Origin of the sequence: Paenibacillus oleatilyticus (assembly GCF_018998565.1) — a bacterium.
GTDB lineage: Bacteria > Bacillota > Bacilli > Paenibacillales > NBRC-103111 > Paenibacillus_G > Paenibacillus_G oleatilyticus.
Window position 1 is genome coordinate 135,445 of sequence record NZ_JAHNZO010000001.1, and the last position, 230,686, is coordinate 366,130.

Genomic DNA, 230,686 nt, shown 5'->3' on the forward strand with positions numbered 1-230,686 from the left:
CGAAGGCGCCGGAATACACTATACGACCGATTCCAAAGTTAGGAGCAATGTCGTATGACCATCGCTTCCGACCGGGCCATCCAGCTGGCCGCTATCGTGTATCAGGCCATCCGGCAGTATAACAATAACGGCAAGTTCGAGCTGCCCCCCGGATATAAGCTGGCCGCCGTGCTGGGCAAAAAGAAGTTTCCATACCTTGGATTCATTCTCGAGTCCAGGCAATCGATCGTCATCGCGCTCCGCGGCACGGCGGCTGCATCCGAATTGAAGAAAGATTTGCAGTTCGATCAAATTCCGTTCCCTTTTGTCCGCAATGCGGGATTAACGCACCGCGGTCTTACGGAGCTGTATGCATCCGCGCTCCGCGAGCCGATTATGAGCTATTTGAACAAAGCTTCCCCTCATAAAAGACTGTATCTAGCCGGCCACAGCATCGGCGGCTCGCTAGTATCGCTCTGTGCGCTCGACCTCGTCTTTCATACTCCCTTCAAACAGCCCGTAGTCTACACGTTCGGAGCCCCGAAGGTCGGGAACCCTGATTTTGTCCGTCGGTTTAACGGCCGAATTCACCACAGCACCCACATTGCCAACCGGTACGATCTCGTGCCGCGGCTGCCCCTCTCCTTCGGTAATACCGTATACCGGCATGTCCGGTACCGCTGCGTGATCCGCTTCCAAAACAAAGGCCTGCTGGGAAGCCATTCGATCAAAAGCTATTACAAAGAACTTGTGCGCCGGCGCGCAGGCCGCAGCCGTCCATACTACAACGGCAGTCCGAAAGGCCTTCTGCCCGCCGCTTCCGTCCCCTTGGCCCGCTAATTTTCGGCATCCTGCCGAGGAGCGATCTCAAGCCCGGACATCCGATGAGCTCGTAAACTGCAAGCACGTCGGTCGCCGCCGACAAGCACAGACCGGCTAGCGGTCCAACTCCAAGGAAAAAGCAAAGCCCTAACCGGCTTTGCCGAGCTTGTTTAAAAAGTGGTTTTGATCAGAATAGAGAAACATACGGAGGTGGGGTATCTACTGGAGGAGCGATAGCGTTCGCCTTTGTCTGCGGGAAATACCCGCTTTCAAGCGGCTTCAATCAGAAATTTCCCGCTGACAACAGCGACCGGAAGTAGATACCCCACCCCTTCGTAAACTCTATTACCTCATTCACACTTTCTCGACAAGCTAAGCCCTAACCGGTTTTTGCTTTTTCCCTTGACAATCATCTTAAAAAGTATTATCTTAAATTTAAGACAAAATAGTATCTACCGACGGAGGTCCTCCCTATGAACGACTTTACAGCCCTGCTAAAATCGCGAAGATCGGCAACCAAATTCATCCCGAATACGGACATCCCGGACAAGGAGCTCGAAGAGATGTTCGGGCTGGTCAAATTCGCCCCTTCCGCTTTCAACTTGCAGCATGCGCATTACGTCGTCGTCAAAAACCCGGAGTTAAAAACGAAAGTGCACGAAGCGGCCAGCAAGCAATACAAAGTGCTGACGGCTTCCGCGGCCATTCTGGTATTGGGCGATACGGAAGCGTACAAAGACGCGGCGAAAATCAACGAAGGGTTTCTCCATCTCGGCGTGATGAGCAAGCAGGAATATGACCAAACGGTCGAATACGTCAACGCGTTCTACGAGAACCGGGGCGAAACGTTCAAGCGCGAAGAAGCGATCCGCAACGCCAGCTTGTCGGCCATGCTGTTCATGCTGATCGCCAAAGACCGCGGCTGGGATACATGCCCGATGATCGGCTTCGACCCGGATGCAATGCGCGCAGCCCTGAACATTCCGGACCGTTACGTGCCTGCTATGTTGATTACGATCGGCAAAGAGGATGTATCGGGACAACGGCCGCGCGGCTACCGCAAGCCGACCGGGGAATTTGTCACCTACAACCAATTCTAAAATTTAATCTAGCTCAGGAATGTATTGCCGCTCAGGAATGAGGAATACTGATTGCAGACTCATCGTGCGGCAGCGAAAGGAGTTGCGAACGTTGAACGCAGAAAACAACCGGAACGAATCGCTGCATCTGTTCATTGTGCTTTCCCGGGCGTGCGAATGGGTCACGGCCCACGCCCACCGGGACATCCGCCGGTACGGCTTGAATCCGACCGAATATGCGGTGCTGGAGCTGCTGTATCATAAGGGCTCCCAGCCTTTGCAGCAGATCGGCGGCAAAATATTGATGACCAGCGGCAACATCACCTATGTCGTAGACAAGCTGGAGCAAAAAGGGCTTGTCGTACGGAAGCCGTGCCCGGAAGACCGCCGGGTCAGCTTCGCGGAAATTACGGAGAAAGGCAAGGCATTTCTGGACGAGGCGTTCCCGCAGCACCGCCAAGCGATCGAAGCCGCGGTCGCCGGCTTGACTGCCGAGGAGAAGCGCCAGGCGATCGGCCTGCTGAAGAAGCTCGGGGTCGCGGCGCAGGAAAGCTTCAAATAGCGGGTCGCCTCCGGCGAACCCGCAGCTCATATCTTAATATTGAGATTTTTTCCAAAACCAAACTATGCTTCTTTAGGAGGTTATTTTGATGCAAATCATGATCTATCCCCCCACGATGCAAGGAATCGGAGCCTTCGACGGAGGCCGGATTACGGAGCAGAAGCCGATCGGATTTCCCGGCGAACGGTCGGTGATCAAGCGGGTCGGCCCGCTGTTTTATTGGGCGTGGGCTTTCGCCGCAGAGGAAGGCTACATCGGATCTCATCCCCATCAAGCGTTCGAGATCATCACGTATGTTCTTGCCGGCAAAGCGGAGCATGGCGACTCGCTCGGTACGCGAAGCGTCGTCGGGCCCGGCGGCGCGCAGGTGATGCAGACCGGATCGGGCGTATCGCACGAAGAGCGGTTTATCGGCCCGGATATGGAAGGCTTCCAAATCTGGTTCGAGCCGGAGCTGAACGAAGCGCTGAAACGGAAGCCGACTTATCGCCAGTTCGACCATGAGGCGTTTCCGGAGGAAGCCGGAGAAGGATTCGTGCGCAAAACGGTCATCGGCGACGGATCGCCGGTCGAGCTCGTCGCAGACGCCAAAATGTGGGATTTGACGCTGGAGCCCGGCGCCGTCTACCGGCACGTCATTCCGGCCGGCCATACGCTAACGGCGCTCGCCGTCCGCGGACACGGTGCCTGGACGAACGCTTCGGCCGGAGACGCGGTCACTCCGTTCCGGCACAAAGATTTCATGCTGCTCGGAGCAGCCGCCGACACGAACGTCTCGCTTCAGGCCGCGGACGGCGAAACGCTGCGAATCATGCTGATCGAGGTTCCTACCACCGTCGATTACCCGCTTTACCCGAAACGATAATCGTAAATCAAGCCCCGCGGATAACCGCGGGGCTTTTTGCGCGCAAAAAAAAGGGCCTCCGCCGGCCCATGGCCCGTATCGGAGGCAAAAGAGAGAAAATGGAGGAATAGAGTATCGAATATTACCAGGTCTTGAATCCTTTCGAGCCCACGCTGGCATTCGAAATAATATCCATGACCGGTACGGAGTAAGCGACAAGAATAAGGACAACCAGCACGCCGACCCATACGCCCCAGCGCTCGAAGATGGCCGGCGCTTTTTCCGCCGCTTCGCTCGCTTCCGCGATCGGGAACTCGGTTTCTCCTTTCGGAGCGCTGAGCAGCATGACGACGTTAATGATCATCATGACGACGCCGATGAACAAGATCGTGCCGCCGATGGCCATCGCCACATGGTACGGCATCCAGCCTACCGCATCCGCGCTGTCCTGATATGTGGTAAAGGCGGTCCGGCGGGGCGATCCGAGCAGACCGACCGTATGCATCGAGCCCGACATGAAGAACATGCCGACCATCCATACGATCGTTTGGATAATCCCCATCCGGTGCATGAGCGGAGTCATCTCCCGCCCCAGCATCGCCGGAATCAGCCAATAAGTGATGCCGAAGAAGGTCAGCGCCACGCTCGTTGCCACCGTCAGATGGAAGTGGCCGGTTACCCACAGCGTGTTGTGAACGATAGCGTTCAACTCGTGGCTCGCGTTAATCAATCCCCCGGCTCCGGCCGGAATGAAGATCAGCATCCCCATGAACGGAGCGAAGAAGCGGACGTCCTTCCAAGGCAGCTTCTTCAGCCAGCCAAACAGCCCTTTCGCGCCGACGGAGCGGCCGTGCATCTCAAAGGAAGCGAACAGCGAGAACGCCGTCATCAGCGACGGAATGACGACCATGAACGTCAGAACGACCTGCACGAATTTCCAGACGTTCGAGATCCCCGGCTCCATGAGCTGATGGTGGAAGCCGACCGGAATCGAGAAGAGCAGGAACATGATGAACGACAGGCGGGCAAGCGCATCGCTGAACATTTTGCCGCCGATCACCTTCGGAATGACAACATACCAGCACATATAAGCAGGCAGTAGCCAGAAGTAAACAAGCGGATGGCCGAAATACCAGAATAGCGTCCGGCTCAACACGACGTTGACCGTATCGACCCAGCCGAGCGACCACGGGATAAGCTGGAACAATACCTCGATCGCGACGCCCAGCGTTGCGATAATCCACATCAGCATCGTCACGACAGCCATAAACGTAAAGATCGGGGTCGTCTCTCCGCGGTGCGTTTTTTTCCAATAGCGGTAGTTGATGAAGATGCCGAAGCCGCTCATCCAGCTCCCGACGACAACGAACACCAACGCGATGTAAAACGCGGGCGATGCTTTAAGCGGAGCATAGAACGTGTACAGCACCGTCGCCCGGTTCAGCAAAATCTCAACCGTGGCGATCGCCGTTCCGAGCGTCATCAGGCCGAAGCCGAGCCAGCCGAGATTGCGGGCAATCGGCAGTAGACGACCGCCGAGCGTACGGGCAACCCCCGCATACAAAAATCCGATGATGAAATAGGTGGTGAAGATGAGCGCCATCAAGACGCCGTGCGCCGTCAGCAGCTGGTAATAGCCGATGCCCATCGGCAGCGCAAGCATTCCCCCGCGGACAAGCCCTTGCATGACGCCGGCAATGCCGCCGAGAAACAGCGCGAAGAAAGCGAACAAAATATGGGCGAGCACCAGGGCCGAATCGCGCCGATCGAAACTTTTCAGATTTTGAATCATAGGGAATACGCTCCTTTAATTGCGGACCGGGCAAGACATTCCGACGAAGGAATCGGCTCGCTTCCGCCTTCACGAATTGTGATATTTTTCACAATATCAGATGTTACGGTTCTCTCTACGACCATGCGCGCCTATTTTACGATGATCTTCATCATCATGACTTCGTGCGCCGCGCCGCAGTATTCGTTACACAGCACCAGGTACTCCCCCGGCTTATCGAACGTATACGAGAAATGGTTCACCTCGCCCGGCACAGCCATCATGTTGATCGTCGTTCCGTTCACTTGAAATCCGTGCACGACATCGGAACTTGTCAATTGAAAGCGAACCTTCGACCCCGCCGGAATTTCCAATTTATCGGGATTGTACCCGAAGGCAAAAGCAACCAAAATCGCCTCGTACTCTTTGTCACCAATTTGGTGAAGCCCCGGCTTATCGAACGGCGGTGTCGTACTCAACGTATCCGGATTTACCGTATGCCGGTGATCGCCAGGTGGTTCCATCCCCAATGCAAACGCTCCCACACCGACGACGGTCAAAAACAAGACTAACATGGAAATCCCGAAAATGAGCCAAATTTTTTCCAAACGATGAATATGCATGCTCCTTCAACTCCTTCAATCTCTGTTCCGTTCCCGTTCCCCGTCTACGGTTTTACCCCCTGACTATGAACAATACGAAGACCCCGAACCAACTCAGCAGCAGAAACAATCCGAGCAGCATGACGGAAGCGAAAGTGCCTTTCAAGCCTTCCTCTTCGTTCTTTTGTTTGACAACCGGCGATTCCCCCTGATGCATTTGGGATGCGGCGTTGTGCGGTTTAGCCATCTTATTCCCTCCCCTTGTGCGGGACATCTTATGTCCTTATTGTAGAGGTCCTGGACCAAAAGGCTCTATGATTTAAGTCACAGCGAAAGTCAAGGATTCTTGAACGTTTTATGGACGAAAAAGACGAAAAATGTCGAATTCACTTTCGGCTGTGACGAAATTCGATGACGGTATATTTTTGTTTATATCTGCGCAACTTGTAAGGATAAGGGAGGATTCGCGTACGGAAGCCACAGGAGGTCAAAGCGACATGCCCGATATTTCGAAATCGATGGCCGAAAATTTGGATATCCTTTACCGTATCTTCAGCCATACGCCCGACCTGATCACCCGCCATTTCCAGATGAAGCCGGGAGCGCATGCGCTGCTGGTGTATTTGGACGGATTGACGGACAAGCCCGCCGTCAGCAATCATATTCTGCATCCGCTGATTCACGAGCTGGATTCAATAGACGACCTCTCGAACGCCTCGGCGGTCACCGGACAGACCCAGACGATTACCCGGTGGGCCGATGTCGAAATGTCGCTTTTCCGCGGAAACAGCGTTCTCTTCGTGGACGGCCTGTCCTATTCTTACGTCTTTTCGACGCAAGGAGGCCCGGAAAGAACGATCAAGGAGCCCGATGCCGAGAAGACTTTAAAAGGAGCGCATCTCGGCTTCGTGGAAGCGGACGGTCAGAATATCGCGCTCATCCGCCGCTTTTTACCGAACCGGGAACTGAAAATCAAGCAGCTCATTGTGGGCACGCGGGGAAAAACGAAGGTTTCGATTTTGTATCTGGAAGATATTGCAAAACCAGACTTACTGGAGGAAATCGAGAACCGCCTTCGGCAAATCGATACCGACCACGTCTTGAATGCAGGGGAATTGGAGGAGTTTATCGAGGATCATCCGGCCAGCCTGATGCCGCAATTCGTCATTACGGAACGGCCCGATACGACCGTCTCCCATCTGTTGCAGGGAAGGATCGCGATCATTGTCGACAATTCGTCGGGGGTGCTGATCGGCCCGGTGACCTTCCTGACGTTCTTTCAAGCGGTCGAGGATTACAGCAGCCGCTGGATCGTGGCATCCTTTATCCGCCTGCTGCGCTTTGTCGCTTTTTTCATTACGATCTCCTTGCCGGCGGTTTATATTGCCATCATTTCCTTTCATTACGAAGTGCTTCCGCTGCGGCTGCTGATCTCCATCGGGGAATCGAGGGCCAAAGTGCCCTTTCCCCCGATCATCGAAGCGCTGGTGATGGAAATCTCCATCGAAATGCTGCGGGAAGCGGGGCTCCGTCTGCCGGGGCCTCTCGGGCAAACGATCGGCGTCGTCGGCGGTATCATTATCGGTCAGGCTGCGGTTCAGGCGGGCATTGTCAGCAACATTATGGTCATCATCGTGGCCATCACGGCGGTGTCTTCGTTCATCATTCCCGACTATGATATGGCATCCGCTCTACGCCTCATCCGCTTTCCGATGATGGTGCTGGCCATGTTCTTCGGCATGGTCGGCATCGTGATCGGTCTTATGATTTTCGTAATCCATCTCATTTCGATGGAATCGGTCGGCGTTCCTTACGGTGGCCCGGTCGCCCCCATCCGGATCGCGGACTGGAAGGATATTTGGATCCGGATGCCCCTGTGGAAAATGAACAAGCGCCCGTTCTCGGTAAGTCCGGTCCAAATGAAGCGCCAAGGGCCCAGCCGGGAAGGGAAGACGAAAAAAGGTGACGATCGTTCATGAAAAAGTATACCGTGAATGAAATCAACTTGAAGCAGTTTACGTTCACCATCTACAAAACCCAAATCGGGATCGGCATTCTGTCGCTGCCCCGGGATTTAAGCGAGACGGCCGGGATGGACGGATGGATCTCCCTTCTGCTCGGCTGGCTGCTGGCTATCCTGTTCAGCGTGCTGATCATCAAAGTGATGGAGAAGCATCCGAAGGACACACTGTTCGATATTTTCCCCAAATATTTCGGCAAGTGGCTCGGCGGCGCGGTTTCCGTGCTGTGGATTCTGTACACCGCATTTTCCGCCACCATCGCCATGATATCGTCGATCCACATTATTCAAGTATGGATTCTCCCGAACGCCAAGGAATACGTTTTGATGCCGCTCTTCATGATTCCCGTCTATATGGCGACCAAGCAAGGAGTCCGGGTCATCGGGCGGTTCGGCGAATTCGTGTTTCTTTTTACGTTATGGATGCCCATGATCCTTTTTTTGACCCTGTACGAGAGCAATTGGCTGAATCTTATTCCGGTCGGCCAGAAGGGCTGGCTCCCCATTCTTACGACCGTGAAAGCTACGATGCTGTCGTTTCTCGGCTTTGAAATCGCGTTTATGCTGTATCCTTTCCTGCAAAACAAAAAAGCAGCATACAAAGGCGTTATTTACGCCAATACGATTTCCATGCTTGTGTTTATGCTGGTCACGGTTCTCAGCTATGTCCGTTTCAGTCACCAAGTGATTATGGAATACCTCTATCCCACGTTAAACCTGCTGAAGCTCATCCGCCTTCCGATCCTGGAGCGGTTTGAAATTATTTTTCTTGCATTCTATTTGTTTATTTTGTTTGCGACGGTCATCCCCTATTTGTATATGTCCGTATTCGGGCTGAGCATATTGACCGGCAAGAAGGATCACGTGCCCTATTTACGGGTGTATACGTTGATTTGGCTGGTCCTTCCCTTTTTTTTCGTCCCTTCGTTTTCGCAGATTACCGCGCTCAGCAAGTTTTGGGGGAATTTGGGGCTATGCGCGGCCGTTATTTTCCCCGTGCTCTTCTGGGCATACCAAAAAGCATTCCTCAAACTTAGGAAGGGAGCCTTGCGATGAAACGACGGCTTGCGGTCCTCCTGACCCTGATCTTGATGCTCCTTGCTTCCGGGTGCGGGCGGCGAATGTATTTGGAGAATCGGCAAATTATTCTGATCACGGGCGCCGAGCTTAAAGACGACAGCCGTCTGACCGTTTATACGTCGACTCCCGTTTTCAGCGTGGAAGCCAAGCAAAAATACAATATATCAAAAATCACGGCCGGAACGCTCAGACAAGCAAGAGCGCGGATCGATACGATGAGCACCGGGCCGCTTGCCTCAGGAAAGATTCAAACGATGCTGCTCGGAAAAAGCCTGCTCCGGCATTCAGACATCCTGCGTTATTTGGATGTGTTCATGCGCGATCCGAAAAGCGAGATCAATGCGAACGTGGTCGCGGTGGACGGCTCCGTCAAAGACATCTTGAACGCGAATATGGCGGACAAAGGGCGCCCGGGGGTCGTCATCAAAGAGCAGACGGAGGCGGCCTATTCCAGCCGGGCGGCCGTCAAAACGATCATGCAGGAATTTCACCAGCAGTTGCTCGATCCGCGAAGAACGCCCGCGCTGGCCGAGATGAAGCTGAAAGGGAAAGAAATTGTGATCTCGGGAACGGCTCTTTTGTCCAAAAAAGGGACGTATGTCGCCTCGCTGAACAACGAGGAAAGCACGCTTCTTTTGCTGTTGCAGCAAAAAAAGGGGCAGCCTTTTCCGTTTACCTTTCACCTTCCGCCTCAAAAAATAAATGCGGTGGAGCCCATGACGTTCATCAGCTTCGAGATCGGGCGCACCAAGTACAACATCAAAACCCGGCACGAGAACAACCGGTTCACCTTTGATATTCGGATGAAGACCGAAATCAATATTACGGAGCGCTTGTTCAAATTCGATCTGGAGCATAACAAAAAGCAGTTGGAGCAAGCGATCGAACAGGAAATGAAGAAAAAATGCGATGCGTTGATGGGAAAATTTCAGAAGCACCAAATCGATCCGGTCGGCCTGGGCGTCTATGCCAAAGCGTATCATTTTGATAAATGGGGAGCGGTTGAAAAGGATTGGGGCAAAGCACTGGCCGAAGCGAAAATCCGCATTATGCCGGAGGTCGTCATCCAAAGCGCAGGGGTGGCAAAATAAGCTAGCGGACGGTCGGCTTCGTTAACGGGCAATCCGGGATTTCGAAGATGGCGATATTAAAGTTCGCCAGCTTGCGCAAAAAATAACATGTCTCCGGAAGATGGTGCTCCAGGAAGCGAAGCGTCGCCCGGCTTAAAAGCTGGGAATCCCGGTACAATCCGAGAATATGCTCGACCAGATGGTAGAAGACCACGACGGACTCGGACACTTCATTGGCAAACAACCGCTGCACCGGAAACAGCGGCGGAGTGAACCGTAAATAGCCTTTGATGGCTTTATTTTTGATGATATGCGCTTGAAATTCCTGCTCGACTTGATGTACCTTCAAAGATAAGGGAATTTCGACCGGATCTAGGGCGTTGCGCGCCAACACCGCATGCCCGAGCTGATCCTCCAGCCACAGGTCCAACAATTCGACCAGCGAAAGCTCCGGAGGCCGCTCCGCCCGCATAGCATACAGGAGAAGCCGCAGGTATTCCTGATTCTCATTCAGCGTCCCGTTCAGAAACGTCGGCGACAAGTTCAAAATAACGAGGTTTTGCACCCGCAAATGCTGCATATGCCCTTCGAATTGAAAATAACCGACGGCTACCGAGTAGCTGGCCTTGGCGAACTCCGCCATCTCGGGGGATTCGTAAGGCAAGTCCCGGTCGACGGCGTACAAGCGCTCCCGCAATCTGCGGAACGCGACGATATATTCCTTCGCCGTATCGACCCACTGTTCTTCGGCCGGCGACAAATAATCGCGCATGAAATAAGCGTGATCCTCCAATATTTCAAGCCAGAACCGGTGTTCGTCCCAGGCGGTCATCTGGGAATATTTCATGGCCATCCCTCCAAGACGTTGTCAACCTATCCTATGTCTTGACCGGGAGCAATTAGTACCGGAAAAGTGAATCGACCCGGTATCGAGGGAAGGGTGACGCCGAGAGGCAAACGATTTTGCAAAGGAGGAAGAGTATGCTTGTTCCGTCGGCATTGGATGACATCACAGACCTGTTTAAAGAAGAGCTGAACGAGAACCTGGCGGGCATTTATTTGCACGGTTCTCTGGCCATGGGATGCTTTAACCCGGACAAAAGCGATATCGACCTGCTGGTTGTGGTCAAGCGCAAGTTGACAGCGGAAACGTCCAGGCGAATCGCCAATAAGCTTCTTGCCATCGATAACGAGCTGCCGAACGAAGGCGGAATCGAGCTGAGCGTCATCCTGGAAAGTAGTTTGGGCGAATTCGTCTATCCTACGCCTTTTGAATTTCATTATTCCCCTTTGCACAGGGACAAGTATCGGACGGACGGGAATTATATTTGCGGAGGCCGGGAAGATCCGGACTTGGCAGCACACCTTACGGTCGCTTATCACCGGGGAATCGCTTTATACGGGAAGCCGCTGCGCGAGGTGATGCAGCCTGTCGACAAGCGGTTTTACGTGGAATCCATTCTTCACGATGCGGAGGATGCTCCCCAAGGCATCCTGGAGGCGCCCGAGTATTATGTCTTAAACTTATGCAGAGTGTTATATTATCTCAAGGAAGGCGTCGTTTCTTCGAAACGGGAGGGCGGCGAATGGGGCTTGAAGGCGCTGTCTGCGGAGTACGGGGAAACCGTTCGTCTATGCTTGGAGCGGTACGGTGGCAGAGCGGGCCGGATGGAGCCGGACAAGCGGCTGCTGTCCGGTTTCGCAAGCTATATGCTGGGTGAAATCCGGCAGTCGGTTCAATGAGAAAAAGGCGCACCGCCGTATTCCGGCGGTGCGCCTCTTTGTGATTAGGCTATAAAACCGGCCATGTCTCCTTGCGGTAGGCCATGTCCCAGAACATGTACTCATACCGGCTGCTGAGAATGAAATGATTCTGCATCCGCTGCCGGTCCTGAGCCGTCGCTTGCTCCGCCAGCTCGTCCAGCCGGGTGATCTGCTCTTCGACGAGGACCCGAAACCACTCGCCGCCGTAGGCCGCGATCCATTCCCGGTAGATCGGCTCTTCCGGCGTGCAGCCCGCCAGCCGCTCGCCGATTTCGTAATACAGCCAATAGCACGGCAGGATTGCGGCGATGATGTCGCCGAGCTGACCGGTATAGGCCGCACGGATCATATGGGAAGTGTACGCATACGAAGTGGGCGCAGGCTCGAACGCTGCTTTTTCCTCCTCGGTGACGCCGAGCTGCTTGCTAAATTTTTCGTGCAAGGACAGCTCCGCTTCATAGGTGCCCTGCGCATGATGCGCCATGCTTTTCACTGTTGGCAAATCATTCGCTTTCGCTGCGCCGAGCGCCTGTACGCGGGCGAATTGGGACAAATAGTACGCGTCATTCAGGACGTAATGCCGGAAGCAATCGAGCGGCAGCGTTCCGTCGCCGATCCCTTTAACAAACGGATGCTCGAAGCTGGCTTGCCAGCTTGCGTTCGCCGCTTGACGTACTTGTTCGGAAAATTTCATAATGAATCTGCCTCCTTGAAATTCGATAAGCCAACCATTGCCGCATCACTATCGCACGTCGCCCACCGGAAAATACGGAAACTGCCAACCGAGCAGCAAAGCGGCTGCCCAGACCGCCAGCGTGACGGCCAGCAGCAGGCCGTCGCTGCCCGACCATCCGATGCGATAATAATACGTACGTTTCGCGGCGGACGAGAAGCGCTTCGCTTCCATCGCGACCGCGATCCGCTGCGCACGGCGGATGCTCTGCGCCAGCAGCGGAATCGAATGCCGCTTCAGCGTATCGATCCAGCCGCGGACGCCCTTTCTCATCTTGACCCCGCGCACTTTGAGCGCCATCTGCAAAGTGCGGTATTCCGCCGCCACCATTGGCATGAGCCGCAGCGCGGCCATAAAGCTGTAGGCGTATTTCGCCGGAAGCCGGCACTGCTGCATGAGCGAGTAAAACAAGCCTACCGGACTGGTGGTCAAGCCGAACAGCAGTCCGATCAATGCCGCATTTACGGTTTTCAGCCCGATGGATAGCCCGCGGAAGAAGCTTTCCTCCGTGATATGCACGAGCCCCCAGCGCACCCACGTCGTCTCTCCCTTGCCGAAAAATACCATCGAGGTGGAAGAAGACACGAACATCAGCGCAAACGGCAGGGACAGCAGCAGCAATCTGCGCCACGGGTGTCCGGCGGCGGTAAAGAGCAGCACCAAATACATCCCCGTAATATTGGTAAGCACGTTGATGTCATGCGTGAACAGAACAAGCAGGAACAGGCTTACCGATACGAGCAGCTTAAAGCTCGGATTGACGCGGTGCAGCCACGTTTCCCTATAGGACCAGGCCAACGGCACGTCTCGTCAACTCCCTACCTTTTCGAATGTCGCCCGCCGCTCCGGTCGCAGCCGCGCCTCGTAAGCTTCGGGGCTTATATCCGCGGCAAGGACGCCTTGCCGCACCTCCCACACCCGGGTGGCGAAGCGGCTGACGATGTCGGGGTCATGCGTCACCATGACAATGGCCGTTCCTTCCCGACGCCACGCTTCGAGCTTCTCGAGAAGCGCGAACGTATTGGCCGCGTCCTGACCGAACGTCGGCTCATCCAGCAGCAGCAGCCGCTGCGCTTTGACGGTTGCGGCCGCCACGCTCAGCCGGCGCTTCTGCCCGAGCGAGAGCTGGTACGGATGCAGGCTGCGGTGGCCCTCAAGGCCGAACCATGCCAGCAGCTCCTCCGTCTTCGCACGGACCGCAGGCTCCGGCTCGCCGTCCCGGCGGAAATTGAACGCCACTTCGTCGTATACCGTATGCGCGACAAACTGCATTTCCGGATTTTGAAAGACGTAAGCCGCCGTGTCGGCGACATCGTCGAAATCCCGGACCGTACGGCCGCCCAGCTCGTAGCTTCCTTCCGTCCGCAGCAGTTGCATCAGCGATTGGAGCAGCGTGCTTTTGCCTGCGCCGTTCTCGCCGACGACGGCGATCCAGTCGCCAGCATTCAATTCGGCCGCAGCCGCTTCGATCTTCTTCATCGGGCCGTAATAGCCGGCGAAGCAGTCAAGCCGGAGCAGCGGCTCCTTCGTCGCTGCCGGCTCGATCCGCTCCCGCTGCGCAGCGGCATTGCGCCGGTCGTAGTCCTCCCATACGCCGGGATACCAGATGCCATACTCCTGAAGCTCGCGCTTATGCGCTTTGAATACCGTATCCGGCTTCCCGTCAGCCAAAATACGCGCCTGCGTATCGAACAGCACGACCCGGTCGACGAAATCGACGATCTCGTCGATCTTATGCTCCACGATGAGCACCGTCTTGTCCCGGGTGACCCGCTTGACGGTTTCCCATACCTCGGTCGTGCCTTCCGGGTCGAGCAGCGACGTCGGTTCGTCGAGGAACCAGACGTCCGGCTCCAGCGCAAGAAGCGACGCGATGGCGAGCCGCTGCTTCATCCCTCCCGACAGCGCGGCGATCGAGGTATGCAGCTCCTCAAGCCGTAGGCCGACCTGCTCCAGGCAGTCCCGAATCCGCTGCTTCATCTGTTCGCGCGGCACCTGAAGATTTTCAAGCACGAACGCAATCTCTTCGTCTGCATACGGCATACAGAACTGCGCGTCAGGGTCTTGGAACAAGTAGCCCCAGGACGGCGGAATGCCGATGCTGTCATACTTGACCGGCACGTCGACCGCCTGCGGAATCAGGCCGCTCAGCACCTGTAGCAGCGTCGATTTGCCGCAGCCGCTTGGCCCGAGCAGCAGCACCTTCTGCCCCGCGTCGGCGCCGAAGCTCAAGCCGTCGAACAGCAGCGACGGACTGCCGGGAAATTTCAAGCGCAGTCCCGATACGTGCGCGATCCGGTCTGCGCCGCTCATTTCCGGTCCAGCGCCTGGTAATCGTCAAGGCTTGCCGGGCGGACAAGCTGCGTGACGCCGGTCTTCTCCAGCGCTTTAACCAAAGCGTAAGCAAGCGGTCCGGTAATAAGGAACGAACCGACGAATCGGAGCACGATATACAAGGAAAGGTTCCACGGCTGCAATTCGGTTAAGTAGCTCTTGAAATAGTCGAACACGAGCGCTCCTGCGCCGGACGCCATTCCGGCCAGACCGGCAACGGCCGCGGTATACCGCTTGTAGCCGAACGCCGCGAAGACGAGCTCCGCGCACAGCCCCTGCACGATACCGTATGTCAGCGAGCCGATGGAGAATTGCGATCCAAGCAGCATTTCCGCCAGCGCTGCAGCCACTTCCGCCAAAAAGGCGACGCCCGGCTTGCGGATGATCAAGAAGGCGGCAGTCGATGCCATAAACCACATGCCGTATACGAATTGCTCCAATTGGATGCCCGGCACCGACGCCAGATTGTACACGTCTCCCCATACCCGGTAAATGATGCCGAAGACGACGGCGATAACGACGGTGACCAGAATGTCGGTCAGCTTCAAGCCTTTTTTCATCTGTTTCCTCTCCTTCGAAGAACTGAAAGTGTTGTCCGGGACATAGCAACGTCGGTCTGCCCAAGCGGATTACGCCAAGATAAACGCGGAGCCGTAAATTACGTAAAGCTAACGGCTCCGCATCAACTAAAAAAGCCGCCCCCGTATAAGACGGAAGCGGCTCTTGTAAGCACAATTTGATGCAAGCGTGCTGACGCTCTCCACTTCCCTACGCTGGTATCAACCAGATCAGGTTCAGAGGGTCTAGGATCTATCGATCCAATCTCAGCCCAAGCGGCTCCCCTAGTGACACACCTATATTACCACGGTTCACCAAATTGTCAATAACTAAAACGTCGGCAATCCGCGGGATCAACTCCGAATTTAGCCCCTTTGTACTGCATTCATGTCGAAATTTGGAGAAGCACTAGGAGAAATTTACCTTATAATGAAAAATAACCGCAATCCTTTTTGGGAAACGGTTACGAACTATGGCCTTCTTTGTCGGATTCTGCTAAAATAAAGGATACTTGGTACTACCCGGAACCTTTGTACGCCTGCACCCCATATGCAGGATGCAAGCGATGGAAGCGCTGTCTTCAACGTAGGAAAGGAGCCTTACTATGGACGAACTGCTTCGATCGCGGCTTGAGATGGAATCGATCACGACCGATATGGTGAAGCATTGTTCTTATTGCGTCATGATCTCGCCCGATCCGCTGCACCGAACTCCCGTCTACTGCATTAAATATTCCGGGTCAAACACCCCGATCCTGGTTAATTTGGCGACGTGTCTGACCTGCGGCGATTTCAAGAAGTGCGGACTGGGCTTCGAGCAGTCGTGACCGCGCCGCAACGAAAGTTATTGCGGATGAAGCTTTAATGCCCTGACCGTCTGAACGGAAGGCTCCTTCGGGAGCTTTTCTTGCTTTTTCGGCCCCGTTTGGCGGTTGCTTTGTCCTTTGTTCTATGTCAAGATAAGCGTTGTACCGCATTTCCATATTAAAAGGAACAGGTGAACCATAACCCTATGAAGATTTCGTTTTTTCGGCTGCTGACCGAGCTCTCCTCCCGTAAAACGGTGTCGAGGCTGACAGGAGCTTTTGCCAAATCCCGTGCCAGCCGCGGACTGATTCCCCGCTTCGCGAAAACGTACGGCATCCGTGTGCAGGACGCGGAAAAGGCGGTTCACGAATACGGATCGCTGAACGAGTTTTTTTCCCGCCGGCTCAAAAGCGGACTTCGTCCGATCGACGCGGCGCCGAACACGCTGGTCAGCCCGGTGGATGCCATGATTACCGGCATCGGGCCGATTCATGAGGGACTGATCGTCAATGTCAAGGGACAGGACTATACCATTCAGGAGCTGCTCAACGAAAGCCCCCGGATGATCAATTATACGAACGGCTACTACTGCGTGCTCTACTTGAGCCCGACCGACTACCACCGGATTCATTCGCCCGTCACAGGCGACATTCTTGAGAAGGAGCATGTCCCCGGCAAGGTGTACCCGGTCAACGAATTCGGTCTCCGTCACATGCGGCGCGTACTTAGCCGCAACGAACGGCTCATCACCTACATGCAGCACGACGCGGGAGAAATCGCCGTGGTCAAAGTCGGCGCGCTGAACGTCAGCAGCATCCAATACGTCGTCCCGCTGCCGGACCGGCTGGAGCGCGGCGACGAGCTGGCTTATTTCGAATTCGGCTCCACTGTCGTCCTTCTGATGGAGAACGGCACGTTCGAGCCGCGGACCGCTCTGGAAGTCGGAAGCAAGGTGAAAGTCGGAGAAGCGCTCGGAACGTTTAAGCGCCGGGATTAGCGTATACTGACAGACGGAAGGAGTCTTTTCTCATGAAAGTCCAAACCGGTCCGGCGCCTGCGGTCCAGCAGGCAGCGCGGACGGACGTCAAGCCGACGGTTTTTCGCATTCTGCTCGCCATCAGTCTGGTGCATCTGTTCAACGATACGATACAAGCGGTGATTCCGGCGATCCTGCCGATACTCAAGGACAATATGAGTCTCAGCTACATGCAGTCCGGCGTCATCGTATTCGCCTTGAATATGACCGCTTCGGTCATGCAGCCGGTTGTCGGCTTGTATTCGGACCGCAAGCCGATGCCGTACATGCTGCCGATCGGCATGGGCTTTACCTTTCTCGGCGTCCTGGGGCTGTCGCTCGCGCCGAACTACGGACTCATTCTGCTGTCCGTTCTGCTGATCGGAATCGGCTCCGCCATCTTTCACCCGGAAGGCTCGCGCGTCGCTTACATGGCCGGAGGCACCCGCCGCGGCTTGGCCCAGTCGATCTTCCAGGTGGGCGGCAACTCCGGACAATCGCTCGCTTCGGTAATGACGGCGCTCGTGTTCGCTCCGCTGGGGCAGCTCGGCGCCTTGTGGTTTACGGCTGTCGCCGGGGCGGGCGTCCTCGTCCAGCTGTATATCTCCCGCTGGTATCAGGGATATATGGCGGCCAACCCGCCGCAGGCCCGGAAAAACGGCTCCCGCGCCATGAGCCCGGCCCGCAAGAAGCAGATCGCGTTTGCCGTATGCATGCTGATCTTTCTCGTGTTTGCCCGTTCCTGGTACCATGCGGGCATTACGATTTATTATCCGTTTTACCTGATGGACAAATTCGGCATCAGTCTGGAGCGCGCGCAGATGTACATTTTCCTGTTCGCTGCCGCAGGCGCGCTCGGCACGTTCATGGGCGGCCCGCTGTCCGACAAGATCGGACGCCGGAACGTTATTTTTCTGGCGATGCTCGGCGCGGCCCCGCTGGCTCTGGCGCTGCCTTATGCCAATGCATTCTGGACTTATGTCATCCTGCTGGTGAACGGCTTCATCATCCTGTCGAGCTTCTCCGTCACCGTCGTCTATGCGCAGGAGCTGATGCCCGGCAAGGTCGGCACCGTGTCCGGTCTGATCACGGGTCTCGCCTTCGGACTCGGGGCGCTCGGCGCGGTAGGTCTCGGCAGCTTGATCGATACCTTCCACCTGCCGCTCGTCATGCAGCTGGTCAGCTTCCTGCCGCTCATCGGCCTGCTGACGTTCTTCCTGCCGAGCGACCGTACGCTGAAACAATGGGCGCAAGAGGCGGAGTAATACGCGTAATATGAACAGGCCGTTTTGGAATCGAATTCCGAAACGGCCTTTTCTTCGTTTGTTGCTTAAGGTGGTATTTTCGTCTACGTTACTTCTGCTCTCTCCGTCCATCACGTAGCGTTGCAAATTTCTCAAGAGGGGGGATGTACTATTTTTCACAAGGTAAACTTGCGGATAAAAGCCGCTTTGCTGTTCACCCCTGCCTTTTCGTATACGGTCTTCAATACGGTTCGTACCGTATGTACCGAAATATTGAGACATTCTGCAATTTGAACGTAAGTCTGCCCTTCAAGCCACGTATAGGCTATTTCTTTCTGCCGTGCAGTCAATTGATAAGCTTCAAACTTCTTATATGCGATTTCACGTCCTGTAATGGTCATGGCCGTTTGAAGCCGCTTTTCTATCATACCTGCCATATGCTGCAATAAAGGAATCGCAAACGCCGGATCCATTCGTACCGGAAAGGTGAAACCTACATAGGCTTGAATCCTGCCTTCCACTCGGATTGGAGTACAAGCGTTATGTCCTTCATGAAATATTCTAAGCGTATGCTCCTCACCCAGTACAAGGGACGTTCTTCCCGTCTCCATCGCAAGGATAACCGAATTGTACCCAGCGGACTCTACGTCAGCCAATGCTCCGGGGCAAAGGTTCATGAACGACGTTAACCTCTTCAGGATAGCTTCTTCGCTCCAAAGCTTCAGTACTACCCCCGAAGTATCAATAATGTTAAAAAAATGCGTTACGTGCAGCTTCGCTTGCATCGCTTCGATTTCTCTCATGACGGCGTGGATCAACACCTCGTGCTGTGCAAGCTTTTCTTGTACCTTGATGGCAGGTATGCTGGCAATTCTTGGTGTCAGATGATTTAAACCTGCGGCCTTCATGCGTTTGTCCCATTGCTGCAATACATCGGGCTTCAGGTTGGATAGACGCGCGACTGACCCGTTTGTGTGCTGTGGAGTATTGGTATAAAAAATCACGATACTGTCCCCCCAGTACATTTGCAATAACGATATGACGCGGTACCTACGCTGAAATGAAGGCATCAACACCAACAATGGCATGTAAGTTTATTTTATATAAATCATTTGGATTTGTATATAAAAATCATATAATATATACCTTATTTGGGGTATATATACATTTTATTAAATTTGCTGTTCCAATACTACTATCATTATCTTTGTCATTCGTTGTATTTTCACAGTCTGCTTTTGCATATGTAGGTATTGGTGATTTCCAGGATAAAACAGAATTATCTTTTCCCGGTGAGATGTATAGTTGGCCGTTACAAACTGCTGCTGACAAAGACTGGTTTTATTGGACGAATAATACGGGCAGTAGAAAAGCAATTAAAGCCCTCTTTCCGTTCAGTCATTACTGCAACGCAGCTATTACTTTGAACAAAAAAAGCGGTTGAGCGAAAAAAATTTCTGCTCAGCCACTTTTTGCACACTTACTTGCCGTAGGAGCCGCTGACAAACGTGCTCGGATCCCACCATTTGTAGCCCGGCGAAGGAGCGGCCCAAGGCTCGGGTTTCGGCTCAATCGTTTGCTCGGCATTACCAAAGGCGTCAAAGCGGTAGCGATGCACGCAGGCAGCACGATCGCGATTGTCGATCCGAAGAAAGCCAAAGGCATCGTTTATCTGCCGTCCACTGCGGCAAGATGGAACAATGCCGTGGACAAGGGCGTATACGCCGGTGGCGGCTTGGCCGAAGGGCCATATGTCGCCGTGGCAAAAGTAGGACTCGGCAAGGCTGCCTTTATCGTCGACTCTAGACGCGACGCCGAAGTACAAGCGGGAAGAGAACGGCCAGTCCAAAAAAACGTACGACGGCATCGGGCGCGGCGTTCGCCGAAGGCCCTTCCGATCCGGCCCCTTTCCTTCAACCGGCCGGTCCGGCCAACGGAATGAAGGTATTGTTCGACAATACGCATGCCCAAACGGCCGGCGCCGCAGACTGGGTCATCGACGGCGGGTTCTCGGATTTTGCGGGTGGCATTGCCAAGGTTTTGGCCGAATAGTTCTCGGTATCCGAATTGCTTCCGAAGCCGACCACAAATTTGTGAGTTGCTCCCACATCGTTCGAAAGCTTGGCCTGCAGGGTAACCCGGTATTGCTTCTGCGGGTTAATCGGGAAGGCGTCGGCAAACAAATACAGTTTGTTCGCCGTATTTTGATTCGTCCGCCATTTCAAGGAACCCGTTCCGGAAACTTTGGCGGCCGTATCCTTTTTGACGTTCGTGCCTGCGTTATTAAATACGAGCTTGTTCGTCCAATTCACAAAAGCATCGGAAGACCCCAAAGTCCCGTTCACCGACTCGAACCCGCCGTTCGCGAGCAAATTGACCGTTCCGGTACCGCCATCAGTCACTGTCGTCACATTCGCCTTGCCCGCATTTATGGACAACGTTTTGTTCCCCGCTCCGTCCACCGCGACGACGCCGACGTACACGTTCTCTCCGGCATTCCAAGCGAAGGTCGCCGTCTGTACGCCGCGCGCGATGCGGGTGTGACCGTATACGGTATCCGCAACCGTAGGAGCGGAGCCGGTCTTGGCGACAATCTCGTAATGATCCACATCCGAAGAAGCCGAATCCGTCCATGTAATTGTCACATTGCTTTTGCCGTTGCCGTTCACGCCGTCATCCGCCGAAGTCGGCTCGTTGACGGCAAAAGCATCCGGGCCGGTCGTATCCGACTCGGTGACGGTCAGCGTCATTTGGACCTTCGGCGCGTAGCCCGAAACGACGCCTTCTAAGAGATAGGTGCCGCTGACGCTGGTATCAGCGGCCGCCGGGTTCCATACGACATTGACAAGCTTCGTGCTGCCGTCGCTCATTTTCGCCTGAACTTGGGCCGGCAAGCTGTACGCTGCGCCCCGGGCAGCCGCGGCTGCGATCGGATTGATGCTCTGAATTTCGATGAAGGCGATAACCAAATTATTTTTTACCGCGCCGTTGACTTTGGAGGCGTCTCCGCCGGTAAATGCCGTGTTCGCAAACGTAAACGTCAGGTTGTTGATGCTGTCCGCCGCCTGGTGGACGGAAGCTTTGCCGTTCACTTGAAACGTGAGCTGCGGGGCACTTGTGCGGACAGCCGAAACGGCGAACCCCGCCGGCAGCGATCCGATCTGCAGCTTGCCGGCAGCAACGAATTCTTCTCCCGCCGCGCCCGTGAACGTATCGTTGGTCAGCGTGACGATGAGAGGAGCGCTATTGTCGATGCTGCCGTCGTCGGCAGCCGCTTCCTTAAATGCGTTCACGGAATAAGACAATTGAGCTTGCTGCGGCGCGCCTCCGTCGACGAACTCCAGGGACGCGTACGTGTCGGCGAATCCTTTTTGACTCATATAAGCGTTATTCGTAATAATTCCGGCAATCCGAATCTCCTTGCCTGCTGCCTGCGCCCGGCTGAACACGCCGTCGCGGTCGGCTTTCTTAAACTTGACGATGATCGTGTTCGCCTTGTCCGTGCCCGGCGCATCCGCCAGCAAAATGCCATATCCCGGAAAGCTCGGGTTCGCATCGGCGTCGACGATGTAGCCTTCGACCGTCGCACTCGAACCGGTAGCCAGCGCCAATGCCGCCGAAACCGTAAGCGCCGCCGGCACATCGCGGACCGTCAAGGTCAGCGCCGCTTTGCCCGCATAGCCGGAGACGGTTCCTTCGAACAGGAACGTTCCTGCCACCGAAGTGTCCGCTGCGGCCGGATTCCAGGTTACGTTCACCTGCTGCGTCGTATCGTCGCTCATGTTCGCCGTCACCTGCGCCGGAAGCGTATAGGCCGCATTCTTGTCCACGGCCGCTTGAACCGGCGCAAGGCTCTCGATCTGCAGCGGCTTCGTCTGCGCCTTCACCAGCAGCTGGAACGTCTTCGTATCCGTGGCATTTCCGCGGCTGATCGTAGCGGTCAGCTTGACGGAAGCGTCGTTCTCGCCCATCAAGGGACGCTTGACGGCTCCGCCCGCGGTAACAACCGTTTCGTTGTCCGAGGTCCATGCGATGGAAGTCCCGTTCAATCCGGTTCCCGGCAGCTTGAGCGCCGTCGTCACTTGATTCACGTCCGGATTTCCGTTCAAAATAACCGCATCCGTCAGCGCATTTGTCGCCGCGGCGACGGCTTGCGCGTCGGTCATCGCGCCCGCTTCCATCACGAGCACATAAGCGGCGCCAACCACTTGCGAAGATAAAATCTCGAGCACCGTTCCTTCCGGTTGAGGCGCAATGGCAACGGCGAATTCTCCGGTGACCGCGTCGGCTTGGGCCGTACCCAGCGTCTGCGGACCCGTTCTGACCGTCACCGCGGCACCCGGTTCGGCCGTACCTGTTACGATGGCGTCCGCAGCCGTTACCGCGTTGACGGCAGGCTTCGCCTGCGGCATTTTGACCGTCAGCGTGAATTCTTTAGCCGCTTGCGCGTCGCCCCGGCGAATCGTTGCGATCAGCACGACATTCACGTCGTTCGCCAGCCCGGTGCGTTACTTTACCGGTGCCCGGCTTGGCCGGCGTCTTTCAGCGACCACACAACGGTCGTGCCCTCCGCTCCGTTTGCCGGAAGCGCCAAAGAGGAATCGTATCCGTTATAAGTCAGGGCTAGAGCCTCTTTCGCCCTGCTCACGGCTTCCGCATCCGTCATCGCGCCGGACAGCGCCTTTACGGTAACGTTGAACGTCTTGGTGTCTTCAAGTAATAAAGTTTTAGACTAGATAATAATGTTATAGACTGGAATAATAAAGTTATAGACTGACGATATCGCTCAACTAATGGGCAGGATTACTTAATCACTACACGAATACCTTAGACATGACGAATTTTACTATGTTCGCAAAAAAAGACGTTATCTGAAAGATACGCAATGATTATTTTTTGAAGAGGTGATTAAATTGAAGCAAGGGATAATAGTTTTTCTAAATGGAACTTCAAGTTCCGGGAAGACTTCCATATCGAAAGAACTATTAAATCAAAATGAAATCTCATTTCGTCATTTATCAATTGATGATTTTTTTCATGGATTGTTTCATGACTACATTGATTTTATTAACACTAAATGTTCAAAATCAGCCGATGGAGAAGATGTGGAAGTTTCGGTCCAAATCATTATTGATTCATTAGTTACTTTATTTTATTCAACAGTTAAATTTATGTCGGAAAAGGGGATCAATGTAGTTGTAGATACAGTAAATGATAATGAAGAGCGGTTTAATACTTGTCTAGGTTTATTAATCGATCGTCCTGTACTATTTGTTGGAGTAACTTGCTCGAAAGAGGAACTTATTAGAAGAGAAAAACTAAGGGAAGATAAACAGAGTGGATTAGCAATCGCACAGTATGATATAGTTTATCGCCTTAATGAGTATGACATTGAACTAAATACTGAAACCTTAAGACCAAACGAATGCGCCAATTTGATATTAAATTTTATTAGATCAAATCGTGAATACTCTGCTTTTAAGAAGTTAAATAAAAGAAGTGTTGGTGTTTCATAGAAGCCGTGTCCTTCAGATAACACAATGTTCACGCTTCGGAGCATTTGACAGAGTTCATTAACGGGTACGTTAGCTGAACATGAACATTAACAGCCCGCCGCATATCAATAAGAAGGAGTGTCGATAGTATGTTTCATGTAAAAGATATTTTATCCGGTCAGTTACTAGCAAATGCTAATGACCCTAGTTGGTACCTACCATTCTCAGACGCAGTTGAAAATTTATCAGAGGAAGTAGCGTTTTGGAAACCTAATGAAGATAGTAATAGTATCGCTGAAATTGTGCAGCATTTACTTTATTGGAATGAGACTTGGCAAACTAGGTACCAAAAATCTCATGTCAATGCTGTGCCTTCCATAGGAAATAATAATAAAAGTTTTATAGTTTCCAAAGATCAAGATTTCACTGATTTAAAGGAACGATTATTAGAGGTGCTCTTAAAATGGCAAGGTCTACTTACTGAAGAAAAAGTCGAAAGTGATGTGAATGGTTTCCCAATGGCTGCCAAGTGGTGGGAGATACTCGGAAATGTGTCAACTCATAATGCATATCACATTGGTCAAATCTGTTATATTCGGAAGCTACATAAGAGATGGAAAGTAGATGCAAATTAAGAAAAATTACCTGGAATAATTGGCGAAGGAGCTTGTAACGCGGCAGCTCCTCTTTTTGTTCATTCAAGTAACTGGCAGGATAGTTTAATCCATTCACGAATAACTTATTTAGTTCGTTACATTATGATCGGGTGATTCTATGAAGTATTCTAAATCCTACTTGGACCAATTTTTTAATTCAATAAATGAATATCATTCAAAAGTTGAATTATTGATAATAGCAAATTCACTTATTCGAAATGCTGAAAAAATAAGTTGGGTCATTTCATTAAACCAACTAATGAATTGGCAATCGATGTCTGATAGATCTGGGGTTTGGACGTACTATGAAGTATTAGAGAAAGAAGAGGCAAGTATCTTAATAAATTTTCTTGAAGAATACGAAGAAAGAAATATCTTAGTGAATTATTGTAAAGGTATTGGTAATTATATTAATGAAGAACTAATGGACGAAGTTGATAGTTGGATTAGACACAATGAATTTGAGATTTATCGGTGTATTGAGAATGTATTTTTAAGGCATAGAGACTGGTTTTATAACTGCTCGATTGTATAACGAATACAACCGTATGTATTCATGATTCGGGGTCAATTTCCTGCACTACATACATAGGAAATTGAACCAGTTTTCCGCAAACTTTATTCAGAAGTCCTTTGAGGCTACACGTTGTAGACAGGGGTAAAACCGGTTCATTTATATTAAACCAAACAATTAGAAAATTAAATTTCCATTATTCAATCTAAGCTCCTACGAGAGTAGCATGTAGTTTTTTTTGAGCTATGAAGCACTAAGAAAACTTTATTATTCGAATTTTATTAAGTAACATCTTTCAATACTGCATTGAATCTAAAACTTTTTTAATATTTTGAAAAATAAAATGACCGAGATTCCTTGATTAATAAGGAGTCCCGGTCTACTACTTTATTATCGCTAAACACTTGGTCTGCTGCGCCGCGCCTTTGCAGACCGTCGCGGTCAGCACGACTTGTCCGTCCGGCATGCCTGCGGCCGGGCGCGTCACCTTGCCTGCAGCAGAGACGAGTGCGGCGTTGCTCGTTGCCCATGTTACTGTGCTTCCGTGAAGTCCTGCCAATGGAAGCGTCAAATCCGCCGTCACGGCGCTCGTATCGCCGGCACGTTCGGCCGCAAGGTGCCGTCCTCGTATCCGCTCATAACCCCTGCCGCACGTGCTTTCGCGAACTCGTCATAATGCCAGTCTCCCGCCTTCACGTCGCTGAAGTCGACGGACGCCTTGTCCTTCAAGCGGAACACGCGGTTGACCAGCGCCACAAACTCTGCGCGGGTGATACTGGCGTCAGGACGAAACGTGCCGTCCGGATAGCCTTCGCTTAATTCGAGATCCTGCCAATTGGCAATTTTGGTCTTCGCCCAATGGCCGGCAGCATCCGCCGCCGCCCGTGCCGTCTCCGGACCTGACAGTCCCGCCGATACGGGAAAAGCAAGCGATGCGACCAATACCCACTTTGCTGCTTTCTTGAACAGCATAACCATCCTCCTGCTAACAAATTTGGATACTTTTATGACAAGGAGTAGTCATACTGTCCTAGCTTAGCAAAGTTTTGTTAAGGGATTATATAGAGTTATATGAATATTCTGTTAATTTCAAGGTCTTGAGACTCATCCGTTCCACGCCTTGCCTGAGCTGCTCCTCGGACAAATGTGGAAAATTGAAACACGCTCCGTATTTTACTCCCGCTTCCGTCTCGACCCGCGCTTCCGACCAACGGACGCCGCGAGCTTCGCAAGCTGCCCGGTAGTCCAAGTACTCGCTTTCCGTTCCCAGCCACCAGCCGAAAATATGAAGGCCCGCGTCGCTTTCGACAAACCGGAACCGGTCCGACAATTCGCTCGTGAGCATTTGCATGAACGAGCCAAACTTGCGGCTGTAGATCCGCTTCATCCGCCGCAGATGCCGCTCGTACTCCCCGGAAGCCATAAAAGCGGCCAGCGCCTTTTGCTCCAGCAGGTTGGCCGGGTGCGGCTCGTACAGCGCCTGGGCGCGGACGAACGGCTGCACGAGCGAAGGCGGCAGCACCGCGTAGCCGATGCGGACGTCGGGAAGCAGCGTCTTGGTGAAGCTGCCGACGTAGACGACGCGCTCCTCGCGGTCGAGCGTCTTGAGCGGCTCCAGGCTTTTGCCGCGGTGGCGGAACTCGCTGTCGTAATCGTCTTCGACGATGACGGCTTCGCACTCGTACGCCCACCGCAGCAGCGCCTGCCGCCGCTCCAGGCTCAGCACCGCCCCCGTCGGAAACTGCCGCGTCGGCGTCACGAACAGCGCCCGCGCCTCCCAGTCCGCGGGCACGATCCCCTGTGCATCGACCTCCGCGTCGATGCACCGTCCCCCGGCGGCCCGGATGGCCCGGCGGATGCCCGCGTAGCCCGGCGTCTCGGCGACAGCCGGCTCGCCCGGTTCGACCAGCAGCTGCGCGAGCAGCGCAAGCGCCTGCATCGAGCCGCCCGTGACGGCGATATGCTCAGCCTCTACGGCGATGCCGCGGGCACGGCGCAGATAGCGGGCGATGCCTTCGCGCAGCGGCCCGTAGCCTTGCGGCGGGCACTCCCCGCGGCCCGCGCCGGAGGCGGTCAGCTCGCGCACCGCAGCGTACAAGCAGCGGTTCCACGCCTCGCGGGGAAAAGCGTCAAGGTCCGGCGCGAAGCAGTCGAAATCGACGGCCAGCCGCGGCACCATGCGGCCGCGGGGCGAGGCCGATTCGAGCCGCTCTCCCCAAGCCGACAGGCGATACGACGCTTCCGGACGGGCCGCCCCCGCGCCGCCCTGCTCCTCCTTGCGAAAAGCGACGTAAGTGCCGCTTCCGGTCCGGCACTGCAAATATCCCTCGGAAGCCAGCATCTCGTACACCTGATTGACCGTCCCGCGCGACAGCCCGTACAGCCCGGCCAGCTCCCGGGTCGACGGAAGCCGCAGCCCGTAGGCGAGAACCCCTCCGGTTACCCCGTCGTGCAGCGCATGGTAGAGCGCCAAGAGCTTCGTCGGATAACGCTCAAGATAGGCGTGGTAAGCGATGTGAAAGTGCATTTCTTATATCATCCTTTCGAGCCGAAGGTTTGTTTCCCATAAGTGGTCTAATAAAAAAAGTGTAGATTGATGATTTTCCATTGTCAATGTAACAAAAAAAGAAACGGCCGGGCTCCTATGCCCGCCGTCTCCTAGCAGCGTCCCCCCTTGCTATGCAGTTGTCCTAATATAGAACCCGAATCCTTCCATCTCCGATCAGCTTAGAGTCAGCGTGCCTTCCCAATCGGCAGGCGCCCCGTTCTGGAAGTAGTCATCGCACAGGTAAAAATACAGCCGGGCCGCTTGATCCCAGCGGTTGCGTTTGATGATTTGCAGGAACGCCTCGCGGGCATCGTAAAATCGCCCGTTCCGATACCATTCGACGGCCGCTTCGAAGGCGGCCCGGGTCTCCTCCTTCAATTTCCGCACCTCGGCCCGGTCCCCTTCATAAACATCGTAAAGCCGGACCGCGCGATCCTCGCCGTACGGAAGCACCTGTCCGAGCGAGCGGATGGAAAATTCCGCGGGATTCGCAAGCTGCTTGTAAAATGCCTCCGTGATCAGGACGGACACCCCGAGCTTGTCGGTCAGGGCTTCGAGCTGCTCCGTCCGGTTCACATGCTCGGAAATGACCCCTCCCTCCATTCGCTTTTCCTCCCCGATGACCCCTAGCATAACCGGGCCGTGATGAATGGCGATTCCCATATCGATCGGCGCTTTGCCGGCGCTTGTCCGCTCGTCGTTATATTGTTCCAGCGCCTTCCTCATCTCCGTCGCCGCTTTCAAAGCCCGATCGGCCTGCGACGGAAACAACGCCAGAAAGCCGGCGCCCAAATATTTGCTGACGAAGCCTTCCTGATGGCGGATGACCGGACCGAATCTTTGCAAATAGGCGTTAATGAGGTTGAAATTTTGCTCCGGCGTCAGATCGCGTGAAAACCGGTAAAACTCCCTCATATTCGAAACCAGAATGCACATCTCCTGCTGCACCTGATCGCCCAGATGCACGTTCACAATGCTGTCTTTGCCGATAAATTTCAGAAACTGCTGCGGGACAAAGCGGTAATAAGCCTCGCTGAAGCTGGTGATTTCACCGATGTAATTCCGGATATGGAGCGCCATCATGTTGAAGCGGTCGCCCAAGTCCGCGAGCTCGTCCCGCGAACGGATATCGACAGCCGCCTCCCATTTCCCGCCCGCAATTTCGTTGACGCTGGCACGCAATCGGCGGATGGAGATCGAGATCGACAAGGCGATCGCGCTAAACAAAAGCAAAATAACCAGCGTGATCAGCCCCATGTTGCGGATGATGACCAGCTTTAAGTCCTGATTATGCTCTCTGAGTCCGTTCGCATCCTTGCCCGTTTCATACACCCCGACCATGTTCCCGGAAGAGTTATACACGGGACTGAGCGCATAAATCCAATACCCTCTGGAGTCGTCCGTCGAGCCGGTAACCGCCTTCCCCGTCTCGATGACCTGCCGGTAATCCGGCGTCAGCTCCATCGGCCGGAACATCGGCACGCTGCTGTCATCATCCATGACGATAAACAGCTCCCCATTCTCCAGCTTATATAAGGTCGTATACTGCCCCTCGCGTTTGCCCCCCAGGGACCCATACAGGGCCGACAGGCTGCTGCGAATCGTGAGGTAATCGCCGTTCATGTAATCCAGCGGAGAGTTCAGCTCCTCCAAATCGTCTCCCTTGACGAAATAATTGCTTCCGGCGGCAACCAGCAGGAAGTTGTTCTCCACCTCATGCTCCAGCTTCTCCGACACTCTCTGGTAAACCGCCTCCGACAGCCAGAGCATGGAAGCGACGACAATCGGCACAAAGGCGATCAGGAACTTGAGCATCAGCGGCACCTTCCGGTCCAGCATATGAACGTAAACGAACCGGTGAAGCCAAATGACCAGCGCCAGCTCGATCAGCGCCAGAAACCAGAATAAGTACCCCAGAGCCGTGTCTCTCGCCGTATAGGCAAAGGATGAAAAAGACTGCGCAATCGCCCCGTCCCGGTCCCTCTTCACGAACTGGTTCTCGGTCACGGCAAAAATGCCGCCGTTGGGCGATGCATAGACGTGCAGCAGCGTTCCCAGCTTACCATAACCGGCTTTGTCAAACAGCTGCTTATTCAGCAGCGATTCGACGACGTACGGCTCCTGCGGATCAAGCCGGCTGATATCGTTCAACTGCTCGTTGACAAAAACGAGACGATGCTGCGGATCGACCCGCAAGGACAAGGCAATGTCGCGGGCCGTTCTGTCCATTCCCGCCAGCGGATACACCAGGCGGGATTCGCCATTCGGAAGAACCTGGAATATCCGGTCTTTTTTCGTCGAGTAAAAGCGGCCCTCCGCACTTACTCCCGCCGCATCGGCCGGCAATTCGCCGGCCGGCAGCGTCGTGCGGAACACTTCCTCACCGGTGCCTCCGTTCAGCGGCAGCGCATGCAGAAGGACGGAATTGTCGTCCAAAATGTAGTAGTACAGCCGGTTGTCCTGTACTGTCAACGATCGGATCTTCCCGACGCGGAGCATCGATTCGTTAGGGGTGTCGTAGCGGTATTCAGCCAATGTGCGCACGTCGCTTCCGTCCGCACTGATTTTGACGATGTTCTCCCCGGTCACATATAGGCCGTACGGATCGAGCCGCGTATTCAGCACATAGACGTTGCCTTCGTCGTCGGCCGCCAAGCCGTTATATTGGTTCATTCCGCCCGATACGTTCTTGCTTACCGAGTGGGTGTACAAAATGCTGCCGTCCTTGTCCGTTTTAATAATCGTGCGCTTGGATTTGCCGATGAAATACAAACGATCCGCCGAATCCGCGGTCACCTTGAAGATGCCTTCGAACGCCAGGGAGCGGTCCCAAGGAAGCTGCGCGATGCCTTGCCCCGCCGTGCGGTATAGCCCCCAGCCCGTCAATACAATGGCTGCGGAAAGCAGTAAAAGAATTAATTTCTTGTTCATCCGCTATCGTTTCTCCTCTATTCGCCGAAGCCGTCGATCCGAATGATCGCAGACGGCTCATGCCAAGTCACGCCAAGCCCCAATCCTTCGGGCACAAATCGCAAGGAACCATCGTTCTTCCTTCGACGAACCGGGGAGGGAAGTCCAGCGTGGCGGGCGTCCCGTTTAGATAAGCTTCCGGACGGTCCACACGGCAGAACAGACCGCTCCGGCTTTACTGATCGTGACCGTCCGGTCCAGCTCCGCTTTCTTCGCGCCGGTCCGCTGCTACCGCAGCCCGATAAGGAAGCGCACCCGGCTTCCAGGCCGAATCGAGCGCGCCTGCGGAGACGACGTTCAGCGCCAACAAGGCGCTCCTGTAAGCGTAGTACCCGGCTATCGCCCCCTTTTGCGCTTCTTCCGAAGCCTCGCTCGCTTTCTCGAATTCGTCATCCTTGATCCAGCCGACGGCGTGCTTTTTGCTTGCCGCTTCCAGCTCGGTTTTGCGCGTGTCAACCAGCATTAACGCCTGCGCATAAGCTTCTTCGGCCGTCTTGGCGTCGAGGTACGACTTTTTCACTTTGTCGATCAGCTTTTTGCGGGTGTCCTGTTCCTTCAACCGGGCTTTGTCCGCCTCCAGCATCGACACCGGAAGCGAATACGGCGCGTCGTCGAAATAACGCAGCCCGTCATATTCCCCTTGCAGCACAACTTTCGGCACCCGCAAAACGATCGGAACGATAGGAACCGGGATCAAGAAAATCCCCTCCCACTTCCGCTTGATCTCGCCGAGCAGGCTGTCGTAGTTCGCCATGAACAGCTCGTAATCCATCGCCGGGGTGGAGTACATCGCTTCGATCAGCTGCATGTCCTTCTCGCCGAATTTGGCGGAGTACAGCTTGCGCGTCAGATGGACTTTTTCCTCGGCCAGTTTCCGGGCTTCCGTATCTTTATACAGCTCAAAATCATGCTTCTCCGCATAAGCGACAAACTCCCGCATTTGCTCCTGCGTGAGCACGACGTAATCGGGCATCGTCTCCACGGTGAACGCCGATTCCGGATCGATGCCCAGCTTCTCCCCAAGCTGCAGCTTGGCTGATTTGAGCGCCAATCGGGCGACCTTCAGCTCGGATTGCGCGCGATCCACGGCTTCCTTCCGCTTATCCGCCTCTTCTTGTCCGGCAGCTCCGAACTTCAGCTTCGTCTCCAGCGTGGTCAGCCGCTTTTGGGCCTGCGTCCATTTTTGCTCCAGCAGCGCTGCGTTATCCGCCGCCTGAAGCGTCGTGAAAACAAGCTTCTCCACCTCCGAGCGCAGCTGCAGCTCCTTGCTCGCCAGCTCCCGCTCGGCCTCGCCCAGCACCTTGCGCGCTTCCGGAACCTTAAGACCGATGCCCAAATCTTGGGATAAGCTGTGCGGCTTCGCAAGCCGGCTGCTGCTGTCCTTTTCGCGCTGATTCGTTACGGCGTCCTGCGCTTGCGTCAGCTCTATTGTCTTGGCTTGAACCTGAAGGCGGGATTGCGCAAGCTCCCCCGACTCCGCCGCAGCCAGCTTTAACGCTTCCTCCAGCGTAATTCGCCGCTCTTCCGCCAGCGTGCCCGAGGGCATCAGGCCTTGTACGATCACCGCCGCTGCCATAAGCGCGACGGCTGCTTTTTGCAGCTTTCTCAAAAGAACCCACTCCCGCCTATCCATATCGACACGATTCGCCATCCTTCCCCCTACGCTTCCATACTACTATAATTTTCCAATCCAATACATCCATTTTGTTCTAAAAATGTCGAACTTTCGTTGCCTGCTTCAGGCGAGTATAGTAGTATGAAGGTAATGAAGCAAAGCACGCGACTTAGCAAATAAAAAGGGGGGCGGCAAGATGGGACAACTTGTATGCGGAGGGGCGACGATCCGGTGCAGCTTCGGCAATGCGCCGGTTTCGCTTCAGGTATTGCCGGCGAACCGGGTCACAACCTCCATGCCGATTGCCAACATTATGGACAACAAGCCGATGGTCAACGTGCTGCCTTTCGGGATGTGCAGCTCTATGGCCAATCCGCAGGTCGCTGCGGCAACGGCGGCCAAATTCGGCGTTATGACCCCCATGCCCTGCGTACCCGTGACCGCTGCGCCATGGGCGCCAGGCTCTCCGACCGTACTAATCGGCAACATGCCTGCCCTGAACAACAGCTCGAAGCTCGTCTGTTCCTGGGGCGGGTTGATCGAGATTGCAGTTCCCGGCCAAGCGACCATTCAAGTGCCGTAGAAGGAGCGACAAGTAGTGATTGAATCGATGATCAAGCCGTTTATCGCCCCGCTGAAGCAAACGGCCGCTCTGCCGAAGCTGGCGGTCAAGAAGACGACCGACGCCTGCAAAACGATTCTGAGCGCCAAGGAAGTCACCAAGCAAAGCTACGTGCCGATCGGCAATTACTATGTGCAAAAGAGGCTCATCGTCATTGTGGCGCTGGTCCTGCTGGCACTCGTCTATTTCATCTGGATCAAGCCTCCGGCCTTCGTGAGCCGCATGTTCGGATTTGTACCAACCTTTCATGAGCAGAGCGGAGCCCCTCTCACCTATACCGGCAAAGCCAAAGTTTTCGATCAAGCTGGCTGGTTCAAATACGAAGGGGAGCTGAAGGACGGCGTCTTTCAAGGCCCCGGGAAGCTGTACGATCCCAAAGGAAAGCTGAACCGGCAAGGGGAGTTCGACAAAGGCCAGCTTGCATCCGGCGAAGAGCTCGGTCCCGACGGCACGCTGCTGTACCGCGGAGGCTTTGCCGAGGGACTATATTCAGGCACGGGCACCCTGTTCCACCCGAACGGTAAAATCCGCTACCAGGGCGAGTTTCAAGCAGGCATCCCCGCAGGAAAAGGCAAGGCGTTCGACGAGAACGGCAAAGTCATGTACGAAGGAAGCTTCGTCGGCGGCCTTTACTCCGGAGACGGTACCGAATACGATTCCGGCGGCGCGGTAAAGTACCAGGGACAGTTTCTGGCGGGAAAATATAACGGCGCAGGCAAGCTGCTTGCCGAATCGGGCTCGGTACTATACGAAGGCGGATTCACAAACGGATCGTACTCCGGTGAAGGCACGGAGTATTTCGGAACGGGATCGGCCAAGTATAAGGGAGCGTTTATGGCAGGCCGGTACAGCGGAACGGGACAAGCCTATTACGAAAACGGCAACCCGAAATACAGCGGGGACTTTGTCGCCGGCGTGTACAGCGGGAACGGAGAGGCCTTCTCCGAAAACGGCCAGCCGCTTTATAAAGGAAGATTCTCCGGCGGACTGTACGACGGATTGGGGCAGCTGCTCGGCAAGGACGGAAAGCCGACTTACGTTGGTTTCTTTCGGCAGGGCGAGCCCGATTATACCGCTTTTCTAGGGATGACCGGGACCAAAATCGAAGAACTGCTGGGCAAAGCGCCGGAAACCACTGTCATCGACACCCCCGACGGAACGCCGGAGCTGCTTATGGGCTACCGCAATTACCGGATGGCGTTTACCGTGAAATTATCGCAGTCCGACCCTCAAGCCACCTATATTGCGGCTGTGAAGCTGACCGACCCGGATACGATCGAAGCTCTGGCGGCGAGCTTTGAAGAGCGTTACCGCAAGCTCGTCAAGGACGATCCGAAGCAAGCCCTGCTGGCAAAAACAAGCCTCAGCGTATCGCCGGACGAACGAAGAGACATTTACATCGCCGATTCGTATGTTTACCGTTTCCTTTACAGCCCCGCCCATACGCTGAAAGAACTGGAAGTGTCCGGCGGTCAAAAAGCGGAGAAAACGAAGCACTAGCCCGGCTTTCTCCGCTTGGCTGCTTTTTTGGTTCAAAGTCGCCGTTCGTGCCCGCGTTCCCTTCTTAGCCTCGCATATCGTCCTCTTCTTCATCGTCCGCCAAGAAGCCCAGCTCCATTTCATCTTCATCCTCTAAGAAGCCCTGTTCTTCTTCCCCCATCGTGAATCCTTGTTCTTCTTCGTCCATGAAAAAAATCTGTTCGTCTTCCTCCATCAACAAAATTTCTTCCTCTCCCGCCGCAGCTCTCCGTTCGTCTTCATCCTCCTCGTCCATTTCGTCCTCGAGCTCGGACTCGTCTACATCCGACTCCGAGTCGGTATCGATGTTGTAAGAGAACTTGGGTACGTAATCCGGGTCTTGGTCCATCTTTTCTTTTTCCGACTTCGGAATACTGGCGTACGTTCGCGGGATGAGCCGGTTAATCGTATCCGCGTTCGCTTCGATATCGTATCCGTACGTTGCCGCCTCGCTCAACCATCCCGGGCCGCTGCGCTCCGGAATATGAGGACATTTGTCCATCCAGTCGTCGTTGCCGGCCTTGTACTCCCCGTAGTTCGCCATCATGCAGATTAAGCAAGGACGCTTCAAGCCCTTCACATGCCCCGCTCTAAACTTCGCGTCATCGTTCAAATATTTTTTGATCCGCCGCTCCGCATGGAGGTCCACTTTCTTCCCATTCGCTTTCTCTGCTGCCATCGCAACGATCGGCTTGGCGTCAAGGGCATCCGACAAATGAGCGTACTCCTCCGGCAGCTCATCCTGCAAAAGACGCGCTTTGATTTTTTCCAGATGCCGGACGACTCGTTCCTTTACTTCCGGAAGCATTTTGGGAAATTTTTCGGCTCCGGTTTTTTCGTATTCCCGCACAATGTTTCCCAACAATTCCTTCGTGCTTAACCCGGTTTCATCCACCTCTTGCTTTTTGTTTTTCCTGACGAAATGTTTCTTATTCTGATTCTCGTTCGCAGCGAGATAAAACCGGTCATCGTCGAACAGTCCGGCTTGAACCTCTTGAGTCTTCCCTTTAAGCTTGAAGTAGAAGGCGGAGGAAATCCAGCGCAGCACTTGATCCGTCCGGTTGTTCTCATAGCTTTTCGGTGGAATCAAGGATACTGCATTATTATTGTACAAGTCGTTGACGCTGACGTGCTCTTGATCCGATCCCGCATTTTTCTCAGCCGTATCTGCAAACTTCACAGGGACCTTGTGAATTTCCCCGGCGGACAAGCTTACGTTCGAATTTTCCCATTTGGAGCCGGTTAGACCTTGATTTAATTTAGCTTTGACCCTCTTGAAAAAAGCCTTCTTCTGCTCCAAACGTCTTTTGGCCGCTGCGGAGTTCTGCTCCCTCCGTTCTTCTTCGCTCAGCTTCTTGGATTTGATCACTTTCTTTTTCTTTTTTTTCTGTTCCGAATCGTCTGCGTCTTTTGATTTTTTTCTTTTCGTTGCTGGCTTACGCGTGTCAGACTCTTCGTCTTTCTTCCCCATAAGCTGCAAGACCGCTTGGTTCCCCAAGCTTTTCTGGAGCTGCATCATTGCTTGCAGGGGCGGAAGCAAAGACCCGTTTCCTGCTCGGGTCCTTGCTTGACCGGATTCCGCCGCAGGGTCGGCCGTTCTGTGCGCTATCGTCGGACGAATGGGCATCGAGCTTCCTCGCTTTCTCGCTGTTTGATGCAATCCTCTGCCGCTCGGGGGCACCCTTCGTGAATCCGGGATGCCTCACCGGGGGGTTGTCTGCGATCCGTCGAGCGCGCCGCTTATTTGCTGTCCGTCCCGGCTGCCGCTTCACGCTCGGAGAAGGACAGGTCGGTTACGGCCGCCTGTTGTGCCGTGTCCTTGTTGCTGCGCACCGCCCACCATCTCAAACGCAAGCTTGAGCCCTCGGCCGGAGACAGCAGCTTCAACCCGATCCGAAACGTTCCTCTTCGCGGATAGACGACGGTCCCTACGGATACTTTCGGCAGGCCGATATCGTAATCGCTTCCCTGAAACACGTCGGAAGCCCCGTAAAATATGCTCTCGTTCACGTTCAGAAGATCCGGAATCATATCGTTATCGGCCATCTCCAGGCCGACCGTTACCATCACCTGCCCCGGTCCAAGACCGTGGCTGATCTCATCCGTATAATAGCTCCGCTCCTGCTTGCCGAACGAGATCATGCCGCTTTTGACGATCCCCCCGGCCATAGGAAGGTCCACGACGCCGCTGCCGATCACTTGATGAGCGGACCTCTGCTGCGGCAATCCTAACGTGAAGTCAAAATGACCCTTGTCCGCCCGGTAGCCGACGGAGAACTGCGGTGGCTGGTCCGCTCCCAGCTGCCGTACGGAGGCGCCGGCCGTAAAGGCCGCCCTGTCGCTGCCCCCGCTTGGCAAGCTGCTGCCTTTTCGCCTTGCCAGGATGCCCAGCAGAGGCGAATTTGCGATCAGCTCGTTAAACGGCAGCGGCGTCACATGGTCGATGACGTAGCTTGGGCCCATCTGCAGCAGGCTGATTTTGGCCAGCACGACCTCCGGCTCCGCCGGCGAGCCCAGCGCCTCGTCCATCGATCGGGCGGCATAAGCCTCCCACAGCTTCTCTTCCGTATCCGCGACAATTTCAATCGTCTGTGAACAGGCCGATTCCACCTGAATACGCCGGTCGCCGATCGTGAGAACGGCCGTGCCGGGCTTCGAACCGAAATCCCCTTTTTCCCCCGCGCTTCCGGCTGCCCTTATCGGCCACCGGACGACGAAATCATCCGATTTGTTGTCCGCAGGCACATCGAACCGGATTTTGCCGGCGTTTAAATAACCCGAGTCCTCCACCAATGGAAAAAGCCCGCCGAGCGGTTCGTACTCGAATGTAATCGGCGGCGTTTGCAGCGTTTTCTCGATCCGGAGCCGGGCTTCGAACGTCTCGCCCTCCGTCACGTAACGAGGCACGGTTTGCAGCACCCGAACGTGCCCGTCATCGTACAGGACCGCGGTCGCCAGCGCAAACTCGTTCCACTCGAATTGCGCGGGCTCCGGCGCGTTTTCCCGGATGAACAAGCGGTACCCTTCCACCACCCGGTTATATTCGCTGATCTCATCCGGGCGGGCCGAGCTGTTGGTCACCGCATGTACGGGCTCCTTGCCCTTCTCGTCATATGCGATGCAGAGGTATACGTTTTTGGCATAGTCGTTATTGTTGAAGCCCTCCATCATCGAGAGCTTAAGCGTGACCGGCGAGGAGACCGTAATCTCCCGTCCGAGGCCGTCCAGCGCGAGCCCGGACTGCACCGATACCGACTTGTCGTCCACCGCAACCACCTGCAAGCCCGCCACTACGCCGCTTCCGAACAGCAGCCGGTTCAACAGACGCCGCTTGTCGTTGAAATATTTTTGCTCGGACTCGAAATCTCGGACCGTCAGCAGCTTGCCGTAAAAGTACCGGTTGCGTTCAAACGGAAAAAACCTGGACTTTTTCATGCTCCGCTTCCTCTTTCATCATATAATGTTATTCAAGCTCCGAATCGAGACCGAGTCTCGTATGAATGTCCATGCGGTTGTCGCGCTCCACATCGATCAGCACCGTATGATAGGGCAAGGTGGCGCGCCGGTCCAGCTTCAACCAAGACGGCTCGGCCAAGGTCGTATTGATGCCAAGATACGTATGCATATCCATATTCATCCACGGCTGTAGCACTACCAGCTTGGCCTCCGTGAAGGCGGGCTTCTGGGCGTCCAGCAGCTGCTGCAGCACATATTTTTGTTTATCCGAAGCGGCATGCTCCGGCTTCACCACAACGCAGAACGTGTAAGGATCGTCGCTGTAGAGCCGGCTCGCAGTTTCGCGGAACTCGGCATTTTCCAGCAAGTGCCGGATTTGAAAATGCTCGATAATCATCGGCGCCTCGCCGGTGTAAATCTCCACCATCCGCGATATGGCCGCCCGAGTGCCCCGGAACCGGTACAAGTCGGGGGCCTCGCGCATCCACAGTCTCAGCTGCTGTTCCGTCCAATGCTCATCCGGCGAAAGGCCCAGCCACGAGGCAAGCCACCGCAGGTAAGGGCCGTCCGTCGCATCCGGGTCGAAATATCGCGCAATGCCGGCAATCGTCTCGTCCGTCTCCTCCATAAAGGTCGCAAATAGCGATAAGTAGCGCTCCAGAAAGCTTCGGCTCTTCTCGTCCTCCTGATACATAGCCGGAAGATACGATAGGTAGGACATGCGCGGATCGTATATACGAAGCCTGCGAAGCAGCGGGGAAGCCGTTTCGCTGCCGATCCACTCCAGCTTCAGCCACAAGTAGCGCCCCTTCGCCGACACCAGCAGCGCATCCTTCGGGTTCGTTAACGTATGCGTCCACAGCGGTTTCAAAGCATCCAGCATCTCCTCGTCCGGAACGGCCGGATCGGAAATATATTGATCCAGATCGAGCACGTGTCCGCCGAGCGTCACCATTTTACGATCGGAGGCAAACCACGACAAACGCAGCTGCAATCCCTCTTCGATGTCTGCATCCAGCACCGCTTTGTGCCATTCGTTCTCGCTGCGGGCGCTATCGAGGGAACAAGAGATCCACGTTCCTTCGTAGCGGCCATTCCCGCAGGAATTCGTGCGGGGCAGCAGCTGCAGCACGGTGACGGTCGCTTCGGCGCGGTTCCAGGCATAAAGCTGTCCGCTCGCATTCGTCAGCAGCTTGTCGGACCGCCCGTGGTACGAAGCGATCGGCCGGACGGTGCATTGTTCTCCGGACATTTCGGCCCGGAGCAGGGAATGTTGGTTGTCACCGGTCGCTTCGCCCGAGGCGTCCCCGATAAACAAGCCGCCTCGCCCGTCCACCGCGATGCCCGAAGGCCTCGGCTGCCGGACGGCTTCGTTGAACCACTCCGGCTCGCTGCCATCCGGCTGGCGAAGCAGCCGCCCCGTCACGATATCCAGCAGCCAGACGGTCCCGTCCTCCGTCCCGGCGAGTTGAAACCGGCCCCGCAACGCTTCCATTCCGTCAGGGAATACCCGATCCGGATCGATCTCCGTTTCCGCCAGCAGTTGGCCCGAGGAACCAAGCCTTACTAAGACGAGTCTGCTGCCATCTACAATGGCAAACACCAGAAACTGCCCACCCGCTTGGGTTGCGCCCAAAGGATACAAGCTTTCCCCGCGGTAGTCGCTGTAGCTCCATACCGCTTGGCCGTTGCCGGCATGAAAGGCCATAAGCGGCGTATCGGCATAGGGATCTGCGGCCAGCACCGTATCTCCTACGGCCGCCAAATAAGCGGAGGAGGTGAATGTGCCGTGTCCTTCGCGAAGCAGCGGCTCCAGATGGCGGTTGTCCGGATCGTACAGCCACAGGGCGGCAGACTCATCGAGCAGGTAGATTCGGTCCTGCCGGCCCGGAGCGATATCCCCAATCGCTCCGGGCCCTCCGCCTTCCCATTCCGCCAGTGAAATTTTCGCCGCAATGCCGTACTGCTCCGTTTGCTTAAGCGCAAGTCCGGCGGAATCGATGCTGACGTTACAGGTCATTCCCCGTTTCCAATCCGACGGCTTGTTCAGCGAAAAAAAACGGAAAGGTCCCATCATGCGCCCGCCCCCTTTATTACAACTCGGTCAAGCTGATCAATTCGATGTCGTGCTCTCCGGAATATACGAGCCCGTACGGCGGGATTTGAATATCGCCGTCGGCATCTTTATGAAATCCTCTGCCTTCGGCCGAAATCCATAAGTCCTGAATGTAGCTGATCCCCGGAATCCGATTGATGACGCCGTAGATGTCTCCCTTGTACACAGTCCGTCCGAAAGCCCAGCCGCTCGTTCCGACCTTGTTGTCGAAAGGCTGAAGCAGCCGGGTCAGCTCCCGGATGACGATGTTCGCTTCGTCCTTGAACGAAGGCTCTACCGCAATAACGGCATGCACGCTAATCTCAATATATTCCGGCGGCAAAATTTGAATGTCCGTCGTAATCATCCGTCGCTTGTCCAAATGCCGTCTCACGGTTTCCATAAACCCACGGCTCGGCATCGGCTTCGGCGACTCGCTGTAGGGCACCACCACGACGGAAAGGGCCGCCGGCGACCGTTCCTCAGGATACCGCTTCAGCCCCTTGCGGAATAAAGGCAGCGCCCGCGCTCTGGCCACGCGGAGTCCCGGCGTATTCAGCACGATCCGCTCCACGTCCTCCGCCGTCACGGCGGTTGCGGGCTGCTGCAGCTCCGTTCGCGCTCGCAGCTTGGCCTCCTCCAGCGTTTCCGGAGCGCAGCCGCCCGCAGCGACAGTCCGGTTCACGGGGCGCACAAGCTCCACCTCCGGCCACGGCTCGGCGAAACGCTGAATCAAGGCGGCGTTAATATTCCCGGATACGCCTTTGGTCGAACGAAGGGCGAGCACCACGATGTTCGGCTCGTCGGATGGCGGAGGCGCCATCCCTTTCTCGTTGTCGCCGAAGAGAACGATGCCGTTCAGCGGATCGAGCAGGAAATGCCGGTCGTCCGGACCGGATCGGTCAAAGTCATCGACCCGGTGCCAGTCATACCACAGCCATTCGCCGGATACGGGGTCTTTTTCTCCGATTTGAAGCCGGAACGCTTCAGCGACGACGGAAGAGCAGGGAAGCTCGCAGCGCTGGTGGGGCAGCCCGTTTCCGGTGCCGATCCGCCGCTGATCGCGAAACCGCCCGGTATGGCAAATGACCCTTACCCGTCCGATGCCATCCGGCGGCGCTTGTCCGCCCGCCTCCTCCCCGAAAGCGATCCGGACCGTCTTGCTCTCGCCGTTTCGGCTTATTGCGTAAATTTTCCTTTTATCCTCCGGGACCTCAGACGGCAGATCACCGGCCTCATTCCATTCCTCCCACTCCCCTTGGGCCTCGGTGCGCACTTGAATCCGCACTGTGCCAAAAAAAGCCAGATAATGGCTGATTTCCAGCAATTGCCCTTGTCCGCTTCGTCCGTCCCAGGCGAACTCCTCCATCAGACTCCATGTGTCGTGCTGGAAGGCGGTCACCGCATTGAACGCCACGTGTTCGATCTTGGGCGGCAGCTCAAACCCCGCTTCGACGACCTCGCAGCAGATCCAATACCGTTCCCGGTCCGTCGCCGGCCCGATGACTTTTGGCTGCATAAGCCGCTCCAGCCGGAATAACAGCTTGCCGCTTTGCGACAAATGGTTCGTCTCGTCCCGCCGCAAGTCGACCGGCCCCCAGTCCGCAGGACGGTCCTCTCCGCCGTCACCGAATATCCTCCACTCCAGCTTGGCCGAAGGAATGCGTTCCCGTTCGGTATCCTGCACCGGAACGATAGGATAGTTCTCGTATAACCGAATCGACAGGGTAAGCAGCTGATTCGTCGGCAGCGGTTCGGTGAACCCGATATACAATCGGCTGCCCGCTTCCCCCTTGGCCCCGAATGCCGGAAACGATACGTTGCGCCCCTCGTTGGAGGCGGTATAGTCGAAATAGCCGGAGTCGGTCGCGACAATCAGCTTGTCCGGGACGGCGGGAACGAGCAGAAGCGGCTCCGCCGTCTCGAAGATCAGCCCGCCGGCCGACAGCTTGGTTCCACGGGGAAGCTTGGATTTCGCGTCGACGCCTTCGAATTGAACTTCGACCGAAGCCGGCACCGCTCCCCGGGGTCTCACGCCAAGCAGCTTAAGAAATTTCAGCTCGTTGGCTTCGGTGACCCGGTTTAAGTAATACTGCTGCATCTCGATAAGCCAAGCCAGCATTTCAAGCATCGTCATGCCCGGATCATGCGCGTTCTCGTCGGTCCATGCCGGATAAAGCGCAGGGATTTGCTTCCGGGCCGCTTCGACCATATGCTCGTACATGCGGTCATCCAAATTCGGCAGCTTGAGCATGCTTGTTCCCCTCCCGTCCCTTACACGATCTCGATAGCCAGCTTATGGATGCCTTCGGTGACGATGCCATGCGGAATCAGGGACATGTTCTCCGGCAGCAGCTCCGTGCGCACTCCGTCCTCCATCTTCGTTACCGTCATGGTCAGACGGTCGACGTGATGGATCGCCCCGATGGATTTCAACAGCGCGTAGAACATGGACAGGTGCAGCGGCTTGCCGATTTCCCACCCGTTTCCGTTCAAGCCCCCAACCAGCGGATGCAGAAACCGGCTGATTTTGCTCAGTGCTTGACTTTCAGCCGCAGCCGCTTCCTCCATGCTTTTTACGGCCAATACCGCTTGCACGCCGATCTCCAGCCAGGCCGGCCCGATCACTTGAATGCTGTCCGGAAAAGCCGTCGGATAAGCTGCGCGTTCCCGGAGATAGCTTTCGATCCGCTTCTTCAGCTCGATAAAAGGAGGGCCATCGTGAAAGCCCGTTTTCGGCAGGACGACCAGCGTGATGCAGCCCATCTCTTTCTCCATGCGGACGTTGCGGCCGGGCAGGCATTTCACCTTGCCGATGCCCGGATAAGCTTCCCTCGCGAGCCATTCGTAATCTTCCGCGGTCACCGCGCGTCCCCGGTGCTTGACCAGCTGCGGTCCGCGTTTCAGCGCCTCCTGCAGCGATTCGGGCTCGCAGCCGCCGGAAGCGGGCTCATGGTTCACGACGCTCTGAATGAAGGCAATGGACGTTTGCAGCTGGTTAATCGTCAGCCGGTCCAAATTTCCCCGTTCTCCCCCGCCGGTTTTGTAGTTCACCTTGATCCGTTCGATATCCGAGTTCGGAAGACGCTTCCCGTGAACCCCGTCTCCGAAATAGATCCGCCCGGTCGAACGATCTATCCGGTAATGTCGGTCGGACGGACCCGAAGTGAGGAAATTCGCCACCGGCTCGTAGCAGACCCAGCACTTCAGCACCTGCCCATCCGAATCCCGTATGATGTCCACCCGTCCTTCGGCGAGCCCCAGCTCGGGCAGCTCTTCCTTCGCCAAATGCCCGGTTTCGTCCACCCACACTTCCTCCGAGACGACCGGTGTGTGAGCCAGGACGACGGCCGACGCCTCGTCCGGGAAATCCCCGGCGGCCGCCTCCTGCGGCGTTTCCTGCTCGACCGTCTCCTGCTGGATCGCCGCCACCGTATTTAAATGGACCCCCAAGATGAGCGGATAAGGGCTCGGCGGGCTGTCCGAATCGAACCTCGCGTCCTTGTTCACCGCGCGAATCCAATACCGGTCCCGGCCCCACATCCGAAGCTCCACCAAATCGGACGGCGAATAAAAAAGAACCGTTCCGCTTTGCGTAAACCCGTTCGTGCCGTCCGTTGTCTTCAAAGGACGCCAGTTTCCTTCCCTCGCTCCATACTCCCACTCGATAAGCGGGATGTCGCCGGACGCCGCTTTTTGCATCAGCACGGAAAAATATAGACTGATCGGTCCGCGGACAGGGGCCCGGTCAAAACCAAAATAAACGGCCGGCTTGCCGCCCTCCGGCAGCCGGAAAGGGGCAAAGGGACGATCGCTGCCCCCGGTTTGTCCGGAGCAGTCCCGGCTCTCCGCGTTGTTTCGGGTCCAGCACGCTTCAGGCGGGTAGAGCGGCTCGTCGTAAGCGTATTTCAGCCGGACCTGCTCAATCCAGGGGGACAAATAGAGCGGGTTGGCCGAATACAAATGCTCGATATGCAAAATCCGTGCGCGAATCCAATAGTTCCATTCCGAATTGACGAACGTTTGCTCCAGATCGGCCGGACATACGAAGGCAAACTCCGCGTGCCCCCCCACAGGATGATAAAACAGCGTTTCTGCCGCTGCCGGAACAGGCAGCCTCACCCAGGCCGAACCGTTCCAATACTCCCATACGACGCGGGTGATCGAAACTGGATCGGGGATATCGACCTTGTCCACATCTTTCTTTTTCATAATCGGCTTCCAGTCGATGTGCGGCGGCTTCTCCGGGATCAGCCGATGCTCCCTGCGCGATAAGCGGAAGCTGACCGTTATTTTGCCGCCCCGCTTGCTGAGCGGCTCCGCACATGCGGCATAAAACGTCCCGAACGGCGCAAACAGGTCGCCGAACGGATAGCCGCCGCCCGAATCGATTTGGATATCGCCGAAATACATCCGCTCCGGTTCGATTCCGCCGTCGCCATGCAGGTCCGCATAATCCGCCTTGATGCGCAGTCCATCCAGCTCCAGCTCTGCCAAATCCGGAGTGCCCGCAGCCGCGCCGAGCGAGCGAACCTTGCACCGCAGCCATCTTCCGGCGCCTTCCTCCAGCTCCGTTTCTTCCCACGGGGCATGCGTGCGTTTGGTCAAAATCAACCGGTTTCCGCGGCTTTCCGCCTCGTCGAACGGAACCCAGGCCCCGCCCGAGTAGTAGCTCCACGTCACCGCCCCGCTGTCCGCCAAACGTTCCGATAAGGCGGCCTCCTTGAACCGCTTCAGCGAATGCGTCAGCTCCAGCTCGATTCTCGCTCCGTGCTTTAGCCTGAACAAATGATCGTGCTTCAGAAGCAGGCTGTGCTCTTGCACGTCGCCTTCCGTCCCGAACCGGAACAGCGCCGCCGGCCGTTCCTCTCCCAAGGGAGCGTCAAGCCGGACGACCCTGTCGTGGCGGACGCTGACATTGTACATGTCCGTAAGCCGGGCGGGCGTAACCATGACGGAATGCGCCGTTTCGAAAATGACTGGTTCTCCGCCCTCGGGGGGCGTTCCGGCCACCTTCGTCCCTTTTGGCACCGGAACGGTCTCCTGCGCTCCCTCGCTTAAATAAAAGGTCAGGTAGCTCTTGGCCGGAAGGGAGGACTGCTGGGACACATCCAGCATATTGAGGAAAGCGACGAAATTTTTTTGCGGCACTTGGTTGAGCCTGGAGATATTGTCCCCCAGCATCCGCGCGAACAGAAGAAACAAAGCCGTTCCCGGATCGGGGTCCTCCGGCGTGAATCTCCATTCGGGTGTATAAAAAGGTGTCATCTCTTGCATTTGTCGAATCAGCGCCGGGACATCCCGGGCGTCGATCGGAGGAACCCGCATCCGTGAACCGCCTCCTTTCCCAGCCTATTCGGCTGCTCATTTCGTGCCTTCATGAATATAGAACGGATACACCTGATTAAATAAGTTGTTCGTCGATCGGACCTCGTACTGAATGCGGATCATCACTTTGCCGGGATCGTCCGTATCCGGCTCCGCCCGGACTTCGACTTCGTGCACTCGAGGCTCCCAGATGCGAATCGCTTCCGCGATGTCCGACTCCAGCAGATGCATCGTCGTCTCGTTCGTCAAGCCGAACAGAAAGCGCTCCACGCCGCAGCCGAAATCCGGCCTCATGACACGCTCTCCTTTGGCGGTCCAAACAATAATGCGAATCGCTTCGGCGATGTCCTCTTCATATTCGGACATTTTGATGCGGCCGGTCACCTCGTCCACTTCGACGGGAAATTTCCATCCTCTGCCCAAAAACGACTTCACCCGTGCGCCTCCCTTGGCCGATTAGTTGATTTTGACCAGGCTGCCCTTAATATTGACGACCCCGTCCGATTTGATATCGACGGAGGCGCTGCCTTTCAGCGCCAAACTCGCGGAAGCCTCGATGTTGACCTGAGTCGATTTGACGGTAATCTGCTTGCTGCTCTCGATCTGGATATCGCCCTTGGCATTCATCGTGATGACCGAAGTGCTCGACTTGATCTTGATTTCGTTAGCGGACCCGCCTTGAATGACAATCGAGTGGTTTCCGCTTGAATCGGCGATGGTGACCGAGCTCTCCTTATCCAGAAGCTCAACGATCTGGCCTTTTTGAGTCTTGACCGTGATCTTGCCCTCCGCGTCGTTGTCGTCAAAAATCAGCTCATGGCCCGCCCGCGACTTGAATTTGCGCACGTCGTTCTTGTCGTTCTTCCCTTCGGGAGAAGGGTCCTTCTTATTCCACAGCGTGCCGATCACATAGGGCTGCCGGGCCTCCCCAAGATGAAAGGCGACCAGTACCTCGTCCCCCACCTCGGGAATAAACAGCGTCCCGCGATCTTTCCCGGCCATCAGCGTGGCGATCCGGGTCCAATCGGTTTCCGTTTCTCCTTCGCGGAGTGGAAGCTTCAGCTTGACCCGGGCCAGGTTTTCCGGGTCCTTGTTGTCCGTCACGACGGCGACCATCACACCGTTAATCTTCGGTGTCAACGATTCCATCGCTTCGTTCGGATTTAACGAGAAAGGAAATTCGTTCATATCAGCCCACCGCATTTCCTTGAACTTTAAAAGTCGTCGTATACCCGGAGGCGTCGATCCGGTGCGTGGAGGACGTAATATAGTACGGTTGGTTGAGGACCCTGCCCAATCCCTCCAGCTTCATATATCGGCCCGCGCAAATTTCAGGCAGGCCGATGGTTTCGCCATGCCCGGTAACCAGCTTCATCCCCCGCTCGTTCATAACCGCCTCCGCCTTCGCCTTTGCCTCTTCCACGGAATCGACATTCGCACCGATATTTTCCTCGAACTCGCCGTGCGTTTTCAGCAAATCTTTGCCCGTCTTGGAGCCGGAGCCAAGCTTGGTGATCTCGGTAGCCGAAGCGACGATCGGCTTCTGCTGCTTGTCGTCCCAACCGCGCACCGTCACTTTGGTAATCTGGTCGGCAAGGTTCATATCGGTGGCAAAGCTGCGCAAATTTTGGCCGTAGCTTAAGGTGAGCACGCTGGAAGTCCCCGTAAGCGGTTTGCGAAAATACATCGTTTTGCCCACGAGAAAAAAATCGTAATTGCACATCAGCGCCAAGTACCTGAGAAATTTAAAGTCGCTCATTCCTTTTTGGTCGATCGTGCCGATCACGGTTTCCGTATCGTCGACGATCACTTTGGGCACATATTTTTGGCCGATCTCCTTGGCTACGTCGCTGTACTTTTTGTCGATCCAATAGCCGGCCTTCGAGCCTTTCATCATCAGCGTCGACTTGTCCATCCCCTTCACACGGAGGGTCGGATGGCCCTGTGCCGGATAATCGGCGGTAACGGAAGTGATGATCCCGTAAAATACCGTTTTCAGCTTGTCCGTATAGCCCATTTTCACTTCCAGCGTTTTCCCCAGGACAAAGTACTCGGCAAGCCATTTGAAATCCCGTTTGACGATATCGTAGGCGTTTTTTACGGAAAAATCGACGAAGTTTGCTTTAGGTTCGACGCTTGTCGTGACGGTGATGGAGGGAATGGCCATACTTTCGGTGACAATATTGGAGCCGTCGATATAAATCTCGTAAGCGGGTGCGTAGAAATTCCGGTACTTGCTTTCCAACTCGTCAAACGTATACGTCTTGGTTTCCAGCGCCATAAGCCATTCCCCTTTCTTCGTTATGTATTGGCAGGATTATGGCAGCGTCTATTCCAGCCTCGGAACGATCAGTCTGCGTCCGGCTTCGATATGCCTGGGGTTGTCGATCTTGTTCGCTTTGGCAATTTCGCGCCATAGTCCGGGATTTTCATATTCTTGGGCAGCAATCATCCACAGCTGGTCGCCTTGGTTGAACAGCTTTTGCTTCGTGCGGTCGGCGGACTGGCGGGGAATATGCTGGAACTGCTCTTTCATGCTCATGACGGCCTTAAACGTCACACGAAGCGTAGCTCGCACCGGTATCCCGGAATCGAGAAACATCGTAAATTTTTGCGAAACCTTTTCGACAATGCCTTTAAAATTCAAGGAGCCCCATACAAAACGGCATGGCGGCGGCGCGTGCAAATCTTTATCCACATCGAGCAGCTTAACGACTTTCGAGGTGTGGGCGCGGACATCCGTGCCTTTCTCGTAGCTGTCGAAGAACAGGTCCATCGACAGCGTCGTCGCTTCCCCGCTCACAAATTGGGCAATCGGCGCGTTCAAGCCGGGAATCATCTGCCACGCAAATTTGTTGGACGACTCCAACTGGTATTCCTTCGGGTTAAACAGCACCTCGATCTCCTGTCGGCTGCCGCCTTCCACAATAATTTTGGCTTTCGTTAAAGCCATCCGCCTCACCCTTTGCAAGTTCGGGAATCGCGGCCGCAGGGGTTCAAAGCCCGCTGCGCTGCCGCTCGAATTTGATTTTGTTTTCCAGCTCTCTATACACTTGGTCGACAAAACGGTCCAAGTCCGGTAAAGCCGTCTGAGACGCGGCTGATAGCTCGATTTTCATCGCTTCAAGCTGGGCGGAAACCTGGGTGACGGCCTGCGCCGCCGCTTGCTTCGCCAAGGTCCCGGTATCCGGCTTCTGCTTTTTATGGTATTCGATTTCGGAGCGCGCAGCCCGGTAGGACGGGCTCGGCGTGACGGCCGCCTTGGCGTGCTGCTGAGCCGTGCGCATTTGAAGCGCGACGCGAGGCGTTAAAGCGCCTTCGGCACTGGCGCTGGCGGGCACCGCGGGCGAACGCGGCGCGACAGCTTGCTGCCGATGCAATTGCAACGGCAGCGACGCGGCTTGGGGCGGTTGGGTGCCTAAGACGCTCGCGGGCATTGCGGGCGAACGATGCGCATCAGCCTGCAGCGGATGCAACTGCAATGAGCGTTGCGGCACTCCGGGCGACAACACACCCGAGGCGTTTGCCAACATCGCGGACAGACGCTGCACGTCTGCCTGCGACGGATGCATCTGCAACGCGGGTAACGGCGATCCAGGTGACAAGACGCCCGAAGCGTTCGCAGGCATCGCGGACAAGCGTTGCTCGTTAGCCTGCGATGTATGCATCTGCAACGGGCGTTGCAGCGATCCGGAAGACAAGACGCCCGAGGCGTTCGTGCGCACCACTGACAGACGCTGCGTGTCAGCCCGCGACGGATACAGCTCCAACGGACGTTGCGAAGCACGAGGCGGGAAAATGCCCAAGACGCTCGCAGTTGCAGCAGACGACCAGTCTGCGCGAACCTGCGGGAGCTTGTTTGCAATGGCCGCTGCCATACGAGTCGAAGGGTCCGGCAATGCTTGTACAAATGGCGGTCCGAACACAGTCGCTTGACCTGCCTTGGCATGCTGCGAGGGGACGACCCTGAATTGAGGAACTGGTGCTGTTGGAGCCATGCTTCCAACTGAAGCCGAAGGGTATACGGCGCTATTCCGTTTAAACAGCGTCGCATCCGGGCCTGCCGGATGTCTACGCATTGCCCGTTCTTCCGCATCACCGTCCCTCAAGGCAATCCTGCTCCCACCGATGTTACCCGCAAAATCCGTTACATTCGGTAAGAGGGCTCTCAATCCGCCCTCCGAACGTAAGCTAACCAGTTTATGAAGGATAAAGGAATGTACGGATAAAAACCGGGATTGTTCGTACTGCGCCGGAACAACCGGATGTCGTCGTACATCTGTTAAATTCCAGCCCCATCCTTCCGATTCGCGTATCTCGTCTGATGTGCTTCGAAGCACAATATCCACAAGGCTTGAACCAGCCCCGCGAATAAACCTACGAATCATTGGATTCGCAGAGCCCGAAACCGTCCTGGTTGTAAAGCTTCGAACGGCTTCGCTCGTAAAGCCCGAGACCGTATCGTTCGCATCATGCCTAGCATTTTTCCCACGTGTCGGCGCTGAATTCGATTGGGAGGCTTGATGCCGACGAACGTAACGCTGCTTCACCGCCCCTATGGAATTGGCAGCATAAATCTGTGTACCAATAGACACAGCTCTTCCTCCAAACGGCAAAGGATGGCGTTGGAGTTGCCGTCCTTCGACAGCGGATGACCGTTTGGCCGAGACGATCGGCGAATTGCTGTTCACCCCGGATAGGCTTGTCATCGGATTTCCGGTTTTTACAGCTACCGGCTTAGGCTGAACAGTAACAAGCCCCGTTCTTTCGTGTCGGACAGGGACTGCCAAATCAGCCGTCATTTCTCCGCTCTCTGCCTCCGCAATGCGGCTGTGATATAACTGTTCGCTTGACATGAGCATTCGGCTGTGAAGTGGAACAGAGCCGTACGAATGTACCGAACTATCGTATTCAAACGCAGAAATACCAGTGGATGGCACGACACCGACAAGCATCTGAAGGGAACTGATACCGCCAAATTTATTGCTGCTTCGTCCCGGACTTTGGCTGATAAAAACATTATCTCTGCGCAAGGACGCGCTCATCGGATAATGAAACCGAAGCGAAACCGACGATTCGTTCCCGATCTTCCGCTGCACAATAATAGGTGCCCGACCGTAGAAAAGATCGGCATTCACCTTTTGCCAATGCGTTCGTTCGAAGACGGTGGTGGTTGACGATAATACAGCCGTCTCGTAACGACGGTCCGATATGTCTCGCATAGACTTAGCCGGACCATCCATGCGTAACCGCCCAAGTACAAACAGGCGGCCTTCCGAAGCTGCCGCAGCAGCATCCGTTTGACGGCTTCCCGTCATGCGCTTCTTTTCAAGCCGGGCATCCAGCGTCCGATGACCGCCCAAGGAACCTGCTTCAAACAAGCCAATGCGGCGCTGCAGCAAAATTTCCATACCGAGGGAGGATACTCCCTTCGGTCTAAGCCACGACCGTTCGGTAACGGATGCCGTTCCGCGTTTTTTCCAACCCGCACTTTGTCCAGCGTTTCCTCCAAGCGTCCGATTCCTTTTATCGTCATCGTCAATCGGACTTGCGGCGACTATGATCGGACGCACAACAGTACGGCCGCCCCGACTTTCGCTTACGGTTCGATATCCCTTCTTATCGTCCGAATCAACCGGACTTGACGCTTTTTCCAAACGTCCGCGTAAATGGAGGCCTTGGCTCTCGCTTATATGTTGACTTAGGACATCATCGGCCATGACCGAATAAAACTGTGTTGTCCGATCTATATGTATAGGATTGAAAGCCTGTTGCCGCAAGGAAATCCGCTTCCATTCCAAGACCTGCCCGAAGGCCCGCCCCTGCTCTTGCTCCGGTTTGCGCCACTCGCGCTCAAGCAGCGGACTCCGGCTGCTTTCTCCCGAAGAAGATCCCTGCTGCAAGCCCCGTTGCCGTTCGTCGCGACGCTCCTTTATTTCCGCTGCCGCATCGGGGTTTCTCAGAGCCGCCATCGCCTTGGATTCGGGCTTCCGTCTGGCCTGTCGCACCTGATCAACAGGTACATGCCGCGCCCGTTCACCGGATAAGTTGTACCCTCTGCCTGAACGTTCGGCAAAGCGATAATCCCTGCGCAGCACCAAAGGCTCTCTCATCCCACGACCGCGTATACGCCCGCTCGAATGAACCATCAGCCCTGCCGAAACCGACTGCCTAATGCCTATATCCGCAGAATTTCGCGAACCGGCCGCTTCCCCGTTCGTCTGAGGATGTCGATGCGCACCCAAAGGCGTAGAACCAACCGCTCGCTCCATTTCTCCAACATTCGAACGCAGCGCCTTGCTTTCTTGCCGACGATCCGCCCGCATCGTGCCGGTTGCCGAATTCGCCGCAGTTATCCGCGATGCCGTTCCCACACCTGTCGGTAAAAAAGAGCTTGTCTTTCGTTCCGAAGCGTCATGCCGTCGGGCCAGCTTTTCCAGCAGATGCAGCGTCCGCCGGTACGTTCGAAGCATATCCCGCTCTTCTTGCTTGAGCAATTGCAGCTGCATTTTCAAATGAAGCGTGAATTGAACCAGCGAGACATGCTGAACAGGAAAGCCTCCCTCTCCGGCCTCAAGCAAGGTTAGCGCTTGCGGTCCCAAGTAGTTCCTGGACGCAAAGCCGTATTTCCGCGTGATTTGTTCGGCGAACCGGAGATGCCCCGGCATGCTGGGCGCCGGCCCCGCTTGGATGCGCTTCGTCGTTCTCATCGTCCGTGCCCCTTGACTTCAATGTTGCCCTTCATCCGCATTCTTTCCGCTAACGGGCGTAAATGGCCTTTAATCCGTTGTGCACCAGCTCGATCGTCTCGACCGCGACCTCGCTGCTCGAAGCGCTCAACTCGGGTCCGGCCCATTTGACCGGGTAACAGCCGAAGAAATTCCAGCGGATCATTTCCTGCCACGAGGCGTCGTATAGAATAATCGAGCCGCTTTTGCGCTTCACCTTGCCTCCTGCAGCGCTGAAATACCAGTCCCACAGGTCGCTCGATTTCGTGATGCCCCGTTTCAATACGATTGGAGGCGATTTCGTCCCTTTCGGCAGGCGGTGCGTATAGCCGTTCACCCCGCCCTCGGCTACCTCCTCGAACTCCAGCTCCGACTGCAGTCCGCTAACCTCGGAGAAGCCGGCAACCAGCATGCCGTCAAGCTCCACCATAAAACGAAACGCTTGTCCGAAGATTTCCGAATCGGCTGCGTTCATGGGCTTCACCTCTTTTTAAAGACGTCGAAGGGGTTGTCCGGCTCATCGTTCAGGCTGCGGTTGATGCGCGAAATTTCCGAGCACCACCGCCGCCGTTCGCGATGCTCCATGTTCATGATATCGTCATGAGGCCAATGAAAATAATAAGCCAGGAACGCGGCTTCCTCATAAATTTTATCCGCCGGATAGACCGTCAGTTCCCCTCCGTCTCGGCTAAAAAAGAGATGTCCACCTCAAATTCGTGGTCGCATTTCGGACAGACGGTGCGCACGCTGAGCTTTTCCACTTCGTTAATTTGCCGGTAAAAATTTTGCAAAAAAGCAAGATCCGACGTAAACAGCCGTTCGATCACCTTCGTATCGATCGCCCTTAAATCGCCCAGCTTGGTAATGACTCTAGCTAGCAAAATAATGCTCAAATAACTCGGGTTTTGCTGCACGCGCTGATCCCGCATCGGCAATATTTCATCGGCTGCGGTAGCCAGACGCATCACGCCCCGTTTGTGCAAGCTGCCGTTCTCGTCCACATAACCGCGCGGAAGCTCGAATTCGTATTCCGTTCTGAACTCCATGATGTCCTCCTTTGTGAGAAGCCTGCCGGAAGAAAACAAACGCTAGTCCCTTCCGGCGCTTCCAGTCGTTACTTCGTCCGCGTCATGCCTTCGTGCGCCAGCTCCAAGTGTTCAATGGCAACGTCGGAAGCCGTGGCATTGAAATCCGGCGCCGTGTATTTGCAAGGCCATGCTTCGATGATCTGCCAGGTCGCCACGTCCTGCCCCTCTTCGTCAAGCGCAATGATCGTTACGGTTTTGCGGGTCACCTTGCCTTGTAAGCAGCTGGAAATCCATTCGTATAAATCCAAGGAGTCGGTAACTCCCCACTTCAGCGTAATATTTCCGTATTTGGCCAATCCCGGGAGCTTGCGGGGCGTAATGACCTCATTTCCGTTGCGGTATTCCACGACATCGAGCGATGCGTCGAAGCCGGAAACCTCGCTGAAGCCCGCTTGTTGAATCCCTTCAACCTCTACTCTGTATCGAAACTTGCGATACGGATCGGTGCGTTCCACTGCCATGCTGAGCCATACCCCTTTCTACTGTAACCATCCATTATTCCGAACCGGTTTTTTGCGTAATCCGGAAAATGACAAATTCCGCCGGCTTGACCGGAGCGATGCCGATGACGCAAATCAGGCGGCCGTTATCGATGTCGTCCTGCGTCATCGTGTTGCGGCCGATTTGAATATAGAACGCTTCGCCCGGGGTTGTCCCCGCAAGCGCCCCGTCTTTCCAGACACGGGTCAGGAACGCGTCGATCGTACGCTGAACGCGGGCCCACAGCTTCTCGTCGTTCGGCTCGAAGACGACCCAGTTCGTGCCGTTCTTGATCGAGCCTTCCACAAAAATGAACAAACGGCGGACGTTCACATATTTCCACAGCCCGTTCGAGGAAAGCGTTCTCGCCCCCCATACGCGAATCCCTTGGCCTGTAAAGGAACGGATCAGGTTGACGCCGCGCGGGTTCAAAATATCTTGCTCGCCTTTATTGTACTGGCAATCGAGCCCGACACAGCCGCGCACGACTTCGTTCGCAGGCGCTTTATGAACGCCCCGCGTATTGTCGCTGCGGGCATAAATGCCGGCGACGGAACCGGACGGCGGTATGTAAATATTACGCTTGTCCAGCGGATCGAACACCTGCAGCCAAGGATGGTACATGGCAGCATACTGCGTATCGAAAATATCGCGGTGCGTCATCACGTCGGCAATTTTCGTTTTATCCTGCGGAATATCGAGAATCGCGAAACGGCTGCCCAAATTTTCGCAGTGCGCGACAAGCGCAAGCTGCACGTTCGGGTCGGTTACGCCGGGTACGGCCATCAGACTGACTTCGTCGTTGTCGATAAAAGCCTGGATGCCCGTCCGTTTACCAGGACCGAGGTCCTGACCCATGAAATCTCCCGCCGACAAGGCGTCCGCAGAACCGTCGCTGCCGCCCGACAGTTCGATCGCGAACTTGCCGGCCGCTTCCGGCTGACCGGAGATGACTTCGAACGGATGCACCGCGCCATGGTCCGCACCGTCGCAGGAGACGCCGATAATATTGGACTTGCCAATTGCTTTCTCCACATGATTCGGGGCCGTAACGTTAAGGGAAACACGCTCGTACGTTTCCGCTTCGTCCCCATAGAACGCATGCAGCGTAAATTCGCACGTCGTGAGCACCTTCGCCGGAAGCAGGTTCGCGTCGACAACCTCTTCGCCGCCTTCCAACGGGCTTTCCAGCTCGATGATGTTGTCCTGCGACGAAACGACGCGGTTGTACTGCTTGCTCTCGCCGTTATCGAAGGCTACGATGTCGCCCGCTCTAAAACCGGCGCTGCTTTTCACGCGGTACTTCTTCGATGTCCCGGCATCACCTAAAATTTCATAAATTTGCGTCTTCGCTTTGCTTGCCGGCTCCAGTACGACCCGGACCCGGTTACCCCATTCACCCGGATTTTTGGCGAAGAGCCGGAGCGCGGAGCTTCCGTCGTTCGACGCGGACTTCGCATCGGACGGAGCCACCCTCATCACGTAGCAGCGCGAGCCGCCGTTCACGAAGAAGTGTTCGACCGCATAGGCCAAATACCGGTAAGAGCCAAAAACGTTCTCAGCGAGGTATCCCCCGAATTGCCGTGTAAAATCGTTCATACTGGTAATGAATTGCGGCAGCCCTTCCACCGGCCCTCTGGCAGCGAGACCGATAAAGCCCGCCGTGCTGGTGCTGACCCCGCCCAGCGGCACACCGCCGCTGTCGAACTCTTCCACGTATACTCCCGGCGATAAATATTCAGCCATTTGTTCCTGATCCGGATATCGTCATGTTCCGAATCAGTTCCTCCCTCCCAATCGTCATCGCGATTCCTCATGCTATCGATTTCCCGGATGTATGCTGGCTTATGTATCGATACCTTACTTCCCTCCGCTTCCTTAATCGTCGGTAGATGGGAGCAGTCCGAGCCGTACCGGTGGTCCCTCTTCCACTTGCACCTCCTGATCCAGAATAAGCGATTCGTCGTCGGACAAGAACAAATGAACCGCGCAGACAAAACGTTTCACACCCTGCGGCGGAAAAGCGGCCGCCCATTCCCCGCGGCCGTCGGCAGCGCCTTCCGCCACGTCCGTCACTACGGTTCCTTTGCGGTGGGGAAACCGGAACGGCGTCTGCAGCTTCGCTCTGCGGTTCGCTTCATGCAGAGCGGCAATGCGGATAAACTCCCTTTTGGCCGGATCAGGATCGAGCACATAGTAGCATCGGCCGCTGACCAACCGGTGCACGGCGCCGAACGCAAGCTCCGCTTCGCCTTGGCCCGCATCTTGGAGCAGCTTCGCGCAGACCAGATTCCCATCCGTCACGGCCGCCCGTATTATCGCGGAATCCGGCGCGTTCTTCGCCCTGACGCAAATCAACGTCGTTCCCGACGCAAAAGGATAGGAGGACGTCGGCAGCATCGGCACCAGCTCCACAGGCTCCAGCGGAGACAGATTCGCCGTATCGACAACGACCCTGCTGTCCGCGTAATGCGGCGGCGCGCTGAGGGCAATACTGTACATTCCCGGGGGCAGGCCGAGCAGCAGGAACGTTCCGTCCGGCTTGCGGAACGGTCTGCACGGAACGCCCTCCACAACCAACCGCGGTACGGCGGCCGGGGCAAGACCGGTTACGACATCCACCGGCTTGACGACCAGAGCCAGCTTGACTTTCACCTCGCTGCTCAAGCGCTCCATGATCAATTTCCTTCCCGCTCTTCCAACTTGAACTGCGCTTCCGCAACCCGTGTGGTTTGCTTCGTGCGGGTAGAGTCCAGATAAACGGGCCCGACCACGTAGCTGAGCGATAATTTGTAAGGCGTGTTGGAAAAAAGGCTGACCGCGTTTTCCAATGTAATTGGCTGCGGCATGATCCGGATCGCTTCATTGCTGTCGGCCAGCGATCCTTGCAGGCTGGAGCCCCGCAGGACGGCATGGTCGTGAAACACCTGCATCACTTTCCCCATAATGCGGTGCTCGTCAAAGGAACGGGTCGCGAGCTCCGATGCCGAATGGCAGGTAACGAGATAAACCAAATTCAACGCCATCGGCGGATACTGCAGCGTGTCCGTTCCCCTTCCAATCATATTCGTCCGCCGGTTCTCGGTATTTTCCTGAATGCTGTACAAAAACAGCGTGAGCTGAAAATCTCCCTTATCCGTCGGCGAGGCCAGTCCGATCGCTTCCGGCTGAGACAAAAGCTTCGGGGTCAAATGCTCTCTTAACAGCTTGACCAGCGTATTTCCCACGTCTGCGATCACTGTGTAATCAGCCATGCGCTTCCTCCCCTTCTGCCTCTCCGTCTCAATCGAACAAGTCGGCGTACTCGCCCATTTCCTCGCGGATCCAGATCTTCCCGTTTTTGCGCAGCTCGTTGCGCGCCGCAAGCATGAACTGCTTCATCCCGATAGCGCACCGCTGCTCAGCCGCCATAAAGGCGGCGGACAGCACGATATTTTTGATATATCCTCCGGCCAGCTCAAACTTGGACGCCAAAAAGTGAAAATCGATATCGTCCTCGACCGGAGCTTCGGACGGAATCAGCCCGCGCCATATTTGCTCGCGATGCCCGGCATCCGGAAACGGAAATTTCACGATGAAGCCAAAACGCCGCATGAACGCCTCGTCCAAATTTTGCTGAAGGTTGGTAGCCAAAATGGTAATGCCGTCGTATTCCTCCATCTTTTGCAGCAAATAAGCGGTTTCCACATTGGAATACTTGTCATGCGAATCCTTGACTTCGGACCGCTTGCCGAACAACGCATCCGCTTCGTCGAAAAACAGGATGGCATTGCTGAGCTGCGCCTCGCTGAACACCTCGTGCAAGTTTTTCTCCGTTTCGCCGATGTATTTGCTGATCACCTGCGACAGATCGATTTTGTAAATTTCGAGCTGCACCTCTTTGGCCAGCACCTGCGCGGACATCGTTTTGCCCGTGCCCGGAGGCCCCGCGAACAGCAGGCTGACGCCTTTGCCGTAAGCGAGCGCGCGGTCGAATCCCCAATCCCCAAGCACCGTGCCGCGGTATTGCAGCCTGGCGCAAGCATGCTTCAGCTGCTCTTTTTGCTCGGAGGGCAGGATGACCCGGTCCCAGTCGTATTTCGGCTCGATTCGCACGGCCTTTTTCTTCAAGTTATGCTGTACCTGGGCATAGCAGGCCCGGTAAATCGCCTCGGAACCGCCAGCCCGATTCGTTTCGGGAGCGTCCCAGCGCAGCAATTGAACCGCATAATCGAGAGAGGCTGCAATCTGCCCGGGCGAGAAGCGGAACTTCCCGGCAAGCGCTTCCCAATCGGCGGCATGCTCCAGACGCCGTTCCGCACTCCAGCTTTCCCACAGCTTCCGGCGCTCCGCCGCTTCGGGTACCGGAACCTCCACCTCCAGAAACAGTTTCCTCCCTTGCAGCGGCCGGGGATTCAAGGCTTGCTCCGATAAAAGGAAGAGCGGCTCCTGCACCGACTGGAGCCGGTTCAACAGCTCCATCCGTTTTTTCCCGATGCTTTCGTCCTCTCCCAAGAGCAAGTGAAAGCGTTCGAACGCAACGATCGCTCCATAGAGCATCCCTTCGCGCAGCACCTTGACAATAAGCTCGGAAAACGGACGTTCGTCCCGAAGCAGGCTTTCGACGTTCGCCACCAGCAGCGACTTTTCCCAATGAGCCGCCGCGTGCCGCGCCTGCAGCTTCTTTCCGGAGCCGGGCTGGCCCCATAAACAAAATACCGGGAGCGGGTCGGACTCTGCCCGCCGTTCGACAAATGCGCGCAGCCGTCCCTGGAGCTCGTGCCCCGTTTGCAAATCCGGCAAATCCTGGTCCGACTCATACAGCTTGGTGCACTGGCCCAGGGACACATCCGTATAGCCGATGCCCAGCAGGAAAGCGGTCATCCGCTCATCCAGCCGCAAGGGACGCGTAAGCAGCGGGCCGTTGGATTGATCGACCGTCCGGGCTTCACCGCGAAAAAACCATTCCATCAGCCGGCTTCCGTTCATAAAAGCCTTGAGCAGCCCGCCCCCGTCCATTCCGGACAGGCCATACAGCCGCATCGCAAGCTCAGACGTCAAATACTTGCAGGTCGCATCGTCCTGAACGTAGGCATACAGCTTTTCGTACTTGCGGTCCGTCTCCAGGGCAAGCGCCATCAGCAGCGTCTGCTCTTCAAATTCATTCAACCCGAACATCTGCGATACGTAAGGGACCGGCAGGAAGCCCCCTTGCTCCAAAGAGGCCCGCCGCTTCCGGGCCAGCTCCCGGTCCATCGCGGCCAACTGGCGGCGCAGACCCGCAAGCTCGGCATCCTCCTCCCTGTCGTCCCCGTCATAGAGCAGCCTGTGCATTTCCTCTTCCGTCAGCACGAGTCCTTTGAACGGCAGAAGCGAAGGATCGGCGGGCGTGTCGGGCTCCTCCATCAGCTTCATCAAGATCGCCAGCCGCAAATCGAGCCTCGACCATTCCCGCTCGTAATGCTCCCAAGCCGTTGCGTATCCCGGCGTATCCTTGTTCTTTTTACCGTACACGGCCATCAATCTCCAAAGCCGGCCCGATAACGAGCCGAATCCAGTTTCGTTTGCGCCGCTTTGATCCCCCACTGATCGGCCTCCCGCTCCAGCGAAGGATCGTCGTTCACCGCCACGCCGTTGACTTCAGTCGTCGGCTTCACCCGTCCCTGCTTTTGCTGAACGATGTGCGCCAGCTCGTGACCAAGCAGCTCCTGCCCCTTGGAAGTTTCAGGATTGTACTGGCCGGGCGCAAAATGAATGTCATTGCCCTGGGCATACGCGAGCGCTCCGACCCGTTCCGCCTGATTCCCCGTATGCACCCTCACGTCGGAAAAGTCCGTTCGAAATGCCTGCTCCATCTTCGTGCGGACAGGCTCGGGCATCCCTTGGCCTTTTCTTTGGACGGGCGCCGCCGCAGATTTCATCTGGAGTTCGTCATCCTCCAGAACCGTTCGCTGGGCAGGCTTCGCAGACTTCATCTGCAGCTCCTCTTCCTCCATCACCGTCCGCTGGACCGTGCCGCCGGACATCATTTGCCGGACCGCACGGTTGCCCGAAATCCGCTGCATATCCTTCATCTTGAAAGCCACCGGATTCCCGGTGCGCAAGGGAGCGCTTTCGAACCTTGAAGCAAGGGGAGGGGCTGAAAGCTGCTTGCCCGGGGAAGCGTCTCGAATCATCAAAGGACCACACCTTTTTTTACTAACTTACCTTGATTTTTACACAGAAGGCGTTCTTTAAGCAATATATCTTTTGCTATATTTTGACGAAATTTATCTCATTGAAGCAAGATTTTTCCCTTAATATATCGAAAAACCTTTCCGCCCGCGGAACGGCCGGGAGCTCCCCGGTTGAAAAGCATCCCATGCGTTAGCCGCATCCCTTCCTCGATCCAGCCAACGGGCGAGATTTTCCGCCGTACTTAGACGAACCTCCGCTGCCACCCATCCGTCCGGCGTCGGATTATGGGCCGCTGGCCGTTCGGACAGATTGGCCGGTGCCGGAGGACGGCCGTCCTTCTTCCACATATACTGCTTATAGAGCCGCAGCGTTGTTCCCTGCGCGGTTTTTTTACGGATCTCTACCACGTGGTACTCAGGATGGCGTGCCAAAAAATGCTTCAGCTCCTCCTCCTGATGCCCTCCGGCAATCCCCGCTTCTTGAAATACAGGCAGCGGTGTGGCCACCGGAACGGCAAAACGGCTGACGGTATGCTTCCGCCACAAGGCCCCGATGTCTTTGCTCACTTGCTCGCAGCGGGCTTCAACGCCGGCCGCCTGCTGTAAAATTTGTGCTGCCTCGAAGTCCGCTTCTGCCTCTCTTCGTCTGAGCTCCGTATCGTTGTCGGTGCCCGGCCTGCCGAAAAGCGCTTCCATCCGAGTAACGAACTTGGCGAAGGTTCTGTCGAGCTCGGCAGTTTGCCTGAGAAGCCGGGCCATTTCAGGCTCCGTGTCCGCTTTATACCGCTGCAAATCACTGACCCGGTCCCCCGCGGCCATTACAGACCTCCTCAAAAAGCTCCGAACGGACGACCGTCTTAACCAATGCTGCACCGCCCGATTTCCCGCATTTTGCTGGAGTCTCCGAATGTGCTCGAAAGTCAAGTTCCGGTCCAGGTCCCGCTTCCACAAAGGAGCGCCGTACAGCTCACGCGGAGTTACTCCCTTGGCCGCGGTGCTCCGGCTTCTTGTCCTTCCCGAATGAAATGACATGACATCCTTTCCTCCATCTCAGGCCTCTGCGCTTTCCACGCATTTCATGGGCTCATGTGCCACTGTTTCTCTTAAATTCATAATAACACAAAATGTGGCAGCTGAAGGAATGTTTAACGATCAGAGAACAATTAAAATGGTCTAATAAAAAAGAACATAATTGGCTCTTTTCCATTGTCAATAATCGAGGTACGATGTCGAATATTTAGAATCCGCCTGTACCTGCGGCGGCAACTATCCGGAAGGAGAGCAAGATACGATGACCCCTTCGCATTCCTTGACCGTTCGTCAAGCCGGGCACGGCGATATTGAGGCGCTGGCGCCGCTGTTTGACGCTTACCGCCAGTTTTACAGGCAGCCCTCTGACGTGGAAAGGGCCGAGCGCTTTCTGCGCGACAATCTGGAGCGGCAGCAGTCCGTCATCTTCTTCGCCTATACGGAGGATCCGGGTCGGCCGCTTGGCTTTACCCAGCTGTATCCGACGCTTTCCTCCATTGCAATGATGCGCGTATGGACGCTGAACGACTTGTTCGTCCACCCGGACGCCCGCAAGCAGGGCGTCGCCCGGGCGCTGATGAAAGCCGCCGAGGCGCACGCCCGCGCTACCCGGGCCAAAGGCTTGCAGCTGTCCACGGCCGTCGACAATGTTACGGCGCAGCGTCTGTACGCAGCGATGGGCTATGTGCGGGACGATGCGTTCCTTCACTATTATTTGAGACTGGAGGACTGAACCATGAGAAGAAAAGAATTCGAAATGATGGACGCACAGGAGACGGAGAGCTTTTTGCAGGAAATGAGCTTTGGGGTGCTCGGTACGACGGGCGAAGACGGATGGCCGGAGCTGACGCCGGTGAACTTCGTCTTTCACGAAGGGGCGGTCTATTTTCACGGCAGCAAAATCGGGCAAAAAATGGCCAATTTGAAGGCACGGCCCCAAGTCACCTTCTCCGTCGCCAAGGAGTACGCCATCGTGCCGTCCTATATCCTCGATCCGAAGCTGGCTTGTCCGGCTACGGCCTACTTTAAATCCGTCGTCGTCAAAGGCTACGGCGAGCCGGTCGACGATCTGCAGCAGAAGGCGGAAGCACTGGGCGCGTTTATGCGCAAGCTGCAGCCGGAGGGCGGCTACGATCCGATCGATGCGGCCGATCCCGCCTATGTGCCGCAACTTAAAGCAACATCCGTGGTGCGCATTCGCGTGGAACGGATTACGGGTAAATACAAGTTCGGCCAAAATATGAAAGAACCCAAGTTGAGTCAGGTTATGGACGGACTGGAGCAGCGCGGCGGCGAGCTCGATGCGGAAACGATCGCGCTTATGAAAGCGTACTGTCCGCACCATCAGGAAAAGTAAAAGTCGGCAAGCTTGCGGGGCCATCCGATACCTGACGATTACCTGAAAATACCCGTCTTTTCATCCCGGCGCAAAAGCGGTATGCTAAAGGTAAATCGCACTTATGGATCCCAAGGAGGCTCCCGCACACGATGACATCCGAAACCGAACTGAACCGGCTGGCCGAGCAGCTTCCCGCCTGGCTCGAGACGAGCCGCAAGGAATCCCGGCACGGCCAGCCCGCCTCCTACATTCCCGAATTGGCGCACGCTCCGGGCGACGCCTTGGGCATCGCGCTGCTCGACGCCGCAGGACGCGAAGTAACGGCAGGCGACAGCCGCTTGTCCTTCACCCTGCAAAGCATCTCTAAAGTGTTCACGCTGCTGCTCGCCTTGATGGATCAAGGCGAAGAAGGCGTTTTCCGCAAGGTCGGCATGGAACCGACCGGCGACGACTTCAACTCCATGCTGAAGCTGGAGCTGGTCGAGCCCGGCATTCCGTTTAACCCGCTGATCAACGCGGGAGCCATCGCCGTCTCGTCATTGATCCGGGGCGCTACCCCCGCGGAAAAGACGGAGCGAATCCTCTCCTTCTTCCGCGAGGTCGCGGGTGACCCGACGCTGACCTTCAACGAAGCGGTGTACCGTTCCGAAGCCGCTACCGCGCACCGGAACCGGTCCCTTGCCTATTTCCTCAAAGACAACAAAGTGCTGGACGAAGAAGTAGAGCCGGTGCTTGACGTTTATTTCAAGCACTGCTCCGTGGAAGTGACCTGCCGCCATGTGGCGCGCATGGCGCTCGTTCTGGCGATGAACGGAACCGATCCCTTGTCGGGACGGGAGCTGGTGCCGCGGCGCTATGTGCAGATCGCCAAAACGTTCATGGTCAGCTGCGGCATGTACAACGCCTCCGGCGAGTTCGCCATCCGCGTCGGGCTTCCCGCCAAAAGCGGCGTCGCCGGCGGCATTCTCGCTCTCGTGCCGGGTCGGTACGGCATCGGCGTGGTCGGACCGGCGCTGAACGAGAAGGGCAACAGCATCGCCGGCGTCCACCTGCTGCAGACGATGTCGGAAGCGTTCGACTGGAGCATGTTTTAGCTGGATCGAAGCGCCGGAAGGCGTTGGCGAAGGTGAACTCAGCCGGCGGCCGCGCTTTGGCTATGAGCGGGTGGCACTGGCGCTGCCCGCTCACAGCCTCAAGCATAGACTACCCTCTAGCCGCGTCACAGCGCGCACCTCTTCGGCCAGCCCGTTTCCCCAAATAAAGGAACTCCAATGCGCTATCCCTCCTACGAAACCGGCTGTGAATCGCTTAGCTCATCTCCCGTGCTTTATTCGTGTCGAATGGCCATCCCAGCCCCGGCAAAAGCCCAAATAACGCATATCCCGTGCTCTATTTCCCAAAAAGCAGCATCCCCAACCAAATTAAGTACATCGCAGTTCCTCTATTTTCCGCCGGTGCACAGGCACTACACCCAGAATTGCCAATCGTCTTCTCCCAATCAACGTTCCTCCCCCTGCGCACTCTCTGAAATACTTATGCAACCGAAAACGTTGTCAGACTGGCTTAACGAAAAAAGCACAGCCTCCTGAGCCGTACCCGTAAGGTTCGCGCGTCAAAGAAACTGTGCTTTTCACATTCAGGTGCCTTATTTCAAATCTTTCATGGCGACCGCATCCATGTCGGAGAACTCCTGGTTCTCACCGGCCATCGCCCAAATGAACGTATAATTGCTCGTGCCTACGCCGCTGTGGATCGACCAGCTTGGGCTGATGATCGCCTGCTCGTTGCGGACGACCACGTGACGGGTTTCCGTCGGCTCGCCCATCAGATGGAAGACGACGCCGTCTTCTGGCATATCGAAGTAGAAATACACTTCCGAGCGGCGGTTATGCGTATGGCAAGGCATCGTGTTCCACATGTTGCCCGGCTTCAGCAGCGTCATGCCCATCACGAGCTGGCAGCTTTGAATGCCATTCAAGTGAATATATTTGTAGATCGTGCGCTCGTTGGAGTTGGTGATCGAACCGAGATGCTGCGGCTCCGCCTCGCTGATCGCCACCTTTTGCGTCGGGTAATTTTTGTGCGCCGGGGTCGAGCTCAGGTAGAAGCGCGCCGGATTCGCGGCATCCGCGCTCTTGAACACGACCTGCTTGTTGCCAAGGCCGACGTACAGGCCGTCTTTATTCTCCAGCACGTAGTCGGTGCCGTCGACCGTGACGACGCCTTGGGCGCCCACGTTGATGATCCCGATTTCGCGGCGCTCGAGGAAATAATCAGCCCCCATATCGTGCTTATCTGCTTCAAGCAGAACCGGCTCCGTTGTCGGTACGGCGCCGCCTGTAATGAAGCGATCCACGTGGCTGTAAACCAGATTCAGCTTGCCTGGCACGAACAAGCCTTCGATCAAATATTCTTGGCGCAAACGTTCCGTATCGTACGTTTTCGTTTCCGTCGGGTTGGTTGCGTAACGAATTTCCATAGCCATCGTATAATTCCTCCCGTATTTGCATGGTCAATGCTATTATAAACCATACGTTCATTTAAGTTCAAATGAATTATTTTTGAACCGAAATAAACCTATAGGGACATAAAAAAAACAAACGCAGGCATCAAGCGGATCGTTCCCAACCTTCCGCCCTCTTCATACGCTCCGCTCAAACAGCCGCCCGCGGGCATGCGCGTCTGCAGGCGCGGGCTTCCGGCCACAACCGCCTCGCCCGCATGCCGCTCCGCCGCTACCTTCCGGCTCGGCTCCGCTCGATTCGCGTGCCCGCCGCTTCGTAGCTTCGCGCCGTTTCCTCCGGCAAATACGGATCGGTCACGATCACGCCGATTTCGGACAGCTTCGCGAACGTGATCAGCGCGCACTTGTCGAACTTGCTGTGGTCCGCCACGCAAAACACCTGCTTCGCGGAATCGATCATCGCCCGTTTTTGCCCGACGTGGGAATGGGTGAAGATCGTGAACCCGTACTCCGGGTGAATCCCGGTCGTAGACAGAAACGCCTTCTGCACGTTCAGCCTGCCGAGAAATTCCCCAGCTTCTTCGCTGACCAGCATATTCCGGCTGCGGAAGCCGCCGGGGACGACCAGCCTCACGCGGTCCTTCTTGATCAGCTCGCTGATGATGTGCAGATCGTTCGTAATGACCGTCAGCGGCGCATTGTCGAGCAGCTTGGCCATCTCCAGCGTCGTGCTGCCGCTGTCGAGCGCGATAATGTCGTTCGGCTCGACGAACCGCAGCGCCCACTCCGCCGCCTCCCGCTTCTCGTCCGGATGCTTCGGATTCGGTGCGAGCCCGGCAAGCAGGCCGGAATAGCCTTCATTGGCCAGCACGGCGCCGCCATGCGTCCGGTGCAGCAGTCCTTTACTTTCCAGCTTCTCGAGATCCTGCCGGATCGTCTTGCCCGTCACCCCGAGCTTGCCCGCCAAATCCGCGACGGATACCTCGCGGTGCGCCATGAGCAGCTCCATAATTTTCTCGTATCGTATGATGGCCGACATCGTTGTCCCCCGCTTTGCGAATCGCTTCCTTCACACAATCCGCACCCATATTTTTGCTGCCCCTATGGTAACACAGCTTCTTCGGGAAAACCAAGCATCCCCTGCAAATCCACCCGTTTGCCCACTCCCTCCTTCTTGCGAACAGACTCCGCCGTAAAATCCGAAACTCCGTGACGCTGCTGTACGAAAAGTGTTATAATATGGTCTAATGTAAGCAATGAAGAAATATGGAAGGATGGAGCGTCATGAACCCTCTTGCCCAAAGTTTAAATGAGACCATTCAAAAGGAAAGCCCGCACGTCTACGAGATGCTGTCCGAGCTCGGCAAACAAATTTATTTTCCGAAGGTCGGCATCCTGAGCCAATCCGCCGAAGCGAAGGCGAAGGCCAAGAAGTTCAACGCCACCATCGGCACGGCGCTGGAAAACGGTCAGCCGATGCATCTTAAAGTCATCCAAGATACATTGTCCGCTTACAATCCGAAGGACATTTACGAATATGCCCCGCCGGCGGGCAAGCCGGAGCTTCGCACCGCATGGCGCAGCAAGATCATCGAGGAAAATCCGTCCCTTCAGGGCAAAAACCTCGGCAATCCGATCGCGACGAACGCGCTAACCCACGGACTAAGCATCGTGGCCGATTTGTTCGCAGGTCCCGGAGACGCTGTCCTAATTCCGGATAAAAACTGGGAAAACTACGAACTGACCTTCGGCATTCGCCGCGGCGCCGAGCTCGTATACTACCCGCTTTACACGGAAGACCGTCTGTTCAATGCGGCAGGGCTGCGCGACGCCCTTCTCGCGCAGAAGAACAAGGGCAAAGCCATCGTCGTTCTGAACTTCCCGAACAACCCGACCGGCTACACGCCGGGTCCGGAAGAAGGACGCGCCATCGTAGCCGCGATCAAGGAAGCGGCGGAAGCTGGCATCAACGTCGTGGCCGTCACGGACGACGCTTACTTCGGCCTGTTCTTCGAAGATTCGCTGCACGAGTCGCTTGCCGGCCAATTGGCGGGGCTTCATCCGCGCGTGCTGTCGGTCAAGATTGACGGCGCAACGAAGGAAGAATACGTGTGGGGTTTCCGCGTCGGTTTCATTACGTACGTCGGACAAAGCGATGCGACGCTGGCGGCTTTGGAGCAAAAAACGATCGGCATTATCCGCGGAACGATTTCCAGCGGCCCGCATCCGTCCCAAACGTTCGTGCTGCATGCGCTGCAATCGCCGGACTTCAAAGCCCAGAAGCAGGAGAAGTTCGACATTATGAAAGGCCGCGCCAACCGTGTCAAAGCGCTGCTGGATACCGGCAAATTCGATCAGGTTTGGGACTACTACCCGTTCAACTCCGGCTACTTCATGTGCCTGAAGCTGAAGACGGTCGACGCCGAAACGCTGCGCCTGCACCTGCTCGACAAGTACGGCGTCGGGACGATCGCCCTCGGCGAAACCGATCTCCGCGTCGCCTTCTCCTGCATTGAGGAAGCGAATATCGACGAGCTGTTCGAAACGATCTACCAAGGCGTTCTGGATCTCCAGAATGTTGCCGCGAAATAAGAAAAGCTTCTTATCGAAGCCTATTCGAGGAAGATACATTCGTGTTTTAGAGGAAGCTTTTCTTGCGATATAGAATTCAATCAGCTCCGCTGATAGCTTATAAATTCTATATCTAAAAAACGAAATCCGTAAAAGCCGGGGTTCGCAAGAGCCACCGGCTTTTTTTGCATTTGCAGTCGACCGAAAATGAATGTTACAATAAACCTACGTTAACACCTCGGTTAAGTGAGATTTTGTCCGAAAGGAGGAATGTGGATGACAGCATGCCGACATAAGCACCCTCTTCATGTCCTTTTCGTGCTGCTAACCGGTCTGTTCCTCACGTTCTCCTGGTTCATCCCGATTGCCGAAGCGGAAAATCCGCCGCTCACGCGCTCGATGACGATGGGCCAATCGGGCGCCTCCCACGTTGTCTCCACCGCTTCCCGTCAGCAGACGGACAACGACATGCACACGCCTGTGTCAGGCATGCCGTATCTCCGTTCGGGAGCGATCCGATTTCCCATACCTGCCTTCATCTTGGAGCGGCGCTCCGACCGTTCCATCTTCCTCCTGCTCAAGCAACAGCTCCTGATGCCCTTAAAATTTACGGTGATTACGTACCTCGCTCCCCAAGTTTGATCGTTTACGGGCTCCGGCAGCCGGACCCGCAATTCAAAACTTGGGAGGAGATTCCATGACAGACATCCGAGAGTCCGATCTTCCGGGAATCGGACGAAAATTTCAACTGCACGCACGCGGAGGCGATAAACTGGTCGTGGTCGTCCACGACGACGGAAGAAGAGAGCTGTATCATTTTGATCCGGACGATCCGGATGAGACCGTCTCCACGGTAACGCTGGACGACGACGAGGCAAGAATGATGGCCGGTATTATCGGCGGGATGAGCTATCGGCCCAAATCGCTCGAAACGATGGAAGTGGCGCTGGACGCTTTGGTCGTGGAATGGTTTAAGATCGAGGCCGGCGCAGGCAGCGTCGGGCAGACGATCGGCGGGCTGAACGTCCGCAAGCAAACGGGAGCGACGATCATCGCCGTTGCCGAGAAAAATCATACGCACTGCATTAATCCGGGCGCGGAGTACCGGCTTAACGCGGATTCGACGCTCGTCGTCGCAGGAGAACGCAAGCAATTGAAGGCGCTGAAGGAGCTCCTTCAGCAAGGGAGCCTGTAGCCTATGGAGCACATCGTTCTAGAGATCGGGCTGGCGATTTGTCTCATTGCCGCTGCGGGCTGGCTTTCTACGAAGCTGCGATTTTCCGTCGTTCCGTTTTACATTTTGATCGGGATGGCGGTCGGCCCCCATGCGCCGAAGTTCGGGGCATTCGATTTCCGCTTCATCGACAGCGCTCCGCTGATCGAATTTATGGGCCGCCTCGGGGTGCTGTTCCTGCTCTTTTATCTCGGACTGGAATTTTCGGTCGGCCGGCTGATCAAGTCCGGGCGCTCCATCGCGGTCGGGGGCACGATCTATATCGCGATTAATTTCACGCTCGGGTTGCTGTTCGGCTGGCTCTCCGGATTCCCGCTGAACGAGACGCTGGTCATTGCCGGCATTACGACGATTTCCTCCAGCGCGATCGTCGCCAAAGTGCTCGTCGATCTGAAACGGACGGCCAATGCCGAGACGGAAATGATTCTGGGCATCATCATGTTCGAAGACGTGTTTCTGGCCGTCTATATCTCCATCCTGTCCGGACTGCTGCTAAGTGGAGCCACATCGGTAGGAGGCATTATCCTGTCCGCGCTCCTCTCGCTCGGCTTCATGCTCGTCTTCCTGATCGTCGGGCGCAAAGCGGTGCCTTGGCTGAACCGCTTCCTGAATATCCGGTCCAACGAAGTATTTCTGCTGTTCGTCTTCGGATTTTTGACGGTCGTTGCGGGCTTCTCCGAAACGATTCATGTCGCGGAAGCGATCGGGGCGCTGCTCGTCGGACTCGTACTGGCCGAGACCGAGCACAGACACCGGATCGAGAAGCTGATTCTTCCGTTCCGGGATTTCTTCGGGGCGCTCTTCTTCTTCAGCTTCGGCTTGACCATCGATCCACTCACGCTCGGCGGCGCCGTTTGGCTCTCCTTGGGAGCGGTGCTGCTGACGCTCATCGGCAATTACGTGGCGGGAATGCTGGCCGGGCGAAGCGCCGGGCTATCCCCGAAAGCCTCGTCCAACATCGGGCTGACGATCGTCTCCCGGGGCGAGTTCTCCATCATTATGGCCAATCTCGGCAAAGCCGGCGGACTGCTGACCGTCCTGCAGCCGTTCGCCGCGCTGTACGTGTTGATTTTGGCGATTCTCGGACCGCTGCTGACGAAGGAATCGAAGCTCGTGTACGGCATGCTGAATCGTTGGTTTAAATTCGATACAACGGCAGCTGCGCCGCCGGACCGCTCCAAGGCGCAGGAAAACCATCCGGTCTGACGACGCAAACAAGCCTGACGTAAGGGGTCGCTCCCTTTTCGTCAGGCTTGTTTATTTTTCCTTAGATCAACAAATTAAACAAGTTCGGGTCCTTATTAATCTCACTGAACCGCAGCCCTCGCTGCTCCATCCGTTCGATCAGCGGACCGTAATCGTCCTTGTGCTTGAGCTCGATGCCGACAAGCGCAGGACCGTTTTCTTTGCTTGTTTTCTTCGTATATTCGAACCGCGTAATATCGTCGGTCGGTCCGAGCACGTATTCGAGAAACTCCCGCAAAGCGCCTGCGCGCTGCGGAAAATTGACGATGAAGTAATGCTTCAGGCCCTCGTAGATGAGCGACCGCTCCTTGATTTCCTGCATCCGGTCGATGTCGTTGTTGCCGCCGCTGATGACGCACACGACATTTTTGCCGGCGATCTCCTCGCGGTAAAATTCCAACGCCGACACCGACAGCGCTCCCGCTGGCTCCGCCACGATGGCGTTCTCGTTGTACAGCTCGAGAATCGTCGTGCACACTTTGCCTTCCGGCACGACGATGATATCGTCGAGGAACTCGCGGCAGATGTCGTACGTCAGCTCGCCGACCCGCTTGACCGCCGTGCCGTCGACGAATTTGTCGATCTCGCCGAGCGTGACGATCTCGCCCGAATCGACCGATTGCCGCATCGAAGGCGCTCCGGTCGTCTCCACGCCGACGACCCGGGTGGACGGGCTGACGCCCTTAATATATGTGCTCATGCCGGCAATGAGTCCGCCGCCGCCGATCCCGGCGAATACGTAGTCGACCGGCCCCTGCATGTCGTTCATCAGTTCCAGGCCGACGGTGCCCTGCCCGGCAATGACCTTCGGATGATCGAACGGGTGAACGAACGACAACCCTTCGCGTTCCCCGTAATCCAGCGCTTCCCGCAGCGAATCGTCGAAGGTGTCCCCGCTCAGCACGACGTCGACGAACGGTCCGCCGAACAGCTTGACCTGCGATATTTTTTGCCGCGGCGTTGTCGTCGGCATGAAGATTTTGCCCGGAATTTGCAGCGCTTTGCAGGAATAAGCCACGCCTTGGGCATGGTTGCCGGCGCTGGCGCAGACGACGCCTTTGCGCAGCTTGTCTTCCGGCAGGCTGCGGATCATATTGTAGGCGCCGCGAATTTTGAACGAGCGGACCACCTGCAAGTCCTCCCGCTTCAAAAACACGTTGCAGCCGTATTTTTCAGATAAAATGAAATTTTTTTGCAAGGGAGTCTGATATACGACGTCCTTCAGCAGATGGCTGGCGACGAGAATATCCTCTAGTTTGATATGCTGTGCGGTCATAATTGCTTTTCCTCCAACCCGGTGTACGTAAGTCTCGCGCCCGGCAGTACGGGCTTGCTCGCAATTTCTCCTAATTATACACCGTTCGGCGCATCTGTCCATCCCTTATGTCCAATTGCCAGGATAACCCGCCGCTGATGTTGCAAAGCGCTGAATGATCGGGTACGATGGCGGTATCGGGGCATGAACTCCACGCTTTTATATGAAACCATTTCATAATATTGGAGAAATTTATGAAAATAACGACGCTAATCGAAAATTTGAAGAATGATTCACAAGATTTAATCAATGAATCCGGCTTATCGCTTTACATAGAACAAGATAACAAACGCATCCTGTTTGATACTGGAAAAACCGGCAGCTTTATTGCGAATGCAAAGAAACTGGGAATTCGTTTGGAGGATGTTGATGCCGTAGTCCTTTCTCATGGTCATCATGATCATGGCGGAGGTCTTCTGCCGTTCTTTAAGGTAAACAACAAAGCCAAAGTCTATATGAAAAGAAAAGCTTCAGGAGATTATTATTTTCATATCCTAGGTTTTAGCAAAAACATTGGCATCGATAAAAAAGTATTCGAGGAGTATTCCAACCGAATTGCTTATATTGATCGTTTTACCGAAATCATGAATGACATTTATATTATTACAGACATCGAGGAGCATGATTTGACCCCGAAGGGAAATAAATATTTATTTGCCCAAGAAGGGAATAAGCGGGTTCGAGATCAATTCGAGCATGAGCTCATGATGGTGATCAAGGAGCAAGACGGGATCAGCCTATTTACAGGATGTTCCCACAAAGGCACTCCCAATATGATACGAGCCGCCAGAACTATTTTCCCTAGTCTAGATATTAAAGCCGTGATTGGCGGCTTTCATCTCATGACGATACCGATGCTAACTTCATTCAGCGCTTCCCAGGAAGAGATTCAAGTGATTGCCCAGATGATCATCGACGAAAATATCCAAAAAGTATATACCGGGCATTGCACAGGGGTAAAAGCTTACAAAAAATTAAAACAGATTTTAGGTTCCAAAATCGAGTATATTCGAACAGGATCGCAGATCCACGTTTAAAAAACGGACCTTCCGGCAGACATCTGACATGGCTGCGGAAGGTCCGTTTCCCGTTGCAATTCTAACCTTTTTTAATCGTTCTCTCTCATTTATCGAATGATGATGGTGTGGACGAGTTGGTTTTTGCCTCTCAGCTCCAAGGTACGTCCTGCGGTCAGCTGGCTGACGTCGCCGGAAATGTAAACCTCGGAAGCGATCGAGTAGACCGCCGTTTGCACGCCGCCGCCGTTCACGTTTTGGTTAATCGAAACGGTGGCGAGTCCGCCTTTGGAGTTCAGCGTGTAGCTGTTCAGCGTTCCCGTTACCGTGAAGTCCGTTTGCTGCTGCGGATCGTTCGTCGTGTTCAACACTTCGACGTAGATCGCTTTGCCGCCGTACGTGCGGATCAGCACCTGATCGCCCGTACGCAGGTCGCCGGGAGCTACGCGGGAGCCGCTGCGGAATACGAATACGTTCGAATCCAGCTCGACGTTCAGCACCTCGTTGTTTTGCAATTTAACCGGCAGCAGGTTGTTGTTCAGCGTTCCGTTCACCGTGCCTTTCACCGATGCGCGGTCCGGCAGCTGGCTGCCCGTACGATCCAGCAGCGCGGCAAGCTCGGCGCGGGTAACCGGTTTGTTCGGACGGAACGTGTTATCCTCGTACCCGTCGATCAAGTTTTTCTCGATCGCCACGGCCACGTAGCCTACGGAGCCGGCGGAAATTTTGTCGGCATCGCGGAACGGAAGCTTGGCGTTCATTTTCGCTTTGGCTTCGTTCTGCAGCTTCATCGCTTTGACCAGCAGCGTTGTCGCCCACAGGCGGTCCGCTTCTTTTTCCGGCTGGATCATGTCGTCCGTCTCAGTGAACAAGTCGTTTTGCAGTGCGACGGAAACGTAGCCGGTCGCCCACGGATATTTTTGCTTTAATTTGTCCGCATCCTTGAAGTTCAGGTTAGCCGCTTTCGCATCGGCCGATTCGGCTTGATCGCGCAGCCCCATCAAGCGGACCGCAGCGGTAATCGCCTCGATGCGGGAGATTGTTTTGCGCGGCTGGAACGTGCCGTCCTCGTAGCCTTCGAATACGCGCTTGGAAGCGAGAGAAGCGATGTAACGCTGCGCCCATTCCACGTCCTTGCCCTTCAGATCGTCAAACGTCAGCTTAATATTGATATTAACATCTTTGTCAAAGTCCACTTTTTTCTCAATCTTGTCGCGGTTATCCCGGTCACGGTCTTTGTCCTTGTCATGACCTTTGCCTTTGCCGTCGGCGAAAGCCGCGGTCGATCCGCCCAGCACCATCGCCAGGGTCAATCCGGAAATTACTGTCTTCTTGAACGCTTTGCTCATCATTCATTCTCCTTTGCCGAGTAGGTTGAACCGCAGGCCGGCTCCTGACGAACACACGGACAGCACAAGGCCTGTCGCCTCGAATAGCGGAGGAGTCCGTCGCCCGTCGATTTCGCGAGCAGCTGCGATATATGATATGAGTATGAAAAGAAGATGTTTCAGAACCTTCGCGAAGAGTTCCTTGATCACTTACACCGTTCGCCCTCCAGAAAATGTTTAGGGGGGTCACTTTAGATCGTCTGCCAAAAATGTTAAACTTATCTGCATACCCCCGGGATTGTCCGTTTTTGGACCCCTTCCCGGCTTCAACCATAAATGAGAGATAAGGAGAGAGAGATGAAACTTAGCGGCAAAAAGCTGACGGTTGTTCTGGCCCTGGTGGCCTTGGTCGCCCTGGCTGCGGTCTATACGTTCCTGCAGCGGAGCGCGCCGGACAAGCCGTCTCCGAACCCAACGGCAACGGCAGGCAAAGACGATTCGAACGGCGGCAAGAGCACAACCGCCTCCAAGACGGACAACAAACTACCCGACACCCCGACGGAGCAGACGGATATCGTCGTGATCGGCAGCGAGCTGGAAGGGCTCTATTTGGCCCGCGCCGCGGCGGACGAAGGATTGAAGGTCAAAATATTGGACCCGCGCAATGCATTCGGCGGCCAAGTGCTGCAGGGAGAGATGCTGTTCCTGGACGAAACCCGCGACGATCAGCACCGGCTGCTTGTCCAAGGCCGGGCCAAGGAGCTGTTCGACGGCTTCCGCAACGGCAAAATCCGCAAGCTGAAGGAATTCGAGCAATATTTTGACAAGCTGAAAAAGGATATCCCCGTCGAGCAAGGGATCAAGATCGAGAGCATTGAGCAAAATCCCGGCCAATTCGGCGGGCAGGTATTAAACGGTATCGTCTACACGACCAAGGACGGCCAGAAGAAGCGGATCGCCGCCTCCTATTGGGTGGAAAACACCGATTACGCCGCAATGGTCAGCAAGCTTCAGGCGACCCGGATGCCGGGCCTGGAGAAGTTCTATGGGCAAAATAACATCGAGTATATGAGCTCCGGCATGATGATGAAGTTCAAAAACGTCGATTGGGCGAAATTCCAGCAAAGCTTCAACAATATGCCGAAGGAAGAGCGTAGCGCCAAATTCGGCTGGGGCTCGGTGGACAACAGCTTCGCCATCAGCCTCTCGGGCATGACGAGCAAGTACAAGCCGACGAACGACCGCGTGTTTCTGCGCGGGCTGAATGCGGTGAGCCAGCGGGACGGCGAAGTGATCATCAACGCTTTCCTGATCTATACGGTCGATCCGTCGGACGACAAATCGGTAGCCGATGCGATGGAGCTCGGGAAGAAAGAAATCCCTCTGATCCTGAACCATTTCCGCAAAAGCTTGCCCGGCTGGGAGAAAGCGGAGCTGAACGGGTTCCCGAACTACCTGTACATACGCGAATACAACCATTACGAGACGGACTATGTACTGAAGCCTTCGGACATGCTCGGGGCGAAAATGTTCTGGGACAACGTGAGCATCGGCGGCTACCCGCTCGATCTGCAGGGCACCAGCGCGAACAAATGGGGTATCGAGATGGGCCGTCCGGACAAATACGGGATGCCGCTGCGCAGCTTCCTGCTCAAAAATTACGACAACGTCATTATGGCCGGCAAAAACGTCGGCGCCTCCGCCATCGCTTACGGCAGCGCGCGCATTCAGCCGAATACGAGCCTGGCGGCCGAATCGATCGGCGTCATTCTGGGGCAAATTCAAGGCAAGAAGAAGCTTCGCGAGCTGAAGGAAGCCGACATGCCGCAGCTTCAGCAGTATCTGGCCTCGAAGTATAACATCAAGCTGACCGGCGTCACCGGCACCAACAAGCTGGCCGGCTGGTCGGCCGACGAAATCGCCAAGCTCGATACCGGCGAGATCGTTTATGCGTCTTATGTGAAAACGCGCAAAAAATAACAAGCAAGCCCTCCTTCGCCGGATCACGCGTCCGGTTGCGGGAGGGCTTTTTCGTGTGGCGGCCATGCGCCTCCACCTTTTGACACATCAGGCAAAACGGAGTACAATGTTTTAGTTCAAAGTTTGAATTATTCATAGACAAAATTATTAAGAGCTAAAACTCAAAGGGGGGGCCGTCATGCGGGAGCAAGGGCTTCATGCGTCCACAGAGATTGAAAAATGGACCCGGCTGGCGATGCGCCGATGGATCTCCGAAATGGGGGGCCGGCTAAAGCACGGTCTGCCGATTCAGCAGTACTACTTGCTGGAAAGCCTACGGGCGAACGGAACGATGCGCTGTACGGAGCTGGCCGAAACGCTGCAAATCACGCTGCCGGCCGTGACGAACCTCGCCAATAAACTGGTCGCCGGCGGGTATGCCGAGCGGGCGCATAATGAGACGGACCGGCGGGTCGTCATGGTGACCATCACGCCGAAAGGTCTGGACGCTTTGAGCGAGTTGGACGAGAAAGCGGCGGAATTGGTCGAGTGGTTCTGGCAAGGGCTGGAGCCGGGCGAAACCGCCGAATTGACCCGGCTGCTCCGCAAAGCGGTCGAGTATAGAACGGCTGTGGATAAAGACTAGAGAACGGGCTTCCGTTTACCGGAGAACCCGACAGCAGGGAGAAAAGGAGAGAAATAGCATGGCTTCGCTTGAAAGCACCGAGAAACCCGTGCCGTTTTGGCCGGTCATGATCGGTATTTTTTTCGGCTCGTTTCTGGCGATTCTGGGAACCAGTTCCATTAATGTGGCCATTCCGATCTTAATGCAGGATTTTCATACCGATTTAAATACGGTACAGTGGACGCTGACCGGATTTATGCTGGCGACCGGGGTCATTGCGCCGATCACCGGCTACCTGGGGGACAGGTTCAGCACCAAATATTTGTATGTCGCGGCCCTGATCGGGTTTACCCTCATGTCGGGGCTGTGCGCCGTCGCATGGAATATTCATTCGCTGATCGTGTTCCGCATTCTGCAAGGGGCCTTCAGCGGCATGGTCATGCCTGCGACCATGACGATCATTTATCAAGTCATTCCCCGAGAACGGCAGGCGTTCGCCATCAGCATGTGGAGCTTGTCGGCAATGCTGGCTCCGGCGCTCGGCCCGTCACTGGCCGGCTGGCTGATTCAAACGTTCGACTGGACCTGGCTGTTCTTGATCAACCTGCCGTTCGGCGTCATCGCGATCGCGCTTGCGATGAAGCTGATTCCGTATTACCGCTTGACGACGCCGAAGCCGTTCGACCTGTTCGGCTTTCTGGCCGTCATTCTCAGCAGCTCCGCGCTGCTTATTGCGTTCAGCGAAGCGCACGCCTGGGGCTGGGGGTCTTGGCAGACGATATCCCTGCTGGCCTTCGGAGCGTTGACGCTGATTGCCTTCGTCCTTTACGAGCTGCGCAAAGCCGGACCACTGTTGAATCTAAGAGTATTTGCGTATTCCCGGTATACCTACAGCTTGATTCTTAGCTGTATCATCACGATCAGCTTGTATTCCGGGACGTTCCTGACGCCGGTGTTTCTGCAAAATATACAGCATGTCTCGGCCTTCGATACGGGCTTGATTCTCCTCATCCCGTCGCTGGCGATGGCGGTCTGCATGCCGATTACCGGCAAGCTGTATTCGCGGGTAGGACCGATGCCGCTTATTTTGTTCGGGATCGTGCTGATCGGCGTCGGAACGTTGGCTATGGCCCATCTCAGCGTCGATGTGACGCACGGTTATATCATCCTGTGGATGACCGTCCGCAACCTCGGCATCGCCTTCTCGACCATGCCCGCTTCCAATGCCGGCATGGAGGTCATTCCGCGCGAGCTGACCGGGCACGCTTCCTCGGTGAACAACTGGATCCGCCAAGGGTTCGGCTCGTTCTCCATCGGCCTGTTCACCTCGATGCTCGCCTCCCGCGTTGCCGCGCACAGCCTGGAGCTCGGCAAGGCCGGCGGGCTGAACGGCCAACAGCTGCAGCAGCAGGCGTTCACGTTGAGCGTCAACGACGTATACATGGTCGCTACGGTTGTCGTGCTGATCGGCTTGCCGCTGGCCTTGACGCTGGGAAAGCAGCGCGGCCAAAAACAGCCGGAAGCTGCCCCGGGCCCGGGCTTATCTCAAAAGACGTCGTAAGCAAGCTGACGCAGACTGGTTTTGTACTTACCCCCCACCTAAAAAGGGACGGTTTCCTTCGACCAAGAAGGAAACCGTCCCTCAGTGTATTGAGAAGCCCTAGGAAGTAGAAAAACTCAGACAAATAGAGGTGGGGTATATCCCGTAAGAGTTTACGTTCGCCTTTGAAACCCGTGAAAATACCGCCAATTTTAATCAAGTTCACGGGTTTCAAGAGCGGCTGGAGGGATATACCCCACCGGCGTATGCAGAGTATTTCTACGTGAAGCGGGTTTCCCAACAAACTCAGGGACGGTTTCCTCGACTAAGAAGGAAACCGCCCCTTTTGCTTTCATCTATAAACGCAGCCCAAAAGCCACACGTATCGTTGACCCTTCGAAGGCTACGTCCCGAATCGCCACATGCCTCGGCATATAAGCGTTTAGATCAACCTGAATCGGCTGGAGGCTCAGCCATTCGCCCGGTACGTTAACGTCCCGGATGACGGTGCCGGTATGGACGGCCGTCAAATACGGCTCCTTCCAGACAAGGTCGAAGTTGAGCCGGGCGCCAACTTTCCAGCGGTCTTGAAGCTGCATTGTCACGTCTGCCGCGAGCCGATCCCCTTCAAGAAAAAACCTCGCTCCCGTCAGCTTGACGCCGGGCCGCAGCTCGGCCCGGCGGGAAAGCGCCTTTTTCAGCAGATCGCCAACCTCCTGCTCCGTCAGCACCGCCTCCGGCTTGCGGTTGATTACCATGGCGGCGAGCTTTTCGCGCACCGGAAGATCGTCATACGACAAGTCCAGCTCCGCTTGCGGCTGCGCGTACCATAATGCCCCGGCGACCAGCAGCGCACCCAGAATTACGATCGTGACGATCCCTTTGAAGAGCGATCTCATTTCACTTCCCCCTTACAAGGAGCCGGTCCTAACCTGAGTCCAATGCCCTCTCCCGGAGTTTGACAGGCGGAAGCGACGGCTCATTCGTTACTTTTTCGGTTTACCCGACGGATCGCGCTTTTCCTTGAGCCAGCGCGGCGCTCCTTTGTTTTTGCGGTCCCGTTCCCGGTCCGCCTTGCGTTTATCCGGGGCAGCCGGGGCCGGGGGACGACCCGTGCCAGCCTGCGCCGGCTTTGCGCTCTTGCCTTCCGTACGGGGGAGCTTCGGAGCTCCCGCCTGGGCAATGCGCGCTTCAGGGTTCTCCCTTCCCGACGGCGCTTCGTCCGGCATCCGACGTTCCACGAGCTTCTTCGCTTCCCGGCGAACGGACCGCTCCTGCTCCGGATCAACGACCTTCCCATGAAACATCGTCCGCCGCTTGATCTCGATACCGAGCGATTTGGCAAATTTATCGATAATGAACTGCTCCCGCGGAGTAATGATCGACACGGCCGTGCCTTTGCGGCCCATCCGTCCCGTCCGGCCTACGCGATGCACGTAATGATCCGCATCGATCGGCGGGTCGAGGTTGATCACATGCGTCACCTGCGGCAGGTCAAGCCCCCTGGCAGCTACGTCGGTCGCGAGCAGCAGCTGGAATTTGCCGGCGCGGAACGCTTGCATTGCCTTGGCCCGCTCCTGCTTGAAGGAATCGCCGTACAGGCCTTCGACCGACAGGCCGACGTATTGCAGCTTCGACACTGCTTCCCCGATATCGTCGGTCTCATTGACGAACACGATCGCGGCCTTCGGGTTATACAGCCGGACGATCCGGCGCAGCGTATCGATTTTGTCCCGTTCCTGACATACGAAATACAAGTGCTCCAGCGTTTCCGAGGTGCGCTGCGCCGGATTTACCCGGACGTAGACCGGCTCGCGCATCCAGCGGTCGATGACATCCTGCAGCGGCGGCGGAAACGTCGCGGAAAAAAACAGCAGCTGCCGGTCGCGCAGCATGCCTTTGAACAACGCCTCCACATCCTGCATGGACCCCAGCTCGAACACTTGATCGACCTCGTCGACGACGACCGTGCGGATGCTATGCAGCTTCAATTTGCGGAGCTTGACCAGCTCCTGCACGCGGCCGGGCGTCCCTACCACGATCTGCGGCTTGAGCTTCAACCGGTCGATCTGGCGCTCGATGGAGGCGCCGCCGATCAACTGCTGCACGCGAACGTCGCTATCCTTCACGAGCTGCTCCAGCGTCTGCACGATTTGCATGCCGAGCTCCCGCGTCGGCACCAGCACAAGAGCTTGTACCTCTCTTGCGCCCGTGTCTATTTTATGGAGGAGCGGCAGAGAATAAGCCAGCGTTTTCCCCGTACCGGTCTGCGATTGCGCAACGACATCTTTTCCTTCAAGCGCGATCGGTATCGCTTCCGCCTGTATGTCCGACGGCTCCGTAATGCCGAGCTCCTGCAGCCGTTTGACATACTGCGGAGCGATATGTAAAGCTGCAAACCCCGTATTCATTCGATCATCCTCTCTTCCCTTTCGTTTCCTTAGTATACCAGAATATGCGGGCGATTGCCCTACCCGGCAGGGAGACAACCGCCTTACCGCTCCCGGCCTTCCGCCTGTTCCCGTTTGCTTGCAATCCATCCGAACACCGCATCGAGCGCGCGTTCGTCGTCCTCCTTCGGAAAGCGGTGCCCCAGCCCGTCGTACAGCTCCATCGTGTATTCCTTCCCGGCCCGCTCCAGCGCCGCTCCCAGCTTGCGCGCCTGCTCAACGCTGACCTGCGCATCCGCCGTACCGTGTACGATCATAACGGGCACGCGGATCGCATCAACCCAACGGACGGGCGACCGCCGCTCGTAGCACTCGGCCTGCTTGCGTGGATGGCCGACGACCCGCTTCAGCATCCGCCTCAGATCGACCCGCTCTTCATACGTATCGAGCAGATCGCTTACGCCGCCCCAGACGACGACCGGACCGGCGCCTTCGCACTCTTTGGCCGCCAGCAACGCCATCAGCGCGCCGCGCGAGAAGCCGATCAGCGGAACCGGTCCGGACTGCACCTCCGGCAGCGATTGCATGAGGGTAATGGCATGATGCACGTCAAAGCGGTCTTCGCCTCCGAAGTCCTCCCGTCCCTCGCCGCCTTCGTTGCCCCGGTAAAACGGCGCAAAGACCGCGTACCCGCGCCGCGCCATCGAAAAAATGCGCCGTTTGCGCACCATCCCGACCTTACGGATGCCTCCCCGGCAGTAAATTAAACCGGGAACGGGTACGGCGGCATCGGGCACGGCAAGATAACCTTTCACCTGAAGTCCTTGGCTAATATATGTCAGCCGGTAAAGCGATATGCCCTTCGCCAGGCTGCGGAGACTTTCCCTCTGCACCAGCGTGCCGTCGGCCGGAACGCCGCCGGTTAACCCGCTTTGCGGAAGGTTTGTATCGGTAGGTATAGGCATGTTCGGTTCACTCCATTTTTTGACACAAAGTCGTTCCGGCGTTACACTAAGATGTATTATGACCGGAAAGGTGGATTTTCAAATGAATTCCCGTTTTGCCGCCGAATTCGAAGGGCTGGTCGAGAAATATGCCGAGCTGCTGACCGGCGACGCTTCCGCCGAAACGGTGGAAAAAATTAAAGTTTGGGCGATCTACAACCATATCCATAAAACGATGCCGGCTCTCGCCAGCCATTGGAATCAGCAGCATCCCGAGGGCAAAGCCGACGTCCGGAAGCTGTTCGAAGAGGTCCGGGACCGCAACCAGAAGTTTAAGGCAGCCAATCAACAGGCGGAAGCCAAGCCTGAGCCGGAAGCCTGATCGCTGCGGACCTATGCTTCCTTTACCATACCCTGCACGAAGACCGAAAAGCAATGTGCACTCGGTCTTTTTTCTTAAGCGCATTCTCATGTCCGCTAAGGCGAGCCAAAGAAGACCGCCGCCCCTTCGAGGGTGCGCGGTCTTCTCGTATATCCCATCTTGCGGTTTCGAGCCATTCAGCACCGCACGCCCTAGCCTTACCGATTCAGCTTGCAGCTATTTCTTGTTAAGCATTTTATAGGCAATACCGTCGAACAGCCGCGGAAACAACTGATACAGCTTCACTCCGGCAGCCGCCATCAACGGCAGGTTCACCTCGGGCGTGCCCCGCTCGATCGCTTTCAGCACCGCCTGAGCGACGCGCTCCGGCTTCAGCATAAACCATTGGATGTTTTTTACGTAGCTGCCCGAAGGATCAGCCCGCTCGAAAAACGGCGTATCGATCGGCCCGGGGTTGACGGCGGTCAGACGAACGCCGGTGCCGACAAGCTCCTGCCGCAGACAATTGGTCAAGCCGAGCACGGCGTGCTTGGTGGCCGAGTAGCCGCTCGACTTGGCCGAGCCGATCTTCCCGGCCATGGAGGCAATGTTCACAATATGGCCGCTCCCCTGCTTAAGCATGGAAGGCAGCACTGCTTTCGTGCAGCGAACCGTCCCCATATAATTGACATCCATCATGCCCTCGAATTCGCTTAAGGGCGCCGTCACGAACGAATCGAACACGCCGTAACCCGCATTGTTAATCAACATGTCGATCCGGCCGTATTCGGCGATCACCCGATCCATCGTTGCCGTTACCTGCTCCGCCGACGTGACATCGAGCGGATAGATCCCGTGCTTACCCTGTATTTTAGCGGACGCTTCCGCCAGCTTTTGCTCCGATCGCGCCATCAGCACAGGAACGGCTCCCCGCTGCGCCAGCATCTGCGCCATCAGCGCGCCGATCCCGCTGGACGCTCCCGTGATTACCGCGATTTTGCCCTGAAAATCCATCCCCCGGTTCCCCCTGTCTTCTTTTCGAACAAAAAAAGCGAAGCGCTCCCGGCGTTATCGGAACCGGAGAAGCGTTCGCTTACAGCTTACACGTTATGGACTCGTCATTTCAACTGTAGGGCATACCGCTTGGTTAAGCGATAAGCACTTGAATATCCAACTCGCCGATGCCTTCCATAATCAGCGGGATCGTCAGCGCCTTTTGCGCGTTGAAACCGGCCGCATGCGCGGAATGAAGCATCTTGGGCGGCGTAATATCGACGCGAACTCCTTGGTTGAACAGCATCGTGCTGGCATTGCCGCTGATCATATTGCTGAGCTCGGAAATGGCGCTTTTGCCGATGTCGTTCATTTCGGTGATCGAGAATCCGCCCATCATGGCGGACACGACCTTGAGCGCGACTTCCTCGTGCAATCCGAAGACGATGTCCCCTTCCATTTGCCCGGTCATGCCGATTTGAATCCAAATGTATTTCTCAGCAAACTTCACGTCTTTGATGCCGAGCTGTCCGGTGGTCGGTCGTACATTGGCGACTTGTTCGATGACGATTCTGGCCGACTCCAAAAACGGGTTGATAAGCTCTGCCTTCATAAGATGACCGGTCTCCTTTTTTCGACAATATGCCGCAGATCCATAGGACTTTTTTGTTATTTCATTATACCTAAATTCATGCTTCAAGTATAGAACTTTTGTCGCGTTTTGTGTGAAATATAACAAAAAGCACAGGATTGAAGCACCTTTCAAAGAAACGGTCTGATTCTTTATACATGCTACAAGTCCCTACGCCCGGGAACTTCGTCGGAGTCGGCTTTCTCCGGCAAGCAAGGCTCATACATCATGATAGCGTGGTTCTCGGCAACGAACTGTTCGTCCAGCCAGCGCCCTTCCGCATCGAACCGGTTGCGGCTAATGACGTTATGGCGAACATATCCGCCCCACCATTCCTGGGTAATCCAGTGCCTGGTTTCGGCAATCTCATAACGGTGCGATGCCGGACTGTCGGCCCGCCATTCTCCGACCAAGTCGGTGTCCGTCAGCCAAATTCGGAGCTGGTAGCACATCTCCGTGCGATTCTCGATCTGCAGATCCAAGTAATTATAAAAGCAAGTCGCCCCCGTTCCGAAAGGCTGCTTTCGTCCCGCATCGGGAAAGACGTCGTATCCGTGCCGGTATCTCTCCGTAACGGTAAGCGGTGTGTGCAGCGTCATCCAGTAAATCAGATTGGAAAGCTGACATAAACCGCCTCCCACTCCGGACCGGACCGTGCCGTGATGCAATACCATCCCGTCCACGTAGCCTTGACGGCGGGTCGGTTTACCGATCGTCCTCCAGTACGAGAACGTTTCGCCCGGCTGAAGGATCAGACCATCGATCCGCTGCGCAGCCAGTCTCAAGTTGATGATCTTGTTGTATTGAAGCTGCATCTCCACATTCCGAAGCTGTCGAAGCAGCGGCGTACGGTGGGTGAAATGAACGTGCCGCAGCGGTTCGTCCCGGCGCAATCGCGCAAAGCGTTTATTTCCGAGCATCCAGCTCACGCGGCGGCGCAGCCGGTAATACGCAATGCCTGCCGCCGTCCGCCATCGGCTGCGGTACTTCGGCTTCGGCACCGACGATGGACCGAACATCCGTCCTCCCCTCCCTACCTTCATTCTAGCAAAAACCCGGTCAGCTTACTACGACGAATCGACATATGCGTCGAATTTTTGTCGAAGATGACAAAAGGCGGCCAAGCTCCCCGAACGGGTCTCTTCGCCGCCTCCTTTATTGCTGCCAACCGTAGCTGTCGTAAAATATGCCCGCCAGCACGTTCTCGACCGCCTGGCGCACATGGGGAATCATATCTTCCGGAAGGCCGTCCAGCGGATACCATGCCATTTCGGAGCATTTGTCCGGTTCCCGGTTGTACGGCTCTCCCTCCCATCGCTTCACGGTCAGAAAAAAATCGATCCATTCGCCCGTATCCGAAAGCCGGTGCATCACACTCACCACTTCCAGATCGGCCGGGTCCACCCGGACGCCGCTTTCCTCCCATGCCTCGCGCGCTGCCGCCCGCTTCACTTCTTCGTTCCCGTCCACTTTGCCCGCTACGAGACTCAGCTTGCCATCCTCGTAGCCGGTGTTGGTCCGACGAAGCAGCAGCAGCTTGTTCTCCCGCACAAGGAGCAGATACACGGCGCTGTATATCCGAAACCACTCTTTTTCGGTCGTACTCATAAGCTGTCCTCCGCAGTCGTTTATCATAGGGTCGATCCTTAACAATCAAGCTTCTCCGTTCGTTCCAGAACCATTATACACCTCTTCGGACGGCTTTCACATCCGCAGCCCCATCGCATTGCCGGAGCTGTACCGCCGCAGGCCGCGGTGAAAGAACCATAAACCGGCCGCGGTCACGAGCCCCGTCATGCCCAGCGCCTGCAGCGTGAACGCAAGATCCGCTTCCCGCAGCAGTCCGATCGGCAAATAGCTGATGAATCCGGCAGGGATGACCGTGAACAGAACCAGCCGGCCCCAGCCGCTGAAAATGCCCGTCGGATAAGTGGAGAAGGTGAGAATCGCATTGAACAGCTGCTGGCCGATGCCCTCAGCTTGCCCGATGTAGAAGGCGAGCGACTGCGTCGTCACCACGAAGAACAGAAAAATGAGCATCGCGATGAGCAGCGCCAGCACGAATTTGAGCAGGCCAAGCGGCGAGCGGTCCCCGAACAATCCATACAGCAGCAGGGCGAACAGCACGTCCCCGATCGCGGAGACGGACATCCGGCTGACCAGAATATGAAGCAGCACCGGCTTCGGCTGCGTCAGGTACAGATCGAGCTGACCGCCCGCAACCAGCGAGGCCAGCCGGTACGCATTGCCGAACAGCACGGCGGACAGGCCGAAGCCGCCCGCGCTCACCGCCCACATCATCATCACGTCTTGCAGCTCCCAGCCGTTCACGACCGGAAACCGCTGAAAATAAAGCCCCCAGAAAAAAATCCAAACGACGTTGTTCACCATCATCATGCCCGCCGTCATCAGAAAGCTCAGCCGGAACTCCATGGCTCCGGTCAAATTGAGCTTCCAGCACGTCCATACGAACCGCAACAGCGGCATTATTTTTGAATTCTGGCGCAATTCCTTTCCCTCCCTTCTTTGCGGCTCAGCCGCCGTTGACGTTCAGCTTGCGGACGCCTTTCCGATAGATAAGCCAGACGACCAGCGCCAGCACGGCTACCCACGCCCACTGGACCGCCAGCATCGGAGCGAGATGGATTTCCTCCCAGCGGACCGCGGTTTTGGCCGGAAAATACAGGACGGCCTGAAACGGCAGCCAGCGGCATACCTGCTGCAGCGCTTCGGGAAATAGCTCGAGCGGCATCAGCATGCCACCGATCGTAAACAGCAGCTTATGGTACACGAACTCCAGTCCCCGCGTCTCCTCGACCCAGAACGCACACAGCGACAGCGCCATATTGAGCATAAAGTTGACGGTCATCGCACCGAAGCTCATGACGAAAAATCCGAGCCAGCCCCAGCCGAATGACGGAGGGCCGAAAAAGGCGAAGCCGAGCGCGAGGCCGACAGCGAGGTTCACCAGCAGCCGGACCGTCACTTCGCTTACATAAGCCATATAATGGTAGCCGATATAGCTGAACGGCCGCGTCAGCTTGTACCCGACATCGCCACTCTTCACTTCCTCCTCCACGCGGGTGCATAGGCTGGGAAACGCCATCGTCAGCGCTTCGGCGAACAAAATATACCAAATGATCTGCTCGAAGCTGTAGCCCGCGATCAACTGCGACCCTTCCCCGCGGTACGTCGTCTGCCACAATTGAATGAAGATGTACATGATGATGATCAGGAATATCGAGCGGATTAAAAAATCGAGCACATAAGCAAAATGATTCCGCAAGCTGATTCGCCCGATCGCGCCGTATTTCAGCAGCTTCGGACTCAGATTCATACGCTTCCCTCCCGCTCGTAAATATGCGTAATGATGCTCTCCATCGGAGGATCTTCAATCGTAATATCCGACACGCGGTACGCCGCGACCAGGCGGGAAAGCACTTCCTGGGCTGCGATCGCCGACGTATCGACGGAAAGCGCCAGCTCCTGATCCGTTTGCGTCAGCACTTCTACGCCGTCGTGCCGAAACGGCGGGCCCGGCTCCAGCAGCTTGAGCCGGATCGTCTTGCCCGTCAGCAGATCGCGCTTCATCGCCTCGACCGTATCGTCGAAGATCATTTGCCCGTGGTTGATGACAACGGCCCGCCTACACAACTGCTCGATATCTCCCGCATCGTGGGAAGTCAGGAACACGGTCGTCCCTTCCTCCCGGTTCATGAACCGGATAAGCTCGCGTATGCTTTGCTTCACCACTACGTCCAGCCCGATCGTCGGCTCGTCGAGGAACAGAATCTGCGGCCGGTGCAGCATCGCCGCCGCAATCTCGCAGCGCATCCGCTCGCCCAGCGACAGCTTCCGCACCGGAGTATGCAAATACGGCTCCAGCTCGAAACGGCGGACGAGATCGTCCCGCCGGGCGAGATAGTCGCCGCGCTTCAATTCGTAAATGCGGCTCATCAGCTCGAATGAGTCGGCGGGCGGAAGATGGTACCAGAGCTGCGATTTCTGCCCGAAGACGGAGCCGATCCGGTAAGCCAGCTTGCCGCGTTCCTTCCACGGACAGTAGCCGAGCACCTCCGCGTGTCCGCCGGACGGATGCAGAATGCCGGTCAGCATCTTGATCGTCGTCGATTTGCCGGCGCCGTTCGGTCCGAGAAACGCCAGCGTCTCCCCCTGCGGGACGGTCAGGTCGATGCCTTGCACCGCCGTCTTCTCGCTATACTGCGGACGCAGCAGCGAACGTACCCCGGCCTTGAAGCCTTCCTCCTTCCGTTTCACGGCGAACCGTTTCGTCAGCCCTTCGGCCCGTATCGCGTTCATGTTCCTCCTTCTCCTTTCCTCTGCTAAAGCAGAAAAGACCCCATACCGTTTCGCCTTGTCAGGCGGAACTTGCACGAGGTCTTTTATCCCTACGGTGTAGCGCGGCTCTATCGGTGGCGCGCCGGCTCCGCTTGGTTCGCCCGGCCGTTTGGCCGTCGGATCCCTAGAAGCCCTTCCACGTTAATTGTTATATACTACCACGCGATGTAAGGAATTACAAGATGCATTTTTGGTGCACGAGCTCTCCTTATCCGGGCGCTTCCTTTACTCCTTCGGATCGACGATGCTGCCGAGGAACAGCAGGCTGCCGGTCTCCGTACTCTGAATCGCCATCAAAAACGGCCGGTCGACGATCATCTCGAACGGCTTGGCCACCGGTGCTGGTGCAGAGGTTGCTTCAACTCTTATAGAGGTAACCGCCGCGGCTTCCGTGCCCCGCTCGTTCATCTCCACGAACGTCTTGTGCTTCACCTCGCTGACCACGACCGGTTTCGGCGATAGCTCGGAAAAGTCCGCCTTGACCGGATCGAACGCCGCAGGCATACCCATCGCTTTCAGCGCATCGTTCAGCTCGTATCCCAGCTCCAGCTTCAGCCTCGGCAGCTTCAAAGTCCCGCTCGCGGAAGGAAACGGCTTGTTCCAAAACGTCTCATCCGCCCACAGCTTCTGCTGAACCTGATCCAATCCGGCCTTTTCGGAGGGCAGGACGACAACCATTGCCAGCTTGCCGTCCGCATAGGGCAGCCGGACCGCCTGGTAATCCGGCTCCTGCACATAATCGAGCCGTCCGGTCAGCGCCATCAGGTTTACAAGCTTCCTCTGTCCCGCTGCCGCATGGAACGTACCGGGCTTTGTGTCTCGCTCCGGAAACGGATGCTGCCACTGCGCTTTGAAGTAGACGGCGTTCAGCAGGTACATGACCGTTTCCTGCGAGATCGGACCCTGCACGATGCTGTCGATTTTGCCGTTCGTTCGCTTGCCGACCCATTGATTGATTTTGCGAACGGCGCTCTCCTGCGCAAAATCGAGCGTATCCGTCTCCGCGCCGTAGAAGTCGCGGTTTCGCTGCAGAAAGCTTTCGTGAAGCGCTACGTCCTTTCTGGCCCAGATCGAATTCGCGACGGAGAGCTGCGTTTCCTTACCCGAATGTTCCAGCAAATCGCGAAGCACCTGATGCCCCCGGTTCCACTCGTCAACGGACAAGCCTTGGCCCTGCAGCGTTTTCCCGATCTGCTCGCGCGTCGCCCCGCCTGCTCCGTGGTAAACCATCGACAGCGCCATCGATACGCTGAACGGCGAAACGAACACGTTGCTGCCGGGATTTTGCTCCGCGATCGTACGGTGCAGCTTCAAGCCGAACGCATTGTCAGCCCGCACGATCCGTGCATCCAAGTCCGCTGGCGCATGCTTTCTGAGGCTGACGTCGCCCCCGGCATTGGCAGCGGTGCAAGCCGAGCACAATAGCGCGGCTGCCAGCAGCAACAGCATTGTTTTTTTCATGGTGACTCCGCATTTCGGCATCTCTCCATCCTCCTCTGTCATGATATGGAAATGGACGCCGCCGGTCATCCGAAGGTTGCAGCCGTGCTGAAATTTGCAGGAGATTAGATCACGTAATCGAGCACCTGCTCGTATGGAAAATACGACTTCCCGGAAGGCGCCGGAGCATACAGATGGAAAGCTACTGCGCGCTGCGGGCCGGAATTGCGAAGCTGGTGAATTTGTTTTTTCGGCGCGTAATAGCAGCTTCCTTCCTCGATTTCAACCTCCCCGGACAAGCAGGGATACCCGTAGCCGTCCAGCCGGAACATCCGGTTCGTAAGCGTGCCTTCGAGCAGCTGCGCACAGCCGACCGATACACCATGATCGTGAATGTACGTTTCGGTTCCGGGAGGCAGATGGATCAGCACCGCTTCGGCGGCATCGGTCCGATATAGGCTCGTTCTCCCGTAAGGCAAGTCCGCAGGCTCTGCAATGTAGGGCGACAAGGCTTCAAGCGACAAATCCATGCCTCTCATAATCGCCTGAAGCTGCTTGGGCGAAGTTCTGCGCAAAGGCAGCGCGTTCAGAATCCGTGCGATGGTTTCGATCCGGTTCATGGATTTCCTCCGTTCATAACATTCTTTTACCGCTTTAATAAGTTCAACTTATAATCTAATATATTCCTCTTTTAACTAAAAAGTTACCTTTTCGTAAAATGCGGTGGCGGTTTCCTTTTTCCCTTAAGAATGTTTTAAGGTTTTGAATCGCTAGTCGTTAAGATTTGCCGGCTATACTAGGTTACAGTCAACATTAGGAAAGGGGAGTGGCCCGCGTGCCGTTTGTCAAGGTTATCCCGGCGTGATATGCTTTTTTTGTCGTCGGCGCCGCCCGGAAAGCACGCCGACCCCACTCCGCAACAACCGAGATTTATTGGAATGAAAAGGAGGACGGCCCCGTGGCGCAGCCTACAATATTGCTCGTCGACGACGAGAAAGAAATTATCGATTTGCTCGAAATTTATTTAAAAAACGAAGGCTACCACCTGCTGCGCGCAGGCAATGGCATCGAAGCGTTAAGCGTGCTGCAAAAGGAAGACGTCGATCTGATCGTACTCGACATCATGATGCCGAAGATGGACGGTATCGAAGCCTGCCTGAAAATACGCGAACAAAAGCATATGCCGATCATTATGCTGTCCGCCAAAAGCCAGGACATGGACAAAATTCTCGGCCTGAGCACCGGCGCGGACGATTACGTCACCAAGCCGTTCAATCCGCTTGAGCTGGTCGCCCGGATCAAGTCGCAGCTGCGCCGCTACACCCGGCTCAATGTTCAGCGGCCGAACAAGGAACACGAGCTGGAGATCGACGAGCTTTCGATCAATACCGCGACGCACGAGGTCAAACTGGACGGCCGGGACATTAAGCTGACGCCGCGCGAATTTGCGATCCTGGAACTGCTGGCCCGCCATCGCGGTACGGTTTGGAGCATCGAGAAAATTTACGAAGCCGTATGGAAGGAAGCCTATTTCGATTCGGACAATACCGTGATGGTACATATCCGGAAAATTCGCGAGAAAATCGAGGAAAATCCGCGGAAACCGAAGTTTATTAAAACGGTTTGGGGAGTGGGATATAAAGTTGAGTAAAAAAGAGAAGATCAAACCGCCGCGCAAGCCCGTGCTTGACCGCTTCCCGTTCACCTGGTTCCCCTTTAATCTGCTGCGGGGCATGATCCTGTTCCTTCAAGATCTGTACAAAATGGCGCGGGTCCATGTGCAGCGCAGCGTCCGGCTGCAGTTGATGCTGACCTTTGCCTTCTGTTTCGGCGTGTCGCTGGCATTCTACGGCATCAGCTCGGCTCTGTTCGGCGCCGTCAACAAGAGCACGGTCATCGATTACAGTCAAGGGATGGAAAGCATCGATAGCGAAGCCCGCTCGCTCGCGGACCGGTTCCTTACACCTTCGCGACATAGCAGCGGAAACGAGACAAGCGACGAATCTACCGACGATGATTCGAATGAAGCGGGCCGGAGCGAATCCGGACAAGCGGCCGTGCCGCAGGGCTCCGCTGCAGACGGGGGGATGCCGACGCCCAATGCCGGCACTGCCGTTCCTGTCCCTGGCGCAAACGGCCAAGAGCCCGGCAGCGTACCCGGGGTCCCGGCGGCCAATCCGCAGGGTGCGCCGCAGCCAAATCAGCCGAACCAGCCGAATATCCGGCAGGGAGAGAACAAGCAGGAGGACGCCGAGCGGCGCAAAAATTTTGAGAATACGGTCAAACGGCTCGTTACCTACAATAAGCTCAAGATCGTCATTACGGATCTGGAAGGCAAAGTCGTCTTCCGCAGCGAAAATGCGCCGGAAACATACGTCGACGTACACAGCGTCATCCGCAACGCGATGGAAACACGGAACCGGGAATCCGATTCGCGTTCGGAGTTTTCCAGCTTTTACCCGGTGACCTATAACAATCAGAAGGCCTACTTAATCGTCAGCGGTATCCCTCAGCCGAACATCAGCTACCATAAAGGCGAGAACCCGCTTTCCATCCTGGCTTCGCTTGCCGTCTTTATCTTTCTGTTCTACTTTTTAACGCAGCGGAAAATGAGATATATCGAGGAGCTTGCGAGCGGGCTTCGGATTATCGCTACAGGCAATCTGGATCACCGCGTCGTCGAGCGTTCCCAAGACGAGCTCGGATCGCTGGCGAGAGACATGAACTTCATGGTGACCGACTTGCAGCGGAGAATCGAAGAGGAACGGCGCGCCGAGCAGCTCAAGAACGAGCTGATTACGAATGTTTCACACGATTTGCGCACGCCGCTGACGCTCATCATGGGGTATTTGCGGCTGCTGCACGACAAAAATTTCGAAACGCCCGAGCAAGCCGCCGGGTATGTCAGTATCGCCTACAGTAAATCGGAGAAGCTGAAAGGGCTGATCGACGATCTATTCGAATTTACGAAGCTCTCCAATCATGACGTTCCGCTGCACAAGAAGGGCGTCGTGATCAACGAAGTGCTGGAGCAGCTGCTGGAGGAATACGTGACCCTCAGCGAGGAGCAGCAGCTCACGCTGATCCGCAGCCTGCCGCAGGAGCGGCTGCTGGTGCGCATCGATGTGGACAAAATGATCCGCGTATTCGAAAACCTGCTCGGCAACGCGATCAAGTACAGCCCTAAGCCCGGCGTCATTACCTTCGGCATGATCCGCGAACGCGGGCACGTGATCATCCGGATCTCCAACAAAGCGGACGCTTTGACCCGCGACGAGCTGGAGCAGCTGTTCGAACGGTTTTTCCGGGTCGATAAAGCCCGGACATCCGAGACCGGAGGCTCGGGGCTGGGTCTTGCGATCGCAAGAAGCATCGTCGAATCGCACGAAGGCAGTATTTGGGCCGAGTCGGAGAACGGCGAAATTCATTTTTACGTGAAGCTGAAGCTGGCATCTTAGGATGCCGTAGGCTGTTGAGAAAGTGGTCACTTGGGTAATAGAGGTGTACGAGGGGGTGGGGTATCTACTTCCGGCCGCTCTTGTCTGCAGGAAATCTTAATTGATACCGCTTAGCAGCGGGTATTTCCCGCAGACAAAGGCGAACGCTACCGCTCCTCCAGTAGATACCCCACCTCCGTTTCTGTATTTCGGTCAAAAATCTCTTTCTCAACTGCCTGAAGCTGGCATCTTAGGATGCCGGCTTTTTGGTTATTAGGGCACAGACGGATAAAGCGACACGTTCGCCTCGGAAGGTCATTCGCGGTATAATTGGAGCGGACAACGCGAGAAACGAGTCGGGCCCGTACGGCACGCATCGCACAAATGGAGGACAGATCATGAGACATGGATTTTTGCTGGATTTGGACGGGACGCTGTACCATGGGGACCATCCGATCCCTTATGCGGCGGATTTTATCCGCTGGCTGCGGGAGAAAGACTACCCGTTCTTATATGTAACCAACAATTCGTCAAGGACGCCGGAGCAAGTTGCGGCGCACCTCATCAAGACCGGGATCGAAGCCAAACCGGAGGAAGTGCTGACCTCCTCGCAAGCGGCCGTGATGTATTTGCAGGAAACCGGCGCCCGGAACGGACGCGTGCTGTGCATCGGCGAGGAAGGACTGCGAACGGCGCTGAAGGACGGCGGCTTCATACCCGTCACAGAGGACGCCCCGGTAGGAACGGTCGCTGCGGTCGTACAAGGCATCGACCGGGCGTTCCATTACGGCAAGCTGCTTGCGGCCGTCCGCTATATCCGCGGCGGAGCCCCGTACATCCTGACGAATCCCGATCACCTGCTGCCGTGGAACGGCGGGCTGACGCCGGGAGCCGGCTCCATCGCGGCTTCGATCGAACGGGCAAGCGAAACGCCACCCATCGTCATCGGGAAGCCTTCACCGATCATTATGCGCTACGCCGTCACCAAGCTGGGGCTGACCCCTGGTGAGATTTGGACGGTCGGGGACAACCTGAACACCGATATCCGCGGCGGAGCCGACGCAGGCTGCCGGACGGCACTTGTGCTGACCGGACTGGCCAACGCCGCGAATGTGGACGAGCAGATGGCCCGGACGGGCGTGCGTCCCGAGCGGATCTGCACGCATCTGATGGAGCTGGCGGAAAGCCTCGGCTAATCGATGGCGTGCCGCTTCCGGATCTCGCCGATCCGGCGAATGTGGACGTTCGCGTGGCCGGCCATCATTTTCATCAGGCGGCCGGCCGTCTCCTCCTTGCCGGAGGCGATGACGCTGCGGGCCAGCGCTCCCGGCGTATGCTCGCATACGCTAAGCACGTGCTCGCGCAGCAGCCGGAACAGCGCGACTTCGGCGCGGACCGGCCGCGAGGCGTAATGCATGCCCGCAGCCCACGCGTCCTGCGAGAAGCCGTTGCCGTTGTAGGCGCGTCCGCGCTCCGGCCCGGCCAAAGCGAACTTGAGCTTGTGCAGCGCCGCAAGCTCAAGATCCACCACATGGAGCACCTGCTCGCGGATGCTCCATGTGCCGGGCGCCCGGGCCAGATCGAGCCCGGCCTCGCCAAGCCCTTCCAGCGCGGCCTCCAGCCGGTCCGGCCCCGCTGCGAACAAAGCGAGCGTTTCCTCGGCGCTCGGAAACAGCTCCTGCCAGTACGCCGCGCGGTAGCCCTCCGGCGTCGTGATCGTGACGGTCCGCCAGCAGCCCGGCTCCGTCTCGTCGAACCAGCGCCCGCCGGCTTCCGCGGCGCGCTGCTGGAGCCGCTCCAGCGCCTCGCCGGGCGGCGCTGTCACATAAAACCGGCTGCCGGGCGACAGCTCCCGGCAAGCCGGAGCTTGCAGGCGGCGGAGCGCTTCCGCCGCCGTGCCTTCCGCGGCGAGCAGCGCTGCATCGCCGCCGGGCTGACGCAGCAGCGCGTAGCCCGCTGCCGCACACAGCTCCAGGCGCTCCCAGCCGAGCGCCTGCTCGTAAAAGCGCAGCGCCGCCGTCATCTCCGGCACGCGCAGCAGCAGCTTCGCTTGACCCAAGCCGGTTTCCATTCTCCTTCCCCCTTTGCAAAAGCTGTGACGGATTTAGCCCTATTTTACCATATACCGGTCCAACGAACGCCGGAAACGAACAAACACCGCCCTTTGCGAAGGAGCGGTGTTTGGCTTTGTTAGAGATTATTTTATTTCCGATTCGTGTCAACCGGCGACCACAGTTTTGGACCCGCCTTTGCGCGAAGACACGTCATAGTTTTCGAGCTCTTCGTCCGCTTCGTTGTTGAACGCCTCGCGGTCGAATTCTTTCTCCGTTACGGCGACGACAAGAGAGCTGACGGTCGTCCCCGTTGCGTTGATGGCCGTCCGGGCCATATCGAGAATCGCGTCGATGCCGAGTACCATCGCCATCCCCTCGATCGGAAGACCGACGCTGGCCAGCACGACCGTCGTCGAGATCGAAGCCGGTCCGGGTACCCCGGCTACGCCGACGGAAGCGATCATCGCCGAGCCGACGATGAGCAGGTAATGCGTGATCGTCAGATCGATGCCGAACACTTTGGCGACAAAGATCGCGACAATCGCGGGATACAAGCCGCCGCAGCCGTTCATGTTGATGGTAGCGCCCAGCGGAGCGACGAAGCTGGCAATCCGGTCGGATACTTTAAGCCGCTTCGTGATAACCTCCAGGTTGACCGGCAGCGTCGCATAGCTGCTCCGCGTCGTGAAAGCGACGGCCAGCACGGGATAAATCTTTTTCAGGAAGCGGAGCGGGTTGACCCGCGCCACGAACGTCACCAGGAAGCCGTAAGTCAGAACGAAGTGCAGCAAGCAAGCGATGTAAACGGCAATGACCACTTTGCCCATCGGCAGCAGCGAAGCGAGGCCGTATTTCGCAGCCATCGCCGCCATCAGTCCGAACACGCCGTAAGGCGTCAGGCGGATGATCAGCTTCGTCACACGGAACATCACGACGGCGAACGATTGAATGACTTCCTTGATCGGCCGGACCGATTCCGGCTTGCGGTTGCCTTCGATCGTAATGGCGACCGCGACGAACATGGCAAATACGATCACTGGCACGACCTTGCCGGTAGCCATCTCGTTCACCGGGTTTGCCGGTACGAGATCCATAAATACTTTCAGGAACGACGGAATTTCTCTGGCGGCGAATTTCGCATCCTGCACGTACGGAATGCCAGCGCCCGGATCGATGATCACCGCAACGACGACACCGATGGCCGCCGCGATACCGGTCGTGATCAGGAACAAGGCGATCGTTTTCGTTCCGATCTTCCGAAGCATATTCGGATCGGATACGGACGTAATGCTGGAAATGATCGTTGCGATGACGAGCGGCATAACGATCATTTTGATCAGGTTGACGTAGATGGAGCCGATCGTTCCGAGATCTGTCGCCTCTTTACCGAACACCGCCCCGACGACCACGCCGAGCACCATGGCGATTAATACGCGCGTCCCGAAACCTACCTTTTTCTTGGCCGCGAAAAATAGCAACAGCAGGACTACGACAGCAACAGCCCAGCTGGCAATGTATAGGGAATTCACAATCATGCGCCTCCTCAAGAGTATATCCTAATAATCCCCACTCGTTTACTAGGTATTCTATGCCCATTTCCGGCGGCTGTCAATAAGTATTTTATTGCTAAATTATTTTTTCGCGGGCCATCCGGCGACAAAACCGGCTATTCTCTTAAGGCGTCTCTTAATTTCGTCGATTCGTACCGCCGGTCCGCCGACTGCGCGAGCGCTTTGCGCAGCCGCTTGTTTTCGCCCGCCAGCCTCTCGATTTCTCCGATCAGTTCGAGGGCGAAGGCTTGAGCCGCCTCGCCGGGTTCCCGGCTAACGGAGGCCGCCCTTTCTTTATATTCGTTCAACCGCTCTTCTATGCTTTTCATCCGGTTCATCCTTTCCCAAAAGCAAAATTTATCGCAACGAGCTTGGCCACAGGACGAGCGAAGCGCGGTCGGCCTCCGCTCCGAGCTGCCGCAGCGTCCCCGCGGCAGGCGTGTCCAGCACCGGCTCCCCGTTCCATGTATCGATGACCACTTTGCGGACACCCGGCTTCTTCAAAACCGATTGCAGCACGGCCCGAAGCGACTGCAGCCGCTCTTCCTCCGGCAGCCATGCCTCTTCCTGCACGCCGGCCAGCGCGTGCAGCGTGTGCATGCGCCTGCCGTTATTTTCGCACCACAACACCCAGCGCCCGTCGCGGAAGACGAGATCGTTGCCCGGCTTGCGGGCAAAAGCGACGCCCGGCAAGGCCGGCCATCTTACCGTCAATCCGAACGGATTGGCGGGATCGGCGGCCGGAAGCAGCACCGTTTCGCCGCCTCCCGCTTCCCAGACCGCCTCCCGGAGACGCCCTACCGTCTCCGGCGCGGCAAACTGCATCGCCGCAATATCCCGGACCCAGAAGCCGCGGGTCAGCATCCCCCACAGCTCCAGCTGCTTCAACGAGCCGTACACATCGTCCCAGGACCACGGCAGCAGCGTACCGGCGAGGTCCCGCGTAAGCAGCGCGCTGCCGTCCAGCGCTTGCTTGACCCAAGCGCCGAGCGAGTCGCCTCCGCCCGGCTGCTCCTCCGCCAGCGTCTCCAGCGCATACCAGCGGCCAAGGCCGGATTGGAATTTGGCGGCGGTTTTGGCCGTGGTCTTCCTGCCGCTTCCGTTCATCCGCAGCGGCGCAAACTGGTCGTTGGAGACTAGCCCCTCCCAAGCCAGCTCGATCAAATCCCCCGTCAGCTCCGATGGGACGCTTCCCGTTTCACGGCTGAGCGCCGACAGGAAGCTTGCGCCCTTACGCCGGAGCAGCTCCACCAGCGGCTCGTGCTTCGAGGCCGTTCCCCGCTTGAGCAGAGGGGCGTAAAGTTCCTTCGCTTCCGCCAGAAAGAAGGCGACCCGGCCTTCCTTCTCACCCGCTTCCTTGCGCCCGATCCAGATCACCTCGCCCGCCGCGCACAGCCGGTCGAGCGTTTCTTTGCGGTAATCGGTCAAGCGCAAAGGAAACACCGACGCCTCCCATTCGGACAGTGGCAAAAACCAGCCCTGCAGCTTGCCGATCACGTCCCGGAGCCCCTCTTCCCCGCTGAGGCGGCTGCCCGGAAGGACATGCTGCGCGGCCATCAAGAACCGGCAGTACCGGACCGGATCGACCGGATCGGCCTGCCCGCGCAGCGCCCGTTCGGCTCTGCGAATCCGGCGCTCTGCCGTTTCGCGGCTCACCCAAGTCCGCGGCCCGTCTTCGCTTCCGCCAAGAGCCGGTTCGATCGTCCCGTCCGCGGCCCATTGCCTCACGAGATCGTCGACAAGCGGCAAAGCCGCGCCATACCGGGCGGCAAGCTCTTCCGCCGTAAATGACGCGCGGTGCTCCATGTAACGGGTCAGCACAAACCGCGCGGCCAGCGGATCGTCTGCAAACCGCGCATACGTATCCGCTTCGTCGGAGCAGATCCAGCGCTCTTCTCCGCCGACTTCGATCTGGCGCGCTTTGCCTTCCTCTTCCAATCGGCGGAGCAGCCTGCCGATTTCTTCCACCTGCCCCGCCTCGTCGGCGCCGCTATCGGCGGCCAGCCTCGCCATCTCGGCGACGGTCCGGTCGCCTCGCTGCTTCAGAATGCGCAGCAGCGTCTCCGGCTGCTCCAGCGGGGCGGAAGCCGGCCACGGCTCCTCCTCCGCAGCGTCCCGGTCCGGCTGCCCGGCCCCCAGCACCGGGCTCTCGCCGAACAGCCGTCCGGCCTGCGCCCGCTCCAGACCGAGCAGTTGCAGTTGAATATCTTTGCCGACGGCGTCGGACTCGTAAATTTGGGCGCCCATGAACTCGGTCAGAAACGCCGCGGCCAGCGGCGAAGGAAATAGGCTCTCGCGCACGTTCACCTCGAGCGCTCCGGCCTCAATCTGCTCCAGCGCCTCCCGCACCCGCGGCATGTCCAGCTCCTCCTGCAGGCAAATGCGCATCGCCTCACCGAGAAAAGGAAACCGCTCGGCGTACGGCAGCGATTCCCGCAGCAGCTCCTCGCTGCGCAGCCGCTTCTTCCACGCTGGCGTCCGCGTAAAGCTTCGCGACAGCAGCAGCGACGTCTCGGCCAGACGGCGGAACGCCGCCCCGAACTGCGGCGAAGACGGCACCGCCTCGCGCAGCAGCGCTTCGAGCCGGGCGGACGTCACACCGCGAAGCATCGCCACGAAGCTTGCGGCCATTCCTTCGTCGGCGCCGGACAAGACAAAATGAATGCCGTTGTCCTTGGCATTCGCGAATAGCCGCACGGGGAACCGCTCCTCCCCATGCTGCCGAAGCGCCAGCAGCCACGTGCGGTTGAACGTCCGGCCGAACGTGCTGTGCACGATGACATGCCACTGCTTCAGCTCGTCCCGGAACCGCTCGATGACGATGCGGCGATGTGTCGGCACCGTCGACACGGCCTTCTGCGACCGAACCAGCGCAATCAGCTCGCCCGCGGCTCCGGCGTCCAGCCCGTAATCCCGGGTAAGCCAGTCGAGCGTGCTATGCGGCTCCTCCCGTTCGAGCCGGCGCTCCAGCTCGTCCATGAACTTCCCGATGTCCCGCGACAATTCATACGTGCGACCCTGCCCTTCGCCCCGCCAAAACGGAATCTCGCTGAACCGGTTGCCCGCTTCGACGACGTACACCCGGTCGTTTTTGATCGATTGAATTTTCCAGGACGACGTTCCAAGCTGGAACACGTCGCCGACCCGGCTTTCGTGAATATATTCCTCGTCCAGCTCGCCGATGTGCACACGTCTGTCCGCATGATGCACCGGGTAGGCGCTGCTCTGGGGAATCGTGCCGGCCCCCATAATGGCGGCCATACCCGTTACCCCTCGGCGGGACAGTACGCCTGTGTCGCGGTTCCAATCCAGGAGAGGACGAACGAACGGGTAATACCCGGACAGCACCTGCAGCACGTCCAATAGCCGCTCCCGCGGAAAATCCCGGTACCCGTAGCTGCCGGCCAACACGCGGGCCAGTTCATGGATCGTCCAGTCGCCCCCCGCCACCATCGCCGCAATTTGCTGGCACAAAACGTCCAGCGACTGCACCGGGATGCGGATTTCCTCAATGTCGCGCTCCAGCACGCGGCGGGACAGCACGGCACATTCCGGCAGTTGGCCGCGGCTGCGCGCCAGAATGACGCCCCGGCTGACGCCGCCTACGCTGTGTCCGGCCCGGCCGATGCGCTGAATTCCCGCGGCTGCGCTCTTCGGCGAATCGATCTGCACCACGAGATCGATATGGCCGACGTCGATGCCCAGCTCCAGCGAAGACGTCGCTACGAGGCAGCGAAGCTCGCCCGCTTTGAGCGCGCGCTCCACCTCAAGCCGCTGCTCCCGGGAGACGCTGCCGTGATGCGAGCGGGCCAATTCGTAGCCGACATGGTCGTTCAGCCGCAGCGTCAGCCGCTCGCACAGCCGCCGGTTGTTGGCGAAGATCAGCACGGACCGGCTTCCTTCCATAAGCTTCACGAGACGTTCGGTGACCGGCCCCCAGACGGCTTCCTGCTTGTCCTGCGTAATGAACGTTTGCTCCGGCATCGTGACGACAAGCTGAAGCGCTTTGTCCATTCGGCTCTCCACAATGTTCACCGGACGAGGCCGCATGGGGACGTCCGCAATCGTTTCATGACCGGCTTCCACAGCCACATCCGCGCCCGCTACGGTCTCGTCCGATCCGGCACCCCTTCCGGTTTGAGCTTCATCCGACCCGCTACCTTCCGCCATCGCCTCGCCGTTCGAGCCCCCTGTTTCCGCAGGCTCCCAGCCTCCGAGAAAACGGGCGACCCGCTCGATCGGCTTCTGCGTCGCCGACACGCCGATGCGCTGCGGGGAACGGCCGCACCAAGCGACGAGACGCTCCAGCGTCACCGACAAATGCAGTCCTCTGGCTCCTTCGGCCAGGTCGTGAATTTCGTCTACAATCACATGGCGAACGGTCCGCAGCATGTCTCTGCCTTTCAGAGACGTTAGCAAAATATACAGCGACTCGGGTGTCGTCACGAGCACGTCCGGCGGCTGCCGCAGCATCGACGCCCGGGTGCTCTGCGTCGTATCGCCCGTACGGACGCCAACGGTCAACCCCGGCCACGGCAGGCCGGTCTCCTCCGCCGTCCGCTCCAATTGATCGATGAAGCCGACAACGTGATGGTGAATATCGTTGTTCAGCGCCTTGAGCGGCGTGACGTACAGCAGCTTAACTCCCCGGACCGCTCCGTCCGCGGCCTTCCCGGTCACGATCCGGTCCAAGCAGGGCAGCAGCGCCGCAAGCGTCTTGCCCGAACCCGTCGGCGCGGCGATCAAGGTATGAGCGCCCGAACCGATCGACTCCCACGCCCGCAGTTGCACCTCCGTCGGCTTCCCGAACGTCTGCCCGAACCAGGCGGCAAGCAGCGGATGAAACCCGATTGGCGACTCCGCATCCATGTTCGTTTCCCCTTCTTCCCCTAAATTTCTTCCCAAATGTACGTTCGATATCGGTATCATACCAAAAAACAGGCGCCGGCACATCCAAGCGAAATTCCGTCTTCCCCGCCGTCCGGGCCGCTGTCTTCCATTGACACATGTTCAACTCGGTGCTACGATTCATTCGAATAAATTAAATCTAACCTATTAACACTTTAAATATCGGATTATTCAAATGAGGAGCTGAAAAGCATGGCTGATCCTATGGATCACGCGATCGAGCGGTTTGAAAAAGCGTTTTTTACAATGTTCCAAAAACTCGGGCCGGGGTTGGCATTGCCTGCCGATCTGAATTTGACGGGGCCCCAGATCATGATGCTGTATACGATCGTCCGGTGCGAGCCGTGCCAGGTCGGCCGGCTGGCCCAACGGATGGAAGTGACGCCGAGCGCGATTACCGTCATGATCGACCGTCTGGTACAAAACGGGTTCGTGCACCGGAGACACGACGAGAACGACAGGCGCGTCGTGCTTCTGGAAGCGACCGAACAGGCGCGCGAAGCGCTGCTCCGTATCCGGGCGCTCCGTTCGGAAGTGATCAACACCTACTTGTCCTATCTGGAGCCGCACGAATTGGAGCCGTTCCTGCAAAGCTTCGAGAAAATCGCCCATAAAATGTCCGAGTAAGACATAAAAAGGACCGCCCTAATGAGCTGCCCCCCAATGGTTAGACATAGCCTAACCCCCTTGGAGGCGAGATCATCGGAGCGGTCCTCTTTATGATTATTTTCGCTTAAAAATTCGGTATGAGTCGGATCAATTTATCCGGGGTGCCGTCGCCGTTCTTGTCGCCGTTGTTGCTTGTAATGAAGTAGAGCGAACGGTCCGGCGCTTCAATGATCTCACGGATCCGGCCGTAGGTATTTTTATACAGGTAGCTCAGGTTGCCGATCACCGGCTTGCCGTTCTGCTCTTTTACCTGCATGCGGATGATCTGCTTGCCGACGAGGTTGGACACGAGCAGATCCCCTTTCCACGGTCCGTCGGAGACGAACGTGATGCCCGACGGGGCCCATCTTGTATTGCCGCTGTGAATGAGGGGCGGCGTAATGCCCGGCTTGTTCTGATTGTCGCCTTCGTAATCCGGCCATCCGTAGTTGGCTCCCGGCACGATAAGGTTGATTTCGTCCTTGGCGGCTTCACCGTGCTCCGAGGAGAAGAGGCGGTTCGTTCCCGGCTGCCAGGCAAGTCCTTGCGGGTTGCGGTGGCCTCTCGTATACACCGGCGAGCTGGCGCCGAACGGGTTGTCGCTCGGAATCGTGCCGTCCAGGTTTAAACGGAAAATTTTTCCTCCGAGGTACGTCAGCGTATCGTCCGTTTTGCCGTAGTTGCCGTTGCTGAAATACAACTTGTTATCCGGGCCGACCTTGAGCCGTCCGCCGTTGTGATAGACCGCGCCGGGCAGCTTGTCGAGCAGCACTTTGTCGAGCTTTGCCGTATTGTTATTCTCGATCAGGCGGACCAAACGGTTTTTCACGGTATTATTGGAATCCTTGTAAGTATGGTACAAGTACATGTAATGGTTGGTCTCAAAATTCGGGTCGAGCGCAATCCCCAGCAGCCCGCCTTCGCTTTTCGGCTGATAGTAGAACGGCGCTCCGAGCGTAATGACCGGCGTGCTGCGCACTTGGCCGTTGACGACTACGCGGACGCGGCCGCTGTTGCGCTCGGTGAAGAAAATCCGTCCGTCCGGAGCAAGCGCCAACGCCCACGGAACCTCCAGATTGTCCGCTACGACCTGCAGCGTATACGGATCGGTAGAAGTCGCCGAAGTCTTCACGGAAACCGTGTTGCTGGCCGCCGATACGTTGCCCGCCAAATCTCTCGCTTTTACAGTAAAGCTGTACGTCGTGTTCGCCTTGAGGCCGCTGACGGTAAAGGTCGTGCCGGTCGTGCTGTCCGCCAGTGTCCCGTCTTTGTACACCTCGTATTTGTACACGCCCACATTGTCCGTCGATGCCGTCCAGGCCAAGGAAACGGAGGAGGAGGTTTTGCCCGGACTGGTCAGATTGGAAGGAGCTGTCGGGCTTTGCGTATCCGGCTGTGCCGCCGTCGTCACGCTGAGCGGTGTACTGGCTTCCGATACGCGTCCTTCTGCATCTTTCGCTTTCACAGTAAAGCTGTACGTCGTGTTCGCCTTGAGGCCCGTTACCTTAAAGGACGTTGCTGTCGTCGTGCTGCCGGCAAGCTGGCCGTCCCGGTAAACGTCATAGCCGGTGACGCCGATATCGTCCACCGAGGCAAGCCACGTCAGGTCTACGCTGGTGTCCGTTTTGCTGTCCACAGCCACATTGGTCGGAGCCGTCGGCGGGTAGACGTCCCCCGACGCGTTGACGGTCACTTTGCTTATCGTAGCCGTGCTGGCCGTGTTCACGTCATGGCTGGTGACCGCCAGACCGAAATATACATTCGCCCCCATGGCGACCGTTACGCTGCCGATATCTCCCCAGTTCATGCCGTTATTGGAGACAAAGCCTTTGATCACGTTGCCGGTCCGCTGCAGCTTCACCCAGGCAGGGCTTGAAGACGCTTGCTTGACCGATTCCGTCGATCCTCCCGCCGTGGTCCGGTACTGGAACGTGAAGCCGTTGGACGGGGACAGGAGCAGGTCGGCATGCTTTGCATCGGCATTCAGGTTCTCGCGGATCATGATTCCCGCTTTCGCCCAGCCGTCCGTATTCGTTTGGGAGGTGATCAGAGCAACGATCGACCCGTCCCCGCTCCAGGGCCGGTACACATAGCGGAATTGGTCCGACGTGCCCCAAATATCTTTGCCCGCGCCGGATACGGTGAACACATCGGTATTCGCATCGTACAGAGCGCTGCCGGCTACGGCCGGGGAACCGATATCCTTCGACTGCCACGGAGCCGGAATTTCGCCCGGTCCCGGAGCGTTCGTCGTGACCGATACCGGCGAGCTGGCGGCCGATTGGTTGCCGGCGGCATCTTTGGCCTTGACGGTAAACGAATAAGCCGTGCTTGCGGTCAGTCCCGTTACCGTGTACGACGTATCGGCGACATCGGCCTTAACAAGCGTCCCGTCGCGGTAGATGTCGTAAGCGGTCACGCCGACGTTATCCGTTGAAGCGGCCCAGGTCAACGTCACGGTCGTATCCGTCTTGCCAGCCGCAGCTACGTTCGTCGGCTCGGTCGGAGCCGTCGTATCGGCCTTGGTCGTTACGCTGAGCTGGCTGCTGGCGGCCGACGAGTTGCCGGCGGCATCCTTCGCCTTCACCGTAAAGCTGTACGCCGTGCCTGGCGTCAGCCCTACGACGGAATACGAGGTGCCGAGCGGGCTTCCGATCAAGGTCCCGTTCTGGAACACGTCGTAGCCCGCAACCCCGACATTGTCCGTCGAAGCCGTCCATGACAGATCCACGGTCGTTTCGGTTTGATTCGGCGAGTTCAGACCTGTCGGTACGGAAGGCGCCGTCGTATCCGATCCGCCAAGGCTTACGTTGGTAAAGGTGGCGGTGTTTAGCTTCGAAACGTTATGGCTCGAAACGGCTAAACCGACATAAACGCTGCTTCCCATCGCAACGGTCGTCTGGCTTACTTCCGTCCAGGTCGATCCGTCCGTGGAATACGAGCCTTTGAACGTATTGCCGTCACGCTCAAGCTTCAGCCACGACGGACTCGTTGCATTCGTCTTCACGCTGGTCGTCGACCCGCCTACGGCGTTCCGGTACTGGAATGTATACAAGCCGGACGGAACCGCGGCGATATCGACGTGCTTGGCGTTCGCATCGAGCGTCTCGCGGATCATCAGCCCCGCCTTCGCGAAGTCGTCGGTATTGCCTTGTCCCGTCACTTGCGCGATGATCGCGCCGCTGCCGGTTAACGGCTGATACACGTAATGGAATTGGTCTGAGGTGCCCCAGATGTCCTTGCCCGCTCCCTTCACCGTATACACGCCCGTACCGGGATTGAAGTCCGCGCTGCCCGCCAGCGCCGGGGAGCCGATATCTTTGTTCGACCATGGACTGGGAACAGCTGCCATCGTTCCGATGCTTCCGCTGCCGTAGACGGCGGAGGTAGTCGTTGCCGAAGCGTTCGATTTCCCCGTTTCCAGGCTGTCTTGCCGCGCCTCCTGCCCGAACCCTTGAGCGGGCACCAGGAGCTGCAGCGCGAGCAGCACGGAAATTCCTAATGCTTTTGCCGCTTTAACCTTCATCCTCAAATCATGCTCCCTTCCATGAATTTTGCAAAAAATAAGACGTATAAGCCGAAGCCACCGGTTTCCCCCACCTCCCTTCCTAACCGCCATCGCCTGCTTTTTTTCTACCCTATAACAAAAAAAGAGACGGCAACCTTAGTTTTCAGAAACTTGAACTGAACGGAAAGGTGTCATCTCTTGGACCGATAACCATATATTAACATCATCATACCTTTATCATAGTGATTTTTCCATTTCCTTTATTGATCTCTTACTTGCCGGATATTGACAAAGATTATTGTATAGAAAAACGGGCCCTTTCAGGCCCGTCGAGTTTGTTGAAAAAGTGGTCAATTGAAGTAATAGAGAGATGTACAAGGGGGTGGGGTATACACTTCCGGTCGCTCTTGTCCGCAGGAAATTTTGATTTGAAGCCGCTTCGCAGCGGATATTTCCCGCGGACAAAGGCGAACGCTGTCGCTCCTCCAGTGCATACCCCACCTCCGTATGTTTCTCTGTATTAGTAAAACCACTTTCTTGACAAACACAGCAGGCCCTTTCGGGCCCGTCGTTCTTTTCAATAATCCTTCGTATAACCGGCCCCTACTCCTCTAGCGGCTTGCCGAATTCGTACAGCCTTCCTGCCGCGGCATCGGCAGCAAGCCGTTCCAGCCAGCGCAGCTCCGTGACGGCGTGCTCCCAGCGGCCTTTCATCATATGTAGCACGCTGCGCGGCACGGTAGGGATATGCTCCTCGTAGATGTCATGCAGCAAGGCTACGATGCGGCGCTGCTCTTCAATCTTTTGCGTAATAATGGCATGAATACGCTGCGCATCTCCATGAAAGGCGAACACCAGCGCCGCATACATCGGGTGAAAGACGGTCGTGCGGCTCTCGAATTGCTCCAGCAGCAGGCGGTGAAACAGCTGCCTGCCTTCTTCCGTGATGCGGTAGACGGTGCGGTCGGGACGTCCGCTCTCCTTTACAATTTCCAGCGCCTCAATGTACCCTTCTTTATTCAGCGTATCGATAGCGTAGTACAGCGAGCCTTCCTGCATTTTAATGTAGTGGAGCATGGCCCGCTCCTTCATTTTATGCCGCAATTCGTAGGGATGGCTGTCTCCTTCCATGAGCAGACCCAAAATGACGAGCTTCATGGACAACCGTATTCACCTGCCTTACATATGCTGCGGGGCGTGAACGCCGGAGCCCTCATCCGGACTGCCGCCTTCTTTGCGGGGGCCTTTCGCCGGGACTTCCATTTTGGCTTTACCCATGAGCAGAATAAAGATGAGCGCGAGCACGGCCATCACGATGGTTACTTGAAATACATAGGCGATGGAATCCGCAAGACCGACCATCATTTTCTCCAGTACCGGCTTCGGAACGTTCGCCTGAAACTCCGGCGACAGCAGCGCCCGCGGATCGGCCGGCGTCTTCGCACCCGCTCCGGCGGGCAACAGCTCGGCCAACCGGCGGCTTAGCGCGGACGCTTGCATCGCGCCCAGCACCGTCAGGCCTACGGCAGAGCCGATCGAACGGAAAAAGCCGACCAGCGAGGTAACGGTGCCGCGAAACCGGAAGTCGACGTTATGCAGCGAAGAAATCGACGTCACCGGGAAGCCCGTGCCGATGCCGAGCCCCATGAGAATCATATAAAGCGTAATTTGCCAACGGGGCGTATCGACGGATACGAGGCTGAGCAGCGCGGTTGCGATCAGCAGCAGCAGCACGGAGCCGAGCATGATGCCCCGGTACGACAGCTTTCCGATAAACCGCCCACCGATCGCACTGCTGGCAACCACGCCCAGCATCATCGGCGTCAGTACGAGTCCGGCGCTCGTCGCCGATCCTTGGAATACCCCTTGAATGAACAGCGGAATGTACGTCGCCGCGGACATCATCAGCGCCCCGTAGAAGAAACAGACGCCCATACTGGCGGTAAACAACCGGTTGCCGAAGAGCGGAAGCGGCACGACCGGGGAAGCGGCGCGCATCTCGATCCGGATGAACAGTAGAAGGAAGACGACCGCGATAGCGAACAAGCCGATGATCTGCACTGAATCCCATGCATACTCCTTGCCCCCGAGCTCCAATCCGAACATCAGGCTCAAGATCGAAACGGCAAAGACGAACGTTCCCAGCCAGTCGATTCTCTGATTCGGATTGTTCGGCAGCACCGGATGATAGAAGAGCGAAATAAGAATCAACGATACGATACCGAGCGGCAGATTAATGTAAAAAATCCACGTCCAGTTCACGTGATCGGTGAAATAAGCGCCCGCCAGCGGCCCGAGCACGCTCGATATGCCGAAGACGGCACCGAACAGACCTTGCATCTTGCCCCGCTTCTCCGGGGGAAAAATATCGAAAATAATAGCGAACGTAATCGGCATCAGCGCACCGCCGCCGATCCCCTGGATGGCGCGGTAGACGATCAGCTGCGTCATCGTCGTCGAGGTGCCGCAAAGCGCCGAGCCGATCATGAACACGACAAGACCGAGCAGGAAAAACAGCTTCCGGCCATACATATCGCCGAGCTTGCCGAAGATCGGCATCGATACGACGTTGGCGATCAAGTACGCGGAAAATACCCATACGTACTTGTCGAGTCCTCCGAGCTTGCCGATAATCGTCGGCATGGCGGTCGAAACGATCGTCTGATCGAGCGAAGCCAGCAGCAGCCCGAGCATCAACGCGGCGACCGTCCATGCGGTATTCGTTTTTTTCTGAACCATAAATTGCTCCTTACTTTACCTGGATGTATTTTTAGTGCTAAACTGAATTATACTCAAATTTGAGTAGGTGACAAGAGCAAGTGTGATTTTTTTCTCTGGGCGTAGTTTGCCCTAATCTTTTAAGTATCATATAATGGAGTAAGTCAAGAAATTGTATTTATGCTTACTAAATAAATGATAAAATTTGCTTATTTCGAGAATGCTATTGGAAGCGTTCGCGCCCCGGTGAGGAGGAACGATGTGAATCTCAATCAGTTGGAAACGCTCATTACGATATCCAAGACCATGAGCTTTCGCAAAGCGGGCGAAATTCTGAATCTGACCCAGCCGGCCGTCTCGGCGCAAATTAAAAGTCTGGAAGACGAATTCAAAACGGTGCTGATCGACCGCAACCAGCCGGTTACGCTGACCGACAGCGGCCAAGTCTTTCTTGAACATGCGGAGATTATTTTACAGACGGTCGAAGATTTGAAGCAGCGGCTTTCGGACTTGAACCAAACGCCGCAAGGACATATTCATCTGGGAACGACAACTTCGATCGCGATCCAAATTTTGCCAAGGGTGCTGTCTTATTTTCAGAACCAGTTCCCCTTGATCAAAACAACCATCCATTCGATGACCACCTCGCAAATCATGCACAGCGTCGAAAACGGAACGATCGATATCGGCATCACCTACCTGTTCGACAAGCATCCCGCGCTTGAAAGCTCCGTGCTTTATTACGATACGTTCGAGCTGGTCGTCTCCCCCGATCATCCGCTTGCGCGTTTCGCGCATGTGCCGATCGAGCGGCTTCACGAGCTGCCGCTGATCATGCTGTCTCCGGAAACGGCCGGACGGAGGTTCGTGGATCAAATTCTGAAGCAGCTGTACATCACCCCTCAGGTAGTAATGGAGTTGTCCAGCAGCGAGGAAGTAAAACGGATGGTGGAGCTGAATCTCGGGGCGGCGATCATCTCGAAGCTGTCGATCCAAAGCGAGCTGCGCCTCGGGACGCTCAAGATGATCAAGGTGAACGAGCTCGAAATCAGCCACCCGGTCGGGGTGGTATACAAGTCTGGACGCTATCTGAGCTCGGCGCTGCATCAGTTTCTACAGGATTTGAAGGGCATGCAGGAAACTCAATTCATAGGTTCGGAGTGAGGGAACGCCATGAAATTCGATTTGCATACGCATCACGAACGGTGCGGTCACGCGACCGGAACTATCCGCGATTATATCGAAGCGGGGATCAAGAACGGCCTGCAAGTCATCGGAATTTCCGATCACTCGCCGTACTTTGCAAGCAGCGTGGACCGGGAGCAGCCCGGCATCGCGATGGCGAAGAGCGAGTTCGCCCGTTACGTGGAGGAAGTGCTGAAGCTGAAGGAGGAGTACCGCGGACGCATTGACGTTCTGCTCGGAGTCGAATCGGACTTCTTCCCCGAGGTGGCGGACGTATACCGCAAAGTGTACGAGCAGTATCCGTTCGACTATATCATCGGGTCGGTGCATTTGTCGGGCGGCGTCAGCATCTTCAACCGGAAGCGGTGGAACGGACTGACGGACCGTCAGAAGGTGGAGCAAAAGGAGCTGTACTACGATCTGATCGAGCAATCCGCGCGCAGCGGCATGTTCCAGATTCTCGGCCACATCGACGCGATGCGCGGCTTCTACCCGGCCTTCTCCGATATTCAGACCGATGCGGTAGACCGCACGCTGCAGACCATCGCGAAGTACGATATTGCGATCGAGATCAACACCTCCGGCAAAACGAAGGATTGCGGCGGCTGGTACCCGATCGACGAGATTTTGGAACGGGCGCTTCATTTCGGCGTCCAGGTCTCGTTCGGCTCGGACGCGCACGTCCCTTCCCGGGTTGGCGACGACTGGGATGAGGTAGCTGCAAGGCTTAAGGAAATCGGGTTCCGCGAATGGGTGTACTACAAGGAAAAACAAAAGCAGGTCGTCCCTTTATAGCGTAAGGGCAAAAAAATATCCGGCAAATTCCCCGAGGGCCGAGGAATTTGAGCCGGATATTTGTGCTTTGAAGGCCGCTCGGCCGCGCTTATCTTGCAGTCCGTTTTGGTCCCGCGGCTCTCGCGAGCTTCGCAACCGCCCGGGAACGGGGCTTGCGTACGGCTTTGGCCGGAGGCCTGAGGCTCTTGACCTTCGCTCCGCCGCCGAACAGACCGCCCAAGCTCCCGAAGCTGCTGAACAGCTTGAAAATTGGGCTGACCTGCTTTACGATGGTGAACACCTTCTGTACCTTGCCCATGGTGGAAATGATGCCGTCGAGACCTCCGATCGTATTGAAGAACGAGAGGAAGCCCCCGCCGCCACCGGCCCCTCTGGCCACCTCCGCCGTACCTACGCCTCCGCCAGGTACACCGCTGACGGTACGTTCAATACTGGAAAAGCCGCCCAAGCCTCCGCCGATGCCGAGCGGGCTGAATAGCCCCCGCACCTGAGCCGTATTCATATGGGGAGCGGGATGTAACGGACGCAGCCGGCAGGCAGCGCCTCGTTTTACCGATTTGACTGTACGGGCCGAAGCTTTTTTGGGAGCGGCATTACGCTTTTTATTGTTCATTCGTCGATCCCTTCCTTAGCTGAGAAATGAATCCGACTTGTCTGATACATCAGCGTATGTCGGTCCGCCCTTCCGCGTATGGGTAGGTGGACCGGTTGAAGGAAAATGGGTGTATATTCAAGAAAAACACATGTCCAATGGGAGGTATTCCGAGTATGACGATACGCCGCGCTACGGCTCATGACGCGACTCTGCTCAGCGAGCTGTCATTTCGCTCGAAAGCTTATTGGGGCTACGATCCGCAGTTTATGGAAGCCTGCCGCGAGGACCTGACGCTGCGCCCCGAACATATCCGTTCGTCGTCCGTCTACCTGCTTGAGACGGACGACGGTGAAATGGCCGGCTTTTACAGCCTGCGGCCTCCGGGTTCGGGCGGTTCGTCCGATTCGGTGGCCGAGCTCGACAGCCTGTTTATCGCCCCCGAATACATCGGCCGCGGGTACGGAAAACGGCTGTGGAGCCATATGCTTGCTACCGCCGCCGAGCTTCGCCTCCCGTGTATCCGCATTCACAGCGACCCGCATGCGGAAGCATTTTACACCAAAATGGGCGCCGTGCGGATCGGCGAAATCGAATCCACCGTTTTCCCGGACCGGAAGCTCCCGCTGATGGAGCTGCTCCTTACTGCTCCTTGATATCGAACGAGAATTGCAAAGGAGGAAGCGCCATGCTCCATGAGATGTCCGATATCGCGGGCAAAAAAATCGTCATCATCGACGATGAACCAGACCTCGTCAACCTTCTCGATGCCGTGCTGCGCAAAGAAGGATTCCGCTTGGTATTCAAAGCGGCCACCGGGCTTGCCGGCATCGAGCTGTGCCGCAGCGAAAAGCCGGATCTGATCGTCCTCGACGTCATGCTGCCGGATCTCGACGGCTTTGCCGTTTGCCAGCAGCTGCGGCAATTCACGCTTGCGCCAATCTTTTTCCTGTCCGCCAAAAACGAAGACGTGGACAAGCTGCTGGGGCTCAGCCTCGGCGGCGACGACTACATCACAAAGCCGTTCAGCCCGAAGGAAGTCGCGTACCGGATGAAGGCGTACTTCCGCCGCAACCGGTACGCGGCCATGCAGGAGGAAAACCGCAGCACCTACGAATTCGGCAGCGTGACGATCGACGAGAAGCAGGGCGAAGTACGCAAGCACGGCGTTCCCGTGACGCTCACCGCCAAAGAATACCAGCTGCTGCTGTTTTTGGCCCGGCACCCGGGACAGCTGTTCAGCAAGGCGCATTTGTACGAAACCGTATGGGGCGATTCGTATACGGGATATGACAATACGGTGATGGTGCACATGCGCCACCTGCGGGAAAAGCTGGAGGACAAGCCGTCGGAGCCGGAATATTTGCTGACCGTGCGGGGACTCGGCTATAAGCTGCAGCGAAAGGACGGACGGCCGTGAAGTGGAAAGTCATTATCCAATTCCTGTTATCCATGTCAACGCTGGCGTTCCTGATTCTGATCGTCAATTATACGGTGCTGTATTTTCTGGCGGGGGGCCCTGCCTTCGAAAACGGAAGAACGGCCGCTTTCGCCGAGCGGTTTACGCACGACTTCGGGCAGCGCATTGCCTTGCAGGACGGGCACCCGTACGTCACCCCGGAAGGTCTGGAGGAATTGGACCGGCAGCGGGCCTGGATTCAAGTCTTGGATGAATCCGGCGCGGAAGCGTTCGCCTATCATAAGCCGCCGCATGCCCTGACGCATTACTCGCCCAGCGAAATCGCCTTTTTTTATAAATATGCCGTCCAAGATTTTACCGTCTTTATCAGCCGCGTGGAAGATAACGGCTATCATTGGAGCTACATGATCGGCTTCCCGGTGGAAACGGTGGCGAAATATTTTTTGTACATCAGCCCGAAAAATGTGCAGACCTTTTTTCCGAACGGTCTCTACATACTCATCGGGGTGACGTTGGGCGGCACGCTGATCATCGGCTATTTGTTCGCCAGGAGACTGTCCAAACCGGTACGGACCGTCATCGACGCGATTCGCGAGCTTGCGGACGGCCGTTATGAGCTTCGCCTTGCGCCGAAAGGAATCTATAAAGATGTGTACCGCAGCCTGCTTCACCTCTCCTCTACCCTGTCGTCCCTTAAGCAGCACCGGGATCGCGTGGACCGCATGCGGGAGGAATGGATCGCCGGCTTGTCCCACGATTTGAAAACGCCGCTTTCCTCCATCAAAGGCTACGGCGAAGTGCTTGCCGAGACAAACTACGACCTCAATCCCGACGAGCGGACCGGCTATGCGGCGACGATCGTGCGCAATGCCGCTTATATGGAAGGATTGCTGGACGATTTGCGGCTGACGTCTCAGCTTAAGCACAATCTCCTGCCGATGGATAAGCGGGAAAGCGATGTCGTCCGGCTGCTGCAGGAAACCGTCATTTTGCTGCTTAACAGCCCGGAGGGCGAGGACCGGACGATTGCGTTCGATGCGAATCCGCAGACGATCCTGTTGTCCCTTGACGCCAAGCTGCTGCAGCGCGCGTTCCTGAATCTTCTCTTCAACGCGCTCGTTCACAATCCTGCGGGGACGCAGGTGCAGGTTGCCGTCTCGGGCAATGAGAGCGGCGTGCGCGTGGTCATCGCCGACAACGGCGTAGGCATCTCCAAGGAGGATATGGCCAAGCTATTCGACCGGTATTACCGCGGCACGAATACGGCGGCAAGCCATCAAGGCTCGGGGCTCGGACTTGCAATCGCCCGGCAAATTATCGAAGCGCACGACGGAAAGGTCGAAGTGGAGAGCCGGCCTGGGCACGGTACGACGATCCTTGTTCATTTTCCGCAAACTTAAGGCGGATTTAAGGTAAACTGAAGCGAAGCTTAAATTCCATACGATACCATGCTCTTGTCGAACGAAAGGAGCATGGTTTTTTTATGAGCGAATTCATCTTGGAAACGAAACGGTTATCAAAACAATTCAAATCGTTCGCCGCGGTCAAAGGGGTCGACTTGCAGGTACGGCCCGGCGAAGTGTACGGCTTCCTCGGTCCGAACGGCGCAGGCAAAACGACGACGATCCGCATGCTGCTCGGACTGATTCGTCCGACGCAGGGCGAGGTTCGCGTCTTCGGGCAAGACTTGGCCCGGCACCGGCTCGATATTTTGCGCCGGGTCGGCTCGCTGGTCGAGTCTCCGTCCTATTACAGCAATCTGAGCGCCTATGACAATTTGGAGATCACCCGCAAGCTTCTAGGCGCAAGGAAATCCGACATCGACAAAGTGCTGGAAACGGTAAGGCTGTCCGAATGGCGCAACAAAAAAGTCAAGACGTTCTCCCTCGGCATGAAGCAGCGGCTCGGCATCGCGCAGGCGCTGCTGGGCAATCCGATGCTGCTCGTGCTCGACGAGCCGACCAACGGCCTGGACCCTGCCGGCATTCTCGAAATCCGCGAGCTGATCGCCCGCCTGCCGGAGGAACGCGGCTTGTCGGTGCTCGTCTCCAGCCATATTTTGAACGAAATCGAGCTGATTGCCAGCCGTGTCGGCATTATTTACAAGGGCGAGCTGCTGTTCCAAGGCTCGCTTCAGGAGCTGCGGGAGCAGAACAAAACGATGCTGCGCATCGATGCCGCTCCGCTCGTGGAGGCGGGCAATTTTCTGCTGGCCCGGGGCCATCAAGTGGAAAAGCGTCATAACAGCCTGTACGTGGACATGTCGGGAACGAGCGCTGCCCGTCTGAACCGCGAGCTGGTTACGGCCGGCTTCGACATCTCGCACGTTAGCGAAAATACACCGTCGCTGGAAGATATTTTCCTGACGATGACGAAGGGAGCGCAAAGCTTGTGAAGGCATGGAGCGTCATTGCGGCGGAACTGTACAAGCAGAAAAAAGGCGTCCTGTGGAAGCTCGCCTTCGGCGGTCCGGCCCTCGTATCCGTACTGATTTTCCTGAATATGTCTCTGCGCTACGATTATTTGATGCAGCGGCATGCAGGGAAAACGTCGTGGGAAGCGATGCTGAACGAAGTGTTTTTTCTATGGGCCTTCTTCCTCCCGATCGGGGTTACGCTGCTGGCGGCTATCGTCCATTTCCGAGAATATAGCGAGAACGCCTGGAAGCACCTGCTGAGCCTGCCGGTGCGGCGGGGACACGTGTATGCGGCCAAGTGGCTTGTCATTGTGCTCGCGACCGTCTTATCGGTGCTGGCGCTTATGGCCGGCCTGCGGCTGGGCGGGCTCGTCATCGGCTTTCCCGAACCGTTCCCCTTCGGCCTTTATGGACAGTACGCGCTGTACCTGATCTTTTCGTCGCTCGGCATCGCCAGCGTGCAGCATTGGCTCAGCTCTCGCTTCCGCAATACGATTATTCCGGTCGCCGTCGGGGTGTCGGGCACCGTAGGCGCGATCTTCCTCGCCCAGTCGGAGTGGATGCGCTACATCCCGTATGCGGCCCCGCTGTTCACCATGCCGGGTCCGGATGGGGACGCCGGCGTCTCCATCGTGAGCGGGCTGCTCTTCGGAACTGCAGCGCTGCTGGCCGGCATGCTCGAATTCGGGAAAAGGGATATTTTGTAACCGTACGCCAAGGAGGTACGCTGGAGATGAAGTCGTTATTCGCCGCCGAATGGCTGAAATTAAAGCATTCGCGCATTTTGTGGATCGTTATTCTGATGCCGATCCTGTTAACCGCTCAAGGCGTCGGCAATTTTACCCGCTACACCGACGTATGGACCCGGGACGATTGGACTGTCATTATCGAGCAGTGTCTCATTTTTTACCCGCCGATGCTGCTGCCGTTTTTTATCGCCATTGTCATCGCGCTTATGATCCGCATCGAGCACAGCCATAACGGCTGGAAGCATCTGCTTGCGCTGCCGGTGCGACGCGGGCATATTTACGCGGCTAAGTTCGGCCTCGCGTTGCTGCTGGTCGTCCTGAATATCGCCGTCTTCGGCGCAAGCATCGTCGCCGCAGGCTTGGTCGCGGGGGCGAACGGCCCGATCCCGCTGGACCGGATCGCGCTGCCGCTTCTGCGCCTGATCCCGGCCGTGCTGCCAATTATGGCGATTCAATTCTGGCTCAGCCTGCGCTACCGCCATATCGGCATCCCGCTAGGCATCGGGATCGGGCTGGCGATCCCCTCGCTCCTTGTGGCCAATACGAAATATTGGATCGTCTATCCGTGGACCTATCCGACGATGGCCGCGCTCGCGAGCCAAAGCAGTACCTTCAGCAAAGGCCCGCTTCTGTACGGCGTGGTAGCCCTTGTCTTTCTTCTGATCACCGTTTTCGGCTTCACCGAGTTCAGACGGCGGGACATTCTGTGAATCGTATCATCTGCAAGCGAAGGCTTTCCGTTTTCGGGAACCTTCGCTTTTTATTTTTCGCGAGATCATTATCATATCGGTGTGCCGTTTCTGTGATATAATTAATGAACGTAGGTACATCCAAAAATGCTTATAATATACATTTATATACTGAAAGGAAATGAGCGAATGAGCAAGAAAATAAACGGCGGCTGTAGCGTTCCCAATTTTGAAGGCTGCCCTGTCGAGTTTACGCTGGATGTCATCGGAGGCAAATGGAAGGGTATCCTGCTCTACCATTTGATCAACGGAACGAAACGGTTCAACGAGTTCCGCCGCATTTGCCCGGCCATTACTCAGCGGATGCTGACCCTGCAGCTTCGAGAGCTGGAAGAGGACGGCATCGTGCATCGCGAAGTATACCAGCAGGTTCCGCCTAAAGTGGAATATTCGCTCACCGAATTCGGCCGGACGCTGGAACCGATCATTCTGCAGATGAAGCAGTGGGGGGAAACGTACCGAGGCCGGATGAACGATACGGCCGAGGCCGTGGCTGCGAAGGAAGAATAGCTGAGCGAAAATAAGCGGAGCACGACGAAAGGCTGCCGGAATTATGGCAGCCTTTTTGACGATTGATCAGGATAGTTGTACCTGAGCTGAAACTTTCCTTAGTTGAAATTTTCTTGGTCGATGACAATTCATAGACGTAATGGGTAGCTTGAAGTATTTCCGATCTGCAGAAGAAATTGCAAAACAGATTCAGACGAAGATCATGCTTGCAACAGGAGTCTGGTCACGGGCTGGTATTTCTGAAAACAAGGTGTTGGCCAAGCAGGCCTGTGATAATTTTGCAAATAAGCATTCAGAAGGCATATTTGTGTTGCCGCAGGCTGAAGGATCTCGGCACCCATGGCCGCTGCCGATCAGCCAAATGTTTGGTGTAGGTAGGCGAATGACAAATCACTTTTTTGAGAATGGGCATCTATACGATCGGCGACCTTGCTCAAATCCCATTACCCAAATTCAAAACCGATTCTAGGAATCATATTCACACCTCGTCACAAATCCGAATGGATCAATCATATAAGTCGATTCCCTTGCCGATCATAAGAATATTGAATGATCCTCCCATCATGGTACCATACATTAACTGACCGGCGGCAGTGTTATAATGAAACTCCGGTCTTCCAGTTGCATCTTGCATCGCTGTACGATGGCCTGCGCTATCATAGTACCGCAAATAAGCCTAAATCCCGACAAACATTAATAGAACTTAGGCTAGTTCTGATCCTTATTTTACCATATTCGTTAGTGGTAGTGTTGGACATCTATACAAATTTCATGATTTGTGAAGGAATAAAAAATAGGAATCCGCCAATTGGATCCCTCATTATAAATATTATTTTATCGATTTCAACATTATGGATTCTGTCGAACCGTTATTCCAATTTACTTTAACTTGAATTTCTTCTTCTTTAGAAGGTTTTGCAAAACCAGTTCCCGGGGTTCTATCTACAATGGTTTTATTGTTTGGCAGCATGATTCCGGATGCTTCTCCCTTTCCTATACTTGATGTATAGGAGTAACTTACAGGACCTGAAAAATTAGAATCCGAACCTTTGTATGAAAGTTTAAATACTGTTTCTGTTGAACTTTGTGTCTTATGATAATCAAATTCTGCAGCCCAATTTTCTCCTTCCCCTTTATACTTCATAGCAGCATTATCAGTACAACCAATAGTAAATATCACCAAAACGAAAACAATTAAAATTAATGCATTTCTCACATAATGCACCTCCAGTGGTTAGCGAATTATCCCTTTTATTATATATAAAAATAATAAGTATGAGATTAATAATCTCATACCTTATTATTTCATTATTTTTAATTATAATTGTTTGACAACGTCAGTTCCCAGCTAGAAGTGCCCCTATAAAGTTTTACTTCGGTATATACTCCTACCAACGTATATGATTGGGAAGTCCTCACAGGAACCCAGTTAGAATTTATACCATAATCAAATTTGTTATTTAACAACTCATAGTTGTAATGTTCTTCTTTCTGGTCCGCATGAGAACGGTCCTTTGTTGTACCCGTTTGTCCAATTCTAACCAATCTATTGTCCAAAGAAATTTTAGAGTCACCTACAGTCCAGCCACCTTTTACCTCTGTAAGGGAGATATATTCTAATCCTCCGCTAACTGTAATATTCCAATAGATAGTTGAGAACGCATTAACAGCATAACTGGAGTCCCAAGCATTTTTCGGTTTTTCACCCGAACCTCCGGCAGCGTAGGGCGTTGCAAATGCTGTTGTAACATAACGTTTAACCGTACTATTGGATGTTTTATCTTCTTTAACTTCTAGAAGTTGGGTAGTACTTAATGATTCTAGATCCACAACCTCATTTGTTTGATTATTTTTCAATTCTACCTTAGGTAATGCGACCTTCTCATCGGAAATTCTATTTTTGGCCTTCTGATATAAAGTATCTAGATCCTTTATTTCGGATTTACTAAAAGTAACCTTAAATCCTGCATCCGGTTTAATAGATTCAGGAGATTGAGCAGAAGCTAGACCAGCAGTAGTTAGTAACAATAGAGAGGAAAGTACAATTGAGGCAATTTTTTTCATTTTTTCTCCTACTTTCACGAGTTTTTTTGGAAGTCGGCCAACTTCTATAGTAAATCTTAACATAAAAATGATAATATATCCATTACATTTTAATTTTTATTATTATTTATAATATTGTATTATTTAGTAATATATGAATAATATTACCATTGTTAAATGAATTTTAATAATATCGTGTCTTTCTGTCCGAAGCCCGACAAATATATTACGCTATCAAGAACGAACGCGATAAATGCTAAGTCGAAAATGGATAGAGATTCAGATCAATTTCTGAAACTCTATCCATTCTCATTTCGTCAGTTGACTCCCTTTTTATTATTGCGCAGGACCATGAACCATGACCGCTAAGCCGGGGTAAGCGGCGGCAAGCTCGGATGCCCGCTCCTCGATCCGCTTCCGCTCAAAGCCCGCCCCGAACAGCTCGCGATTCGGCCGGAACGTGACGCTCGTGCCTGTCGCCTCCGTCAAGCCGACCGTCAGCAACTCCGTCTGCGGGATGCCCTGCATGTAGTCTTGACGGTGCACCTTCCCTTCGCGCTTGATTTCAACCGACAACGATTCGGAAAGCGCATTGACCACCGCAATGCTGATCCCTTTCTCCGCACCGGGCGAAACGAACGGCGCATTTCCGCTCGACTCGGCAATATCCGTCAGAACGCTCTGCACGTTCGAAAGGTTCGAAGAAGGCAGGGGGCGTACCGGAATTCCCCGGCCGTTGTCCGCTACGGTCACTGTGTAGTCGTCATGCACAAAAATATGGACTTCGCTGCAATAGCCGGCCCGATGCTCCAGCACGCTGTTTTCCAAAACGGCCCATAACAAAATGTGCGTATCGTAGCCCCCTTGCTCCCGTCCCAAGTAAGCGCCCGCATCGCTTCGAACCTCCGTCATATCCATGTAATCGCTCGTGTCGATCAGATCCGTGAGCGCGGCCAGCAGCAGCAGCAAGGGCAGCATCCGATGGGCGGGAAGCGTATATCCTCCTCCCGGCTCTTGAACGAGTAGATCGGCCCCAAGCAAAGCTTTCAGATGATGATAGAGCTGTCCGGTCGTCCCCATATTTAGCCGTTCCACCAATGCGGCCCCGGATAACGGTTCGTTCACAACGGCCCGCAAAATATCCAGCCGCTGCTTATGTCCGAGCGCAGACAACACTTTAGACGCTTTGTCCGTATTCAGACGGAGCAGTTCATCCATCCGCCGCTCTTGCGGTGTCCAGTGGAAGGCACGCCCCCTTCCTTCATAGTGGCCGGAATAATAAACCGTCCCTTCCCCGGATTCGCCTGTATCGGTTGCTGAACCGACCAAGCCTCCTGAAATCCGCCCGGAAGCCGTTCCGGGTGCCGGAATCGCCTTGGACGGCTGCTCCACCAAACAGCGCCGAACCAGCCTTTCTAGCTCCGACATGCGGACGGCCAGCTTATCGATTTCCTGAAGAGCATCTCGTTTCATGGACTCACCTTCATTTTATAATTTTACGTAATTACGTAATTGCATTATATCAATGAAGGAAGATCGTGTAAATGCCTTTTTAAATAATGGTTATGTTAAACTCAACTGTTGATATTTGCAGAGCGAGGAGTACGAAAACACAACGTCGAATAAAAGAATGTGTTAGTCTCCTCATGCCTGTTTTCTGTCAAAGATACGAATGTAACTCTTTGACAAATGGCTTACTGGTGAACCATCGGGCACAATACGAAAACAAAATGTCTGCTGATCGCAAAATTGAAGAGGAATGTTTCTTGATGACAACTAGCAGAACGAATCCTAAGGTTGATGAATTTTTAAGCAAAGCCAAAACGTGGAAGGAAGAATATGAGAAGCTGAGAAATATTGTACTTGACTGTGAGCTGACCGAAGAATTTAAGTGGATGCATCCTTGTTACACGTTTGAGAATAAAAACATAGTTTTAATACATGGTTTTAAGGAATATTGTGCGCTTCTGTTTCAAAAAGGGGTCTTGTTAAAGGATGCCCATGGAATTCTAATCCAACAAACGGAAAATGTACAGGCGGCACGCCAAATTCGGTTCACCAATGTACAAGAAATAGTTGAAATGGAAGGCATCTTGAAAGCCTATATTCAGGAAGCCATTGAAGTTGAGAAAGCCGGTTTGGAAGTGAATTTTAAAAAGACTACAGAATTCATAATTCCTGAAGAACTTCAAAATAAATTCGATGAATTCCCTGCCTTGAAAACTGCTTTCGAAGCATTGACACCTGGACGGCAAAGAGCCTACATTCTTTATTTTTCCGAACCCAAACAATCCAAAACCCGAGAGTCAAGGGTTGAAAAATACATGCAGCAAATTCTCAACGGCAAGGGATTAAATGATGAATAGCCTGCATAATAAAAAGACCGGAGAACGTCATACGTTCGTCCGGTCTGCTCTCGCCTTACTTCTTCTTCAAATCTTCGATCGAATTGATCTCCATATATTTCGGAACGACCAGACCGATCTTGGTCCCTTTCAAGTTCGGGCCGAGGTCCTCGAATTTGCCTTTAAACTTCTCGTAATAGTCCTTATGCGTCGTCGGCAGCCAAGCGGCAACGATCGCGTCGACATCACCGCCGGAGACACCGGCCCACATCGGGCCCGCTTCCACCTGCAGCATATCCACCTTGTAGCCGAGGCGCGATTCGAGCACCTGCTTGACGACGTTCGTGCTGGCGATCTCCGAATCCCAAGCGACGTAAGCGAGCTTCAGCTTCCGGCCTTCGGCCTTCGGCACGTCCTTCACCCAACCGTCCACCTTGGCGGCGTTCTCTTTTACCCAATCGGCCGCAGCAACTTCCGGCTTCTTGCCGTCCATGACCGCTCCCATGACTTTCTCCATGTCGGCCGCGGTCCATTCGAACTTGTCGAGCACCGCATAGGCGGACGGCTCCGCCGTTTTAAGCCCCGTTCTTGCAATCGTATGAATCTCTTCATCCGCCCCGTAAACGCCCTTCGGGTCCTGCAAATATTTGAGATCGTATTTGGCGAACATCCAGTGCGGCGTCCACCCGGTAATAATGATCGGCTTCTTCGCTTTATACGCTCTTTCCAGCGCCGCGGTCATCGCCGTGCTGGAGCCTTCCACAAGCTTCCAGTCGGTCAAGCCGTAATCTTTAAGCGCCTGACTCGTTGCCTTCATAATGCCCGCGCCGGGGTCGATGCCGATAATTTCATATTTCACTTGATCCCCTACAAACGCCGAGGTGTCGGAACTCTTGGCCCCGCACCCAACGGCAAGCAGAGCGATCCCGAGAAAACATAACGTCATCCACAGCAGATTCCGGTTTCGTTTTTTCAATGCTTCTTCTCTCCTTTAGGTTTCATCTTAATCGCATGCTGCGTCAGCCGGTCGAGCACAATCGCCAGAATGACGACGGCGAGCCCCGCTTCGAAGCCTTCGCCCGTCTTAAGCTGGGTAACGGCGCGATACACGTCCGCTCCAAGCCCTTGAGCGCCGATCATCGAAGCGATGACGACCATTGACAGCGAGAGCATGATCGTTTGGTTGATGCCGGCCATCAGCGTAGGCAGCGCCAGCGGGAGCTGGACCTTCCACAGCTTCTGTCCGGGCGTCGTCCCGAAAGCGTCGGCCGCCTCGATCAGGTCGAACGGCACTTGGCGGATGCCGAGGTTCGTCAGCCGGATCGTCGGAGGCACCGCGAAAATAACGGAAGCAATGACGCCAGGCACTACACCCAGACCGAAAAAGGTAACCGCCGGGATCAAATAAACGAAGGCCGGCATCGTCTGCATAAAATCGAGCAGCGGCGTTAACGTGTTCTGCACCGTCTTGTTTCTCGCGGACCAGATGCCGAGCGGCAGGCCGACGATGACCGAGAGGAAAGCCGAGGTCATCACAAGCGCGAGCGTGTCCATCGTATGGTCCCAGAACCCGAGGTTGGCAATCAGCAGCATGCCGAGCAGGGTAAAAATGCCGAGCATGAGCCCAGCCGCACGGTAAGCCAGGAAAGCAACTAACACGATGAGCACCAGTGCAGGCGGAAAATGAAACAACAGCGAAAACAAATTGACCGTTCCTTCAATTAAGGAAGAAATAAAGCCGAACAGCCACTCGAAGGTGGAGCCGAGCCAATCGACGAGCCCCTCGACCCATTCGGCAATCGGAAGCTTAGGACCCATCTGTGGTCACCGCCTCTCGAACCCGGTCGTGGTTGCCGGCCAATGCTCCGAGCACCGCACCGCGAATAATGACGCCGAGCAGCCGCCCGTTCTCGGACGTGACTGCCACCGGCACGCGGCTTGTGCTGACGGTATCGAACAGGTCGCTCAGCAGCGTATTCGGCGACACCGTCGGCACCTCGGAAATGATGATCGAATCCAGCGTCAAGTGCTCCCGGATCGCCCGGGCCGCGTCTTCGGCCGTCAATACGCCGATCAGCCGCTTGGCACTGTCAACGACGAACAAGTTGGAAATGCCGTTCTCCCGCATCAGCTCCAGCGCTACGCGCGGTCCCCCGCGGTCATACGCGATCGTCTCCGGCCGGCGCATGACATGCGAAGCGTTCAATACCCGGGACAGATCGACATCTTCGATAAATTTCTCCACATATTCGTTGGCCGGGGTGATCATAATCTCCTCGGGCGTGCCGATCTGGACGATGGAGCCGTCTTTCATCAGCGCGATCCGATCCCCGATCCTCAGCGCTTCGTTCAAATCGTGCGTAATGAAAATGATCGTCTTCTTCAGCTTTTCCTGCAGCTCGCGCAGCTCTTCCTGCATATCCTTGCGGATCAGCGGGTCGAGGGCGCTGAACGCTTCGTCCATCAGCAGGACCTGCGGCGAGTTGGCGAGCGCCCGGGCCAGGCCGACGCGCTGCTGCATGCCGCCGCTCAGCTGGTCCGGATATTGATCCGCCCATTCCTCCAGTCCGACCAGCGCAAGCGCTTCCCGCGCTTTTTCCCTGCGGATTTTGGCCGGTACCTTCTGTACCTCCAGCCCGAACTCGACATTTTGCACAACTGTCTTATGCGGGAACAGCGCAAACTTTTGAAACACCATGCTCATCGCCGTCCGGCGAAATTCGCGCAGCCGCTCCTCGTTCATCTCTACGATATTTTCACCGCGGAACAGGATGCTTCCATCCGTCGGTTCAATCAGCCGGTTCAGCAGCCGGATCAGGGTCGATTTGCCGCTGCCGGACAACCCCATAATGACGAAAATCTCTCCTTCTTTGACCGTAAAGCTCGCGCGGTTCACGCCCACGGTCTGTTTCGTCTCCGCAAAGATACGCTTCTTGCTCCAGCCTTGGTTAAGAAGCTCAAGCGCCTTCTCCGGATGCTGACCGAAAATTTTGGTCAAATGCTTTACTTCGATCAAAGCCGTATCCCCCCATTCTTTCAATGCTCTTAAGTTTACAGGTGCGCAGGGCGATGGGTCAAAAGCGAAATAAGTTTGTTTCGTACGTACAGAAAAAACTTTACATACGTATCGTACAGAATACTCCCATTTCCTCCAAATTCCTTTCTTGCTAATAGCTTTACTTTCAAATGCATGTTCAATACAATACAATGAGAATATTTATTTTAGGCAAAGCATTCTGCCGCGGAATGGCTACGAGCGGCGGCAGCATCCGCAGGAGGCATAATTAATTATGAACAACTGGGTTGGGATGACGGAGGAACAAGCTGGCATCGTTCAAAAGGCCCGTAAACGCGTAATCGAATCCATCGGAAAAAATATGGATTTATATGGCGTCACCCTTTCCACCGGCCATTTGTATGGCATGATGTTTTTTCAAGATAAGCCTATGACGCTTGATGAAATGGGCGAAGAGATGGGCATGAGCAAGACGAGCATGAGTACGGGCGTACGGACGCTGACGGACCTCAAGATGGTTCATAAAGTGTGGGAAAAAGGTACGCGGAAAGATTTGTACGAGGTCGAGCCGGACTGGTACCAGACGTTCGCGGATTTTTTCGTCATTAAATGGCAGAAGTCCATCGAGATGAACGTGCAGGCGCTGCGCAAATCTGCGGCCGAGCTGAAGCGGCTTGCGGAGAGTGACCCGGACAACGAAGCGCTGCAAAACATCGTCGCCACCGACACCCGCAAGCTGGAGGAAGCGATCCGCTACTACTTATGGCTCGGACGCTTGATCGATACGTTCGAATCCGGGGAAATTTTCAAGCTGGTGCCGAAGGAGGAGCCGCAAGCGGACTCTCATTAATACGCTGTATATGCTGATAGGCCGTGCCGAAGACGATTCGGTACGGCTTTTTCGTGTCCGCAGAAATGCCCTCCCTGTCCCGGGACGATTCGTCATTTTCCGGGAAATAATCCCCTGAATCGAAAGCGAATATGGAACAAGGCAACATTATCCAACAAAAGTCTAAAGATTTTGGCCGAATATGCCGATATATGTACCATTGTCTGACCAGACGAATACAAACGGAATAGGAGTGAAAAAGCTTGCGCTTTAGAATGCAAAAAGTGTTCTTGTTGTTGCTTACAGTTATCTTGAGCACATGCAGTTTTGGCGTCATGAGCGCATCGGCCGCGGATGTCATCACGAAGCTGGTTTTGAACAAAAATGAAGTTTCGCTGGACGTGGGCAGCACCGCCAACCTGACAGCCACTGCGATTTACGACAACGGAAAGACGGAAACGGTAACGATCAAAACCGAGTGGAATTCCGAAGACCCGAACATCGCCGCGGTGTACGCCGGTGTCATTACGGCCAAAGCGGAAGGCGACGTGATCATTACGGCCAAATATATGACGGAGCAAGTTCCCGTCAAAGTAAAAGTGACCAAGCGGGTCAAATCCCTCATCAAAGACAAGCAAAAAATCGATCTGCGCAAAGGCCAAGCGGAGCAAATTACGCTGAAAGCTTATTACGACGACGGCACGTCGGAAGATGTGACCGCGAAAGCGGAATGGACCATCGACAACGGCACCATCGCCACCCTCTTTAACGGAAAGGTGACCGCTCAAGGCTCCGGCTCCGGCACGATTACGGCGAAGTTCGGCAATCAATCGGTATCGATTCCGCTGACCGTCGAAATGGTCAAACGCGTCGATGCCGACAAATCCCGGGTTTCGCTGCTGCTGAATCAATCGGAAACGATCCGGCTGCTCGCCACCTATCCGGATGGAACGACGGAAGATGTGACGGAAAGCGCCGACTGGACGTCCGACAATGCGGATGTCGCCGATGCGCTCAAAGGCAAAATTACCGGCTACGGTCCGGGACAGGCGAACATTACCGCCACCTACGGAACGAAGACGGCCAAGATTAAAGTGGACGTCGACAACGCCATCAAGCTCGACCTGAGCAAGCAAAATCTTCTTATGAAGAAAAGCACGACCGAGCAGTTGAAATTGACCGCCACCTATCCGAACGGAAATACGGAAGATATTACCGATCGCGCAGAGTGGTCGTCCTCCGACGATACGATCGTTTATGTCGTCAAAGGTAAAATCAGCGCCAACAAAACGGGCGAAGCGACCGTCACCGCCAAATACGGCGAGAAAACCGTGACCGCCGTCGTCGACGTAGACGTACCCCGCCGCCTGGAGCTGAGCAAAGACACAATTACTTTGAATTCGGGCAAATCGGAGCAGCTCACGGTCGACGCCACCTACGCCGACGGCAGCAGTGAAGATGTGACCAGTCAAGCGAAGTGGACCTCCGATAAGGAAACGATCGCCAGCGTCATTAACGGCAAAGTCACCGCCGTGAAAGCGGGCGAAGCGACGATTACAGCCCAATACGGCGAAAAAACCGTAACCGCCAAAGTGCTGGTCGATATTCCTAACGTACTCGTACCGAGCAAGAAGAAAGTGAATTTCCAAATCGGAGATTCCGAGCAAATTACGCTGAAAGCCGTCTACCCGGACGGCGTAAATGAAGACGGTCTGGAGAAAAAAGCCGAGTGGACGTCCTCGAACGACCAAATCGCCGAAGTGCGCGGCGGGATGATTACGGGGATCGGCACAGGTACTGCTACGATCACCGCGAAGTTCGGCAACCGCTCGACGACCATCCAAGTGTCCGTCGGCGTATTGAAAACGTTGACTGCTGACGCAACGAGTCTCGCTCTGAAAAAAGGCGACACCCGGACGATCAAATTGGATGCAACGTATACGGACGGCAAGACGAACAACGTAGCGCAAGATGCGGAATGGACGAGCTCCAATCCGGCAGTCGCTTCCGTCAGCGAAGGCACGATCAAAGCGCTCGCTTCGGGTGAAACGACGATCACCGCGAAAGTCGATGCGAAAACCGTGACGATTACGGTGCAAGTCGATATGGCCAGCACGCTGAAAGCAAGCCCGGCTTCCATTCAGATGGACTTGGGCGAAACCCGCACGATCAAGCTGACTTCCACCGATGCCAACGGCAAAGCCGAAGATGTGGAAGGCACGGCAGAATGGACCTCGGTGACCCCGACGATCGCGCAGGTTGAGAAAGGGGTCGTAACCGCCCTGGCCCGTGGTAAAACGACCATCACAGCCAAATTCGGCGGAAAAACCGTAACGATCCCGGTCGAGATCGGTTCCGTGACGGACCTGGTGCCGAACAAGCGCTATATTCCGATGAAAACGGGAGGCACGTTCCAGGTTCAGCTAACGGCCACGATGGCGGACGGCACGACGAAAGACGTCACGTCGCAAGCCCAGTGGAAATCCACCAACTACAAAGTTCTTGAGGTGGAGAACGGTCTGGTGAAAGCAATAGCCTCCGGCAGTGCTTCCATCTCCGCCACCTTCAATGGTAAAAGCGTCTCGATTCCGGTCGATATCGACCGTCTCAAATATTTGAAGACGGATGTCGTTACCGCGAATATGAAGCCGGGCGAAACGCTGAATGTCAAAGCGATAGCGACCTTTATGGACGGCTCGGATCTGGACGTGACCGTATCCGGACTTTGGAGTTCCACTAACATTCGGGTAGCCGACGTGAAAGACGGAGTGATTAAAGCGACCGGAAAAGGACGCTCCACCATCACCGTTGGCTATGCAAGCAAGAAAACGACCATTCTTGTGACTGTAAACTAACCGGTAAAATAAGAACAACGTTCGGAACCTCTGTACAGGGGAACCGGACGTTGTTTTTTTGTTGAACGAAAAATTAGTTATATCGATTTGAGGGCCTTGGAGTTCCGGTTCCCCTATGCTAAGGTAAAAGCAATATACGCTGAAAGGGTGACCGAAAGCCAATGATCCACTAATCCTATGCCAAAAAGAAACGATCGTAATCATTTACGAGCTTTCTGGATAGGATTCGTGCGGGCTTTTTTATATATACAAATGAAGAACATGGCTTTGCTTTGCCGACGAAGCCGTGTACTTTATTTGTGTTCGCATGTGCGCCTCCTATCCGGAAAAAGGATAAGGAGGCTTTTTTATTTTCCAACCTCGGCCATGCGCTTGCTTTCTAACTTCCGGTTGCTTAAAAATCCCCGGCTTCGGCACGGGCACCCTAAGGAGATCTCTATGCCGACCGTACGCCGACTCGCTGAAATCCAACTATGCGGCCCTGCATATGATCGTTTTTGTGATGACGTTCGGGTTGGCCAATTTCGAATCCGTATTCGGCTTGTACGTCACGAACCGCTTTCAGTTCACGCCCCAAGCGATCTCCGTCATTTTGACGGCGGGTGCGGTCATTGGGGTTGGGATGCAGGCATTGCTGGTCGCCAGAGTGATCAAAATGTTCGGTGAACAGCGGGTCATCCAAGCGTCACTTCTGTTCACCTCTTTCGCTTTTGCGGTTCTTCTGATGGTTCGAAGCTTTTGGACGATTTTTCTGGTGACGTCCTGCATTTTCTTTGCCATGTCCTTGCTGCGTCCTGCCCTGAATACCCGGATATCCAAGATGGCGGGAAACGAACAGGGAGCCGCAGCCGGGATGAACAACGCGTACATCAGTCTCGGCAATATTCTCGGGCCGTCTATGGCAGGGCTGCTGTTCGATGTGAACTTAAGTTTGCCATTCCTTGCCGGCTGCTTCATTTTGTTGGTTACTTTTCTCCTGACCTTGCGATTGAAGTAGCTTGTAGAAGGCTCTGGCCGAAAAAGCAAAAAAGCTATTCCCCCATCTTCTCTTGGGAGGAATAGCTTTTAGCTATTTATCCTTCGGACGCTTCCAGCGGCGCCGGCAGCTTGCCTTGGGCGGTTAGCTCGCCGGCCAGTACGCGGGCCAGCGCCTTCATCGCGAACGGCGTATTCTCGTAGCACGCGAGGTAGGTTTTTACCCCCGCGGGCAAAGCGCTGATGTCGAACGGATTGCGCGCCGCAGCAACGACCAGCTTCGCCTTCGGCAGCGCCGCGAGTGCCTTGGCAAGCTCCACCTGCCCAGGCGAGAACGAGGCATTGTAGGTCACAAGCACGATCTGCTCCGCGTCACGGGCCAGCTCAACCACGCGTGCCTGCTCCTCCGCCGTCGGCTGCACACCGATCCGCTCCTCGCGCATTCGGTAATTCAGCTGCGTCAGCCAGTAGCCTGCCGTCTCGCGGCGGGCCAGTACCTCGTCGACCTCGGTGCCGACCTGCACCTCCGGCCAGACGACGAGCACCGGCTTCGCCGGGTCGAGCGGCAGCTCGGCTTCGCCCCGCAGCAGCGTCACGCTGCGCTCGGCAATGCGCTCTGCGAGCCGCTGCGACGCCTCGGTCGCCAGGCTCGCGCCCGGCGCCAGCGCCGCTCCCGCAGCTGCTGCCGACGCGACGCGGCGCTTGAGCGCCAGCAGGCGCTCTACCGAGCGGTCGATCCGCTCCTCGCGGATGCGGCCGCTCTCCACCGCCTGCACGAGCGCGTCCAGCGCCGTCTGCTGCCGCTCGATCCGGTGGCTGACCAGCACGAGGTCCGCCCCCGCCTCCACGGCCATCACCGCGCCTTCGGCAATGCCGTAATGCTCGGCAATCGCGTTCATCTCCAGGCAATCGGTGACGACGACGCCGTCGTAGCCGAGCTCCTGCCGCAGCAGCCCGTCGATGACGCGGGGTGACAGCGTCGCCGGCAGCCGCTCCGGCTCTACGGCCGGGAACAGCACGTGCGCGGTCATCACCGCATCGACGCCAAGCTCGGCCGCCCGGCGGAACGGCGCAAGCTCCAAACGGTCCAGCCGCTCCCGCGGATGCGGCACGACCGGCAGCGCCGTATGCGAGTCCTCGCCCGTATCGCCGTGGCCGGGAAAATGCTTCACCGTCGCGGCGATGCCCTCTTCTTGGTAGCCCCGCACGGCCGCCGTGCCGAGACGGCCGACCGTCTCCGCATCCCCGCCGTACGAACGGACGCCGATGACCGGATTCAGCGGATTGTTGTTAATATCGAGACACGGGGCGAAGTTCATATTGATGCCCATCGCTTTCAGCTCGCTGCCCGTGACCTTGGCCGCTTCGTAAGCCGCCTCGGCATCACCGGTCGCACCCAGCGCCATGCTGCCGGGGATCGGCGTCACGCCTTGATCGATGCGCATCACCATCCCGCCCTCCTGATCGATCGCGATCAGAAGCGGCACGCCCCCATTCGCGAGCGCCAGCTGCTGCAGCGATGCCGACAGCTTCGCTACTTGAGCCGGCTCCGTCAGATTGCGTCGAAAATAAATGATTCCGCCCAGATGCTCCTCCCGGATCAGCCGTTCGATATCTTCCGACGGCTCCGTGCCGTGAAAACCGCACATCAGCATTTGACCGATTTTTTGCCGGAGCGTCAGCTCCCCGATTCCTTTAGACACCATCTGTCACTTCCTCCTCTGTCTCAAGCTCCGTCACGCCCGGCTTGGCCCGTTCCCGAAACTCGGTAGGGGTCATTCCCTCATATTTGTGAAATACTTTCGTAAAATACCGCCGCTCCACGTAGCCCGCCAGCTTGCCGATTTGGGTAACGCTCTTGTCACTGTGGAGGAGCAACGACTTGGCCAGCTCCATCCGTTCGCGCGTCAAGTATTCGAGGAACGTCTCCTGATGATGCTGCTTGAACAGCAGGCTGAAATAGCTGTTGCTGATGCCCAGATGCTGAGCCAGCTCCTCTACGCCCAGATCGCGGGCCACATGCTTCTGAATGTACTCCCGGGCGGAAGCCATGAGCAGCTCGGGCGATTTGCGCCGGCCCGTGCTCACCTGCTGGCATTCCCGGATAAGCAGGTGTACGCATTCGACAAGTTCCTTCACGTTTAAGCTATCCTCCAGTTTGGCCCAGACGGTCTGCTCCTGCGAGCTTCCGAGCAGCCCGACCGAACGCATTTCCCGCAGCAAGTGCAGGCACAGGAAATGCAGCATCTGCTCGGCCCGCATCGAATTGTGGCCGCCGGCCTCCTTGATGCTGCGGCCGAGCTCCTCGAGCGTCTGCTCGATCTTGGCGGAGTCTCCCTGCGTCAAGCCGGTGGCGAGACCGTCGGCCAAGCCCCAGAACGAGCTGCCCGTCGCATCCGTTCCGGCCGTTTGCTCGTGAATCAGAATATGCCGGTTCTCCAGCGACAGCTGGAGGCCGCGCTGCACTTTGCGGTAGGCGTCCGCCAGCTCCTCCGCCGCAAGCGGCGACGGGTACACCCCGACGCTGACGGACAGCTTGACGTACCGCTCCACCGCTTGCTGCACCTGCTCCGACCATGCCCTCAGCCGCTCTGTGGCGGTGGCGGCCATCGATGCCGCCGGCAGCCCTGTCACCGGAAGCGGAATAAGCACGCACCATTCCCCTTCCCGCGTCAGGAGCACCGCGTATTCGGCAAGCTCCGAGCTAAGCGCGTCCTGCAGCACGTTGCGCACGGCAAAATGCACAAGCTTGCGCTCCCGTTCGTCCTGACGCGCAATCTGGGAATAGTCGTCCAGATCGACGAGCAGCATCCAATAGCGCTGGTCGAGCCAAGAGCGGTCCCCCTCTTCGCGAAGCCGGTGCAGCGGAAACGACGTATAGTCCATCAGCAGATCGAGCAAAATTTTTTCGTAAGCCAGCTCGGACAGTTCCCGCCATTTGGCCGTTTCCTTCAGCTCGTTGATCTTTATTTCGCGGATGCCCGCGGCCGTCCGCTCGATGACCAGCTGCAGCTCTTCGTAATCGATCGGCTTCAGGATATAGTCGCGCGCGCCATACTTGACGGCGGAGCGGGCATAGTCGAATTCCTGGAAGCCCGTCAGCATAATAATTTCGCCCTCGTAGCCGGACTCTCTCAGCTGCCGCAGCAGCTCGATGCCGTCCATAACCGGCATGCGGATATCCGACAGGATGAGATCCGGCTTCCCTTCGCGGGCCAGATCGAGCGCTTTGGCCCCGTTGGCCGCCGTGCCGATCAGCTCGATGTTCATCGCTTCCCAGGGAATGACCTTCTCCAGATTGCGGACGATATTGATTTCGTCGTCCACCAGCATGGCTTTGATTTTCATCACGATCACCCGGTTGTTCGTTTTGGTATCGTGCAGCGAATGACCGTGCCGAAGCCCGGCCGGCTGCAAATCATCATGCCGTAGCGGCTGCCGTAATGGATGCGCAGGCGGTCCGCCACATTCGGGATGCCAAGCCCGACCCGCTCCTCCGGCATCGGGGCACCCGCTTCCGCCGAGCCGCTGGACCTGCTCCCCGGCGTTCCATGCAGACGAAGCAGCACGTCGTCCGGAATTCCGGCTCCGTTGTCCTGTACCCACAACACGACAGCGTCCTCCGTCTCTTCCGCGGCAATCCACAAAAAGCCCTTCTGCCGATCAGGATCGCCGTCTACCGCGCTGCTCTCCATCCCTTCGAAGCCGTGCTGAATGCTGTTCTCCAGCAGCGGCTGCAGCGTCAGCTTCAAAATCGGAGTCGAAAACAACGCAGGCGGCACGTCGATCTCATATTCGAATAAATCTTCGAAACGGTATTTCTGGATTTCCAAATAATTGCGCACATGATCGATTTCCATCGACAGCGGAATTTCCTCTTTATGGTAAAAACTGACACGTAAAATCGTCCCTAGCCGCTGGACCATCCGGCTCACCTTGCGGCCTTCGTTTTGCGCCGCCAGCGCATTGATCGACTCCAGTGTATTGAACAGAAAATGCGGCTTGATCTGCGCCTGCATCAGCATCAGCTCCGCTTTGTTTTTCCGCTCCTGCTCCCGCTTCACGTCCTCCAGCAGCGTGCTGATCCGCTCGACCAAGCTGTTGAAGCCGCGGGCCAGTGCGCTGGTCTCGTCCTTGCTGTTCGCTTCGACGCGGATGCCGAGATCGCCGATCTCCACCTTTTTCATGGAGTTCACAATGTACAAAATAAAGCGGATTATGCGTCCGACGAACAGCATGTTGAACAGCAGGGCGCTGAGCAAAGACAAGATCGTAATCGCGCCGATCCATTGGATCACTTGCATCGAGCGTCCGGACAAATACGCCCATGGCGTGACGGAGACGACGCTCCAATTCATTTTGCCGAATTCGTCCAAATCCAGATGATGCACCGAGACGATGCTTTCGACGCCGTCGAATTTCATTTTGCCGCTCTCGTATTCCCCGCCCAGATGAATCGAGCCGTCGATGTGTGACGAAAGCGTTTGCCCCGAAAGCTTATCCTTGTTGTCCACCATGATCAGCCCGTCCTGATTGACGATCATGAACCGGACGCCGTTGCTGTGGCTGGTGCCGAAATAGTTGAAAATGCGGTTCAGCTCGCTGAATTGAAATTGCTGCAGCAAAATCCCGCGGTTGTCGAGCGTATACGTGTCGTTGATCACGCGGATCATCGTAAATAGCGGCTTATTGCCGGTCCAATTCTCGAATTCATGCGGGCCGATCCAGCGAGGCACGCCGTTCAGGGCCATCACTTCGCCGAACACGGGCAGCTTCGCAAGCTCGGCGAACGAAAGCGGCCTGTAGCCGATTTTGCCCTGACTGAACGACTGCCGTTCAAAATCGTACAGCGTCACCGAGTAAGCGGGAGTATAGGAAAGAAACGTTCGCTGCAGCAAACGGTCGTATTCGGTCAGGGTGACGGCATCGACGCCGTCTTTGGCTCCGAGCATCCGTTGGATGTCTTCCCGCTGCATCGACGCTTGAGAGAAATAGTTCGCTTCCTTCAGCACGTACGTAATATTGCGGCCGACGGCCTTCAGCGTAAATTCGGACTGCTCCGCATAGTTTTGCTGGATGATGCTCTGCGACAGCAAATACGTGATCGTTCCGAGCACGAACAGCGGTGCCACGATAAACGCCATGAACCCCAAAAACACTTTTTTCCGAAGATTCATCAAATGCCTGTCGTTCCTTTCTTATGCCGAAGGGTTCGCCACTATGCTGCCGCTCTTCCGGCGAACCGCGTCATCTCTTCGCTTCTTTGTTGGCCGCTTCCTGCACCCGCTGAAGCTTCTCCACGACCTGCTCCGCCGTCAGCTTGCCGCCGACAAACTCCTGCATGCCCGTTTCGAGCGCTTCGCGGACTTTGGCCTGAACGACCGCATCGAATGCCGGAAACTGCTTGAACCGGGTCGTCTGCATGATTTCATCCACAATCGGGTAGAACCCCGACTGATCGATCAACTTCATGGCGGGCAGGACGCCGGTTTCTTTCAATTGGCGCCGCTGCATTTCGTCGCTGTACATAATGCGGATGAACGCTTTGGCGGCTTCCTTCTCCTGTTCGCTGAGGTTGGCGGCGAAGCCGTAGCCGTTCGAGTAGCTGCCGTTAATCCAGCCGTCGCCCTTCCCTCCGGTATCCGGGAAGTTGAAGAAGCCGACATCGTTCGCGATCTTCGACCACTGGGGATCAGCAATCGCCCCGCTCGCCCAGCTCCCGTCGAACAGCATCGCCGCGTTGCCCGCGCGGAATTTGTACTGCTGCTCCGCATATTTAAGACCGAGGCTGCCTTCCTGGAAGTAGCCTCTTTTGACGAACAGCTCGTAGCGCTTGAAGCCGTCAAGCACGTCGGGATCGGTCCATTTGCGCGATCCGCTGACGAAGCCCTCGACGGAATCGGGTCCGGCCGTACGCACCCAAAGCGTGTTCATCAGCATGTTGATCACCCAGCCGTCCGCCGCGGCAAGCGCAAACGGCGTAATGCCGTTGGCCTTCGCCTTCTCCGCGATGGCGATGAGCTCCTCCCATGTTTTGGGTACTTCTGCCCCCAGCTCCTTAAATATCTTCTTATTATAGTACACGCCTTCCACGAAGGACGCCGTCGGCAGTCCGTAAATTTTACCGTCAACCGTGAACTCGTCCAAATCGAAAAAGCGGTCCTTAAGCTTCATCTCCTCCAAAATCGGGGTCAAATCCAGCAGCCGTCCGGCTTTGACATACTTCTGCGTATCCGAGCCGCCGAACAGGTCGAATATTTTGGGCGGCGAGCCCGCGGCCATCTCGGCCGGAAGCTTCTCGAAGCGGTTCACCTTGTCTTCGATGCCCTCCAGTTCCACCGTCAGCCCGGGAACGGCGGCTTCCATCCTTTTGGCGACGTCCTCCAGCAGCTTCAGTTTGAGCCTGGCATCGTCACGGACCTGAGTATGCCGCAGCGAGACCGTGAACGGCTTCGCCTGCCTTATGCCGCTGGCTTGATCGCCTCCCGCAGGGGTCGGCACCTGGATCTTACCGCACCCGGCGACAAAGCCCGAACATAACAGCAGCGAGGCCAATTGGAGTGGCCGCCGTTTGTTTATCATCCGTACCCCTCCTTAGGGAATCGCCAGTTATCCAATCTCGATTATAGTACGCACCCCGCCGCGGACGGCAGGGTTTGATTTTCACAACAGGGGGATAAATTCGTCTAATGAATTGGGTATATTTGGAGTATGCCACGGCGGCGGGGAAAAGTGAAGAGGAAAGGGGCGGGAGCGTTACGAGAAATCGGCATGCAGCCTGTACTTTCCGCAGGTGGGACATTGAAATAGATAAAGACAAGTATCGTCAGCGGGTTGATTCAGCGATAACCCGCAACTTTCTTGCAGCCGTTCCATTTCCTCTTGCAGTTCTTCCTTGAGGTCCATCCATTTGTCTTGGTCCAAATCCCCGATAAACGCGCAAAAATCGTCACAATGCCTCAACCATTGAGGCTCCTGCCAGGATAAATAACTCGGCGTCCGAAATAACAGCTCGTGCAACGACTGATCATGGATAGGTTCAACTTCTTCATTGCCCATAGAATACATGTACTGATTCGTATCGTCGTTAAAGACGACCGACAACAAACCACTGTTATACTCGACCGCTCCGTGAAAAGTGCCGTTAAACTTTTTGGCGGCCTGTCCGTCATGGATACACCATGGGCAGATCGCGTCTACGTCATCGATGCAATAAAACGGTCCGGAGTAAACATAATTCGTATCCTGGTTGCAAACCGTACAACGACGTGTAGGACCTTGCTTGAACAGTCCGAGCCGGTAAGCGTTGGGATGATATTTGAAATGGGGCAAGTTCTCGTCGATCGCATTTTTGCACATTACAGGTTCTGTCCTCTCTGTTTGATCGTTAATCAGTTGAGCTCGTTACGCGCTACGCTTGCGTTACTCGAACATCGGAACACCGTTACCTGTTCAGCAGAAAGGTACCGCGTTGTCAAATCATCTTTGCCTTCTTGAATATGCGATACGGCATAGGGCGAGTAGATGATGATGCCTAAACCGGCTGCTTCCAATGTCATGTCCGCTTTAGTGGGACTTATACGGTTCAATTCCTTTCATGTGGTGTGAGCTCCTGCCTTTATTGCACTTTCGCGCTCCGTTCGTTTGAATCCGATTTTCATTTTTTACTGTATTCTCCATTAACGAAAACGCCTGCACCATAGCGGCTCATGCCGTTGTCACGGACGTAAATCGTATCAGGCGAATACGACTTCACCATCTAAATATTTCCGCTCTAAAGGATAACGTTTGAAGGTGCCTGTTACCTCAACTTCGCCAGTAAATTGGATAAAGGCTTGAGCCACATATTCTCCCTCGTTAGAAAGCTCCGTCCGTATCCTTTCGTAAGATACCACGGCAATGCTTCCTATTTTGTCTCCGACCTTGATTTTGCGGGGGTCAAATGCAGGTGAAGTGTCCGTAAGGGAATTCGCTTGCCGCATCTTGGAATTGATCGTTGTTGAATTCTGTTCATCGTTCTTGGTAAAACCATACTCATTTTTACAACCCACAGAAAATGCCAGTAAAAAAAGTAGAATCAGCACGAAAAACAATAAAGATCTCGCTGTCTTAGGTCTTCGCATGATGTACCTCGTGTATAAGAAGGTCATGTCTCAAAATCTATCAAATATAATAATTGATCCCCTAAGCTTGTAAACGACTGACTCAATACAGTTCTAAAATGCGGTCCTTTTCAAATTTATTTTCTTTGTCTTTTCTGACATGCCTTTTACTTCAATTACGATCGTTTCGGGAACAACGATCGGGTCTTTGAAAAGATAAAGGTTCCAATCATTTTTCTTCATCAAGCTCGAAGCGTTAACTTCCCTGTTGTACATACTTAGTACTTTCTGCAATCCCTTGCTTTCGTTTTTTTCTTTAATATAAGGAATCCTTTCTCCCCCTTCGACGGTTAAATACATATCCGTAATCTCAATTTGCTCATGGATGTCCAGCAAATCTTTTGCCAAGATGTCTACCGCAAAATAATGATCAGGCTCCTCGAATCCAATATCGGACAATACGTCCATCTCCTTCTCATCCCCCCTCAGTTGCCCAATCGCCTCCCGGTAATTTTTAGAGCTGTTGCCCATTTGCGGTTGGACAATTGCCACAAACTGGATGCCTTCTGACGAAGTATCCGAATACACCAAGGAAAAGGAATCCAATTGTTCAGCTAAATACTTTTGTTGCTTGGTAACCCAAGAGGCCGTCTCTTCGTCGATGATTTGATATCCATTAAAAACACTGCCGCTGATAATCGCTTCGATCAGATTGAAATTGCTTTTGTGATTTTCATATTTTTCGATAGACTTCTTAAATTCCTCTATTTTGTTTGGAATAACCTGAGTAAATTTCTTATTGATTAGTTCGAGAGCTTTGTAGGGATCAGAAGACATTAGGACGGATGGGTTTGCCACCACTGGTTCAGAGCTCTGTCGTAATGCTTCTACATGCTTCACTTCAAGGTTTTCGACCGCAATGTTGTTGTTACCAGACTCCGTTTTTTGGGGCGGCAATGGCTCACTTGAGCTCCGCTCTACGTGAGGGCTGGCAATCGTAGTTTCTTGGTGTTGAACTGCATTGCACGACACCAAGAGCAAGGAGAAAAATATGGAAATAGCTAAAGCAAATTGTTTCAGCAGATGTCACACTCCCCGGCGTGCACTTTGGCATCCGTAATAAGGATTACCGAGACGAACCTTGCATGAATCTTTTATTCACAAACTCAATCTGATCTGTTCCCCGTTAATCGTCGCCTGAATTGTAGACGGATTCTGGCTGATAAAAGGCGGCAACTAGGAGTGAAGATTAGCGAAATCCGCTTCGGCAAACCCGTTTCATCGATATATAACTTCCTCCTATCGCAATACACGGTATCACTTTTTAACGGTCAAAAAATCATTTTTAATCAAATCGTACTTTTCTCCGTCCCAACTCCACAAATTATCGTTTATCACAATATCCTTCCACTCGGATTCAGGGTTATCTATAATACCCATATCTTGTTGTTTGCCTCGCTCACCTATTGTAATATTGGCATTATTAAAAGATATTTCCTGATCCAACTTTCCATCTTTTGTAGTATATACGTATAATAGACTATTTGCTTGATAGCCGCTAAAGTAAGGATGCATAAGTGCTACGATGATCTCATTTTTCCCATCGCCGTTCAAATCCTCCGACGAGATGGAGATACCAATTTTTTTTACATTGCCATGATCCCCACGCTCAATTTCTTCAATTTCCGATGCAAATTTTTCTTTGATTAATTTCCTTTCTGTAGAATGCCCCTCTTGATCAAAACGGAGCCATTTTACAATTGATTTTTCGTTAAGTGGCTCTTTGTTATTATTTCTTTCGATGCTGATTACCTCGCGCAGTCGCGCAGAATCGGAAATCTCAGTATGACCATATTGTACTCTATAGTTAGAAATTATTATTGTTGCTTTGCCTTCTGAGCCAGGAGGTCCGAACTTTTGCTTCATCTCTTTATCATCTGAGGCTAATACCACCCACTCATCCTGTCTAAGCTCTTGTGGTTTATCCCTAATTTTCATTCTGGGGAAATCCACATTATCATCCATTTGGAATACAACTTGACCAGCTAAGTACTCTCGATCCAAAGGATGACGTTTGAAGGAACCAGTTACTTTGACCTCACCTGAAAATTGGATGAAAGCTTGAGTCACATATTCTGCATCATTAAAAACATCCGTCATTATCCTTTCGTATGATTCCACTGTCAGTTTTCCTATTTTGTCACCCACTTTAATTTTTCGGGGATCGAATATAGAAGTATTCACAGAATCAATTGTTTTTTGCGCAGATGAAGTAATATTTGATACATCTGTTTGCTCATTTTTTATTAATGGGCTGGCTTCATTACTACATCCTATGGAAAGCACACATAGAAAAATAAAAATCTTGGTTAACAATAGTGAATTCCTAAATGTTTCAGCTTTTTTCATGATTCACCTCGTATTCTATTGCACAAAAGATAAATGAACATGATGCTTGTGATTATTATCGCTAAAAAAATATATACTCTTTTCTTTCACTACTGAGGTAGTCTTTACTTTATTAATTACATCAATGTCACTATGTCCAATTCCATTAAAACCATTTTCAATAGCACACATAATAAGTATCTCTAAGTTCTTTTTTTCTTTACTTCCTTCGGGAAAACGCAAGAGACCATCTTTCCCCTTTATACTTGCATGAACAGTTTGGATATCTATGGCATAACCAGTACCATGCCAATCGGGATCGTTCTCTCGATATAAACTAGTTATACTTATTCCTTCGCCAGTCGCTTTGTAATAATCCGCGGCTAATCTGACTAACGCATCGAATGAAGCTTGCCGAACAAAAGGAGACTTTGATACTAACGTTAATTTAATGTGTGTATCACTTAAATCCTGCTTCTTCATATCAATTAGCTTCTTAGGCACTTCTGATTCATTTACATGATATTGTTCTTTCCCTTTATTCCCAATCACTGTTACCTTCTGACTATCAGTTTTGCTTGGTTGAGAAAGCTTGTTTAAATCAGGGTCATGGCCTAGAAGGTCTTTAAGACTAATCCCTCCCATATCTTTCATATAAGTGGTAATAGGTGTTTTATTACCATCCGCTGGTATTTGGTCTGTTTCAAAAAATTTCCTGACGGCATCCGGACCAACAAGATGAACTCCGGCAAGTAGTCCGGACGCGGTTATTGTGACTCCTTTTACTTCTTTGCCAATATATTTTGAATACTTCTCCAAATAATCCCATTGTTTTTTATGGTAGTCTCTTATTGCAATCTCTTGAGCTTTAGGATTATTCAAAAACGATTCTCTATCTGTGACACCGTAATTCTTTGCTTTCTCCGTCCACTCGCCTACAAAGTCATTTTTTGATGGGTTATTATCACCTTTGTAAAATCCGGCATCCATTAGTGCGTATTCGCCCATTTGATATCTTCCTAAATAGTTCGCTCTGTTTACGGCTTTATATGGATCATCAAACCCCCTAGATTCATGGTAAGCAAGTAATTCCAAAAACTTCTCGTAACCGCCAGTTTGGGCACGATTTTTAGTAGCCCCTTGTGTAGCGTTCGGCTTTGCAGCCTCCTCCAACTTTTGTTTCATCGCTTCATCAAACTTCTGCTTCGCCGACTCCGCTTCTTTCGGGGGACCGTATAAAATTTTCTCCGCTAAAAGCAATTGATCTTGGGCCCACTTGTCGCCGCCCGGTTTGCCGGCCTGCTCATACAACTGCTCGGCCTGGTTCTCCCAATCTGCCTTATTGTACATCCCGTTCCATGCTCTGCCCTTGGAGTTGGAGTACTTGCTTGCGGCATGACTCCGGTTGTCGGCAACGACTTTCCCCGCTTCTTCGGTGCTATGATCAATTGTAATGGTTGCGCCCATTTTCTCGCGCGCATATTTTGCACTGGCTACGGCTCCGCTCGCATCGCCTCCCGTTTTCTGCGCGTCATCCCAGATTTGCTTGGCGCCCCAGATCATTTCATTGGCAACCATTTGCTGCGCATCTTCCAGATCATCATCCGATGTAATTGTTCCACCCATGGCTCGGCCTTTAGCCGCCAGTTTTTCCGCTTGTTCTTTTTTCGCTGCATCTTGATCCTTATGTCCTTCCGCCCACATGATCTTGGATGATAAAATCATCTGGTTGCCGATCATCCGTTTCATCTCATCCAAATCACAGTTCGGGATCGTACCGCCTGCCTTGCGAGCCTCCCTCGCCTCCTGCTCCGCTTTCCTTCTCCCGACTTCATCTCCTCTCTTATCGGCTGTCAGCCAGGCCGTTCTCGCATCCAATATCCTCTCGTTGGCCACAATGTTCTGGGCCAATTCCAGATCTATCTCGCGAGAGATGCTTCCACCCATTTTGCGGCCTTCCGCCGCCAACTTATCCGCTTCCTCCACAAGCTGCTTCCGCTTAAAAACATCCTTTTCGGCATCCGCTTTCGCCCGCTTCTGTTTGGCTTCCAATATTTTTTTGTTTCCAGCCTTTCGCCGGCCTTCCCCGGGAGTATCCCATCCGTTTGGAATAATAATAAACGGGTCCTTCCCCTCTTTCATGCTTCGTTTCCATTCCGCAATGAGTTCTTCTATGGCCGGCTCGCTCCCAAGAACCTGAGCGCCTGTCGTAGCTTTCGCCACTCGACTCCCTCCCCGCTCTGTTTGATACGCCACGCATGCTGCCATGCCATTAGTTCGTTTTTACCTTTTCTCCTTGAATCTTCACGTCTCCGTCTAACTCGAGCAAACTTGTTTTACATTTCAAGCCCAGCGTATTTTGAGCCGAGATTTGTACCGTATTTCCGGCTTGAAGCAACAAATTGTCTTCGGCCTTGATACGAATGTCTTTTTTGCTGTGGATTTCGATACCGTGGTCGTCGATTAAGCGAATCAGCACTTCGTCGTCTTTTCCGGTGATCAAAATTTCATTGTTCGTAAATGCGATTGCTTTCCGGTGTCTGGTCATAAAAATTTTAACTTCCGGCTGCTTGATCAGGTCTCCTTCTTCTTCTTTCTTGCGAATGGAGTGCGTCACGATAGCTTCCTCTTCCTTGTCCGAAGGGAAATAAATATTGACTTCATCGTTGATCTCCGGCATACAATACCAACCTGTATCCCCCTCAGCCGTATAGAACGTCGCATGCGGAAACGAGCAAATCTCCGCGATAGGAGGCTTATTCTTATCGATTTCGTGAAAATGCACCTTGACCCGGTCTTCTTCTACAGCGAGTACCTTGCCTTTCAGGGAAATGCCCTTAATCTCGCTGTTGAATAGAGGCTTTTGCTGCAATCCGTCGGAAGTGGTCAGCACATATTCATGCTTGAGTACGCCATGATGAATAACGGAAATCGATTGCAGTACATACAACGATCTGTTCTTATAGGTTACAAAATCCCCGATGTTCAGCAGGACAGATTTTTTACCGCTGCTATAGATTTTATAGTATAACAAGTTGCTCTTTGCTCCATCTTTCATCCCGGAGTCCATTTTACGTGTAACGGAAAAGTTGAAGCTCGTCAACTCCCCTTTGTCCACGCCTTGGGGAGGGCCAAAATAAAACTGCGGCTTCGTTGCCGTCGCATTCGGAATGAGTCCCCAGCGAAACCGGGATGCCATTCGTTTCAGGAATTCCCAGTCCGTCTCGTCATACTGCATAGTAAACTTTTGAAGCTCCTTGGTCTTATCCAGGCTGCTGTTCCAATTTGCTCCCTTGTGATGTTCCAGCACCTGTTCGACCAGTTTACTGTATGTCAACTTTGGGTTTTGAAACGGCCTGCGGTCGATCTTCATGTCCATGTCATAGGTATGGGAAACGGCTTCGCCGACGATATAGTATACGTTCGCCGTCGCTCTCACTCGAATATTCATAAGACGTCCTCTAAACAGATGAACAAGCTTTTTATCATCGTCCTGATAAGAAATCTCCACCGTCGTGGAGGCGTCTGCCATGTCCACGTAGCGCTCTTTGATTTCATTCTTGATAACCCCTGTAAAATATGCTCTTGCGTGCTCATTGAGCCGCTGAACGATGCGGACCTTCGGGTTTCTTAGCGATATCGCATCTTGGTTTATCCGAATGATGGGTTCCATTTTCGCCGCTCCTTTTTTATTGAGCTTGATTTCCGCGTGAGGTCATTCGAAAAGCATTTGAAATTCCCTCAGCTTCTTCAGACTTATAAACTTTTCTTCTGCCCCCGCAACTTTTATGTAGTTCCAATTGATTTCCAGACATTGCTTTAAATTTTCGATAGCTTTCTCCGCGTCATTGAAGTCAGCAGCATAGATCATAGCTTTCTCATAATATATTACATCTAGCTCTTCAAAGAGAATTACTCCTATTGCCTTGCCAAGGGTCTGGATCGCCTTAAGCTTTATCGTAAGCTTGCATAGCTTCATCGAATTTATCCGATGCAATCAGCAAATCCCCTTGCTTTAAATAATTGTGAAGCTCGGATTTTGCGGTTAGTTTAGATTCGCTCGGAACCGAAGCTGCGGATGCGAATGTTAGTAACGAGGACTGATTTAATGGAGTCTCCGTACGCAAATCCCCGGCATATTGGAGCGAATGAACGGATAGGGACAAGAAAATTACTATATTCGCAGTAAACATCGCCATCTCACCTGCCTCTTTACTTATTTTATTGTACTCCTGTTGTATATTTTGTTACCAAATGTTCAACGAGTTTCTTCTGCGCTTCATATAAAGGGCTATACGGTATTAATAGATACTCTACTGTTGAGAAATCATGGGTATTTATAGCTTCAACAAGCCGTTGCTCGTAGTTTGTGATCAGTAAACCGATTTCGTAGTCATCGGCTTTGGTTGTGCTCAATTTTTTGATATCATCTAAGGAAATGCCCTGTGCAAATTCCAATATCGCAGCTACATTCTCATTTTGTTGGACTAGGTTTATCTTTTCGTCCAATTGAGGGATGGATTCAAACTCGTTGTCTCTCTGAAAATAGATGCCCGCAACCGGGAAGGGGATGTTTCCACTCTCTCCAATACCGGTACTAAATTCGGCAATGATAATAATGTCTTTTAAACCATCTTGGTCCACATCTTTAAATGACACAGCTCGAATCCCTTCAAACGATGTCCTGTCATTACCATAAAATTCGGGAAATTCGTATAAAATGATTTCGTTCTCATCTACCAAATAAAATGAGGCCTTTAACTCGCTACCCTCAAGTTGTTTACCAGAAATAAATTTTACTTTTCCCCAGTGATTCAGTTCGACTTGAAAAGACTGGTTATCGATGACTTGCATACCCTTTTCCCTAAGATTCTCTAGGGTTCCCACCTTCGGCAATCGTTGAAGTTCATAATAAATCCCTTTATTCGTAAGATAGATCAGGGTATCTTGATCTTTAATGAATAAATCTGCCTGGAGAAGCTTTGCTTCCTGATCCATTACTTCTACTTCTGTGATCATTTTCCCACGAATACCCACTTTTTCGGCGTTAGTGTAGCACCTGTTAAAAAATTCTACATCTGAAATGACGTTCATGGTATATTTGGGGTGAGATAGAGTACTATTGTTTATCCTTACTTTATCAGGTGAAAAGGTAATTTTTTCGCCAAGTTCTTTTCGAATTTCGCCCTTCCCTGCTGCCGAAATTTGGCAACTAGCGATTTGCTTGCTAATAACCCACGATCCGTAAAAGCTCCTCTCCAGATCCGGTTGAAAGGTATTAGTACTGGAAATACTATATGCATTTTGTTTGAGCGGATCAAATGTTTCACTTTCCTCAGCAAAACTGTAGCCGCAAACGCTGATACATAAAATGAAAATCAAGTAATATACCCTAAATATCTGTTGTTTCATTTAGTCGTACCTCCGCACGATTGAGTTAATTGTGGTTAACATAAGATCCTTCTGCAAAAATGTTATACTCGCTTATTCTTCGATCCGTTAAACCTTTTACAGGCTGACCGTTGACTTTGTTCCAATCCATAAACTCTGCTTTTAGTCGTTCATTCGATGCTTTATTCACTATTGCCATAGCCAGTTCACTATAGGACATTTCAACACCAATAGGCCCAACGTTATATACAAAACTTACCATGGCATCAAACTGATTTTGGCTTAAAGAAACTTTACTATTGTCCATCCATTCCCGTACATAACCCGCATATTCGCCATTCAACTCATCCATTAGTAGATTTATGGCCCTCTCTTGGGTTATTCCATTACTGAAGTCCTCACCTGGCCGAATAACATGTCCATATCCGATTGTTAAATTTTGTTTGTCTTTCCCTCGATATGCCTCAGGGCGAAAACTTTCCCAGCTCGCAACAAAGTCAACTAACTTTTTGCTCACCTTCATTTCCTTTGGATTTATAGGAGGCTGTACCGGAACAGGTTGAGCAGGAGTTGGATGCGAAGGAGCTGGCGGTTTTGGAGTTGGGGTCTGCAAAGGATACTGTGCCATAAGCTTCTGGGCTTCATTACTGTAACTATCCTTTGCCTTTTTTACCTCCGAGGGCTTGTCACTCATATTCTTCCCATCAACGATTCCCCGATCGTTCGCCGCATACCACTTGGCCGTCAAGTCATTTAACCGCTTCGCATCCTCCAGCGATTTTTTACCAATATGATCAATCATAATCAGTTTATCCCGAATTCCTTGTCCCGCTTCGCCCGCGGCCTTCATCTCTCTCACATTCCCGACTTCGTTGGCCTCCATCCAACGCACCGTCTGCTTCTGCATCTGCTCTTGCGCCCACGGAGGCATCTTTTCCATGGCACGCAGCTTGTCTCGAAACCCTTCGGCAAGCTTCGCTGCCCTTTTCATCCCTTCTTTGTCACCGCACGCTTCTGCCATGTACCAAGCTTCCTTGTACTTCCTGATCCAGTCCTTAGCCCAGTCGGGATAGGTTAGATTCAACTTCTGTTGCTCTGCCTCCAGATCGGCGGCTTGTGCTTTTCTTCGGGCATTGGCACCCATAAGGGCCTTCAACAGCGGTGTCGGACCGAACGTGGGTTCCTTCCATTTCATTGCGCTCTCCCCTAGTCGTTACTTTTAAAACACTCTCACTTCCGACATGCACGTATCCGAATACTTGTCTCCCTTTTCCACTTCAAGAATGGTAAGTTTAATAAACGACGTTTTGACCTTCTTGCCAAAATTCATTTGCACAAAAGAAGCATTCAGAATCTCGGAGCTTCCGTCCGAAAACTCAGCCTTCAGACTCTTAACTCTATTGTTTGCTTTGAACGTTTGCAGCGATTGCGCCAAGCCGTTGATGAGATTGATACCGGATACTTCTCGAAGTTCTCCGAATTCGAGCGTGACGGTTTCTCCAATCCCGCCCCCCTTCATGCCTTCGCACCAGCCTGTCTTTGTATTCCCGTCCGTGAGTTGATTTGCGTTGTACGATATTTTATTCTCGTCCGGCAGCGTAGAAGAAGCGGTGACTCTTTTGACAGGGGTGCTCTTCTTCACCTCCATGAACGGCGTAGAGGAGCGAATCCATCGCACGGGATGCACTTCAAACCCAATCCGTTGAAACGCGTCCTCGAACTTCGTCTTCTGTTGGTTCTGCAAGTTTAATTGAAAAACATTTCGATCTTGATCCGTATACACGAGCATTTGGCCGCCCGGGGAAATGACCGGAGATAACATGGACTTGCCAAGCGGTTTCCGTTCCTCGCTTTCAATTGTCAATAAGTAGGTGGTAGCATGATCTGCCGTATAAATCAGCTTGTCTTCAGCAAACCATTGATGAATTTGGATATCTTTAGAACTCACGTTTATCTTCTTGATGATTTTGTTATTTGCGATGTCAAACAGAACAATATTGCCCTCATTATCACTAAAGCACAGTTCGCTGCTGTCAGGGGAAAATCTCCAGCCAGCAACCGAGTACATATCTCGTTTAACTAGAGGTAGTTTTGTCTTTTCATTCTCCTTCGCTCGAAATAGATAAATGTCCTCATTTTCCTCAAACAAATATTGGTTGAGATCGGGGGACAACGCATATTCATCAGTAGGTAATTCAAATTTCAGCTCAGTTTGATGCGTAAGAGGATTATAAATTTGTGCAGCGATGTTTGATCTTTGATGGGAAAAGTTTGTTAGCAAAACTCTCCCTCCGTCTTCAGAAATTCCGCCGACACCAGATCTTCCGCCCAAGGATTGCTCAACGCTATCCATCGCATAAAAATTCCTAAAGTGATCCACATTCACAAAGCTTTCCTCGCCTGCTGCATTTCTTAGGTAAGCTATCATTTCATAATCATTATCCCCACGGAACAGAAGCCAATCAGATAGCTTCTCTTGTGGAATACTCGTAGGACCAATTACCTGCGTTTGCTCCAAAACGGGACGATTAGCCGAATTGCTTTTTGGGATGGTCTCCTCTTCATTCCAGCATCCGGTTAGTAATAACTATCTTATTTCGCAGTATCTTTAAACAATCATTCATTTCATTGATACTTCCCCTATTTATGAATTACATTATATTCCGAGGTTGAGATGCAATTCTCCAACCTTTTTGTAAGACATAGATAAATTTGATGTTGATAATTGTATCTCCCATGCTTTCCTCTGCACTTGGTACAGTAAATTCAAATGACTTAGCGTTTCCATTGTCAGCTACTAGCTTGACAGTTGCTTTTTCCCAGTCGTTTAGGGAGCCCCATCCTAATGATTGATATGATAATTTATTATTAATAATCTTATAATCAGACGATCGAATAAAATCGCTAGTAATCTCCTTTGTAAAAACCTCTTCGAGGTAAACCGTCAACTTATCGATAGTGTCCAAGTCATCACAAAAATTGTAGAAATAATCTTCGCTGACGGGAGTACTTTTTTGCTGATCTTTACAATCGCTACCACCGTCCAGCACATTGAAGTAATGATTCATTGCTTTATTTCTTAAGGCTAAAGCTTCTTTTTCACCAAACTGCGCTATTGTCGTTTTTTCTGAATCATTCTGATTTTTACCATTTATTTCCTCTTTAGGAATTCCAGAACTTGCATAGTCACTGCATGATGTCAGTCCCAAGACAGCAATGAACAGAACAAGAAGTAAAAATAATTTTTTCAACGCGTGTCCACTCCTATTTTTTATTTTGTAACCAGTCTCCAACTGACGACAGGAACTTTATCATAATGTTTAGACTTATCCAAGGTAGTATGCACACCTCCACTAGGGTCAATGACTTGTATATCTGAAGCCTTCTTGCCCTCTCCCGTTATGCCAACAACGACAACAAAATGTGAATATGATGTGCCTTTATACGTCCCAGCAACTTGAATCATTAAGGGTTGCTTATTCCGATAACACTCTACCGCCTTTTCTAAAACCTTAGCTTCGTTCAAATTTCTGGCTTCAGTATACTTTGCACCTATGGATGCAGCAGCCCCGGGAAAATCAAGCAAATACTTTGAATTAACGAATTTTGATTCAATTGTTTTAAAATTAGTATTTGCACCATAGAAATTTAATACCATCGCCATTGAAGCAATCGCGCAACCTTCTTTGGTAATCTGAGCGACGGGCTCGACTTCTAATTTACCGTTATTATTTTGAGCCTGACCTTTTTCATTAGACGAGGAAGAAGAAGTGGCAGGACTTCCCGGTGCCGGCTTGGCAGGCGGGGTCCCTCCTTGCGGACTCGGCTTGGTGGCAGGCGGTGAGCCTGCGCTGCTATGCGGGTTCGGCCAGGGCAGAATCCCGTTTGCCACCTGATACACGTAAGCCTCCAACAGTTCCCTCGTGTGGGTCCTTCCTGTCAGCCCATACTTACCGGCAAAATCATTCAGCGCGTCTTTCAAGGCGAAATCCCATTCATCTTTTACATCTAACTGATATTTAAAATCATTCGGGAATTTTTTGGCCAACAAATTCAAATTCTCCCGCGCCGCGCGGTGGCTCACGCCGTATTTTGCTCTAATCGCATCAGCACTCTTGGAGATAGCAAGCGTACTGTCCAGCGTCAGCTTGTTTTGAGCGTCCGAATATTGCTGTGTTAATTCCTCCAAGCGGTTGGCATCTTTGTACGAATCCGGCGAGCTGTTTCGGATCAGAGCGATCATCTGTACCTTATCTCTGAGGGAGTTTGCCGCCGCATGGCAATAGTCTTGAACGGATTTATTGCCCGCTTGACTCGCCTCGTACCACTTCTCCGTATACTCGTTCATCTGTGCTTGCGCCCACGTCGGCATCGCGTGAATCTCGTCAACTTTGTCACGGACATGCTTCGCCTTTTCGGCTGCTTCCTTCATGCCCTTCTCATCACCGGCCGCCATGGCACGGTAGTAGTCCGCCTTGTATTTGAGAAGGAGCGACTGCGCCCAATCCGGGTAATTCTTCCCCCCGCTCATCTCCTGCTGCAGCGACTGATAAGCCTTGATCTCCTCGTCGGGGATGGAGGCCGTTAAAACGCGGGTTCCTTTAATATGGGTCTCTCCGTCCATCCGGATTTTACTCGCCTTCGATGATACGCTAAGCTCTTTGGCAGCCGTAATCTCAACACGCTTGCCATACATGACGAGATCTTCGCCTGTGGTGAGAAGCATGGTGCCTTTGCTGTACAATTCGGCTCCGGTTCCTTCGTTGAGCTTGATAAAGAGATGGTTTTCCCTGCTTGCCAGCGCCGTTTCTTTCTTATCAAACCGTGCCTCCTTCTTCCCCTTGGTCCGAAGCCGCTTCGTATGGGGATCGTTGATTTTGTCCCCTCCGGCTGTATGCTTTCTCAGGGAATGACTGACGACCGCATCCTTTTCCTCGCGGGATGGAAAATACAAGCTCACCGTATCGCCAAGTTCAGGCATACAATGCCACCCGATTCCGTTGTCGCTGGTATAGTACGTAGGGTAGGGGAACCAGCAGGACGCATCTTTCTCCTGCGTTTGACCCTCATCTATTTTGAGATCCAAGCGAACCTTTTCGTCCTTCACCTCACTGACTTTCCCTTCCAGCGAAGTACCCGAGAGTTGAGGACAGAAGGTCCGGCTGCGCTTCAGACCGGCTTCCGGGACAAGTACATAATCGTACTTCAACACCTGGCTCTTTATGCTCGCAGTCACTCGATTGATGACCAGCGCTTTGTTCTTGAACTGTACGACATCCCCGATGTCAAAAATCTGGTCGGACTCCACTTCGTAATACATGAACTCCCGTTCGTCCGCTTTCCCCCAGTCACCGTTAACGATCGCTTTACCGGACTCCGCCGCATGTCTTCCGGTCGTATAATTCATTCTATTTAATGTTCCCTTGACTTCCTTCCGGGAAATGCCGAACCAGAATCGTGGTTCCTCCGAGGTGACATCCGCGACCACATCGGTATAAAAACGGGAAGCCATTCGTTTTAAAAACTGCCAATCCGTTTCCTCATATTGAAGCGTAAATTCATCCAACGTCTTGCTGCCCGCCGATAAATCGATAAAATCCGAACCGGTGTACTTTCCGATAACCTTGCGAATGAGTTCCGCATAGGTCATGTTACGATTTTGAAACGAACGGCTGCGCACCTTCTTGTCCATTTGATAGGAGGATGACAAACCTCGAACAACCATCACATAGTTGCCGTTGCTAAAACGTATTTCCATCTCTGTCACGGTACCTTTGAACAAACAGCAAGGTTCCTGATTATCAACCTTCTCAAACACCTCGATCTTCTCGTCAAACTGAGCTAAGTCTTCAAACTTTTTCTGGTGGTCGTCCGATACGACAGCTTTAAAGTATACTTCTCCATGACTGCCAACCTGCTTAACCAACTTAAAATCCAACAGCGCCACAATCTCATAGGGCGCCTTGATCTTCAAACGACGATGCGTCGCTTCAATTACCTGCTGCACCATCGAAGCAACCTCCTCTCCAATAAACAAACGCCTCGCCTATTGACCGTCCTGTTCAACGGTAATTTTCCCCTTCCACATACATAGATTGGTCGAACAATTCAGCAGAGCGGGGAATTGATCGATCATCACATCCGATTTCCCATTTAGCCAAGGCACCGTAATGGCCGGTTTGCACGGCATTTTCTTCAATTGCCCCTGGTTGGCGGCTGTTGCGGAGGCAACTTCCGGATTAGCGGTGCTGCTGCACATGCCAAATGCCGGAATGTTGTGTCCCGGCTTGAAGTCGTGCACATTTCCTTGCGGCTTCCCGTTAATGGTGATGTTTCGTCCGGTCGATGCCTTAAAGGTCGCTTTCGCGCTGCCACAACTACACTGAAGGGAGGCGCCTTCTACCACATAGCTGAAGTTCATTTTACATCCCCCTGACGTCTATTTTTTTGAGGGTTATTCCTTTCAGATCGTACCTGAGTATGCTTTCCGCCACATCAAGATCGACGACAATAAAATCCTCCAAACGCTCTGCGATTCTGAATATTTTGTAATGTCCGAGCCGGTTCGGCTCAAGCATAGGCCGTTTCAGCGTATCGTTCCTGTTCCATTCGCTTTCTTCCGACAGGCCATTAACTGTTTCCGGCACAGCGATCCAGTACAGGCTCTGTTTCATCGCCTTGACATCGGCAAGAACAACCAGCTTATAGTATACGTTCGGCTGATACCGCTCGAAAATTGCCTTTAAAGCATCCGACACTAGTGGAATCGGCCTATCGATGAAATCGATATATTCGCCCTTCCCTTGGGTGTAAAACTGCAAAATCGTATGCTCCAGCGCGGCGCGCCCTTCTTCGTTCCGCAGCATACGTTGGTCTACGCTTTTAGCGATCCCGGCCGGTTCCTCGAACTCGGTTATACGTTCATCCTGAGCTAAGATATAATATTCCATGGTAAACTTTACCTGACCTCAACAACAGAGGCTTTCCTCCTATACGGATTCTTGGCTGTATACGACTTCGCTGATGCCTTTGTGTTCCCCCACCCGGACTTCCAATCCCGGCTCGCACACCATGTCCCGATACTCCTTCAGCCGGATTGCCTCGGGCATCGCATAGCTGGCCATATCGACCACCAATCGGTTGAATGCCCCCGCCGCCTCCAGCTTGATTCGTTCAATATCGGGCTTGATAATTTTGCCCATGTACTTTTTTCCGAGCTGCTCCAGTTCGTCTTCCAACTTGTCCAAATATTTGAAGGCCCATCCCGAATCGTACGTTCCTCGGCACGGATATGTATCGAAATACCAGTCCTTGTCGAACGCCTCTACGACATGCTCGTGCTTTCTATCTAATAAATAAGTGCGCCTCATGGAATAATTGATATACCCGATCTTTGCTTTTTTCCCCGCGGATTGCATTTCTTTAATATCCAGACAAATACGGCGAAAAGACTCGATAAAATCCTTCGCCAGCTCGTCTTTGCGGGAATGGTATTCATCCTCCGCTTTTTCGATGTACTCCTTCTGCTTGTCCTTGACGTAAGTTTCCCAAAAATGCTTCAAGGCTTCTTGTCTGGTCATATCAAGTACCTTTCCACTTCAAGTTTGGCTCTGCTGCTCTAAAAGCAGCATAGAATGTATGTTCTTTCCATTTTATCATGATCCCAATTCCTGATTCTGTTTGGTTTGACTCATTATTTGAAAAAGCTGCTGTTCATGTAAGATCTCGCAGATGCAAAAAGCACCGATGTTCACTGATAAATATTAATTCCACATTACATCGAAAAATGCGGGGCCGTCTTCAAAGTTCGAGTATTTTTCTGCTGCGGCTATTTCGGAGATTGTGGTCATTTACCGCGTTCTTTTATTATTTTGTTAAATTCGTCTTGCAGCTCTTTATCTTTCGAATCGCTGCTTGCTTTTAAGCTCTTATAGAATTGTTGATCATACTCGTCAGTTAGTTCAATAAAGTTCAGATAACCGTCTACTGAATCATAGTATTTAAAGTATTGATCTAAATCTTTCTTAAAAATCGGGTTACTATCGTCATAAGGCAGCCCTGTTTGAAGTGAACGAGCAATCACCATGCCCTCTCTTCTTGACAATTCCCGATAAAAGCCCGTGTGATATTGATATACTTCATATTGGACGGGAGACATCACGAGAATCTTCGCAAGTATTGTATCTTCAACGTTTGGCTCTATAGCTTTATACATGAAATCAATGCCATCGGTTGTATCACGTGTATAAACCCGGTCCGACCAATCCAAGGGAAATCCGAAGCGCACGCCCAGCTTTTCGTTTGAAATAACATGGTGATTGGTCATGGCGGATTTTTCCGGACCTTTATACTGGGGTCCGTCCCTATGATCTGCGACAGATGCGTTGTCTGCGTGTATACTTTTGTCAAAATCCTGACCTTTACACGCCGAAAGAATAAGTGTGAGAAGGAGGATCGCAAATCCGTACCTCTTCAAGCCGCCCCCTCCTATCTTGAAGCCTTCGCGGGGTTATTATAGAACATCGGAAATTAAGATAGCATGCTTCGCAAAATGTGGTTTTTTAAGACTCCTGCTGCGAGGATACAGACCGTAAACAAGTCATCCAAATTTTTCCGCTCATGGTTTGAAAAATCACGGAAAGCCCTTAATCGTTAAGGGCTTGTCCTATGTAGAACTGCAGCGACTTCCGATCACCGGCTCAACCCGATCATCGTATTATACGAATCGACCACAGCCGAAACGCGCTTGTCGAAGTTTTTCAGCGGCATGTTCTTTCCGCCGGTCGTTACTTTTCCTTTCATATCGCTGCTGATCGTCGTGTCCTTGGTCCGCAGAATCTCCATCAGGTCGGCGGAAGCCGTCTTCATCCGCTGGATGCTGTCGGTAAACACGGGAACGATCTGTACCTTTTCTTTTTTCAGCCTTTCCTTATCCTTCGAAAGCTCCGTAAACTTGTCGATATCTTCCGTCAGCAGCTTGTACAGCTCGGCGTATTGGTTCGCGTCGAAATCCAGCACATTGTCGTCGGTCACCCCGGCCTTGTCGAACGCCTTCTGGATATCCTGCGCCCGGTTGACGATGCTCATCGCATGGTAGCGGACCAACTGATCGCTTTTCTTGAGCTCCTCCAAATCTTCTTTCTTCCTTTGCTCCGTGATGACGGCAAAATCGGCAAAAAATTTGTCGGCTAAATCCGACACTTGATTAAACTGCACAAGCAATTTCTTGTGCAGCTCCTTGCCTTTGGCAAACTCGTCCTCGGCATGTGCTTTGTTCTGATAGTACGTCTGCATCTCGCCCGTTGTTTCCATAAGCTCCTTCAGCTTGGGAACCAGCGCCTTGACCGATTCGTCCGCAGCCTGATAAGAAGGTTCCTTCGAGGCGAACGCCAGCGCTTTATCCACATCGTCCTTATGCCCTTGCAGCACCGGAATCGTGTTGAAGCCGGTAAAGTTTTTACGGATGCGGATTTCTTCCTCCCCGCCAAACTCTTGGAAATACATTTCGAACGTCTTGTCCAGCCTCTGGGTCAAGTAGTTGCTTAACGCGATATACGTATTATATTTTGCCGTGTCCTGCGCTTGATTCGATTCTTGCTTCGCTTGGGTGGTTTGTTCTTTTACCTTCTCTGCGATTTTGCCGATGGAGCCGCAGCCGCTGAGGGATACGCAGACGGCCACGCCAAGCAACAGGATCGTTAAACGTTTACTCATGATTCGCAAGTTCCTCTCACTGTATGAATTTCTGGTTGTACTCTTATCACACGCCTGCTACTCCACAATCATCCGTCGCGGACCACCCGGCCTTAGATCCGGCCCTCGGCGGTTTCCGCCTTGGACATCGTCCAAGATGCGTCCCAAATATTTATGAATTTGCCCGTTGTCGTACGGCTTATAGCCCATGCCGAGCCGGGTCCCGATATAATGCAGGATCAACTCGCGGTCCACGGCTTCCTGGCTCATGCACTGCATCGCAAAAGCGATATCGTACGGGTTCGTGCTGCCCCGGCTGAGCAGTTGGGTCGCAAAATACCGCATCAACGCAGGGTGAACGCTGCGCTGCCCGACGCCCGCATAAGCCGCGTGGATTATGTTCCACGTATTGAACTCGGTGGCGAAGTCCGCGAAGCTCTGGTACTCCGACCGCAGCTTCGCGCCCTCCTTCAGCTTGAACCGCCCAAGCTCCAGCTCGCTGCCGCCGGCGGCCTCCTCGTCCAGGACGAGCTCCGCGCCGTACACCGTATAATCGCTTTGCTCCTCCACTGCGTGAAAGCGGATTTTGAGCATGGTCTCCTTGCCGGTCGCGGAGTAAGGCACCTGCTGCTCCTCCTCCAGCGTATACAGCCGGCCGCCGTGCTTGACGATCCCGCAGCCGACCACAAGCTGTTCCGCTTCCACTCTTACGTCGGTCCCCGCTACGATGCCGTCCGAGAAGGACTGAAAATACAGGTCCGCAAGCTGCCTCGGGTAGTCCCTCAGACTTTCCAGCATCTCCCGCTTCAGAATCCGGCCTTTATGAAAATTCGGATATATATTGGAGAACATCCGCTACCTCCTATTTCCAGCCGTCAAAGAAATCAAGCTCCGACAGATCATTTTCAAATGCAAAAAACCGCTTGCTTCCCAAATACAGCTGCTCGTCCTCCCGCGCAACCGGCACCACATGGAAGCCCCACTCGTTGTCCTCCGCGAACACGAAAAATTTGACCTCGCCGTTCTGGATGGAGTCCGTGTCGTCCTGTGGAATCTTGGCCCCGTACCGTCCGGCGATGTCCTCGTAGCGGATCGGCTCGAAGCTGCCCGGCTCGTTGGCATACGCATACTTGTGGCGCACAGCGCCGTCGCTTCCTTTCAAGAAGAGCTCCACCTCCTTGACCTCGAACGGCCGGGAGATGGACCCCTGCACCTGATTCAGCCTTTCCTGGCTGCTGATCAAGAGCTTTTCCTGCCGGCTGTGGGTGAAGGCGCTGACCGTATAAGGGACGACCGGCGCGTGATTCGTAATATAGGCCTCGATCGTGCCTGCTTTCCGCGCGCTGAGATAACGGATCGCTCCCCGCAGGCAGGCCAGCTTCAGCTCCGGAACGCTGTCGCTCTCCTCGGTTTTTTGCCGGAATTCGATGCTGCGGCCCGGGACGAATTCCTTCAGCGCTTCGCGGAAGCTGTCGATGCGGCACGATTGGCCGGTCAACTTGATAATGGAATATTCCTGCAGCCGCCCGTCCTGGTAAAAGTCTTCCAGGAACTTGCGCACGATATCGTAAATATCCGCTTTGATCAACAGGTTGATCTCGTTAATATTGAACACGACGCGGGGGAATTCGTAGATATCCTTCATGCGGCCGTTCTCGTAGGCGGACAGGCACCAGCGATCCACCGCCGTTATTTTCAGATCCTGCTCCTGCCGGTCCCCGGTCTGCGAATCGAACCGGTTGCGCAGAATGCCCGTCTTGCGGAAAAATTCTTTCTTCATGCTGTCGGCGATTTCCCACAAAAAGTAATAATTACTTTTTACCCGCAGGTATTCTTCCCGCGTCCGGTTTTCGTAATCCTTGAACCGGGTCGGAATAATGCGTTCCGCCTCCCGATAACGCGCTTCGAACCGTTCGTAGACCGATTCGACGCCGAATTCGTCCACGTGCCGGAACAGGTCGGGGCCAGGAATGCCGATCAGGCTGTCGATATCCGGCACGCTGCCGCCCTTCGTGTAATAGTCGGCAAAGACGATTTTCATAAACTGCAAAATCCGATATGTAATGTTGTTGCCGCCAAAATTGGTGTCGCCGTTCTCGTAGGCCGTATGAATATCCAGCTTGTAGGAGATGTGGCCGTCCTCGATCCGAAACCGGCACGAAGACAAATCCGTCGTGCCTCCGCCGCAGTCGATGACAAGCGCGTTATACGTCTCGCCGTCGGCAAACGTATTTTTCTCGATCTGATCGGCGATCGTATTGAACAGCACGGCCATCCCTTCGTCCAGCGCGTCGTCCGATTCGATGCGGTAATCCGGCAGCAGCTCCGCGAACATTTCGGCGAACTGCGTCTTCAGCTTCACGGGGCTGGAAATGTGCAGCTTGCGGAAGCGGCACTTGAATTGATGCTCCGCCGTTTCGATCACGTGAAGCAGGTAGGCGCGCAAAATGTCGTTTCTGCGGACGACCGCCGTATTTCCTTGCCCGTCCACAATTTCCTCGGGAAGCTTATACCGGTTGACCCAACGCTTGATGCCGTGAAAGACGGTAGCATGGCCGGTATACCCGTTTTTCTTCATGAATTTCATGGCTTCATGACCAAAATAATATTTCACCTGCTGCGTATCCGAGCAGTCCGCTACGGCAACAATCGTCGGCAGCAGCTCGATCCATTCCTCCCGTTTGCCGCCGGCCACCGGGAATTTCACCAGATTGATGCTGTTCAGCCGAAGCGTCCCGTTCAACAAATCGTGGCGGGAGGGATTGGAAATGTAGCTGCTGTCCAAATAGGCGCCCGCCGTTGTGTTGGACGTTCCGAAATCGATAGCCAGCACCGCGTCGGTATCTTCCAGGTCCCGGATTTCCAGCTCCGGAATCGGAATTCGCCAGTAGTGCAAATTCGTGGGCGGCAGCGGCTTGCTGCGGGTGTAGGTCTGGTATACATATTCCGAATCCTGCTTGCGGAACAGCAGGAAGCTGTAATTTTTGTTCGAGGTGCGGCGAAACGACATTTCATTAGAAGCGGTCAGGCAGTACATGCCCGGGCTCGGTCCGTCCTTGACCAGATTCATAATGCCGCACAGCTCCATATGATCGTTGACGAGCAGCACGTTCGATTCGGTGACGGTGCCCGGAGCTTTGACCCGGTATTGGTCGAGTTTATCTACCTTAAGTCCGTCGTACAGCGTCACCTTGGCCGGAATTTGAATACTGCCGTCATCCGGCAGCGGTGTATTCAAATAGCGGGCGATCGCCGCCTCCACGCGCTCCCATCCGTGCTCGTCGTAGCTCTGGATCAGCAAGCTTTGCTCCGCGCTGCGGTATTTCAGAATCGTGCGGATGAGCGCTTCGCGGTCGAGCGGTCCCGAGAGCCCTTCGACCAGCTTTTCCTTATGGCAGATGCTCCGCAATTGCAGCGTCGTCATCTCCGACAGCTCGTCCCGCGTGTACTTGACCTTGCTCGTCTCTTCCGTGCCGCCGTTCTTCGGCGAGTGCAGCTTATACGTTCTCATGTCTCCGCTCCTTTCGTAGAGGACCAAGTCCGGTGAATCATTTAGCGGAGAGAATCCGGAGACAAAGGCGAACGCTGACGCTTCTCCAGAACGATTCCGCTCACTCCGCTCGTATTCACCGAACTTATAAAATTAATACATCGCGATATGATCTACGCGCATCGTGTCCTCAACGTCCACAATGCCGAAATGATGCTCCCAATACGTCTCCGTATGAAAACGCACGGGCAGAAACAGGTCCTTGATCAGTTCCAGCTTCGCCCGTGTGATCTCATTCTCCCGCTGTCCCACATAGAACAACAGTTCGTCCTTTTCCTCGCAATTGGCGTAAATCGTCGAATGCTTGAACAATTTCCGCATCGTATCCTTCAGCAGATACACCGCTTCCCCCGTCTCGTACAGCCGCAGCAGATTGCAGGCCACCACTTCCCGCTCCTCCCGGTTCAGCAGCTTCAGCCGGTCCCGGACGCCGTCGCCGAACAGCCCCGCTTCCATATCCCGGAGCACGAACCGGATATAAAATTCCCGCTTGTTCATCCCCTGCATGAGGTCGATATCGGTCAAGAAATGCATCGCAAGATCGAACAGCGTGCGCCGAAATTCCGTATCCTCTTGATTGTTAATATCGAACAGATCGCGGAAAATATCGTAAAACCGGTAATACGGATTCACTTCGACCGTACGCTCTTCGACGGTGCGGGCATTCAGCGTTTCGGCGCTCAGCTCCATATAAGGCGAGTATACTTTGGCGGGGGCAAAATAAAGGTCGTCCTTCGGCGTGCCCGCGTCCGCAGCCCGAATGACCAGATCCCATACGTAATTCAAGCCCATTCCCCTTCGCAGACGTATTCTGGAAAATACATTTGGATCTCCGAAACGACAAAGCTCATCAAATCCTGCAAAATAAAACTCCCGCTCCGGCGGGCTCTAAAGCGGAGCCGCATCCGTTTTTTGTCGTTCTCCACCCGCACGTTGTCGCTGATGAACGGGTTCATCCCGTAGGTGACTTCCTTTCCGTCCGCCTCGTCCATGATCTCGACCTGCACCAGCTCAAGATCGTCCGAAGCCTCAAAAGAACCCGCGATCCGCGCGATCTCGCCCTTCGCCCGGACGACGACCGGATGCTTGCGGGAGAAGCGGCCGGTGAAGCTGCTTTTCCGCTTGTTCGAAACGAGCTCGTAAGCGAGCCGGCCGAGCTTCGTCGGTGTCGGCTGCGTAATTTTCAGCACGTTCCAGTTCCCGGATTTGTCCTGCGGGGACACGATGGTCAGCTCCTCCGGCATCCGCTTGATATACCGGATCAGCGCCTCGTCCCCGTCGACCAAATAGCCGTGCTGCGTCCCCGTTTTGCGTAAGGACAGCACATGCTCGAAATTAATCCGGTCGGCAGCCGGTACCGGAAAGCCTACGTTTTTGAGCTCCAAGCGCTCAATGTTCCACATCGGCACCATGTCCAGCTTTTTGTACGCTTCGAATTCCTCAAGGAATATCCGGATCTCAAGCAGCTCCTCCTCCGGACCCGAAGGCTGCTCCCCGCCGATCCACAGCACGTCGAAAAACTTGCCCGCGTAGGGATGATTCACCGTCTTCCACGGCACGTTGTTTTTTTGGAAAATAAAATAGAGCTTTTCCAGCTCACGGATATACGTGAGGTTTTGCCGCAGACGCACCTGTATAGACCGGGTGCCTCCTGTAGTCACGATTTCTCCCCGGAACGTGCGCTTGCCCCGAAGCAGCTCCTTCAGCTTGGAGTAATCGCACTGCAAAAACAGCGTCATCAGCAGCGCCTCTTCCCCGCGCTGCATTTGTTCCGTCACGCTTCGCAGGTCGCACGTTTTCGGCTCGGTGTCGGCGGCAAGCATCGGGTACAGAAACTCGTGAATCGGATCGATCTCTTCCCGGGCACATAAGGTCACATAGATGTCGTCCCGGTCCTCCTGGTCCTCCACCTCGTTAAACACGCGCTCCTCCAGCTTGCGGTTCAAATCCTCCTGATACTCCACCAGGTTCAAAAAGACGCCCGTCACAATCTGCTTCAAGAGCTTGCGCTGTTCGAGATCCTCCATACGGCTCAGCCTGTCCAGCAAGATGTCTTTCATGGGAACTCACTTGCCTCCTCCCTCGGTCTTCTCGGCCTGACCGCCGCTTGCCGCTTTGGCTCCGCCTTGGCCGGCAGCCCCTTGGTTTGCCGCGCCCGCTTCGCCTGCGCCTTGAGCTGCCGGAGCGCGTCCACCGGCCCCCGCAGCCCCATCGGCTCCGGCCGACTGAGGCGGCTGCGGAGGCGGATTCAGCTTCTCCTGGGCCTTCGTAATTTTCCGCTCAACGCCGAGCACCTTCTCCAGCATATTGATTTCCTGATAGATCTCCTGCGCCATCGCGTAGGAGGTTACGGCCTGCTCGTAAGCCTGCGCCGTATAGCTCTGGTCGCCCTTCTTCTCCAGCTTGTCGGCGTCCAGCTGCTTCTTCTCCTTGAAGACGCCGGCGATCTTCGCATCCGCCGCCTCCAGCTTCGACGACAGCTCCTTTTCTCCGCTTGCAAAATCGGCCTGCTGCGCCTCCTTTTTCGCTTTCGCGTAAGTTTCCTTGGCGCCTTCGTAATCCTGTGCTTGCAGCTTCTGATCCCCCTGCTTCATCAGCTCCGTAATTTGCTGGTAGGTGCGGGTTTTGGCAATTTTGCTCTCTATATCCTTCTCATCGTATACGCTTTGCTGCTTCGCTTCCTTCTGCGCCTTCTCGTAGCTGTCGAGCGCCTTCGCATAATTTCCGTCTTTGAAGGAGCCGTCGCCGTCCACGATGAGCTGCGCCGTCTTTTGCTTTTTGCCGATGAGCCGCATATGGACGACATCGCTCACTTTGATCGCCGCATTGCGCGCTTCGCTGTATTCCTTGACCGCGTTCGGATAATCCTTCTCCTGCACCGCCTCGTCGCCGCTTTTTTCACGCTCGAGGATGGCGGCCGCCGCCTCCACTTTGGCCTTGGCGGTCTTGTATGTATATAAATAGGCTCCCCCTCCCAGCAGCAGGAGAGGAATCAGCACCAGGGCGATCCTTTTTATGATTTTCCATTTCTTCTTCGGGTCTTCCTTGAACACTTTGTTGACATAAACGGCCGCAGCCGTGTAGTTCGGCACTTGCTTATTCTGCCGGCTGAGCAGCACATCCTCCAGCGTATCGACAAGCTCCGCCGGCTCCTTGACCTCTTCCAGCGCATCGAGCATCTCCGCCCCGTCTACGTTCTCCCATAAGCCCGACGTACAGAGCAGCAGAACATCGCCCTCGGACAGCAGCGTCTTCTTGGAAACAAACGGCTCGAAAGCGCCCGGCTTCCCCATATACCACAGCAGGTTGTGCCGTTCCTCGTGCCTGTCCAGCCGGTCCTCCGACAGCTCTCCCGCATCGGCCATCGACCGCGACAAGCTCTGATCCTTGCTTTTCGTATGCAATCTTCCATTGCGAAATTGATACAGCCGGGTGTTCCCGGATACCGCCCACACCATCCGGGTGTAGTCCGTAGCGACCAGCGTCAGACTGACCTTACGCCGGACCCGGCGGCTTTCGATCTGCAGCAGCTCGTGCGCTTCCCACAAATACCGTTTCAGCTTCCGGCGGGACAGCGTCGGCTTATCTAGAAAACTGCCAAGGACGCTCTTGACCGCCAGCTCGGCGCTTTCTTTCTCCGTATCGGAATCGAGCCCACGGGCAATCACATAGCAAGCTTTATCGTCCTGCTCCGTAAACGCAAAATAATCCTTGTTGCGGATAAACGTTCCCGCCTCGGATAGAAAGCTCGTTTTAAAATCGCTGTTTTCCTTACGCATCGGGTTCTACCAGCCTTTTTCCAAAATCACGACCGTCGCATTGTCCTGGTGCGTGAGCTGCTTCCGCTCGATCGCTTCGATGATTTCCTGGGCGGCGTCGTAGGCGGCAATCGGCTTGGACAAAATGTCCTCCAGCTCCACTTCCGTGAGCGTATTGTACACGCCGTCGCTGCACAGGATCACTTTGTCCCTCTTTTGCAGCCGGACGGGCTCCGTGCCGATCTCGATATTTTTGAAGCCTTCGTAGCCCAAATAGTTGACCAGATGGTTCTTCATCGGACTGTCCAGCGCTTCGTCCCGCGTAATCTCTCCGGATACAAAGCGTTCCTCCAGCACCGATTCCAGAATGTGCTTCTGATTGACGTCAATGAAGTCCCCGTTCCGGAAAATTTTGATGAGGCTGTCCCCCACCGCTCCCCAGTGCAGATTACCGTCTTCCACGACAACGGCGACCAGTGTCGTTCCGCCTTGTGCCCCTTTCAGGGTGTGCATGATTTCCGCATTGCTCGCTGCAGCCGCAGTCGTAAAAAACTCGGGAAGCTCCCGAATATGCTCCAGCTTGAGAAACTGCTTGACGAACGTCGTCACAGCAGCCGTACTCGCCGCCCTGCCTCCCGACAGCCCGCTGATGCCGTCGGCCAGAACGGCGATCGTCCCGTGCGGGCTGACGAAGGTGGAGAAATAGTCGTCCTGCTCCTCTCGCGCCCCGATCGTCTGTCCGTTGCCGATCTCGATCTTCGGAACGGTGCTGTCCTGATGAAGCAGGCCTCTCCTGATGCGGAACAAAACCACAAGGGTGCAGGCGCAGGCCCAAACGATAACGTAAGGCAGCCATTCGTGTTGTTCCGGCATGCTCATCATTCCTTACCCGATTGATCTTGGTCCCACTCGAAGTGCACTCCGCATAACGGAATGAACAGAAACTTGCTGTGTCCGAGCTGCACGACATCGTACGCGGTTAATTCGACCGGGGTGTACACCGCTTCGTTGTTATGGTAAGCGAGCCCCGACGCATCGCCCGGCAGCAGGAAAAAGTTCCGCTTCTTCGGGTCGTACACGACGACCGCGTGATTCCGGCGGGAGATGGTGTTGTCCCCGATGATCCGGATGTGCATATCCTCGGCCCGGCCGATAAAATTTTTCTCTGCCATGATCCGGTAATCTTGTCCTTGCTGCGGACCTTCGATGCAGACAAGCCAGCCGGTGACCGGCTCGATGCCTTCGGACTCCCCCAGATAAGGCATCGTCTTTTCGTCTTCCTCGACTCTTGCCGCTTTCTTGCCCTCGGCTTTGGATGCCGGCTCCACGACCATGCTGCAATAGGGGCATACGCTGCCGTGCTTTCTCGTACTGAACATGTGTCCGTTGGCGCATCTTGTCAAACTCATTGATATCCATTCCCCCGTCTGCTTCTTCTCAAAGCTCAAAGCCGAAATGCTTTACTTGACCAACAGCCTCGTATTGGCAATGTAAATCGTATCGCCCGAATGCACTTGCTCGGGCTCGTCGCCGTTCAGCAGCCGCTTGCCGCTTTCGCCGCGTTTCTTGATGCCGACGCCGTTGCTGGAGTCGAGATCTTCGATATACCAGTTGCCGGAAGCATAGTTCAGCACCGCGTGCTGCTTGCTGACCAGGGCGGCATACTCGGTGCCCGACAAATCGATCTGCACTTCAAGATCGGAGGAGCTTTTCCCGATCAGGAGCGACGTCTCCCCGTGGATGTACCATTCCTTGATCCGTTCGCCGTCGTCGCCGAGCAGCGCCAGCTTCGTAATCGCCGCTTCCTTCTTGACTTCGGGCGCCGATGCAGCCGTCCGCCCGTACTTTCGCCAAGCCATCCCCGTCAAGCCGATGATGAAAAAGACGGCAACGAACAGCTTCAGGGCGACGTTATCGTTCCATATATACGTATAAACCAGGGTAAAAGCCGCGACCAGCGCGATCAGCACGTTGACTACGGTTACCCATACGGATTTTTTTTCGCTCAACATTGGTTCCCCCGTTGGAACAGGATGTGCTTATTTTTTTCGGATGCCAAAATATTTCTCGAACATAGCCGTCGTATCGACCGGATTTTTCGTCTCGCTCTTGTTCTTGATCCCGGCTTCCCCGCTTTTGGGATGATAGCCGAAAAAACGCTCGAATTGCTTTTCCATATCTTTCAGATCAAACTGGGGCTGGCCGCTCTCGGCGCGCCGCTCCTTCGTCTTGGTACCGGCGCCGGATGACGAACCGGCTTTTCCTTCCTGCTTGCGGTCCAGACGTTCGTCGTAGGCTTGCCTCGCCGACGCGTCGGACAAGGTCTGATACGCTTCGGTCACTTGCTTGAACTTAAGCTCCGCCTGCTTGCTGCCGCCGTTGGCGTCGGGATGATGAAGCTTGGCGAGCCGCTTGTAGGCTTTCTTGATTTCTTCGGGGGAGGCACTGCGTTCGACCTCCAGAATCTCGTAGTAATTGTTCATCGGATTCCATCCTTACCGCCGGAAATGGAGAAAGTTAAGGGGCGGAACGGCCCCTTAACTCCTGTTGCTTGCAATAACCGGTCAAGCCGATTAGTTCGCGTATCCGCCTTCGATTGTGGCGAATTCCGTTTTGTCTTTCTTTTGCTTGATGAAGAGCGTGAACGTGCCTACGCCTTCCGTGTCGCCGAAACGCTCTTGATAGTCAACGACGAACGCGTTCGGGAAGTAGATTTTGCGCACCACTTGGCTGGCAGCGATCACTTCCAGCGTCACTTTGCGGTAGCAGTCGGATTTCTCAGCCGGTACGAGCGACCACAAAGCAAGCTTCATCGTGTCGTCGGCGCTGTCGCCGTCCGTTGCGGTGATGATTTTGCCGGAGATTTTCAGGAACGCGCCTACGTCGGTCGATCTCGCGTTGGAGTCGTTCGGCGTATCCGTGTCGTAAATCACCGATTGAATGTTGTCCATGCCCAATTCGATTGTTTCTGCGCCTTCTACTTTCAGCCTGAAGCCCATAGATAAATCCTCCCTTAAGGTAAGTATGTTCCCCGACAGCGTCTGGCGCTGCCGGGATTTATGTTGAAAGGTGAGCTTGCGAAAGCTCTCCTTTAACAACCGCATAAGTTTGTTCAGCATCGTTACGCTTTAACCGGGGTGGTTCCTTTCGTGATCATCACCTCGAGGTTCTTCACGTTGCCGTTGAAGACCAGGTCGATATGGCACATGTTGCTCTTATCGTCGATAATGTAGCTCATGTCGTCCCCGTCCTGTATGATCGAGTTGACGTACCCCCGCGTGCCGAGCCACTTGCTCTTTTGGCTGCTCGGATTGTTGCTGAAAAATTTAACGATGTTGTCGTGTTTGAAATCGCCGGTTTGGAAGCGCAGAATGCGCTCGATGTACGTGCTGACCAGCGTTTTGTAGATCGAATCGAAGCCGTCGTCGGTTGACGCAAGGCTCCGCGCTTTGTAGACGGTGATGCGCTTGATGTCTTTGCCCTGCAGCTGCGCGTTCTCGGAAGAGAACACGAAGCCGAAGTTTTTCCGGTTGATCGAATCCTTGATGTTGTTCGTGAAGCCGGAAATTTCCTTGGCCATCGTCGTAACGGCACGCAGACCGTTCTCCCCCGCCTCGATATCGAAGCGCACGCCCGGGAACTCCCGGCTTACCGTCTTGAACGATTCGCGCAAATATTCCGGGCACTGGTATGCCGCCACGATCCCCGCCGCCACATAAGCTGCGCCGACGTAGACGCCTTCGATCCAGAGCTTCAGAATATCTTCCTTCTCCTGCGAGAGCTTGACGCCGCCGTCTTCGGTTTGCAGCATTTTGCTGTCGATGACGACCCCGGACTTGTCCTTCGGAATAATCGTGAAGTTCGGAACCGACGGGACCGCGAATTCGCTGAATTCTTTGCGGACCAGCAAGCCACATTTATCGATGTACTTGTCGATGCCGGCGGTGGCCATGCTGTTGAACGTCGTTTCTTCGCCGGTCTCGAAACTGAAGAACACCTGTACCTTGAAGTCCTTGATCACCTGCAGCAGCATCGTGAGCGATTCCATCGTGTTGCCGTCCTGCTTGGCGACCTTTTCGTTGCCTCGGAACCGCTCCCGGCTCACCTTCGAAGCGCCGGAGGAATCAAGCTGTACCGAAGGAACGATGCCGAACCAGATCGTGTCGGTGAAATCGTTCTTCGAGTTGACCGTGTTCAGGTACGTTTCCAGCCTCGGAATGTTGCTGCTTTTCACGATCATGTCCAGCTTGGTGTTCGTAATCAGCATCGAAGGCTGCATGCCTTTGTTTTTGGTGGAGTACTGGTCGAAGAACATTTTAATACCCAACAATTTTTCCACCAAAGGCTTGACGGTCTTCACAAACTCGTCTTTGGCGTTCTTGTAGAACTCCAGATACGTGTTGTAGTTCTGCACTTCCTTCTCGGTATCGATCTCGCTCTGTACCGCAGGCAGCGGGCAGAACGTCCGCACAACCAGATCTTTGACGTAGGCGGAAGGTGTATCCGACACGGACTCGTAATCGTCCTCGAATACGTTGATCAGGCCGTTCGTGCTGCTGTCGTCCGCGATCATAAGCTGCATCGTGTCCGATTTCGGCGATTCGATAATTTTCAGCTCGCCGGAATCGCCGATCATCAGCATCCCGATCTGGATCGCTTCGGATTCGTTCTCTTCCTGCGCCCCTCCAAGAAGAAGGCGGGTCTTGATGTCTTCGATCGCCAGCGGAAGCATGGCCATCACGTTGTTATAGTTTTTGCTGGCGTCCTCGAACATGATGTTCAGCTTGTCCCCGAGGTCCAGCTTTTTCGGATCGCCGTCGTCCAGCTTGTCGTATTGCCCGTACAAATAATGGATTTCCTTGCGCACCTGGCGGATGTCATCCATGACTTTTTTCGGGGAGATCATGTCGAGCAGATTCTCGAACTTGAAGTCCACGTTCGGGATGCCTTGGCTGCGCTTCGTGTCGATCAGCGTGAACAGCATTTTCAGAAAATCGTTGCTTTGGTCGATCTTGATCTCCGAAATGCTATCCTCGGCAATCCCTTCCGGCTTCTTGAGGGTATACATAACCTTCTGGTTGGCCGCATTGAAAAACGAGTACACGGTCGGCGAAAACTTGTCCAAAAACTCGTCGAAGCTGCGAACGAGCAGATGCTGGTTAATCTCCTTGATCTTGTCGTCGCTCAAGCTGTCGATGCCTCTGACGTCTCCGACGATCGTGACGAGATCGAGCTTTTCCGGGTTGATCTCTTCGAAGAGCATGGTGCGGTTCGTTTGATTGATGATGTCCATTGAGCTGTCGGCTATAAAAACTTGCCGGAACCGGCGCATGATTCTTATAGCCTACTCCTTTCCGAGCATTTTTGGATGAAGGCCGAAAACACAGGTCTAATCATAGAGTCTGATGTTTTATTTTGTCAACTATGGATATTTATAGTTATTATATCCTAGTCATTCAAGACTATTTTCCCATTTTTCAGCAAACACATTTATTTTTTGGCCCTTCTGTTATATGCTGAATTAACCATATAAACCCACCCTTTTATTCCCTTTTTCATCATCCCCCTTTCAAAAATGTGTCGAACTTAACAAAACTGTATTTTTTTACTATTTCCCACTGTACTAATTTTTCGGTAAAGTCTCGCCGATTGTTTATAGCAGTTTTGGTGTACTTTCACACATTTTACAAATGAAGGGTGAGTTTTTGATGGTTGGGGAAATGCATAAAAGAAGGCGCGTCCCGGGCGGCCTGCGAATTTTGGCGATTGCTGTCATGCTGGCACTGCTGTTCGTCCCGGGCGGATCGGCGTCTGCCGAAGGCGACTCGAATCCGGGATTCGACGCGGTGTTCGTGATGGACGTCAGTTATTCGATGAACGCGACGGACCGGGACCGGATCGCTGCGGAAGTCATCAAAATGTTTATGGACATGAGCGAGGCGGCCCGCACCCAAGTCGGATTTGTCGCCTACAACCATAAAATCGTCGAGTCGCAGCCGCTCGCCCCGCTAACCCAGGAGGAGCAAAAAAATCTGCTCAAAAAGAAAATCGCGGAGCTGCGTTTTTCCGGCTATACGGATCTCGGCCTCGGGCTGAGCAAAGGGTCGGAGCTTGTCGGGAGCGGCAAAGGCGGCGGACGTCCGTTTATGATTCTGCTGTCGGATGGCGGCACGGACTTTGGTCCTATTTTTACAGGAAGATCGGTTGAGGATTCGAACAAAGACGTGGAGCGTGTAATTGCGGAGGCCCAAGCGAAGGGCTACCCGATCTACACCGTCGGGCTGAATCATGACGGCTCGGTCAATGCGCCGCAGCTCGAAGCGATCGCCGCCAAGACGGGAGGCACGTCGTTCATCACGGAAAGCGCGGGCGATCTGCCGGAAATTTTCAACAACATTTTCGCCAAGCAAATCCGCTCCGTGCTCGTCCCTGTCGCGGCTGTCACGGCCACCGGGGAGCTGCAGGAAGTGACGGTCAACATTCCGAACGGCAGCATGAACGAAGCCAATATCGTGCTGCTGTCGGAGCATCCGATCGCCGAAACGCACCTGTATTACAATTCGAAAAACATCCGGTTCGTGAAATCGGACAAATATTCACTGCTCAAAATTCCCCAGCCGCAAAAAGGCGCCTTTCTGCTGAAATTCAAAGCAAGGCCCGGGGATTTTGTGAAAATCAGCCTGCTCGGCAACTACGGCCTCAAAGCTGGGATGGAGCTTGCCCAGCCGGTTAAGGGCGTGACGTCGACCGTCTCCGCCTTCCTGCTGCACCAAGCGGACGGAGCCAAGCTGGCCGATGCCGACGTGTACCAATCGATGAAGGCCGAGCTGATCGTGAAAGATTTGCAGACGAATAAGGAAGAACGAACGCCGATGAAGCTAAACGGAAACGGCTTCGAAGTGCAGACGGTCTTCCCTCACTCCGGCAAGTATCAAGCCCGCGTGTTTCTGAGCAGCCCGGATTTTTACCGGGAGACGGCGGTCAGCGAGCTGGATATCGTGAACACGGCGCCCGAAGCGATCGGCAGCGGAGCCATCGAGCTGACGAAGGAAGACGGAGACGCCAAAATAGATCTCAAGAACTATTTTCGCGATGTGAATCAGGATAAGCTGAGCTATACGATCGCCTCCAACAGCAACGCCAAGCTGGCCGACTTCGCGGTGGACGGCGATACGTTGACCGTCGCTTCCATGCACGCCGGCAAAGCGGTTCTGACGATGACGGTAACGGACGACGAAGGTGCTTCCGTCACGTCGGACCTCGTCATCAACGTTCACTCTATCGTGCAGCGTTATTTGATCATCGGAGGCATCGTGCTCGCCGTGCTGCTGGCCGCCTGGGCCGTCTATTGGCTGCTTCGTCCGAAGCCGCGCTTTGCCGGAAGGCTGGAAGGGTACTTCCTCAATACGGCGAGCGGCAGCGACATTCCGGTGAAGTACTGGCCGCTCGCTTCGTTCGAGAAGCGGCAGATCAGCCTTCGCGAGCTGTTCGCCAGCCTCGACGTCAACGAGCCGCTGCCGGAGGCGGAGCGCATCATCGTCGAAGCCGGGAAGAACGGCACGATTGTGATCCGGCACAACACGCGCTGCACGATTGAAAAAGGCAGGACGCCGATCCCGCGCAACAAAAAGGAATCGATCAGCTACAACGAGAAAATTTACATCACGTTCGAGGACCATTTGACGGAAATCGAGCTGCGGTATAAAGAAGTAAAACCCAACGCCCTGTAATGGGGGTTGGGTTTTTGCCGTTGAATCGCGGGAGAGGTCTGGGGGATTCGGGGAGGCTGCTCGATGGATTAGGGAAGAACGCGTCGGACCGCTTTTCTTCCTTTGGGGCATTCGTGCGGAAGCCCTCGGGCATTCCTCGTAGTTCATCGACATTCGCTCGGAAGAGGCCTGCCGGTCCTCATGCTCCTTGACATTGGGTGGAAGCTATTTGCCATTCCTTCTGCCCCCTCGACATTGGGGCGGAAGCTACCCGCCTTTCCTTCTGCCCCCTCGACATTGGGACGGAAGCTACCGGCCTTTCCTTCCGCCCCCTCGACATTGGGACGGAAGCTACCGGCCTTTCCTTCCGCCCCCTCGACATTGGGACGGAAGCCGCCCCACATTTCCTCGTACCCCTCGACATTAGGGCGGGATATCCGTACCCTCATGCTCCCCGCCCCCGGGCGGAATCAACCATCATTTCCCAGTTCCGTTCAGCCAGAGCTGCCACCCGGTCCCGGGAACGAATTTGAGCGCATTTAGTCTGCTCCGAAGCGTTAGCCATGGTTTAGAGGAACTACGATGAGCTATCCAAGATTTTTGGCGCTTCCCTCGCAAAATAGCGGAACTCAGAACACCTTATCCGTGTCGAAAAATATTCCGCAATGCCTGCGAAGCATCGATAACGCATCTCACTTCCTCTAAACAGAGGTACAGCGAGCGAATGGCCTGAATAGCGCCCTCGCGGTTCCGCTATTTTTCGGACGCAGCCGAAGGCGTATCCAAGCGCTTCCGCCGCATCCCGGCTTTCAGGCGCATATACTCCAGCCGCAAAGCGGCCTTAAGCAGCTTCAGCGACGGGCATCTTCTGCGCGGTTGAACGGCAAGCCCCCATCGGATCATCCCCGACAGCAGCAGGCTGACCTCCGGGTTTGCAGTTCTGGCGCTTTCCATGCGGTCTTCGATCAGCCGCTCGGAAACGTCCGCCGGAACGCGCCCGGTGAAGCTGTAGTATAAAATCGCGGCGGCGCTGAACAGATCGGCCTTTTTCCCTTGCCTGGCCTTCTCCGAATACAGCTCCAGCGGGGAGAAGCCCGCCGTAGTAAAGATTGGACGGTCGTCCGGCTCGGCGAGCGATACGGCCGAACCGAAATCCAGCAGCACCGGCCGGCCTTCCTCCGAAATCATCACATTCCCCGGCTTCAAATCCCGGTGAATGATGCCTTGCCGGTGTACGAAGTCCACCGTATCCAGAAGCGGCAGCAGCACATTCCGGATCAAATGCGCCACAGCAGGCTTCCCCTCCCGGATCAAATCCACGAGCGGTTTGCCGGCGCAATAGCGGGTCACCAGATAGCTCGTCCCGTTTTCTTCAAAATGGTCGATATATTCGACGATATGCCCGTGCCGGAGCCGGCTAAGAATCGAAGCTTCCCTCCGGAAGGCATCGTTCAGTTCTTCAAACTTCCGGCGGCTCGAAGGACGGCGGCATAAGACCGTCTTCCCGTCCATATCTCTTAAAGCCAGGCTCCCGGGATAAAATTCCTTGATCGCAAGCCTTTCTTCTCCCTCGGCCGGGCTTCCGATGTAAACGATGGACAGCTCGCTCGAAGCCAGCCGTTCTTCGATACGGTAGGCGCCGCCTTTTAACGGCGTATGCCGCTGAAGGCACACATCATCGAGGTCTGGGGTCATCCAAAATTGCTCCTTCGTTTCGAACATTCGCCTTGATTCGGTCGAGGCGCGGGCCCACAGGCCCCTCCCCCATCTTATCACAACAATCGAAATTGGGAACCATTGGATTTTCCGTGTCTGCAATCGAACGGACGCGAGCACTCCCCAGGCGGCAGCACTAGCCGCTTACTTCGCAAAACCCCGGAATAATGCCTTGATTGCCCCGGCAAGATGATGACTGCCGCCCCTCGCCTCCACCTTTTCCACCATCAAAGCGACGAGCAGCTTCGGCTTGTCGGTATCGTAAGCGACGAACCAGCCGTTCTCCTGCCCGGACTCTCCCTTCTTTTGCTTCAGCTCGGCCGTACCGGTCTTGCCTGCCAGCGTCAGCCCGTCGATTCTCGCTGCGCGGCCGGTGCCTGCGGGATTTTGAATGACCTCCTTCATCTGTTCCGTCAGCATGCGGCTCACTTCGGGGCGGATCAGTCCGCTTTTCCACACTTCGCCGGTCGTCCGGCCGTCGTATTCGAGCACCGGCTTAATCATATTGCCGCCGTTCACGAAGACCGTATACGCATCCGCCACATGCAGCGGCGACATGACGACCTCCCCTTGACCGTAGCCAGAGTCGGCCAACAGAATTTCCTTCTTGATGCCTGCGTTCGACAGCGACGAGACATCGACCGCCAGCGGCAGCGGCAGCTTCTCGCCGAATCCGAACTTGGCGGCGGCCTTCTCGAAACGTTCCGCTCCCAGACCGAGCGCCACCTGAGCAAAATAGATGTTGTCCGAATACATCAGCGCCTTCGTCAAATTCACCGCGCTGGCCGCCTCGGATACCCTCGTAACGTAGTAGCTCCCCCACGACGTATCCTTTTTCCACTGCTTCCCGGTAATGGTCTTCTCTTCATTCGGATCAAGCGCCCCCTGCTCCAAAGCGATGGCCGCCGTGATCGGCTTGAACGCCGACCCGGGGGCGTAAGCACTGGCGTATCGGTTAAACAGCGGCTTGTCCGGGTTCTCCGTCCACTTCTTCCACTGCTCGGTCGAAATGCCCGAAATCCAGGCGTTCGGATCGTAAGACGGAGTGCTGACCAACGCGAGCAGCTCGCCGGTCAACGGCTGCATCGCCACGCCCGCTCCCGCATCATTCTCCAGCTCCCGGTACATCGCCCGCTGCATGCTGGAATCGATCGTCAGCTTCACGTCTTCGCCGTCTACCGCATCGCGCTTGACGAGCGTCACCTTGTCTCGGCCCTCCGCATCCGTAATGTAAATGCGCTGACCGCCCCGGCCGCGCAGCCGGTCCTCCAGCGTCAGCTCGAGCCCAGTTTTGCCGATCCAATCGTCCGGCCGGTAGCCTTTATCCTTATGCTTCTTCAGCTCCTGCTCGTTCAGCTTGCCGATGTAGCCCGTCAAATGGGCCGCCGCCGCGCCGAGCGGGTACGAACGTACCTGCTTCGTCCGGTAAGCCGTTCCTTGAACCGTAAGCAGCTCGTTCTCCCGCGGATCGCCTTTCGGAATTAGCGTGATCGGGACAAAAAGCTCCGGCTTCACCCACGAAGCGCCGAGCTTCGCCTGGATATCCTCCGGCTTCAGGTTCAGCAGTGCCGCCAGTTTGCTCACGGACTCCTCGGACGGCTGCTCCATTTTTTGGGGCACGAGGCCGACCTCCCATTGATCTTCGTTGATGGCCAGCCCATGGCCTTGGCGGTCAAGAATTTCTCCCCGCTTCGCCGGGAGCGTCTGCACGCGCACCTTGTCCGTGTCCTTGAGCTTCGGAAACAGAAACGACGAAGACCAGTCCACTCCCCAGGCGCGCTCTTCCTTGCGAAGCGTCGCCGTCTGGTCGAACTCGATCGGCCCCGCCGACGTCTGCATTTCCACATGCAGCTTATACCGAATTTGATCCGTCTTCGCATTCGGGTCTTTCTCCGTCGGCGCCGCCGTGATATTCAGCTCCGTGAGTCCGATTCCTTCATAAATATTTTGGTGTCGACTGACGAACGCATCTTGCGTGACGGATTCTTTAACATGGTTCGTCAAGCTAGGATACATAGCTGCGTAATCTCTTTTCTGCCAAGCGGCGACGAACGAATCCATCACCTCTTCCGGCGGCTTCATCTCCGGCTTGCAGGCCGCGAGCGTCAGCAGCAGCGCGACAAACAGGACGCCCCATGCGGCGCCCCTCGCAACTGTTCGATGGGTCAATCTCAGCACTCCCTCTCTCTATCCACTCGTCTCCATTGTAGCCAAGCGCAGGCGGAAGGAGAACGGATAGCTTCCTGATATTTCCCTTACGAAACGCTGACCGGGACCAACCGGAAATGTTGGATACCGCTTTTGGCGCGGTGGTATAATTGTTTTATTCTATGGATTTTGCGAGGGAATGGCACATGAAAATCGTGATTGCGCCGGATTCGTTCAAAGGCTCGCTGTCCGCTCTGCAGCTGTGCGGAGCCGTGAGCTCCGGCATTCGGAGCGTCGTCCCGGACGCCGACATCGTCGAGCTTCCGGTCGCGGACGGCGGAGAAGGTACGGTAGACAGCCTTGTGCATGCCTGTGGCGGTACCCGGGTGGAAGCGCAGGTTCGCGGCCCGCTCGGAGAGCCGGTCTCAGCCTGCTACGGCCTCCTGAAGGACGGCACCGCCGTCATCGAAATGGCGCAGGCGTCCGGGCTGCCGCTCGTTCCCGAAGCGCGGCGCAACCCTCTTGCCTCCTCCTCCTACGGGACAGGCGAGCTGATTCGGGCCGCATTGGACCGCGGATGCCGGCAGTTTCTCATCGGACTCGGCGGCAGCGCGACGAACGACGGCGGGGCCGGCATGCTGGAGGCGCTCGGCGTCCGGTGGTACGGAGCGGACGCCGTCCCGCTGCCCTCCGGGGGCGGAGCGCTCGCCGGGCTCGCCGGCTTCGACGCCTCCGGCATGGACCCGCGTCTCGCGGAATGCCGCTTCGTGGCGGCAACGGACGTCCGCAACCCGCTCTGCGGGCCGGAGGGGGCTTCCGCCGTCTTCGGCCCGCAGAAGGGCGCGACGCCGGACATGACGCAGGCGCTAGATCGGGCGCTTCGGCAGTGGGCCGAAGTCATTCGCCGGCAAACCGGCGTCGACGTGCTGACGCTGCCCGGCGGCGGCGCGGCCGGCGGCATGGGGGCCGGGCTGCATGCGTTCCTCGGCGCCCAGCTTCGCTCCGGCATCGACATCGTGCTGGAGAAAGCGAAGTTCGAAGCGCAGCTTCGGGACGCCGACTTGGTCATCACCGGCGAAGGCCGGCTGGACAGGCAGACGCTATCCGGCAAAGCGATTGCCGGCATCTGCCGCAAGGCCCGGGACGCCGGAGTGCCGGTAGTCGCCTTGTGCGGCAGTCTGGAGCTGCCCACAGAGCAGTTGGACGAGCTCGGACTGACGGCGGCTTTTTCCATCGTACGCAAGCCTTGCGACTTGCAGGAAGCGGTCGGGCGCGCTGCGGAGTGGGCGAGCGAGGCGGCCGCCCAAATGATGCGCCTGCTGCAGGGTGTCAGACCGCGATAGTAATTTTTTGGAATTTTTCGTCTGAATCCGCGAATTTTCGATTGAAATTTTGCGCCAACGTGATAGGATAGGTCATAAATGCAACTTTATTCATCCGGGGAGAGAAGTACAATGAGCATACCTAAAGCTTTAACCATTGCCGGCTCCGATACTAGCGGCGGCGCCGGAATTCAAGCCGATTTAAAAACGTTCCAGGAGCGCGACGTCTACGGAATGACGGTTCTCACGACGGTCGTGACGATGGACCCGAACAACCAATGGCACCATGGCGTTCATCCGGTCGCTTTGCCTACCGTCGAAGCCCAGCTGCAAACCGTGCTTGACGGCATTGGCGTCGATGCGCTCAAGACGGGCATGCTCGGCTCCGTCGAGCTGATCGAGCTCGTCACGCGTACGCTCAAAGGCAAAGGGCTGCAGCGTATCGTCGTGGACCCGGTGATGGTCTGCAAAGGCAACGACGAGGCGCTCCATCCCGAATCTACCGTAGCGCTGCGGGAGCTGCTCGTCCCGATCGCGGACGTCGTCACTCCGAATTTGTTCGAAGCGGCGCAGCTTGCGAACCGTCCGCCGATTCAAACGTTGGAGGACATGAAAGAAGCGGCGCAGATCATCCATGCGACAGGCGTCAAATACGTCCTGATCAAAGGCGGCGCGAAGCTCAATCACCCTCAAGCGGTCGACTTGCTATATGACGGAACGGAATTCGAGCTGTACGAATCCGACAAAATTTCCACCACCTACACGCATGGCGCCGGATGCACGTACTCCGCGGCCATTACGGCCGAGCTCGCCAAAGGCGCCAACGTCAAAGAAGCGGTCGGCACCGCAAAACGGTTCATCAGCGCAGCCATCCGGCACGGCTTTCCGCTGAACGGCTTTGTTGGCCCAACCCGCCATTCGGCGCTGCGCCAGTTCGGATAAGCCTGTCACGATTTTCTCCATATCAAAGAGCCTGTCTCCGAGACGGGCTCTTTATTCTTTCTGTCGGCGACAGCGTTACGGCACAAGCAAGCTGTCCAAATGCCGCGCAACGATCTCCGCAATTTCTTCCGCACGCATGACCTCGGACGCGATGACGCCGTGTACGAGCAAACCGTCCACCAACGCGTGGAACCGCTTCGCTTCCAGCTCCGTGTCAAGGCCCGGCTTCAGCAGCTGTGATTCGCCGAGGGTATCAAAGATGTTACGGAATACGTCCCGTAGCGAATCGTGAATTTCCCGGCTTAGCGGCCTCAAGTCCGGCTCGGTCAAAGCAAAAGTCGAAAAGGCTATCCAGATTTGACTTTCCGCCAAGCGGTCTTCGTCCAGCGGCACGATTTGACCGATAAGCGCTTCGATATTTTCCCGGGGATCGCCGTCCTGCGGAAGCGACTGTATACGTTTTTTTATCCGTTCGGCGACCAGCCGCATGGAGAAAGCCAATAAAGCCGATTGCGAATCGAAGTAATGACGAAGCGAGCCAAGAGACATCCCGGCTTCCTCGGCGACTCTGCGCACGCTTACTCCTTCCAGCCCTTCCCGGCGAATAATCCGCCACACCGCTTCCGCCAGCTGCTCCCGTCGCTCTTCATGGTTTACAATTTTAGGCATGTCCCGATTATAGCACGGTTGTTTTTTTTAACACAACAATGCTAAAATAAAACCCTGCTTAGCAATACAGTCGTATTAAAAAAGAAAAGAAAGGACTGATTGTATGACGATAGCCGCATTTATTATCGGTTGTGAAATTGGCTTCTGGGTGTTTGTCGTCGCCGGACTTGTCTTCCGCTATATTTTTGGCATGAAACGAATCGGAGCTCTTTTGCTGGTCGCCACGCCGGTGGTCGATCTGGTCCTGATTATCGCGACCGTCATTGATTTGCGCAACGGGGCGACCGCGAGCTTCGTACACGGCCTCGCCGCCGTCTATATCGGCGTATCCGTCGCCTACGGCCACCGGATGATCCGGTGGGCCGACGTACGTTTCGCACACCGGTTCGCAGGGGCTCCGGCGCCCGAACCGAAGCCGAAGCACGGCGCCGCCCATGCCCGTCGCGAGCGGCAGACGTGGTTTCTTCACCTGCTGGCCTGGATGATCGGCAGCGTGATTCTGCTCGGCATGATCTGGTTCGTCGACGACGAAAGCCGGACGGTGGAGTTGTGGAGCATGATCTCGCGCTGGGCGGTCATATTGGGGATCGACTTTATATGGAGCTTCAGCTATACCTTCTGGCCCAAAAAAGCATAGCCGGATTTTGCTGGAACCTTATTCCCCTCTCGCGCGTAAGAGTAAGACAATCGTACATTTTTTGCCGAAAGGAGACCGATGCCCATGCCTCGCCTAAAAATCCCCCGTTAACCCCGGGGACCGCCGCCTCCGTTCGAAGCAGTGCGCGAAACAAACATTTATTTTTATCAAGGAGCGTGCAAACGAATGAACGGACCACAGGCGGTAACCAAAGAAGAAAGACGGGCCATTGCCCTTAAAATTGCCGACCGGCTTAAGCAGGTTTACGGCGACAACCTGAAAGCGATCGGCCTCTACGGCTCCATGGCCCGCGGCACAGACGGGCCGTTCTCGGACACCGAGATGCTTTGCGTTCTCCGCTCGGGAGACGAACCGGTCGACTTCAGCCACGAATGGGCGGCTGGGGCCTGGAAAGCGGAGGTGAACGTGTACAGCGAGGAAGTGCTGCTGCAGTACGCCCGGACCGTCGAGGATACATGGCCCCTGTCCCACGGCGCCTTCCTTACGGCTCTGCCGCTGTACGACCCGGACGGCTTTTTTGAAGACCTGAAAGCAGCGGTCCAATCGCCGGTCGAAGCCGATTTCCGGGAAAACATCCGCAGCATTCTGGTCGGCGAGATGTTCGAGTTCGCCGGCAAATGGCGCAATACCAACGCCCAAGGCCCGCAGACGTACCTGCCTTATCTGGCCATGGAAACCGTGCATTACGCCGCAATGCTCATCGGGCTGCATCATCGGACGTCCTACTCTACGGGAGCCAAGGTCATTCCCGAAGCAATGACCCTGCCCGACCGGCCTGACGGCTTCGATGCGCTGGCACAGCTCGTGCTGTCCGGCGAGCTATCCGACCCGGACCGCGTCTTCCTGGCGTGCGAGGCTTTCTGGAGCGGCCTGCAAGCGTGGGCGGAAGAGCACGACTATGCATTTATCACGGAACAAATTCCATTTTAGAAGGCAATCCGGCACTAAGGCCCGCACCCGCTGCGGGTCTTTTTCTATGTCTGCGGAGATTTTTTTGTATTGACTGTACGTTCAGTCATAAATTATACTAAAGCTGCAAGGACCATGGCACCTTTTCCCATCGGTTCGGTTAGGCGTCACGGTCCGGTCATCATTCTATCCGCAGTTGCGGAAAATACGTCGGAGGAGGAAACACGATGGATCTTCACTACGAAATTCATGGTACGGGCAACGAGACGATCGTCCTGCTACACGGGGGCGGGGCAGATCTGCGCACCTGGCAGTTCGTCATTCCGAGGCTTGCGGCGAACTATCGGATTATCGCATTCGACGGCCGGGGAGCCGGACAATCGCCAGCGCCTGTCGAGCCCGCCAATTACGTCGAGGATGTAAAAATGGTTCTTGACCACTTCGGCCTGGAAAAGGCCATACTCGTCGGCCATTCCATGGGCGGCCAGATTGCCGTCGACTTCGACCTGACGTATCCCGAGCGGGTATCCAAGCTCGGGCTTATCGCCTGCTCCGTTACGGGCTTCCGGAATGCGCCGGACATTGAGGAGCGGTTCCAGCGCGTCCTCGCGGCGGCGCCGGATGTGGAGAAAATGACCGAGTTTTCGCTCGATTTTCCGTCCTATGACGTCGTCAAAGCAAGTCCGCATCTAGAGCTTATGACCGAGATGATTCGACACAATATTAAGCGATGGTTTGATTGGAAAAGCGGCGAATCGGTATGGCCCCAGCCTCCTGCCATCGAAAGGCTGGACCGGCTTGCGGCGCCGACTTTGTTCATGATCGGCACACTCGACCGCCCAGACCTGTTCCCGCTCGCCGAGCAATTCGGGCAGCTTCCGAATGCCCGCCTCGTGTGGATCGACGGCGGGGATCATATGCTTATGCTCACCCATCCCGACGAGGTTTCCCATACGATTTTGCAATTTCTGGAGGAGTAACGACATGCCCCGAACGCCGGAGGAAAACGAACGGATTCGCCGCGCCGCCCGAGATAAAATTTTACAAGCGGCCACGGAGCTTTTTATCGAGAAAGGGTTCCACTCCGCATCCATCGACGATGTAGCCAAGCGGGCGGACATTTCAAAGGGCCTTCTCTACAATTATTTCAAAGGCAAAGAGGAGCTCTTGGCCGCCATGGTCGATCTTCGTATCGAAGAGGTGCTCGAAGTGATGCAAGCCGCCGCCGCCAAAGAAACCCCTGCCGAGCAGCTGCGCCACATCGTCGAAGGGGCGCTGGACAACGTCCGCGAACAGCCGGAAGTATTCCGCTTCTACCTGAACTTGTTCACCTGTCCGAGACAAGATGAGGTTGTGGCCAAGCATGGAAACCGGCTGCTTGGTGCCTACGCGGAGCAGTTCGAGGCCCAATGCGAAATGTTCGAGAAGCTGGGTGCTCCCGATCCCCGGAAACGGTCCCTTCACTTCTCTTCAACACTTCAGGGAATTATGCTGATGTATACGAACTATCCTTCGGGCTTCCCGCTGGACGACATGAAGGCGCAAACGATCGAGGAGTTTTGCGGCAATCGGAATTTGCAACCGGACGGCTCCTGACTCTCCCGCAGCTTCCGCTCCGTCGATAGGACGGCGGCGGAAGCCCCTCCTATTCCATGCCCCCTTGCTTTGTTCCAACCACGCCATCGAACGGTTCGTTGCGCTCCAGAGCGCGGTTCAGCTTTTGCAGCATATCCCCGATCCCCCGGCTCCCGACCAGCGGAAAATAAATCCGTGTCTCCCCGGGAAACACCTCGGGAACGATCCCGGTAAACTTTTTGCCGCCGAGCACGACAACTTCCTCAAAACGGTCCAACCGTTTTTCGCTTACTTGACGTTTCAACTCGTGCAATGAAATGATTGCCGGGTGACCGCTGCCAAAGGCGACATTGTAATTTTCATCGAGCCTATCGTCCGGCAGCAAAAAGCCGTGCTTGGCCGATAATATCGCCCAATGGTCAAAAAAGCGGTCCGCATACGCCTGACATTTTCGGTGAAGGGGCGAAAGGTACGCCCGTTTGGCTGGGCAAGGACCCGACGGTGCAGCGGCGGTATCCCATATTTTTTTGGCTCCGCAAGGGATGATGCACAGTCTGTTCACGTTCGTCCCGCTCCTTCCGTCGTTGTGCGCAAGCAGCCTATGCATCCTAAGCTGTCTGCCGCTTACTGCTTCGCCGCGGGAGCAGTCTTCCCCTTCTTTTTTCCCCAGACCTGCAACCTTCCCTCCTTCTCGGACGTATACCCATTATCTTCTATATTTTACTGAGCCGAGGTGGAAGCGAAATGACAACGCATGTGGATATCGTACATTACCACCCTGATTATGCGGAAAGCGTAGCCGAGATGTGGAACCGAAGCCAAGACGAATGGGGCGGCGGACCGGCCGTCCGGACAGCCGAGCAGATTCGCCAGGACGAGGAAAACTCGGACGCTTTGGCCGTCTTTCTCGCCGTCTGCGACGGTCAAGTCGTCGGATATTGCAGCCTGGGCGAATACCGCGAGGATACCGGCGCGCTGTACATCCAGCTGTTGAACGTACGCCCGGACTACCATGGCCGAAAAATCGGCAAAATGCTCGTGCTGCGGGCGGTGGAGGAAACGATCCGCTTGGGCTGGCCGCGCGTCGATCTGTACACTTGGGAAGCCAACATGAAGGCGGTGCCGCTGTACAAGAGATGCGGCTTTTTCTGGGAAGACCGCGAGGACGCGACGCACTTCATGAACTTCATTCCCCAGGTGGCGGCTTGCGAAGCGCTTGCCCCCTATCTTCAAGATATCGATTGGTACGCCGATTTGAAGCGGACGATCGAAGTGAAACCGGACGGAAATAAAGCGAACGGCTTCGATACCTACACTTACGCGTGGTCCAAGAACGGACAATCGCTTCGCGTCGATATCGAGCGCAGAGGCCGCGGCATCTGCCTCATCGAAACGGAGGACTACTTGCTGTCCGCAACCGCGGAGCAGGCCGAGCCGGTATTCGGAAGCGAATATACTATCGAATACCGCATCGTGAACAAATCGGGCGCCCCGCTTAAGCTTGAGCTTCAGGGCGAATCCGACCGCAATGTTGAATTCGATTGGAAAAGCGAGCTGCAGGTGGACGGCGAAGAACGGATCGCCGCGCGCTTCTTCGTCGGAGCCATCGAGGAAGAGCAAAGCGAATGGCGCACCTGCCCTGCCGTGCAGACGCGGGTACGAATTAACGGGCTGGAAGCGCTGCTCAAGGTCGGCATCGTGCCGAAATTTCCGGCCGGCCTGACGATGCGGGTACCGGATGCAAGGCATGCGCTTGGCGGGAATTACGTCCTGTACCTCGATATGGAAAACCATTTCCCGGAGACGGCCACATTCTCCTTCGAGCTGCCGGAACAAGCCTGGCTTGCGCTCGGCCAGCGGGCTTTCGAAGCGCGCCTGGAAGCGAAAGAGCGGATCTCGTTGGCGGTTCCGTACCGCCTGCTCGACTACGGTTTCTACCAAGCCCGGCTTCAAATCCGGGCCGTTCCGGACAACGGGCCGGAGGTGACGTTCACCCGTTTCGTTGGCGGAGCCTTCGGGGGACCCGGGGCGATGTTTACCGGAGAAACGGAGGACAACCGGGTTGCCGTGAACGGCAGCTATGGGATCGAATACGATAAGGATCACAACGAAACGTTCCTTCGGGCTTGGAACCGGAAGGACGAGCAGATCATGCTGCTCCCGCCGTCGATCGGCAAGCCGTATTCCGCCGAATTTACCCGGAAAAAGCCGATACGTGTCGAGCCAAAAGAAGAACGGGGAGCGGTCGGCTTCCGCCATACATACCGCTCGGATGCGTTCCCGCAGCTGCTGCTGCATCTCCACACGCTGCTGTACGCCGACGGAACGGCGAAGCTGTGGCAGGAGCTAGAAAATGACTCCGACGCCCCCGTCGTCAGCGAAATGTGGATCTCCCAGCGCATTCGTCACGACTTGTACGGAATCGTTCTGCCTTATGACGGTCAAATCGTCGAAACGACCGACTCCCACGGCATCGATTTCGAGTATTGGGACGGCTCCAAAATTAGCGAGCCTTGGCTCTTCGCCCGCGGCGCCAGAAGCGCATACGGAATTTGCTGGTCCGATAACCACCGGATGAATATGGGCGATTGGTATCTGGAGCTGGAAACCCGCTTCGGACGGCTGGAAGCCGGAGAAACGAAAACCTCGGATACGATCTTCTTGTCTATGGGCGGGTTCGACGATTGGAGCTCGCTCCGAGATTTTGCCCTGAAGCGCATCGGGCAGGAAACGACTCCGCCGCCGATCGGCCATGTGGAGCTGACGGCGAACGAAGGAAATCCGTTCGTGCCGCCGGATGCGGAAGAAGTGCCGGTCACGCTTCGGGATGCGAAGCAGACCGTATGGGAAGGCGAGCTCTCCGCCGGTTACACGGATGAGGCCTCGTCGTCGGAGCGGATGCATTTGTCGTCCGACGACGAGGCGACGGAAGCCCGCTTCATGCTGCCTCCGCCGGCATCCCGCTGCCGCGTGGTCCGGGTGGAAGCGCGGCTCGGCGCGCAGGAAGAGGCGTATCATGCCGCGTTGTTCCCGGTTTCGGCGGGCGAAGTCAGCGGCACGCCATCGACCGAAGCCGGTTACTCGGTGCTTGAAGCCGATAATGGAATCATCCGCATCTCCGCAGCGGCCGACTATTACCCCGGGCTGCGTTCGCTAGCCGTCGGGGGCCGGGAATGGCTCGCTTCCGGGTTTCCAGAATACGGGGCGAAGTCGTGGTGGAATCCCTGGACCGGTGGCTTGTCGGGCCAATTTGACGAGATGGGTCCGTTATCCGTGCGCAAAGAAGAGCATTCCGCCGCTTTTGTCCGCCTCCCGGACGAGAAAGGTAACGTGTGGGCGGGCATCCGGGTTCGTCAATCTATTCGGAACCACGATACGTTCAAAGGGATAATCATGAACAGCTACTATTTGATGCTCCCCGGAGTTCCGGTGCTCGCTTATATGACGGACATCCGTCAAAACACGGGAACGTATCTGGACAAATCGATGCTCAGCGAGCTGTTCCTTCGTCCTGACGAGACGGACGGCTATGGGTGGCTGCAAACCTGCACCCCGAACGGAAAAGCGCTGCGTTACCCTCTCGGAAAAGGGGAGCTCAGCGTGCGCGAGACGAAGGATTACGTGTTCGGCCTTGATAACCGGACCGGAGTCATGCACATCGTCACGGACGAAGCAGCCAATCGCCCTTCGGTTTACACGAACAAGGAGATCTGCTGCCTGTCCCTCACGCGGAGAGTTCGCCTCCCTCACGGAAGCGTAGACCGCTCGGCTCCGGTGTTCCTCGTCTTCCCGGACGCCCCGCTGCCGGCGGACAGCTTGGATACTTTACGCAGACTCGCCTTCCCTCTTATACTTGAAACCAGTGACACGGAAGGAGAGTAATGCGGAATGAAAATCATTGATGCGCACATGCACTTGTCTCATATTGCTTCGTTCAAGGAAACGGCCGACAACCGCTCGTTCGTCGATTACTCCGTAGACGGGCTGCTTCGTGAATACGCCGAGAACGGCGTCGTGCTGGGCATCGGCATGGGGGTAACGGAGACCGCCGCCGGAGGCTTCCCCGATCGGGAAGCCCCGACGCCGATGGGACTTGATATGGTGGACTCGTATCCGGGGCAGATCGTGTACTGCCCCGGCGTTAACCCGTTCAAGCTGGGCAATGCCGGGCTGGATGCATTGGAGCAAGCGCTGCAGCGGCCGGAGGCGGTCGGGATCAAAATTTACCTCGGCTACTATCCATACTATGCCTACGATGACGTCTACCAGCCGGTCTACGAGCTGGCGAAGCAGTACAAGGTCCCGGTCGTCTATCATACGGGGGATACGTACTCGGAACGCGGCCTGCTGAAATATTCCCACCCGCTGACGGTGGACGAGGTTGCCGTCGCCCACCGCGACGTCAACTTTATGATCGCCCACTTCGGCGACCCGTGGGTGCTGGACGGAGCCGAGATCGTCTACAAGAACCGCAACGTATTCGCCGATTTGTCCGGCCTGATGGTCGGCGATGCCGCAGAATGCGCGCGGCTCAAGGATTCCCCGCTCTTCTTCGCCCATCTGCGCCACGCGGTGACGTACTGCGACCATTACGAGAAGATGCTGTTCGGCACGGACTGGCCGCTCGCCCCCGTGCAGCCTTATCTGCAATTCGTGCAGGAGCTGATTCCGGAGGCGTATCATGAGCACGTCTTTTACAAAACTGCCCTGCAAGTGTTTCCGAAAATTGCTCCGCTCGTGGAGTAGCCGCTTAAACGACGCATAAACGCTCAAAAAAATCCCCGCCTCGTCGATGGCAGCGACGGCGGGGATCAAAGATATATGTTAAGTAACGGGATCTTCTTTAGTATGCGGCCCGAAGCTTAAGCGCACCTTAAAAGAAGCTCAAAATTGGATTAAAATTTGAGCGGCTAGTCCTTATACGGATCGAACTCGTCAGCACCGGCCATGCATACGCCGATCGGCTTCAGCACATGCAGCACCTCGATCGTTTCCGCGTGGGCGTCCAGCACCTCCTGAAGCTTCCGGTACACGAACGGGCTTTCGTCCGTCCCGGCTCCGCGAAGCTCGACGCCGAAGCTCTTCACGGCCTCGTGCATCTGCGTCTCCGAGATGAGGCCGCCCGAGCGGGTGCGCGTCTTCCAGTTCATTTTGCCGGCCGCCTGCGTGCGGCTCATGATTCTTCCCGCGCCGTGCACCGTGCTGTAGAAGGCCGCCCGGTTTTCCTCCGTATCCTTCCCCCGGACAATGACCGAGATGTCGCCCATACTGCCGCCGATGAATCCAAGCTGGCCGGGAGCGGACGGCGTCGCCCCTTTGCGCACGACGACCGTTTCCCGGCCGCCATGGGTCTCTTTCCACGCATAATTGTGGTGGTTATGTACCTCGAATTCCGCGTCCGCTCCCAAAATCGCCAGCACCTGACGGATGACGGCATCTCTTCCGGCATACGCGTACCGCCCGGCCAGCTTCATGGCGCGGTAATACATATCGCCAAGCTCGCTGTCCAAATCGAGCAGCACCGGCGGCTGGTCCATCTTTTCCCCCGGAGCGTTCGCCAAAAACTCCCTGCCCACCGCAAGGTTAATAAAGCCGCTGGCTGTCTTATGGCCGAACCCGCGGCTGCCGAAGTGATTGCCGATCCACAGCCGCCCCGTCCCCGCTTCCTCGAACAAATCGACGAAATGATTCCCGCTGCCTACGGTTCCCAATTGATCGCGGGCAAGCGCCTTCAGCTTACGGTGCTCCCGACGCCCGACCGACGAATACACCGACCAATCCGGATCGTCGAACAGCTCGTGATCCACCTTCTTGTTGCTTACACGCCCGATGCCGAACGAAACGTTCCGTGCGATGTCGTCCATGATGCGCGCCAGCCTGGGCCGGATATCCGCAGCCAGCAGGTTCGTTCGCACCGCTTTGTTCCCGCATCCGATGTCATACCCAACGCCGGACGGCGAGATTTGTCCTTCGTAGACGATCACCCCGCCAATCGGCTGGCTGTAGCCCTTGTGGTGGTCCGCCATCAATAGCGCCTGCACGACATTTCCGTGCTCCGCGCACGTTTTCGCTTGCGCCAAGGCGCCTGCCTCCGGGTTCCCCCAGACGCGGACGCCGTCTATGATTTGATAAGCCATGCCGTCAGCTCCTTTTCCTGCAAAAGCTTCGCAATTCGTTCTTTTACTTGTTCATTCGGCTCGCAGGCGATCAGTTCCTGCAAAGTTGCCGTCACTCCCTCTCCCCAGTCTGGAAGAGGCCATGCCTCCAAACATTTCAACGCCATATTGCGGTTCATGGTTGCCGGGCTCCGCAAGCCGGTGGCGATCAGCTTTGTCCCTTGGCCCTCGAAAACGTCAAGCGCCTGCAGCAAGCTTTGCAGGCATTGATGCGGCCCATAATGCTCCCCGTAACCGATTTCGTCCCTCGGGCCGCTGGCAATTTCCTCCAGCGGAAGGTACGCTTCCGCATAGCCGATCAAGCGGTACATTCGCTCCGGTTCATCCGTGTGCGCAAGCTCATAATACAGATGGCTGTCCAGCGGATGCTTCCGCAGCTGCCCGAACAGCTCATCCCAGATGTCCATGTTGAGCCGTTTGGCCGCATAGATCGCATGCTGCCGTGCCGCGCTGTCCTGCGAGCGGATGCCCTCCCATATTTTAGACGGCCATTCTTCGTTGCGAATGACGTTCTCGCACAGCCGCTTGCAGGCTTCGCGCAGGTCGCCGGACCAGCCCCTGTCATACCGCTGCTCCCAACGCTGACCGTCTTCGTTTAGAAAATCGTAAATATCCGTCACAACCGCCAGCTGCGCCGCGGTCACGCACATCGTCTGCGAGTGCCTTAGAAAATCGCCTACCGCCGACGCTGCGTCCTCGTAGTCGTCGATATTTTCAGCCGGCCCACCGGACAGCAGCGCGGAGAGGATGACCCCTGCCCCGTCATACAGCTCAAGATCCACGGAGGCTTGTGACAGCGCTTCGGCCAGCCCGCCGTTACGGGCGCAGTAACAGGCCAAATATTCGTTCATGACGCTGTTGCGGCATCCATGGCGAAGCAGCCAGTCCCGGATTTCCTGCGTCTGCGGCTCCAGACGCTCAACCAGTTGGATTTTGCCCCAACCATCTACGTCCTTGGCCAATTCGAACAGCGTCTCGTTGGCGTTGTCCAGACTGCCCCGAATCGCAACCGCCGAATAGAGTGTAAATTCGTCATGCTTGCCCAGCGTAATAACCAGGTCCCGATGTCTCTCGGTTTCGAACTGGCCCAGCAGCGCAATCCCCAGCTTGACGACATTGCGGTGCGCCCCGGATCTCGCGAACCATTCCGCTTCCTGGTACAGATTCGGAATGACGACGCCGGGATGTTCCCGCAGCGACTCCAACAGCGGGTCAATGACGCTCAGCACGTCCTCCTGCATGAGCTTGAGGTAGGTGGCGCGTCTTGTTTTGCTGCCCGGATTCCGGCTCTGCTTGACCAGAAGCTGCACCAGCGCCTGCACCTTCGCCGTATCCGCTTGCCCTCCGGTGTGGTGGCTGAACGTCCCGTCCATGCCCCCCGCGACCCAGCGCACGGAATGACCGGCCCAATACTCATCATCATCCGGCAATCCAGCATCATTGAGTCGGCCTTGCTCATCCAGCGCGGACACGATGAATTCGTAGATGGAAAGCTTGCCGGTCCATGGATAAAGCGTATTTTGATTAAATATATTCATCATGGTCAATCACCTGTTCTCCCACACTTCGCCAAGCACGGCGCGGAACAGCCCGTCAAGCTCATGATCCTGTCCGCCTTCGGCGCTTTTCAAATGAACGGCCGTGCGCTCGAAATGATTCATTTTTTGTTCCAAAAACTCGTTGATGGGGTTGATCCTCGGCTCGTAGTCCATTTCGTCCCCCGCCATTTTGCGTTCTACCAGCCCCCGGATTACTTTTTTCAGCTCGCTGCCCTCCGGAACCAAGCGGTCCACCAGCACGTCGAATTCCATCGGCGGCATCGCGTTAAACCGCTCGATCCATTCGCAGGCAAGAACCGGACGAAGCACGTAAAAATATTTTTTGATCTTCACCTGCTCCCCCTGCAAGTATTCGCGGTAATTGCCCTTCGCCATATTAAGATAGTGATACATGCACGATTTCGGGGAAAAGGTCAGCGGCGAGATGCTGCGAATACGCTCCGCCGCAGAGTAATTCTCGTAGTACGGGATCGGCGATTGCAGCCATTCCAGCAGCGGCGGGTTCGATTTGCGGAATAAGTTCAGCGCCTTCTTCAAATCCCAGCCGTTGATATCGAGCTTGTCGCTGATCGGCCGCTCGATCACGTCCCGTTGATCGAATATGGATAAGTACCACTCGACAGGCCGGACGTATAGAAAACGGACATCGTAGTCGCTGTCTTTTGACGGGAACCCCCACGCCCGGCTGCCCGATTCGCAGGCGTACAGGATGCGCACCTGCTCCTGCTGCTCAATGTGGCAAAGTGCTTCTAATATAGGTTGACGAAAGTCGGTCATCGCAGTTTTCCCTCCTTGGATCGGGATGGTGGTAACGGAAAAAGCCATCGACCTCAACGGTCCATGGCCCGATGTTGTTATAGATGGTTTTACGGTGTGCGCGTAAAATGTCATCCGAATAGGACCGATGAGATAAAAATGGATCGTTACTTTTCGCCGCCACCCAGCTCCATGGCATCGATCTTCCCGGTCATGTCCGAGTAGCCCTGTACCGCCTGCGCAATATAGGACAACACCGTGTCGCTCCACCCGTAAATATAGAACGTGTTCCGATCGGTCGGAGGCGCCATCGCATAACGGTACGGTGCAATGTCGACGATGAACGCCTTGACTTGCGGGTTCACCTTGGCGCGGTATTTCGCCAGCTCGGCGTAAAACGGACTTCCGCTGTTCTGCTGCTCATCCGTGATAATGATGATCTGATCGACCCGTTTGTTTTCGTAAAACAGCTTGCGCACAGGGGCGCCGGTATCGGTGCCGCCGCGGGAACGGATGCGGTCTGCCTGCGTCAAAATGCTGTCATGACGCGACGGCTTGGCGTCCGTCACTTCCGTGTCGAACAGCCAGAACAACGAGTTCCCCTGCGTTTTCTTGTACAGCGCCAAGGCGAATACGGACCCGATCTGCAAATATTCCCCTTGCATGGAACCGGAAATATCGAGGAAAATCGCCGTTTTCTCGCCGATCTCCGGCAAATTCGCGAACGTCTGCTCCACCGCCGCCCGAAGCGCATCGCGCAGCTCCGGACGCTCCACCTCCCGGAACGCCTTGGCGAACCGGAACGGCAAAATCTTCGCTTTGCGCAGCGCCTCGGCATTCGTCAGACGCTCCATCGCGAACGCCAGGTTCGCTTTCTTCTCGAACACGCCCGCGCGATCCAGCGCGTTCAAATGGCGCAGCAGCGCGAACGTAGGCATCTGGCGCAGCAATGCCTCCCAGACGGCCTTGGACGGCTTGATCGCGCCCGTCACCGTTTCGTACGGCAGCTTCCCGCGTTCGATGCAGGCAAGCTGCTCGGCTTCGCTTCTCGCCCGCTTCAATTGCTCCAGCGCCTCCACCTGCGGGAGCATGGCGAGACTTGTCTCCTGCCCGCGCAGATAACGGAACAGCGCATGCTGCTTGAGATCGGCCGGCTTCGGATGCGACGTCGCGATCGCGTCGCCCAAGCTGAACCCGCGTCCCCGGCCGTTGTACTTCAGCGCCCAATATTCGGACACCCCGGAGAGGAAGCGGGCGACCTGCCGTTTCACGGCCCGGCCGCCCTGCCCGCGGCCAAGTCCCCGCAGGATCGTCAGGAAGTCGGACAAATCGGAAGGAATTCGAACCACTTGGTCGAACACCTTGGCGAACAAATCCGGCCGGTAAGACGATAGTATAGCGAGTCCGAACAGCGGCTGCAGCCGCATGAATCCCTCGTTGCGGGCGAACACCAGCGCTTTGGCCATAAATTGCGGGTTCCGCTGCGCCATTTCGTGATGCAGCTCCAGCGCGTCCTTCAGCAGCTCATTTTGATCGGCGTAAAACGTATTTCCGAGTGTATTAGTTAACAGCGTCTGCACGTACTGCTCTTCGGCCGAACGCGCATAAGCAGGGAATCCGTCTTTGTTATGTGTCGTCGGCAGCATCGCACCGAACATTTTTTTAGCGAAACTCATGGTTGGAAACCTCCTTTTTGCGTAGCAAAAAACTGCTTCGTAAGCATATTCATCATAGACCCGGCGAGGAAAAGTGAGGAAGGTCGGTGCAGGACTCGAACCTGCTGTGTTGCCCAATAATCTTTTGGCCGCTTGGATGCGAAGGAACCCTCCCCGGCGCCTCGCCGTACTATTAACTTATTAAGAACGAAGCGAGGGAAAAACGAAAAGGCGCATGGCGTCTCTGACACCCGGCTGCCGCCGTCAATTCTTTTCCCATAAAAGTCGAAGGAGCCCTTTCAAGCGCCTCGCTTCGGTATTCATATGCTGAAGATCTCCGAGGAAGTGGGCGGAAAGGTACAATAACCGCTCTACCATCTGAGCTATTCCGCCGTATAGCGGAAGCCGGACTCGAACCGGCGACCTGTCGCTTAAGAGGCGAAGTAACCCTTCCAAGCGCCTCGGTGATCTTTTGCCGTAAAGCTTTTGCCTTTCGGCGTCGGCCTTACGTGTATTATCATCGCTTATTTTCGGCCCCGCGAACATGGCGAAAGTATTACGACGAGAGAAAAAGTTTTCCTTTTTCTCCAATTCTCTTCCCTGTTACAATAAAAGGAACAGCTACGAAAGCGGAGGTTGTCCATGGCCAGAGAAAGCTTCGATAAAGAAATCCAGTTTTTGCGCATGCTGGTGCTGACCAGCGGTGCCTACAGCCGCCAGCAATTCGCTCAGCGGCTCGGCATCTCCGTACATACCTTCGACAAAACGATCCGGCGGCTGAAGGACATCGTGAACACGATGTACCAGCAGCTCCCGCAGGAGCAGGGCAAAGAATTCGCCGAAACGCTCCGTTTCAGCTACTACGAGTCCGCAGACCCGATGCTGCTGTTCTTATACCGCGCCAAGTCGCTAAAGGAATCGGAGAGCCACCGGCTGTCCCTGCTGCTCGCCGCCATGCAGGAGGAAGCGCGGACCGTCATGGAGCTGCTCGATGCGTGCTGCAGCGACCTTCCCGCGGAGCTTCCGCTGCCCGACGAAAAAACGATTCGCTCGGACCTGAAATATTTGGAGGAAGTCGGCGTAATCGTACGAGAGCCCGGAGGACGGCCATACCGGTACCGCGTTCACGACCGGCTCGTCAAGGACCTAACCTACGAGGAGCTTCTCGATCTCTACGATTACGTCGACATTATGGCGAATACGCAGGTGCCGTCCGTTCAAGGCTATCTTTTACGGGATAGTGTGAAGAAGGCTTTGCAGCATGTGGGCGGAGCGGAAGACGTCACAGGGGAGCCCTTTCTGTACAAGTACCATTATTACTCGCGCATTCTGGATGAAGCGCATCTGTTCACCCTGCTTGGAGCGATCCGGCAGCGCCGGAAGGTGCGGTTTCTCTATTTCTCACCCAGAACGCGCAAAAGCTACGCGTCGAAAAATACGAACCCGCTGTTCGAACGCGAAACCGAGGGAAAAGAGGTCGTGATGCTGCCGCTCAAGGTGATCTACGATCACCAATACGGCCGGTGGTATTTGCTCGGCTCAGAAAGCCGGCAAGGGATCGTGAAGTTCCGTTTGGAAGGCTTGACTCAACTGAACGAAGACGAGGCCGTATCCGAGGAAACGTTCAGCGAGAAGCTGCACCTGTTGGAGGAAAAAACCCGCTACAGCTGGCTTATCGATACCGGAAGGCCGCTTACGGTGCGGGTACGGTTTTTCAGCCCGGAGGCTCCGCAGCCCAATTTCGTCAAGGAGCGCGTGCTGCTTCAAGGCCAGTGGGGAGAAATTACGGAAGAAGACGAAGCTTCCTTTATCTATGAAATCAAAGTGCACGGGACGACCGAGATCAAGCCTTGGCTTCGCAGCTTCGGCTCCAGCTGCGAAGTACTTGCACCGGAGCACCTGCGCCGGGAGCTGATTGAGGAGTGGAAGGAGATCGCAGCGTATTATGAATCCGTTTGAGAAAATTTTTAATTACCAGGTCATGTCCCGCCTCCACGAAACGGGCACGCTCGCCGTCACCTCCCATGAGCGGACATGGCTTAAAGCGATGCTGGAGCACCCGGCGTCCGGGCAAGCTTTTACTCCCGAGACGCTGGAGAAGCTGCAAAGCATGCTCCAAGGCGACCCGACGCTGGATATGAAGGAAGGCTTCGGGGAAAAGGCCAAGAGCAGGGAGCATCAGGTCTACCATCCGCTTTTGCGTTCCTTGCGGCGGATCATGCTGCGGAAGAGCGGTATTCTCATCAACCACCGGATCAGAGACGGACGGATGTTCGAGGAGCAGCCGGGCTTTCCGTTCAAGCTGGAGTACTCGATGGTCAAACGGGAATGGTACTTGATTTGGTATCATCTCCGGTATCGGGCGCTGATGAATACGAAGCTGCAGCATATTGTGGAGCTTGCGGAGCAAACGGTTTCGGCGGAGGAAGCCGCGGCTGTCGAAACGGATATCAACCACATGCTGGAGGCCCGGAAGGAATCGGCGGTCATCGAGGTGGTGCGCGAGTATAATAATGAGCTGTCCCGCATCCTCTACGCCTTCTCGTGCTTCGAAAAGCAAGTCGGGTACGACGACGCGGCAGACTGCTACACGATCCGGCTGACGTTCCTCGGGGACGAGAGCGAATATATTTTGTCCAAGCTGCGCTTTCTCGGCAAGCGGGTCCGGGTGGTCGAAGGTGACAAGCTCAAACGGCGCATGAGGGAATCGGCGGCCAAGGCGCTGAGCCGGTACGGGGTAACGGAGGAGCCGCAGGTTGTACCGTGAACGACGGTAGGCCGGGTAGAAAAAGGGCGGGCCTCGGCCGAAAACCGATCGGTAACCTAGTGGCGCCGCTGTTAGGATGACGCGTCGGGCGTTGGATTGGTCTCTGCCGGGAAATCGAGGGTACCCGAGCTCGTGGGATACTCTTGCGAGGCCCGGAGACGCTGGAGCGCTCGGTGAGTTCGATGGCGCGTGAGGAGTTCTCGACGACGTTGGATGGCTCTAGGCTCTAGGCTGCGCTAGACGCTCGATGATGCTCTTTGATACTCTATGATGCGCTTGACACCGGTGGATGCTCTTTGACGTTCCATGATACGTTAGACGCCCGACGGATACTCTTTGATGTTCCATGATACGTTAGACGCCCGACGGATACTCTTTGACGCTCCACGATACTCTAGACGCTCGATGACGTAATACTCTATGTTCGTGCTATGTGGCGTTCGATGAAACTTACGCTCTGACACTCGATGTGCATTTGGAAGTGCGTTTCAGCTCACAGTGCACATTACTTCCGATGGTCACTCTGCTCTTATGCGGCCATTCGTAAGCAATGCGGCAATCCTCATCTTAGTAGTGACTTTCGCAAAACCAGATAGAGGAACTCAGATGCGCTAAGACACCTCAAATAGCCTCATTCCGAAAAATTGAGGAACTCAGGTGAGCTATTGCCACGACATGACAACATAATCCGGCCAATCCGGCATCATTCGCCAGAATAGAGGCACCAAGTTCCTCTATCGCCCCCGGCAACGAGCAAAACAGCCGAATAGCGAACGTCAGTTCCTCTATCCCTGGAAATCTCCCCCTGCGATCCGTCATCCAAGAACCATCATCTAAGAGAAATCAACGCCGCACAGGGCTTGCAAACCGCATACAGCAGCGTAGCGCCAACGCAAGCTTGGGATTCGCGTGCACCGAATCCCAAGCGCGTCGCCCTATGAGCGCACGACCTTGCCCGCGAACGATATCCTACAGCAGCCAATTGCGAAATGGAGCAAATAGCTCCGCTCCAATAGCTTCACGTCCAACAGCTTCACGGCAAGTCGTGCAAACACTTCCACCAACGAACCGAAAAAGGAGGTGTCCCGATGTACGCCATTCATTGGCCTAATGTGATTTTGTTCGCTCTTCTTTTCCTGGCCTTTCCGATCTATGTCGTTTACCGGCTGCAAACGATCTCCCGCAAGCTATCCCGTATCGAGCAGCAGCTTCTCGATCAGAAGCGGGCAGAGCTCAAGGCGGACAACGCCCGCATCGCAAAAACGCAAGAGCCCCCCACCGCCTAAGACTGTTTTGACAACAGCCTTTAAGCGACAGGGAGCTCAGCGCATGCCTCCCGGCGAAACCGACGACTTATGTCGCCGCTACAACCTGCTTATAGTAATCGTCGATGAGAACGGCCTTGCCGCCGTTCAAGCGGGACTCCTCGGCCGCGAACGCCATCAAATGGCTGCGCACGGAGGCGCTGGCCGAGGTCAGGCTTTCCCCGCCGGCGTTGCTCCGCACCTCGCGCAGGAAGCTGCGCACGATGCCGCTGTCCCCTCCGCCGTGGCCGCTCACCTGCGGCGGGATCTCGATCTCCGTCTTCTGGTGCATCAGAAAATCCATCAGCGTAATGGTGCTCTCTTCCCCGCGAAGCTCGCCGCGCGTGCCCATGATCTGGATGCGGCGCTCCTGCTCCCGCGTGAAGCCGCACATGCTGAACATCGCCGTAGCTCCGCTCGCGAATTCCATGTTGACCACCTGATGATCGACCACGTTGTTGTCGCACTTGTAGACGCAGCGGCCGTACGGCGAGTCGCGCAGGCCCTTCACGATGTTCTCCCGCGTCAGCTCCTCCGTATAATGGCGCGCCCACGCTTTGCCTTCACCGAGGTAGAACCGCGGGGCAGAGTAAGGACATTCCGCCTCCACCGCGCACCCGTCGATACAGTAATCCGTGGATCCGGCGGGCGCATTCCCCGAATGAAAATGCATCAGCGAGCCGAACGAGCTGACCTTGACGCACGGCTCATCCATCAGCCACGACAGCACATCCATGTCATGACACGATTTTGCCAAAATCATCGGACTGGATTTATCCGAATTGTTCCAGTTGCCGCGGACGAAGCTGTGAGCGATATGCCAATAGCCGACATTTTCGTTCAACTGAATCGATACGACCTCACCGATGCGGCCTTCCGCGATGATTTTTTTCAGCGTTGCCCAGAACGGCGTGTAACGCAGCACATGGCAGATCGTCAGCAGCCGGTTGTTTGCCAAGGCCCTCCGTTCCATCTCCACGCATTCGCGCGGGTCCGGCGACATCGGCTTTTCGAGCAGCACGTGGTATTTGAGATCCAGCGCCTGCAGCGTCGGCTCGTAGTGCATCCGGTCCTGGGTGCAGATCATGGCGATATCCGCCATCTGCGGACGGCTGAGCAGCTCCTCCCACGTCTCGAAGCAGTTTTCCCGGGAAATACCGTGCTCGGCTGCGAACTTTTCCCGGCGCTCGGCGTTGGGCTCCGCAACGGCTACGAACTTCAATTCATGCGGACAATCGAGCGCGTACCGCGCATAGCCGCCGGCCCCTCTCGCTCCGGCTCCGATCAAGACGGCTGTCATTGGTTTCATGCTCTCGGGCTCCTTTTTCCGAAAATTATATTCATCAGCCGACCTTAGGCCTTCCCTTACTGCCAGCCGACTTTCGCGTTGTTATCCTTGATCAGCTTGTTCACTTCGTCGACGACTTCCTTGCCGCCCTTCGCCATAAACTCGTCTACCATCTTATCCCAATCCGAAAACGGCCGCTGGCCGACGATCATTTTCGTCTTTTCGTCGTTCAGGAACTGGGACAGCTCGGTCCATTTCGTATTGTACAGCGGCGACTGAACAGCCATCACAGGGCTGAGATAAATTTTGGACGTTTTGAGATACGCGACCACCGATTCGTTAAACTGCCTTTCGAGCGGCGACTTCGAGCCTTTGATGAACACTTCCAGGTCTTGGTCGTTCGGCGCCCAGCCTTCGGTGTTGATGTAGGCGCTCGGCGCGACGTTGGAACGGTTTTCCTTAATTGGAATCGGTACGCCGTCTTCCATTTTGTAGCCTTTGCCTTCTTTGCCGTTCAGCCAATCGTACTTTTCATTCTTGGCGTTACGCTGGTCCGCCGGTGTAAATTCGCGGAAATAGTCCATGATTTCGAGAATGCGCTGCACTTTCTCCGGATCGTTCTTCAGCTTGGCGCTCAGCAGATACATTTTGTAGTACCCGGCCAGCGAGCGGATGCCTTGGGTGCCGTCCGGCGCTTTGAAGGCCGGCAGTGGCGCAAGCACGGCATTCGGCGCGTTCTCGGCCAGCGTCTTGTAGTTGATCAGATTGCCTCCCGGCTCCTCGTACCAGATTCCGACTTTCCCGGCGTTAAACGCCTTGAACACGTCGTTGTAATTCGTGACGGCCCAGTCTTTCTTAATCGCGCCTTCCTTGTACAGATCCGTCAGGAACTTGACGACCTCTTTACTGCCTTCGCCGATGTCGGGAATGTACTGTCCGTTCTTGTCCTTTTCGTACCATGCGCCGTAATACGGGCTGAACGTAGGGCTGTAATAGATGTTTTTGGCCAATCCGAGGCCGATCGTGTCGTCCTTGCCGTTGCCGTCCGGGTCCTGCTTGGCGAACGCGATGGCAACTTTTTTCAGCTCTTCGTAATTGGTCGGCATCGGCAGTCCCAGCTTATCGAGCCAATCCTTGCGAATGACCGGCTTTTTGCCGCCCTTGGCGTTGAAAAAGTATGGAACCGCATACACTTTGCCGTTCACCTTGAGCATATCCCAGACGTTGGAAGGCACCGGCTTGAACGAATTATATTGGTCGAGATAGTCGTTCAGCGGGAGAAAAGCGCCCTGCTTCGCCCATTTCATATAATTGGCGTCCACCAGCTCCATGCCGATGACGTCCGGAATATCGCCGGAAGCCATCGTGACGCTGAGCTTCTCGTCATACGTATCCCAAGGGACATACTGCGGCTTGAAGTCTACGTTAAACTTCTCATTGATCACTTTGACCGCTTCGCTGTCCGGCCCGGGTACCGGATTTTCCCACGTACCGGAGAACCAGGTGATCGTTATCTTTTTATTTTTGGCGTCCGCACCGCCTTTGCCGGCGTCCGCCGCACCCGAGTTCGCTCCTCCGGAGCAAGCTGTCATACTGCCCGCTACGGCGAGCGAAAGCAGAACGGAAACAGACCGTTTCATTGTCATGGATGCATATCCTCCTTAAGGTGTAATGCTATGGTACATCAGTCAAACCGAATATCCAACCCCTTAGCCTTTGACCGAGCCCAACATCACCCCTTTCGCAAAATGCTTTTGCAGAAACGGATACAGCACGAGAATCGGGATCGTCGACACCAGAATCGCCGCCATGCCGATCGTTTCCGCGGGTGGAACCTGCAGCCCCCGAGCCGCCTGTACCCCTTCGGACAAAATATTGCCCGCCTGACTCAAAATCACGATCTGACGCAGCATAACCTGCACCGTCCATTTGGCCGGATCGTTCAAATAAAGCAGCGCCGAGAAATACGTGTTCCAATGGGCCACGGCCGAGAACAGCCCGAAGGCAGCCAGCGCCGGCTTGGACAGCGGAAGAATGATGCGGGCATAAATTTGCAGATCGTTAGCCCCGTCAATCAGGGCCGACTCCGTCAGCTCATGCGGAATATTGAGAAAAAACTGCCGCATGACGATCAGGTTGTACGAGTTGATGGCGACGGGAAGAATTAACGCCCAGTACGAGTTGATCAGGCCGGTAGCGCTGACGATCATATATGTCGGAATAATGCCGGCCCCGAAGACGAACGTGAACAGGACGAGGAACAGAAACACCCGTTTGCCGAGAATGTTGCGCGACAAAGCATAAGCCATCATCGATGTCAGCAGCAGGTTGACGAACGTGCCCACGACGGTGACAAAAATGGTCACGCCGAGCGAACGCACGAACGAATCCGATTGAAAAATATAGGCGTACGCATCGAGCACAAAGCTTGTCGGAACGAGCAGCAGCTCGGTCTTCACGTACTCCGAGTAAGAAGTAAACGACACGATAGTCATATAGTAGAACGGGAACAGCATCAGCAGCGCGATGATCACGAGGAGCACCCCGTTAACGGCCCCGAACGCTTTTTCCTGCCATGTGCGATTACGAATCATAGCGTTTTGCACCTCCGTATCTTGCTTTATGCCCCAGCCGCAAGTAAGATTAGAACACGCCTTCTTCGCCGAAGCGTTTAGCCAGACGGTTCGCCCCGATAATCAGCAGCAGGCCGACGAGCGATTTGAACAAACCGACCGCGGTGGCGAAGCTGTAGTCGGATTCGGTCAGCCCTTTGACGTACACATATGTGTCGAGCACGTCACCCACCGATTTGTTGAACGGGTTGAGCATCAGGAAAATCTGTTCAAAGCCCGAATCGAGCACGCTGCCGAGCCGCAAAATAAGCAAAATCACAATCGTGCTGCGAATCGCGGGCAGCGTAATATGCCAGATTTGCCGCCAGCGGTTGGCTCCGTCGATGACGGCCGCTTCGTACTGGCTCGGATCTACGGCGGCCAGCGCCGCGAGGAAAAGGATCGTGCCCCAGCCGGATTCCTTCCAGATCACTTCGAGCACGACGAGAGGCATGAACCAGCCCGGCTCCTGCAGGAAGGCAACGGGTCCGATGCCGAACAGCACATGCAGCAGCTTGTTTACCAGTCCCTCCGACTGGAGGAACACCGTTACCATGCCGATCACGACGACCCAAGAAATGAAGTGCGGCAAGTAGACGATCGATTGAATGAGGCGCTTGAACCATTCACGGCGCACCTCGTTGAGCATTACGGCGAGCACGATCGGCACCGGAAAGGCGAAGGCGATTTGCAGCAAGGACAAGTACAGCGTGTTCCAGAGCACCCGCAGCACTTCCTTGTCCTGGAAGATGCGCTCAAAGTGCTTCAGTCCGACCCACTCGCTGCCCCAGAAGCCTTGAAATGCGCTATAATCTTGAAAAGCCATCATATTACCGGCCATCGGCAAGTACTTGTATACGATAAAGTACACTAGGCCCGGGAACAGCAGCAGATACAAGTAACGCTCCTTCCACATCCGGGTCAACAGCAGTTGCCGGCGCGAGCTTCCGGACACGGACTCCGCTGTCATACGGGAAGGGCCCGGATCGGGCGATGCCTTGGCTGTGAATTCCGTTTCCATAAGAAAACTCCTTTCTCGGTTTCATTGGGACTTGCGGCAGGTTCGCACCCCTTATCTTGGAACCGCTTCCAGTCTATTTTGAGACTTAAGGGCCGCCCCCATCCCGGGGCTGTAATGTTATAATATAGTGACAATTCGCCTCCGGAAACCGTCGCTATTGCCGTTTTATCACGGTTTTCGGGATTTCCGTAAATCAGTGAAACATTCGAAAAACAGACATATGGCATCCGATCCGCCGCACGAAGGGAGAAAACCGCCTTTGCCAAGCATCCTCCGCATCAAAATGAAAGCGCGTTCCGTCTTCTTTAAGCTGCTGCTCAGCTTTCTCGGGGTAATCGTTCTTCTGGTCATCTTCGAGCTTCTGACCTATGGAGTTTTCCGGCAAAGCCTCCGCGATGAAATCATCAAATACAATACGGTCAATTTGACGAATACGACAAACGATTTCGAGCAGCATTTTGAGCTGCTGGAGAATACGATGCTGAATTTGTACCTGAACCCGCGGCTGCAGGAGCTGAACAACAAGCCTTATCTCGATTACGTGGCAGCCAACAAGGTGACGGACTATCTCAGCAATACCGTATCGAATCAGGCGCTATATTTGAACAATTTGTTCGTGTACGATGTCAGGCATTCCCTGATGCTGGAGAAATCGCGAGGCGCGAGCCCCGAATCCATGTTCACCGAATATTACGTCAATCCCGTTTACACCTACTCGTTCTGGAAAAAGCAGTTCGAGCAAGCCGGCCCGATGACGATCTATCCGGCCGCTTCCTACCTGCGAAACGACTCGCCGGGCGATACGACCGGTCCGGTCTGGCCCATGCTGGTCAAAAGCCGCTTTTATCCGGATTTCATGATGCTGGCTTTTGTCGATGCGGACCGCATGTTTCAAGCGTTCCACCGCTCGGTGAATGACAACTTTTACGTCTTGGACGCGAGCGGCCGTCTGCTGTTCGCTTCGGGCTCCGCAGCCGATGAGCCTCTGCCTGCTCTGCCTCCGGGACAGGATTGGGTGAAGGCGGATAGCCAGTACTTCTTCTACACCACCGGATCGAAAACCGGATTCACCTATGTGAATCTCGTGCCGGACGGCCATATTTCGTCCCAATTAATCAAGCTGAATCTGACCTTCGTCGCCGTCCTGCTCGTCGCCATCGCAGCCAGCGTCACGGTATCCGTCTTGTTCACCGTCCGGTTCAACAATCCGGTCCAGCGCATCGTCGAGTCGATCAAAAGCTTGAATGAACAGGACACCGTGCCCCGGCACGACAACGAATTCGAGCTCATCCGCGGCAATATCGGCTTTTTGCTCCAGCAGCGGCATTTGCGGCATCAGGATCTGGAGGAGAAGCATGCGCTGCTGCGCTATCACAGCTATATGAACAAGCTGAAAAAAATCCGCGGGCTTCCTGTCGCCGGTGCGGATCATCTAGGGGAACAAAAGCCGTTCCAAGTCGTTCTGTTCCATCTCTCGTTCAATCACCCGTTTCACACGGAAATTCAAGCGGAAGAGGAACGCGCCGCGTCGTACATTCGCGAATACATTAACCATGTCGTCACGAAGGAGCTGGAAGGGTCGCTCACGTTCCAAATCGAGCGAAATCAGATTTTATCGATCGTGTACCCGGAGCCGGGAGAGGAAGACCGCTTGCGTACGACGCTGGACGGCATCGTCGGCGTGCTGAGCACGGACAAAGCCTACTGCTTCCTTACTATTGCCGTCAGCCCGCTGCATGCGCATACCGCTGACCTGACCGACGCCTACGAAGAGGCGCTGGAGATGATCCGGCACCGGCCGTTCGACGACGAGACGGTCGTGCTTGAAGCCCCGAGCGTCCCGCAAGAGCCGTTCGTTGTGCCCGATGCGCTGATGCAGGAAATTAAAGCGAACTTGCAGGCGGGGAACGCCGCGAACGTGCTGCAGGCACTGCGGCGCCTTATGGCGCAGATGGAGAAAAGAAAGGCCGACGCGCTCGCCTACCGCGAGTTTGCCCGCGAAATCACACACAAAACGACCCGGCTGCTGCATGGCATGGGGCTGGACAGCGGAAAATTAACGGACCTTGAGCCGGAGCAGCTCCATACCGTCTCCAAGCTGGACCGTTATTTCGAAGCGATGATCGGCGAAGCCTGCCGGCGCATCAACAATAAAAAAGAAGCCGCCGACCCGATTATTACCGGAGCGACCGCTTATGTGACGGAGCGATATACGGAAGATATTACGCTGGATCTCGTCGCCTCTTGGCTCAACATTACGGGAGGCTACTTGTCCACTTATTTTAAAGAAAAAACGGGAATCAACTTCCTCGATTTCGTCAACGACGTGCGCATCGGCAAAGCGAAGGAGCTGCTGCGGCAGACCGATCTGCGCATTCAGGATGTCGCCGGGCAGGTCGGTTACCAGAACATGAACTCGTTCAACCGGATGTTCAAGAAGATTACCGGCGTTACGCCGAGCGAGTACCGGCGATCGGGGACGCAGATGTAGGCGAGCCGGGGGTTCCGGCCGCCTTCCGGGCAATGGCGCCCGCGAAAGCGGCCGCTCAATTCATGTCAGATGTCATCCGGGATATCCAATCCGGCCTCCTCTGCCTGTTCAAGATGGTATTTCGCCAAGCTCTCATCCGCGAATTCCTTTTCGTTCCGGTAGATTCGGGCCAGCTCGATATGGGCATGCGGATAATCTCTTTCCAAAGCCACGTTAAAATAAGTAATGGCCGCCGGAATATTTTTGGCTATGCCCAAATCTTGACTGTACACGATTCCCAGGTTGTAGGCCCCCACATTGCTGCCCGCTTCGTAAGCCTGGCGGTAATAATGCAGCGCCTTTTCGTGATTCCCTTTCAAGTCATGAATATAACCAAGCCAACCAAAGTCCGGCGAGCCCAATACTTCACCCTGCTCATAATGCCAGAGCGCCTTGTCCAAATCCTGCGGCACCAGTTGTCCCTCGTAATAGATGGCTCCCAGATTGTTGTGGGCAAAATCAAGGCCGCGTTCTGCGGCTTGCCCGGTCCAGTACAGCGCCTTATCCGCATCCGGCTCCGTCCCTACGCCGTGCCGGTAGCAGGCGCCCAGACCGTTCATGGCATAAGGGTTGCCTGCGGCTGCGCCCTTTTCGTACCAGTAGAAAGCCTTATCGTCATCGAGATAGCCCTCCTGGCTGTAATACATTTGTGCCAGGTTACTCATCGATGGGGCATAGCCTTTCTCGGCCGCAAGGGTATCGTAGTGGAACGCTTTCTCGTAATTGCCCGCTTCGTAAGCCTCCAAGCTCAAGTTGTACAAAGTTTCGACCGGTGTGTATTCGTCTACGCCACCGGGATCGGGGCTGCCCGCTTTGGCATAAGCCAGCAGGCGCTTGCGTACGTCGGCATCAAAATAATAGTTATAATAAGTATCCTCCGCATCCTCCAGCACCTCGGCTTTATCGGCCCTCGCCAGCCCGTATTGCCCTACCGTATAAACTTCAGAGCCTTTAAAGGCATAAGCAAAACCGTCAATCGGCGCTTTCCGCGCCACAAGCTCGAATTCATAGTCGCTCAGCCGCTTTTCGGGCGAATAGGCAATGCTCCATAACCCGTGGCGCTTCAGCGCGAAGGCTCCCTCATACAACCACACGATGTCCTCGTAATCGTCCAAAGGAAATAACCACGAAGGCTCGTCCGGGTCCCCGTTAAAAATGCCTTTTTTCCCGTCCTTTTGCGCCAGCACCAGGTTGCTCGACATGGAATCAACGACGGCTTGCAGATCGATCAGAGCATCGTATTCATAAGGCAGCAGAAGGCTTTCCTGCCGCTTGCCGAAAGCACCGTGCTTTTTACCTTTGCGGAGGATAAGCAGATTCGGGAAATGGGTTTGCCGGTTCAGCTTATCGAAGCCCGACACGCAGACCGTGCCGTCTTTTTTGTACAAGGTATGGTGATTGGCATCCTTGTGCGGCTTGACCAGAATAAGCCCCTCGCCGATCGGCTCCACCGCAGTTAACGGAAAGTCTCCGATATAGTTCCAAGATTCGTTGAAGATTTTGCGGTTTTTTCGCCCTTTCACTGTCGTATGGTAGAACTCCCCGCCGAACTGGAAGGCCTCTTCATGCTCGAAGGGTACGATGACGGAGCCGGATTGATCCAGCACGCCCCAGCCGCCATCTTTTTTCCCGGTAAAAAAAATGCCGGCCAGCGCTTCCAGGCTCTCGTACTCGGTCGGCGTAACCGCCCGGCCTTCGAGATTGATAAGTCCGAATTTATCGTCCCGTTTGACAATGGCGGAAATCGTACCGTATTCAAAATCGAGAGCATCGTCCCATACGAGCGGGATGACGGTTTTCCCGGACTTATGTACATAGCCGTACTTGCCCGCCCGGGAGACCACGGCGAGATCTTCGCAGCTGAAATCGTAAAATTCGTCAAACTGCGGGCTGAACAGGATGCTGCCAGCCTTGTCTTTCAGGCCCCACAAGCCGTTTTCCTCAAAAATCTCTACATCCGCCTCGTCTTCGTAAGGCTCCCAAATCGACGCCCAGCCGTATTCGTAATTCGGGTAATTAAGCAATTCGGCAAACGACTTAAAGCCAGGGTTCACATCCATCAATTCGGAATAGCGCAGCAGCGAAATGTCATCGTTGTCCATCGCCTTGGTGATGATCTCGTTGTTGTGGGCAATATTCGCCCGCCATGTTTCCGCCTGCTCGGCATGGGGGATATCATCCATATTGAACACGTCCCACGCATCCAGATGGAAATACGGGAGGTCTAATTTTTCGAGATAGCTCAAAAGCTTCGTTTTGGCTTCGGCAAAGGCTGCTTTGTCTGCAATCAGCCCTTCCTGCTTCTCCAGAAACTCGTAAAACCGCTTCAGGTTATCGATTCCTGCCCGGGCATTGTAATACAGTCCCGCGTTGTCCGGCTCCGTATGGTTGTTATAATTATTGCCATCGATAAACCCTCCGTCGACCAAGAGAGGCTGTAAACATAGGGGCATTTCGTAGCCCCATTCCATCATCATCGTATCGTCATCCCGCGCTTCGGAAGGGGCGCTGACATTGTATAAATAGACTCTGTGCGACATCGCTGTTCTCCTTCGTAGGCCGCCGCAGCGGACAGCCTTTGTTTATGTATGTTTGTCGCGCTTCCAGACGCGGTAGCGTTCCGAAATGACCGGCTCGATGATCCGGTAATTCTCGATCGTATCTTCCACGTGGTAGATCGTCGGCAGGCCTGCTGCCAATAGTTCCGCGAAATCCGATGCCGTATAAATATCGTTATGAATATTCAGGTATTCGCGCGCAAACGCATCCGCCTCGTCCGACAGGTCGTTCGAGGTCAGCACACCATCCCAGTTTGTGCGAAAAAATTGGGCGCCTGTCATTTCATCCCGTTTCACCAGCTCGATATCCGGCAGATCCCGTTTCCGGCTTTGATTACGGAGCAAATCGTTTTTGATCACCCACGCAACGAACATGCCGGTCGGGACATAAGCTTGAAATATGTCCAGTTCTTGCGGAAAGTCCCCTTCGTAATGCCACTTCGCTTTATCGAACACGTACAGCTCTTTTTCCTTGATCTGAAACAAGACGTCCGTCGGTTCTTCGGCGAAGCCTTTAGCTCTCAGCTCATAAGCCCGTTCATTCAACCGGTCGACGGCTTCCTCCTTGGTTGGATACGGCTCGTAGGTCGGATTCATCGTCTTTTTATCAGGATACAGCCGGCCTTTGATGACGTTCAGGATATAGACCTGCGGTCCTTCCGTAATGGTCAGATGCACATAATCTTTAAAGGTCTTTCTCTGCTTGGTTACTACCGTTTCGATCTTTTTCGTCATTGTTCTCCCCAAATCCATACACGAAGTTAAGCTTCTGTAGTTACCAGCTTACCTTGGAATGCATTTTATGGGAATCCTGCAAAATTACCAAACTCAACCTGCTTTCCTCCAGAGAAAACCACTCTTCAATACCGCCTGCCGCGGACTGGAATTTTTTCCGAAAAACCTATTTCCGTACACCATTTTGCTATATACTGGTACTATTGTGCATGTTGGATACAGATTTTAGAAAAAGTTGGCGGAGTGAAGCATGAACAACCTATTTTTGCGCAAGTTGACAATATTCCTATCATTACTGGCTTTATGCTCGGGCTGCAAATTAACCACGGGTGCCCCATCATCTGCGCCTGCAGAATCAGGAACAACGACCCAGATGGCGACACCGACGGCTCCTCAGACGCTGGCTCAAACTCCTGCAGCATCGGAAAAACCGAAGCCGCCGGCAGCATCGCAGGCGGAAGTTCCGCCACCGAAACCGGTTACCGCGCAGGAGTTGCCGAACGAGGGAACTTATGCAAGAGCCGGGGAAAACCCGCTTTGGCTGGGCAGGGCCGAAATTAGCAAGCGGGACAATGGCGTTTATCATTTGGAAGTGAATGTATCGAGTGGGTTCGCTCATAATATCGGGTCCATGGAATCGGATTTTACCATCGCCTTCGGGAAAGTGAAATTGCTGAATGAAGAGTACGATAACGTATCGGTAACCTTCGCCGAAAACCGACTCGTAATCGACTATCCCGATTCCAAATTATTCGGCGGTCATAATGCAGAACCGCGAGGCACTTATTATTTATTGAAATCGCCGATCGATTCCCCGTTTCTTGCCAAACTTTACGATGCGGCCAAGATAGAACCATCGTACCGGGAAGGGTTCACCGATATCCGGACAGTTAACGCGGATCAAGGAAAACAGCTATTGCTGCTTCAATCGTACAGTGCGGTCGATCGATCTAACCTTGTTTCGGAGCAAGTGGTGATCTATGACGAGCATAGCAAGGAGTTCAACGTCATTGGCGAAATCGATGCGGTAAACCGAAGGAAGGTAGCCGATCGTTTAATAGGCTTAGGTTACTCGGAAGATACAGTATATCTGGCAACACGAAAAGCCGAATTCGACCGATACCAGGAGAAGATGATGCAGAGATTTGATGACGAAGGAAACTCCGGGCTGGAAGCCCCCCTTTCCGAACAGGAAGCGTTCTTTATTGCGACCGGAATAGGAGGAGTAACAAGCCATGCAGACAACCGCCGCAATGAAGACAACATCGGCTCGATTTTCATTCAAGAAGTTTCCTCATCCGACGATGAGAATGTGACCATCCACGAGTACGAAGCGGTCCGTAATGGAGACGATGACGAACATACGGCAACGGGAAACTGGATTCACGTAAACCGAGCCACGGGAAGAGTGACGGATATGTTTGACGAGAAGTAGAGCGGGGTGCAGCTTGGAGGTTGTATCGTCAGCTACGGGAAGCAAAAAAGCAGGGGCCTAAGCTCCTGCTTTTTAACATTTTTATCTACACATGAACCATAACTTCCTTGCCTTCTTTACGTTTTTTGGCATACTCAGCCGTTGCTGTAAAAAGTACGTCGGAGGAAGAATTGAGTGCGGTTTCAAAAGAGTCCTGTAAAACACCTATGATGAAACCTACACCAACGACCTGAATCGCAATATCGTTCGGAATGCCGAATAAGCTGCACGCCAGCGGAATGAGTAAGAGCGATCCGCCGGCAACACCTGAGGCGCCTGCGGCTGCTACAGCGGATAGAACGCTAAGAATAAGCGCCGTACCAAAATCCACCTTAATGCCAAGCGTATGAACAGCTGCGAGAGTCAGGACAGAAATCGTAACCGCCGCGCCCGCCATGTTAATCGTAGCACCTAAAGGAATGGATACCGAATACGTATCCTTATCGAGCCCCAGTTTTTCACATAATCTCATGTTGATCGGAATGTTTGCAGCTGAACTTCGAGTAAAGAATGCGGTAATCCCACTTTCCTTCAAGCAAGTAAACACAAGTCGATATGGATTTCTGCGAGTATTCAGGTATACGATTAACGGATTGACAACTAGCGCTATACATAGCATGCATCCAATAAGAACGAGAAGTAATTTTCCGTAATCGAGCAAGGAAGCAAGCCCGTTTGTTGTAATCGAATCAAAAACAAGTCCCATGATTCCTAGCGGTGCTAAATTGATTACCCATTTGACGATATGGGATACCGCATCCGAAAAATTAGCAAGCATGTTTTTGGTATGATCATGAGCACTTCTTAAAGCAATGCCAAGAAGGATGGCCCAAGCCAGAATCCCAATATAGTTGGCATTCATTAGGGCGTTTACCGGGTTGTCAATAATCTGAAAAAGCAATGTCTTTAATACTTGTACAATTCCCTCGGGTGGAGTCAAGTCTTTGACACCTTTTACAAGGGAAAAGCTGACCGGAAATATAAAACTTGCAATAACTGCTGTCAGCCCGGCCAGAAAAGTACTTATCCCATAGAGGACGATAACCGCTTTCATGTTCGTTTGATGACCTTTTTTATGTTTAGAGATGGCGGACATCACCAGGAGCAAGACCAATACAGGCGCAACCGATTTTAAAGCGGTTACAAATAAAGAACCGAAAATGGCGATCCCCTTTGCATTAGGAACCGATAAAGCCAGTATAATACCAATGATAATTCCAATTAGTATTCGTTTTACCAAGCTCAATCGATTCCAGTTTTGCACTAATGTTGACATGAATTCCCTCCAGTTTCAATGTAGAAATATAACTAACCCAGTCATCAGTTGTCATGAGGCAAGTATATTTAACGTTAGTTTAACACGAAAATTGTCCGTTGTGTGTACGAGTGTAAAATTTATAATAATGTCCTATTTTTTTACTAATTGGCTACATTAAGTTATAGTCTATTTTAAATCTTCCCGTTCACTTTTATACATCCATGTTCCATCTTACTTCCCTTTATGACGAAGGAATAGAATAGTTTGTCGTTTTGATCTAAAACAATCTCCCACCCCTTGGAAAACAAGAACCAAATTTTCATTGGACTCACGATAACGGGGACCCTCTCGTTTCTCTAACACTTCCTTAAGGACAAATCGATTTTTCTTGCCTTCTGTCGGCCCATCATAAATAGTTAGAAACTCGCTTAGCTCGTCCATCGGATTTACGCCTTCCACGTACATATAGCCGTTAGTCAAAGGGAATAAATGATTATTGTAACCAAGATTTTCCAATCGGCTCCCGATGCATCGGAAGAATCAGAACCGGCGTACATTTCATATTAACTTCGAACAAAACCAATAAATAATAATAGACTGATGAAAAGAAGTAAAAAACCAACTGCCCTTTTAACAATGATTATAAAACGTGAAGGCTCTTTTACCGACAAGAAAAGCTCATCAGTTCTATAGTACTTCATATATTTGGGAAAAAATAAAAATCCTATTGATAATAATAGTAGAACGATTGCTTGTATTATTAACATGAATGATCCCTCACATTAGACTTCCGCCCCATTTTTCCGAGCCTTGGACTTAATATATATCGGATACAGTGAAGACTAAAATAACCTTAGTCCGGAATACTGCCGAACTAAGGTTAACTGAAATACTCTCTGTCCTATTGCCCACAGGATATCCTATAACCTGGCAATGATCATAAAACGTTCAGAGTTGGTTTTAATTCCTTTTTCAGTTTGATTTTCCGCAATAAATTGTTGAAGGATTTGAAAATCAAATTCGGTTTGTCCAAAGTTGGGGATAATCGGAGTGTGCTTCAAAAGAAAAATCAGATCCTCGGCCGTCTGGTAAAATTCAATGACGTTACAATCAAATGACTGTATCTCTGTAAACCCCGCTTCGCTCAATTCTGCAATATATTGATGTTTTAATGTGCCTTCAGTTATCCCTAACGCCTGCCCTCTTCCGAACGCTTTTTTAATATTTAACTTGTCATTTTCGCTTACTTGCTGAGTCAGGAATATGCCTTCCTTATCCAATACTTTTGCTACTTCTTTAGCATAGAAAGCCGAATGTCGACAAGTAACTATATTAAAGAAATTTTCAGGAAAATGTAGTTCTTGGGCGTCCATCTGTAGAAAACGAACATTCGCTCTGCCTGAGTTGGCCAAATTGTTAGTTGCGGTTTCGATCATTCCAGTTGATTGATCAATCCCCACTAACAGCAATGCGGCTTCGGCTATTGATAAAATCGCTTCGCCACCGCCTGTGCCGATATCCAGTAACAAATCCGACTTCTTGCATGCCTTTGTTACTTCGCTGTAGAAATCCCATTTTATTCCTTCCGAGCTACATTTCACATTGCTGAAATTCCATCCGTTGGTTTTTCCAACTTTATCATAAAATTGTTTATAGTCCATTGAATTCATTGTTATTCACCTTCCAACGAGGATAAAAATCACAAAACGGATGACCGATATCATTCAATGTGCAGTTTCTGGATCAAAAGGGCAGACCTTTCCCTTGATGGCTGGTACGCGTTTTTTCCAGCCCGAAAACTACATACTTCGAACGATACGGAAAGACATCCATTTCACCTCATTTGAAAGATTCATTCAATTATAGTTTGAATGGAGTTTGTCAATCAAGGGGCAGAATTGTGCAACTTCCGGCTTCACTAAACTCAACGCCTTTCGATTCACTTGCATTCAAACAACCCTGTCAATACCACTCATCTTCAGAGTCTTCTTCGTATTCTCCGGTTAATATTCCGTCTATGTAGACGGCGGAATTGTTTATAAATTCATCCCACGTTAAGTCTGGTATGAACCCAAACTGCTCATGATCCACATCTAAAAATGCAAACTTATCTTCCTCGGGAACCCATAGTAGTACGCCTAAAGCGTCATATCCCTCAACTTCCCTTAGTAAATCCAAAACAACGTAATCTTTCCATCGAAAAGCCGTCACTTCAAAAATGGTTCTAAACTCTACAAATTCAGCACAAGTAGATTCTTTTAGTTGTATCGTTTTATTCTCTGTTCCTAAAAAATCTACAATCTCTTTCCGTAGGCCCATTGATATTAATTCTTCTTTTCGTTTGTGTGCGTCATGCCATTCTATTGGTTCAAGAAGTTTTATTTTCGACGCAAGCAGATCATTCTTAGCTTCCTTAGCACAAACATAAGGTCTTGCGCCGTATCGATCTTGGATACTTAGATCCGCACCATTCTCCAATAAGAAATCCACGATAGCTGTATGTCCTTTTGACACAGCTACATGAAGCGGTGTAGGGTTGGAATGGAGACCTGATCCACAATAATTTATATTTGCCCCTTCCCTCACCAAAAATTGAATAACTTGCAAATTTCCATCAAACGCTGCGCCTCGCAAAGCTTTGCCACCGTGCTTATTCATATCAATACCAGAGTCTACAAAAATTTTAAGATCAATATCGTTATTCCACGATATGGCTTCCTCCAATGCGGAACTCTCAAAACGATTCGTTGCATTGATGTCTGCACCTTTTGATAAGAGATAACGAATAATCTCTTCATTACCATATCTAGCCGCAGTCACAATTACGGGGTTGCTTTCATCATTTAAAATAGCTCCGTTGTCAGCGAGTAGCCGAACAATATCAAACTGTCTATTTTCAAGCGCATAGTTTATTGGTAATTCTTTAGAGTTGCCAACAACAATTTCTTCGTTAACATCCATACCATTCTCAAGTAATTCTACGATTCGATTGATATTTCCATTTTTTATATCTTCGGAATTTGGACCCATCGCTTCATCTCCATAGTTCATGATCCCAACCAAATCCGATAAAGTAAATATACGTTTAGCAACAATGTACCTGCTCCTGATAATCTGCTGTTCAAAAACAAAAATGCAGTAGGCTTTATGTATTGCTCCTTAATTTGAGAGGGTTTGCTTGAAGCGCGAAGAAGATACTAAACAAGGCCTGAGCACAAGGAAGTTCATTCAGTCTAAACCTCTCTCTTATCTTTAGGACGATAAATGATTCTTACATAATCTGAATCTTTATTATCCATATCACCTAAGTATCTTCTTTCATGCTCCGGAATAAGCTCGTACAGTTCCTTAAGTTTCTCCCTAGAATAGTCCGAAGGATGTTCAAGATATCTATAATAGGCTTCTCTACATTTTTCTAACGATGTTTTCTTGTCATTCAGTTTAGAGTATAGATCCATTAGTTCCTTATACTTTTCTTCTTGTTTCGTTGCATAAAGCCCCTTTTCAAGCGTTACTTTCGCAAAATTATCCAAAACAATTTCAGTTGGAGTATTGAAATCTGTAAAGAAAGTTCCATTTCTAAACAATTGTTCTAATTCAGATAATTCATAATTAAATTCAAAACTTGAATTATAACAAGTCACTCGCCCATCTTTATAAACCACTAAATTTACCAAATAACTGATGTCCTTGTGCTTCATGAAGATTGTGAACCCTTTACCATCAACTGTTTGATGATAAAACATTTCACTTTTCACATAAAAATCTTTTGCTTCGGGTGAGTATGTAACTTTCCATTCGGGACATTTGGAACAAGCCAATTGATTTCTATTTTTTCTTTGAGCCCGTTTAAATCAACTAACTCCCAACAATTAATCATTCCATCTTCGTATACATCAAGATTTATGTAATAATATTGCATATTTTTAATAATACCCGGGATACAAGTCCCCTCTATTGTTCTTTGTCTACTAATTTTTTGCATTGGAATGATCACCGTCCAAAATCGAGATTGCTAATAGAATAATGAGCAATATAAGTAAAACAAATTGTAGAAATTTGGATTGTTTCGGAGTAATTATATTATTGGACAAGAGATACTCATTAATAGAGCGTAATACGAACATGGTTATTAGAATTAGTACAGCACGAATAATTTTATCTGTTATCTCCAACTTTAAAATACTCCCTTAACGCGGCTCCAGTAAGATGGTCCATATTCCTTTCTTTTATCTGAAATAAAGCCGCTGGCCCATCTACTAATCAAATACTATTTTTACACCTCTGTATTCTAGTGTTTCAACAAGAGCCTCTATAAGTGGCCTATTAGCCCGTTCTTCAAAATAGAACTCTGGTTCGTACACAAGTTTATTTATAAAACGTCGTCTATAATTAACTTGCTTCCTCCATGAATGTTTATCTAAGTACTTTCTTGCGACACCGTAATTCTTCCATGTAAGAGTGAACGGCCCGGTAGTACCAAATCCTCCAAATAAGCAATCATCCAGCGAGGGTAGATCAAAACCAAAATAGCCTCCTGGGCCATTGATCGCTTCTCCCATTGCGCAAAAGAAGGAGGGATAATCCGTCACGTATGTTCCATCTAAAAAAAAGTTCTCTTTTTCACTAGATCTATTCCATTCTCGTGTAGTCAGATTATAGTTTTTGACAGCTTTTAGCCATGCTCTCCTCTCTGGTAAATCTAGAACGGCCCATTCATTGATATGTACGGGAGGAGATATTCTCCACTTGTTCCAAATTTCTATTTCCGTACGATTTGCAAACGATTCTAAAGAGCCTTTGAATTGAATATCCAGGAAATCCTCTGGAAATCCGATTTTATGATAATAAATTTCATCATATATGAGAAATGTATAGCTCCCTATGGGATTCTTGTCATTATCGAGAATACAGACATACACCGATCTATTCATCGATTGTTTTTTTCTTACAATATATTCCTTAAACTCGTTACAAAAAACAAACTGTTTACATTGGATTTTATGATACAAATGATCCTCGTCTTCATAGATCTTTCCGCTCAGACCTACGATTTCACTGCAATATCCGATTGTTAACTCACTGTCATGATCAATGATGGAATAGTTCAATTTTTCACTTTATCTCCTATGTTAAATTTCCATATACGAGCCTTCCAAATATAGCAATCCCATGAACTCCTTGTTTCATTAGAAATCACACTCATCTATTGTATTGGTCAACTCAGCCCATCTGGCCGATAATAACTTTGCATAATCCAGAGAAAATAATCCATAGTATCCTAATGAATATCCGTCATTAACTTCTATTAATAGGGTTTGCCCTTTATCTGTTAATCCAAAATCTACTGCATATCCTTTAGGAGCAGTTTTGTATTCTGCGACAACATCTTCAACAACTTTATGATCGTATTGTACTCTCCAGTCGCCTCTATATCTTCGAATGTCTAAAATCCTTCCGTATCTAACAAAACATCTCCATTCTGCTACAAAATTGACAACCTCCGAACATAATATCTCCGGATCTTCACCAAATGTACCACAGCCGATTAAATCCTTGGTACTTCTAACTACTACTCCTGTAAACTTTTTATCCTCTATCGGCTTTATAAATACATTCCAATTCTCAGGATTGTTCGCGATTATGCTTAGTTTGGAATTCCAAACCTTTCTCCCTAGGTAATCCTTTAATTCCTCTGGATAATCAATTTCAGGTGTAATTATATTATGTTTAAAAAGTGCTTTTCTAACATCGTCAACATAGCTAACAACGATATCTTCTTTTTTACTATCGGATAATTCTGCTATATCTTTGAAATAATTAATTTCAAATCCCATTTGTTTAAATCCGTCATAGGCTGCATAAAAATTGTGGCTTGCAATTTCGTTGTCAAAATTTTTTCTTATATATATCTTCATTTAAGCACCTACATTCTAAGTTAACTCTGATAGAACCTTCTGGCATATGCGCGGCGAATGATTGAAATTTTCAAGCATCTGCGACCATCTGTAATTAGTCTCGGTTATCGAGTTGTTACAATAGTAAAATTATACCACATATTTCGTAAGACAGAAGTCGAAAAAGGTAGAAAAAAATAGAAGATAGAACCCAAGACAATTAATTAGAAGCCTATAAAAATCTTCTCCTTGCTCAGGTATGTGTCCTATAACTTATCTGCATCGTTGTTTAATTCAAGCATAAGAAATATACTTGGAATTATGGAAGGAGCGTGAAAAACATGGAGTTCACAATCGGAAAACTCAAGTAATATATGGTGGTTCATATACAAGCGACCACCAATTTTAAAGACAGGTGGTTAAATATGTCAAGTAAACCGTACGAAATCATCGAACGTCCCCCAACCGTTCTGGAACATAAAACACTATGGGAAGCGGTTGGTTGGGGAAAAGTCAATATAGAGATGACCGAGCAATCCATTGCTAATTCAGTATATTGTTTAGTTGCAATAAGCGATGGAAACGTAATCGGAATGGGACGGATTGTCGGCGATGGAGCAATGTACTATTATATTCAAGACGTAGCTGTATTACCTGAGTATCAAAAGATGGGAATAGGCAAGCAAATCATCGAGAAACTGCTGAACTATATCAAAGATAGTTGCTCTGGAGCCGGTTTTGTCGGTCTATTCGCCTCGCATGGAAAAAATGAATTTTATGAAAAATTCGGATTCCAAGACCATTCGCCCGGCATGACAGGGATGTTCTTAGTAGTAGATAAATAGTATGGAAAAAAACAAAGGCAGGCTGCTAATCTAATCTTTCAACCAGAACACCAAAAACCCGCCAACGGACAAATACTGCCCTTCCGGCGGGTTTCGTTCCTCTTCCCATTCACACGGACATCGTCTCCCGGATCGGGATCGTCACGACAAGCCTCGTCCCCTCGCCCTCTCGCGAATCGAGCTGCAACTGCCCGTTCAAATGCAAGACACGACCCTTCATCTGCTCTACGCCCATCCCGGAAGATCCAATCTCCATGCGACGCGCCTCCGTACTTTTGAATCCGACGCCATCATCCTCATAAGTTAATACAAAAGCACGATCCGCGACCGTCATCGTAAACGTTACATGCGAAGCTTGCGAATGTTTTTTCGCGTTGTTAAGCAGTTCCTGAATGATGCGGAAAATATGCTTCTTCGTCGTCAAGTCCTTCGCTTCGATGGCAGATGCCCTTTCCTCCTTGAACTTGAGCACGAACGGCGTATGGTACGCTTCCTTGTCGAGATACGACCTTACCGTTTCGATCAGCCCGATTTCCTTCAGCAAAAACGGATTCAATTCGAAGCAGCTCTGGCGCAGACTGTTGTTGATCATCTCTACGAAATTGACGATGTTGTTCAGATGCTCTTTATCTTCTTTATTCATCGCGTATTTGTCCAGCAAAGAAATGAATCTACGTTTGAGAAAAAACAAGTCCTGCATCGTGGTGTCATGGAGATCGGCTGCAATCCGCAGCCGCTCCTCTTCCTGCAATTCGAACATGACTTTGCGGAACCACTGAATATCGTGCGCCGATTGCTCGTTCGGAAGCTGCGAAGCAAGAAGCTGCATTTTCGAAGTCAGCTTGCGAATTAAATGAACGTTCTCCAGGCTGACTTCCAGGTACGAGGTAATCAAATGCAGCCATTGAATTTCTTCTTTCCCCAGCAAGGTATTCGCTTTATTCCGCGTAATAACCAAATAGCTGGTATATTGTTCATGCCGGTGAATCTCGATACAGGTGTACAGCGGGTGTTCAGACAAAGCCGACGTTTGGAGCAGTTGCTTAATCTCTGCCGCATCGATATCCCCTTCAGCGATGATCTCGGTATCGTGCTCATACTGGAATACAATGGCCCCGCCCATCACTTCGAGCGTCTGAACAATGTCGACAAGCACAATGTCCTTCAGTTCGCGAAAGCTTGAGATGACCCCAAGGTTTTTGGAAATTTTCTTCAAAGCGGTACGGAGTCTGAACTTTCTCGGAAATAAAAACGCTTCAAGTCTCGTTGTAAAATATTCAACTGAATACAGAACGAAGGAAATCATGGCGACAGAGCCCGCGAAAACAAACAAAATCTGCTTCTCATCGGCGAGATTCTGAAATAAGAATGCGAAGATTGCCGTAAATAGCCCCGATGGTACAAGGGCAAGCAGACAAGCAAAACCAAAGCGCCGAAGCACCAGACCAATATCGTACAATTGGTTAGAGGCAATCAAGTATGCGAATGAGATCGGGAAAAATAAGATAAACAAGCTTGTATAGACGGCATCTATTTCCCGGTGAGAAGCGAGCAATTCGGGAATAAATGAAAAACAGATAACCGGTAAAAATGAAATAAACAAGGAGAACAAAACACTCTTAACAATGCTGGATAGATAAGATCTTTCTTTGCGAACTTTGAAAAACAATATTACCAGGATGCTGATATTCAGCATAAAACCGGCAATGAACAACCACAAAATTATAGAAGCATCAAAACTGTAAATCGTAGTTACCATCGGAGGATAGAAATATAGGAGTCTTATTACGAAACCTGTCAGAACAACCCCGTACAACAATTTTAAAACTCTTGTAGGTAACTGTATATTACCTTTTTCCTTAAAAAAGACAACTAAAAAATGATAAAAAACAATAGGCAGCACAATCATAAAGTTGCTTATGAGAAATTTTCCAAAAGCATCTCCTCTCACGGAGGCTCCTCGACTTAAATAAATGATAGCGCATGATAAAAAAACAGCAGCAAGTACGCTGGCAGAAGAAGACTGACGCATTTTCAAAAAAAGCAAACCAGCCATGAATAAACATATGCTTGACTCGATTAACGGGACAATGTCGTAGGTACTCGAACTTTTGTTATCAACAGCAAATTTATATTCTTGCCCGTCTCTCAATACGGTCACTTGATGAACCCGTTCCACGGCTCTCCATTTATAAATCATAGGATTTTCGCCAGGGAGTTTTCCATCGACTTGCTTGATGATATCCCCGACTTTTACTTCCAGTTTCTTGTTTTCCTTTTCTCCCGCAAGCTCTTCAATTACCCATTCATTCTGTTGATTTAATGTAAGAAAAATTCCGTTATAGGGATATTTGAAGGTAATGAAAAGACACCATATCAGTACTCCGGCGAGAATCGACATAAATAACCAAGTCATAATTTTTTTTTGCATAGAGCTACTCCCTAATTACTTTTATTAAACTTTCTTGATATACTATATTCTAGTAAAATTGTCTAAAGAGAGGATGTCCTACATGCCAATCATCCGGTTAACTCCGCAATTACATCAGGTCGTACATGAATTCAAAAATGCTAGTTTAAACAAAAATGCAGGGAATATTGCCAATAACTTATCTACCGCAGAGTCTTCCGCAGTAATTAAAACGTTTAAGCAAACAAACCGGAAAGAAATTAGTAGCCGTTGGTTTTAACAAGTATTATTTTACCAAATAAAAAAGATATTGTATATTAGGTCTTTCCATCTATAAACATCTTTTTAGAAATATCCGGCTATTACTTACGATCTGTTCTGATTCAAAAACAATAAGGCAATATGACTATAACTACACTTTTCATGAAGTCAAAAATAGTATAGTCATTAGTCCTGCTTACGTTATTCTCGATTTTTGGAAAAGGTCCAACTGTAGTACACGTACAACATCAAATTCCCCACTCTCAAAAGAGGCGGGGGCTTGGAAATTTATTACCAAAAGCGATTTACCCTGCCCTACTACCAAAAAAAAGACCGCACCTGCTACCAGGTGCGGCGAGCTTGTTGAGAAAGTGGTCTAAGCAAAAATAGAGAAACATACGGAGGTGGAGTATCTACTGGAGAAGCGATAGCGGCCGCCTTTGTCTTCGGGAAATGTCCGCTACTTAGCGGCTTCCAATCAAATTTCCCGAAGACAAGAGTGGTCGGAAGTGGATACCCCATCCCTTCGTTACCTCTATACTCCCGTTTGACCACTTTCTCAACACTCTGACCGCACCTCTACCAGGTGCGGCCACTTATCACCTAACTCCAAACGTTAATCCACCAAGCTCCACAGCGCCGGCACGAGCGCCGGCTCCCAACCCGGCAGCGAAGTATGGGCTTGAAGCGCTTTATACGTTTTGCCGCCATAGGATACGAGGTCATTGACGTTATACGCTACGAACGGCGCCCATGGCTGCACTGTCGATGCCGTATCTGTCGTAACCGTCACCGGGTTGCTTGCAGCCGATACGTTGCCCGCGGCATCCTTCGCTTTAACCGTGAACGTGTAAGCCGTTTCGGGGGTCAGTCCGCTCACCGTGGCCGTTGTTCCTGCAACCGATGCGGCTAACGCAGAGCCATTATACACATCGTACCCGGTAACGCCGATATTGTCCGTGGAGGCATTCCATGACAGGGTTACGCTCGTCGAGGTCTTGCCCGTCGAAGTCAGGCCGGTAGGTGCGGTCGGCGGCTGCGTATCCGGGTCGGAGGACGTGGAGGTCGTCACCGTGACCGGGCTGCTAGCGGCCGATACGTTGCCGGCGGCATCCTTCGCTTTAACCGTGAACGTGTAGGCCGTTCCGGCCGACAATCCGCTCACGGTGGCCGTTGTGCCAGTAACGGATACGGCCAAGGCAGAGCCATTGTATACATCGTAGCCCGTTACGCCTACGTTATCCGTGGAGGCGTTCCATGACAGGGTTACGCTCGAATGCGTTTTGCCCGTCGAAATCAGGCCGGTCGGCGCTGTCGGCGGCTGCGTATCTTGCGCCGGGGGACTGCCTACGCCTACAGCGCCGTAAGCGGCTTTTACGGAGTTGACCTGCGTGGAGTTCGCCCCGAACAGATCGGTAGCCGCTTGAATCGCCGCCGCGCGGATCGCCGCAAAATTGGAGGATGGCGTCAAATATAATGTAAGCGTTTTATATATAATTTTTGCTGCGTCGCTGCGACCGATTCCCTTGACCGTCACCCCGTAATGCGTGCCGCCTTCCGCCAGCAAATAAAACGCTTTGTTGTTAATGCCGCTGTTAATATGCACACCTCCGTTATCGTCAGAGCCCCGGTACAGCTTGCTGTAATGGTCCGGCTGATTGTACAGCTCCGGATTTTCCATCGACCGCAAAGCGTCGCCCGGCTTGTTCGGCGTGTAGATGTCGTCGCCGATCAGCCAGTTTTTCCCTTGAATCGTATTGCCGAAAATATCCGATATTGACTCGTTGAGCGCGCCGGATTCGCCTTGGTAAATCAGCCCCGCCGAATGCTCGGTCACGCCATGCGTCAATTCGTGGCCGATGACGTCCAGATCCCCGGAGAAGGTGCGGAACAAGTTGCCGTCCCCATCGCCGTAGGCGATCTGTACGCCGTTCCAGAACGCGTTGTTATAGTTCCGGCCGTAGTGAACGCTGGATTTGATCGCAAGGCCATTGCCATCCAGACTATCCCGGCCGAAGTTGTTTTTGTAATAGTCGTAGACGACTTCGGCGTAAGCATGCGCGTCAACTGCTGCCGGGTCGGTCCATACGTTGTCCGAATCCGTCAGCAGCGTGCCCGGAAGCGACTGGCTATAATTCGCAGAATACGTAATAATGCCTTTTCCGCGCGTGTTATCCTGAAGCACGTACTGCGACCCGCTTGCCGTAGTCGTGAAGGTCTTCGTATCGCCAAGCACGCCCACGCCCGTACCGGTAGCATGATCGAGCATGCTGAACTTGTTGACGATGTTTCCGTTGTCCGCGTTAATGAAGTAACGCACGCGCTCTGGGGAAGGCTCCAGCACGTTGACTTCAGTCGTGTAAACGAGAAGGTTTTGCCCGTTGTGTGGGTAAATATTCAGCTCCGCCGTTTGCTCCCTCTGCTGGCTCCCCAGCTTGCCGATCCGCTTCTCGGTATCTTGATTAGCGATCGCAATCGCCTTCTCCGCGCTAATTTTGGGCGTCAGAGGGACCAGGGATTGCTGCCCCGAATCCGGAACGGTACTTCCGATGTACGACGTCACATTGCCCTGCTTGTCAAAATGCAGCGTTTGATCCGCGCCGAATACGGGAATTCCCTGAATATACTGCTTCAGCCGGACGTGTCGCGTTCCGGTCTCGGCATCGGTCACCTGCTGTGTAATTCGAATGCTTTGCTTCGTGTCCCCGGCCAATCCGAGCACGCCTTTCTTGGACTCCAAATATCCCCAGACCTTGTCTTCGTTCGACATGCCTTGCGGGGCGATCCACGTTTCCCCGATGAATCGCGGTGCGGCCGTTTGTACAAGCCCGCCTTCGGAACCGTTCGACGCGTTCGGTGCTGCACCTGCCGGCAAGGCAGCCGTCGTCATCATGGCCCCCAGGGCAATGACGGTAAACACTTTTTTCATAACAAAACTCATCTCCCATCGTTCGATTTTACTTCCAGCCAAGCCTGCAATCGGTCAATCTATAAGTACTCATCCCTCCTTACATGGTTTTATGGCAGACAAAAGCCTCTATGCGAGTACAACAAGATGTCCGCATCGGGAAAACAACAAAAAAAAGGATAGCTGTTCACCATAGCGAAAACGGGCTCACCCCTGGGTGTCTGCACGCGTTAGCCTATTTTGGAACCGCTTTCCTTTTTTTTAAGAATACTGTAATCTGTCATTGCTGTCAATTAGCCTTTGGTCAATTTTTTATAAAGTTAAGTCTGTCGCAGAGGTCTCCATGGCAGTCTGCCCCGGCACGGTCTCATAAACAAAAGACCTCTGCAGCATTCTACAAAACCGTTCTCTCCATCCGCCTACGTCTTTTGAATCTGATTCGCCCGTTCGTACAGCACCCTGCGCAGCAATTTGCCCGACCCGGTCTTGGGCAGCTCGTTCAAAAACTCGACTTTGCGCGGATATTTATATACGGCCATATGCTCTTTGGCCCACTCGACGATATCCTGCTCCGTCACTTTTCCGACCGCTTCGTCCTTGAGCACGATATACGCCTTCACTTCCTCGCCCCGGTAATCGTGGGCTACGCCAACGACGCACACTTCTTTAATCGCGGTATGCTTGTGCATGATACTTTCCACCTCATTAGGGAAGACGGAGAAGCCCGACGATTTGATCAATTCCTTCTTCCGGCCGGAAATATGGACGTAGCCGTCCTCGTCCACGTGTCCTAAATCCCCGCTTAAAAACCATCCGTCGACAAACGCGGCCGCCGTAGCCTGCGGGTTTTTCCAGTATCCCTTCATGACCATCGGTCCTTTGAAAGCGAGTTCTCCCTGCTGTCCGGGCGGAACCTCCACGGTCGGATCGTCTATGGCAACGACGCGAACGTCCGAATCCATCAGTGGGATGCCCGCTGAGCCTACCCTCGCGTTTTCCATAAAATTCATCGTAATCTGGGCCGTTGTCTCGCTCAGGCCATAGCCTTCCAGCAGCCGGGTGCGGGTGACTTCATAGAAGCGCTCAAAGATCGGCTTAGGCACCGGAGCGCCCCCCGACAGGCAGCCCGACAGGGAAGACAGATCGTAATTCGCCGCGTTCGGGTGGTTTATGACCGCGATATTCATCGTAGCCGTGCTTACCCAATGCTGGATTTTCAATTTGTGAATCGCTTCCAAAACGACGTCCGGCACAAAACGGTGAAACAGTATGATCTCGCCTCCATTGCAGAGCGGCGACCCCATGCAGTTGATCAGGCCGATAACATGAAACAAAGGCATCGCCGCCAAATGGCGATCGCGCGGCTTCGTTCGCACCCCGTCCCTGAACGAGAACGCGTTAGCCACAATATTGCGGTGCGTGAGCTCCGCGCCTTTGGGCATGCCTGTCGTTCCCGAAGTATATTGCAGCACGCCGGTATCGTCCAGGCACGCATTGGCCGGAGGAATCGGATCGTTGTAATGGATCAGCTCCAGAATACGCTCCTCTCCCGGAAGCCTGCTTATCGTTCTCTCCACAGGACCGAACGACATCGGAAACTCCGGGTGATCCGGGGCAAAATCCGTCAGCGCCGTCGAGATGATCTGCAGCCCGGGAAACTCTGGCAAAATCGGGCACAAATGCTTCAGCAAACACTCCTGAATGAAGATCGCCTTAGGCTCGGCGTCTCCCAGCAAATGGCTCAGCTCCGCCCGCTTGAACATCGGATTCATGGGCACCGCTATCGCCCCCAGACGCTGGACGGCCAGAAACGCCATGATAAACTGCGGGCTATTCTCCATATAGAGGGCGACGGTGTCGCCCTTGCCCACGCCTCTTGCATGCAGTTGGGCGGCGAGCTGCATGTACATCTCCGCCAGCTCGCCGTACGTGATCGTCTTGCCATAGAAGTAAACCGCCGTATCGTCGGGATTTGTTCGCGCATGTTCCTCCACATAGTTTTCCAGGACCTTGTCTTCAAAGATGAAATGCCGCGGAACATCTTTGGGCCACACCTTGTACCATGCTTTTTCCATGCTTACCCCTCCATATCGTTATTCGGTCTTCGCAAGCCTGCCTTCCTCGTAAGCAACGCACGCGCCTTCATAGATGGCTCGCTTGGCATCCAGCTCTCCCGGGAATCGGGCTCCGCCGATCTTGACGACAGGAATGCCCACCCGCTGCACGAGCTGGTCATCCCACGCTTCGGATAGTTGTCCGGCGGCGAGAATGACGGTGTCGGCGGGAATTTTTTTCGTTTCCGGCCCTTGATCCGTCTGCAGCTGTATGACAACTCCGTCTTCGTCAATGCGCTCGTAGCTTAAGTCGGTCACAAATTGAACCTTCTTCTGCCGCAGATGCGAGAGGAGCGCCCAACGGGTCGTTTTGCCGAGCGTTTCGCCGGGCTTGCCTTTTCTGCGAAGCAGATAAATTTCACGCTCCGCCTGCTCGGATAAGTAATGCGCCAGATCGCAGCCGATCCCTCCCGCTCCGATGATCACGACCCGCTTCCCGACTTCTGCATCCCCCCGGAGCACTTGCTGATACGTCAATACGTGAGGAAGCGAGGTGCCCGGCAGCTCCGGGATTCGCGGCTTGATGCCGCTGGCCAGCACGACCAGATCCGGAGCAAGAGCGACGATCTCCTCCGGCGTCGGACTATGGTTTAAGCGGATCTCTACGCCTAAACGGCGCAATTCATGCTGATAATAGCGCAGCGTTTCGGCAAACTCCTGCTTGCCGGGAATCCGCTTCGCCAGGTTTAACTGCCCGCCCAACCGGTCATCCTTTTCGTACAGCACGACGCGCTCACCAATTTCGGCCAATGCCCGCGCCGCCTCCATCCCGGCGGCCCCTCCGCCGATGACCGCGATGTGGCGGGGACGGTGCACCCTGAAAGGCTTCCACTTCGATTCCCGGCCCACCCTCGGATTGACCAGACATGAGGCAGGCAGGCCGTCAAATACTTGATCGAGACATGCCTGATTGCAAGCAATACAGGTGTTGATCCGGTCGAATTGCCCGGCGCGGGCTTTGCGCAGCAGATCGGGGTCCGCCAGAAACGGACGCGCCATCGATACCAGATCGCACGCTCCACGCTGCAGCAGCTCATCGGCCAGCCGGGGATCGTTAATCCGGTTGCTCCCGATCACCGGAACGTTCACCGCCCGTTTGATCTTTTCCGCGATGTGAATATATCCGGCCCGGGGCACCATCATGGAGATGGTCGGCACCTGGGATTCGTGCCAGCCGATTCCCACGTTAATCGCATCCGCTCCGGCGTCTGCGACCATGCCGGCGAATTGCAGCGTTTCTTCCTCCGTCGTGCTGTCCGGGACCAGATCGGCGCCGGATAGCCGGAAAATGACCGGATAGCCGGGCCCGACCGCTTCGCGGACCGCTTGAACGATGCGCAGCGCAAATTTTGTCCGGTGCTCGAACGAGCCGCCCCATGCATCGGTGCGTTTATTGGTCGCCGGGGATAGGAATTGATTGATCAGATACCCTTCCGACCCCATAATTTCGACGGCATCGAATCCAAGGTCCGCCGCCTTCTTCGCGCTAACCGCATAACGGGCGATCAGCTCCTCGATTTCCTCGTTGGCAAGCTCCCTTGGCGTGTGACGATGGATCGGCGAACGGATGGCGGAGGGGGCCACCGCGGGAATACCCGTCAGATCCGAATAGGCATACCGCCCCGCGTGAAACAATTGGGCGGCGATCCGCCCTCCGGCCGCATGCACCTGAGCCGTCAAGCTTTCCATATGCTTGCAATGCTCATCGGCGTAAAATCCCATGAAGTTATGGCCGCCGTCCCCTTCGGGCGACACGGAAATGCCGCCCGTTACGATCAAGCCGGGACCGTCCTGACCGGCTCTTTCCTTATAGAAATCAATCAAGGCTTGACTGCCCGCTTCTTCCCCCTCCAGCCCGGTATGCATAGAGCCCATAAGGACACGGTTGGGAAGCTCTAAACAACCCAAGCGTATCGGTTGAAACAACTGATCCAGCTTCATTGTCTCTCTCCCTTTCGTTTCACAGGACCTGCTATATTCATCATTTATATGCAGGACTTGCCATTTATAACATCCGGTTCATAGGTTAGGTTTACATCCCGGATTCAACCTGCGTATAATTAGATTTATTTATGTCTATTTATACCTAAATAGCATTAATTCATACGATTTTGTTGAAGTTGAGGGTATCCGATGCGTGAGCTTTCTTTAGAACTTTTGCCGAATCAAGCGCCTTTATTTTTTCAAATTTACGGTTATTTCAAAGATGGGATCCGACAGGGGCAGTTGCCGTACGGCTCATTTCTCCCTTCCATTCGAAGCTGCGCCCGCACGCTGAAAGTCAGCAAAAATACGGTTGAAACCGCGTATCAGCTTCTCGTCTCGGAAGGTTACCTCCGCACCATTCCCAAAAAAGGCTATCAGGTGGTTCATCAAGCCGAAACGCTCGTTCCTGATCCGGGATCGGCTTCAAGCGATGCTTCGAACAAAGATATCCAAATCGATTTTCGGTACGGGAATATCGAGCTGTCCGCTTTTCCGTTCCATTCATGGAACAAAGCGCGCAACACGCTGATCGCGCATTATCAAAGCAAGTATGAAGTGGAAGGACATTCCCAAGGCGAGTACCTGTTAAGGAACGAGCTGTCCCGGCTGTTGTATGAATCCAGAGGCGTGGTGTCCGGGCCCGGGCAGATGATTATCGGCTCTACGCCTCAGCAGCTCTTATCCCTGTTAAGCCAGCTTCTGGACAAGAACCGGAATGTCATCGGCGTCGAAAACCCCGGCTATGACGGGGCAAGAAATACGTTGATCAACCATGGCTTTCAAGTCCGTGCAATTCCGCTGGCCGAAGACGGTATCTCGATCGAAGAGCTTGAGAAGAGCAAGTCGAATGTGGTGTATGTGAGTCCTTCCCAGCAATTCCGAAACAAGCTGGCGATGTCTCAAGACAAACGGCAGCAGTTGATTCGTTGGGTCCGTTCACGCGCAGGTGCGGGTTTGGTTAAATACATCATCGAGGATGACTACGAATGGGAGTTCAGGTATGACGATCGTTATTTGCCGTCCATTCAAAGTCTGGCTCCCGAGAAGATCATGTACATCGGAAGCTTTTCCAAAACTTTGATGCCGGTCGCCAATCTAAGCTATCTGGTGCTTCCCAAGGCGATGCTGCCTTTATTTCGCTTGAAAGTAAGGGAATACGACCAGCCTGTTTCGCGGCTCGATCAGCTGACCTTGGCCCACTATATAGCCGACGGCTATTGGCATAAGCATTTGCTCAAGATGCGGAAGCACTATGAAGAGAAGCGGGAAGCTCTATTCGAAGCCATATCCCGGTACGAGTCGTACTTTGTGGAGGTCGAGGGAAAAGATACCGGGCTGCACGCTATCCTGACCGTGAAAACAACGAAATCCGAATCGGAGCTCATTGCGTCAGCGTTGGAAAAAGGCGTCAAGGTTTACGGGACATCCAGGTACTGGCTTCATCCTGCAGGCGAGTATCCTGCCATCCTGCTTGGTTATGGAGCCTTGAGCTGCGACGAGATTCGTATGGGCATCCGGCGGTTGACCGAAGCTTGGTTCGGCCCTGCTTGAAATTGGCTTGTCCTACCGATTTTCGTGATTCTGTCCCTTTCGCTGTCACCCAAATTCATTATGATTGGTAGTAGTACTGCTAGCGAGGTGAATGACAGATGAACTTTATTTTCGACATGGACGGGACGATCTGCTTTAAAGGGCAGCCCATTTCCAAAAGCATTCTGGATTGTTTGCTGGAATTGCAGGAAGCCGGCCATTTTATCGGCTTCGCTTCCGCGCGGCCTTACCGCGATATGCTGCCCGTTCTGGACGAGCGGTTTCACGACCACCTTCTCATCGGAGCGAACGGAGCGATGGCTCATTACCAGGGACAGCCTCTCTACTTGAATGCCATTCCCGCCGAACTGGCCCGCGAAATCGTAGCCATTCTGGATGAATTCCAGGCCGAATATCTGATTGACGACAAGCTGAACTATGCTTTAAAGTCGCATCGGCCTCATCCTCTGCTCATGAGTCTGGACCAGAACAAGCTTGCGGAATGCGTAGACGTGACCCGGATCGAAGCTTTCGTTAAAATTGTCGTTTTGGCTTGCGACAGGTTTAAAGAATTGGCGAACATCCTTTCCCGGCTGGATGTGACGATTCATTACCATTCGGCGGAAGGCATCCTGGATCTTACTTCGAGCAACGTCAACAAAATGAGAGGCCTGAAGCAAACCGGCCTCGAGCTGGAGCCGTTTATTTGCCTGGGCAACGATATGAACGATCTCCCGCTGTTCGAAAAGGCTCTCCATTCCGTCGTCATCGGGGAATTCGCGCCCCTGCTGCATATCGCCAAAGAACAAATTCCAATGGATGACCGGGTGGAACAAACTATTATATCCAAGCTGAAGGAGCTTAGCGCATGAATTCCAATATGACCCAACGACACTTATCGCTGCGGGAAGCTGAGACGAAAGCGGTCGAGCTGTTCAGAGCGATCGAAGAAAAAGGCCTGCTGCGCAGCGGCGTGACCGAAAAGCAAATCAATCGTGAAATTTACGAGCTGGCGTTTCAAATGTTCGGCATCAAAAAATATTGGCACAAGCGCATTGTACGGGCCGGCAGAAATACGCTGTACCCTTACCGGGAAAATCCCCCGGACTTAACCGTTTCCGAGGGAGATATTTTGTTTCTCGACTTTGGTCCGATCTTCGAAGACTGGGAAGCCGATTTCGGCCGCACCTACGTGCTGGGTGACGACCCGATCAAATTAAAGCTGCAGAGCGACATCGCTCTGGCATGGGCGGAAGGGAAAGCCTTCTTCCAATCCCAGCCCCAGATTACCGGCAGCGAGCTGTTTGCTTTTGTAAGCGGGCTTGCGGCAAAATACGGCTGGGAATTCGGAGGCACGCACGCGGGACATCTCATCGGCGAATTCCCTCACGAGCAGATCCAGGGTGAAGATGTCGAGAACTACATTCATCCCGACAACAACATTCCCATGAGAGACCCGGATCAGAACGGCCGTCCGCGGGACTGGATCTTGGAGATCCATTTTATCGATCGGGAGCTTGAAATCGGCGGTTTTACGGAACAGCTGTTGACCGTTGAATAGAATGCAAGGCTCGATCCCCCCTGCCAACGGGGGGATTCCCCTACCCGAGCGGCGCTGTCATTCGAAGGAATTCCTCCTTTCTATCGGTACGCTTCTTTACGCTTCTTTAACATGACTTCGACACACTTCCTGTAAATTCCTTCTATGGAATATAATGATGTTCACTTGGAATCTGCATATTGGACGGTCCGCTCCTGGAGCTTGCTTGCATTTGCTTGCGCACCGCTAGGGGACGCTTCACGTTTGCCTCCGTGCCGAAGCCGAGGAAGAAGTGCACTGCCCATGGTGTGTACGACGCGCTCATCCTTGTGCGAATCGTGTCCGAGCCGTCCTCGGCAGCTCGATGGACTGGAACAGCAATTTCAGTCCACGAATAATCGAGAATCATTGGGGTACGATATATCAGGACATATGTAACAAAATCAAGGAGGTAAAAATTGGATGGCTAAAGGTTATTCGCTTCACATAGGCTTGAACTCTGTTGATCCTCAACATTACTCAGGTTGGGACGGCAAATTAAAAGCCTGTGAAGCAGATGCTTTAGATATGGAGAAGATCTCACAGGCTCTTAATTATAGCAACATATCAACTTTGTTAACTGCAAATGCCACTTTAAAAAACGTGACCGCTGAGATAAAAAAAGCAGCCGAAGCTTTAGAAAGCGGGGATATATTTTTCCTTTCTTATTCTGGACATGGCGGGCAGGTTCCTGATTTGAATAATGATGAATCTGATGGTACTGATGAAACATGGTGTCTGTATGATGGGCAATTATTAGATGATGAATTGAGTGAATTATGGTATGTGTTTAAAAAAGATGTCCGGGTTATTGTTTTATCAGACTCCTGCCATAGTGGAACAGTAACCAGAGCTCGTGCATACGGTTTATCTTTAGATACAAATTTTGACGTGCAAAAAGAAATTAGATACCGTTACTTACCACTGGATATTGCTACGGAAACATTTAACCAGAACAAAGCTTACTATACAATGAAACAACAAAAAACAACATCTAATAATACAAATATACAGTGTACAGTAAAACTGATTTCAGGATGCCAGGATAATCAAACATCGGCAGATGGAGATATCAATGGCTTGTTCACGGAGAAATTAGTGGCGGTTTGGGATAATGGTAATTTTCGAGGCAACTATCTAGATTTCTATAATAAAATTAAAAGTTTAATGCCGCCAATCCAAACTCCAAATTTATATAACATAGGAGCATCCAACCCAGACTTTGATAATCAATCGCCATTTTCGATACAAAGCAACACATTGCCTGTGGATAGAAATGCTAAAGAGAATGTTATCTTATCCAATGGATGAACAGTTCTCTTGTGTGCCTCGAAATGACCCCCCAGGAGAAAGGGCGAGTTCCGTCAAAACCTAAAGGCATAAACTCAGCGAGTTTATGCCTCAGAGTGTTGAGAAAGTGGTCAAACGGGATTATAGGGTAACGAAGGGGTGGGGTATCCACTTCCAACCACTCTTGTCTTCGGGAAATTTGATTGGAAGCCGCTTACTAGTGGACATTTCCCGAAGACAAAGGCGGCCGCTATCGCTTCTCCAGCGGATACCCCACCTCCGTATGTTTCTCTATTTTTGTTTAGACCACTTTCTCAACAAGCTCAGGCATAAACTCAACGAGTTTATGCCTTTCCTTCCTTCAGCTTCTTGCGGGCCAATTTTTTAAACACGTCAATGGCATGACTGTCGAGCGAAAAGAATACATCGTCTTCGTCTTCCTCGTCGATTTCCACTTCAAGGTTGTCCACCTGGCCGGTGAGCATGTCAATAAACTCGCTAAGGCTGGAAGCAAGCACATATTTGTCGTCTTCATCTCTTCCGAAATTGATGATCTGTCCGGGGGTTCCATCCGGGCCGGGGTTCATGTCGAAGCCGACGGCGTTGCCCGACCCGTCGTAAAATACGGGAATCCATCCGGTGTCCGCATAGACGGGTCGAATGACTCCGGCCGGATGGGATTGGCAAAACTCTCCAAGCTCCCGCAAGCCTTCGTCCCCTTCCGATTCGATAAGCTCCTTCCACTCGCTCCACCTGCGGTACATCTCCCCGACTGACAAAAAATCCAAAGCGTAAACGACGCCGTACTGGTGATTTTGCCCATTATTCAGCCTATACAGCTGCTTCAGTTCCGAAGGCAGCTCCATTCCCATTTGGCGCTCGATGTCGGCAATTTCTTCAGGCAAGGCCGGGCCGTTTAAATAGCAGTCGAAACGGCCGGCTTTTCGATTCATGGCGCCAACGAATGAAGTCCATGCTGCAGCAATAGAAACGTTGTTGTTCAAAGGAGTTCCTCTTCTCTATAAGAATTGTGTGTTTAGTTGCGTTTTATTGGATTTAGTTTGACTTTCTCCCCTAACGAGGATTATGATAAACGTAACGAAAGGGGAGAGCTCATCCATGAAACCAATCGCTCGTGTCATTATTATCGGCTGGGACGGAGCAGGCAATTTCGTAACGTCTGCGAATACGCAGAACCTGGACCGGCTCGTCCGGATGGGGACGTTCGACTTCCATGCCCAGACGGCAACGCCGACGATCAGCGCGCAATGCTGGGGATCGCTTTTGCACGGCGTCGCGCCGGACAAGCACGGGTTGACCAACGAAGCCGCAAGCAGCCACACGTACCCGGACGACTCGCCGTATCCGTCGATTTTTCGCGTCGTGCGCGAGGCCTATCCCGACGCCGTATTGGCCGCATTCAGCGCGTGGTCCCCGATCAACGACGGCATTATCGAACCGTCCATCGGCGTCCATAAAGTATCGATGAAGGACCGTGAGCTGTCGCTGGCCGCAGCCGCATATATCCGGGAGCACCCTGAACTGAAGCTGATGTACGTTCAACTGGATTTGCCGGACGCGGCCGGTCACCGACACGGGTACAATACGCCCGAACAGCTGCGTGCGATCGAAGAAGCGGATGAGCATACGGGATTTATCCTCGATGCGCTCGAACAAACGGGACTTCTGGATGACAGCTTGCTCATCCTCGTGTCCGACCATGGCGGCGGCGGTGCCGATCCGCGGGACCACGGCAGCGATCATCCGATGGACAAGACGATCTTTTGGGGCTGCGTCGGTCCGGGCATCGGGCGCGGCGCTTCGTTTCCGGGCACGATGACGATCACCGACACGGCGGCCGTCGTCGTCCGGGCGTTCGGCATCGAAGCTCCCGCCTCGTGGGAAGCGAAGCTTCCGCAAGGACTTTTCGTGGAATAATGTCGCTAAGATGCCGTTTTGAAGGGCCCCCAGGTTTGATCACCCGCGCCTCGGGGCCCTCAATCACAAGGAAATCCACATCGATTCCATGGAAAATCGCCAGCGGGACAAATTCGTCGCCAAAGCTCATTCCGCCCATACATCATCGGTTGCATGCCCCCCACTCCCCCATATCCACAATGAATAAAGCCCCATTCTCTCTATAAAATTCTAACATAGATATTCACTCGATGTTTTAACATGTCGTTTTCGTGAAGATATTAACTATTCGTCGGGCGCAGTCGAAATATATTTTAGAATTAAAACGTTGGATAATAAAGGAAACTGACTTAACAAAAGTTGGTCTTTAACCTTAACAGGAGGTGATGCGCTATAAATTTTTAGCATAGCGCGTACACCTTACATCTGAACAGCAAATCAAGCACGACACTAAAGGAGGAAAATGATATGAATTACAGAAAGGCACTGAAGGCTCTCGCCGTCACGGCTTTGTTAGCATCCGCGCTCTCCGTCAGCGTGACAAAATCTTACGCGGCGGCCCCAACGGTTCTCGGTTATTATACGGAGGATTCTACCGAAGCTTTTCCTAAGTTTCACAGTTACATGAATCAAATTTCCACAGATACGTTTAATACCGATATCAACGGAAATATCATCGGCAAGGTGCCGACGCAAGCCGTGAACTACGCCAATTCGGTGAAGGTGCTGCCTTACGCCTTGGTGTCCAATTACCGCGATCACGATTGGGACAGCAATATCGCGCACAATGTCCTGACGAACCCGACAGCCAAAAGCAACCTGATCAAAAATATGCTTAATCTGGTGAAAAAAAATAAATACAAAGGGATTAACATCGACTTCGAAGCGGTTTTGCCCGAGGATCGCGCGGCGATGACGAAATTCGTTCAAGAGGTTGCCGGCAAAATGAAGGCAAACGGATTCCTGACCATGGTCTCGGTTCCCGCCAAGTCGGAGGACGATCCGTCGGATTCATGGACGGGGGCTTTCGATTTTGAGGAGCTGGGCAAGGCCGCCGACGTCATTCAAGTGATGACCTACGACGAGCATGGCGTATGGAGCGATCCGGGATCGGTCGCGAGCAATCCGTGGATCGAAGCCTCTCTCCACTTCGCGATCACGTACGTTCCTTCGGAGAAAGTGCTTATGGGGCTTCCGGCGTACGGCAATGACTGGAACTTGTCCGATCCGTCGAACAAAAGCAATCGATTAATCGAATGGAAGGATATGCCCAAGCTGCTTGCTTCCACCAAAGCCACCCCGATACGGGACGCCGTGACGGGATCGATGTATTTCAACTACACGGATACGGACGGTTCCAAGCATGTCGTTTGGTATGAAGACGAGGCATCGATCAAGCAAAAAACGCAATATACCAAAACCTACTGGCTTGCCGGCGTATCGGTATACGCGATGGGAATGGAAGATCAAAGGTTCTGGGAAGCCGTCTCGGCGGGTTTGAAATAAATAGGGTTGAAAATAACAATCGGCCGCTTCTCTCCCCGAGAGACGGCCGCTTGCTCTTTTTTTCCTTTTATCCCAGCAATCCCAGCTGCTTGCCCGCACGTTCCAGCGCGTTCAACGCAAAATCGAGATCTTCCTGCGTATGCCCTGCGGTTACAATAAACCGCACCCGTCCTTTGTCCATGGCTACCGTCGGGTAAACGATACCTTGCGCGAAGATGCCTTCCTCCAGCAGCAGGTCGGAGAAGCGCATCGTCTTCGCCGGGTCGCCCACGATGACCGGGACGATCGGCGTCTCGCTTCCGCCCGTATCGAATCCGAGCGACTGCACCTTCGAGCGGAAATACGAGGCGTTCGCCCACAGCTTCTTGATCAGCTCGTCACTTTGTTTGAGCACTTGAATCGCCGCGAGGCAGGTAGCCGCCACCGCAGGCGTCTGCGACGTGCTGAACAGAAACGGACGCGCTTTATGAATCAAATAATCCTTCAATACCTGATCGCACGCGACATAGCCCCCGACCGCGCCGACAGCCTTGGACAATGTGCCTACTTGAATGTGCACCCGCCCGTGCAGGCCGAAGTGGTCG

General features: G+C 54.1%; 192 protein-coding genes, 4 pseudogenes and 1 riboswitch (1 of these 197 cut by a window edge). Of the genes and pseudogenes, 70 read left to right on the forward strand and 126 right to left on the reverse strand.

Going from position 1 to position 230,686, the window contains the following annotated elements:
- Positions 1–54 precede the first annotated feature (54 nt).
- The 4 genes from KQX66_RS00655 to KQX66_RS00670 all read left to right on the forward strand — a co-directional run bounded on the left by KQX66_RS00655 (position 55) and on the right by KQX66_RS00670 (position 3,307).
- Positions 55–819 carry a lipase family protein gene (locus KQX66_RS00655; protein ID WP_216788598.1) on the forward strand — a complete coding sequence of 255 codons (765 nt, stop codon included), beginning with the start codon at positions 55–57 and terminating at the stop codon, positions 817–819.
- Positions 820–1,274: 455 nt separating this feature from the next.
- Positions 1,275–1,901 (forward strand): nitroreductase family protein, encoded by a 627-nt coding sequence (locus tag KQX66_RS00660; RefSeq protein ID WP_216788600.1) that lies wholly within the window; start codon positions 1,275–1,277, stop codon positions 1,899–1,901.
- Positions 1,902–1,992: 91 nt separating this feature from the next.
- Positions 1,993–2,442 carry a MarR family winged helix-turn-helix transcriptional regulator gene (locus KQX66_RS00665; protein WP_216788602.1) on the forward strand — a complete coding sequence of 150 codons (450 nt, stop codon included), beginning with the start codon at positions 1,993–1,995 and terminating at the stop codon, positions 2,440–2,442.
- A gap of 88 nt (positions 2,443–2,530) precedes the next feature.
- Entirely contained in the window at positions 2,531–3,307 is a 777-nt protein-coding gene (locus tag KQX66_RS00670) for a pirin family protein (RefSeq protein WP_216788605.1), read from the forward strand.
- Between the two features lie 121 nt (positions 3,308–3,428).
- Here KQX66_RS00670 and KQX66_RS00675 read toward each other — a convergent pair whose 3' ends face one another.
- The 3 genes from KQX66_RS00675 to KQX66_RS00685 form a co-directional block, all read right to left on the reverse strand.
- Entirely contained in the window at positions 3,429–5,078 is a 1,650-nt protein-coding gene (locus tag KQX66_RS00675; RefSeq protein WP_216788607.1) for a b(o/a)3-type cytochrome-c oxidase subunit 1, read from the reverse strand.
- 131 nt (positions 5,079–5,209) lie between these two features.
- Positions 5,210–5,680 carry a cytochrome c oxidase subunit II gene (locus KQX66_RS00680; protein ID WP_010501278.1) on the reverse strand — a complete coding sequence of 157 codons (471 nt, stop codon included), beginning with the start codon at positions 5,678–5,680 and terminating at the stop codon, positions 5,210–5,212.
- Between the two features lie 52 nt (positions 5,681–5,732).
- A complete protein-coding gene (locus KQX66_RS00685) occupies positions 5,733–5,906 on the reverse strand; it encodes a cytochrome c oxidase subunit 2A (RefSeq protein ID WP_216788617.1) in 174 nt (57 codons plus the stop codon).
- Between the two features lie 250 nt (positions 5,907–6,156).
- Between KQX66_RS00685 and KQX66_RS00690 the strand changes: the two genes are divergently transcribed.
- The 3 genes from KQX66_RS00690 to KQX66_RS00700 are packed head-to-tail and all read left to right on the forward strand — an operon-like array spanning position 6,157 to position 9,850.
- Positions 6,157–7,638, forward strand: a complete 1,482-nt coding sequence (locus KQX66_RS00690) for a spore germination protein (protein ID WP_216788618.1) — start codon at positions 6,157–6,159, stop codon at positions 7,636–7,638.
- Positions 7,635–8,735: a GerAB/ArcD/ProY family transporter gene (locus KQX66_RS00695; protein ID WP_216788619.1), complete on the forward strand. Its 1,101-nt coding sequence runs from the start codon at positions 7,635–7,637 to the stop codon at positions 8,733–8,735. The genes KQX66_RS00690 and KQX66_RS00695 overlap by 4 nt, the downstream gene beginning before the upstream one ends.
- Positions 8,732–9,850, forward strand: coding sequence for a Ger(x)C family spore germination protein (locus KQX66_RS00700; protein WP_216788620.1), 1,119 nt, complete (start codon positions 8,732–8,734; stop codon positions 9,848–9,850). Before KQX66_RS00695 ends, KQX66_RS00700 begins: the two co-directional genes overlap by 4 nt.
- A 1-nt stretch (position 9,851) precedes the next feature.
- Here KQX66_RS00700 and KQX66_RS00705 read toward each other — a convergent pair whose 3' ends face one another.
- Complete coding sequence (locus tag KQX66_RS00705) at positions 9,852–10,676, reverse strand: DUF2935 domain-containing protein (protein ID WP_216788622.1); 825 nt, start codon at positions 10,674–10,676, stop codon at positions 9,852–9,854.
- A gap of 134 nt (positions 10,677–10,810) precedes the next feature.
- On the opposite strand from KQX66_RS00705, the gene KQX66_RS00710 reads away from it, so the two are divergent.
- Positions 10,811–11,572, forward strand: coding sequence for an aminoglycoside adenylyltransferase domain-containing protein (locus KQX66_RS00710; RefSeq protein WP_216788624.1), 762 nt, complete (start codon positions 10,811–10,813; stop codon positions 11,570–11,572).
- A gap of 49 nt (positions 11,573–11,621) precedes the next feature.
- Here the strand turns inward: KQX66_RS00710 and tenA are convergent, their stop codons facing one another.
- The 4 genes from tenA to KQX66_RS00730 are packed head-to-tail and all read right to left on the reverse strand — an operon-like array spanning position 11,622 to position 15,220.
- Positions 11,622–12,287 carry a thiaminase II gene (gene tenA / locus KQX66_RS00715; protein ID WP_216788628.1) on the reverse strand — a complete coding sequence of 222 codons (666 nt, stop codon included), beginning with the start codon at positions 12,285–12,287 and terminating at the stop codon, positions 11,622–11,624.
- A 48-nt stretch (positions 12,288–12,335) separates the two neighbouring features.
- Entirely contained in the window at positions 12,336–13,130 is a 795-nt protein-coding gene (locus tag KQX66_RS00720; protein WP_216788631.1) for an energy-coupling factor transporter transmembrane component T family protein, read from the reverse strand.
- Positions 13,131–13,136: 6 nt separating this feature from the next.
- On the reverse strand, positions 13,137–14,639 hold the full coding sequence (locus KQX66_RS00725) for an ABC transporter ATP-binding protein (protein ID WP_216788633.1): 1,503 nt from the start codon (positions 14,637–14,639) through the stop codon (positions 13,137–13,139).
- Positions 14,636–15,220, reverse strand: a complete 585-nt coding sequence (locus KQX66_RS00730; RefSeq protein ID WP_216788635.1) for an ECF transporter S component — start codon at positions 15,218–15,220, stop codon at positions 14,636–14,638. Before KQX66_RS00730 ends, KQX66_RS00725 begins: the two co-directional genes overlap by 4 nt.
- A gap of 188 nt (positions 15,221–15,408) precedes the next feature.
- Positions 15,409–15,514: riboswitch (TPP riboswitch) on the reverse strand.
- A gap of 308 nt (positions 15,515–15,822) precedes the next feature.
- Between KQX66_RS00730 and KQX66_RS00735 the strand changes: the two genes are divergently transcribed.
- The 3 genes from KQX66_RS00735 to KQX66_RS00745 all read left to right on the forward strand — a co-directional run bounded on the left by KQX66_RS00735 (position 15,823) and on the right by KQX66_RS00745 (position 18,304).
- Positions 15,823–16,044 carry a hypothetical protein gene (locus tag KQX66_RS00735; protein WP_216788637.1) on the forward strand — a complete coding sequence of 74 codons (222 nt, stop codon included), beginning with the start codon at positions 15,823–15,825 and terminating at the stop codon, positions 16,042–16,044.
- 185 nt (positions 16,045–16,229) lie between these two features.
- Complete coding sequence (gene asd, locus KQX66_RS00740; protein WP_216788640.1) at positions 16,230–17,021, forward strand: archaetidylserine decarboxylase; 792 nt, start codon at positions 16,230–16,232, stop codon at positions 17,019–17,021.
- A 32-nt stretch (positions 17,022–17,053) separates the two neighbouring features.
- Positions 17,054–18,304: an MFS transporter gene (locus KQX66_RS00745; protein ID WP_216788642.1), complete on the forward strand. Its 1,251-nt coding sequence runs from the start codon at positions 17,054–17,056 to the stop codon at positions 18,302–18,304.
- Between the two features lie 155 nt (positions 18,305–18,459).
- Here KQX66_RS00745 and KQX66_RS37935 read toward each other — a convergent pair whose 3' ends face one another.
- Positions 18,460–19,287, reverse strand: coding sequence for a helix-turn-helix domain-containing protein (locus tag KQX66_RS37935; RefSeq protein ID WP_216788644.1), 828 nt, complete (start codon positions 19,285–19,287; stop codon positions 18,460–18,462).
- Positions 19,288–19,343: 56 nt separating this feature from the next.
- Here KQX66_RS37935 and KQX66_RS00755 point away from each other — a divergent pair, with 56 nt between their 5' ends.
- From KQX66_RS00755 to KQX66_RS38640, 3 genes and pseudogenes are all read left to right on the forward strand, one after another.
- The gene (locus tag KQX66_RS00755; RefSeq protein WP_216788646.1) at positions 19,344–19,727 is read left to right on the forward strand and encodes a hypothetical protein; all 384 of its coding nucleotides are present in this window, start codon (positions 19,344–19,346) and stop codon (positions 19,725–19,727) included.
- A 138-nt stretch (positions 19,728–19,865) separates the two neighbouring features.
- Positions 19,866–20,148: pseudogene (locus tag KQX66_RS00760) on the forward strand (DNA-binding protein); the annotation flags it as partial.
- 79 nt (positions 20,149–20,227) lie between these two features.
- Positions 20,228–20,320, forward strand: a pseudogene (locus KQX66_RS38640) (hypothetical protein); the annotation flags it as partial.
- A 740-nt stretch (positions 20,321–21,060) separates the two neighbouring features.
- Here the strand turns inward: KQX66_RS38640 and KQX66_RS37185 are convergent.
- Positions 21,061–22,695: pseudogene (locus KQX66_RS37185) on the reverse strand (Ig-like domain-containing protein); the annotation flags it as partial.
- A gap of 101 nt (positions 22,696–22,796) precedes the next feature.
- Entirely contained in the window at positions 22,797–22,949 is a 153-nt protein-coding gene (locus tag KQX66_RS00770; RefSeq protein WP_216788650.1) for a hypothetical protein, read from the reverse strand.
- Positions 22,950–23,196: 247 nt separating this feature from the next.
- Here KQX66_RS00770 and KQX66_RS00775 point away from each other — a divergent pair, with 247 nt between their 5' ends.
- The 3 genes from KQX66_RS00775 to KQX66_RS00785 all read left to right on the forward strand — a co-directional run bounded on the left by KQX66_RS00775 (position 23,197) and on the right by KQX66_RS00785 (position 24,969).
- Positions 23,197–23,799 carry a chloramphenicol phosphotransferase CPT family protein gene (locus KQX66_RS00775; RefSeq protein WP_216788652.1) on the forward strand — a complete coding sequence of 201 codons (603 nt, stop codon included), beginning with the start codon at positions 23,197–23,199 and terminating at the stop codon, positions 23,797–23,799.
- A gap of 128 nt (positions 23,800–23,927) precedes the next feature.
- Complete coding sequence (locus tag KQX66_RS00780; RefSeq protein WP_216788654.1) at positions 23,928–24,413, forward strand: DinB family protein; 486 nt, start codon at positions 23,928–23,930, stop codon at positions 24,411–24,413.
- A gap of 139 nt (positions 24,414–24,552) precedes the next feature.
- The gene (locus tag KQX66_RS00785; RefSeq protein ID WP_216788657.1) at positions 24,553–24,969 is read left to right on the forward strand and encodes a hypothetical protein; all 417 of its coding nucleotides are present in this window, start codon (positions 24,553–24,555) and stop codon (positions 24,967–24,969) included.
- A 361-nt stretch (positions 24,970–25,330) separates the two neighbouring features.
- Here the strand turns inward: KQX66_RS00785 and KQX66_RS00790 are convergent, their stop codons facing one another.
- The 6 genes from KQX66_RS00790 to KQX66_RS00810 form a co-directional block, all read right to left on the reverse strand.
- Complete coding sequence (locus KQX66_RS00790; protein WP_216788659.1) at positions 25,331–25,531, reverse strand: immunoglobulin-like domain-containing protein; 201 nt, start codon at positions 25,529–25,531, stop codon at positions 25,331–25,333.
- Positions 25,528–25,920, reverse strand: a complete 393-nt coding sequence (locus KQX66_RS00795) for an S-layer homology domain-containing protein (protein WP_216788661.1) — start codon at positions 25,918–25,920, stop codon at positions 25,528–25,530. The genes KQX66_RS00790 and KQX66_RS00795 overlap by 4 nt, the downstream gene beginning before the upstream one ends.
- 85 nt (positions 25,921–26,005) lie before the next feature.
- Positions 26,006–27,475 carry a MocR-like pyridoxine biosynthesis transcription factor PdxR gene (pdxR, locus tag KQX66_RS00800; RefSeq protein ID WP_216788662.1) on the reverse strand — a complete coding sequence of 490 codons (1,470 nt, stop codon included), beginning with the start codon at positions 27,473–27,475 and terminating at the stop codon, positions 26,006–26,008.
- 195 nt (positions 27,476–27,670) lie between these two features.
- Complete coding sequence (locus KQX66_RS00805; protein ID WP_216788663.1) at positions 27,671–30,427, reverse strand: adenylate/guanylate cyclase domain-containing protein; 2,757 nt, start codon at positions 30,425–30,427, stop codon at positions 27,671–27,673.
- Between the two features lie 67 nt (positions 30,428–30,494).
- Positions 30,495–30,617, reverse strand: a complete 123-nt coding sequence (locus KQX66_RS38155) for a stalk domain-containing protein (protein ID WP_368858139.1) — start codon at positions 30,615–30,617, stop codon at positions 30,495–30,497.
- A gap of 24 nt (positions 30,618–30,641) precedes the next feature.
- The gene (locus KQX66_RS00810; RefSeq protein WP_216788664.1) at positions 30,642–32,075 is read right to left on the reverse strand and encodes a TolC family protein; all 1,434 of its coding nucleotides are present in this window, start codon (positions 32,073–32,075) and stop codon (positions 30,642–30,644) included.
- Between the two features lie 202 nt (positions 32,076–32,277).
- Here KQX66_RS00810 and KQX66_RS00815 point away from each other — a divergent pair, with 202 nt between their 5' ends.
- Together KQX66_RS00815 and KQX66_RS00820 are read left to right on the forward strand one after the other, a co-directional pair.
- Entirely contained in the window at positions 32,278–32,664 is a 387-nt protein-coding gene (locus KQX66_RS00815) for a DUF4280 domain-containing protein (RefSeq protein ID WP_216788665.1), read from the forward strand.
- A 15-nt stretch (positions 32,665–32,679) separates the two neighbouring features.
- On the forward strand, positions 32,680–34,203 hold the full coding sequence (locus KQX66_RS00820) for an MORN repeat-containing protein (protein WP_216788666.1): 1,524 nt from the start codon (positions 32,680–32,682) through the stop codon (positions 34,201–34,203).
- A gap of 64 nt (positions 34,204–34,267) precedes the next feature.
- Here the strand turns inward: KQX66_RS00820 and KQX66_RS00825 are convergent, their stop codons facing one another.
- The 20 genes from KQX66_RS00825 to KQX66_RS00915 all read right to left on the reverse strand — a co-directional run bounded on the left by KQX66_RS00825 (position 34,268) and on the right by KQX66_RS00915 (position 60,583).
- Entirely contained in the window at positions 34,268–35,848 is a 1,581-nt protein-coding gene (locus KQX66_RS00825) for a hypothetical protein (RefSeq protein ID WP_216788667.1), read from the reverse strand.
- 113 nt (positions 35,849–35,961) lie between these two features.
- Positions 35,962–37,656, reverse strand: coding sequence for a hypothetical protein (locus KQX66_RS00830; RefSeq protein WP_216788669.1), 1,695 nt, complete (start codon positions 37,654–37,656; stop codon positions 35,962–35,964).
- 28 nt (positions 37,657–37,684) lie between these two features.
- On the reverse strand, positions 37,685–39,754 hold the full coding sequence (locus tag KQX66_RS00835; RefSeq protein WP_216788671.1) for a phage tail protein: 2,070 nt from the start codon (positions 39,752–39,754) through the stop codon (positions 37,685–37,687).
- Between the two features lie 16 nt (positions 39,755–39,770).
- A complete protein-coding gene (locus KQX66_RS00840) occupies positions 39,771–42,026 on the reverse strand; it encodes a putative baseplate assembly protein (RefSeq protein WP_216788674.1) in 2,256 nt (751 codons plus the stop codon).
- A 20-nt stretch (positions 42,027–42,046) separates the two neighbouring features.
- The gene (locus KQX66_RS00845; protein WP_216788677.1) at positions 42,047–45,100 is read right to left on the reverse strand and encodes a putative baseplate assembly protein; all 3,054 of its coding nucleotides are present in this window, start codon (positions 45,098–45,100) and stop codon (positions 42,047–42,049) included.
- A gap of 36 nt (positions 45,101–45,136) precedes the next feature.
- A complete protein-coding gene (locus KQX66_RS00850) occupies positions 45,137–45,535 on the reverse strand; it encodes a GPW/gp25 family protein (RefSeq protein WP_216788679.1) in 399 nt (132 codons plus the stop codon).
- Positions 45,536–45,556: 21 nt separating this feature from the next.
- The gene (locus KQX66_RS00855) at positions 45,557–46,288 is read right to left on the reverse strand and encodes a phage baseplate assembly protein V (protein WP_216788682.1); all 732 of its coding nucleotides are present in this window, start codon (positions 46,286–46,288) and stop codon (positions 45,557–45,559) included.
- Between the two features lies 1 nt (position 46,289).
- Positions 46,290–47,381: a phage late control D family protein gene (locus KQX66_RS00860; RefSeq protein WP_216788684.1), complete on the reverse strand. Its 1,092-nt coding sequence runs from the start codon at positions 47,379–47,381 to the stop codon at positions 46,290–46,292.
- Between the two features lie 48 nt (positions 47,382–47,429).
- Positions 47,430–48,053 (reverse strand): CIS tube protein, encoded by a 624-nt coding sequence (locus tag KQX66_RS00865; protein ID WP_216788687.1) that lies wholly within the window; start codon positions 48,051–48,053, stop codon positions 47,430–47,432.
- 43 nt (positions 48,054–48,096) lie between these two features.
- Positions 48,097–51,810, reverse strand: a complete 3,714-nt coding sequence (locus KQX66_RS00870; protein ID WP_216788689.1) for a hypothetical protein — start codon at positions 51,808–51,810, stop codon at positions 48,097–48,099.
- Positions 51,811–51,859: 49 nt separating this feature from the next.
- Positions 51,860–52,303: a phage tail protein gene (locus KQX66_RS00875; protein WP_216788692.1), complete on the reverse strand. Its 444-nt coding sequence runs from the start codon at positions 52,301–52,303 to the stop codon at positions 51,860–51,862.
- Positions 52,304–52,308: 5 nt separating this feature from the next.
- The gene (locus KQX66_RS37940; protein WP_081481771.1) at positions 52,309–52,500 is read right to left on the reverse strand and encodes a DUF6760 family protein; all 192 of its coding nucleotides are present in this window, start codon (positions 52,498–52,500) and stop codon (positions 52,309–52,311) included.
- Complete coding sequence (locus KQX66_RS00880) at positions 52,497–52,874, reverse strand: hypothetical protein (protein ID WP_010500500.1); 378 nt, start codon at positions 52,872–52,874, stop codon at positions 52,497–52,499. Before KQX66_RS00880 ends, KQX66_RS37940 begins: the two co-directional genes overlap by 4 nt.
- Positions 52,875–52,942: 68 nt before the next feature.
- Entirely contained in the window at positions 52,943–53,377 is a 435-nt protein-coding gene (locus KQX66_RS00885) for a phage tail protein (protein WP_216788694.1), read from the reverse strand.
- Between the two features lie 34 nt (positions 53,378–53,411).
- Positions 53,412–55,142 carry a phage tail sheath family protein gene (locus KQX66_RS00890; RefSeq protein WP_216788696.1) on the reverse strand — a complete coding sequence of 577 codons (1,731 nt, stop codon included), beginning with the start codon at positions 55,140–55,142 and terminating at the stop codon, positions 53,412–53,414.
- 132 nt (positions 55,143–55,274) lie between these two features.
- Entirely contained in the window at positions 55,275–56,072 is a 798-nt protein-coding gene (locus tag KQX66_RS00895) for a hypothetical protein (protein ID WP_216788698.1), read from the reverse strand.
- 2 nt (positions 56,073–56,074) lie between these two features.
- Positions 56,075–56,650 carry a Pvc16 family protein gene (locus tag KQX66_RS00900; protein WP_216788700.1) on the reverse strand — a complete coding sequence of 192 codons (576 nt, stop codon included), beginning with the start codon at positions 56,648–56,650 and terminating at the stop codon, positions 56,075–56,077.
- A 28-nt stretch (positions 56,651–56,678) separates the two neighbouring features.
- The gene (locus KQX66_RS37945) at positions 56,679–58,961 is read right to left on the reverse strand and encodes an ATP-binding protein (protein WP_216788702.1); all 2,283 of its coding nucleotides are present in this window, start codon (positions 58,959–58,961) and stop codon (positions 56,679–56,681) included.
- Complete coding sequence (locus tag KQX66_RS00910; protein ID WP_216788704.1) at positions 58,895–59,449, reverse strand: eCIS core domain-containing protein; 555 nt, start codon at positions 59,447–59,449, stop codon at positions 58,895–58,897. Before KQX66_RS00910 ends, KQX66_RS37945 begins: the two co-directional genes overlap by 67 nt.
- A 222-nt stretch (positions 59,450–59,671) precedes the next feature.
- Entirely contained in the window at positions 59,672–60,583 is a 912-nt protein-coding gene (locus KQX66_RS00915) for a hypothetical protein (RefSeq protein WP_216788707.1), read from the reverse strand.
- 259 nt (positions 60,584–60,842) lie between these two features.
- Between KQX66_RS00915 and KQX66_RS00920 the strand changes: the two genes are divergently transcribed.
- The 3 genes from KQX66_RS00920 to glsA all read left to right on the forward strand — a co-directional run bounded on the left by KQX66_RS00920 (position 60,843) and on the right by glsA (position 63,013).
- A complete protein-coding gene (locus tag KQX66_RS00920; protein WP_216788709.1) occupies positions 60,843–61,313 on the forward strand; it encodes a GNAT family N-acetyltransferase in 471 nt (156 codons plus the stop codon).
- Between the two features lie 3 nt (positions 61,314–61,316).
- Positions 61,317–61,937: a pyridoxamine 5'-phosphate oxidase family protein gene (locus KQX66_RS00925; protein WP_216788711.1), complete on the forward strand. Its 621-nt coding sequence runs from the start codon at positions 61,317–61,319 to the stop codon at positions 61,935–61,937.
- Between the two features lie 131 nt (positions 61,938–62,068).
- Positions 62,069–63,013 (forward strand): glutaminase A, encoded by a 945-nt coding sequence (gene glsA / locus KQX66_RS00930; protein ID WP_216788713.1) that lies wholly within the window; start codon positions 62,069–62,071, stop codon positions 63,011–63,013.
- Between the two features lie 551 nt (positions 63,014–63,564).
- On the opposite strand, the gene kduI is transcribed toward glsA, so the two are convergent.
- Positions 63,565–64,398 (reverse strand): 5-dehydro-4-deoxy-D-glucuronate isomerase, encoded by an 834-nt coding sequence (kduI, locus tag KQX66_RS00935; RefSeq protein ID WP_179223554.1) that lies wholly within the window; start codon positions 64,396–64,398, stop codon positions 63,565–63,567.
- Positions 64,399–64,654: 256 nt separating this feature from the next.
- A complete protein-coding gene (locus KQX66_RS00940) occupies positions 64,655–65,422 on the reverse strand; it encodes a DeoR/GlpR family DNA-binding transcription regulator (protein WP_216788714.1) in 768 nt (255 codons plus the stop codon).
- Between the two features lie 245 nt (positions 65,423–65,667).
- On the opposite strand from KQX66_RS00940, the gene KQX66_RS00945 reads away from it, so the two are divergent.
- From KQX66_RS00945 to KQX66_RS00960, 4 genes are all read left to right on the forward strand, one after another.
- Positions 65,668–66,975 (forward strand): aminotransferase class I/II-fold pyridoxal phosphate-dependent enzyme, encoded by a 1,308-nt coding sequence (locus KQX66_RS00945; RefSeq protein ID WP_216788715.1) that lies wholly within the window; start codon positions 65,668–65,670, stop codon positions 66,973–66,975.
- A gap of 255 nt (positions 66,976–67,230) precedes the next feature.
- Positions 67,231–67,596, forward strand: a complete 366-nt coding sequence (locus KQX66_RS00950) for a hypothetical protein (protein WP_216788716.1) — start codon at positions 67,231–67,233, stop codon at positions 67,594–67,596.
- 55 nt (positions 67,597–67,651) lie between these two features.
- Positions 67,652–68,149: a cation:proton antiporter regulatory subunit gene (locus tag KQX66_RS00955; protein WP_216788717.1), complete on the forward strand. Its 498-nt coding sequence runs from the start codon at positions 67,652–67,654 to the stop codon at positions 68,147–68,149.
- Between the two features lie 3 nt (positions 68,150–68,152).
- Positions 68,153–69,394 carry a cation:proton antiporter gene (locus KQX66_RS00960; RefSeq protein WP_216788718.1) on the forward strand — a complete coding sequence of 414 codons (1,242 nt, stop codon included), beginning with the start codon at positions 68,153–68,155 and terminating at the stop codon, positions 69,392–69,394.
- Positions 69,395–69,455: 61 nt separating this feature from the next.
- Here KQX66_RS00960 and ilvA read toward each other — a convergent pair whose 3' ends face one another.
- Complete coding sequence (gene ilvA / locus KQX66_RS00965) at positions 69,456–70,709, reverse strand: threonine ammonia-lyase IlvA (RefSeq protein WP_216788720.1); 1,254 nt, start codon at positions 70,707–70,709, stop codon at positions 69,456–69,458.
- A 233-nt stretch (positions 70,710–70,942) separates the two neighbouring features.
- On the opposite strand from ilvA, the gene KQX66_RS00970 reads away from it, so the two are divergent.
- The gene (locus tag KQX66_RS00970; RefSeq protein ID WP_216788722.1) at positions 70,943–71,785 is read left to right on the forward strand and encodes an MBL fold metallo-hydrolase; all 843 of its coding nucleotides are present in this window, start codon (positions 70,943–70,945) and stop codon (positions 71,783–71,785) included.
- A gap of 89 nt (positions 71,786–71,874) precedes the next feature.
- Here KQX66_RS00970 and KQX66_RS00975 read toward each other — a convergent pair whose 3' ends face one another.
- The gene (locus tag KQX66_RS00975) at positions 71,875–73,113 is read right to left on the reverse strand and encodes an S-layer homology domain-containing protein (RefSeq protein ID WP_054974323.1); all 1,239 of its coding nucleotides are present in this window, start codon (positions 73,111–73,113) and stop codon (positions 71,875–71,877) included.
- Positions 73,114–73,449: 336 nt separating this feature from the next.
- Between KQX66_RS00975 and KQX66_RS00980 the strand changes: the two genes are divergently transcribed.
- From KQX66_RS00980 to KQX66_RS00990, 3 genes are all read left to right on the forward strand, one after another.
- On the forward strand, positions 73,450–75,072 hold the full coding sequence (locus tag KQX66_RS00980; RefSeq protein ID WP_216788724.1) for an FAD-dependent oxidoreductase: 1,623 nt from the start codon (positions 73,450–73,452) through the stop codon (positions 75,070–75,072).
- Between the two features lie 178 nt (positions 75,073–75,250).
- Positions 75,251–75,697, forward strand: a complete 447-nt coding sequence (locus tag KQX66_RS00985) for a MarR family winged helix-turn-helix transcriptional regulator (protein ID WP_216788726.1) — start codon at positions 75,251–75,253, stop codon at positions 75,695–75,697.
- A gap of 58 nt (positions 75,698–75,755) precedes the next feature.
- On the forward strand, positions 75,756–77,237 hold the full coding sequence (locus tag KQX66_RS00990; protein WP_216788728.1) for a DHA2 family efflux MFS transporter permease subunit: 1,482 nt from the start codon (positions 75,756–75,758) through the stop codon (positions 77,235–77,237).
- A gap of 335 nt (positions 77,238–77,572) precedes the next feature.
- Here the strand turns inward: KQX66_RS00990 and KQX66_RS00995 are convergent, their stop codons facing one another.
- From KQX66_RS00995 to KQX66_RS01005, 3 genes are all read right to left on the reverse strand, one after another.
- Positions 77,573–78,115 carry a hypothetical protein gene (locus KQX66_RS00995; RefSeq protein WP_216788730.1) on the reverse strand — a complete coding sequence of 181 codons (543 nt, stop codon included), beginning with the start codon at positions 78,113–78,115 and terminating at the stop codon, positions 77,573–77,575.
- Positions 78,116–78,202: 87 nt separating this feature from the next.
- On the reverse strand, positions 78,203–79,627 hold the full coding sequence (locus KQX66_RS01000) for a DEAD/DEAH box helicase (protein ID WP_216788732.1): 1,425 nt from the start codon (positions 79,625–79,627) through the stop codon (positions 78,203–78,205).
- Between the two features lie 83 nt (positions 79,628–79,710).
- Positions 79,711–80,571 (reverse strand): alpha/beta hydrolase family protein, encoded by an 861-nt coding sequence (locus KQX66_RS01005; RefSeq protein ID WP_253956833.1) that lies wholly within the window; start codon positions 80,569–80,571, stop codon positions 79,711–79,713.
- Positions 80,572–80,653: 82 nt separating this feature from the next.
- Between KQX66_RS01005 and KQX66_RS01010 the strand changes: the two genes are divergently transcribed.
- Positions 80,654–80,932, forward strand: a complete 279-nt coding sequence (locus tag KQX66_RS01010) for a DUF2573 family protein (RefSeq protein WP_216788734.1) — start codon at positions 80,654–80,656, stop codon at positions 80,930–80,932.
- A 216-nt stretch (positions 80,933–81,148) separates the two neighbouring features.
- Here the strand turns inward: KQX66_RS01010 and KQX66_RS01015 are convergent, their stop codons facing one another.
- The 9 genes from KQX66_RS01015 to KQX66_RS01055 form a co-directional block, all read right to left on the reverse strand.
- Positions 81,149–81,925 carry an SDR family NAD(P)-dependent oxidoreductase gene (locus KQX66_RS01015; RefSeq protein WP_216788736.1) on the reverse strand — a complete coding sequence of 259 codons (777 nt, stop codon included), beginning with the start codon at positions 81,923–81,925 and terminating at the stop codon, positions 81,149–81,151.
- Between the two features lie 133 nt (positions 81,926–82,058).
- Complete coding sequence (locus KQX66_RS01020; RefSeq protein ID WP_010497894.1) at positions 82,059–82,517, reverse strand: chemotaxis protein CheX; 459 nt, start codon at positions 82,515–82,517, stop codon at positions 82,059–82,061.
- 179 nt (positions 82,518–82,696) lie between these two features.
- Positions 82,697–83,554 (reverse strand): VanW family protein, encoded by an 858-nt coding sequence (locus tag KQX66_RS01025; RefSeq protein ID WP_216788738.1) that lies wholly within the window; start codon positions 83,552–83,554, stop codon positions 82,697–82,699.
- 136 nt (positions 83,555–83,690) lie between these two features.
- Complete coding sequence (locus tag KQX66_RS01030; protein WP_216788740.1) at positions 83,691–84,143, reverse strand: NUDIX hydrolase; 453 nt, start codon at positions 84,141–84,143, stop codon at positions 83,691–83,693.
- A gap of 96 nt (positions 84,144–84,239) precedes the next feature.
- The gene (locus KQX66_RS01035; RefSeq protein WP_253956834.1) at positions 84,240–85,043 is read right to left on the reverse strand and encodes an ABC transporter permease; all 804 of its coding nucleotides are present in this window, start codon (positions 85,041–85,043) and stop codon (positions 84,240–84,242) included.
- 25 nt (positions 85,044–85,068) lie between these two features.
- Positions 85,069–85,872 carry an ABC transporter permease gene (locus tag KQX66_RS01040; protein WP_216788741.1) on the reverse strand — a complete coding sequence of 268 codons (804 nt, stop codon included), beginning with the start codon at positions 85,870–85,872 and terminating at the stop codon, positions 85,069–85,071.
- Entirely contained in the window at positions 85,869–86,855 is a 987-nt protein-coding gene (locus KQX66_RS01045) for an ABC transporter ATP-binding protein (protein WP_216788742.1), read from the reverse strand. Before KQX66_RS01045 ends, KQX66_RS01040 begins: the two co-directional genes overlap by 4 nt.
- A 264-nt stretch (positions 86,856–87,119) precedes the next feature.
- Positions 87,120–88,376 carry a serpin family protein gene (locus KQX66_RS01050; protein ID WP_216788743.1) on the reverse strand — a complete coding sequence of 419 codons (1,257 nt, stop codon included), beginning with the start codon at positions 88,374–88,376 and terminating at the stop codon, positions 87,120–87,122.
- An 83-nt stretch (positions 88,377–88,459) separates the two neighbouring features.
- Positions 88,460–88,954: a cysteine dioxygenase gene (locus KQX66_RS01055; protein WP_216788744.1), complete on the reverse strand. Its 495-nt coding sequence runs from the start codon at positions 88,952–88,954 to the stop codon at positions 88,460–88,462.
- Positions 88,955–89,292: 338 nt separating this feature from the next.
- On the opposite strand from KQX66_RS01055, the gene KQX66_RS01060 reads away from it, so the two are divergent.
- From KQX66_RS01060 to KQX66_RS01070, 3 genes are all read left to right on the forward strand, one after another.
- Positions 89,293–89,985: a response regulator transcription factor gene (locus KQX66_RS01060; protein WP_216788745.1), complete on the forward strand. Its 693-nt coding sequence runs from the start codon at positions 89,293–89,295 to the stop codon at positions 89,983–89,985.
- Positions 89,978–91,792 carry a sensor histidine kinase gene (locus KQX66_RS01065; protein ID WP_216788746.1) on the forward strand — a complete coding sequence of 605 codons (1,815 nt, stop codon included), beginning with the start codon at positions 89,978–89,980 and terminating at the stop codon, positions 91,790–91,792. The genes KQX66_RS01060 and KQX66_RS01065 overlap by 8 nt, the downstream gene beginning before the upstream one ends.
- 377 nt (positions 91,793–92,169) lie before the next feature.
- Positions 92,170–92,967 carry an HAD-IIA family hydrolase gene (locus KQX66_RS01070; RefSeq protein ID WP_216788748.1) on the forward strand — a complete coding sequence of 266 codons (798 nt, stop codon included), beginning with the start codon at positions 92,170–92,172 and terminating at the stop codon, positions 92,965–92,967.
- Here the strand turns inward: KQX66_RS01070 and KQX66_RS01075 are convergent.
- The 4 genes from KQX66_RS01075 to KQX66_RS01090 all read right to left on the reverse strand — a co-directional run bounded on the left by KQX66_RS01075 (position 92,964) and on the right by KQX66_RS01090 (position 100,244).
- Complete coding sequence (locus KQX66_RS01075; protein ID WP_216788750.1) at positions 92,964–93,842, reverse strand: DinB family protein; 879 nt, start codon at positions 93,840–93,842, stop codon at positions 92,964–92,966. The genes KQX66_RS01070 and KQX66_RS01075 overlap by 4 nt on opposite strands.
- A gap of 147 nt (positions 93,843–93,989) precedes the next feature.
- Positions 93,990–95,360, reverse strand: a complete 1,371-nt coding sequence (locus KQX66_RS01080) for a dicarboxylate/amino acid:cation symporter (protein WP_216788752.1) — start codon at positions 95,358–95,360, stop codon at positions 93,990–93,992.
- A gap of 131 nt (positions 95,361–95,491) precedes the next feature.
- The gene (locus KQX66_RS01085; protein WP_216788754.1) at positions 95,492–95,704 is read right to left on the reverse strand and encodes a hypothetical protein; all 213 of its coding nucleotides are present in this window, start codon (positions 95,702–95,704) and stop codon (positions 95,492–95,494) included.
- 28 nt (positions 95,705–95,732) lie between these two features.
- Positions 95,733–100,244, reverse strand: a complete 4,512-nt coding sequence (locus KQX66_RS01090) for a DEAD/DEAH box helicase (protein ID WP_216788756.1) — start codon at positions 100,242–100,244, stop codon at positions 95,733–95,735.
- A 231-nt stretch (positions 100,245–100,475) separates the two neighbouring features.
- Here KQX66_RS01090 and KQX66_RS01095 point away from each other — a divergent pair, with 231 nt between their 5' ends.
- Entirely contained in the window at positions 100,476–100,910 is a 435-nt protein-coding gene (locus KQX66_RS01095) for a MarR family winged helix-turn-helix transcriptional regulator (protein WP_216788759.1), read from the forward strand.
- 106 nt (positions 100,911–101,016) lie between these two features.
- Here KQX66_RS01095 and KQX66_RS01100 read toward each other — a convergent pair whose 3' ends face one another.
- The 3 genes from KQX66_RS01100 to KQX66_RS01110 form a co-directional block, all read right to left on the reverse strand.
- The gene (locus KQX66_RS01100; RefSeq protein WP_216788761.1) at positions 101,017–104,457 is read right to left on the reverse strand and encodes a PQQ-dependent sugar dehydrogenase; all 3,441 of its coding nucleotides are present in this window, start codon (positions 104,455–104,457) and stop codon (positions 101,017–101,019) included.
- A 585-nt stretch (positions 104,458–105,042) separates the two neighbouring features.
- Positions 105,043–105,603 carry a PadR family transcriptional regulator gene (locus KQX66_RS01105; RefSeq protein ID WP_216788764.1) on the reverse strand — a complete coding sequence of 187 codons (561 nt, stop codon included), beginning with the start codon at positions 105,601–105,603 and terminating at the stop codon, positions 105,043–105,045.
- A gap of 15 nt (positions 105,604–105,618) precedes the next feature.
- Entirely contained in the window at positions 105,619–107,178 is a 1,560-nt protein-coding gene (locus KQX66_RS01110) for an MDR family MFS transporter (protein WP_216788765.1), read from the reverse strand.
- A 240-nt stretch (positions 107,179–107,418) separates the two neighbouring features.
- On the opposite strand from KQX66_RS01110, the gene KQX66_RS01115 reads away from it, so the two are divergent.
- Both KQX66_RS01115 and KQX66_RS01120 read left to right on the forward strand, forming a co-directional pair.
- A complete protein-coding gene (locus tag KQX66_RS01115; RefSeq protein WP_029191694.1) occupies positions 107,419–108,321 on the forward strand; it encodes a LysR family transcriptional regulator in 903 nt (300 codons plus the stop codon).
- Between the two features lie 9 nt (positions 108,322–108,330).
- Entirely contained in the window at positions 108,331–109,137 is an 807-nt protein-coding gene (locus KQX66_RS01120; RefSeq protein WP_216788766.1) for a histidinol-phosphatase, read from the forward strand.
- 88 nt (positions 109,138–109,225) lie between these two features.
- Here KQX66_RS01120 and KQX66_RS01125 read toward each other — a convergent pair whose 3' ends face one another.
- Positions 109,226–109,750, reverse strand: coding sequence for a hypothetical protein (locus KQX66_RS01125; RefSeq protein WP_216788767.1), 525 nt, complete (start codon positions 109,748–109,750; stop codon positions 109,226–109,228).
- Positions 109,751–109,905: 155 nt separating this feature from the next.
- Between KQX66_RS01125 and KQX66_RS01130 the strand changes: the two genes are divergently transcribed.
- From KQX66_RS01130 to KQX66_RS38160, 8 genes are all read left to right on the forward strand, one after another.
- Positions 109,906–110,385: a GNAT family N-acetyltransferase gene (locus KQX66_RS01130; protein WP_216788768.1), complete on the forward strand. Its 480-nt coding sequence runs from the start codon at positions 109,906–109,908 to the stop codon at positions 110,383–110,385.
- A 32-nt stretch (positions 110,386–110,417) separates the two neighbouring features.
- Positions 110,418–111,149, forward strand: coding sequence for a response regulator transcription factor (locus tag KQX66_RS01135; RefSeq protein WP_216788769.1), 732 nt, complete (start codon positions 110,418–110,420; stop codon positions 111,147–111,149).
- Positions 111,146–112,549: a sensor histidine kinase gene (locus KQX66_RS38080; RefSeq protein WP_216788770.1), complete on the forward strand. Its 1,404-nt coding sequence runs from the start codon at positions 111,146–111,148 to the stop codon at positions 112,547–112,549. The genes KQX66_RS01135 and KQX66_RS38080 overlap by 4 nt, the downstream gene beginning before the upstream one ends.
- A gap of 83 nt (positions 112,550–112,632) precedes the next feature.
- Positions 112,633–113,544 carry an ABC transporter ATP-binding protein gene (locus KQX66_RS01145; protein WP_216788772.1) on the forward strand — a complete coding sequence of 304 codons (912 nt, stop codon included), beginning with the start codon at positions 112,633–112,635 and terminating at the stop codon, positions 113,542–113,544.
- The gene (locus tag KQX66_RS01150) at positions 113,541–114,272 is read left to right on the forward strand and encodes an ABC transporter permease (protein ID WP_216788774.1); all 732 of its coding nucleotides are present in this window, start codon (positions 113,541–113,543) and stop codon (positions 114,270–114,272) included. Before KQX66_RS01145 ends, KQX66_RS01150 begins: the two co-directional genes overlap by 4 nt.
- Before the next feature lie 26 nt (positions 114,273–114,298).
- Positions 114,299–115,024 carry an ABC transporter permease gene (locus KQX66_RS01155; protein WP_216788777.1) on the forward strand — a complete coding sequence of 242 codons (726 nt, stop codon included), beginning with the start codon at positions 114,299–114,301 and terminating at the stop codon, positions 115,022–115,024.
- A 168-nt stretch (positions 115,025–115,192) separates the two neighbouring features.
- Positions 115,193–115,573, forward strand: coding sequence for a winged helix-turn-helix transcriptional regulator (locus KQX66_RS01160; RefSeq protein ID WP_216788778.1), 381 nt, complete (start codon positions 115,193–115,195; stop codon positions 115,571–115,573).
- A gap of 139 nt (positions 115,574–115,712) precedes the next feature.
- Positions 115,713–116,042 (forward strand): Y-family DNA polymerase, encoded by a 330-nt coding sequence (locus KQX66_RS38160; RefSeq protein WP_368858140.1) that lies wholly within the window; start codon positions 115,713–115,715, stop codon positions 116,040–116,042.
- 360 nt (positions 116,043–116,402) lie between these two features.
- On the opposite strand, the gene KQX66_RS01170 is transcribed toward KQX66_RS38160, so the two are convergent.
- The 3 genes from KQX66_RS01170 to KQX66_RS01180 form a co-directional block, all read right to left on the reverse strand.
- Positions 116,403–116,789 (reverse strand): hypothetical protein, encoded by a 387-nt coding sequence (locus KQX66_RS01170; protein WP_216788781.1) that lies wholly within the window; start codon positions 116,787–116,789, stop codon positions 116,403–116,405.
- 98 nt (positions 116,790–116,887) lie between these two features.
- Complete coding sequence (locus KQX66_RS01175) at positions 116,888–117,637, reverse strand: hypothetical protein (protein WP_216788783.1); 750 nt, start codon at positions 117,635–117,637, stop codon at positions 116,888–116,890.
- 315 nt (positions 117,638–117,952) lie between these two features.
- Positions 117,953–119,089, reverse strand: a complete 1,137-nt coding sequence (locus KQX66_RS01180) for an ATP-binding protein (RefSeq protein ID WP_216788784.1) — start codon at positions 119,087–119,089, stop codon at positions 117,953–117,955.
- 296 nt (positions 119,090–119,385) lie between these two features.
- Here KQX66_RS01180 and KQX66_RS01185 point away from each other — a divergent pair, with 296 nt between their 5' ends.
- The gene (locus KQX66_RS01185) at positions 119,386–119,982 is read left to right on the forward strand and encodes a YdeI/OmpD-associated family protein (protein ID WP_216788786.1); all 597 of its coding nucleotides are present in this window, start codon (positions 119,386–119,388) and stop codon (positions 119,980–119,982) included.
- Between the two features lie 55 nt (positions 119,983–120,037).
- On the opposite strand, the gene KQX66_RS01190 is transcribed toward KQX66_RS01185, so the two are convergent.
- The 3 genes from KQX66_RS01190 to KQX66_RS01200 are packed head-to-tail and all read right to left on the reverse strand — an operon-like array spanning position 120,038 to position 122,977.
- Entirely contained in the window at positions 120,038–120,907 is an 870-nt protein-coding gene (locus tag KQX66_RS01190) for a glycine betaine ABC transporter substrate-binding protein (protein ID WP_216789658.1), read from the reverse strand.
- A gap of 26 nt (positions 120,908–120,933) precedes the next feature.
- Positions 120,934–121,779 (reverse strand): ABC transporter permease, encoded by an 846-nt coding sequence (locus KQX66_RS01195; protein WP_216788795.1) that lies wholly within the window; start codon positions 121,777–121,779, stop codon positions 120,934–120,936.
- Entirely contained in the window at positions 121,769–122,977 is a 1,209-nt protein-coding gene (locus KQX66_RS01200) for a quaternary amine ABC transporter ATP-binding protein (RefSeq protein ID WP_216788798.1), read from the reverse strand. Before KQX66_RS01200 ends, KQX66_RS01195 begins: the two co-directional genes overlap by 11 nt.
- A gap of 274 nt (positions 122,978–123,251) precedes the next feature.
- On the opposite strand from KQX66_RS01200, the gene KQX66_RS01205 reads away from it, so the two are divergent.
- The 3 genes from KQX66_RS01205 (at position 123,252) to KQX66_RS01215 (ending at position 127,658) form a co-directional block, all read left to right on the forward strand.
- Positions 123,252–123,827, forward strand: coding sequence for a GbsR/MarR family transcriptional regulator (locus KQX66_RS01205; RefSeq protein WP_216788800.1), 576 nt, complete (start codon positions 123,252–123,254; stop codon positions 123,825–123,827).
- A gap of 242 nt (positions 123,828–124,069) precedes the next feature.
- Positions 124,070–126,661, forward strand: coding sequence for an Ig-like domain-containing protein (locus KQX66_RS01210; protein ID WP_253956835.1), 2,592 nt, complete (start codon positions 124,070–124,072; stop codon positions 126,659–126,661).
- A 487-nt stretch (positions 126,662–127,148) separates the two neighbouring features.
- The gene (locus KQX66_RS01215; RefSeq protein ID WP_253956836.1) at positions 127,149–127,658 is read left to right on the forward strand and encodes an MFS transporter; all 510 of its coding nucleotides are present in this window, start codon (positions 127,149–127,151) and stop codon (positions 127,656–127,658) included.
- Between the two features lie 76 nt (positions 127,659–127,734).
- Here KQX66_RS01215 and nagZ read toward each other — a convergent pair whose 3' ends face one another.
- The 32 genes from nagZ to KQX66_RS01375 all read right to left on the reverse strand — a co-directional run bounded on the left by nagZ (position 127,735) and on the right by KQX66_RS01375 (position 165,811).
- Positions 127,735–129,342: a beta-N-acetylhexosaminidase gene (nagZ, locus tag KQX66_RS01220; protein ID WP_216788802.1), complete on the reverse strand. Its 1,608-nt coding sequence runs from the start codon at positions 129,340–129,342 to the stop codon at positions 127,735–127,737.
- Positions 129,332–130,984, reverse strand: coding sequence for a response regulator transcription factor (locus tag KQX66_RS01225; RefSeq protein ID WP_216789671.1), 1,653 nt, complete (start codon positions 130,982–130,984; stop codon positions 129,332–129,334). The genes nagZ and KQX66_RS01225 overlap by 11 nt, the downstream gene beginning before the upstream one ends.
- Positions 130,985–130,989: 5 nt before the next feature.
- Entirely contained in the window at positions 130,990–132,813 is a 1,824-nt protein-coding gene (locus KQX66_RS01230; RefSeq protein WP_216788807.1) for a cache domain-containing sensor histidine kinase, read from the reverse strand.
- Positions 132,814–132,883: 70 nt separating this feature from the next.
- Positions 132,884–134,218 carry an extracellular solute-binding protein gene (locus tag KQX66_RS01235; protein ID WP_216788810.1) on the reverse strand — a complete coding sequence of 445 codons (1,335 nt, stop codon included), beginning with the start codon at positions 134,216–134,218 and terminating at the stop codon, positions 132,884–132,886.
- A gap of 174 nt (positions 134,219–134,392) precedes the next feature.
- Positions 134,393–134,995, reverse strand: coding sequence for a CbrC family protein (locus KQX66_RS01240; protein WP_216788812.1), 603 nt, complete (start codon positions 134,993–134,995; stop codon positions 134,393–134,395).
- A gap of 377 nt (positions 134,996–135,372) precedes the next feature.
- Positions 135,373–135,759, reverse strand: coding sequence for a hypothetical protein (locus tag KQX66_RS01245; protein WP_216788814.1), 387 nt, complete (start codon positions 135,757–135,759; stop codon positions 135,373–135,375).
- A 93-nt stretch (positions 135,760–135,852) separates the two neighbouring features.
- Positions 135,853–136,695 carry a hypothetical protein gene (locus KQX66_RS01250; protein WP_216788817.1) on the reverse strand — a complete coding sequence of 281 codons (843 nt, stop codon included), beginning with the start codon at positions 136,693–136,695 and terminating at the stop codon, positions 135,853–135,855.
- Between the two features lie 360 nt (positions 136,696–137,055).
- The gene (locus tag KQX66_RS01255) at positions 137,056–138,147 is read right to left on the reverse strand and encodes an FG-GAP repeat protein (protein WP_216788820.1); all 1,092 of its coding nucleotides are present in this window, start codon (positions 138,145–138,147) and stop codon (positions 137,056–137,058) included.
- A 15-nt stretch (positions 138,148–138,162) separates the two neighbouring features.
- Entirely contained in the window at positions 138,163–140,349 is a 2,187-nt protein-coding gene (locus KQX66_RS01260; RefSeq protein WP_216788823.1) for a hypothetical protein, read from the reverse strand.
- A 49-nt stretch (positions 140,350–140,398) separates the two neighbouring features.
- Complete coding sequence (locus KQX66_RS01265; RefSeq protein WP_216788825.1) at positions 140,399–141,799, reverse strand: contractile injection system protein, VgrG/Pvc8 family; 1,401 nt, start codon at positions 141,797–141,799, stop codon at positions 140,399–140,401.
- A 42-nt stretch (positions 141,800–141,841) separates the two neighbouring features.
- Entirely contained in the window at positions 141,842–142,105 is a 264-nt protein-coding gene (locus tag KQX66_RS01270; protein ID WP_216788828.1) for a TPR end-of-group domain-containing protein, read from the reverse strand.
- 242 nt (positions 142,106–142,347) lie between these two features.
- A complete protein-coding gene (locus KQX66_RS01275) occupies positions 142,348–143,538 on the reverse strand; it encodes a TcaA NTF2-like domain-containing protein (protein WP_216788830.1) in 1,191 nt (396 codons plus the stop codon).
- 25 nt (positions 143,539–143,563) lie between these two features.
- A complete protein-coding gene (locus KQX66_RS01280) occupies positions 143,564–144,712 on the reverse strand; it encodes a lysozyme (RefSeq protein WP_216788832.1) in 1,149 nt (382 codons plus the stop codon).
- Between the two features lie 24 nt (positions 144,713–144,736).
- A complete protein-coding gene (locus KQX66_RS01285; RefSeq protein ID WP_216788835.1) occupies positions 144,737–146,035 on the reverse strand; it encodes a discoidin domain-containing protein in 1,299 nt (432 codons plus the stop codon).
- Between the two features lie 133 nt (positions 146,036–146,168).
- A complete protein-coding gene (locus KQX66_RS01290; protein ID WP_216788837.1) occupies positions 146,169–146,768 on the reverse strand; it encodes a DL-endopeptidase inhibitor IseA family protein in 600 nt (199 codons plus the stop codon).
- A gap of 20 nt (positions 146,769–146,788) precedes the next feature.
- Complete coding sequence (locus tag KQX66_RS01295) at positions 146,789–149,527, reverse strand: C39 family peptidase (RefSeq protein ID WP_216788840.1); 2,739 nt, start codon at positions 149,525–149,527, stop codon at positions 146,789–146,791.
- Positions 149,528–149,563: 36 nt separating this feature from the next.
- Positions 149,564–149,938: a DUF4280 domain-containing protein gene (locus tag KQX66_RS01300; protein WP_216788842.1), complete on the reverse strand. Its 375-nt coding sequence runs from the start codon at positions 149,936–149,938 to the stop codon at positions 149,564–149,566.
- A 1-nt stretch (position 149,939) separates the two neighbouring features.
- Positions 149,940–150,467 (reverse strand): imm11 family protein, encoded by a 528-nt coding sequence (locus KQX66_RS01305; RefSeq protein WP_216788845.1) that lies wholly within the window; start codon positions 150,465–150,467, stop codon positions 149,940–149,942.
- Positions 150,468–150,506: 39 nt separating this feature from the next.
- Complete coding sequence (locus tag KQX66_RS01310; protein ID WP_216788848.1) at positions 150,507–151,097, reverse strand: hypothetical protein; 591 nt, start codon at positions 151,095–151,097, stop codon at positions 150,507–150,509.
- 266 nt (positions 151,098–151,363) lie between these two features.
- Positions 151,364–151,993: a hypothetical protein gene (locus KQX66_RS01315; protein WP_216788855.1), complete on the reverse strand. Its 630-nt coding sequence runs from the start codon at positions 151,991–151,993 to the stop codon at positions 151,364–151,366.
- Between the two features lie 215 nt (positions 151,994–152,208).
- Positions 152,209–153,231 carry a YiiG family protein gene (locus KQX66_RS01320; protein WP_216788859.1) on the reverse strand — a complete coding sequence of 341 codons (1,023 nt, stop codon included), beginning with the start codon at positions 153,229–153,231 and terminating at the stop codon, positions 152,209–152,211.
- Positions 153,232–153,288: 57 nt separating this feature from the next.
- On the reverse strand, positions 153,289–154,062 hold the full coding sequence (locus KQX66_RS01325) for a DNA and RNA helicase (protein ID WP_216788861.1): 774 nt from the start codon (positions 154,060–154,062) through the stop codon (positions 153,289–153,291).
- Between the two features lie 10 nt (positions 154,063–154,072).
- Positions 154,073–156,721 carry an acetate and sugar kinases/Hsc70/actin family protein gene (locus KQX66_RS01330; protein WP_216788863.1) on the reverse strand — a complete coding sequence of 883 codons (2,649 nt, stop codon included), beginning with the start codon at positions 156,719–156,721 and terminating at the stop codon, positions 154,073–154,075.
- Positions 156,722–156,853: 132 nt separating this feature from the next.
- Positions 156,854–157,552, reverse strand: a complete 699-nt coding sequence (locus tag KQX66_RS01335) for an iron-dependent peroxidase (RefSeq protein WP_216788865.1) — start codon at positions 157,550–157,552, stop codon at positions 156,854–156,856.
- Positions 157,543–158,820, reverse strand: coding sequence for a normocyte-binding protein (locus tag KQX66_RS01340; protein ID WP_216788867.1), 1,278 nt, complete (start codon positions 158,818–158,820; stop codon positions 157,543–157,545). Before KQX66_RS01340 ends, KQX66_RS01335 begins: the two co-directional genes overlap by 10 nt.
- A 6-nt stretch (positions 158,821–158,826) precedes the next feature.
- Complete coding sequence (locus tag KQX66_RS01345; RefSeq protein ID WP_216788869.1) at positions 158,827–160,539, reverse strand: PP2C family protein-serine/threonine phosphatase; 1,713 nt, start codon at positions 160,537–160,539, stop codon at positions 158,827–158,829.
- Positions 160,540–160,545: 6 nt separating this feature from the next.
- The gene (locus KQX66_RS01350) at positions 160,546–161,397 is read right to left on the reverse strand and encodes a PP2C family protein-serine/threonine phosphatase (RefSeq protein WP_216788880.1); all 852 of its coding nucleotides are present in this window, start codon (positions 161,395–161,397) and stop codon (positions 160,546–160,548) included.
- Complete coding sequence (locus KQX66_RS01355) at positions 161,397–161,927, reverse strand: FHA domain-containing protein (protein WP_216788882.1); 531 nt, start codon at positions 161,925–161,927, stop codon at positions 161,397–161,399. Before KQX66_RS01355 ends, KQX66_RS01350 begins: the two co-directional genes overlap by 1 nt.
- A gap of 51 nt (positions 161,928–161,978) precedes the next feature.
- Positions 161,979–162,530, reverse strand: a complete 552-nt coding sequence (locus KQX66_RS01360) for an FHA domain-containing protein (protein WP_216788886.1) — start codon at positions 162,528–162,530, stop codon at positions 161,979–161,981.
- 27 nt (positions 162,531–162,557) lie between these two features.
- Positions 162,558–163,001, reverse strand: coding sequence for a DnaJ domain-containing protein (locus KQX66_RS01365; RefSeq protein WP_216788888.1), 444 nt, complete (start codon positions 162,999–163,001; stop codon positions 162,558–162,560).
- A 90-nt stretch (positions 163,002–163,091) separates the two neighbouring features.
- On the reverse strand, positions 163,092–163,517 hold the full coding sequence (locus KQX66_RS01370; protein WP_010497257.1) for a hypothetical protein: 426 nt from the start codon (positions 163,515–163,517) through the stop codon (positions 163,092–163,094).
- A 122-nt stretch (positions 163,518–163,639) separates the two neighbouring features.
- A complete protein-coding gene (locus KQX66_RS01375) occupies positions 163,640–165,811 on the reverse strand; it encodes a zinc-binding metallopeptidase family protein (protein ID WP_216788890.1) in 2,172 nt (723 codons plus the stop codon).
- A gap of 415 nt (positions 165,812–166,226) precedes the next feature.
- On the opposite strand from KQX66_RS01375, the gene KQX66_RS01380 reads away from it, so the two are divergent.
- On the forward strand, positions 166,227–168,248 hold the full coding sequence (locus tag KQX66_RS01380) for a VWA domain-containing protein (protein ID WP_216788892.1): 2,022 nt from the start codon (positions 166,227–166,229) through the stop codon (positions 168,246–168,248).
- 732 nt (positions 168,249–168,980) lie between these two features.
- On the opposite strand, the gene KQX66_RS01385 is transcribed toward KQX66_RS01380, so the two are convergent.
- Positions 168,981–169,922, reverse strand: a complete 942-nt coding sequence (locus KQX66_RS01385) for a serine/threonine protein kinase (protein WP_216788894.1) — start codon at positions 169,920–169,922, stop codon at positions 168,981–168,983.
- Between the two features lie 165 nt (positions 169,923–170,087).
- Entirely contained in the window at positions 170,088–172,112 is a 2,025-nt protein-coding gene (locus KQX66_RS01390; protein ID WP_216788896.1) for a penicillin-binding transpeptidase domain-containing protein, read from the reverse strand.
- Positions 172,113–172,297: 185 nt separating this feature from the next.
- Between KQX66_RS01390 and KQX66_RS01395 the strand changes: the two genes are divergently transcribed.
- Both KQX66_RS01395 and pdxK read left to right on the forward strand, forming a co-directional pair.
- Complete coding sequence (locus KQX66_RS01395; protein ID WP_216788898.1) at positions 172,298–173,434, forward strand: glycerate kinase; 1,137 nt, start codon at positions 172,298–172,300, stop codon at positions 173,432–173,434.
- A gap of 111 nt (positions 173,435–173,545) precedes the next feature.
- Positions 173,546–174,355, forward strand: a complete 810-nt coding sequence (pdxK, locus tag KQX66_RS01400; protein WP_216788899.1) for a pyridoxine/pyridoxal/pyridoxamine kinase — start codon at positions 173,546–173,548, stop codon at positions 174,353–174,355.
- 75 nt (positions 174,356–174,430) lie between these two features.
- Here the strand turns inward: pdxK and KQX66_RS01405 are convergent, their stop codons facing one another.
- Positions 174,431–175,024, reverse strand: coding sequence for a TetR/AcrR family transcriptional regulator (locus tag KQX66_RS01405; protein WP_216788900.1), 594 nt, complete (start codon positions 175,022–175,024; stop codon positions 174,431–174,433).
- Between the two features lie 103 nt (positions 175,025–175,127).
- Here KQX66_RS01405 and KQX66_RS01410 point away from each other — a divergent pair, with 103 nt between their 5' ends.
- From KQX66_RS01410 to KQX66_RS01425, 4 genes are all read left to right on the forward strand, one after another.
- Positions 175,128–175,661, forward strand: coding sequence for a hypothetical protein (locus KQX66_RS01410; RefSeq protein WP_216788901.1), 534 nt, complete (start codon positions 175,128–175,130; stop codon positions 175,659–175,661).
- Between the two features lie 186 nt (positions 175,662–175,847).
- The gene (locus tag KQX66_RS01415) at positions 175,848–176,612 is read left to right on the forward strand and encodes an ANT(4')-I family aminoglycoside nucleotidyltransferase (protein WP_216788902.1); all 765 of its coding nucleotides are present in this window, start codon (positions 175,848–175,850) and stop codon (positions 176,610–176,612) included.
- Between the two features lie 206 nt (positions 176,613–176,818).
- Positions 176,819–177,571 carry an alpha/beta fold hydrolase gene (locus tag KQX66_RS01420; RefSeq protein WP_216788903.1) on the forward strand — a complete coding sequence of 251 codons (753 nt, stop codon included), beginning with the start codon at positions 176,819–176,821 and terminating at the stop codon, positions 177,569–177,571.
- Positions 177,572–177,575: 4 nt separating this feature from the next.
- Complete coding sequence (locus KQX66_RS01425; RefSeq protein ID WP_216788904.1) at positions 177,576–178,187, forward strand: TetR/AcrR family transcriptional regulator; 612 nt, start codon at positions 177,576–177,578, stop codon at positions 178,185–178,187.
- 49 nt (positions 178,188–178,236) lie between these two features.
- Here KQX66_RS01425 and KQX66_RS01430 read toward each other — a convergent pair whose 3' ends face one another.
- Positions 178,237–178,728 (reverse strand): DUF6884 domain-containing protein, encoded by a 492-nt coding sequence (locus tag KQX66_RS01430; protein WP_216788906.1) that lies wholly within the window; start codon positions 178,726–178,728, stop codon positions 178,237–178,239.
- 182 nt (positions 178,729–178,910) lie between these two features.
- Between KQX66_RS01430 and KQX66_RS01435 the strand changes: the two genes are divergently transcribed.
- Both KQX66_RS01435 and KQX66_RS01440 read left to right on the forward strand, forming a co-directional pair.
- A complete protein-coding gene (locus KQX66_RS01435) occupies positions 178,911–182,048 on the forward strand; it encodes a GNAT family N-acetyltransferase (protein ID WP_216788908.1) in 3,138 nt (1,045 codons plus the stop codon).
- A gap of 6 nt (positions 182,049–182,054) precedes the next feature.
- Positions 182,055–182,912 (forward strand): amidohydrolase family protein, encoded by an 858-nt coding sequence (locus KQX66_RS01440; RefSeq protein ID WP_216788910.1) that lies wholly within the window; start codon positions 182,055–182,057, stop codon positions 182,910–182,912.
- Positions 182,913–183,076: 164 nt separating this feature from the next.
- Here the strand turns inward: KQX66_RS01440 and KQX66_RS01445 are convergent, their stop codons facing one another.
- The 4 genes from KQX66_RS01445 to KQX66_RS01460 all read right to left on the reverse strand — a co-directional run bounded on the left by KQX66_RS01445 (position 183,077) and on the right by KQX66_RS01460 (position 188,333).
- Complete coding sequence (locus KQX66_RS01445; protein WP_216788913.1) at positions 183,077–184,303, reverse strand: RtcB family protein; 1,227 nt, start codon at positions 184,301–184,303, stop codon at positions 183,077–183,079.
- Positions 184,285–185,883 (reverse strand): limonene hydroxylase, encoded by a 1,599-nt coding sequence (locus KQX66_RS01450; RefSeq protein ID WP_216788915.1) that lies wholly within the window; start codon positions 185,881–185,883, stop codon positions 184,285–184,287. The genes KQX66_RS01445 and KQX66_RS01450 overlap by 19 nt, the downstream gene beginning before the upstream one ends.
- A gap of 6 nt (positions 185,884–185,889) precedes the next feature.
- Positions 185,890–186,678 (reverse strand): nucleotidyltransferase domain-containing protein, encoded by a 789-nt coding sequence (locus tag KQX66_RS01455; protein WP_216788918.1) that lies wholly within the window; start codon positions 186,676–186,678, stop codon positions 185,890–185,892.
- A 146-nt stretch (positions 186,679–186,824) separates the two neighbouring features.
- Positions 186,825–188,333 carry a TROVE domain-containing protein gene (locus tag KQX66_RS01460; protein ID WP_216788920.1) on the reverse strand — a complete coding sequence of 503 codons (1,509 nt, stop codon included), beginning with the start codon at positions 188,331–188,333 and terminating at the stop codon, positions 186,825–186,827.
- Between the two features lie 621 nt (positions 188,334–188,954).
- On the opposite strand from KQX66_RS01460, the gene KQX66_RS01465 reads away from it, so the two are divergent.
- The 3 genes from KQX66_RS01465 to KQX66_RS01475 all read left to right on the forward strand — a co-directional run bounded on the left by KQX66_RS01465 (position 188,955) and on the right by KQX66_RS01475 (position 192,365).
- Positions 188,955–190,271 (forward strand): helix-turn-helix transcriptional regulator, encoded by a 1,317-nt coding sequence (locus KQX66_RS01465; RefSeq protein ID WP_216788923.1) that lies wholly within the window; start codon positions 188,955–188,957, stop codon positions 190,269–190,271.
- Positions 190,258–191,079, forward strand: coding sequence for a WYL domain-containing protein (locus tag KQX66_RS01470; protein ID WP_216788926.1), 822 nt, complete (start codon positions 190,258–190,260; stop codon positions 191,077–191,079). The genes KQX66_RS01465 and KQX66_RS01470 overlap by 14 nt, the downstream gene beginning before the upstream one ends.
- 1,088 nt (positions 191,080–192,167) lie before the next feature.
- Complete coding sequence (locus KQX66_RS01475) at positions 192,168–192,365, forward strand: hypothetical protein (protein ID WP_216788928.1); 198 nt, start codon at positions 192,168–192,170, stop codon at positions 192,363–192,365.
- A 67-nt stretch (positions 192,366–192,432) separates the two neighbouring features.
- Here KQX66_RS01475 and KQX66_RS01480 read toward each other — a convergent pair whose 3' ends face one another.
- From KQX66_RS01480 to KQX66_RS01495, 4 genes are all read right to left on the reverse strand, one after another.
- Complete coding sequence (locus KQX66_RS01480; protein WP_216788930.1) at positions 192,433–193,692, reverse strand: Gfo/Idh/MocA family protein; 1,260 nt, start codon at positions 193,690–193,692, stop codon at positions 192,433–192,435.
- Between the two features lie 56 nt (positions 193,693–193,748).
- Positions 193,749–195,317, reverse strand: coding sequence for an extracellular solute-binding protein (locus KQX66_RS01485; RefSeq protein ID WP_216788932.1), 1,569 nt, complete (start codon positions 195,315–195,317; stop codon positions 193,749–193,751).
- Between the two features lie 63 nt (positions 195,318–195,380).
- Positions 195,381–196,265 (reverse strand): carbohydrate ABC transporter permease, encoded by an 885-nt coding sequence (locus KQX66_RS01490; RefSeq protein WP_036679200.1) that lies wholly within the window; start codon positions 196,263–196,265, stop codon positions 195,381–195,383.
- Between the two features lie 49 nt (positions 196,266–196,314).
- A complete protein-coding gene (locus KQX66_RS01495) occupies positions 196,315–197,304 on the reverse strand; it encodes an ABC transporter permease (RefSeq protein ID WP_284439765.1) in 990 nt (329 codons plus the stop codon).
- Positions 197,305–197,563: 259 nt separating this feature from the next.
- Here KQX66_RS01495 and KQX66_RS01500 point away from each other — a divergent pair, with 259 nt between their 5' ends.
- Positions 197,564–199,795, forward strand: a complete 2,232-nt coding sequence (locus KQX66_RS01500) for a helix-turn-helix domain-containing protein (RefSeq protein ID WP_216788934.1) — start codon at positions 197,564–197,566, stop codon at positions 199,793–199,795.
- A 65-nt stretch (positions 199,796–199,860) separates the two neighbouring features.
- Here KQX66_RS01500 and KQX66_RS01505 read toward each other — a convergent pair whose 3' ends face one another.
- Both KQX66_RS01505 and KQX66_RS01510 read right to left on the reverse strand, forming a co-directional pair.
- Positions 199,861–202,374, reverse strand: coding sequence for an SEL1-like repeat protein (locus KQX66_RS01505; protein WP_216788936.1), 2,514 nt, complete (start codon positions 202,372–202,374; stop codon positions 199,861–199,863).
- 42 nt (positions 202,375–202,416) lie between these two features.
- Entirely contained in the window at positions 202,417–203,127 is a 711-nt protein-coding gene (locus KQX66_RS01510) for a DUF7832 domain-containing protein (protein ID WP_216788938.1), read from the reverse strand.
- A gap of 250 nt (positions 203,128–203,377) precedes the next feature.
- Here KQX66_RS01510 and KQX66_RS01515 point away from each other — a divergent pair, with 250 nt between their 5' ends.
- A complete protein-coding gene (locus KQX66_RS01515; protein WP_216788939.1) occupies positions 203,378–204,562 on the forward strand; it encodes a hypothetical protein in 1,185 nt (394 codons plus the stop codon).
- 85 nt (positions 204,563–204,647) lie between these two features.
- Here the strand turns inward: KQX66_RS01515 and sstT are convergent, their stop codons facing one another.
- The 6 genes and pseudogenes from sstT to KQX66_RS01545 all read right to left on the reverse strand — a co-directional run bounded on the left by sstT (position 204,648) and on the right by KQX66_RS01545 (position 211,777).
- On the reverse strand, positions 204,648–205,877 hold the full coding sequence (sstT, locus tag KQX66_RS01520; protein ID WP_216788940.1) for a serine/threonine transporter SstT: 1,230 nt from the start codon (positions 205,875–205,877) through the stop codon (positions 204,648–204,650).
- Positions 205,878–206,779: 902 nt separating this feature from the next.
- Entirely contained in the window at positions 206,780–207,529 is a 750-nt protein-coding gene (locus KQX66_RS01525; RefSeq protein ID WP_216788941.1) for a class I SAM-dependent methyltransferase, read from the reverse strand.
- A gap of 292 nt (positions 207,530–207,821) precedes the next feature.
- Positions 207,822–208,889, reverse strand: coding sequence for an ankyrin repeat domain-containing protein (locus tag KQX66_RS01530; protein ID WP_216788942.1), 1,068 nt, complete (start codon positions 208,887–208,889; stop codon positions 207,822–207,824).
- A 203-nt stretch (positions 208,890–209,092) separates the two neighbouring features.
- A pseudogene (locus KQX66_RS38645) lies at positions 209,093–209,844 on the reverse strand (DUF7638 domain-containing protein).
- Positions 209,845–210,118: 274 nt separating this feature from the next.
- Complete coding sequence (locus tag KQX66_RS01540; RefSeq protein WP_216788943.1) at positions 210,119–210,970, reverse strand: barstar family protein; 852 nt, start codon at positions 210,968–210,970, stop codon at positions 210,119–210,121.
- A 78-nt stretch (positions 210,971–211,048) separates the two neighbouring features.
- Complete coding sequence (locus tag KQX66_RS01545) at positions 211,049–211,777, reverse strand: ATP-grasp domain-containing protein (protein ID WP_216788945.1); 729 nt, start codon at positions 211,775–211,777, stop codon at positions 211,049–211,051.
- 404 nt (positions 211,778–212,181) lie between these two features.
- Between KQX66_RS01545 and KQX66_RS01550 the strand changes: the two genes are divergently transcribed.
- On the forward strand, positions 212,182–212,601 hold the full coding sequence (locus tag KQX66_RS01550; RefSeq protein ID WP_216788947.1) for a GNAT family N-acetyltransferase: 420 nt from the start codon (positions 212,182–212,184) through the stop codon (positions 212,599–212,601).
- 109 nt (positions 212,602–212,710) lie between these two features.
- Here KQX66_RS01550 and KQX66_RS01555 read toward each other — a convergent pair whose 3' ends face one another.
- From KQX66_RS01555 to KQX66_RS01570, 4 genes are all read right to left on the reverse strand, one after another.
- A complete protein-coding gene (locus tag KQX66_RS01555; RefSeq protein ID WP_216788949.1) occupies positions 212,711–213,934 on the reverse strand; it encodes a sensor histidine kinase in 1,224 nt (407 codons plus the stop codon).
- Positions 213,935–215,888: 1,954 nt separating this feature from the next.
- A complete protein-coding gene (locus tag KQX66_RS01560) occupies positions 215,889–218,201 on the reverse strand; it encodes a M4 family metallopeptidase (RefSeq protein WP_216788951.1) in 2,313 nt (770 codons plus the stop codon).
- Between the two features lie 398 nt (positions 218,202–218,599).
- Positions 218,600–220,255 carry an AMP-binding protein gene (locus KQX66_RS01565; RefSeq protein WP_216788952.1) on the reverse strand — a complete coding sequence of 552 codons (1,656 nt, stop codon included), beginning with the start codon at positions 220,253–220,255 and terminating at the stop codon, positions 218,600–218,602.
- Between the two features lie 18 nt (positions 220,256–220,273).
- The gene (locus KQX66_RS01570) at positions 220,274–222,235 is read right to left on the reverse strand and encodes an NADPH-dependent 2,4-dienoyl-CoA reductase (RefSeq protein ID WP_216788954.1); all 1,962 of its coding nucleotides are present in this window, start codon (positions 222,233–222,235) and stop codon (positions 220,274–220,276) included.
- A gap of 192 nt (positions 222,236–222,427) precedes the next feature.
- On the opposite strand from KQX66_RS01570, the gene pdxR (KQX66_RS01575) reads away from it, so the two are divergent.
- From pdxR (KQX66_RS01575) to KQX66_RS01585, 3 genes are all read left to right on the forward strand, one after another.
- Positions 222,428–223,831, forward strand: a complete 1,404-nt coding sequence (pdxR, locus tag KQX66_RS01575) for a MocR-like pyridoxine biosynthesis transcription factor PdxR (protein ID WP_216788955.1) — start codon at positions 222,428–222,430, stop codon at positions 223,829–223,831.
- A 98-nt stretch (positions 223,832–223,929) separates the two neighbouring features.
- Positions 223,930–224,682, forward strand: coding sequence for an HAD-IIB family hydrolase (locus tag KQX66_RS01580; RefSeq protein WP_216788956.1), 753 nt, complete (start codon positions 223,930–223,932; stop codon positions 224,680–224,682).
- A complete protein-coding gene (locus KQX66_RS01585) occupies positions 224,679–225,371 on the forward strand; it encodes a M24 family metallopeptidase (protein ID WP_216788957.1) in 693 nt (230 codons plus the stop codon). The genes KQX66_RS01580 and KQX66_RS01585 overlap by 4 nt, the downstream gene beginning before the upstream one ends.
- Positions 225,372–225,513: 142 nt before the next feature.
- On the opposite strand, the gene KQX66_RS38785 is transcribed toward KQX66_RS01585, so the two are convergent.
- Positions 225,514–225,759 (reverse strand): WCX domain-containing protein, encoded by a 246-nt coding sequence (locus tag KQX66_RS38785; RefSeq protein WP_368858142.1) that lies wholly within the window; start codon positions 225,757–225,759, stop codon positions 225,514–225,516.
- 53 nt (positions 225,760–225,812) lie between these two features.
- On the opposite strand from KQX66_RS38785, the gene KQX66_RS01590 reads away from it, so the two are divergent.
- On the forward strand, positions 225,813–226,700 hold the full coding sequence (locus KQX66_RS01590; RefSeq protein ID WP_216788958.1) for a caspase family protein: 888 nt from the start codon (positions 225,813–225,815) through the stop codon (positions 226,698–226,700).
- Positions 226,701–227,023: 323 nt separating this feature from the next.
- Here KQX66_RS01590 and KQX66_RS01595 read toward each other — a convergent pair whose 3' ends face one another.
- A complete protein-coding gene (locus tag KQX66_RS01595; RefSeq protein ID WP_216788960.1) occupies positions 227,024–227,683 on the reverse strand; it encodes an SMI1/KNR4 family protein in 660 nt (219 codons plus the stop codon).
- 115 nt (positions 227,684–227,798) lie between these two features.
- On the opposite strand from KQX66_RS01595, the gene KQX66_RS01600 reads away from it, so the two are divergent.
- Both KQX66_RS01600 and KQX66_RS01605 read left to right on the forward strand, forming a co-directional pair.
- Positions 227,799–228,617 carry an alkaline phosphatase family protein gene (locus KQX66_RS01600; RefSeq protein ID WP_216788962.1) on the forward strand — a complete coding sequence of 273 codons (819 nt, stop codon included), beginning with the start codon at positions 227,799–227,801 and terminating at the stop codon, positions 228,615–228,617.
- Positions 228,618–229,064: 447 nt separating this feature from the next.
- Positions 229,065–230,102, forward strand: a complete 1,038-nt coding sequence (locus tag KQX66_RS01605; RefSeq protein WP_216788964.1) for a glycosyl hydrolase family 18 protein — start codon at positions 229,065–229,067, stop codon at positions 230,100–230,102.
- Between the two features lie 67 nt (positions 230,103–230,169).
- On the opposite strand, the gene KQX66_RS01610 is transcribed toward KQX66_RS01605, so the two are convergent.
- A protein-coding gene (locus tag KQX66_RS01610; protein WP_216788966.1) for a glycine C-acetyltransferase crosses the window boundary here: on the reverse strand, positions 230,170–230,686 show its 3' portion. It continues 662 nt past the right edge of the window; 517 of the gene's 1,179 nt are visible here — the last part of the coding sequence; its start codon lies off the right edge, out of view; the stop codon is at positions 230,170–230,172.

Excerpts from the sequence above, each read along its gene's own strand:
- KQX66_RS00655 (WP_216788598.1), top strand. The coding sequence starts at position 55 with ATGACCATCGCTTCCGACCGGGCCATCCAGCTGGCCGCTATCGTGTAT.
- KQX66_RS00660 (WP_216788600.1), top strand. The coding sequence starts at position 1,275 with ATGAACGACTTTACAGCCCTGCTAAAATCGCGAAGATCGGCAACCAAA.
- KQX66_RS00670 (WP_216788605.1), top strand. The coding sequence starts at position 2,531 with ATGCAAATCATGATCTATCCCCCCACGATGCAAGGAATCGGAGCCTTC.
- KQX66_RS00675 (WP_216788607.1), bottom strand. The coding sequence starts at position 5,078 with ATGATTCAAAATCTGAAAAGTTTCGATCGGCGCGATTCGGCCCTGGTG.
- KQX66_RS00680 (WP_010501278.1), bottom strand. The coding sequence starts at position 5,680 with ATGCATATTCATCGTTTGGAAAAAATTTGGCTCATTTTCGGGATTTCC.
- KQX66_RS00685 (WP_216788617.1), bottom strand. The coding sequence starts at position 5,906 with ATGGCTAAACCGCACAACGCCGCATCCCAAATGCATCAGGGGGAATCG.
- KQX66_RS00690 (WP_216788618.1), top strand. The coding sequence starts at position 6,157 with ATGCCCGATATTTCGAAATCGATGGCCGAAAATTTGGATATCCTTTAC.
- KQX66_RS00695 (WP_216788619.1), top strand. The coding sequence starts at position 7,635 with ATGAAAAAGTATACCGTGAATGAAATCAACTTGAAGCAGTTTACGTTC.
- KQX66_RS00700 (WP_216788620.1), top strand. The coding sequence starts at position 8,732 with ATGAAACGACGGCTTGCGGTCCTCCTGACCCTGATCTTGATGCTCCTT.
- KQX66_RS00705 (WP_216788622.1), bottom strand. The coding sequence starts at position 10,676 with ATGAAATATTCCCAGATGACCGCCTGGGACGAACACCGGTTCTGGCTT.
- KQX66_RS00710 (WP_216788624.1), top strand. The coding sequence starts at position 10,811 with ATGCTTGTTCCGTCGGCATTGGATGACATCACAGACCTGTTTAAAGAA.
- tenA (WP_216788628.1), bottom strand. The coding sequence starts at position 12,287 with ATGAAATTTTCCGAACAAGTACGTCAAGCGGCGAACGCAAGCTGGCAA.
- KQX66_RS00725 (WP_216788633.1), bottom strand. The coding sequence starts at position 14,639 with ATGAGCGGCGCAGACCGGATCGCGCACGTATCGGGACTGCGCTTGAAA.
- KQX66_RS00730 (WP_216788635.1), bottom strand. The coding sequence starts at position 15,220 with ATGAAAAAAGGCTTGAAGCTGACCGACATTCTGGTCACCGTCGTTATC.
- KQX66_RS00735 (WP_216788637.1), top strand. The coding sequence starts at position 15,823 with ATGGACGAACTGCTTCGATCGCGGCTTGAGATGGAATCGATCACGACC.
- asd (WP_216788640.1), top strand. The coding sequence starts at position 16,230 with ATGAAGATTTCGTTTTTTCGGCTGCTGACCGAGCTCTCCTCCCGTAAA.
- KQX66_RS00745 (WP_216788642.1), top strand. The coding sequence starts at position 17,054 with ATGAAAGTCCAAACCGGTCCGGCGCCTGCGGTCCAGCAGGCAGCGCGG.
- KQX66_RS00755 (WP_216788646.1), top strand. The coding sequence starts at position 19,344 with ATGAAGGCATCAACACCAACAATGGCATGTAAGTTTATTTTATATAAA.
- KQX66_RS00770 (WP_216788650.1), bottom strand. The coding sequence starts at position 22,949 with ATGACGGATGCGGAAGCCGTGAGCAGGGCGAAAGAGGCTCTAGCCCTG.
- KQX66_RS00780 (WP_216788654.1), top strand. The coding sequence starts at position 23,928 with ATGTTTCATGTAAAAGATATTTTATCCGGTCAGTTACTAGCAAATGCT.
- KQX66_RS00785 (WP_216788657.1), top strand. The coding sequence starts at position 24,553 with ATGAAGTATTCTAAATCCTACTTGGACCAATTTTTTAATTCAATAAAT.
- KQX66_RS00795 (WP_216788661.1), bottom strand. The coding sequence starts at position 25,920 with ATGCTGTTCAAGAAAGCAGCAAAGTGGGTATTGGTCGCATCGCTTGCT.
- pdxR (WP_216788662.1), bottom strand. The coding sequence starts at position 27,475 with ATGCACTTTCACATCGCTTACCACGCCTATCTTGAGCGTTATCCGACG.
- KQX66_RS00805 (WP_216788663.1), bottom strand. The coding sequence starts at position 30,427 with ATGAACAAGAAATTAATTCTTTTACTGCTTTCCGCAGCCATTGTATTG.
- KQX66_RS00815 (WP_216788665.1), top strand. The coding sequence starts at position 32,278 with ATGGGACAACTTGTATGCGGAGGGGCGACGATCCGGTGCAGCTTCGGC.
- KQX66_RS00825 (WP_216788667.1), bottom strand. The coding sequence starts at position 35,848 with ATGCCCATTCGTCCGACGATAGCGCACAGAACGGCCGACCCTGCGGCG.
- KQX66_RS00830 (WP_216788669.1), bottom strand. The coding sequence starts at position 37,656 with ATGAAAAAGTCCAGGTTTTTTCCGTTTGAACGCAACCGGTACTTTTAC.
- KQX66_RS00835 (WP_216788671.1), bottom strand. The coding sequence starts at position 39,754 with ATGATGGGACCTTTCCGTTTTTTTTCGCTGAACAAGCCGTCGGATTGG.
- KQX66_RS00840 (WP_216788674.1), bottom strand. The coding sequence starts at position 42,026 with ATGCTCAAGCTGCCGAATTTGGATGACCGCATGTACGAGCATATGGTC.
- KQX66_RS00845 (WP_216788677.1), bottom strand. The coding sequence starts at position 45,100 with ATGCGGGTTCCTCCGATCGACGCCCGGGATGTCCCGGCGCTGATTCGA.
- KQX66_RS00855 (WP_216788682.1), bottom strand. The coding sequence starts at position 46,288 with ATGAACGAATTTCCTTTCTCGTTAAATCCGAACGAAGCGATGGAATCG.
- KQX66_RS00860 (WP_216788684.1), bottom strand. The coding sequence starts at position 47,381 with ATGGCGCTGGAAACCAAGACGTATACGTTTGACGAGTTGGAAAGCAAG.
- KQX66_RS00865 (WP_216788687.1), bottom strand. The coding sequence starts at position 48,053 with ATGGCTTTAACGAAAGCCAAAATTATTGTGGAAGGCGGCAGCCGACAG.
- KQX66_RS00870 (WP_216788689.1), bottom strand. The coding sequence starts at position 51,810 with ATGAGAACGACGAAGCGCATCCAAGCGGGGCCGGCGCCCAGCATGCCG.
- KQX66_RS00875 (WP_216788692.1), bottom strand. The coding sequence starts at position 52,303 with ATGAACGCAGCCGATTCGGAAATCTTCGGACAAGCGTTTCGTTTTATG.
- KQX66_RS00880 (WP_010500500.1), bottom strand. The coding sequence starts at position 52,874 with ATGGAGTTCAGAACGGAATACGAATTCGAGCTTCCGCGCGGTTATGTG.
- KQX66_RS00885 (WP_216788694.1), bottom strand. The coding sequence starts at position 53,377 with ATGGCAGTGGAACGCACCGATCCGTATCGCAAGTTTCGATACAGAGTA.
- KQX66_RS00890 (WP_216788696.1), bottom strand. The coding sequence starts at position 55,142 with ATGGCTGAATATTTATCGCCGGGAGTATACGTGGAAGAGTTCGACAGC.
- KQX66_RS00895 (WP_216788698.1), bottom strand. The coding sequence starts at position 56,072 with ATGGAGCGCTTGAGCAGCGAGGTGAAAGTCAAGCTGGCTCTGGTCGTC.
- KQX66_RS00900 (WP_216788700.1), bottom strand. The coding sequence starts at position 56,650 with ATGGCTGATTACACAGTGATCGCAGACGTGGGAAATACGCTGGTCAAG.
- KQX66_RS00910 (WP_216788704.1), bottom strand. The coding sequence starts at position 59,449 with ATGAAGGATATGCAGCGGATTTCGGGCAACCGTGCGGTCCGGCAAATG.
- KQX66_RS00915 (WP_216788707.1), bottom strand. The coding sequence starts at position 60,583 with ATGTCATTTCATTCGGGAAGGACAAGAAGCCGGAGCACCGCGGCCAAG.
- KQX66_RS00920 (WP_216788709.1), top strand. The coding sequence starts at position 60,843 with ATGACCCCTTCGCATTCCTTGACCGTTCGTCAAGCCGGGCACGGCGAT.
- KQX66_RS00925 (WP_216788711.1), top strand. The coding sequence starts at position 61,317 with ATGAGAAGAAAAGAATTCGAAATGATGGACGCACAGGAGACGGAGAGC.
- glsA (WP_216788713.1), top strand. The coding sequence starts at position 62,069 with ATGACATCCGAAACCGAACTGAACCGGCTGGCCGAGCAGCTTCCCGCC.
- kduI (WP_179223554.1), bottom strand. The coding sequence starts at position 64,398 with ATGGAAATTCGTTACGCAACCAACCCGACGGAAACGAAAACGTACGAT.
- KQX66_RS00940 (WP_216788714.1), bottom strand. The coding sequence starts at position 65,422 with ATGTCGGCCATCATACGATACGAGAAAATTATGGAGCTGCTCATGGCG.
- KQX66_RS00945 (WP_216788715.1), top strand. The coding sequence starts at position 65,668 with ATGAACCCTCTTGCCCAAAGTTTAAATGAGACCATTCAAAAGGAAAGC.
- KQX66_RS00950 (WP_216788716.1), top strand. The coding sequence starts at position 67,231 with ATGACAGCATGCCGACATAAGCACCCTCTTCATGTCCTTTTCGTGCTG.
- KQX66_RS00955 (WP_216788717.1), top strand. The coding sequence starts at position 67,652 with ATGACAGACATCCGAGAGTCCGATCTTCCGGGAATCGGACGAAAATTT.
- KQX66_RS00960 (WP_216788718.1), top strand. The coding sequence starts at position 68,153 with ATGGAGCACATCGTTCTAGAGATCGGGCTGGCGATTTGTCTCATTGCC.
- ilvA (WP_216788720.1), bottom strand. The coding sequence starts at position 70,709 with ATGACCGCACAGCATATCAAACTAGAGGATATTCTCGTCGCCAGCCAT.
- KQX66_RS00970 (WP_216788722.1), top strand. The coding sequence starts at position 70,943 with ATGAAAATAACGACGCTAATCGAAAATTTGAAGAATGATTCACAAGAT.
- KQX66_RS00975 (WP_054974323.1), bottom strand. The coding sequence starts at position 73,113 with ATGAGCAAAGCGTTCAAGAAGACAGTAATTTCCGGATTGACCCTGGCG.
- KQX66_RS00980 (WP_216788724.1), top strand. The coding sequence starts at position 73,450 with ATGAAACTTAGCGGCAAAAAGCTGACGGTTGTTCTGGCCCTGGTGGCC.
- KQX66_RS00985 (WP_216788726.1), top strand. The coding sequence starts at position 75,251 with ATGCGGGAGCAAGGGCTTCATGCGTCCACAGAGATTGAAAAATGGACC.
- KQX66_RS00990 (WP_216788728.1), top strand. The coding sequence starts at position 75,756 with ATGGCTTCGCTTGAAAGCACCGAGAAACCCGTGCCGTTTTGGCCGGTC.
- KQX66_RS00995 (WP_216788730.1), bottom strand. The coding sequence starts at position 78,115 with ATGAGATCGCTCTTCAAAGGGATCGTCACGATCGTAATTCTGGGTGCG.
- KQX66_RS01000 (WP_216788732.1), bottom strand. The coding sequence starts at position 79,627 with ATGAATACGGGGTTTGCAGCTTTACATATCGCTCCGCAGTATGTCAAA.
- KQX66_RS01005 (WP_253956833.1), bottom strand. The coding sequence starts at position 80,571 with ATGCCTATACCTACCGATACAAACCTTCCGCAAAGCGGGTTAACCGGC.
- KQX66_RS01010 (WP_216788734.1), top strand. The coding sequence starts at position 80,654 with ATGAATTCCCGTTTTGCCGCCGAATTCGAAGGGCTGGTCGAGAAATAT.
- KQX66_RS01015 (WP_216788736.1), bottom strand. The coding sequence starts at position 81,925 with ATGGATTTTCAGGGCAAAATCGCGGTAATCACGGGAGCGTCCAGCGGG.
- KQX66_RS01020 (WP_010497894.1), bottom strand. The coding sequence starts at position 82,517 with ATGAAGGCAGAGCTTATCAACCCGTTTTTGGAGTCGGCCAGAATCGTC.
- KQX66_RS01025 (WP_216788738.1), bottom strand. The coding sequence starts at position 83,554 with ATGTTCGGTCCATCGTCGGTGCCGAAGCCGAAGTACCGCAGCCGATGG.
- KQX66_RS01030 (WP_216788740.1), bottom strand. The coding sequence starts at position 84,143 with ATGAGTACGACCGAAAAAGAGTGGTTTCGGATATACAGCGCCGTGTAT.
- KQX66_RS01040 (WP_216788741.1), bottom strand. The coding sequence starts at position 85,872 with ATGAATCTGAGTCCGAAGCTGCTGAAATACGGCGCGATCGGGCGAATC.
- KQX66_RS01045 (WP_216788742.1), bottom strand. The coding sequence starts at position 86,855 with ATGAACGCGATACGGGCCGAAGGGCTGACGAAACGGTTCGCCGTGAAA.
- KQX66_RS01050 (WP_216788743.1), bottom strand. The coding sequence starts at position 88,376 with ATGCCGAAATGCGGAGTCACCATGAAAAAAACAATGCTGTTGCTGCTG.
- KQX66_RS01055 (WP_216788744.1), bottom strand. The coding sequence starts at position 88,954 with ATGAACCGGATCGAAACCATCGCACGGATTCTGAACGCGCTGCCTTTG.
- KQX66_RS01070 (WP_216788748.1), top strand. The coding sequence starts at position 92,170 with ATGAGACATGGATTTTTGCTGGATTTGGACGGGACGCTGTACCATGGG.
- KQX66_RS01075 (WP_216788750.1), bottom strand. The coding sequence starts at position 93,842 with ATGGAAACCGGCTTGGGTCAAGCGAAGCTGCTGCTGCGCGTGCCGGAG.
- KQX66_RS01080 (WP_216788752.1), bottom strand. The coding sequence starts at position 95,360 with ATGATTGTGAATTCCCTATACATTGCCAGCTGGGCTGTTGCTGTCGTA.
- KQX66_RS01085 (WP_216788754.1), bottom strand. The coding sequence starts at position 95,704 with ATGAAAAGCATAGAAGAGCGGTTGAACGAATATAAAGAAAGGGCGGCC.
- KQX66_RS01090 (WP_216788756.1), bottom strand. The coding sequence starts at position 100,244 with ATGGATGCGGAGTCGCCAATCGGGTTTCATCCGCTGCTTGCCGCCTGG.
- KQX66_RS01095 (WP_216788759.1), top strand. The coding sequence starts at position 100,476 with ATGGCTGATCCTATGGATCACGCGATCGAGCGGTTTGAAAAAGCGTTT.
- KQX66_RS01100 (WP_216788761.1), bottom strand. The coding sequence starts at position 104,457 with ATGAAGGTTAAAGCGGCAAAAGCATTAGGAATTTCCGTGCTGCTCGCG.
- KQX66_RS01110 (WP_216788765.1), bottom strand. The coding sequence starts at position 107,178 with ATGGTTCAGAAAAAAACGAATACCGCATGGACGGTCGCCGCGTTGATG.
- KQX66_RS01120 (WP_216788766.1), top strand. The coding sequence starts at position 108,331 with ATGAAATTCGATTTGCATACGCATCACGAACGGTGCGGTCACGCGACC.
- KQX66_RS01125 (WP_216788767.1), bottom strand. The coding sequence starts at position 109,750 with ATGAACAATAAAAAGCGTAATGCCGCTCCCAAAAAAGCTTCGGCCCGT.
- KQX66_RS01130 (WP_216788768.1), top strand. The coding sequence starts at position 109,906 with ATGACGATACGCCGCGCTACGGCTCATGACGCGACTCTGCTCAGCGAG.
- KQX66_RS01135 (WP_216788769.1), top strand. The coding sequence starts at position 110,418 with ATGCTCCATGAGATGTCCGATATCGCGGGCAAAAAAATCGTCATCATC.
- KQX66_RS01145 (WP_216788772.1), top strand. The coding sequence starts at position 112,633 with ATGAGCGAATTCATCTTGGAAACGAAACGGTTATCAAAACAATTCAAA.
- KQX66_RS01155 (WP_216788777.1), top strand. The coding sequence starts at position 114,299 with ATGAAGTCGTTATTCGCCGCCGAATGGCTGAAATTAAAGCATTCGCGC.
- KQX66_RS01160 (WP_216788778.1), top strand. The coding sequence starts at position 115,193 with ATGAGCAAGAAAATAAACGGCGGCTGTAGCGTTCCCAATTTTGAAGGC.
- KQX66_RS38160 (WP_368858140.1), top strand. The coding sequence starts at position 115,713 with ATGGGTAGCTTGAAGTATTTCCGATCTGCAGAAGAAATTGCAAAACAG.
- KQX66_RS01175 (WP_216788783.1), bottom strand. The coding sequence starts at position 117,637 with ATGAAAAAAATTGCCTCAATTGTACTTTCCTCTCTATTGTTACTAACT.
- KQX66_RS01180 (WP_216788784.1), bottom strand. The coding sequence starts at position 119,089 with ATGAAACGAGATGCTCTTCAGGAAATCGATAAGCTGGCCGTCCGCATG.
- KQX66_RS01185 (WP_216788786.1), top strand. The coding sequence starts at position 119,386 with ATGACAACTAGCAGAACGAATCCTAAGGTTGATGAATTTTTAAGCAAA.
- KQX66_RS01190 (WP_216789658.1), bottom strand. The coding sequence starts at position 120,907 with ATGACGTTATGTTTTCTCGGGATCGCTCTGCTTGCCGTTGGGTGCGGG.
- KQX66_RS01195 (WP_216788795.1), bottom strand. The coding sequence starts at position 121,779 with ATGGGTCCTAAGCTTCCGATTGCCGAATGGGTCGAGGGGCTCGTCGAT.
- KQX66_RS01205 (WP_216788800.1), top strand. The coding sequence starts at position 123,252 with ATGAACAACTGGGTTGGGATGACGGAGGAACAAGCTGGCATCGTTCAA.
- KQX66_RS01215 (WP_253956836.1), top strand. The coding sequence starts at position 127,149 with ATGATCGTTTTTGTGATGACGTTCGGGTTGGCCAATTTCGAATCCGTA.
- nagZ (WP_216788802.1), bottom strand. The coding sequence starts at position 129,342 with ATGGTGTCTAAAGGAATCGGGGAGCTGACGCTCCGGCAAAAAATCGGT.
- KQX66_RS01225 (WP_216789671.1), bottom strand. The coding sequence starts at position 130,984 with ATGAAAATCAAAGCCATGCTGGTGGACGACGAAATCAATATCGTCCGC.
- KQX66_RS01230 (WP_216788807.1), bottom strand. The coding sequence starts at position 132,813 with ATGAATCTTCGGAAAAAAGTGTTTTTGGGGTTCATGGCGTTTATCGTG.
- KQX66_RS01235 (WP_216788810.1), bottom strand. The coding sequence starts at position 134,218 with ATGATAAACAAACGGCGGCCACTCCAATTGGCCTCGCTGCTGTTATGT.
- KQX66_RS01240 (WP_216788812.1), bottom strand. The coding sequence starts at position 134,995 with ATGTGCAAAAATGCGATCGACGAGAACTTGCCCCATTTCAAATATCAT.
- KQX66_RS01245 (WP_216788814.1), bottom strand. The coding sequence starts at position 135,759 with ATGCGAAGACCTAAGACAGCGAGATCTTTATTGTTTTTCGTGCTGATT.
- KQX66_RS01255 (WP_216788820.1), bottom strand. The coding sequence starts at position 138,147 with ATGAAAAAAGCTGAAACATTTAGGAATTCACTATTGTTAACCAAGATT.
- KQX66_RS01265 (WP_216788825.1), bottom strand. The coding sequence starts at position 141,799 with ATGGAACCCATCATTCGGATAAACCAAGATGCGATATCGCTAAGAAAC.
- KQX66_RS01270 (WP_216788828.1), bottom strand. The coding sequence starts at position 142,105 with ATGAAGCTATGCAAGCTTACGATAAAGCTTAAGGCGATCCAGACCCTT.
- KQX66_RS01275 (WP_216788830.1), bottom strand. The coding sequence starts at position 143,538 with ATGAAACAACAGATATTTAGGGTATATTACTTGATTTTCATTTTATGT.
- KQX66_RS01280 (WP_216788832.1), bottom strand. The coding sequence starts at position 144,712 with ATGAAATGGAAGGAACCCACGTTCGGTCCGACACCGCTGTTGAAGGCC.
- KQX66_RS01295 (WP_216788840.1), bottom strand. The coding sequence starts at position 149,527 with ATGGTGCAGCAGGTAATTGAAGCGACGCATCGTCGTTTGAAGATCAAG.
- KQX66_RS01300 (WP_216788842.1), bottom strand. The coding sequence starts at position 149,938 with ATGAACTTCAGCTATGTGGTAGAAGGCGCCTCCCTTCAGTGTAGTTGT.
- KQX66_RS01305 (WP_216788845.1), bottom strand. The coding sequence starts at position 150,467 with ATGGAATATTATATCTTAGCTCAGGATGAACGTATAACCGAGTTCGAG.
- KQX66_RS01310 (WP_216788848.1), bottom strand. The coding sequence starts at position 151,097 with ATGACCAGACAAGAAGCCTTGAAGCATTTTTGGGAAACTTACGTCAAG.
- KQX66_RS01320 (WP_216788859.1), bottom strand. The coding sequence starts at position 153,231 with ATGAGTAAACGTTTAACGATCCTGTTGCTTGGCGTGGCCGTCTGCGTA.
- KQX66_RS01325 (WP_216788861.1), bottom strand. The coding sequence starts at position 154,062 with ATGTTCTCCAATATATATCCGAATTTTCATAAAGGCCGGATTCTGAAG.
- KQX66_RS01330 (WP_216788863.1), bottom strand. The coding sequence starts at position 156,721 with ATGAGAACGTATAAGCTGCACTCGCCGAAGAACGGCGGCACGGAAGAG.
- KQX66_RS01335 (WP_216788865.1), bottom strand. The coding sequence starts at position 157,552 with ATGGGCTTGAATTACGTATGGGATCTGGTCATTCGGGCTGCGGACGCG.
- KQX66_RS01340 (WP_216788867.1), bottom strand. The coding sequence starts at position 158,820 with ATGAAAGACATCTTGCTGGACAGGCTGAGCCGTATGGAGGATCTCGAA.
- KQX66_RS01345 (WP_216788869.1), bottom strand. The coding sequence starts at position 160,539 with ATGCGTAAGGAAAACAGCGATTTTAAAACGAGCTTTCTATCCGAGGCG.
- KQX66_RS01350 (WP_216788880.1), bottom strand. The coding sequence starts at position 161,397 with ATGAGCATGCCGGAACAACACGAATGGCTGCCTTACGTTATCGTTTGG.
- KQX66_RS01355 (WP_216788882.1), bottom strand. The coding sequence starts at position 161,927 with ATGAGTTTGACAAGATGCGCCAACGGACACATGTTCAGTACGAGAAAG.
- KQX66_RS01360 (WP_216788886.1), bottom strand. The coding sequence starts at position 162,530 with ATGTTGAGCGAAAAAAAATCCGTATGGGTAACCGTAGTCAACGTGCTG.
- KQX66_RS01365 (WP_216788888.1), bottom strand. The coding sequence starts at position 163,001 with ATGAACAATTACTACGAGATTCTGGAGGTCGAACGCAGTGCCTCCCCC.
- KQX66_RS01370 (WP_010497257.1), bottom strand. The coding sequence starts at position 163,517 with ATGGGCTTCAGGCTGAAAGTAGAAGGCGCAGAAACAATCGAATTGGGC.
- KQX66_RS01375 (WP_216788890.1), bottom strand. The coding sequence starts at position 165,811 with ATGGACATCATCAATCAAACGAACCGCACCATGCTCTTCGAAGAGATC.
- KQX66_RS01380 (WP_216788892.1), top strand. The coding sequence starts at position 166,227 with ATGGTTGGGGAAATGCATAAAAGAAGGCGCGTCCCGGGCGGCCTGCGA.
- KQX66_RS01385 (WP_216788894.1), bottom strand. The coding sequence starts at position 169,922 with ATGACCCCAGACCTCGATGATGTGTGCCTTCAGCGGCATACGCCGTTA.
- KQX66_RS01395 (WP_216788898.1), top strand. The coding sequence starts at position 172,298 with ATGAAAATCGTGATTGCGCCGGATTCGTTCAAAGGCTCGCTGTCCGCT.
- pdxK (WP_216788899.1), top strand. The coding sequence starts at position 173,546 with ATGAGCATACCTAAAGCTTTAACCATTGCCGGCTCCGATACTAGCGGC.
- KQX66_RS01405 (WP_216788900.1), bottom strand. The coding sequence starts at position 175,024 with ATGCCTAAAATTGTAAACCATGAAGAGCGACGGGAGCAGCTGGCGGAA.
- KQX66_RS01410 (WP_216788901.1), top strand. The coding sequence starts at position 175,128 with ATGACGATAGCCGCATTTATTATCGGTTGTGAAATTGGCTTCTGGGTG.
- KQX66_RS01415 (WP_216788902.1), top strand. The coding sequence starts at position 175,848 with ATGAACGGACCACAGGCGGTAACCAAAGAAGAAAGACGGGCCATTGCC.
- KQX66_RS01420 (WP_216788903.1), top strand. The coding sequence starts at position 176,819 with ATGGATCTTCACTACGAAATTCATGGTACGGGCAACGAGACGATCGTC.
- KQX66_RS01425 (WP_216788904.1), top strand. The coding sequence starts at position 177,576 with ATGCCCCGAACGCCGGAGGAAAACGAACGGATTCGCCGCGCCGCCCGA.
- KQX66_RS01435 (WP_216788908.1), top strand. The coding sequence starts at position 178,911 with ATGACAACGCATGTGGATATCGTACATTACCACCCTGATTATGCGGAA.
- KQX66_RS01440 (WP_216788910.1), top strand. The coding sequence starts at position 182,055 with ATGAAAATCATTGATGCGCACATGCACTTGTCTCATATTGCTTCGTTC.
- KQX66_RS01445 (WP_216788913.1), bottom strand. The coding sequence starts at position 184,303 with ATGGCTTATCAAATCATAGACGGCGTCCGCGTCTGGGGGAACCCGGAG.
- KQX66_RS01450 (WP_216788915.1), bottom strand. The coding sequence starts at position 185,883 with ATGATGAATATATTTAATCAAAATACGCTTTATCCATGGACCGGCAAG.
- KQX66_RS01455 (WP_216788918.1), bottom strand. The coding sequence starts at position 186,678 with ATGACCGACTTTCGTCAACCTATATTAGAAGCACTTTGCCACATTGAG.
- KQX66_RS01460 (WP_216788920.1), bottom strand. The coding sequence starts at position 188,333 with ATGAGTTTCGCTAAAAAAATGTTCGGTGCGATGCTGCCGACGACACAT.
- KQX66_RS01465 (WP_216788923.1), top strand. The coding sequence starts at position 188,955 with ATGGCCAGAGAAAGCTTCGATAAAGAAATCCAGTTTTTGCGCATGCTG.
- KQX66_RS01470 (WP_216788926.1), top strand. The coding sequence starts at position 190,258 with ATGAATCCGTTTGAGAAAATTTTTAATTACCAGGTCATGTCCCGCCTC.
- KQX66_RS01475 (WP_216788928.1), top strand. The coding sequence starts at position 192,168 with ATGTACGCCATTCATTGGCCTAATGTGATTTTGTTCGCTCTTCTTTTC.
- KQX66_RS01480 (WP_216788930.1), bottom strand. The coding sequence starts at position 193,692 with ATGAAACCAATGACAGCCGTCTTGATCGGAGCCGGAGCGAGAGGGGCC.
- KQX66_RS01485 (WP_216788932.1), bottom strand. The coding sequence starts at position 195,317 with ATGACAATGAAACGGTCTGTTTCCGTTCTGCTTTCGCTCGCCGTAGCG.
- KQX66_RS01490 (WP_036679200.1), bottom strand. The coding sequence starts at position 196,265 with ATGATTCGTAATCGCACATGGCAGGAAAAAGCGTTCGGGGCCGTTAAC.
- KQX66_RS01495 (WP_284439765.1), bottom strand. The coding sequence starts at position 197,304 with ATGGAAACGGAATTCACAGCCAAGGCATCGCCCGATCCGGGCCCTTCC.
- KQX66_RS01505 (WP_216788936.1), bottom strand. The coding sequence starts at position 202,374 with ATGTCGCACAGAGTCTATTTATACAATGTCAGCGCCCCTTCCGAAGCG.
- KQX66_RS01510 (WP_216788938.1), bottom strand. The coding sequence starts at position 203,127 with ATGACGAAAAAGATCGAAACGGTAGTAACCAAGCAGAGAAAGACCTTT.
- KQX66_RS01515 (WP_216788939.1), top strand. The coding sequence starts at position 203,378 with ATGAACAACCTATTTTTGCGCAAGTTGACAATATTCCTATCATTACTG.
- sstT (WP_216788940.1), bottom strand. The coding sequence starts at position 205,877 with ATGTCAACATTAGTGCAAAACTGGAATCGATTGAGCTTGGTAAAACGA.
- KQX66_RS01525 (WP_216788941.1), bottom strand. The coding sequence starts at position 207,529 with ATGAATTCAATGGACTATAAACAATTTTATGATAAAGTTGGAAAAACC.
- KQX66_RS01530 (WP_216788942.1), bottom strand. The coding sequence starts at position 208,889 with ATGGGTCCAAATTCCGAAGATATAAAAAATGGAAATATCAATCGAATC.
- KQX66_RS01545 (WP_216788945.1), bottom strand. The coding sequence starts at position 211,777 with ATGAAGATATATATAAGAAAAAATTTTGACAACGAAATTGCAAGCCAC.
- KQX66_RS01550 (WP_216788947.1), top strand. The coding sequence starts at position 212,182 with ATGTCAAGTAAACCGTACGAAATCATCGAACGTCCCCCAACCGTTCTG.
- KQX66_RS01560 (WP_216788951.1), bottom strand. The coding sequence starts at position 218,201 with ATGAAAAAAGTGTTTACCGTCATTGCCCTGGGGGCCATGATGACGACG.
- KQX66_RS01565 (WP_216788952.1), bottom strand. The coding sequence starts at position 220,255 with ATGGAAAAAGCATGGTACAAGGTGTGGCCCAAAGATGTTCCGCGGCAT.
- KQX66_RS01570 (WP_216788954.1), bottom strand. The coding sequence starts at position 222,235 with ATGAAGCTGGATCAGTTGTTTCAACCGATACGCTTGGGTTGTTTAGAG.
- pdxR (WP_216788955.1), top strand. The coding sequence starts at position 222,428 with ATGCGTGAGCTTTCTTTAGAACTTTTGCCGAATCAAGCGCCTTTATTT.
- KQX66_RS01580 (WP_216788956.1), top strand. The coding sequence starts at position 223,930 with ATGAACTTTATTTTCGACATGGACGGGACGATCTGCTTTAAAGGGCAG.
- KQX66_RS01585 (WP_216788957.1), top strand. The coding sequence starts at position 224,679 with ATGAATTCCAATATGACCCAACGACACTTATCGCTGCGGGAAGCTGAG.
- KQX66_RS38785 (WP_368858142.1), bottom strand. The coding sequence starts at position 225,759 with ATGATTCTCGATTATTCGTGGACTGAAATTGCTGTTCCAGTCCATCGA.
- KQX66_RS01590 (WP_216788958.1), top strand. The coding sequence starts at position 225,813 with ATGGCTAAAGGTTATTCGCTTCACATAGGCTTGAACTCTGTTGATCCT.
- KQX66_RS01600 (WP_216788962.1), top strand. The coding sequence starts at position 227,799 with ATGAAACCAATCGCTCGTGTCATTATTATCGGCTGGGACGGAGCAGGC.
- KQX66_RS01605 (WP_216788964.1), top strand. The coding sequence starts at position 229,065 with ATGAATTACAGAAAGGCACTGAAGGCTCTCGCCGTCACGGCTTTGTTA.